This window comes from Streptosporangium sandarakinum (assembly GCF_013409935.1).
In the GTDB taxonomy this organism is placed as follows: domain Bacteria; phylum Actinomycetota; class Actinomycetes; order Streptosporangiales; family Streptosporangiaceae; genus Streptosporangium; species Streptosporangium nondiastaticum.
The window spans coordinates 2,960,496-3,186,706 of sequence record NZ_JACCCO010000001.1; the positions used below are offsets into that span (position 1 = coordinate 2,960,496).

Below are 226,211 nucleotides of genomic sequence, written 5' to 3' on the forward strand. Positions count from 1 at the left end.
CGCGCACCGACGCGGCGTCCAGCTCGACGTCGGCGTCCAGGTAGAGACGGGGGAACGTACGGCAGGCCGCGTCGCCGAGCCGCAGCGCGTGGGCCTTGCCCGGGACCGGTGTCTCCAGGACCCGCACGCCCGGCCGCCGGGCGGCCCGCGCCGTACGGTCGGAGCAGGCGTTGGCCACCACCACGACGTCGAACTCGCCGGGCGCCGAACCGTCGAGCAGCCGGGCCAGGCCGCCCGCGATGACGGCCTCCTCGTCGTGCGCCGGCACCACGATGCTGGCCACCGGCCACCCGGCGGGGGGCGGGGGGTCCTCGCCGGCGTCGTCCGGGCCGTTCGCCGGGCCGCACCCGGGAACCGCCGCCGGGGCGTCCGCCGGGCCCGGCACCGGATCGTTCACCGGGTCGTTCACCTGGTCGCTCACCGGAACGCCTCCCGACCGACCGTGAAACCGCGAGAAAGGGGATGACGCCTTGAGAGTAGAGCGAACCGCCATCGACGGGGTGCTGTTGTTCGTACCGACGCCGCACCGTGACGACCGGGGGCTGTTCACCCGGACCTTCGACGCGGTCGTCGCCGAGCGGGCCGGGCTCGACCCCGCCGCGTTCGTCCAGGACAGCCAGTCACGCTCGCGCCGGGGCACGATCCGCGGCCTGCACGGCCGTTCCGGCCGGGGCGAGGCCAAGCTGGTGCGCTGCGCGCGCGGAGCCGTGCACGACGTGCTGGTGGACGCCCGCCCGGACTCGCCCACCTTCGGCGAGCGGATCTCGGTGCTGCTCGACGACGAGAGCTTCGTGACCCTCTACGTGCCGCCCGGGTTGCTGCACGGATTCCAGGCGCTGACCGAGCAGACCGACGTGTGCTACCGCATCGACCGCGAGCACGACCCCGTCGAGGACCTGTCGGTCCGCTACGACGACCCGGCGCTGGGGATCGACTGGCCGCTTCCGGTCTCCGCGATCAGCGACCGGGATCTTTCGGCGGGATCGTGGGAACGACTCCGGGACCGGCTCCGGAGCCCGGAAGCGACGAGGTGAACGACGCGATGCGCTGGGGCAGCCTGCTCGCCGCCGTCACGGTGGCCGCCGTGACGTTGCTGGCCGGGTGCGGCGCCCCCGCACCGGCTCCTCCGGTGAGGAGCGGCGGACCCACCCCCGGACCGGTCGCGCCCACCACCGGCCCCGCTCCCGGGGCCGCCGGCCGCTGCCCCGGACACCCGACGCCGGCCTGCACGGGCGTGCCGCCGGGCGTGAAGCTCCGGACCCTGGCGCTGAACGAGGAGGGCGCCGCCTACCGCGTCACCAGGTCCGGCACCGTCCTCGACGGCGTGCGGGTCCCCGGCGTGCTGCTCGTCCACGCCGACGACGTCACCATCAGGAACAGCCAGATCGACGGATACGTCGTCAACGCCGACGGCGACAGGACCTTCCGGTTCACCATCACCGACTCGACGATCGGACCGGCCTCCGGCTGCCAGACCCTGCCCGGCATCGGCCAGGACAAGTACACCGCCCTGCGCGTCCACGTCCGCGGCCACGGCGACGGCTTCCGCGCCTCCGGCGACGACGTCACCATCCGCGACTCCTACGTCAACCTCTGCTCCAACCCCGGCGACCACTCCGACGGCATCCAGACCTACAACACCGGAAAGAACCTCACCTTCCACCACAACACCGTCGACCAACGCCACGCCAAGGACATCACCGCACCGATCTTCCTCACCGACGACCAGATCATGAACGCCACCGTCACCGACAACCTCATCATGGGCGGCACCTACAGCATCCAGCTGAGGAACGGGCGCGGGAAACTGGTCATGCGGGACAACAAGCTGGTCGACGGATCGTGGGTCTACGGACCGGTCGACTCGGAATGCGCGAAGATCGACTGGTCGGGCAACTCGCTGGTGACGATCGACGAGCAGTACCGCGTCACCTCGACCGTCGGCCCCCTGCCCTGCGCGGGCTGACCCGGCCGGGAAAGCGGCGTGACGGCCGGAAAGCCGAACGGCATGATCACTTTTCCGGCGCCGCCTCCGATTCTCTTTCCGGCTCCGATTCCCTTTCCGGTTCCGGACCGCCGTATAACCGTTCACCGGACCGTCCGCATGGCCGTTCGCCGATCATTCCCGGACCGTTCGCAGACCAATACTCGTGAATCCGGTGCGTATCTGTGACCCCAGTCGCAACAATGTCCCCTGTGCGAGGACCAAGCGGACACATCGTCGAGCCGGGCGAGAACCGGCGCGGAGGTCACAGGAATGTCCAGTACGAGCCCCCCACGGCACGAGGGGAATAGCGAGAGCGCGCCATCCGCACCATCCCGGCGGCGACCGCCGGTTCTGACGGCGGCGCTGGTCGCCGTCCTCGCGGCGACGACCGCCCCGGCCGTCTGGGCCCTCACCCGTGACGGCGTCGCCTTCCGGGAGGCATCCGCCGGGCGGCCCGCCCCCGCCGTCTTCACCCCGGCCCCCGACGCCTCCGATCCCGACCCGTCCGGCTCCGGCGCCGACTCCGGCACACCGGGTCACGGCACCGCGGACTCCGGCGCCCCCGGTTCCGGCGCCGCCAAGGAGACGAGCCTGTGGCGGCCGGACGTCCCGGTGCGGGCCGGGACGCACGCCGACCGCGCGCCCGTCGAGCTCGGCACACGTTTCACCGCGGCCCGCGGCGGCTGGGCGACGGGCGTGCGGTTCTACAAGGCCCGGGGCGAACAGGGCGAGCACACCGGAAACCTGTGGGACGCCCGCGGGCGGCGGCTCGCGCGGGTCACCTTCGAGGACGAGACCGCGTCGGGCTGGCAGGAGGCCCGCTTCGCCTCACCGGTGAGGCTGGCCGCCGGGCGGACGTACACGGTCTCCTACCACAGCACCCATGGCACCTACGTGGGCACCAGCGGCTCCCGCCCGGCCCGCTCCGGCCCGCTGGCCACGACGCCGCGCGACGCGGGCGTGTTCGGGTACGGCTCCAGCGCCTTCCCTCAGCGGTCGAACCCGAAGCGGTACAACTACTGGGTGGACGTCGTCTTCCGCTGGCGTCCCCAGACCGGGGAGCAGCGGGACACCGGGTCGTCCACCCCCCGGCCGTTCCCCGGGAAGACGACCCCCGCGCCGGACCGGGGAGACCGGGGCTACTGGCCGGACCAGATCCCATGGGACGGCGAGACCGCGTGGCCCGGTGACGATCCGTGGCCGGACGAGGGCCGGGGGCCGGACGACGACCGGAGCTCCGGCGACGCCCGGCGCCCCGGTGGCGACCGGTGGCCGGGTGAGGGCCGGGGACCGGGCAGAGGCCGGTGGCCGGGCAAGGACCGGTGGCCGGGCGCCACGCCCTCCCCGTCCCCCGATCCGGGCGGAACCGCCACGTCCTCTCCGGGCGACGGTTCCGAGGCCCCGGGTGACGGCGGGACCCCCCGGCCCGCGCCGACCGGAAAGGGCTCGGACGGGCCGGACGACACGCCCGGGACCGGCGGCACCGGCGGGCCCACGCTCACGCCGAAGCCGGTCCCGCCGCGCGACCCGGAGCCCGTCCCGGACGGCAGGGTGTGCGCGGGGCATCCGACGCCGGCCTGCACGGGCGTGCCGCCGGGCGTGAAGCTCCGGACCCTGGCCCCGAACGAGGAGGGCGCCGCCTACCTCGTCACCGCGCGCGGCACCGTCCTCGACGGCGTGCGGGTCCCCGGTGACCTGGTGATCAACGCCGACGACGTCACGGTCAGGAACAGCCAGATCGACGGCCGGGTGATCAACGCCGACGGTGACAGGACCTTCCGGTTCACCATCACCGACTCGACGATCGGACCGGCCTCCGGCTGCCAGACCCTGCCCGGCATCGGCCAGGACAAGTACACCGCCCTGCGCGTCCACGTCCGCGGCCACGGCGACGGCTTCCGCGCCTCCGGCGACGACGTCACCATCCGCGACTCCTACGTCAACCTCTGCTCCAACCCCGGCGACCACTCCGACGGCATCCAGACCTACAACACCGGAAAGAACCTCACCTTCCACCACAACACCGTCGACCAACGCCACGCCAAGGACATCACCGCACCGATCTTCCTCACCGACGACCAGATCATGAACGCCACCGTCACCGACAACCTCATCATGGGCGGCACCTACAGCATCCAGCTCAAGAACGCCCGCGGGCGGCTGGTCGTCCGCGACAACAGGCTCGTCGATCGCTCATGGGTCTACGGTCCCGTCGAGGCCGACTGCGCGAAGATCGACTGGTCGGGCAACTCACTGGTCACCATCGACCAGAGCTACCGCGTCACCTCGACCGTCGCCCCGCTGCCCTGCAGCGGCTGACGGCGACCTGGCGGCGCGGGCGGACTCAACGACCGCCTGCGCCGCCGGACGCGGATCGGCACCCCGCGCCGCCGGACATGGCCCTCCGCTCCCGAAGCCGGCCCCAGCCCCAAAGATAGGAATCGTTCTTGGGGTGTAGCCAAGGTAAGCCCAACCCCACAATGCGATCTTGAAGGGGCGTGGGTGCGGTTTGGTGACTTACGGGCGGGTACGTCGGGTCGCCGCTACGGTGAGCACGGTTCGGAGGTGAGGCCGGCCCGCGCCGCAGTCAGCGGGCCAGGGGGATGACCCTGCGGAACTTGCCGCCGGCCGACTGCTCCGGCGGCTCCTCGGCGCGCTCCAACGCGACGTGCTCGGCCCTGTGTTCGGCCAGCAGGCGCGAGATCTCCTCGCGCACGGTCCGCCACACGTGATCGGGGTCGGCGCCGTCCGCCTGCTTCAGCCGCACCCGCAACGTGGCTGGCGCGCTCTGCACGACCTGGAACTGCGCGATGCCGGGGACGCGGTCCAGCAGCGTGCCGAACGCCATGGGGGAGATGCGGACGTGCCCGCCGTCACCGGCGGGGAACTCGAGCATCTCCGCCGCGCGGCCCTGCACCTGGACGGCGGGCAGCGGGCTGCCGCACGGGCAGGCGTCGGGCCGCACCAGGACGTTGTCGCCCAGGTCGTAGCGGAGGATCGGCTGGACCCGGTTGGCGAGATTACTCAGCAGGACGGTGTGCGAGGGCTGCCCCGGCGGGACGGGCCGGTGGTCGGCGTCGACCGGCTCCAGCACCGCCCAGTCGGTGTTGACGTGCAGCCAGTTGTGCGCGCAGCCGTAGGTGAGGAAGCCGCACTCGGTGGCGGCGTAGGCGGAGCGGACCTGGGCGTGGAACGCGGCGGCGATCCGGGCGCGGTTCTCCTCGGTGAGCGCCTCGCCGCCGGCGATGACCACCCCCGGGTGGATGTGCAGGCGACCGGCCTCCTGCTCGCCGGCAAGCAGCCCGAGCATGCCGGAGAAGCCGGCGAGCGAGCCGGGGTTGTATCGGTTCAGCTCGGCGGCCAGTTCCGGCAGCGGCTTGTGGATGGAGAACTCCCGCATCATCCAGCCCAGCCGCGGGTAGTCGCGTCGGAACCGCGCGGCCCCGGCGACGGTGGAGAAGTGGCCAGGCGGCGCGGAGACGATGGCGGTGCGGCCGGCGCCGCGCATGAGGCGCACGAGGGCGCCGACCCCCAGCCCGGCTCGCGCGCGCTGCCCGACCGCGTTGCCCACGGCCACGCTCCGTTCGTCCTGCAGGAAGATGCCGCGCAGCCCGCTGGTGCCGGACGTGGTGGCCACGAGGTACCGCCCCTGGAAGCGCTCGCCCACGAGGGCGGGGTCGGCGACGAACTCCCGGGCCTTGGCCAGCGTCACGTCCGGGTCGGTGACCCACTCGTCGAAGCGCGCCATGAGCGCCTTCTTGTCGGTGACCGGGAGCCGCGCCGGGTCGTCGATCTCGTCGGGCAGCGCCCGGTACAGCTCGCGGTAGTAGGGCGAGTGGGCGCGGGCGTAGGCCACAGCCTCGGCCAGGCGGGCCCGTTGCCGCCGCGCGATCCCCTCGGGGCCCTCGCGCAGCGCCCGCCGCGCGTCGCGGGCGAGACTTCGTCCGTTCTCTGTCATGACGGGTCGTTCCCTTCTGCAGCGTCCGCGCGGACCGAGAGCAGGCCGCGCGCGGCGACGTCGAGGCCGTGCCGCGCGGCCCGCCACAGCTCGTCCTGCGACCGGCCGAGCTCGACGCTCGCCAGGCTCGCCTGCTGGACGGCGCCGATCAGGGAGCCGGTCATCGCGGCGGCGGTGATCGGATTCAACTGGTCCGGGAACGCCTTCAGCAGTTCGCCGGCCATCCTCCGCTGCAGGTCCAGCATCAGGTACAACCCCTTGGCCTGCAGCGCCGGTGTCGTCATCATCAGGCGGACCCCCGCCGACAGCTCCTCTGGCTCCTTGCGGGGCACCTCGGGACGGCGCCGGGCGGCGTACTCCTGCACCGCCCTGATCAGCAGCTCACCCGGCCCCTCCTGCGGCCGCGGCGCCGCCAGCGCGCCGAGCAGCAGGCCGAAGATGTGCTCGACGTCGGCGAATATGGCCTCGTCCTTGGCACGGAAGTAGTTGAAGAACGTCTTGGGGTCGACGTCCGCCGCCAGGGCGATCTGCGCCACCGTGGTCTGCTCATACCCCTGCTCGGCGAACAGCCTCATCGCCGCGGCGATGATCCGCTGCCTGGTCAGCCGCTTCTTGCGATCGCGGCGTGATTCCTCCACGCGCAAAATATACATCACATGGAACTTTCTAGATACTGGAAAATTTTTCGAGTCATCCGACGCGGCCGCGTGCCCGGCCTTCGACTCACTCAACCAAGATCGCAATTGCGGGTTTTGGGCCCACCTTGGCCACACCCCGTCCTGGGCTGGCACGCTCGCAGAGGTGTCGGAGTTAGGTGATTTGCCGACACCCCGCACAGCCCAGCCTTCGACCGCCCGGAAAACCGGACATCGGGGATGGAATACCATGCCGGGCGAGTGACTGCAGGCCGGAACCGACGACAGGATTTCCCGACAGCTAGAAGGATGCTCTGTCCTTCATTGAGGAGCCTCCGGTGCGGATCGTCTACTCGCGTGTGTCCACCGCGCCCCAGTCGCTGCTGCGGCAGCGGCACATCCTCACCGAGGCCGGCCTCCCGCACTGACCGGTACCCGGCTCGAGGAAGCGCGGTCGGCGTTCACCGACCAGGGCGCCTCGATCGCGGCGCTCGCGCGTGCGCACGGGGTGAGCCGGGCTGCGGTCCGGACCGCGCTGGCCGATCTGCTGCCCGGCCAGTCGAGCCTGTCCTCCCGGTCAGGGTGACCCCAAGGACGATATCGATCAGGCCGCCAGATCGAGGCCGAGGCGGCGGCCCATCTCAGCGGCCGCTCGCGCCGCCGGGCACGCGCAGCAGTTCCCTGGCGGCGCCGCCGACCCGGGCGGGCCACCGTACGGTGCCGGTGTCCTCGCCCGCGTCGTGACCGGCGGCGCGAGCGGCCGCCTCTCCGCCCGCGGTGCGCAGCAGCGATCCGGCGGCGCCGATCAGCAGGAACGACAGGCCCGTGACGGTGGCGAAGGACAGCAGGTCGAAGGTGGCCGCTCCGACCAGCGGGACCACGAGGCAGGCGGCGAGGGTCAGGCCGAGGTCGCGGGTGGCGGGGTCGGCGCTCAGGTGGCGGGCCCGCAGCCCCGAGTAGATCGCGCACACGAACAGCGCGACGACCACCGTGACGCCGATCAGTCCCGTCTCCACCGCCGACAGCAGGTACTGGTTGTCGAAGACCTGGTACTTGGGGGCGTACCAGGTGCCGGCCCCGCGTCCCAGCCACATGTGCCTGGAGACCTCGTAGGCGGCGACGTCGTAGTCGTGCGTGCGGTAGCGGACGCTGTCGTCGGTGCCGGCGTTGGCGAACAGGTTGTAGAAGGTGCTGATGAGCCCGGGCGCCATGAGCCGCATCAGCGCGAGGAAGGCCAGCCCGACGAGCACGGTCTGGATCCGCCGCCGGGCCGGCCAGCCGAGGAACAGCACGATCCCGACGGCCGCCAGGCTCAGCACCGCCGACCGGGAGACCGAGAACATCAGGCCCGCCCCGATCAGGGCGGCGCACGCCCACCAGCGCAGCGCGCCCCGCCCCAGCCGCCGGGCCTGGAAGCCGTAGTGGGCGGCGAGCGGGAGGAGCATCGCGCACACGACGCCGAACTCGATCGGGTGGCCCGTGGTCGCGGCGACCCGGCGGAAGTCGGACCTGGCGGTGACGAACCCGTCCTCGGAGGTGTAGCGGAGCACCGGGAGCTGGAGATACCGGGTGAGGTCGAGGTCGAGCAGGAACTGGCAGGCCCCGATGACCGCGATGACCGCCCCCGCCACCACCGCGGTCTTCAGCACGAGGTCGAGGCGGTCGGCGCCGCGCACCCCGTCGCACACCATGAGCGCGAGCCCGGCGCCCGCCACCAGCAGGATCAGGGCGCGGTCGGCGAGGTTGAGCTCGTCGGAGGGCAGGTAGCCGTAGGTGGCGTACCCGTAGGAGGCCACCATCGCGGTCAGGTGGACGAACAGCGCGGTGCGCACCGGCGTGCGGCCCTTGGCCATCCCCAGCGTGAGGGTGAAGTGCGCGCACAGCCAGCAGACGGCGGCGACCAGGGCCAGGATGTTGGCCGGGGTCAGCGACAGCGGCAGCCCCCGCAGGACCAGCCTGGCGGGAACGATCATCAGGGCGACGACGAAGAAGCAGACCAGGGTCGCGCCGTCGGCGCGGCGACGGGCCCGCGGAGCGGATGCGGACGCGTCCGGAGCGGTGGGTACGGCGGGCTCGGCCGGAGCGGGTACGGCGGACGCGTCCGTGGCGGATACGGCGGGCTCGGACGCGGACGCGGAGGCGGTCGTCACGAGGCAGGTCCTCGCCGCCGGGCCGCGCGGGCCCGGGCGAAGCTCTCGGTCCCGAACGCCGCGCACAGGCCCGCCACGACGCCGACGCCCACCGCGGCGGCGAGGCCCCGCAGCTTGCGGTTCCGCTGCGGCTCCGGGGTCGTCGCCGGCACCGCCTCGTAGGTGGTGATGTACGTCGCCTGGGGCGCCTTCACCGCCCGCTGCCGGTTGACCAGTTCGAGCCTGATCCTCGACAGGACCCGGTTCACGATCTCCCGCGCGCCCTCGGGCGACGGGCTCTCCCCCTCGACGAAGAGGTACGGGCCGGTGGCCAGCGACTCCAGGTTGTTGCTGCCGTTGGTGACCTTGTAGGAGGTGTCGCCGTCCTCGGCGACGCCCAGCTCGGCCGCCATGTCGGGCGTCGCCATCACCGCGATGAGGATCGAGGCGGAGACGTTCAGCCCCTGCTCGAAGTTGAGCATGGGGTTGGTCAGGCCGTTGGGGTAGCGCGGGTTGCTCGGCAGGCTCCCGCCGGTCACCGGTGTGGTCAGGATGAGGACCGCGCTGGAGATGTAGGTGGTGGGAATCGTCGAGTAGACGCCCGCCGCGGCGGCGAGGGACAGCACGAGGGCCGGGACGGCGGCGTACCAGCGCCGGAACAGGACGAGAACCGTCCCCCAGAAGTCCATGCGTTTCCTCTCGAACCGGGATGGCGGCCGGTGACGCGGGGTCCCGCCGGCCCGTCCCTCCTACCTCTCGCGGTGACCGCGGCCGCCGGCGCGCGTGAAGACGACCGTGTCCGCGGCCCTCTCGCCGGGGTCGTCGTCGGGATCCCCGCCGAAGCGCTCGCGTTCCCCGCCGAACTCACCGTCGAGGTCCCGGCGCTCCCCGCCGAGCTCACCGTCGAGGTCCTCGTGGCCTCCGTCGTGTTTCTCGCCGGAGTCCTCGTGGTCCCCGCCGGGGTGCTCGCCATGGCGCTCCGGCGGCTCCTCCTCGTCCAGGACCACCACGAGCTGCGCGGGCTCGTCGTGGAACGGTCCCTCGGCGGAGCCTCGGACGTCCTCCGGCGGATACACGGCCAGGGACGGCTCCGCGCCGGCCGCCGGGGCCGCCGCGGCGACGTGGGCTCCGGGAGCGGCGGGAGCCTCGAAGAGCCCGGGAGGCTTCGGGAAGGCGGGTTCGGGGAGGACGGCCTTCGGGGAGGCCGGGTACGCGGGATCGGCGGCGCGGCGCCGCCTGCCCGCCCGCGCCTCCGTCACGCCGTACGCGACGCCGAAGCCGACGGCCAGCACGGCGAACAGCACCCCGCCGGCGGCCATCAGCCTGCTCGTGACCTTCGCCTCCGGGGTGGACGAGGGTACGACGTCGACGACCGAGATGAAGGTGGAGCGCGGGGCCCTGAGCGCCTGCTGGCGGGTGAGCAGTTCCTTCCTGATGCGCTGCTTGGCCTTGACGACCACCTTCTGGGCCTCGGCGGCGGATCTGCTCCGCACCTCCACGTAGACGAACGGGCCGTTGGTGCTGATGCCCAGCAGGTCCGGGTTGGTGCGGCCGTCGTTGATCGTGATCTCGGTGGTGCCGCCCTTCACCAAGCCCAGCTCGGCCGCGACCTCGGAGGTGTTCATCGACAGGATGAGGATGCCGGCCGTGACGCGCAGGCCGTCACTGAACTGCAGCAGCGGGTTGGTCAGCCCTGTCGGCCTGGTCGGGTCGGCCGGGAGCGTCCCGCCGGTCGCGGGGGTGGTCAGCACCATGGACGCGGTCGAGACGTAGGTGGTCGGCACGAGGTGGAACGCCAGAGCGGCGGCGGCGAACGACAGGACGATCAGGGGAGGACCGACGAATCTCCGTTTGACCAGAGCGAAAACGGCCTTCCAGAAATACATAGGTCTCCGCCCCTATTTGTGCCGGGGCGTTACCGGGCCCCGAGACAATACAGTCACCAATCGGAAAACGCGGGTTCCTCGTTACGTCGGTCGGCTGGGAGACCATTCCGGTCGGCGTCCCATTCCGGATGTTACGTCCGGCGACCATGCAGCGATAGACCCGTTGACAGGCCGAAAGGCCCGGGTGACCGGGCCGCGCCGCCCGAGACGGGGGTTGATCGGATGGGGGCCTCGCCCGGGGACGACCAGGACGGAACGGGCGGCCCCGGCGCGGACGCCGTGCTCGCCGGCGCGGGGACCGCCGAGGCCGGGGACGCCACGAAGCCCGCGTCGTCCCGAGCCGGGGGGCGCGGCCGGCTGCCGGGGCTCGACGGGATCCGCGGGGTGGCGGCCCTGTTCGTGCTGGTGCACCACTGCCGGCTGCTCGCCTTCCCCGGCTACCCCGCCGACACCGGGCCGGGCTGGCTCTCCTGGCTCGTCTACGGCCACTTCGCGGTGGTGGTGTTCATCGTCCTGTCGGGTTTCTCGCTGGCGGTCTCCCCCGCGCGGTCCGGGTGGCGGCTGGGCGGCGTGCGCCGGTTCGCCCGCCGCCGCGCCTGGCGCATCCTCCCGCCCTACTGGGCGGCCCTGGTGTTCAGCCTGGTGGTCGCCTGGACCCTGGTCCCCCAGCCTGGGGAAGGGGCTCCCACGGCGAAGTCGGTGCTGGTCTACGGCCTGCTGCTGCACGATGTCCTCGGCGCGCCGAGCCCCAACGGCGCCTTCTGGTCCATCGCCGTGGAGGCGCAGCTCTACCTCGTCTTCCCGCTCCTGCTGCTGGTGCTGCGCCGGGCGGGCGCGTTCGTGATGCTCGCGGCCGTCACCGCCGTCGTGGCGGTGGTCGGCCTGCTCGCCCCCGTGTCGCATCCGGTGAGCCTGCTGCTCCGGCTGACCCCGCAGTTCGCCGCGCTGTTCGCGGCGGGCGTGGTCGCGGCGGGCGTCCTCGCCGCCGGGGAACGCGTGCGGCGGTTCCCCTGGCACCGGGTGGCGGCGCTCGCCTGCGTCCCGGTGCTCGCGCTGGTCGTCGCGCGCGGCCCCGTCTGGACCGTGGAGCACTACTACTGGGTCGATCTCGCGCTCGGCCCCGCCGTGGCCCTGCTGCTGGCGGGGGTGGCGACGGGCCGGCCGGCCGCGCTGGTGCGGCTGCTGGACACGCGGCCGGTACGGAGCCTCGGTTCCTTCTCCTACACGCTCTACCTGGTCCACGCGCCGATCGTCGTGGCGATCCACCGGCTGGTCGTCGCCCCGCACGTGCCCGGCGGCGTCCCGGCGTTCCTGGTCACCCTCGCGGTGGCCGGGCCGGTGAGCCTGGTGGCGGCACGCTCGTTCGCGGCGGTCTTCGAGTTGCCGTTCCAGCGTCACCGCGGCTGGCCCGCGCTGCGCGAGGCGATGCGGGGCCGGGTGTCACGGGCGCGCGCCGCGCTGCGCCCCGCCCCCGAACGCCCCTGACGCCTTCACCGGTCCGCCCGCGCGCCGTACGGCCCGCCTCACCGCCCCGGTCGTACGGCCGGGCCGCGGGAGCACGCCGTACGGCGGCGCCGTCACGGGCGCGGGCCGGGCGCCGGGCGTCCGGCGACCCGGCCGGAGGTGACCAGGTTCGCCGCCATCCGCGCGAGTTTGCGTCCGCGCCGGGCCGCGACCACGCACTGGCGGCGCACGTACATCCGGCGCGCGGCGGCCCGCGCGCGGCGGAGCCGGTCGTCGGTGAGGCCGCTCCGGTCGAGCCAGCGCAGCAGCTCGCGGTACTGCAGGGTGGAGGAGAACCGGGCCTGCCAGACGGGCACGTCCAGCCGGCGGGCGATCGTCCCCATGCGCTCGTGCTTCCAGTTGCGGTGGGCGAGCACCTCGGGCACGTGGCCCCACGGCCCGGCCAGTGCCAGCTTCGCCGCGAACACCTCGTCCTCGCGGAGCATGTTGCGCCGGGGGATGCCGACCACGACGGAGCGGCGCATCAGCCCGTAGAGCGGGTCGATCAGCAGGTGGCTCTCGTTGAGCAGGCGCAGCATCTCGGCGAACCGCTCGACCGGGTCGCCGGAGCGCAGCCCGGTGCCCTCGTAGACGCCGGTCCGGGTGGTTCCGTCCGGGTCGGTGTAGGCGACCTGCGTGGTGACCAGGATGAGCCGTTCGTCCTCGGCGAAGGCGCGCAGCGACCGGGAGACGCAGCCGGGCTCCAGCCGGTCGTCGTCGCCGACCCAGCGCAGGAACTCGCCCCGGGCGAGCCGGCCGGCGCCGATGAAGTTGTTGAGCAGCCCCACGTTCTCCGGCTGCCGGTGGTAGACGATCCGGTCGTCGGCGCGCGCCAGCTCCCGGCAGATCTCCTCCGTGCCGTCCGTGGAGGCGTTGTCGCAGATCACCAGCTCGATGTCCGGGTGGTCCTGGGCCAGCACCGACCGGACCACCCCCTCCAGCCGCGCGGCGCCGTTGCGCACCGGCAGCCCGACGGACACCAGCGTGCCGGGGCCGATCATCGGTTCTCCTCTTCGGTGGGTTCGGGGCCCGGCGTCACCGGGCGGGTTCCGGCGTTCAGCGATCCGGTCACCCGTCCGGCGAGCCGCCCCAGCTCGGCCCGCGGTACGACGAGAAGCACGAAGGCGAGCGTTCCCGCGCCGCCCGCCACGCAGAGCCGTACGAACGGGATGTCCGGGGTGACGTGTGCCAGCGCGGTCGTCACCGCCGCCGCCAGCGCGCCGCCCAGCAGCGGCCGCACCAGCGCGGAGGCCAGCGGGGCGACGGCCACCCCGGCCCGGTGCAGGGCGAGCGCGGTCAGCGGCAGTGCCACCAGCAGCGCGACCGCCGCGTGTGCGATCGCCGCCCCCCGGATGCCGTCCACGCGCGCGCCGATCATCAGGGCGGGCACCAGCGCCACGGCCCAGCCCAGGTTGAGCCATACGGTGGACCGGGTCTCGCCCATGGCCGCGAGGATGTCCACCGCCAGGGCGGCCAGCATCCGCACGACCATGAGGATCGCGAGGAACCGCAGCACCTCGGCGGCGGGCGCCCAGCGCTCGCCGTACAGGAGGACCACCACCGAGGGGGCGAGCGTGCCGAGCACCACGGCGATCGGCAGGACGACGGAGACCAGCAGCGGCACGGCCCGCCCCACCCCCCGCGACAGCGACTCCCGGTCCTCCTCGGCCAGCCGGGAGAAGCCGGGCAGCGCGACGTAGCGGATGGCGGTGCCGACCAGGCCCGGAACCCAGCTGGAGATGTTGAAGGCCAGCAGGTAGAAGCCGAGCGGGGCGGCGCCGAGGGTGTCGCCGACGATGACGGAGTCGGCATTCAGCAGCACCCCCTCGATGCCCAGGCTGACGCACAGCGGCAACCCGAACACCAGGAGCCGCCCGGCGACCGCGCGGTCCAGCCCGGCGCTGATCCGCACCCGGGCGGAGAGGACCACCAGCACCCCGGTGACGGCGGCGCCGGCGAGCTGCCCCCAGGCGAAGCTGTAGGCCCCGGCGCCCGTGGCGGCGAGCCCGATCGTCACCGGGGCGTTCACGCAGAAGCCCACCAGGTTGGCCCGGGTGAGCCGGTCCTGCTGGAACCGGCGCATCAGCGCCGCGCTGCGCACGGCGGTCAGGCCGTAGACGAGGTTGGTGGCGCTGAGCACGCGGATGACCCCGGTGGCGCCCTCGTTGCCGGACATCTCCGCGAAGTACGGGGCGACCACCCAGAAGACCCCGTACAGGGCGGCGCTGGAGGCGATGGCCACGACGGTCGCGGTGGGAGCGATCTCCTCCAGCCGGCCCCGCCACTGCACGACGGCCGCGATGACGCCCGCGTCGTTGACGTAGAGGACGAACTGGCTGGCGGCCAGCGCGATGGCGTAGACGCCGAAGTCCTCGGGCACCAGCAGGCGGGCGAGGACGAGGCTCATGACGAACGAGCCGGCCTTCATCACCAGGTTGCCGAGCACGCTCCAGCGCAGCCCGCGCCCGGCCCGCCGGCCGATCTCCCCGGCCCGGCCGCCGCCCGGGTCCGCGGCACCGGTGGCGGGCGCCGCGCCCTGACCGTCTTCCATCTCCCGCCTCTCACCATCCGACCGCCGCCCGCCGGTCGCCGCCCACCTCCGGCGTGCGGGCCGGCCGGGCGGGTTCCTCCTAAGCGGGTTCCTCGACCCGTTCCAGCCAGATCTCCCGCCAGAACGGGATGAACGCCCGGGGGCAGCTCACGGTGTAGGCGCCCGCGCAGACGATGCCCTCCAGGACGATGCAGGGACTCTTCATCGTGAGCATCCGGCCGGTCCGCTCGTCGATGCAGCGGTCCACCCGGGACAGCACCCGCGCGGTCCGCCCGCAGTACCGCGACATCTCCTCGTCGAACCCCATCCCGCGGTTGAGCCGGTCCTGGTTGAGGGTTCCGAGGATCTCCGCCTTCGATTTGATCCGGACGAGCTCGCCCGGTCGCAGGCCGAGGGCGCCGTCCGGTGTCGGGCCGGTGAGCCGCCCCGCGACGAATCCCCACCGCATGCCGTCCCGGAACCGCAGCCACCCGGGCAGCCTCCGGCTGCGGTCCTGGACGCGGTTGAAGAGCCCGATGAGCAGGGCGCGGAGCACGAACAGCGGCCCCGCGTTGCCGGTGCGCACGTCCATGACGTACTGCCGGACGTCCTTGAGCGGCAGGCAGGACGGCGCGGCGCGCAGCATCTCGGTCCCCTGGCAGGAGAACCGCTCCTCGCCGTCCGGGCCGGGTTCCTTCCTGGTGGCCGCCTCGATGAGCGGCAGCAGACGGCGGCCCGACGCGGGACCGGGCGGTGCGGCGGAGCCCGGCGCGCCGAGCGCGGCGAAGGAGCCGTCCCGCCTCTCCGGTACGGCGGCGCCGGGCGGAGCCGCGGCCGGATCGGCGGGGGTGCCCCGTTCCGGAGGGCCGCCGGGTTCGACCCGTTTGAGCCACGCCTCCTTCCAGTACATCAGGCAGGCCGTCTGGCAGCCGCCGTGCGCGCCGCCGTCGCAGCGCGCGCCGGTGAGGTGGACGGCGCGTTCCATCCGCCGCATCCCGCTGCGGCCGATCGTGTCGCACACCTTGTGCGCCACCTTGTGCACCGTGAGCCGCCGCCCGCAGTAGGCCAGCATCTCCGGCATGAAGGGCAGGCCCTCCAGCTCGCCCCGCTCGTCCAGCGTGGCCAGGATCTCGGCCTCGCCGCGCACCTCGACCAGATCCCCTGCCCGGAGGTCGAGGGCGCCCGCGTCCGGGGCGGTCCGTGTCGCCGTCATGCCAGCTCCTTGAGCAGTCCGGCGGCGCGGAGGTCCCGCGCCGCGTCCGCCACGACGTGGAACGGCAGTCCGGACCGTTCCGCGATGTCCAGCAGGCCGTGGTCGCCGCCCGAGAGGTTCAGCACCCACAGCATCGCCATCTGCGCCTGCTTCGTGTCGCTGCGCCCGCCGAGCGAGCCGTACAGGCCCCGCCTGCCGAGCTGCGGCTCGCCGTACGGGCTGAGGTTGAGGTGCCGGCGGTCGCCCTCCAGCACCCGGGTGATCTCCCAGCAGGCTTCGAGGGTGTCGGTCATGGCCTCCGGCGTCACGAAGCCGGGGTCGTCGGCCGAGGTGTGGTACTCGGGGTAGCCGGCGTACGGCGTGCGGGTCAGGCAGCCCACTGGCAGGTCGAACCCCGGGGAGCAGAACTGCCGCTCGTCGTAGCCGTACGGGGAGAAGTCCACGATCTCGTGGGGCCGTCCCGACGCGCGCAGCACGTGGGCCGCGGCCCGGTCCACGGCGGCGTCCCCCCGCCTGCTGCGCTTGTAGGTCAGGTGGCCGCGGTCCCCGGCGCAGGCCAGCACGAGGCCGTGCCGGATCAGCCCGGCGCGCTCCCGGTTGAGCGCCAGCCAGGTGATCGCGCCGATGGTGCCGGGCGCGAACAGGAAGCGGTAGGTGTAGTGGGGGTCCGTCCCGGCCAGCCGCCGGGCGAGGCGGGTGGCCACCGCGATGCCCGCGAGGTTGTCGTTGGCCAGCGACGGGTGGCACACGTGGCAGGAGACGAGCACCTCCTCGGAGGTGCGGCCGGGCACCACGTGCTCGCCGTAGGTGAGGTGGCCGTCGGCGAGCGTCGCGTCGATCCGGACCTCGTAGCGGCCCTCCGGCAGGGCGGCGAGCGTGTTCTCCGCCAGGCAGAAACCCCAGGTCTCCGCGTAGTAGCTCGTGCGGTACGGGACCAGGCCGGGCTGCTCGGGCAGCGTGTGCAGGTGGGGCCGCAGCTCGGCGAGGGTCATGGTGGCCGACACCGGCACGCTGTAGCCGACCACGTGCAGGTTCGACGCGGCGAAGTCGACGACCCGCCTGCCGGAGGCGTCCTTGACGTAGGCGTCGCGGACGTTCCACTCCTTCGGCACGGTCCAGTCGAGGACCGGCGTCCCCGTCGGGACCTCACGGACCCGGAGTGGGACGCTCTCGCCGACGATGTCCAGGGTCCGGCGCACGCCGTCGCCGGTGATGCTCCGGCACAGCGGGTAGAGCCGCTCGACCAGGGCGTGCATCTCCCGGCCCTCGTCCCCGGCCGCTCCCGCCCCCGCCGTGCCCGACCGGGCAGCGGCCCCGGCGGCCCCCGCGGTCCCGGCCGTTCCGGCGGTTCCGGCGGTCATCGGCGGCCGTCCCGCGGCCGGGGCGCGTCACCGGCGACCGGCCGGAGCGTGTCGTCGACGGCTCCGGCCATCCGCCGGTCCGCCAGCCGGGTCAGGCGGGTGAAGCGCCGCTGGAAGTCGTGCCCCGTCAGGCCGTGCCGCTCGTAGGACTCCACCAGTTCGGCCGCGCCCGCCTTGACCGTCCAGCGCGGCCGGTAGCCGGGCAGCGCGGCGCGCACCCGGGAGAAGTCGACCCGGTAGGACCGCGGGTCCGCCCCGGCCTCACCGGTGATCACCAGCCGGGAGCCGGGCACCGCCTCGGCGACCTCGGCGGCGATCTCCGACACCCGCACGTTGTTCTGCTCGGTGCCCACATTGAACGCCCTGGCGTGCACCGCGTCCCGGGGGGCCGCCAGCGCCAGGACGAAGGCGTCGGCGATGTCGCGGGCGTGCACCAGCGGCCGCCACGGGGTGCCGTCGGACAGCACCCGGACCTCCCCGGTCAGCAGCGCGTGCCCCACGAGGTTGTTCAGCACGATGTCGGCCCGCAGCCGGGGCGAGAAGCCGAACGCGGTGGCGTTGCGCAGGAAAACCGGGCTGAAGTCGCCGTCGGCCAGCTCGGCCAGGTCGTCCTCGACGCGGACCTTGGACTCGGCGTACGGGGTCACCGGGCGCAGCGGCGCGTCCTCGCCGACCAGGTCGTCGCCGCCGGAGGCGCCGTAGACCGAGCAGGTGGAGGCGTACAGGAACCGCCGCACGCCCGCGTCGCGGGCCAGCCGGGCCAGCCGTACCGACGCGTGGTGGTTGATCTCGTAGGTCAGTTCCGGCGCCAGCGAGCCGAGCGGGTCGTTGGACAGCGCGGCCAGGTGGATCACCGCGTCCACCCCGGTCAGCTCGGCGGCGGTGACGTCCCGCAGGTCGGCCGCGTGCCCGCCCGGGTCGGCGGGCGCGGGGCCCAGGACGCAGTCGGCGAACAGCCCGGAGTCCAGTCCGGTGACCTCGTGACCCGCCCCGGTCAGCGCCGGGGCCATCACGCTCCCCAGGTATCCCTGATGCCCGGTCAGCAGCACCCGCATCGCGTCTCTCCTCCAGCCAGATCAAGGGTCAGCTTGCTTACGTGGAACGCCTCGGCGTAGCGGGCGTGGCACTCGATCCCGCGGATGCGGGCCAGGCCGAGGAACGCCTCGCGGTCGTACCAGGGCCGCCGGCGCTGGGAGGGGTAGTGCTCGTGCAGCAGGGCCGCCTTCGCCTCGGCGACCTCCGGGGCGAGCGGCTGGTAGACCGACGGCCGCCCGAGGTCGCCGTCCCATTTGACGATCTCGTAGCCGAGCACCTGGTGGTCGCGGAAGGCCGTGGGCACGAGCTTCGCCAGACCCCGGTGGTCCTGGTGGGCGTCACCGGGGTGCGGGGCGAACAGCAGGTCGGGGCCGGTCCGCGCGCGCAGGCCCTCGACCGCCTCCTTGGCCTCGTCCCAGTGCGCCGGCAGCCGCCCGTCGGGCAGTCTCAGCACGGTCAGCCGCAGGTCCGCGCCGGGGCAGAAGGCCGCGAGGGCGGCGTGCTCCTCGTCCTCCCGCTCGGTGCCGCCGCCGGAGAGCACCAGCGCGTCCACCCGGAGCCCGGGGCGGGCCGTGCAGAGGGTGAGCAGGGTGCCGCCGGCGCCGATGGCGAGGTCGTCGCAGTGCGCGGCGAGCAGGGCGATCGCGCCGCCGCCCGGCGGCGTCCGGAAACCGATCACGGGGTACGCGCCCCCGGTACGGCCGCCACCCCGCCCGCGGACCGCCCCGGCGGGGCCTCGGCGGCCGGGGCTCCGGCCCCCGCCGGTACCCGTGGGACCGTTCCCGGCGGAGGCGGCGGCGTGCCGGGCTCGCGCTCCCACAGCGCCCACGGCCGCTCGCCCCGCGAGTACGCCTCGTCCAGGGCGACCCGCTCCCGGACCGTGTCGGTCGGCCGCCAGTAGCCGCGGTGCGGGTAGGCGAGCAGCCGGCCGCGCTTGGCCAGCTCGGCGCAGCCGTCCGTGACGAGGTCGCCGCCCGGCGGGATGTGGTCGAAGACCTCCTGCCGGAGCACGAAGTACCCGCCGTTCACCCACAGCGGCATCCGGCTGACCGGGGTGATCCCCCCGACCAGCCCGCGCTCGCCGAGCTCCACGCAGTGGAAGGTGTCCGACGGCGGGACGACCATCATCGAGGCGCCCGCGCCGGAGGCGGCGAAACGGTCGATGATCTCCGGAAGCGGCGCGTCGGTGAGCACGTCGGCGTAGTTGGCGAGGAACATGTCGTCGCCGCCGAGGTGGTCGCGGACCCGGCGCAGCCGTTCGCCGATGGGCGAGTCGATGCCGGTCTGCACGAACGAGATCGACCACTCGGAGATGTCGGCGGACAGCAGCTCGACCCGGCCGCCGCGCAGCACGAAGTCGTTGGAGGTGGTCTCCTCGTAGTTCAGGAAGAAGTCCTTGATGTGGTGCGCGCCGTAGCCCAGGCAGAGGACGAACTCGGTGTGCCCGAAGTGCGCGTAGTACCGCATCACATGCCAGATGAGCGGGCGGGGACCCACGAGCTGCATGGGCTTGGGCACGTCACCGGGTGTCCCGGTGCGCATCCGCGTGCCGTACCCGCCGCAGAAGAGGACGACCTTCACGGCTTCACCTCGACGATCTCCAGTCTCGGGATGGGGAAGACCAGCCGGCCGCCCCACCCGCCGACGAAGGACAGCTGGCCGGTGAGCTCCTCGCGCAGGTTCCACGGCAGGACCAGCACGTAGTCGGGCCGGTCCTCGGCGATCCGCTCGGGCGGGTGGATCGGGATCCGCGCGCCCGGGGTGAACCTGCCGTGCTTGTAGGGGTTGCGGTCGACGGTGTAGCGGAGCAGGTCGGGGCGGACGCCGCAGTGGTTGAGCAGCGTGTTGCCCTTGCCCGGGGCGCCGTAGCCGACGACCGTACGGCCCTCCTCCGCGGCGCGCAGCAGGAACCCCAGCAGGTCGCGCCGGACCCGGGACACCCGCCCGGCGAACTCGGCGTACCCGGCCGGCTCGTGCAGACCGGCGGCCTTCTCCTCGGCGAGCGCCTCGGTCACCCGCTCCGACGGCTCGCCCGCCGCCTCCGCCGGGCGGGCCCACAGCCGGATCGAGCCCCCGTGGGTCGGCAGCCGCTCGACGTCCACCAGGGCCAGCCCGCCCGAGGCCAGGGCGCGGCGGGCGGAGGCGACCGTGTAGTACTGGAAGTGCTCGTGGTAGATCGTGTCGTACTGGTTCAGCTCCATCAGCGTCAGCAGGTGCTGCACCTCGACGGAGACCCACCCGTCGTCGGCGACGAGCGCGCGCAGGCCCCTGGTGAAGCCGATGACGTCGGGGATGTGGGCGTAGACGTTGTTGGCCACGACGAGGTCGGCCGGCCCGTGCTCCGCGCGCACCGCCGCGCCGGTCTCCGGGCCGAGGAACGCCTCCAGCGTCGGCACGCCGCGTTCCCTCGCCGCCCGCCCCACGTTCGCCGACGGCTCGACGCCCAGGCAGCGGATGCCCCGGTCGACGACGTGCCGCAGCAGGTAGCCGTCGTTGCTGGCCACCTCGACGACGAACGAGCCGCCGTCCAGCCCCAGCCGCCCGGCCGCGTCGTCCACGAACCGCCGCGCGTGCTCCACCCACGACGTCGAGTAGGACGAGAAGTAGGCGTACTCGGTGAAGGTGTCCTCGGGGGTGATCAGCGGCGGGATCTGCGCCAGCCAGCAGGCGGTGCACACCCGCAGGTGCAGCGGGTAGGCCGGCTCCGGCTCGTCGAGCCGGTCGGCGGTCAGGAACCGCTCGCAGGGCGGGGTCGCCCCCAGGTCGACGACGCTGGCCAGGCTCGTCGAGCCGCACAGCCGGCAGGTTGTCATGGTTACGCTCCCTCGCCGCGCGACGCGGCTCGACCGGTATTCGCCAAGATCACTTCAGCGGGCGGGGACCCTTGAATTTCGCCCGTTTCCTCCACCGCGTTACACCGCCGTGGCATGCTTCGGCCCATGAAGCCGCTGAGCATCGACGGCGCGTGGGTCCACACGCCGCGGGTCCACGCCGACCGGCGCGGCACGTTCGCCGAGGTCTTCCCCGCCGGCGGGCTGCGGGAGGCGGCCGGGCGCGGGCTCGGCCTGGCCCAGGCCAACTGCTCGGTCTCCCGGCGCGGGGTGGTGCGGGGCGTCCACTTCGCGGACGTGCCGCCCGGCCAGGCGAAATACCTCACGTGCGTCTCCGGGGCCGTCCTGGACGTGGTGGTGGACATCCGGGTGGGCTCGCCGACCTTCGGCCGGTGGGAGACGGTGCGCCTGGACGAGGAGTCGCGGCGCGGCCTGTACGTCGCCGAGGGGCTGGGCCACGGCTTCATGGCGCTCACCGAGCAGGCCACGGTCGTCTACCTGTGCTCGGAGCCCTACACCCCGGCCCGCGAGCACGGCGTCCACCCGCTCGACCCGGCCGTCGGCATCGAGTGGCCGGCCGGCGTGGAGCCGATCCTGTCGGACAAGGACGCCGCCGCGCCCACCCTCGCCGAGGCCCTCGCGGCGGGGCTGCTGCCCCGCTACGAGACCTGCGCGGCGCACTACCGCCGCCTGGCCGCCGTGGACCGTGCCACCACCGCGGACGGCGCCGCCCGGGTGCCGGACCCGTACGGCGCGGCCCCCGGCTCCCCCGTCGTGGACGGCGCCGCGAGCCGTCACGTCCCGGGCGGCGCGGGCGGCCCTAGCCTCTGACCAGCACATCGGACTCCCGCAGCGCCTCCCGCCAGTCCCGCAGCGGCGGCAGCCCCGCCCGGTGCCACCGGTCGTGCCCCAGCACGCTGTAGGCCGGGCGCCGCGCCGGGCGGGGGAACCGCTCCGCCGCGACCGGGTTGACCCGCGCCGGGTCCGCGCCGGCCAGCTCGAAGATCTCCCGGGCGAAGCCGTACCAGCTCGTTCGGCCGGAGGCGGTGGCGTGGTAGACGCCCGGCGGGGCGTCCGCGCGGCCGAGCGCGGCGATCCAGGCCGCGAGGTCGCCGGCCCAGGTCGGCTGGCCGAACTGGTCGGCCACGACGTCCACGACCGGCCGTGCCCGCTCCGCCGCGAGTATCGCGCGGACGAAGTCCCGGCCGGCCGCGCCGTACAGCCAGGCCGTTCGCACGACGTAACCGGCGCCGGGGAGCGTCTCCAGCACCGCCCGCTCGCCCGCGAGCTTGGTGCGACCGTAGGCGTTGACCGGGCCGGTCGGGGCGTCCTCGGGATAGGGGGCGCGGGCGGTGCCGTCGAAGACGTAGTCGGTGGACGGCTGGACCAGCCGCGCGCCGGCGGCCCGGCACGCCTCGGCCAGTGCCCGCACGCCGTGCCCGTTGACGGCCAGCGCCTCGGCCTCGCGGGTCTCGGCGTCGTCCACCGCGGTCCACGCGGCGCAGTTCACCACGACGTCCGGCCGGAGGTCGGGCACCAGGCGGCGTACGGCGCGCGTGTCGCGCAGGTCGAGGTCGGCCCTGCCGAGCGCGACGACGTCCTCCCCGTCGGCCGAAAGGCGGCGCAGCAGCTCGGCGGCGAGCATCCCGGAGGCGCCGGTGACCAGCCACCGGGTCATGCGGTCCCCTTCTCGTCGCGTTCCTCCACGGCGGTCTTCCACCAGCCGGGGTTGTCGGCGTACCAGCGGACGGTGTCGGCCAGCCCCCGGTCGAACGGCACGGCCGGCCGGTAGCCGAGGGCGCGCAGCCTCGCGTCGTCCAGCGAGTAGCGGCGGTCGTGCCCCTTGCGGTCGGCGACGCGCTCGACCATGCCCCAGCCCGCGCCGCAGGCCGTGAGCAGCCGCCCGGTGAGCTCGACGTTGGTCAGCTCCGCCGTACCGGCGATGTGGTAGACCTCGCCGGGCTCGCCGCGCTCGGCCACCAGGCGGATGCCCGCGCAGTGGTCGGCGACGTGGATCCAATCGCGCACGTTGCCGCCGTCGCCGTACAGGGGCACTTTCAGGCCGCGCAGCAGGTTGGTCACGAAGAGCGGGATCATCTTCTCCGGGTACTGGTACGGCCCATAGTTGTTGCCGCAGCGGGTGATCGACACCGGCAGGCCGTAGGTGACGGCGTAGGCGAGCGCGATCATGTCGCCGCCCGCCTTGGCCGCCGCGTACGGCGAGCGGGGCCGCGGCGGCGCGGACTCGTCCCAGGAGCCGCTGTCGATCGACCCGTACACCTCGTCGGTGGACACCTGCACCACCCGCGGGACGCCCGCCGAAAGGCACGCCTGCATCAGGGTCTGCGTGCCGAGGACGTTGGTCCGGGTGAACTCGGCCGGCCCCTCGATCGACCGGTCCACGTGGGACTCGGCGGCGAAGTTGACCACGAGGTCGTGGCCGGGCACGACCTTCGCCAGGAGCGCGGCGTCGCAGACGTCGCCGCGCACGAAGTCGTGCGGGACGTCGCGCAGGTTCGCCGGGTTGCCGGCGTAGGTCAGCTTGTCGAGGACCGTCACGGCGGCGCCGTCCGCGGCGAGCGCGCGGGCGAAGTGGGAGCCGATGAACCCGGCGCCACCGGTGACCAGGACACGGCGGAACGCGCGGGCGGCGGTGCTGCCGGAGTCTGTCATCGGGTCTCCTTCGTGGATACCCCGGCCTTCAGGCCGGGGAGAAAGCGAAGCTCCTGCGGAGCAGGGCAAGGAGGGACGAATCGCCGCCGAGGTGATTCAGCGTCCGCGGCCACTGGCCGGCACCTGCCACTCACACGGAAACTGGTAGATCGTGAGGCGCGATGCAGCAGGTCAAGCGGGCATTCAAGTGCCGCTTCTACCCCGCGGACGAGCAGGCGGCTGAGCTGTCCCGCACGTTCGGCTGCGTCCGCCTCGTGTACAACAAGGCTCTGGAGGAGCGCACACGGGCGTGGTACGGCGAGCAGCGCCGGATCTCCTACGTGGAGTCTTCGGCCGCGCTGACGCATAGGGAGCCGACGACGGTGACCGTGTCCTGTGACAGCGCGGGCCGGTGGTTCGTGTCCCTGCTGTGCGAGGACACCATCATCCCCGCGCCCGCCACCACGGCGGCCGTCGGCATCGACGCCGGGATCACCTCCCTGGTGACCTTGTCCACCGGCGAGAAGATCAGCAATCCGAGGCACGAGCGCCGTGACCGCGCCCGCCTGGCGAAGGCGCAGCGTGAGCTGTCGCGAAAGGCGAAGGGCTCGGCCAACCGTGAGAAGGCCCGCCGGAAGGTCGCCAGGGTCCACGCGCGGATCGCCGACCGGCGCCGCGACTTTTTGCACAAGCTGTCGACTCGGCTCGTCCGTGAGGACCAAACGGTCGTGATCGAGGACCTCACCGTCCGCAATCTGCTGAAGAACGGCAAGCTCGCGCGCGCCATCTCCGATGCGGCCTGGACGGAACCGCGCTCCATGCCGGCGTACAAGTGCGCCTGGTACGGACTCGATCTCGTCGTGATCGACCGCTGGTCCCCCGGCTCGAAGCCGTGCGGGAACTGCGGGACGGTCCGCGGGAGACTGCCGCTGAACGTCCGTGAGTGGACGTGCGACTGCGGCGCCGTGCATGACCGTGACGTGAACGCGGCACGCAACATCCTGACCGCCGGGCTGGCGGCGTCTGCCTGTGGAGACGGTGTAAGACCTCAACGGGAGTCCTCCCGGACGGGGCGGTCGTCGGTGAAGCAGGAACCCCAGCGGGCGACCGCTGGAATCCCCCGCCTTTAGGCGGGGGAGGAAGTCAAGAAATGATCTGCACCTTGCTGTGATCGCCCAGCACGAGGCGGTGGGCTCGGGGGATGGCGGGGGCGGGGGTGACCTCGACGTCGTGGCCGATGAGGGACGCCTCGATCCGGGAGACCCCGCGGATCGAGGACCTGGGCAGCACGATCGAGTACTCGATCTCGCTGCCGGAGATCAGGCAGCCGGCCGCGATGGAGGTGAAGGGGCCGACGTAGCTGTCCACGACGCGGGTCCCGGCGCCGATGACGGCCGGGCCGACGATGCGCGACCGCTCCACCACGGCGCCCGCCTCGACGGCGACCCGGCCGATCAGCTCGCTGGCGGCGTCCGCCCGGCCGTTCACCCGGGGCTCCAGGGATTCCAGGACCAGCCGGTTGACCTCCAGCATGTCGGTGACGTTGCCGGTGTCCTTCCAGTAGCCGGTGATGACGGTGGAGGAGACGCGCCGCCCCTCCTCGATCAGCCACTGGATCGCGTCGGTGATCTCCAGCTCGCCCCGCCACGACGGCTTGAGCCCGGCCACCGCCTCGTGGATCGCGGGCGTGAAGAGGTAGACGCCGACGAGCGCGAGGTCGCTCTTGGGGGCGGCGGGTTTCTCCTCCAGCCCGACGACGCGGCCGTCGGCGTCCAGCTCGGCCACGCCGAACTGCCGGGGGTCGCCGACCCGGGTGAGCATGATCTGGGCGTCCGGCCGCTCGCGGGCGAACCGCGCAACGATGTCGTCGATGCCGCCGACGATGAAGTTGTCGCCGAGGTACATGACGAAGTCGTCGTCGCCGAGGTAGTCGCGGGCGATCAGCACGGCGTGGGCGAGGCCCAGCGGCGCCTGCTGGCGCAGGTAGGTCACCTGCAGGCCGAACGCCGAGCCGTCGCCGACCGCCGACTCGATCTCGGCCTGCGTGTCGCCGACGACGATCCCGACCTCGCGGATCCCGGCGGCCCCGATGGCCTCCAGTCCGTAGAACAGGACGGGCTTGTTGGCGACCGGGACGAGCTGCTTGGCGGAGGTGTGGGTGATGGGCCGCAGCCGGGTGCCCGACCCTCCGGCGAGCAGGAGTGCTTTCACGGTCAGTAGGCTCCTTCTCCGCCGGTGACGGCGCTCCAGGTCTTCCACAGGATCTGCAGGTCGAGCATGAGGGACCAGTTCTCGACGTAGCGCAGGTCCAGGCGGACCGACTCCTCCCAGCTCAGGTCGGATCGGCCGCTCACCTGCCACAGGCCGGTCATGCCGGGCTTGACGACCAGGCGGCGGCGGACGTCGGCGCCGTACTGGGCGACCTCGTCGGGCAGCGGGGGTCTCGGCCCGACGAGTGACATCTCCCCCCGCACCACATTGAGGAGCTGCGGCAGCTCGTCGAGGGAGTAGCGGCGCAGGAACGCCCCGATCCGGGTGATCCTTGGATCGTTCCGGATTTTGAACAGCACGTCGTCGAACTCGTTGTGCGAGACGAGCTCCACTTTGCGGTGTTCGGCGTCCGCCACCATGGTGCGGAACTTCACCACCCTGAACTCCTCGCCGCCCCTGCCCACCCTGACCTGCCGGAACAGTGCCGGACCCGGGCTGGTCGCCCGGATCAGGACGCTGATGACGAGCATGGGAACGGCCAGCAGCAGCAGGGCCGCGGCGGCGCCGGTCCGGTCGAACAGGTTCTTGGCGAGGTGTTTCGCGCCGTCGAACTCCGGGTGCTCCACGTGCAGCAGCGGCATCCCGGCCACCGGGCGGATGCTGATGCGCGGACCCGCGACGTCCATCAGCGCGGGCGCCACGAACAGGTCGGTGCGGGCGTCCTCCAGGTCCCAGGCGAGCCGGCGCAGCGCGGCGCCGTCCAGTTCGGGGCAGGCCAGCACGGCGACGGCGTCGGCGTCGGCCTTGGTCACGACCTCGGCGACGTCGGTGAACCCCCCGAGGACCGGGACGCCGTCGACGTCGGCCACCTCCGTGGGGGCGGGCAGGCACGCGGCCACGACCCGCATGCCGTGGTGTGGCTGCCTGCGGAACTGCATCACCAGGTCGAGCACGGACTCGCGGTGGCCGACGGCGACCACCCGGCGCATGTACTCGCCGTGGGAGCGCCGCCGGTGGAGCCGTTTGCGCATGCGATATCGGAAGAGAATCGTCAGGAGAAGGGCGAGCGGGAACATCGCCATGACGAAACTCCGGGCGATGGTCGTCTGCGTCGCGTAGGCGCCGATGGCCACGGCGGCGGTCAGTCCCACGCCCCCGTCGAAAACCGCCCGGAACTCCTCCGTTCCCTCGCCGTGCGCGCGCCTTCGGTACGCGCCGGCGATCGCGAGCGAGAACGGCCATGCCAGGGCCAGGCCGAGCCCCAGCAGCGCCTCCGTCCCCGGGATGAAAGCGCCGAGCCACAGACGGGTCCCGAGGACCGTCTCGCAGGCCACCACGGCGCAGGTGACGTCTCCCACCAGCAGGACCCGCGCGTAGGAGCGCGTCCAGATGCTCGGAGCAGTGCGTACGACATCATCCGGGAGCCCTGTGGCGGGCTCCGCCGTCCCCACCCTCATACCAACCCCACCCGGATGCCCTAGGCGTTACCACGTAACGGGACGCGCATCGCGTTTCATTGGATGACAGCATTACCGAATGCACCGGCAGTATGGCTATTCCAGGGAAATCCTAGGGATCGCCATTGGGGAGGGGAACAGCAGCTAAGTGTCCACTACCGGCCGAAGTCAGGAGACGTACTCATCTTGACGGAACGATCCAAACATGCAGGCTTTATGAAGGATTTATTCAGAAAAAGGGGGATTTAGTCGTATTCAAAATCGGGCAGCGGAGCCGGGGGCTCCGGACTGCGCCAGACGACCACGGACTCCCCGGCGGAGGCGTTCACCGCCGCGCCGAGCCGTTCCGGGTCGAAATCAGGCAGGTAGCGCAGACGCGCGAGGAAGGCGGCGTCGACCGCCGATCTGGGCACCACGCAGCTCTGGCCGTCGTGGTCGAGGAGGATGTACAGGATGTCCGCGTCCGAGCCGCCCTCGATCCGCACCTCGGCGAGGTCCTCCCACGCGAGGGCGGCGACGCTGCCGTCCGCGTAGTGGCGGGCAACGCCTTCTTCGGTGACGTACACGTAGGAGTCCGGCACTGAGTCGCCGTGCATGGCCGCGATTCTGACGACTGCCGGGCACCCGGTGCAATAGAAACGTGCGAGCCGGGCCCATCACCCGCCCGCCGCCTCTCGTTCCGGACCGGTGAGCCGGTCGGTTCGCCGCCCGTCACCCCTCGGCCCGGACGGGTGCGGTCCGGCGTGTCACCCGCCCGTCATCCCTCGCCCCAGCCGTGGTCCAGGTGCGCGGCGACGGCCCGCCGGGCGGCGTCGGCCGGGCCCCGGGCGACCGCGTCGAGCAGCTCGCGGTGCTCGGCGACCAGCACGTCGCGGTCGGTGTAGACGGTGCGCAGCCGGACCAGGCCGAGGCGGGTCTCGGCGGCCAGCACGCCGTAGAGGCGCTCCAGCCGGGGGCTGCCCACCTCGACCACCATCGCCTGGTGCAGGGCCATGTGCTCGGCCACCACGTCGGACCACGGGGCGTCGGCGGGCAGCGCGGCCATCCGGTCCAGCGCCGCGTCGGCGTCGGCGACCCGCCGCCCGGCGAGCGCGACGGCCATCAGGTCCTCCAGCGGGCGCCGGACGAACATCAGGTCGTCCAGGTCGTCCAGGGTCACCTCGGCCACCTGCGCGCTGCGGTGCCGCTCCCGGCGCAGCAGCCCCTCGTGGACGAGGACGGCCAGCGCCTCGCGGACGGTCGGCCGGGCCACGCCGTACGCGGCGGACAGCTCCTGCTCCGGCAACGGGGTGCCCGGGGCCAGCTCACCGGAGAGCACCCGGCGGCGCAGGGCGTCGGCGAGGGCCTCGACGGCGGAGACGGGACGGAGCGGAATGGTCACGCCGACGACCCTATTGCCCCCACCGGGTCCTCACGGCCGGGCCGCCGCCGCTCGGGGAGCGCCACCACCGCCAGGCTCGCGCCGAGCAGCACCAGCCCGGCCCCGGCCTGGAGGGTGAGCCGCTCGCCGAGCACCGCGACCCCGAGCAGGGCCGCGACGGCGGGCTCGGCGAGGGAGAGGGTGGCGGCGGTGGCGACGGGGGTGGTGCGCAGGCCCCTGCCGTACATGACATAGGACAGCGCGGTGGTGACGCAGCCCAGGTAGAGGGCGGTGAGCAGGCCACGCGGCTCGGCCAGCCAGCCGGCGCCCGTCCACAGCAGGACGGGCAGCATGACGACCGCGGCGCCGCCGAACATCGCCCCCATCACGGTGTCGGAGGAGCCTCCGGCGCCGATCACCCTCGCCGCCGCCACCACGTAGAACGCGTACAGCAGGCCGCCGAGCATCGCCAGCAGCACCCCGTCCGCCCGCACCTCGCCGCCCCCGCCCGTCAGTACGGCGCAGCCGGCGACCGCCGCCGCGGTCGCCCCGACCCACCGCCTGGTGGGCCGCACCCGGTCGAGGAGCCAGGTCAGCAGCCCGGCGAAGACGGGGCCGCTGCCGATCGCGACCACGGTGCCGACGGCCACCCCGGTCCGGCTGACCGCGCCGAAGAAACAGAGCTGGTAGGCGGCCACCGCCAGGGCGGCCGCCACGAGCAGGCCCCGGTGCGGAAGGGACCGTACGGCGGGCCCGGCCACGGCCGCGAGGACCAGGCCACCGACGACCAGCCGCGCGGCGGCCAGGGAGACGGGGTGGACCCCCGCGGCGAGCAGTCCGGCGGTGCCCGCGGTCCCCCACAGGACGGCGGCTCCGACTACGGCGAGCTTCATGCCTCACATTGTCTGACAACCAGACAGATCATGTCCAATCGACCTTCGCATCCGGGCGGTTCGCTCTGGGGGCGGCCCGGAGCGGCGTCCTCCGGGACGGCGTCCTCCGGGACGGCATCCCGAGGCGGCATCCCGGCGCCATAGGGGACGGCGCCCCCCGGGGCCGCGTGATGGAGCGTTCCGGAGGCGCCCGAGGCGGAAAAGATCCCCCGTTTCCCCCAGAGCGCAAATACCGGCGGGATACGAATCACTCGCATCTCTGGTCGCGGAAGACAGCCGTTGCTAGGGTTTCGCCACTGCTAACAGCCCATATCCGTAATGCGAGGTCTGATGGGCGACCGCAAACCTTCGATCAAGGTCAAGATCTTCACCCTGCTACTTGTACCAATTGTCTCACTTGTAGCAATTTGGGGATTTGCGGCGGCCCTCACCCTGCAGAGCGGCCTGGAGCTGCTGCGGGCCAGCAAGGGCTACGAGTACGGGGTCGTCCCCACCCGGGCGCTGACCACCGCGCTCCAGCACGAGCGGCTGCTGTCCCTCGCCTACCTGGGCGGCAGCGGTTCCCGTGCCGAGCTGGACGCCCAGCGGAGCCGTACCAACGCCGCCCGGGCCGAGCTGGAGCGGCTGACGCCCCTCCTGGAGGAGAACTCGACCCCCGCGGTGTGGGAGCGGAGCAGCCGGCTGAGGGTCGCGCTGGACCGGCTCACCGAGATCAGGAGCGGGGTGGACACCCGTACCGCCACCCGCATTACGACCCTGGACGCCTACAGCGCCCTGGTCGGCTCGGCCTTCGACGCCTACAGCAAGATCAGCTCCGCGGACCCCGCCCTGGCCGACCAGATGCGCGCCGTCGTCATGGTGGGGCGCAGCCGCGAGATGCTCAGCCGGCAGGCCGCGCTCATCTCCGGCGCCGTGGCCTCGAAGACCATGAGCGCCGCCGAGCGCACCCGGTTCGGTGAGCTGGCGAGCAGCCGCAAGCTGCTCTACTCCCTCGGGTTCGACCAGTTCGACGCGGAGCTCCGGGAGCTGTACCGGAAGCTGGAGGGCTCCCCCGTCTACCTCGCGTTCGGACGGGTCGAGCACACCGCCCTCACCGGAGGCCGGCCCGACTCGTTCTGGGCGGCGAACGCGAAGGCGCTGTCGGACTCCTTCGACGACCTCGGCGGCCAGGCCAGCAAGCTCCTCACCGAACGGTCGGGGCCGGTCGCCACCGGCATCCTGGCCCGGATCGGCATCGCCGGCGGGCTCGGACTGGTGGCCGTGGCCTTCTCCGTGTTCATCTCGGTGCGGTTCGGCGGGCGGCTCGCCGCCGAGCTCGGCGGCCTCCAGCGCGCCGCCCTCGACCTGGCCCACCGGCGGCTGCCGGACGTGGTGGAGCGGCTCCGCAAGGGCGAGGACGTCTGCTCGGAGGTCCGCGAGCTGGACCACGGGACCACCGCCGAGGTCGCGAACGTCGGCCGGGCGTTCTCCTCCGTCCAGCGGACCGCCGTCGAGGCGGCCGTCGGCCAGGCCGAGCTGCGCAAGGCCGTCAACAAGGTGTTCGTCAACCTCGCCCGGCGCAGCCAGTCGCTCCTGCACCGGCAGCTCGCCATGCTGGAGGCGATGGAGAAGCGGGCCGGCGACCCCGACACCCTTGAGGAACTGTTCGCCATCGACCACCTGACCACCCGCATGCGCCGCCACTCCGAGGGCCTGATCATCCTGTCCGGCGCCGTCCCCGGCCGGGGGTGGCGCACGCCCGTCATGGTCTACGACGTCGTCCGGGCCGCCGTCGAGGAGGTCGAGGACTACCAGCGGGTGACCGTGGCCGTTCCGCCCGGCCCCTGCGTCCAGGGCACGGTCGCGACCGACGTGATCCACCTGGTGGCCGAGCTGGTGGAGAACGCCGCCGTCTTCTCCCCCCCGAACACCACCGTGCGGGTCGGCGGCGAGGTCGTGGCCCGCGGCTACACCATCGAGGTGGAGGACCGGGGGCTCGGCATGGCCCCCGAGGAGATGGCCAGGCTCAACGAGCGGCTGGCCGGTCCGCCGGAGTTCGACCTGGCCGACAGCGACCGCCTCGGCCTGGTCGTGGTCACCCAGCTCGCCGCCCGGCACGGCATCCGCGTCACCCTGCGTCCCTCCCCGTTCGGCGGCACCACGGCGATCGTGCTCCTGCCGAACGAGCTGATGGCCGAGCCGTCCGCCTCCCGAACCGCCCACCGGACCGACGCCGAGCGGCTCTCCCCCGTCGGCCTCCCCCGCCGGGTACGGCGGGCCGCTCCCGCGCTGACCGCCCCGTCACCGGCACTGTCCGCCCCGCCCGCTCCGCCCGCTCCGTCCGCCCAGCCGCCCGCTCCGTCCGGCCGGCCGTCCGTCCCGCCGCCCACCTCCTCGTCCGTGCCGTCCGTGCCGTCCGTGCCGCCCACGCTGTCCGTGCCGTCCGCTCCGCCGCCCGCGCGGGACGAGACCCCCGAGCCGGTCACGGGCAACCTGCTGACGTCGTTCCGCAACGGCTGGCACCGCGCGGAGCAGGAGAAAGGAGTGGAATGACGGATCACTGGCTCGACGACGCCGGGCCGATCGTCCGCCCCTACACGCTCACCCGCGGCCGGACCAGGGGCAGCGGAGCCTCGTTCGACCTGCTGGCCACGGTCGTGGTGGTCAGGTCGCCCCAGGAGGACCTGCCCCCCGAACATGTGCTGATCATGGACGCCTGCCGCTCGCCGACCTCGGTGGCCGAGATGGCCTCGGCCACCGGCCTGCCCGTCGGGGTGATCCGGGTGCTCCTCGGCGACCTGCGGGACTCCGGCCTGGTCGCGATCCGGCCGCCCACGCCCATCGCCGCGCTCCCCCGGGAGAACGTGCTGCGCGAGGTCCTGGCCGGGCTGAAGGGGTTGTGAACCGCCCGGCACCGTACGGCGCGGCGGCCTCGGGGTGGCGACCCGGTGACCCGACGGCCTGGCCGTACGGCGACGTCCGGGCGGCGGCTCGGCCCCATGACGACCCCCTGACGGCCACACGGCGGCCGGGCGGCGCGGAGGATCAGTCGGTGGCCAGCCGGGCGTGCCGTTCCACGTCGTGCCGGACGTCCCCGTACCGCAGCTTGCCCCGTTCCACCCCCTCGACCTTGAACCCGGCCCTGGCCGCCACCGCGCACGAGGCCGTGTTGTCCGTACGGTGCCCGAGCTCCAGGCGGAACAGGCCGCGCTCCGCGAAGGCCCAGTCCGCCAGCCTGCGGACCGCCGCCACCGCCACCCCGCGCCCCCTGGCGTGCGGGGACGTCCAGTAGGAGACCCAGCCGGTGTCGTGGGCGTCGATGTTGCTCACCGCCACGTTCCCCACGACCTCGCCGCCGGCCACCACGGCGAAGGCCCGCGCGTCGTCGCGGAAGCGCCACGTCCCCATCCACTCCAGGGCCGCCCGCCGGGTGTCGACCGGCCAGGCCGACTGCTGCGCCATGTCCGGAGAGCTGAACGCGTCGAGCACGACCCCGATGTCGTCGGGGTGCCAGTCACGCAGTTCGACATCGATCATGCCGCGCAGGGTATGCCACCGGCGGCGCGCCGGGAAGGCTCGCCGCCAGGCTCCCGATCCGGTGTCCATCACATCTTTTTGGAGCGCTCCCACTTGAAGAATGATCCTCGCATGCCGACCGTTCGGCCCTACCGGCCCGATGACCGCGCCGCGCTCGGTGACATCTGCGTGCGAACCGCCCACGAGGGCGGCGACTCCCGGCGCATCCATCCCGACCTCGACCTGTTGCCGGACCACCGGCGCAGGGGGCACGGCCGCGCGCTGATGAACGCCTTCCTCGACGCCCTGCACCGCAAGGGGGTGGCCGCGGTGCACCCGGGCAGGGTCACCGCCGACACCGCCGCGCGGGCCTTCTACGACCGCCTGGGGTTCCACGAGATCCCGGTCGCCGGCCCCGGTCCCCTCACCTACCTGGGCCGGAGGACGGCCCCGATGTGAGGCCCGCGGCGCCGCGCCGCCGCCCCGCCCCCGGATCGGAAACTCCCAGATAGATCTAAGTCTGTATGGGCACTCAAGCTCGTATGAGTGACGATTCGCAGAGCCACGACTTTCGAGGAAGGGAATTCGGGGGCGACCCCTCCGACCGGCCGAGGACGATGGGGGAGATAGCGGTGAATCTGGCGGTGAGCGAGGCGCTGGCCAACCACGGCCATCACGCGCTGGTCAACGCGCACGAGGCCGCGGCCAGCAGCCACGAGCTGATGGCCGAGGCGGGGGTGGGGGATGTGGACGAGCATCTGGGCCTGGCGCAGTGGCACCGATGGTGCGCGGTCGTCGAGGACCAGCTCGCCGACGAGGCCGACCAGCGGACACCCGCCAGGAGGAAGACCGACTCCTGAGGGAAGGGCGGCGTCTGCGCCCCATCGCCACTCTTCGCTTCACGGCGCCGTCCAGGCGCCGCCAGGGACGGTGGCCGTCCGGTCCTCGACACGGCCGGACGGCCCCGCCCGAACCCCGCGTCAGTCGCGCGGGATGGCCTCGATGGCCCGCATGTTCTCCTCACCCCACACGCCGAGCGGGATGAGCGCGGTGTTGAGCGATTGCCCGAACTCGGTCAGGGAGTACTCCACCTTCGGCGGGACCTGGTGGTAGACCTCGCGGTGCACCAGGCCGTGCGCCTCCATCTCCCGCAGCATCTGGATGAGCATCTTCTCGCTGATCCCCGGCACCGACCGCTTCAGCTCGCCGAACCGGCGCGGTTCGTGGTGGAGTGCCCACAGGATCAGCGCCTTCCACTTGCCGCCCACGATGTCCACGGCGGCGTCGAGCCCGCACGAGTAGGTCCGCTTCCTCATCCCGCTCCCCGCGTCCTGGGGCCTGTTCCGTGGCTTCTCGCCTGTCGAGGCCTCCCAGGCGGCCCCGCGCGGCTCGGCATGCTTACCAAAAGGTATGTACCCGACCAAATAGTAGGTACTTGAGGAAAAGTCAGCAAGGGCGCAGGATCGAAACGTCCGGCGAGCCTCGCCGGAGCGTCCCGGCCGATCCCGCCGCGCGCCGCCACCACCGGCGTCCGATGGAACCGCCAGGCCGGAAGGACCGCCAGGCCGGTGGAATCACCGGGCCGGTCAACCGCCGTACCGGCGGGACCGCCGTGCCGGATGAACCCGTACGCCCGGGAGCCTCCCGTACCGGAAGGCCCGGTCCGCCATGCCGGGAGGCCGCCCGGCCCGTATTCGACGAATCGGAGAAGAGAATGACCATGAACGACAACGCGCCCGTGACGGTCCTCGGACTGGGTGCGATGGGAACGGCGCTGGCCGGGGCGTTCCTGGACGCCGGTCACCCCGTCACCGTGTGGAACCGTACGGCGGGCAGGGCGGCGGACCTCGTCGCCCGGGGCGCCACCGAGGCCGCCACCGCGGCCGAGGCGGTGTCCGCGAGCCCCCTCGTCGTCGTCTGCCTGCTGAACGACGACACCGTGCGCGAGGTCCTCGACGGGGCGGTCGGCTCCCTGGCCGGCCGTACCGTGGTCAACCTCACCAACGGCACACCCCGGCAGGCCCGGGAGGCGGCCGACCGGGCGGCCGGGCACGGCGTCGGCTACGTGGACGGCGGCATCATGGCGGTCCCGCCCATGATCGGCACCCCCGGGTCGCTGGTCCTCTACAGCGGTTCGCCCGAGGGCTTCCACGCCCACGAGCGGACCCTCGGCGCGCTGGGCCGCGCCATGTACCTCGGCGAGGACGCGGGTCTGGCCGCGCTGTACGACATCGCGCTGCTCAGCGCGATGTACGGGATGTTCGGCGGGTTCTTCCACGCCCTCGCCCTGACCGGCTCGGAGAAGGTGCCGGCGACGGAGTTCGCGCCGCTGGTCGCCCCCTGGCTCACCGCCATGATGGCCGCCTTCCCCGGGATGGCGGAGGCGGTCGACTCCGGCGACCACTCGGCCGCCGCCTCCAACCTCGCCATGCAGGCGACCGCCTACGTCAACCTGCTGGACGCCAGCACCGACCAGGGCGTCAGCACCGAACTGGTCGAGCCCATGCGGGCGCTGCTCGACCAGGGCGTCGCCGCGGGCCTCGGCGCCGGTGACGTCTCCAGCCTGGTGGACCTGCTGCGCACCGCCCCCGCCGGAACGGCCGGCGCGTAGGGGAGGCCCGCCGGAACGGCCGGCGCGAAGAGGGAGAAGGAGCGGACGATGACCCACGACCGGCCCACCCCGGTGGCCGTGGCCGCCGCCCGCGCCGCTTCCCTGCCCTGCCGGTCCCCGTCCTCCCCGCCCGGCGGGACGGTCACCCTTCTCCGGTCCCGGCCGCGCCGTCCACCGTCGAGGCCGCCCGGGTGAGGAAGAGTGCCCGCTCCCGTTCGTTGCGGGTCAGCTCTGCGGCCCGCTCGAACTCCGCACGGGCCTCCGCCGCGCGGCCCAGCCGCGCCAGCAGTTCCCCCCGTACGGCCGGCAACTGCGGATAGCCGCGCAGCGCCCGCTCCGCCCCCAGCCCGTCCACGATCTCAAGCCCGCGGGCCGGACCGTACGCCATGCCCACCGCGACCGCGCGGTTCAGCTCCACGACGGGAGAGGGGGCGACGTGGGCCAGCACCCGGTAGAGGGCGGCCATCCGCTCCCAGTCGGTTTCCTCGGTGGACCGCGCGCGGGCGTGGCAGGCGGCGATGGCGGCCTGCAAGCCGTACGGGCCGAGGGTGCCGAGTGCCTCGGCGCGCCCGAGCGCCTCCAGCCCGCGGCGGATCAACAGCCGGTCCCACAGGCTCCGGTCCTGGTCGCCGAGCAGGACCGGTTCGCCGTCCGGGCCCGTCCTGGCCCGGACGCGGGACGCCTGGATCTCCATCAGGGCGACCAGCCCGTGCACCTCGGCCTCGCCGGGCATCAGCCCTGCCAGGACCCGGCCGAGGCGCAGCGCCTCCTCGCAGAGCGACGGGCGTGCCCAGTCGTCACCGGCCGTCGCCGAATAGCCTTCGTTGAAGACGAGGTAGACGACCTCCAGGACCGACGAGAGCCGTCCGGGCAGCTCGGCGGGCGGGGGCAGCTCGATCGGCACCCGCTTCTCGGCGAGGGTGCGCTTGGCCCGGGAGATCCGCTGGCCGACGGTCGGTTCGGGCACCAGGAAGGCCCGGGCGATCTCCTGCGTCGTCAGGCCGCCCAGCAGGCGGAGGGTGAGGGCCAGGCGCCCCTCGACCGGCAGCACCGGGTGGCAGGCGGTGAACAGCAGACGCAGCACGTCGTCGCCGATGTGGTCGTCGAGGGCGTCGTCCAGCTCGGCCTCGGCCGTCTCCTGCCGGACCTCCAGGTCGCGGCCGACCTCCCGGAGCTTGCGCTCGTAGCGGGTCCTGCGGCGCAGTAGGTCGACCGCCCGGTGCTTGGCGGTGAGTGTGAGCCACGCGCCCGGGTTCTCCGGCACGCCGGACTCCGGCCACTGCTCCAGCGCGGCGACCAGGGCGTCCTGCGCCAGTTCCTCGGCCAGGCCGATGTCGCCCACCATCCGGGCGAGCCCCGCGACCACCCGGGCGGACTCGATCCGCCAGACCGCCTCGATCACCCGGCGAGGGTCTTCGATCGTCACGGCCACCGATCCAAACACCTCGTCCCCGCCCGCGGCAATTCTCACCGCGGGCGAAGCGGGACGGGCGGAACCGGACGGCCCTGCCCGCGGGCGGATCGGGCCGGAGCGACCGGGCCGGACCGGGGTGGACGGTCAGGCCAGGGCGGCGAGTCAGGCGGGGACAGACGGTCAGGCCGGGGCGGCGAAGTCCTCGGGGCCCATGACGCGCCGGATGTCGGCCTCGCCCTCCCAGCCCTGCCAGAGGTCGCGGTGCAGCCGCAGGAACCTGGAGGTCCACTCGACGGCCTCCTCCTTCGAGCTGACCTGGTAGAGGGCGTAGCTGATCAGTTCCTTGGCCTCGGCGAACGGCCCGTCCGTGACGCTCAGCCGTCCCCCGGCGAGTTCGACCCGCGCGCCCTGCGCGCTCGGGGCGAGCCCCGCGGTGTCGAGCATGACGCCGGCCCCGGTGGCCTCCTCGCCGAGCTTCATGATGGCCTCCATCAGCTCGGCGGGCGGCGGGGTGGCGGGCTGGGAGGTGACGCTGAGGGTGATCATGTATCGCATGGGGTTCTCCTTCGATGCGGTCCAGGGGCCGGACTCTCTGTTCCTCTCGGCCCTCTGACCACGCTTCGAACGGGACGGGGCCGTTTCGACAGCGCGGCCGGAACTTTTTCAAGATTTTTCTGCGTCGACCCGGGATCGCCCGACGCGGGACCGCCCGGCCCTGAACCGCCCGACACGGGACCGCCCGGGGCCGGCCGCACGGACCGGCCGATGCCGTCATCACCGTCCGCGGCCTTACCTGACGAACCCGGGTCGCCCACCGCCGCGACGGCCTCCGTGGCGAGGCCGGTGATTCAGTCCTCTCGTCCGTCCGGCTTCTCGGCGGCCTGCCACACGGCGTCCAGATCGTCGGCGTAGTACTCGATCGCCCGCCGATATCTCTGCACCCCGTGGTCGCCGCTGGTTGCCGCCAGCGTCCTCAGTAGCAGCCGCACCGCCTCGCGGCCCTCGCCGCTGTTGTACAGGGCCATGGACAGGAACGTCTGCAACGCCGGGGCCTCCGGGAACTCCTCCAGCCCGCGGCGCAGGGTCTCCACGGCGGAGTCGTACCGGCCCAGCACCCGGTAGGTGCTTCCCAGCCCGAGGAAGGCCCCGTGGCGATCTTCCCGCGACAGCCCCTCGCCGCTCAGGGCGCGCTCGTAGAACGGGACGGCCTCCGTCTCCAGGCCGAGCGTGTCGTGCGCCCAGGCCGTCTGGTAGGCGACCTCGGCGTCCTCCGGATACCGTGCGGCCAGTTCCACCAACTGTTCCCGGGCCTGCTCGGCCTGGCCCTGTTCCCGCAACCGCACGGCTCCCGCCAGCGCCGCGTCCCGCTCGTGATCATCGCTCATGCCGCCCTACGCTGGCACACCGCCCCGCGGTCGACAAACCGCCGGTCATGCCACGGCCGCGCATCGGACGACCGTCGCGGTACCGCCGGGTCACCGTACGGCGCCGAGCACCACCCATCGGCCGGAGCGCAGCCTGGCCAGCAGGGTGACCATCCGGATCAGCAGGAAGACCGACAGGCCGGACCAGATCCCCACCAGCCCCCAGCCGAAGCTCAGTGACGCCCACACCACCGGCAGGAATCCCAGAACAGCCCCGCACGCGGTCGCGGTGCGCAGGTATCCCGCGTCTCCGGCGCCGAGCAGCACCCCGTCCAGGGCGAACACGACGCCGCCGATCGGCTGCAACGCGACGAAGAACCACCACGCGTGGGGCATCTCGGCCAGCACCGTCGCGTCGGCGGTGAACACGCGGGGCAGGATCCCGGCCAGCGCCGCGAACACCACGCCGAGCAACGCCCCGAACACCAGCCCGCAGCCGGTCACCTGCCAGGCCAGCCGGCGTGCCCGTTCCGCCTCGTGCGCGCCGAGCGCCGCGCCCACCAGCGCCTGGGCGGCGATGGCCAGCGCGTCGAGCACGAAGGCCAGGAACATCCACAGCTGGAACACCACCTGGTGGGCGCCGGACGCCGCGGCGGAGGTGTGCGCGGCCACCGCGGTGGCCGACACCCAGCACGCCTGGAAGGCCAGGCCGAGCAGTGCCAGGTCCCGCGCGAGGCCGAGTTGGGCGCGCGTCGCGGCCGGGACCGGGGCGAGCGGCACGCCCTCGGCCCGCAGCGCCCGCACGAACAGGCCCGCCGAGACCAGCTGCCCGGCCACGTTGGCGACCGCCGAGCCGTCGAGTCCCCAGCCGAGGCCGTGCACCAGCACCGGGCACAGCACCGCGGACAGGCCGTTGCCCACGAGCACGTAGCGCAGCGGGCGGCGCATGTCCTGCACGCCGCGCATCCAGCCGTTGCCGGCCATCGTGACCAGGATCAGCGGCGCGCCGAGCAGGGCGATCCGCATCCAGCCCACCGCCGCGGCGGCGACGCGGTCGTCACCGGCGAGCAGGCCGGCGACCGGCGCGGCGAGCAGTTCCCCGGCCACGACCAGCACCAGCCCGGCGGCCACGCCGAGCCAGGTCGCCTGCACCCCCTCGGCCACGGCGTCGGCCCGGCGGCCGGCGCCGTGCAACCGGGCCGCGCGGGCGGTCGTTCCGAAGGACAGGAACGTCATCTGGGACGCGATCTGCGCCAGCACGATCGCGCCGACCGAGAGCCCGGCGAGCGGCACCGCGCCCAGGTGGCCGATCACGGCCGTGTTGACCAGCAGGTACAGCGGTTCGGCGGCCAGGACGCCGAGCGCCGGCACGGCGAGCGTGATCAACTGCCGCAGTGGAGACCCGGTCCCCGCCACACGCTCGTCCATCCGCCCTCCGGTAAGGGTTACAGTCCATCGCTGATCCTTACCGGCGAGCTTAGATGTAATAGGCCCTCACCGCTAGAGACCATTACACCAATCGGGCGTCCCCGTGGACGCGCCGACGAGGACGACCCCCTCCGTGGGAGGGGGTCCGCGGCCGGTCAGTCCATCGCCGACTCGCCGCCCGGATAGGCGAAGGAGGACCGGGGCGAGTAGAACCCCCACACGATCTGCAGGGGGTCCGCCGGGCGGAGCGCGTGGACGGGGTGGCCCGGCTCCAGGAACTCCAGCGAGACGACCTCGAACGGATCGACCGGCTCCGCCACGAACGGATAGTTCCCGCTGATCCGCCGCCCGTCCACCTCGGTGACGTACCGCAGCTGCCCCCGGTTGACGGCCGTGCCGGTCCGCCCGACCCGCGCGGTCGTACGGATCACCGGCACGCCGTCTGCCTCCGTCGTCGCGACCAGCGTGTCCCCGTCGATCTCGATCGTCGTACGGCCGGGGGTGGCCGGCGCCCCGCGGGCGACCGCGTACTCGCGCACCACCTCGCTGGAGTTGAAGTAGTGCGTCCACCAGCGGCCGGGGGTCACGCCGTCGGGCGCGTAGGCGTCCTCCAGGTCGGGCCCGATGTAGGTCAGCGAGTAGGCGCCGAACCCGGAGGTCTGCTCCGGCCGGTCGACGACGTACTGGTTCATGAAGACCTGCCGGTTGGCCATCGGCTTCAACCCGTCGGGCACGAGGGCCGCGACGGCGTCGGGGTCGGCCGGCACCCACCCGAAATAGATCATCCGGCTGTTGACGACGAGCTGGGGTGCGACGAGGTCGGACACGATCTCTCCCTCGCTATCGACGACTCATAGCCGGAACCTACGTGACGCCCTCACCGAGGACAACGACGCGGGCGAACCGGCGGCCTCGAACGCGCGCCGGGCCATGTCCTCCACCGCCCCCGGCCCGGCTTCTCCCGGCCGGTCAGGACCGCGGGGCCGGGCCCGCCGCGGCCAGGAGGCGAGAGCCGGTCACCGCCAGGCCGACCCCCTGCAGGACGGCGCCCGCGACCTCGAACCACTCGCTGCCGACCACAAGCCCGGTCACATGGAGCGGAGGCCAGGCGAGGACCGCGGCGGCCGCCCAGAGCGGGACCCTGCGGCTGCGGAGGAGGGCCAGGCCGAGCAGCAGCGTCCCGACCAGGTTGCCCAGCACGAAGAGAAGGAACACCCACAGGGCCGACGCGTCGCTCTGGGAGCTGTCCAGGACGGCCGCGTAATCCGCGATGGGGCCGCCGCGCTCGGCCATGGCGAGGTCGGTGATCCCGCTGAGGGCGACCCCGAAGTAGCAGATGTACCCACCGGCCATCAGTACCGCACCGGCGAAACCGAGCTTCGGGCTCCGATCAGCCACGAGTCGCTTGGCGCCGAGAACCGCCGGCACCATGAGCAGGCTCCCCAGCATCGCGGCGACGGTGCCGAGGCGATACAGGCCGGGGTGGGCCGCGGCCAGGGCGAGCGTCTCCGCGCCGTTGCCGTCGCCTCCTCCGGCGCGGGTGGCCCACGCGTAGGCGCCGTTGGCGACGACGAATCCCCATGGCGCACTGAACAGCGCCATGGCGAGCGGGAGGCTGCGGGTGGGCGACGGACCGGCCGGCGCGGACACGCCGGAGGACGGGACGGATGTTTCCACGATTCTCCTCGGGGGGTGCGGCCCGCACGCCTTCGGCGGAGCGCGGGGTGGGTTCGGGCGACGCTCACGTCAGGGGTGACGAGCCGCGCCGGTGAGGGTCGCGGGTTCAGCCGCGGGGTCGCAGCGCCGGCGCGACCAGCGCGATGCAACCGAGGGTGAGTACGACGCCGGCCGCGGCCATCGCCATCGCCTCTGCGGGAACTCCGCCGGCGAAGAACGCGGGGACGGCGGTCAGCCCCGACAGCAGCCTGGAGACGATCACGGCGACCGCGCCGCCCCGGCTGCCGCGCCAGGCGAGCACGACGCCGACCAGGGTGATCAGCCCGAGGACGGCCCCCGCGACGGCCACCGCGAACGGCGGGTGTTCCCCGTCGCCGAACGGCAGCGTGACCACATCGATGAGGCCGAGCAGGCCGCTCAGGATCAGCCCGGCGGTGAGAAGACGGGAGCGTTTCATGTGGTCCTCCTTCGTGTGCCTGCTCGCAGTCTCGGCCGCCCGCCCGGGTCCGCGGATCCGGGCGGGCACGGGACCGATCTCCGTACTGGCACGTATTCATCGGGCGGCCCCGGAGTCCTACCGTGTAGGCGTGGCCACCCCCCGTCTTCTCGCGTTCGCCCTGGCGCCCCTGATCGGCGTGCTCACGGGCGCCGGGGTGGTGCTGGCGGTGATCGGCGGCGACGGCGGTGCCACGACGGAGTTCGCGGCCGGCGCGACGCTGGCGCTGCCCTCCGTGGTGCTCGGGATGCTGGTCGCCGTACGGCGTCCCGACAGCGTCGTCGGCCCGCTGCTCATGCTGGTCGGCGCGACGGCGGTGTGGGTCACCGTCGGCGACCTGTACGCCTCGGCCGTCACCCGCCGGCCGGACCTGCCGTTCTCCGAGTTGTACGCGGCCCTGTCGCAGGGCGACTGGATGTTCCTGTACGTGCCGGCGGCACTCCTCATGCTGGTGTTTCCGGACGGACGGCTGCCGGGGCGGCGATGGCGCTGGGCGATCGCCGGGCTGCTGGGCGTTCCGGCGCTCTTCATGCTGATCACGGCGTTCGATCCCGGCCCCTACCGGCCGCCGTTCGAGTCCACGCCGCACCTCTTCCGGCTCCCGGAGCCCTACCTGCCGGTGCTGCGGGTGGTGGGCCTGGCGCTGCTGCCGGTCTTCCTCGGCCTGCTGGTCGCGTCCGCCGCCGCGGTGGTGCTCCGCTACCGGAGGACGACCGGGAAGGCGAAGCGGGCACAGCTCAAGTGGTTCGCGCTCGGCGCCGCCTGCCTGCCGCTGACGCTGCTGCTCTGCTGGGCGAGCTACCTGTTCCTCGACGGGCCGGATCTCGTGCTCGCCGGCCTGGCGGCGACGGCCCTGGCGATTCCGGTGGCGACCACGATCGCCGTGCTGCGGCACGACCTCTACGACATCGACCGCGCGATCAGCACCGCCGTCACCTACGGCCTGGTGACGGCGATCCTGCTCGGCTTCTACACGGCCGCCTCGTTCCTGGTGGGCCTCGGCGCCGGCCGGAGCTCGCCCGTCGCCGCGGCCGCGGGCACGGCCATCTGCGCCGCCGCGCTGTCCCCGCTGCGCGTCCGGCTCCAACGCTGGGTCGACCGCCGGTTCTACCCGGACCGGCAGGCCGTGCTGACCGCCATCGAAGAGCTGCGCGACCGTACGCACGCGGGTCAGGCGCAGCCAGAGGAGCTGGAGACCACATTGCGCACCGCGCTGCGCGACCCGGCGCTGCGGGTCGGCTACCGGCTGCCCGGCGCGTCCCGGCTCGTCGACGCGACCGGCGCTCCGGTCGACCCCGGCGACGCCCTCGTCGCACAGGTACGGCTCGGCGGCCACGACATCGGTGCCATCGTGCGCGGTAACGCCGGCAGCCGGGAACTGCTGCGCGAGGCGGCCTCGGCCGGCGCGCTGCTCATCGAGGTGGTCCGGCTGCGCATCGAGGTGAGCCGGGCGCTCGGCGAGGCCGAGGCCAGCCGTACCCGGCTGCTGCACGCCGGATACGAGGAGCGGCGGCGGCTCGAACGCGACCTGCACGACGGGGCGCAGCAGCGCCTGGTCTCCCTCGGCATGGCGATCCGGCTGGCACAGCGCCATCTCCACGACGGCACGGTCCACGTCGACGGCCTGCTCGACCGGTGGGTGGCGGAGCTGGCCGTCGCGGTCACCGAGCTACGGCAGATCGCCCACGGCCTGCGGCCCAGCAGCCTCGACGACGGGCTCGGCAACGCACTGGTCATGCTGGCCGGCAAGGTACCGGTCCCCGTGACACTCGACGTCGCCGCCGACGACCTCCCCGAGGACGTGGCGATGACCGCCTACTACGTCGCGAGCGAGGCGATGACCAACGCGGTCAAGCACGCCGGACCCGCCACGATCGGAGTCCGCGTCACCCGGGCCGGCGATCGGGTCACCGTACGGGTCAGCGACGACGGGCCCGGGGGCGCCGAGATACGTCCGGGGGCCGGCCTGGCGGGCCTCGCCGACCGGGTGCGGGCGGCCGGTGGCGCGTTACGGCTGTCCAGCCCGGCGGGCGGCGGCACCCTGATCGAGGCGGAGCTGCCGTGCGCGTTGTGATCGGCGAGGACTCCGTGCTGTTCCGGGAGGGGCTGGCCCGCCTGCTCGCCGACGCCGGGCACGAGGTCGTGGCCAAAGCCCAGGACGCCCCGGGGCTGATCGCCGCCGTCGCGGCCGCGAACCCCGATCTGGTGATCATCGACATCCGGATGCCGCCCGATCTCACCGACGACGGCGCCCGAGCGGCCCGGCGGATCCGCGACACCCACCCGGAGCTCGGCATCGTCCTGCTCTCCCAGCACGTCGAGACCCGGCACTCCGTCGACCTGGTGTCCCGCGGGAGGTTCGGCTACCTGCTCAAGGACCGGGTCTTCGATGTCGACGACTTCTTCGACGCGCTCCAGCGGGTGGCCGCCGGCGGCTCCGCCCTCGACCCCGAAGTCGTCGCGCGCCTCATCGGCGCCCGCCGGGCCGCCGACCCTCTGGCGTCACTGAGCGCCCGGGAGCGCGAAGTGCTGGCCCTGATGGCGGAGGGCCGCACGAACGTCGGCATCGCCCGGCGCCTCTGGCTGACCGGCCGGACGGTGGAGACCCATGTCAGCTCGATCCTCGCCAAGCTCGGCCTGACCGGCTCGGAGGAGGACCACCGCCGCGTGCTGGCCGTCCTCCTCTACCTCAACCGCCCCTGAACCCGGCCGCGACCGGCCGTCTCCCGCGCCCGGCGTACCCGGGTCATCGGCCGCCCTCCGGGTTCCGCAGGACCTCGATCACGCTCGCGTAGCTGTCGGAGCCGTGACCCGCCGCTCCGGCCCGCTCCATGGTGTGCTTCAGCAGTTCGGGCAGCGCGTTGTCGACGCCCCGCGCCGCCGCGGCGTGGATGAGGTGGTCGATGGCGGCGATCTGCACATCGACGGTGGCGTCGTCACCCGGGTAGACGCCGACGTCCACCTGGGGCGCGTACGCGGTCATGAAACCGGCCACGGCGGTCAGCCAGCGGACCGCGAAGGGAGTGAAGGCCGTGGCCTCCTCCCTCTCCGCGCCGACCAGCGCGGCGCCGTGCAGCCAACCGGTCAGGGTGGACCACATCAGGCCGAGCAGCGCGGCATCGTAGAGAGACGCCAGGCCCGGGTCGACGCCCAGGTGCACGGGGTCGCCCAGTGCGGCCAGGGTGGGGCGGTGGGCTTCGAAGGCCTCGGGTGAGCCGCTGTAGAGGAACATCATCTCCGGGCTGCCGACGCCCGGAGGAGTCGTCATGATGGCGCCGTCGAGGTAGCCGGCGCCGAGCGAGCGAGCCCAGCCCGAGGACGGTCACGGCCGGGTGGTCAAAAGTCATCCATGGCTCCTTGTACGTCTGCCTCGCGGCAGTCGATCACGCGGAGACCACGTTCTCAGCGGGCCGCGGTCCGGAACAGTGACGGGAATGACGGATGTCACCAAATTTCCGCCATAGGCTCCGGGCCATGAGCGCAGGTTCCGTCGCCGTGCCCATGCCGCCGGAGCCCGGATCGTCTCCCTGTGCACCGGCGCCTTCGCCCTCGCCGAAGCGGGGCTGCTCGACGGACGCCGCGCCACCGCCCACTGGATGCACACCGCCCAGCTGGCCGGGCGCTATCCGAAGGTGCAGGTCGACGACTCGGTGCCGTATGTGGACGACGGCGACGTGCTCACCGGCGCCGGGCTGACCGCGGGACTCGATCTCTGCCTTCACCTGGTACGCCGCGACCTCGGCGCGCACATCGCCAACCAGTTGGCCCGCCGGATGGTGGTCCCCGCCCATCGGCCCGGCGGTCAGGCGCAGTTCATCGACCTGTCCGTGCCGGCGACCGATGACGAGGGTCTGGGTCCTGTCCTGGAATGGGCCCGCGCGAACCTGGATCAGCCGCTCACGGCTCAGGAAGTCGCCGATGAGCCGCCGCCGTGCATCCGCTCGATCAGGGCGCCGATGGGCTCGCCGACCCGCTGCTCGAAGGCACGGACCAAGCGATCGACGGCTCCGCGCAGTTCCTCGTCATCGGTGCGTTCACGCACCATGTCGGCCAGTTCGACCATCCAGCGATGGAGTTCCTCGGTGTAGTGCGAGCGCTTGAGTGTCTCGGCCCGCGGGTCGGCCAGGGCGAGGAACGCGAACTGGCTCGTCATCCCGACGACGTCGCGTGCACGGTCGCGCACGGCCTCGTCTTCCTCAAGCATGCGGAGCAGGTCGGGCGAGTAGTTCACGATCTCGAGGTCGCGCAGGACGTCGGACTCCGGGAGCTGATCGCGGAGCTTCTGAATGGGGCCGACGACCGCGGCGGTCAGGGGCGAGGACGCCGACGCTCCGGAGTCGGCGCCCGGAGGGCCCGCCGCGGCGGTCGCGCCGCAACCCCCTCGGAGCGGTCGACCACGCGGCCGCCGCTGCTCCTGCACTCCGCGTCGGCGTTCGGGTAAGTACCCATGATGTATTCCGAGTCGGGCTTACCGTCGATGCCGGGAATGACGCAGTATTTGACCACGTCCCCACCTCGCGCTCGATCGGGCCGGTCGCGTGATGCGATCGGCATGCAGGCCGCGATTCCGGCCCGGGTGCACTTCCGCCGCCCACTCGCGGGCGCAACATATCAGCCCTTTTCTCGATTCCGCAGCATTAAGTTTGTTTTATTCAGAATTTCACGTCAAGGCCCTGGCGCGGCATAACGCCCCTTGCCGACTCTCCGAACTCGACCGAGGTCGGACCGCTCACCAGGTGGCCCGCCGCCGAGATCACCCCTTGAGAGATCCCGCGACTCCTCTTGATCAATTCCGCCGTTTCGCGAGGACGGCAGCGGAAAAGCCACGATCATGGCCGACAATACGGCCCGGCCGCCGGGCCTGGATCTTGCGGTGGAGATTTTCGCCGAAAAACGACTCCGTCCCTCGGTCGGCGCCGCCCCCACCGTGAGGACGGTCTCCGCGCCGGGAAGGCTCCGGCCCCTGCCGGCCGGCGCCACCCCCGGACCCGCTTTCGATCCCCGGTCACGGAATCGGTCACGCTCGCACGGCGCTCGCGGGCGCCGGCGGGTCACCGCGCTCTCCCCCCACGGGAAGGGGCGAGATTACCGGCAGCGGTCAACCATGTCAGGAGCAATGTACCTATTGACGCCTATTTTACCGTCCTGGTACTAATCGCGAATCTTGTCCTCTCCCCTTGCGGCCCAAAGGGCGAGGACGCCACGCGGACCTCCACATCCGCCAGTACCAGGGAGTTCCTCTATGAGGAGTTCATTCGACCACCCCCGTCGGCTCAGGCGACTTGCCCTCGTCGGCGGCTTGGCGGCGACGCTGGCCCTCGGGACCGTGTCCGCCGCCGCCGGCGGTGTCCAGACCCAGGGATCGTCAGACGCGGGCCTGACGGCCACCGCGACCGGCGCGCCGAAGGACTACGACCAAGAGATCGTCGACCGGTTCGACTCGGCCAACTCCGTCGACCATATTCGGCGGCTCGCCGTGAACATCGGCCCGCGGCTGAACGGCACCCCGCAGGAGCGGGAGGGCGCGGAGTACATCGGCGGCGTCCTGAAGTCCTACGGCTTCGATGTGACCCTCCAGTCATGGGGTCCGGTCTCGACCAAGAGCGTCGCGAAGGTCACGTCCCCGAACGCCGACCTGCCGGGAGGACCGAACTGGCAGATGGCCGCGTCGACCAGCGCGAAGTTCACCGGCGATGACGCCGCCGTGGAGGGACGGGTCGTCTACGCCAAGACCGGCCAGTCCGCCGCGGACTTCCCCGCCGACACCGCGGGCAAGATCGTGATGATGGACTACAGCACCACCGCGTCGGTCCGCAACACCGCGGTGGTCAACGCGGTGAGCCAGGGCGCGGTCGCGGTCATCCTGGCCCACCCGGCCGGCAACAACGCGCCGCCGTCGTTCACGCTCACCACGGCCCAGCCGAACATCCCGGTGATGGGCGGCGGCAGCGCGCACCACACCTGGATCAAGGACCTTCTGGACAAGGGCCCGCTGACGCTGCGGATCACGACCAACCAGTACGTGAACCCGATGGGCACCAACGTCATCGGCATCCGGCACGCGGTCGGCGACCCGGACGGCACCAAGGCTCCGATCGTCATGGTCGGCGCGCACATCGACTCGGTGCTGGGCGCGCCCGGCGCCCACGACGACGCCTCGGGCAACGGCGTCTCGCTGGAGATCGCCCGGGTCCTCAGCCAGTACCCGCTGGACAAGGAGCTGCGGATCGGCGGCTTCGGCGGTGAGGAGGGCGGCCTTCTCGGCGCGAAGGCGTACGTCAACACGCTGACCGCGGCGGAGAGGGCACGGTTCGTCGGCGAGTGGCAGATGGACATGGTCGGCACGCCGTACGAGCCGGCCCGGCTGTGGGCGCTGACCCCGAACGGCCAGTCGAACCACGTGGTCCAGGAGGCGTACAACGCGGGCGCGCGCGTCGGTTTCGACGGACTGCGGAACTGCAGGCTCGGGCAGAGCGACCACCAGGCGTTCTTCGACGTGGGCATCCCGTCCTCGCTGTTCATCTGGCTCGACTACCGGCCGCCGACCCCGCCGGCCGTCTGCGGTCCGACCGGTGGGACGTACGTCACCGAGCCGCAGTACCACAGGCCGACGGACACGATGGACAACATCAGCCCCGAGCGGCTGCAGATCACCCTTGACGTCGTGGGCGGCGCGGTGGCGCACAACGCGTTGAACGCGGTGACGGTGTCCGCGGTCTCCGACGGCGGCCGGCCGCTGGCCGGGGCGCCGGTGCGGGCCGACTGCGGCAACGGCCCGCGTGACCTGGGCGCCACCGGCGCCGACGGCCGGCTGCAGACGGTGCTCCCGCACGCCACCTGTGACTTCACCACGACCGTCGACGGCCGGGTGGCGAACGAGCGCGGTGTGTCGATCGCCGGTGACCAGGCGGTGAAGATGACCGTCGACCTCACGAAGCCGACGATCTCCCTCGCCATGCCCGCCGACGGCGCGGTCTTCACGCTCGGGACGGCCGCGACCGCGTCCTACCGGTGCGATGACGACCTCGCCGGGGTCGCCACCTGTGCCGGCACGGTGCCCGACGGCAGCGCGCTCGACACCTCCGCCGTGGGCTTCCACGAGTTCACCGTGAACGCCACCGACAAGGCCGGCAACGCAGCCGACAAGAAGGTGACCTACCAGGTCGTCTACCCCTGGAAGGCCCACTTCCCGGAGACGATGGACGGCAAGGCCGGCAGCGCCGTACCGATCAGGTTCGGCCTCGGCGGTGACCGCGGCCTGGACGTCATCGCCGCCGGCTACCCGGTCTCCCAGCCGGTGGCCTGCGACTCCGGGAAGGCGACCGGTACGGCCGAGCCGACCGGCGGCCCCGGGAACTCGAAGCTCGGCTACGGAGACGGTCGGTACAACTACGTGTGGAAGACCGACAAGCGGTGGTCCGGCACCTGCCGTACGTTCGAGCTGAAGCTCGATGACGGCAGCAGCCACTTCACCACCATCAACCTGAAGTAACCGCGACACGACCCCGGCCGGGGAGCGGAGCCGGCATCGCGCCGCGCTCTCCGGCCGCGGACGCGGGGCCTCCGGGCGGCACGCCGCCGCCCGGAGGTCTCACGATCCGGCCACTCCCCGCTGGAGGCCGTCAGGCCGGCACGGCGTCGCAGACCCGGTGGCCGCGGCGCCGCACCACGATCAGCCGGTGTAGGCCGGCCTGACGACGACGGGTTCCTTCGGGCCCGCCTTGGCCGTGGGCCGCTCCTCGGCCGGCGCCGGAGCGGGCGTGGGCCGTTCCTCGGCCGGCGCCGGAGCGGGCGTGGGCCGTTCCTCGGCCGGCGCCGGAGCGGGCGTGGCGGCCGGCTTCGCAGGCTCGGCCGCGGCCGCGCCCGAGAGACCCGCGAGGCCCGCGGTCAGGGCCAGCGCCGCGCCGATGCCGATGAGCGTGGCTTTGATCTTCATAGGATTCCCCTGTTCATTCAAGTCGGGCCTCAGCCCAGTACGACGACCGGAGTACCGATCGCCAGGTTCTTCGCCATCCAGGTGATGTCGTCGTTGCTGATCCGGACGCAGCCATGGCTGGCCCGCGTGCCGATGGCAGAGGGCTTGTTCGTCCCGTGGATCGCCAGCTGGCCTGGGCCGCCGGCGAAGCTCTTCAGCACCGGTGAGAAGCCGCTCAGCCCGAAGGCGTAGGCGCCGTAGGCCCCGCCCTGGTCGACGGGTCGCACCAGCTCGGTGAAGAAGTAGCGACCCGGAGGCGTCGGCGTGCCCGCTTCGCCCGTCGCGACCTTGCCCGTCCTGACGGCCCTGTCGCCGTCATAGACCGTGAACCTGAACGCCCCGCGATCGATCTCCACCCGGTAGGCGGTCTCCGCGAGCGTCACGTCGGTGGCCTTGACCCAGCCCTTGCTGCCGTTCGGCCGGATCGGCAGCAGCACCTGGAGCCACTCGCCCTCGTCACGTTCCACCAGGAAGACACGCACCGCGCCGTAGTCGTTGGGACTCGTGATCGTCCTCTGTGCCACCCCCTCCTTGCTTCCGTAGACCGTGATCCGAGATCCCTTGACGCTCGCGATCTTCGAACTGCCACTGCCCACCGGCTCGGACCGTGCGGCACTGCCCACCGGCTCGGATCGTGCGGCGCTGCCCGCGCTGCCCCCACAGCCGGTCAGCAGGAAGGCGAGTGTCGCCGCAGCAGCCGTACGAAGCAGGTTGGTTCTCACCTGCCGCAGCCTGGCGACAGAATGTGTGGAACCTGTTTGCTTGTCATGCAGATCCCATGTGCACCCCTGACATGGGCATAACCTCAGCCCATGTGCGCGTACGTGCTGGTCGCCGAGGACGATCCCAAGCAGGCCGAACTGCTCAGGCGATATCTGGAGCAGGAGGGCCACGAGGTCCTCGTCGTGCACGACGGGCGTTCCGCGATCGACGAGGCGCGGCGGGCGGATCCCGGCCTCGTGGTACTCGACGTGATGATGCCGAAGGTCGACGGGTTGGACGTCTGCCGGGTGCTGCGCGCCGAGTCCGACCTGCCGATCCTGATGCTGACCGCCAGGTCCACCGAGGACGATCTGCTGCTGGGGCTCGACCTCGGCGCTGACGACTATGTCGCCAAGCCGTACAGCCCGCGTGAGCTGATGGCCCGCGTGCGGACCCTGCTGCGCCGCACCGGGAGGTCCCACGGCGCCGATCGGCAGGTGTTCCAGGTGGGTGATCTCCTCGTGGACCCGGTCAGGCACACCGTCACCGCGGCGGACACGCTGGTGGACTGCACACTCGCGGAGTTCCGGATCATCGAGACGCTGGCCGCCGAGCCGGAACGGGTGTTCACCAGGAAGCAGTTGCTGGAGCGCATCCATGGTTTCGACAGGTTCATCACCGAACGCACGGTCGACGTGCACGTGATGAACCTGCGTAAGAAGATCGAGTCTGATCCGCGCCGCCCGGTCCGGCTGCTGACCGTGTACGGCGTCGGCTACAAACTGACCCGCGCATGAGGTCGTTGTTCGCCAGACTGCTCACGAGTTCGGCTGTCGTGGCGGTCTGCTCGATCACGGCGACCGCGTGGCTGGCCGCCAGCAGCACCTCCGGCGCCATCCAGCAAGAGCAGGGCCAGACGCTGGCCAGCGACGCCCGGATCAACAACAGCCTGCTCGGCTACGCCTCCCGCCATCCGGACTGGTCGGGCGTGGCCGGAACCCTGCGCGACCTCGCCGCCCAGAACGGCCGCCGCATCGCGCTGGTCACCGAGAGCGGCGCCCTCATCGCCGACTCGGCGACCGCCGGGACCCCACTGCCCGCCAAGGTGTCGGCCGTCGTCGACCCGCTGGCCGTGGACGTGACCCTGGTGCCGGGGGCGGCCAGGGACCGCATCGATCCACGCGCGGTAGGCCCTTTCCTGCTGTCCGCCCGTGATCGCGCCCGGCTGAGGAAGGCCGCCGACACCTACGCCGCCTGTGCGGGCCGCACCGGGCAGGCCGTACAGGTGACCGTCTCGAACACCGGCAGGCCCCTCGTCACGACGCTCAGCCAGGGGGGCGGTCAGGAGCCGAGCCCGATGCCGAGCCCGGTACCGAGCCCGGTGCCGGCTGAGGCCCCCGCCGTGGTGGACGTCTGCGACGCCACCGTCTTCAGCACGCCGACGCGCACCGAGAAGGCCGCGTTGAAACAGCTCAACCTCCTGGTCGGCAAGTGTCTCAAGGGCAAGGGCAAGGACGCGGGAAGGGGCTCGGTCGGCCTTGACCTCACCTGGGTCTCCAGGGAGAAACAGCCGATGCCGCCGGTCGCCGAACCCGATCAGGTGATCTCCTCCTGCATCGTCACCGCCCGCAGAGAACAACTCGACCCCTACGTCGCCCCCGCGGCGTATCTGTACATCGGCTCCCCCGCCGAGGGCACCGGCCAGCGCATCCCGCTGCCCTCGATCGCCGGTGCCGCCCTCCTCGTGCTCGTGCTGACCGTGGGCGTGAGCGTCATGGCGGCCAGACGCCTGGTCAAGCCCGTCAACGCGCTCACCCACGCCGCGCAGCGGATGCGTGACGGGGACAGCTCCGCCCGCGTCACGGTCAGGACCACCGGCGAGATCAGCGAGCTCGCCACGGCGTTCAACGAGATGTCGGAACACCTCCAGCGCATGGAGGAGCAGCGAAAGGCCATGGTCAGCGACATCTCCCACGAGCTGCGCACGCCGCTGAGCAACCTCAGAGGCTGGCTGGAGGCCACCCAGGACGGCGTCGCCGAGTTGGACCCCGCACTGATCGCCTCGCTGGTCGAGGAGATCCTGCTGTTGCAGCACATCGTCGACGATCTTCAGGAGCTCGCCCTCGCCGACGCGGGCAAGCTCCGCCTGCACGTCGAACCCCTTCACCTCGGCGACCTTCTCGACCAGGTGACCACCGCTCACCGTGGCCGGGCCGAAGCCGCGGGGCTCACGCTGACCCCCGTGGTCACCGATGACCCTCCGCTGACCGCGGATCCGGTACGGCTCCGCCAGGCCATCGGCAACCTGGTGACCAACTCCCTGCGCTACACGCCACGCGGCGGGCACATCACGCTGGGCGCCCGCCAGGATGGCGACCAGGTCGTCATCGAGGTGACCGACACGGGGGTCGGGATCCGCGCCGAGCACCTCCCCCACGTCTTCGACCGGTTCTGGCGGGCGGAGAAGTCCCGCAACCGCCAGACCGGCGGCAGCGGGCTCGGACTCGCCATCGTGCGCAACCTGGCCGAGGCGCACGGCGGCACGGCCACGGTCGCCAGCGTGCCAGGTGTCCGCACGACGTTCACTCTGCGTCTCCCGTCGCAGCAGGACCCATGAAGGCCCGCCGTGTCACCCGGAATCGACGTCCGTCCTCGACGGATCCGCCCCCCTGACGACGCCCTTCTGGCCTGGAAACGCGTTTGCCGTTCCCGAACCGGAGCGCGCTCGACCACTCGCCCGTGTCAGAGGCGCGCCCGTCTCACCAACCGGGAACGCATCGGCCCTGAGCCCGTGTGGGACACCGATCGCCGGTGCGGTTCTCGATCTCGTACGCGGCCATGAGCCGGCGTACCGCGGCGCGCGAGAAGGGCTCGCGCCGAGCGCGGCCGGCTTCCGCTTCGGGACCGGCCACGGGCAGGAACCGCTGGGGTGTGGATCAGCGTGAGGGGCGGCAGAGCGCGGCGTCGAGGGTGGCGAAGAGATGCTCGTCGCCCTTCGGCGTGCCGGTGACGTAGACGGTCGCGGCCTTGCCCGCGCGGTTGCGCCCGCTCAGCACACGGGTGCCCGGCAGGCCGCCGTCGTGCATCCAGGCGGGGCCGCAGCTCAGCTGATAGGTGTACAGGCCAAGGCCGTAGCGGCTGCCCTTGGGGTCGGAGGCGGGCACCGGGTCGGCGAGCATCGTACGCAGGGTCACCTCGGGGATGGACTGCCAGAAGCGGTTGAGGTCTTCCGGGGTGGAGATGAGGCCGCCGCCGGCGCCGAAGGCGTAGCCGGGCAGTCGGGTGGTGTCCGTCTCCCCGGACCGCGGGGAGGCGGGGTTGATGCCGTAGGTGTGTGCGTGCCGGTCGCGGATGCCGAGTTCGCCGTTCTTCGGCCAGTAGGTGCCGGGCAGGCCCTTCAGCACGCCGTCCTCGGTCACCTCGCGGAAGTCCTTGCCCGTCACCTTCTGGATCAGCATGCCGGCCACCAGATAGTTGGTGTTGGAGTAGAACCACCGCTCGCCCGGTTCGCCGACCATGGGGCGGGTCAAGGCGAGCGCGAGGTGATCGGCGGGAATGGCGGGCTTGGTCCAGTCGACCAGGTCGAAGTACTCCGGCAAGCCGCTGGTGTGCTTCAGCAGCTGACGGACGGTGACACGCGCACCGTGCAACGAGCCGGGCAGGTAGTGCTCGACCTGCTCATCCAGGTCCAGCTTGCCACCGTCGACCAGCCGCATCACCGCCGTCGCGATCACCGGTTTGGTGACGCTCGCCGCGCGGAACCGGCCGTCCCCGCCGACCATCGGCCTGCCGGTGCCACGCTGCGCGGTGCCGGAAGTCCACGTCGTCGTGCGGCCATCGCGGTCACGCACGGAAAGCACCGCACCGGCCATGCCGTCCTGCTTTGTCAGCCGGTCCACCTGCTGCTGGACGGCCTTGCCACCGGAGACGGCGACGCCGGTGGCCAAGGCCGGCGAGGCAGCGCCCAGGAGGACGGCGAAGGCCGTGCCGGCGGCCGCGACGGCAAGAAGCTTACGCATTGAGAGGATCTCCTTGTACGTGAGGTGATGCCTCTATCCTTCGGTTTTCGCATTCGAAGATCAGTCATGCCGTCAGGGTTGTTCACGGTGGGGCCTGCACTACCAAGCCGGGTCCGTCCGGTGAGCGGCTCTGCCGCGGATTCGCCGGTGGCGAAACGTCCCGAGAGGCGCCACGCCGGCAACCGCCTCCGGCTGGTCGTTCGGGAAATCCCCGCCTTCCGCCTTCCGCGGAGTTTCGGAGCGATGCTCAACGGATGGCGACAGCCTCGGTGGGCGGGGGCTTGCGTGGGCGGACTTCCCGTCCAGCGTATGGGGCACCGAACCGGCAATGACCGTGGCCGCGTGGCCCTGTCGTTCAACGGTCCGGGTCGTGAATGACGGCCCACTTGTCACCGCGCTTGAAGTAGAGCATCTCCGTATCCGTGTAGAGGGTGGGGGATGCCTTGCGGTCGTTGCGAATCCACAGCCTGCCGGCCCGTGATGTGGCGAGATCGAAGATCACTGAGGCCTTCCGTCCCTGCTCGTCGACCTGATCCATGGTGACGAAGCGGTCGGCCACGAGTGACCGGGGGCTGTCGCCCGGCAGGTCCAGAACCCGGCTGCCGTCGCGGCGGGTCGCCCGGTTGCCGGTGAGGCACCAGGTCACATCGCACCGCGCCCGCGCCGGATCTTTCAGCCGCTCCCCGGTGCTCAGGTTGAGCAGATTCGTCATGGCCCCCGGGCCATCGGCGGGACGCCCAGCCCAGGGCCAGGAGAAGAGGCGCAGCCCCTTCGTACCCGGGACGGACGACGGTTCGCCGCCCGCCACCGGAACCTGGTTGACGCCCCCCGACTTGATCGACGACCAGAAGATCCTGCCGCCTCCGACGGCCAGGTCCACACCGTGAATGGTGTCCCCGTTCACCTTGTCCACATCCAGTTCGGCCGGGAACGAGACCACGGTGCGGGGAGTGCCCCCGGTCATCGGAATCGTCATGATGTGGATGTCTCGGTTCACGTACTTGAACCAGGCGATCACGCCGTCGCCCACCGCCGGCGAGTCCACCGGCGCGATGGGGCGGTCGATGACGGCCAGGCGCCGAAAGGTCTGCGACTCCAGGTGATAAGCCCACAACTCAGGCGCGCGATCGTAGCCCTTCTTCGACACGTACCCGAGCATGGTGCGTGAATCGATGAACCGCTTCGGTGTGAACGCCTTACCGTTCGGGACCTTCCGGGGGACCTCCGCGATCACCGAAGGCAGCACCTGTTCCAGCGGCGGCGCGATCTCCTCCACGATCCGTGGTTCATGAACGTACGGCGTAGGCTTGGCCGCGGTGGCGGGTCGCTGCTCGGAAGCCCACCATGTCACGCCTGACGCCGCCCAGATCGCCAGGCAGGTGGCCATCGCGGTCGCCAGCACCAGGCCACGGCGGCCGCGCCGGGTCCGCCCCACGGTCACCTGGCGCAGCAGATCCGGCGGAGTGGCCGGGATCCGCGTCTCCGCGCGGGCGAACGTACGGCGCAGCGCCTCTTCGACGTCGTTCATCGCAGGTTCCTTAGCGGGTTGACGGTGTCACGCAGTTTGCCGAGGGCACGGGATGCCTGGCTCCGTACGGTTCCGGGAGAAATGCCGAGGATCTCGGCGATCTCGGCATCCGATCGGTCCTCGTAGTAGCGCAGGACCAGTACGGCACGCTGCCTCTTGGGCAGTTTGGCCAACTCGTCCCAGAGGTCCGGCGGTGGCTCCGCCACCGGTTGCGGCCGTTCGGGCACATCCCATGCCAGATGTTCGCGCCTGCGCCGCCTCCAGACGGAGATGTGCAGCCGGGTGATCGTGGTTCGCACGTAGCTCTCCGGGTTGTGCTTGCGCCGCACACGCGGCCATGAGCTGCGCAGCCGTACCATCGCCTCCTGAACGAGGTCGGCGGCGTCGTGCGGGTTGCCGGTGAGCATGTAGGCGTAGCGGAACAACGCATCGATCCGATCGGCGGCGAAGTCCGCGAAATCCGGCGCGTCATCCACGGGCGGGAATCCTCTCGTTCATCCCGGCTGAGACGCACCAGAACCCCGAAATGTTGCATCATCTGGAATCCGATGAATCGGACGGTCACCCGGCTTGACGTCGGTCCCGCCGAGGCCGCAGTAGCCGTTCGGCACCTTGAGAAGATGTCGCCGGTGGTAGCGGCTCCTCTCAGGCGATGACTCTTCTGGCTGCCTGGCGGAGGGCTGGACCGCGCTGATACGAAGGTTCACCTCCACCGGCGCTGTGTGCGGAGGCGGTGCCGCTACGACGCCTGGCCGAAGGCGATGTTCCTGACGCCCAGGAACGGCATCATGCGTTCGGCCTCCTCCGTCACCGCGCTCATCTCGGCCGGCCGCAACGGCCGGAACGGGACCAGGCGCAGCGTGTCGTCCTTGAGCGACCAGCTGCCGTGGACGAATCCGTCGACGAGGAAGGTCGGCAGCACCATCGCCGCGCCCGGCAGCGCCAGCAGCCGGGCCAGCTCCCGCCGGGCCAGCTCCCGCCGGGGCAGCGTCCGGCCCGCCAGGATCCGCGCTCCGTCCGCGATGAGCCCATCGGTGTCGAGCCCCTCGCTCACCCGTCTGAAGTACGGCGTGCTCGCCGTACGGTCGAGAACCGGTTGCAGCACCGGCCGGAGCCGACGGAAGTCGTCGGCCACGGCCAGGTGCTGGGTGCTGCGCAGCAGCGCCGAGCGGACCACCGTACGCTCCTCCAGCAGATCGCTCAGCCGGGTCTGGGTGAAGCCGTCGATCCGGCTCCACAGTCCGACGTAGGGCCAGTTCGGCTCCTGGGCCTGCATCGCGACCAGATGACCGATCACCTCCAGTGCGGTACGGCCGGTGCGCCGCACCAGGAACTGCCGGTGCAGCAGGGCCCGGTTGAGCGCGCGCCGGGAGAGCCCGCTCACGCCAACCGCACCGCGACGTTGCCCCGGTAGGAGCCCTTGAGCATGGACAGGAACGCGCCGGGCACCTCCTTGATGCCGCCCTCCACGATGGTCTGCGGGAAGACGAAACGGCCTTCTCCCAGCCATCGGGGGAAGTACTCACGCCAGGCCGCGACCTGTTCCGGCGTGTGGTGGCAGGAGAACGGCAACAGCTCGATGCCTCTAGCCTGGGCCGCCGCACGGTCCGGCTCGGGAAAGCGGTCGGCGCCGCCGCCGAGCTGGTGGGAAAGGGAGCCGCACAGCGCGAAGCGGGCGCCGGGCCGCGCCGTCCGGACCGCCGCCTGGTACTGCTCGCCGCCCACGACGTCGAAGAAGACCGTGATGCCCTCGGGCGCGAGCTCCCGCAGCCGGTCGGCCACCGGTCCGTCGTGGTAGTCGAAGGCGGCGTCATAGCCCAGCTCGTCGACCAGGTAGGCGGCCTTCGCCCGGCTGCCCGCGCTGCCGATCACCCTGGCCGCGCCCCGGCATTTGGCGATCTGCCCGGCCAGCGAACCGACCCCGCCGGCCGCGCCCGAGACGAACACCACGTCCCCCTCCCCCACGGCGGCGACATCGGCCATCCCGTAGTAGGCGGTCACGCCCTGGCCGAGGTGATAGGAGGGCTCGGGGAAAAGGTCACGGTCGAGCTTGACGTACTGCGCGGCCGGGCCCGCCGAGTACTCGCTCCAGCCGGTCATCGACTGCACCAGATCACCCACGGCGAGATCCGGGCTGTCGGAGCGGACCACAGTGCCCACGACGGCGGCGCCCACCCGGTCGCCGGGCTGCCAGGCGGGCACCGGGATCCGGCAGTCGGCCCGCATCAGCTCCAGATAGGTCGCGGCCAACCCGACATAGTCGGTCCTGACGATCACCTCGCCGTCCACCTCGGTCTCGGCGAGGGCGAAGTGATCGAGGCCGGGCTCCTCGGTGACGTGCGCGGCCAGCCGGATCTCACGAGTGATCATTCCTGTTCCTTCCTTGCGGGCTTCGATCTCAACGCTAGGGAGGCTTCCGGCCACTTTTTGACCGGAAGTTCGGGGAGACTGGAACCATGGCGAACACGAGCTCACGCACCCTCCGGCTGCTGGCCCTCCTGCAGACCCACCGCCAATGGGCGGGCACGGAACTGGCCGACCGGCTCGGCGTCTCCGAACGGACGCTTCGTCGTGACGTCGACCGGCTGCGGGAGCTGGGGTATCCGGTGCACGCCGCGCGCGGGACCGACGGCGGGTATCAGCTCGCGCCCGGCGCCGTGCTGCCGCCGCTGCTGCTCGACGAGGAGGAGGCGGTCGCGCTCGCCGTCGGCATGGGTGAGGCCGCGCGGAGCTCGATCACGGGCATGGAGGCGTCCGCGATCCGGGCCCTCACCAAGGTCGTCCAGGTCATGCCGCCCCGGCTGCGCCGCCGCGTGGACGTCCTGCGCGGGGCGACGGTCTCCGCGACCTCGGCGGAGCCGGTCGTCACGGTGGACGTGCTGACCACCGTCGCCCAGGCGTGCCGGGACGAGGAGCGGCTGCGCTTCTCCTACGCCGCACGGGGCCGCGAGCCCTCATCGCGCGAGGTCGAGCCGTACCGGCTGGTGACCCTCGGCCGCCGCTGGTATCTGGTCGCCTACGACCTGACCCGGCAGGACTGGCGCAGCTTCCGGCTCGACCGCCTGGCACAGGCGCAGGCGACGGGAGCACGTTTCCGCCCGCGCGACCTGCCCACGCAGGACGCGGCGGCGTTCGTCAGAGCGGCCGGCGGCGTGCCCGAGCCGTACACGGTCGAGGCACTCGTGCACGCACCCGCCGCATGGGTACGCACGACGGTCGGTCAGTGGGGGACGGTCGAAGAAGCCGGCGAACGCAGTTGCCTGCTCAGGATGACCTCGACCTCACTGGACTGGCCGGCCCAGGCGCTGGGCAACGTGGGCGCGGAGTTCGAGGTGCTGGGCCCGCCGGAATTCATCACGTACATCCGCGAATGGGGCGAGCGCTTCGTCCGGGCCGCATCACCCGGACCCGCCTGAGACTCCAGCCTCCGGGAACAGGCCCGACGCCGCCCGAACGTCCCGCATTCCGGCTGCCGCCCCTGTTCGGGAAATACCAACTCTCCGTCTGCAACGGAGGTCCGATTCTTCCTGAACGCCAAGGGAACTGGAGAGTCGATGGAGGCGAGGCCGCAGCCTCGGAACGAGGCTGAAGTTCCGGCGGTCGGGATGACCGTGCCAAGCGACCGGTCACCGACCGGGTGGAAGATCCGATCGCTGGGTCGCAGAGTCCGCACCGGGCATCAAGCCTGATTCGACGAAACGCTCTCTAGACGGCTGTAGCCGTGACCGGCCATGCCCCGCGGCCCAACAGATCGAGGACGAGTGCGGCGATGTTCCACGCGTCGTCCTCGCCGCGGTGATGGCGGCCCTCCAGCGGCAGTCCGGCGATCTGTAGAGCGTGGTTCATGCCGGGTTTCTTGCGCAGCCCGTAGGCCGCGGCGAACACGGCCTTGGCGTTGGTGTGGGTGCGCTCCGTTGGATAGCCGAACGGGTAGGCCACCCCGTCGGCCTGACTCTGCCGAGCGAATTGCCGACGGTCGTACTCGCCCCAGCTCGCCCAGGGGCGCTCCCCGGCCTCGTACTCCTCGACGAGGATCCGGCATGCCTCGGCGAAGGTGACGCCTCGTTCCACCTCGGCCTGCGTCAGTCCGGTCAGTTCAGTGCAGAAGTCGCTCACCGCCGACCGTACAGGGCGGACCAAGACACGGTGCCGGGACACGCGGCGCCGTGCCGACACGTCCACGACGGTGAGACCGATCTCGATGATCTCGTTCACAGAGCCGGGCGGCGGCTGTCCGTCCCAGCAGGTGGCTTCCACATCGATAACGTTCAGCAGGGCGGATTCGTGGTGCATGGGGCCGAGGGTAGGGACGCGCGCCCGGTTCAGGCACCTCGATTTCTGCATGTCCACACCGTCACCGCCGACATGACCTCTTCGAGCCGGATCTCACGCCTTGACCCCGTGAAGAAGATCGTCGCCGGAAACAGCCCTGATCCGAGATCGACACCGGACGAACCAGGCGACCTCAGGTCGGCAATCGGCTGTCTCCGCAGGTCCACGCCTCGCCGGAGGCCGGTCCAACCGGACAGGCCACGCCGGTCCCACCGATGCCGCAATACCCGTTCGGCACCTTGTACCGGTACTGCCGGTGATAGCACTTGACTTCACAGTCGCGAGGTCACCGCGCAGGCGATGTTGCCGGTCGTGGCTGGAGCGTGAACGGGGATCAACCCGCAACACCTCGAAGCATCAGCGCGTATTGGCCAAGGCATGACGGCACAGTTCCTCCCAGCCCCTGACTGCGTCGCTGGTGCCGAACCGGTCATCCCGCTCGTCATCCGACGGTGGCACCGTAACTCGATCTCCGCGCTTCGGGCTCATGGCGAAACCTGCACCGGCCCAGAGTCTCCACTCGTGGGCCGGCGAGCTTCGCCGTACTGCGCAGGGTCAGCCTTGATTCTGGCAGTGGCCCGCCAGCCTGCGACGACCTCCTGAACGGTGGCATCGACATCCAGCTCGGCTGCGTCGGAGAGTGCTTCGACCAGCTCGAGCGTGAAGGCACGAAGTTCGTCCGAGGACAGGTGGCGAACCCAGGGGAAGACCTCCGGCATGGCTATGACCAGCGCATGCGCGGTGGGGTCGTACTTGATCAAAGCAAGGAACAGCCGGGACGCAGTGGCCAGCGTCTGTTCGCGTTCCTCTTCACGGTCCACCGTGGTCAAGTAGAAATCTGGAGCATCCCGATGCGTGACACGCACCCGCCCCAGGCGCGCCGCGCGCTCGGCGACCGCCCGGGGATTTCTCGACAGGTCGGAGAACGTCACCGCGTCGGCATGGCCAGTGCTCACTCCACGAGTGTATGTCAGAACACGTTCTGATGCGGACCGATCCAGGAGTGCCGCAACGGTCACACGGGAGCGCTTGGTCCGGGCCTCTCCTGCTCTTCCCGGGGCGGTGCACGACCTGACCGCGGCCCGCATCGTGGGCCTGATCGACGCACTGACGGTCAACGGCGTGCCGACCTTCGCCGACAAGGGCTACCAAGGCGCAGGGGGCACGGTCCGCACCCCGTTCAAGCGCCACCGGCACCGGCCGCGGCTGTCACGCGGGCAGAAGGACGTCAACCGTGCCCACGCCCGCATCCGAGCCCTCGGCGAACGCGCCATCGCGACCCTGAAGACGTGGAAGGCCCCGGCCAAGCTCCGCTGCCGTCCTCGCCGGGCCACCGCGACCGTGCAGGCCATCCTCGTCCTGCACGCCGTCGAAGCCGACCCCTACTCAGGATTGAAGGGCTCAATGGACCAGCTGAGATTGCGATACCCGAGTTGACCTGCCAGTCGTCATTGAGCGCCTTGCGGGACTCCGTCCGGCCGACCCGCGTGCCGCCCATCATGGCGTCTGCTGGTCGCGGCGGGTCTGCTTCTTCTCGCGGATGACCGCGTGGGCGTCGGCGACGGGGCCTAGGTGAGCGAGCTTGTCGGGATTGACGATCGAGCGGATGGTCTGGATGCGTCCGTCCAGGATGTCGAGCGTCCAGACGTTGAAGATGTGACCGTCTCGGTCGCGGATGATCGCACCCGGCTGGCCGTTCACCTCGTGCGCCTCCAGCACCGCGCCGATCTGGGCGAACGGCGGGACGGCGACGGACAGCACCCGGGCGACCTTCGCGACGCCGAAGAGGGGGATCGTACTCCCGATCTTGCCCGCGCCGTCGTTGACCAGCTGGACGTCGGCGGCCAGCAGTTCCTGCAGCCCTGTAACGTCCCCCTCCCTCATCGCATGGAAGAACCTCCCGGCGAGCTGCTCGCGGGCCCGGCGATCCGCCTCGAAGCGGGGCCGGCCCGCGTCCATGTGACGGCGCGCCTGCACCGCGAGCTGGCGGCAGGCCGCCTCCGACCGCTCCACCGCGGCGGCGATCTCCCGGTAGCTGAAGGCGAACACCTCGCGGAGCACGAAGACCGCACGCTCGAGCGGGCTGAGCCGCTCCAGCAGGATCAGCGCCGCCATCGACAACGAGTCGGACAGCTCCGCCGACCGCTCCGGGTCCTGGTAGGGGTCGGTCAGCAGCGGTTCGGGGAACCATGGCCCGACGTAAGCCTCGCGCCGGACGCGGGCCGAGCGCAGCACGTCGATCGAGATCCGCGTCACCGTGGCCGACAGGAAGGCCTTGGGTGACTCGGGCTGGGTCGGGGAACCTTCGTAGCGCAGCCAGGCCTCCTGGACGGCGTCCTCGGCCTCGCTCACACTGCCCAGGATGCGGTAGGCGATCGCGAAAAGCAGCGGCCTCAGTTCCTGGAAGTCCTCGACGCGAGTCATGCCGACCATTGATATCACCACTCAGGATAAAGGTGACATGGTGTCGCAGGTCACACACCGGTGATCTCACATCTCTGCCGGGCTATCTCGTCCAGGGGGTTGTAACGGCTGAAAGCGGCAACAAGGAGCACACCATGCAGAAGGTTTGGTTCGTCACCGGCTCATCCCGCGGCCTGGGCCGCAACTTCGTGGAGGCCGCCCTGGCGCGCGGCGACAAGGTCGCTGCCACCGCCCGGAATTCCGCGAGCCTGCGGGCGCTGGCCGGCACCTATGGAGACGCGGTGCTTCCACTGGAGATGGACGTGACCGACAGGGCCACCGTCTTCGAGAGCGTGAAGCGCGCCAAGGAGCACTTCGGCAGGCTCGACGTCATCGTGAACAACGCCGGCTACGCCCAGGTCGGCGCGGTCGAAGAACTTACCGAACAGGAACTGCGCGACCAGCTCGAGACCAATCTGTTCGGCGCGGTGTGGGTGGTCCAGGCCGCGCTGCCGTACCTGCGCGAGCAGCGCTCGGGGCACATCATCCAGCTTTCCTCGGCCGCCGGGGTCATCGCGATGCCGCTCGGCGGCGCGTACCACGCCTCTAAGTGGGCCCTGGAGGGCCTGAACGAGGCGCTCGCCGGTGAGGTCGCCGCGTTCGGCGTCAAGGTGACCATCATCGAGCCTGGCGGCTTCGCCACCCGGGACGGCAACAACCCCGACCCGCTCGCCAACGGCTACATGGCCAAGCCCGACCCGGCCTACGACGGTCTCCGTCAGCGCCTCGGGGCGATGACAGGGAAGATGCCCGCAGGCGACCCGGCCGCCGCGGCGCAGGCACTGCTGAAGCTCGTGGACTCCGCCAACCCGCCGGTGCGGGTGTTGTTCGGCATGGGCTTCCACCCACTGATCGAGCGGGCCTACGCCGACCGGCTCAAGACCTGGGCCGACTGGCAGGACCTCTCAATCGAGGCCCACGGCAACCTCGAAGCCCGCTGACTCAGGTGAGAGGCCGCGCAACCGGCGAGCGGCGCCCAGGTCGCCCAGGCCACCTGGGCGTCCGGGCGATCCGCTCGGCCGGTGAGCCGGATTGTCCTGACGGAGTTGGAGCCTGCTCCCACGTGGGCGGGATGATCGGGCTTCCACCTCAGTCGCTTACGGCCCCGACGCCCGGCACGGCGATCATGCAACCATCCTTGTCCTGCAGCTCATCGAAGAAGGCCGCTACTCAGGATGAAAAGCGCTCATTGATGCCCCAGCGCACTCAGGGCGCGTGGGCGGCGCTGGTCGCGACCGGCCGAAGAGCCGCAGCGCGGCCGGCGACCGCCTGACGCGCGGCGAGCCACCGAAGGCGGATCGCCTTCAACCCTGTAGAGAAGATCGTCGCCAGAAACAGCACTGACCCGAGATCGACACCGGATGAGTCGGGCGACCTCAGGTCAGCAATCGGCTGTCTCCGCAGGTCTACGCCTCGCCGGAGGTCAGGCCCACCGGACAGGCCACGCCCGTTCCGCCAATGCCGCAGTAGCCGTTTTTGTTGTGCCAAAGGTACTGCTGGTGGTACTCCTCGGCGTAGAAGTAGTCGCCGGCCGGGGCGATCTCGGTGGTGATGTCGCCGTAGCCCGCGTCGGCGAGCACCTTCCGGTAGGCGTCGCGCGAGGCCAGGGCGGCCTTCTCCTGCTCGGGCGAGTGGAAGTAGATCGCCGAGCGGTACTGGGTGCCGACGTCGTTGCCCTGGCGCATGCCCTGGGTGGGGTCGTGGGCCTCCCAGAAGACGCGCAGCAGCTCCTCGTAGGAGATCCTGGCCGGGTCGAAGACCACGCGGACGACCTCGGCGTGGCCGGTCTGCCCGGTGCAGACCTCCTCGTAGGTGGGGTTGGGGGTGTACCCGCCGGCGTAGCCGACGGAGGTGGACACCACGCCGGGGGTCTGCCAGAACTTCCGCTCGGCGCCCCAGAAGCAGCCGAGGCCGAAGTCGGCGATCTCGGTCCCCTGGGGGTACGGCGGAGCCAGCGGGGCGTCGAGGACCGCGTGGCGCGCGGGCACCGCCATCCTCGTGTCACGGCCCGGCAGCGCGTTCTCCGGGGACACCATGGAAGTCTTGTTGCCGAACAGCCAGCCCATTTGCCGACATCCTCCTCACCTGTCGCTCCAGGGGACCCGGGCGTCCTCGCCTGTCGCTACAGGGGGAACCAGTGCGCGCACCCCGATGTTCCCGTAAGTGCCGCTTAACAATTAACGAAGCATCGCTAATTTGTATTAAATGTGGTAAGCAGCGAAAATATGAAACATGCCTGAATCGCGCCGAGGAGTCCTGTACGGCATCGCCGCCTACGCCATGTGGGGACTCTTCCCCCTCTACTGGCCGCTGCTGAAGCCGTCCGGCGCCCTGGAGATCCTCGCCCATCGCATGGTGTGGTCCCTGGTGGTCGTCGCCGCCATCCTGGCGGTCCGGCGGCACTGGTCGTGGTTCGGTGAGCTCCTGCGCACTCCCCGCAAGCTCGGCCTGCTCGTCCTGGCCGCGGCGATCGTCACCGTGAACTGGGGCGTCTACATCTACGCGGTCAACACCGGCCACGTGGTCGAGAGCGCGCTCGGCTACTTCATCAACCCCCTGGTCAGCGTCCTGTTCGGCGTCTTCCTGCTCAAGGAGCGGCTGCGGCCGCTGCAGTGGGCGGCGGTCGGCATGGGCGCCCTGTCCGTCGTCGTCCTCACGGTCGACTACGGCAGGCTGCCGTGGATCGCGCTGGTCCTGGCCGCCAGCTTCGGCACCTACGGTCTCATCAAGAAGATCGCGGCGGTCGGGGCCGCGGAGAGCATGACCATCGAGACGCTGGTGCTGCTGGTGCCCGCGTTCGCCTACCTGGTCTACCTGCAGGTCCAGGGTGAGGGCACCTTCGCGAACGCGGGCACGGGCCACGCCCTCCTGCTGGCCGGCGCCGGCGCGATCACGGCCGTGCCGCTGCTCTGCTTCACCGCCGCCGCGATCCGGGTGCCGCTCACCACGATCGGCCTGCTGCAGTACATCGCCCCGGTGCTGCAGTTCCTGTGCGGGGTGTTCGTCGTCCACGAGGCGATGCCGGCCAGCCGGTGGGCCGGGTTCGCCATCGTCTGGCTGGCCCTGTCGATCTTCACCTGGGACAGCCTCCGGGCCGCCCACCAGGCGCGCCGCGTCGCGCTCCGCGATCTGGAGCCGGCGGGCACGCCCGGATAGGGAGGCCCCGTACCGGGGCTACGGCCCGATCAGCCCGAGCGCTCGACCACGTAGTCGCACAGCGCCAGGTAGGCGGCGCGGGCCGGGATGTCGGGCAGGCCCGACAGGTCCTCGCGGGCCCGGTCGGCCCAGGCGACGAGCTCGGCGCGGGCCTGCTCCATGGCCGGGTTGGCGCGCAGCAGGCGCAGGGCCTCCTCGACGTCCTCCTCGGCCACCGGACCGGCCAGCAGCTCGCGCAGCCGGGCGTCGGCGGGGTCGTCGGAGGCCAGGACGTGCAGCACCGGCAGCGTCCGGACGCCCTCGCGCAGGTCGGTGCCGGGGGTCTTGCCGGACTCGGCCGACTCCGAGGCGACGTCGAGCAGGTCGTCGCCGAGCTGCCATGCCACGCCGATGGCCTCGCAGGCCCGGGTCAGCCGCTCGACGACCTCCGGCGCGGCGCCGCTCAGCAGGGCGCCGAACCGGCCGGAGGTCGCGATGAGGGAGCCGGTCTTGTCGGCCAGGACGTTGATGTAGTGGGCGACCGCGTCCTCGCCGGGGCGGGGGCCGATGGTCTCGCGGATCTGCCCGCGCACCAGGCGGGAGAACGTCTGCGCCTGGATGCGGATGATGTCGGCGCCGAGGTCGGCGAGGATCTCCGACGCCTGGGCGAACAGGTAGTCGCCGGTCAGGATCGCCACGGTGTTGTCCCACCGGGCGTTGGCCGACGGGGAGCCCCGGCGCACCGGGGCCTCGTCCATGACGTCGTCGTGGTAGAGCGTCGCCAGGTGGGTCAGCTCGATGACCACCGCCCCCGGTACGACCCCGGGGGCGTCCGCGGCGCCGAACTGGGCGGCCAGCAGCACGAGCATCGCCCGGAACCGCTTGCCGCCGGCCTCGATGAGGTGTTTGGACGCCTCCGTCACGAAGGCGTCGTCGCTCTCCACCGAGGCCCGCAGCAGCTTCTCGACCTCTCCCAGCCCCGCTGTGAGGTCCTGCGCCAGCCGTTCGTCGATGAAAGGCAGATCAACAACCGGTGGCGCAGCCATGAAGCACTACTCCTCTAACGAATGAACAACGCGGACGCAGCCTGGTCCGCGAGATCGAGCACCGGCTGGGGGAAGACTCCCAGCACTACGGTAGCCGCTGCCGCGAGTGCGACCACAGCCGAGGTCCCCACAGTGGGGACGGCGATGCTCGGCCCGTCCGCCGCGGGGTCGTTGAAGAACATCAGCACGATCACCCGGACGTAGAAGAACGCGGCGATGGCCGAGCTCACCACGCCGACCACGACCAGCGGCACCGCGCCGCCGGAGACCGCCGCCGCGAACACCGCGTACTTCCCGAAGAAACCGCTGGTCAGCGGGATGCCCGCGAAGGCCAGCAGGAAGAACGCGAAGACTCCGGCCAGGAACGGCGACCGCTTGCCCAGGCCCGCCCAGCGGGACAGGTGACCGGCCTCGCCGCCCGCGTCGCGGACCATGGTGACCACCGCGAACGCGCCGACCGTGGTGAAGCCGTACGCGGCGAGGTAGAACAGGATGGCCGACAGCGCCTTGGCGTTCTGCGCGGCGGCGCCGGTGGCGATCACGCCGGTGAGCAGGAAGCCCGCGTGCGCGACCGAGGAGTAGGCGAGCATCCGCTTGATGTCGGTCTGGGTGATGGCCAGGATCGCACCGACGATCATGGTCAGGATCGCGATGCCCCACATGACCGGCTGCCAGTTCCACTCCAGGCCGCCCAGGGCGACCCAGAAGACGCGCAGCACCGCGCCGAAGGCGGCCACCAGGACGGTGGAGGCCATCAGGGCGGTGACCGCGGTCGGCGCGCCCTGGTAGACGTCGGGCTTCCACGCCTGGAACGGCGCGGCGCCGATCTTGAACAGCAGGCCGACGCCGAGCATCGCGGTGCCGATCAGCAGCAGCGTCTCCTGACCGGAGACCACGCCGAGCGCGTCGCCGATGCCCTTGAGGCTCACCGTCCCGGTGTAGCCGTACACCAGGGCCATGCCGTACAGGAAGAAGGCCGAGGAGAACGCGCCGAGCAGGAAGTACTTGACCGACGCCTCCTGCGACAGCAGGCGGCGACGGCGGGCCAGGCCGCACAGCAGGTACAGCGGCAGCGACATGACCTCCAGGCCGACGAACATGGCCAGCAGGTCGTTGGCGGAGGAGAACAGCAGCATGCCGCCGACCGCGAACAGCAGCAGCGGGTAGACCTCGGTCTGCGCGTAGCCGCTGCGGACCGCCTCCTCCTCGTCGGAGCTGCCCGGTACGGCGGCCGCCTGCGCGACGAACTGCTCGTCGTCGTTGATCAGCAGCACGCTGACGAAGGCGAGGATGAGGATGATGCCCCAGACGAACAGGGCCGGCCCGTCGACCGCGACCGCGCCCATGGCGGAGGCGCTGGTCGGCAGGCCGTTCACCCCCCCGAGGATCGTGGTGGCGAACGCGCCGAGCAGCGCCAGCAGCGTCAGCGGCATGTGGATCGACTTGCGCAGATAGCGAGGCGCGAACGCCTCGATCAGGACTCCGATGATCGCCGCGCCGAACACGATCAGCATCGGGGAGAGCAGCGCGTATTCGATCGTCGGAGCTTGGATGGTGCCGTTCACTGCCCGGCCCCCTTCTTCTCAGCGACGGCCGGGGTGAACGGGGTCACATGAACGCTGGAGAGCGTCTTGTCCACCGCGGGATTGATCACGTCGAGCATCGGCTTGGGGAAGAAACCGAAGACGATGAGGAGCGCGACCAGCGGGCCCACCACCCACCGCTCACGTGCGTTGAGGTCGGTGAAGCCCTTGACCGACTCGGCCGTCGGGCCGTTCATCGTCCGCTGGTACATCCACAGGATGTAGATCGCCGCCAGCACCACGCCGGAGGCGGCGATGATCGCCGCGACCTTGTAACGCTCGTAGGAGCCCATGAGGACCATGAACTCGCTGACGAACGTCGACAGGCCCGGCAGCGACAGACCGGACAGGCCGGCGATCAGGAAGGACCCGGCGAGCACCGGGGAGACCTTCTGCACGCCGCCGTAGTCGGCGATGCGGCTGGAACCCCGGCGGTAGATCAGGAACCCGGCGATCAGGAACAGCGCGCCGGTGGAGAACCCGTGGTTGACCATGTACAGCGTGGCGCCCGCGCCGGCGTCCTTCGTCATCGCGAAGACGCCCAAAGCGATGAAGCCGAAGTGCGAGATCGAGGTGTAGGCGATCAGGCGCTTCATGTCGGTCTGGCCGATGGCCACGATCGCGCCGTAGACGATGCCGACCACGGCCAGCACGATCACCAGCGGGGTGAAGAACTTCGACGCCTCCGGGAACAGCTCCAGGCAGAAGCGGAGCATGCCGTAGGTGCCGACCTTGTCCAGCACGCCGACCAGCAGCACGGCGGCGCCGGCCGGGGCCTGCGCCGCGGCGTCGGGCAGCCAGGTGTGGAACGGCCACAGCGGCGCCTTGACCGCGAAGGCGATGAAGAAGCCCAGGAAGAGCCACTTCTGGGTGCCCGGGTCCTGGATGGCCCCGATCAGCTCGGGGAACATGAAGGTGTTCTTCTCGGCGACCACGTAGAGGGCGATCACCGCGACCAGCATGAGCAGGCCGCCGAAGAGCGAGTAGAGCAGGAACTTCACGGCCGCGTAGGACCGCTGGACGCCGCCGTACGACCCGATCATGAAGTACATCGGGATCAGCATGGCCTCGAAGAACACGTAGAAGAGGAAGACGTCGGTCGCCGCGAAGACGCCGATCATCATCGCTTCCAGCACCAGCAGCAGCGCGAAGTAGGTCCGCACCGACCGCTTGGGCGGGGCCGCGGCCCCGGTGCCGTCCGCGTCGTGCCAGGAGGCCAGGATCACGATCGGCACGAGCAGCGCCGACAGCGCGATCAGCACCAGCGCGATGCCGTCCACGCCGACGCCGTAGTGGACGCCGAACCGCGGGATCCACTGGTGGACCTCGGCGAACTGGAACCGCTCGGCCGAAGAGGGGTCGAACCGGGTCGCCATGACGACCGTGAGCGCCAGCACGACCAGCGAGACCGCCAGGGCGACCTGCTTGGCGAGCTTGTCGTTCTTGACAAGGGAGACACCCACCGCGCCCAGTACGGGCACGGCCATCAGGGTTGAGAGCCAGGGCATCACATGGTCCCTACGTAGAGCAGCGCGCCAACGACCACGGCGGCACCGAAGAGGATGGACAACGCGTAGGACCGGACGTAGCCGGTCTGGATGCGGCGCACCCGCCCGGAGGTCCCGCCGATGCCCGCGGCCAGCCCGTTGACCAGGCCGTCGATGCCGCGGTTGTCGAAGAACACCGCGATCCGGGTCAGCCACTGGCCGGGGCGCATGAACAGCGCCTCGTTCAGGGCGTCGCCGTACAGGTCGCGGCGGGCGAAGACGGTGAGGAAGGAGCCGCGCGGGGCGACCTCGGGCACCTCGGCGGCGCCGTACCGGAACCAGGCGAACGCGGCGCCGATCGCGACCAGTGCGAGCGTGGCCAGGCCGACCGTGCCGACGCCGAAGATGTGCGGCTCGGGCAGCTCCGCCGGCAGGCCGACGGCCGGGGCGAGGAACTTCATGAACCGGTTGCCGAGGATCAGGTAGGCGCCCAGGCCGATCGAGCCGATGGACAGCAGGACCAGCGGGACGGTCATGACCGACGGCGACTCGTGCGGGTGGGCGTCGTCGGCCCAGCGCCGCTTGCCGAAGAAGGTCATGAAGACCATCCGCGACATGTAGAAGCCGGTCAGACCGGCGCCGAGCACGGCGAGCCAGCCGAGGATCTCGTTGTGCTCCATGGCCGTCTCGATGATGCCCTCCTTGGTGTAGTAACCGGAGAGCAGCGGGAAGCCGATGATCGCGAGGTAGCCGATGAAGAAGGTGACCGCGGTGATCTTCATCACCGTGAACAGGCCGCCGTAGCGGCGCATGTTGACCTCGTCGTTCATCGCGTGCATGACCGAGCCCGCGCCGAGGAACATGTTGGCCTTGAAGAAGCCGTGCGTGATCAGGTGCGCGATGGCGAAGGCGTAGCCGACCGGGCCGAGGCCCGCGCCGAGCATCATGTAGCCGATCTGCGACATCGTCGAACCGGCCAGGCCCTTCTTGATGTCGTCCTTGGCGCAACCGATGATCGCACCGGCGAGCAGCGTGGCCACGCCGACGATCGTCACGACGAGCTGCGCGGTCGGGGCGGCCTCGAAGAACGCGCCGGACCGGACGACCAGGTAGACGCCGGCGGTGACCATGGTCGCGGCGTGGATGAGGGCCGAGACCGGGGTCGGGCCCTCCATCGCGTCGAGCAGCCAGGACTGCAGCGGCAGCTGCGCCGACTTGCCGCAGGCGCCGAGGAGCAGCAGCAGGCCGATCGCGGTGACCGTGCCCTGGGACAGGCTGCCACCGGCCAGCGCGTCCTGTACGGCGCCGGCGCCGAGGTTCTTGTAGGCGAACGAGCCGAAGACCGACCAGATCGTGAACAGCGCGATCAGCAGCCCGAGGTCGCCGACGCGGTTGACGATGAACGCCTTCTTCGCGGCGGTCGCCGCGGTGGGCTTGAACTGCCAGAACCCGATCAGCAGGTAGGACGCCAGACCCACGCCCTCCCAGCCGACGAACAGGCCGAGGTAGTTGTCCGACAGCACCAGCAGCAGCATCGCCGCGACGAACAGGTTCAGGTAGGAGAAGAACCTGCGCCGGTCGGGGTCGTGCGACATGTAGCCGATCGAGTAGATGTGGATCAGCGAGCCCACACCGGTGATCAGCAGCGCGAAGCTGATCGACAGCGGGTCGATCAGCAGCCCCGTGTCGGCGACGCCGGGGATGAACTCGTACAGGCTGATCGCCCGGCGGCGCTCCCCGGCGGGCAGGCCGAGCAGTTCGACGAAGGCTGCGACGGCCACCACGAAGGCGGCCAGCGACATCACCACGCCGAGGAGGTGACCCCAGCGGTCGGTGCGGCGGCCGCCCAGCAGGAGGACCGCGGCGCCGAGCAACGGCAGCGCGATCATCAGCCAGGAGACCCCGATCACCCCACCGGAGTGCTGGAAGATCTCAACGGGAGATTGCACCGGCCACCTCTTAGTACTTCAGCAGGTTCGCGTCGTCCACCGACGCCGACCTGCGGGTTCGGAAGATCATCACGATGATGGCAAGGCCGACCACGACCTCGGCCGCGGCCACCACCATCACGAAGAACGCGATGAGCTGACCGTCAAGGTTTCCGTGCTGCCGGGCGAAGGTCACGAACGCGAGGTTGCAGGCGTTGAGCATGAGCTCCACGCACATGAACACCACGATCGCGTTGCGCCGGATCAGCACGCCGACGGCGCCGATCGCGAACAGCAGCGCGGAGAGCACCAGGTAGTGGGTGGTCACTGGCCTTCCTCTCGTTGAGCCGCTTCCCGGTCGTGTCCGGCGACGGCGGAGTCGCGCTCGGCGACGCCGTCCTCGGCCGGGGCGCCCTGGGCGGCCGCGGGACTCTCGACGGCGGGGTTGCGCTCGGCGACGCTCTCCTCGACCCGGAAGCCCTCGCCCGCGGCGGCCTCGCCGGCCGCCTCGTCGGGCTCGCCGGCCTTCTCCTTGTCGATGACCTGGCGGATGAGCGCGGCCTTCTCGGGGTCGGTGGGCCGGATGCCGTCCTCCATGTCGTGCCGGGCCAGCACCCGGTTGATCGACTTGACCGCCACCGAGCCGTCGGGCAGCAGGGCCGGCATGTCGATGGCGTTGTGCCGGGCGTAGGTGCCGGGCCCGGGCAGCGGCGACGGCTGCGGCCCGGCGAACCGGGCGCGGGCCAGGTCGCGCTGGGTGGCCTTGGGCCGGACCCGCTCGCGGTGGGCCAGGACCATGGCGCCGAGCGCGGCGGTGATCAGCAGCGCCGAGGTGACCTCGAAGGCGAAGACGTACCGGGTGAAGATGAGCTGGGCCAGCGCCGGGACGTTGCCGCCCGCCTCCTTCGCCGCGCCCTCGACGCCGACCGCCGGGCTGAACGCGGCGTTGCCGACGCCCAGGGCGAGCAGGAGCACGAAGGCCAGGCCCGCGATCGCGGCCCAGAAGCGCTGCCCCTTGATCGTCTCGACCAGCGAGTCGGCGGAGTCGACGCCGACGAGCATGAGCACGAACAGGAAGAGCATCATGACCGCGCCGGTGTAGACGACGATCTGCACCGCGGCGAGGAACGGGGCGTCCTGGACGGCGTAGAGCACCGCGAGGGACAGCATGACGACGCCCAGCATCAGGGCCGAGTAGACGGCCCTGCGGCTGAAGACGAGGCCGAGGGCGGCGGAGACCGAGACGACGGCCAGCACCCAGAACGTGACGGTCTCACCCATTGTTGCGTCCCAGCCGGTAGTAGTCCTCTTCGGTCTCGCCCAGGCGCATGGGGTGCGGCGGAGTCTCCATCCCCGGCCCGAGCGGCGCGAGGAGCATCTCCTTGGTGTAGATGAGGCTCTCGCGGCTGGAGTCGGCGAGCTCGTACTCGTTCGTCATGGTCAACGCGCGGGTCGGGCAGGCCTCGATGCACAGGCCGCACAGGATGCACCGCAGGTAGTTGATCTGGTAGACGCGCCCGTAGCGCTCACCCGGCGAGTAACGCTCCTCGTCGGTGTTGTCGCCACCCTCGACGTAGATCGCGTCCGCCGGGCAGGCCCAGGCGCACAGCTCACAGCCGACGCACTTCTCCAGGCCGTCGGGCCAGCGGTTGAGCTGGTGCCGGCCGTGGAACCGCGGAGCCGTGGGCCGCTTCTCCTCGGGGTAGTTGACCGTTTCGACCTTCTTGAACATCGTGTGGAAGGTCACGCCGAACCCCTTGACGGGGTTCAGCCAATCAGTTGCTCCCACTGGAAACCTCCTTGCGCGCCACCCCGTGGTAGTGCGGCAGGTCGAGCGGCGGCACGGGGAAGCCGCCCGCGGCGGGCTCGGCGCCGAGTTCCTCGAACTCGGCCTGGACCTGGGCCTCCCGCTCCTCCTTGCGCCGCTGCAGGACGCTGTCGAAGCGCCACCAGATGAGGGCGCAGCCGATGAGCACCACGACGCCCAGCGCGTACACGAGCGTCCGGTCGGTGCCGGTCAGGCGGAACGCCTTGGCGGTGGCGATCAGCAGGATCCAGGCGAGGTTGACCGGGATGAGGATCTTCCATCCCAGGGCCATGAGCTGGTCGTAGCGGACTCGCGGCAGCGAGGCGCGGCACCAGACGAAGAAGGCGAAGACCAGCACCATCTTCGCGAAGAACCACAGCAGCGGCCACCAGCCGCTGTTCGCGCCGTCCCACAGGGAGATCGGCCACGGGGCACGCCAGCCGCCCATGAAGAGGGTGATCGATATGGCCGAGACGACGAACACGTTGACGTACTCGGCGAGCATGATGACCGCGAACTTCAGCGAGTTGGAGTACTCCGTCTGGAAGCCGCCGACCAGCTCGCCCTCACCCTCGGGCAGGTCGAAGGGCACCCGGTTGGTCTCGCCCAGCATCGTGATGACGTAGATGACGAAGGACGGGAACAGGGTGATCATGTACCACGACGGCATCGGCACGCCGAAGAGCTCGTTGCCGCCGGCCTGCGCGCTGACGATCTCGGAGGTGGACAGCGTTCCGGCGTACAGGAACACGCCGACGAACGACAGGCCCATCGCGATCTCGTAGGACACAACCTGGGCGCTGGCCCGCAGGCCGCCCAGCATCGCGTACGGCGAGCGCGACCCCCAGCCGGCGAGCACGATGCCGTACACGCCGACCGAGGCCATCGCCAGCACCAGCAGCACCGCGACCGGCAGGTCGGTGAGCTGCAGCGGCGTCTCGACGCCGAACATGGAGACCATCGGGCCCATCGGGACGACCGAGAAGGCCAGGAACGCCGGGACCGCCAGGACCACCGGGGCGATGAAGTAGATCACCTTGTCGACGGTCCGGGGCATCAGGTCTTCCTTGAGGCCCATCTTCAGGCCGTCGGCGACCGACTGCAGGAGACCGAACTTGCCGGCCCGGTTGGGGCCGTAGCGGTTCTGCATGCGGGAGATCAGCTTGCGCTCGAACCACACGCCGAACAGCACGCCCAGCATCAGGACGATGAAGATGACGACGGCCTTGATGATGCTGATCCAGAGCGGGTCCTTGCCGAAGTCGGCGAGGGTCGGATCGGCCGCTGCTAGCAGAGTAGTCCTCACGAGACACTCCCGATCTTTACGGTGTCACCGGCGACGGCGCCCAGGTCTCGGGTCACCGAGCGGCCGGCGGAGTTCGACGGCAGCCACACGACTCCGTCGGGCAGGTCGGCGATCCGCACCGGGACGCTCAGCGAGCCCCGCTCGCCGGTGACGACGATCTTGTCGCCGTCGGATACCCCCGACGCGGCCGCGGTGGCCGCCGACACCAGCGCCGCGGCCTCACGGGCGGTGCCCGCGAGGTACGGCTCGCCGTCCTGCAGGCGCCCGTCGTCGAGCAGCAGGTGCCAGGTGGCGAGGGTCGCCTCGCCCGGCCGCAGGGCCGGAACCCGGCGGCCGGCGATGTCCGGGGCGGCGGCCCGGGGGCCGCGCCAGGCGCCGATCGAGCCGAGCTCGCGGCGGGCGGCGGCCGGGTCGGGCAGGCCGAGGTGGACGTCCATGTGGTCGGCGATCGCGGTCAGGGCCCGCAGGTCGCTCATCACCCCGGGCACCCGGAGCGCCTGGTCGAACGTGCGGCCGCGCCCCTCCCAGTTGACGAACGTGCCGGACTTCTCGGCCGCCGCGGCGACCGGCAGCACCACGTCCGCGCGGTCGGTGACGGCGCTGGCCCGCTGCTCCAGGCTCACGATGAACGGGGTGTTCTCCAGGGCCGCCAGCGCGGCCTCGGGGTCGGCCAGGTCGTAGGGGTCGACGCCGGCCACGATGAGCGCGTCCAGCTCGCCGTCCAGCGCCGCGCCCAGGATGCCGGAGGTGTCGCGGCCGGGGGTGTCCGGCAGCGAGGTGACGTTCCAGACCCGGGCCACCTCGGCGCGGGCCGTCTCGTCGGCGACCGGGCGGCCGATCGGCAGCAGGTTCGGCAGCGCGCCCGCCTCGACGGCGCCGCGCTCACCGGCCCGGCGCGGCACCCAGGCCAGCCGGGCACCGGTCGCGTCGGCCAGCCGTACCAGCGCCGAGAGCGCGCCGGGCGCGGTGGCGAGCCGCTCGCCGGCGAGGATGACCGCGCCCGGCCTGCGGAGGGCCTCGGCGGCCGGCGAGCCGCCGGAGATCAGCTCGTCCAGGGCCTCGGCCTCGGCGCCGGGCAGCGCGCGCAGCAGCGTGCCGCCCATCTTGGCCAGGCCGGGGCTCGCGAACGGGGCGATCGAGAAGACCGGCAGGCCCTTCTTGCGCCACGCCTTGCGCAGCCGCAGGAAGACGATCGGCGACTCATCCTCGGGCTCGAAGCCCGCGAGGAGCACGGCCGGGGCCGCCTCCAGGTCGGAGTAGCGGACCTCGATGCCCTTGCCGGCGACGGCGTGCGCGAGGAACAGCGTCTCCTCCGCCGACAGGGGGCGGGAGCGGAAGTCGATGTCGTTGGTGCCGAGCGCGGTCCGGGCGAACTTGGAGTAGGCGTAGGCCTCCTCGACCGTGACCCGGCCGCCGACGAGCACGCCGGCGCGGCCGCGGGCTGCGGCCAGCCCGGCGGCGGCGACGGCGAGCGCCTCCGGCCAGGAGGCCGGGACCAGGCGGCCCTCCTCGTCACGGACCAGCGGGGTCTTCAGCCGGTCGGCCGCGGTGGTGTAGGTGAACGCCCAGCGGCCCTTGTCGCAGTTCCACTCCTCGTTGACCTCCGGGTCGTCCCCGGCGAGGCGGCGGGTGACCTTGCCGCGGCGGTGGTCGGTGCGCAACGAGCAGCCGCTGGCGCAGTGCTCGCACGCGCTGGGCGTGGAGACCAGGTCGAACGGGCGGGCCTGGAAGCGGTAGGCGGCGCCGGTCAGCGCGCCCACCGGGCAGATCTGCACGGTGTTGCCGGAGAAGTAGGACTCGAACGGCTGCCCGTCGGCGGCGCCGACCTGCTCCTTGGCCCCGCGCTCGAAGAAGTCGATGAGCGGGTCGCCGGCGATCTCGTCGGAGAAGCGGATGCAGCGGGCGCACTGGACGCACCGCTCACGGTCGAGCAGCACCTCGGTGGACAGCGCGACCGGCTTGGGGAAGGTCCGCTTGGCCTCGGTGAAGCGGCTCTCGCCCTGCCCGTTGGACATCGCCTGGTTCTGCAGGGGGCACTCGCCGCCCTTGTCGCAGACCGGGCAGTCCAGCGGGTGGTTCATCAGCAGCAGCTCCATGACGCCGCGCTGAGCCTTCTCCGCCACCGGGGAGGTGAGCTGGGTCTGCACCACCATGCCCGGGGCCGCCTCGATGGCGCAGGACGGCTGCGGCTTGGGGAAGCCTCGGCCGTTGCCGGCGTCGGTGATGTCCACCAGGCACTGGCGGCAGTTGGCGGCCGGCTCCAGCAGCGGGTGGTCGCAGAACCGCGGGATCTGGATGCCGAGCAGCTCCGCCGCCCGGATGATCATCGTCCCCTTGGGGACGCTGACCTGGAAGCCGTCGATCGTGAGGGTCACCAGGTCTACCGGCGCCTGGGCCGGGGTGGTCGCTTCGACTGTCATGCGGTCCCCCACACCGTGGACGGAGCGTGATCGAACGGGCAGCCGCCGATCTCGAAGTGCTTGAGGTACTCGTCGCGGAAGAGCTTCACCGACGAGTGGATGGGGCTGGTGGCCCCGTCGCCCAGGGCGCAGAAGGAGCGGCCCAGGATGTTGTCGGCGATGTCGGTGATCGTGGTCAGGTCCTCCTCGCTGCCCTGACCCTTCTCCAGCCGCTTGAGCACCTGCTTGAGCCAGTAGGTGCCCTCCCGGCAGGGGGTGCACTTGCCGCAGGACTCGTGCGCGTAGAACTCGGTCCACCGCAGTACGGCGCGCACCACGCAGGTGGTCTCGTCGAAGATCTGCAGGGCCCGGGTGCCGAGCATGGAGCCCTTGGCGCCGACCGACTCGAAGTCGAGCGGCACGTCCAGGTGCTCGTCGGTGAAGATCGGGGTGCTCGACCCGCCGGGGGTCCAGAACTTCAGCCGGTGACCCGCGCGGATCCCGCCGGCCATGTCGAGCAGCTCGCGCAGCGTGATGCCGAGCGGCGCCTCGTACTGGCCGGGGCGGGTGACGTGCCCGCTGAGGGAGAAGATGCCGAAGCCCTTGGACTTCTCCGTGCCCATCGAGGCGAACCACTCGGCGCCGTTGGTGATGATCGAGGGAACACTCGCCACCGACTCCACGTTGTTCACGACAGTCGGCGAGGCGTACAGGCCCGCCACGGCGGGGAAGGGGGGCTTGAGCCGAGGTTGGCCGCGATAGCCCTCCAGCGAGTCGAGCAGCGCCGTCTCCTCGCCGCAGATGTAGGCGCCCGCCCCGCTGTGGACGACCAGCTCCAGGTCGAAGCCGGAGCCGAAGATGTCCTTGCCGAGCAGGCCCCGCTCGTACGCCTCGGCCACGGCCGCCCGCAGGCGGCGGATGACGTGCAGCACCTCGCCGCGCACGTAGATGAACGCGTGGCTGGCGCGGATCGCGTAGGAGGTGATGATGACGCCCTCGACGAGCGAGTGCGGGTTGGCCATCATCAGCGGGATGTCCTTGCAGGTCCCGGGCTCGGACTCGTCGGCGTTGACCACCAGGTAGTGCGGCTTGCCGTCGCCCTGCGGGATGAATCCCCACTTCATGCCGGTGGGGAAGCCCGCGCCTCCGCGGCCGCGCAGACCGGAGTCCTTGACCGCCTGGATGACGGCGTCGGGGTCCATGGTCAGCGCCTTGCGGGCGGCGGCGTAGTCGCCGTAGCCGTCGAGGGTGAAGGAGTCGGGCTGGTCCCAGTTCACGGTCAGGACCGGGGTGAGAGTGGTCATGGTGCCTCGGGCGCCTTCCATCCGTTGGCCTTGGCGACCTTCAGGCCCTCCAGCGAGGCGCCGGCGGCCGAGGGGCCCTCACCGGCCAGGTCGTCGGACAGCCCGGCGAGCACCCGAGACGCCTCCTTGAAGGTGCACAGCTTCTTCGGGCCGCGGGTCGGCGCGACGTTCTTGCCGTCCCTCAGGTCGTCGACGAGCTGCTTGGCCGAGTCCGGGGTCTGGTTGTCGAAGAACTCCCAGTTGACCATCATCACCGGGGCGAAGTCGCAGGCGGCGTTGCACTCCAGCCGCTCCAGCGAGACCTTCCCGTCCGGGGTGGTCTCGTCGTGACCCACTCCGGTGTGCTCGGACAGCTCGTCCCAGATCTGGTCGCCGCCCATGACGGCGCACAGCGTGTTGATGCACACGCCGACGTGGTACTCGCCCATCGGCCTGCGCTTGTACATCGTGTAGAAGGTCGAGACGCCCACGACCTCGGCCTTGCTCAGGCCGAGCATCTCGGCGCAGAACTCGTGGCCCGCGTCGGAGACGTAGCCGTCCTCCGACTGCACCAGGTGCAGCAGCGGCAGCAGGGCCGAGCGCGGCTTCGGGTAGCGGCCGATGATCTCCTTGGCGTCCCGTTCCAGACGCTCGCGGACCTCCGGCGGATAGGTCGCGCCCACGACGGCGTCCTCCTCATGGCTCATCGGTCCACACCTCCCATAACCGGGTCGATGGAAGCGACCGCGGAGATCACGTCGGCGACCATGCCGCCCTCGCAGGTGGCGGGGACGGCCTGCAGGTTCGTGAAGGACGGGTCGCGGAAGTGCACGCGGTAGGGGCGGGTGCCGCCGTCGCTGACGACGTGCGCGCCCAGTTCGCCGCGGGGCGACTCGACCGAGGCGTAGGCCTGACCCGCCGGGACCCGGAAGCCCTCGGTCACCAGCTTGAAGTGGTGGATCAGCGCCTCCATCGAGCCGCTCATGATGTGCGCGATGTGGTCGGGCGAGTTGCCGTAGCCGTCGGGGCCGAGCGCGAGCTGCGCGGGCCAGCCGATCTTCTTGTCGTCCACCATCACGCGGTCGCCCTTGAGCGGGCCGGCCAGCCGGTCGAGGGCCTGCTCAATGATCTTGAGCGACTCCTCCATCTCGGCCACCCGCACGAGGTAGCGGCCGTAGACGTCGGCGCTGCGCTCGGTCGGCACGTCGAACTCGTAGGTCTCGTAGCCGCAGTAGGGCTGCGTCTTGCGCAGGTCCCACGGCAGGCCCGCGGCCCGCAGCATCGGCCCGGTGACGCCCAGGGCCATGCAGCCGGTGAGGTCGAGGTAGGCGACGTCCTTGGTGCGGGCGAGGTAGACCGGGTTGGCGTCGAGCATCTTGCGGAAGTCGCGGATGCGGCCCGGCATGACCTTGAGCAGCTCGCCGACCTTGTCCACGGCGCCGGCCGGCAGGTCGGTGGCGACGCCGCCGGGCCGGACGTAGGCCATGTTCATCCGCAGGCCGGTGATGTACTCCATCAGGTCGAGCACCATCTCGCGCTCGCGGGACCCGAAGAGGAACGGCGTGGTCGCGCCCAGCTCCATGCCGAAGGTGCCGATGGCCACCATGTGCGAGGAGATGCGGGTGAGCTCCATCATCATCACGCGGATGGCCTGGGCCCGCTCGGGGACCCGGTCGGTGATGCCGAGCAGCTTCTCCACGCCCATGCAGTAGGCGGTCTCGTTGAAGATCGGCGCGAGGTAGTCCATCCGGGTGACGAACGTGGTGCCCTGGGTCCACGTCCGGTACTCGAGGTTCTTCTCGATGCCGGTGTGCAGGTAGCCGATGACCGTGCGGGCCTCGGTGACCGTCTCGCCGTCGAGGTTCAGCACCAGGCGGAGCACGCCGTGCGTGGACGGGTGTTGCGGGCCCATGTTGACGACGAGCTGCTGGTCCTGCTGGCCGCTGAGGGAGTCGACCAGCTCCGACCAGTCGTTGCCGGAGACGGTGTACACCCTGCCCTCGGTGACCTCTTCGTCGTAGGGGGCACTCATTGGTAGGACCTCCTCTGGTCCGGTGCCGGGATCTCGGCGCCGCGGTACTCCACCGGGATTCCGCCGAGCGGGTAGTCCTTGCGCTGGGGGTGGCCGTCCCAGTCGTCGGGCATCATGATGCGGGTCAGCGCCGGGTGGCCGTCGAAGACGATCCCGAAGAAGTCCCACGTCTCACGCTCGTGCCAGTCGTGGGTCGGGTAGACCGAGACCGTGGACGGAATGTGCGGGTCGGCGTCGGGGCAGGAGATCTCCAGGCGCAGCCGCCGGTTGTGCGTGATCGAGCACAGGTGGATCACCGCGTGCAGCTCCGCCCCCTCCAGGTGCGGGTAGTGCACGCCGGAGACGCCGAGCGACAGCTCGAAGCGCAGCGCCGGGTCGTCGCGCAGCGTCCGGGCGACCTTCGGCAGGTGCTCACGCCGGACGTGGAGGGTCAGCTCGCCGCGGTCGACGACCACGCGCTCGATCGCGTCGCCGAAGTCCGCGCCGAGCGCGCGCTCCAGCTCGTCGGCGATGGTGTCGAAGTAGCCGCCGTAGGGGCGCGGGGTGGCCAGCTCGGGCTTGCGCCGCACGACCAGCCGGCCGTACCCGGAGGTGTCGCCGGTGCCGGTGGCGCCGAACATGCCCGTGCGGGCGATCGGCTCCTCCGGGATCTCGGGGAGGTTGTCAGTCATCGGTCGCCTTACCGCTCCTCGTCCGCCGTGCGCGGGCCCGCCGCCGGAAAACCGCCGGTCACTTCGCGGCCTCCTGGTCGATCAGCGGCAGCGTCCGCAGCGCCTGCAGTTCGAGCTCGTCGATCTGCTTGGCGCGGTGCGCGCCGAACTTCATGTTCTGAATCTTGTCGTGCAGCTTCACGATCGCGTCGATGAGCATCTCCGGCCGCGGCGGGCAGCCGGGCAGGTAGATGTCGACGGGCACGACGTGGTCCACGCCCTGCACGATGGCGTAGTTGTTGAACATGCCGCCGCTGGAGGCGCAGACTCCCATGGCGATGACCCACTTGGGCTCGGCCATCTGGTCGTAGATCTGACGCAGGACCGGGGCCATCTTCTGCGACAGCCGACCCGCGACGATCATGAGGTCGGCCTGCCGCGGAGACGCCGAAGCGCGCTCCATGCCGAAGCGCGCCAGGTCGTGCTTGGGACCGCCGGTGGACATCAGCTCGATGGCGCAGCAGGCCAGACCGAAGGTGGCCGGCCACACGGAGTTCTTGCGCGCCCAGCCGGCGACCTGCTCGACCGTGCTGAGCATGAACCCGCTCGGAAGTTTCTCTTCAAGTCCCATATCTAGTCCCAGTCCAGACCCTTGCGGCGCCACACGTACGCGTAGGCCACGAGAACGGTGACGATGAACAGCACCATCTCGACCAACCCGAAGACGCCGAGCCGGTCGAAGGCGACCGCCCACGGGTAGAGGAAGATGATCTCGATGTCGAACACGATGAAGAGCATCGCGGTGATCATGTACTTCAGCGGGAAACGGCCGCCGCCGACCGGCTGGGGCGTCGGCTCGATGCCGCACTCATAGGCGTCGAGCTTCGCGCGGTTCCAGCGCTTGGGACCGGTGAAGGGAGCGATCGTCACCGAGAAGATCGCGAATCCCGCCGCGAGAACGGCGAGCACCAGGATGGGCGCGTACAGGTCCATCGCTACGCCTCCTCTCCCATCTCCACGCGCGCCGGCGCGTAGCTGGTCGTGTCTGTGTGGTGTGCAAGTCTAGGCAGGGCGGTCATCGCGCTCGCCTCCCGCTGGCCGGGCTTCACAATGCAGGTGTTCATGCCGGTGGCGCCACCTTCGACAGGGCGTTGATGATGCGGTCGGACGCGTCGCCGCGCCGGTCGGTGAGGTTGGCCAGCAGTTTCAGCGCGAACCTCATCAGCGGCGGGTGCGGCAGCGCGTGACGGGTGACGAAGTTCATCACCCCGCGGTGGCCGATGAGCTCCACGAACCCGCGGCCAAGGGTGAAGTAGCCGCCGTAGGCGTCCTTGAGGATGCTCGGATAGGCCCGCAGCACCCGCTCGCGCTGGGCCGCGGTCGCCCGGCCGAGTGCCTGGACGATCGTCTCCGCCGCGATATGGCCGGTCTCCATCGCGTACGCGATGCCCTCGCCGTTGAACGGGTTGATCATCCCGCCCGCGTCGCCGACGAGCACCAGGCCGCGGGTGTAGTGGGGCTGCCGGTTGAAGGCCATCGGCAGTGCCGCGCCCCGGATGGGGACGGTCATGTTCTCCTCGACGTAGCCCCACTCGGGCGGCATGGTCGCCACCCAGCGCCGCAGCAGGTCGCGGTAGTCGGTGCCCTTGAAGGCGTCGCTGGTGTTCAGCAGCCCGAGGCCGACGTTGGAGGTGCCGTCGCCGACGCCGAAGATCCAGCCGTAGCCGGGCAGTAGGGTGTCGCCGTCCCACAGCTCCAGCCAGGTCTCAAGATAGTCGTCGTCGTGGCGCGGGCTGGTGAAGTACGTCCGTACGGCCACGCCCATCGGGCGGTCCTCGCGCTTGTGCAGCCCCATCGCCAGGGAGAGCCGGGTGGAGTTGCCGTCGGCGGCGACCACCAGGCGGGAACGGTAGGAGACCTCCTCGCCGTCCTTCTTCGCGGTGACGCCGACGACATGGCCGCTGCGCTCGTCGAGGATCGGGGCGGTGACGTTCACGCCCTGCAGCAGGCGGACCCCGGCGCGCTCGGCGTTGGCGGCGAGGATCTGGTCGAAGTCCTGCCGGGTGCGCACCAGGCCGAAGTCGGGGTAGCTCGCCAGCTCGGGCCAGTCGAGCTCGAAGCGCAGGCCGCCGCCGACCACCCGCAGGCCCTTGTTCCTGATCCAGCCGGGGGCGTCGATGTCGATGCCCATGGCGATGAGCTGCTTGACCGCCCGGGGCGTCAGGCCGTCGCCGCAGACCTTCTCACGGGGGAAGGTGGTCTTTTCGAGCAGCAGGACCTCAAGGCCGGCCCGGGCGAGATGGAAGGCGGTCGTCGAGCCGGCGGGTCCGGCGCCGACGACGATCACGTCGGCGTCGATTTCGGTGACGTTCCGCTGTGTGGCGGCTGGCACGGTCACGAGACCCGTCCTGTCCTACAGCTTCGAGGCCTTTGAGTATTCGGCCCTTCGTTCCTTTGTGAAGTGCTTCACAAACTTGTCGGCCCGAAGTCTAGCCCCTTTACGGCCAGAAGTGTCAGCGGGGTACGGCAACGCCCGCGAATCTTCACGCCGGCTTGTAGGCGCGGTGAAGCGCCACGATCCCCAGGGCCAGGTTGCGCCACGCGACCCGTTCCCAGCCGGCCTCTCGGATGATCCTAGCCAGCCCGGCCTGATCCGGCCAAGCCCTGATCGACTCGGCCAGATATTCGTAGGAGTCGTCGTTGGAGCCGAACAGCCTGGCGGCCTGCGGCATCATCCTCATGAGGTACTGGGTGTAGACGAGGTCGAACGCCTTGCTCGTCGGGTGGGAGAACTCCAGGATCACCAGGCGCGCCCCCGGCTTGGCCACCCGCAGCATCTCGCGCAGCGCCTGGCCGGTGTCGTGGACGTTGCGCAGCGCGGTGGAGATCGTCACCGCGTCGAAGACGTCGTCGGCGAACGGCAGCCGCAGCGCGTCACCGGCCACGAAGGTGACCCCGCGCACCCCGCCGCCGGACAGGCCCGAGCCGCCCCGCCGCCGCACACCGGTGCGCAGCATGCCGAGGGAGAAGTCGGAGGCGATCGCGCGGGCGCCGAGAGCGGTGAAGGTGTCGGTGGAGGTGCCGGTGCCCGCACCGAGGTCGAGGACCAGCTCGCCGGGGCCGGCGTCGACGGCCGCCGCGGTCGCCTTGCGCCACAGCCGGACCTGGCCGAGGGAGATGATGTCGTTTACCAGGTCGTAGCGCCGGGCCGTGCGATCGAACATCGCGGCGACCTCGTGCGGTTGCTTGTCCAGCGAAGCGCGCGTCATGAGGACAAGACTAGGCCCGCGAGGACATTCCACGGAAAGTAGCCACTCGGTTACTCACGGTCTGCTAGTAATTGCGGAATGCTCCCCGAAACCGCCCCTCCCCGGGCCGTCGCCCCCGTTCCGGTCCCGGTTCCGGCGGCGGCCGTCCCCGTTCTCCGCCGGGCCGCCGCTCCCGCCGCGGCCGTCCCCGCCCTCCGCCGGGCCGCCGTCACCGCCGCGTCGGCCCTCGCCATCCTCGCCGCCCTCGCCATCCCCCCGCCGCCCGCCGCGGCCGGCACGGTCCGGCACCCCGCGGTCGTCTCGGCCGACCCGGTGGACACCACCCCGCACGTTCTCGACGGGATCGTCAACGCCATCGCCCTGGTCGGCGACACGGTGGTGGTCGGCGGCAGGTTCAGCCGGGTGCGCGAGGCCGGCTCGGCACGGGCGGTGGAGCGGCGCAACCTCTTCGCCTACGACCTGGCCACCGGGCGGATCCTGCCGGGCTTCGCGCCGCGGCCCGACCGCCCGGTCCGGGCTCTGGCCGCGGGCGACGGCGGCACCGTCTACGCCGGCGGGGAGTTCACCGCGGCGGGCGGCCCCGTCCTCCGCCGGACCGGCGCGCTGGCCCGGCTGCGGCTGTCCGACGGCTCGCCGGTGACCGGCTTCGCCGCCCGGATCCGCGGCGGCGCGGTGACCACCCTGGTCAGGGACGGTTCGGCGCTGTACGCGGGCGGCGGCTTCACTCACGCGGGCGGCCTGGCCCGCCCGGCCCTGGCCCGGCTGGACGCCGCCACCGGCGCCGCCGACCCCGCGTTCGGCATCCGGCCGGGCACGCCGCGGGGCTCCCGGGTACGGGTCCACGCGCTGGCGCTCGGCGGCGGGAAGCTGGCGGTCGGCGGCGACTTCACCACCCTCGGCGGGCTGCCGAGGGCCCAGCTCGGCCTGGTGGACGTCCGCGCCGCCCGGGTCGACGCCTGGCGGACCGCCTTCTACGCGGCGCGGTGCGCCCGCGACTTCCCGAGCTATGTGCGCGGCCTGGACTTCGCGCCCGACGGCGCCTATTTCGCGGTCGTCACGACCGGAGGCCCACGCGGGGCGAGTCGGCCGTGCGACACCGCCGCGCGCTTCGAGACCCGCCCGCCGCGTGCCTCGGGCGAGGTCTCCCCCACCTGGGTCAACCACACCGGGGGTGACTCGCTGTACGCGGTGGCGGCGACCGGGGCCGCGGTCTACGTCGGCGGCCACCAACGCTGGCTGGACAATCCGGAGGGCCACGACTCCGCGGGGCCCGGAGCGGTTCCGCGTCCGGGGATCGGGGCCATCGACCCGCGCACCGGCCGGGCGCTGCCGTGGAATCCCACCAGAGACCGGGGAATCGGGGTCAAGGCGTTCCTCACCTGCCCCAGGGGACTACTCGTTGGTAGCGACACAACTCGGCTCGGTCACGAGTACCATGCCCGAGTCGGCATGTTCCCGCTGCCGTGATCACTTCTGATTCTTGGCGATTCGCGCGCTCACCGCGTCCCGCTGTTTGGACAGCAGGACGTAACTGGCCACCCCACTGACCAGGAATGCGGCGACTATGAGGATCAAGGGCTCACGCAGGCCGAGGAGATACAGCAGGCCGAAGCTCACGGCGAACAGTCCCAGCCGGGAGGCGGTGTAAACGAAGACGGGATGCACACCGTCGAGGTTACGTCACTCTCCATGTATGGTCCGCGCCGCCCCGGAGTATCCGGGGGCATGACGGTGCCATAAAGACAGAGCGGACGCTCTTCGCACCGGGCACGGGCACTGCTAGTGTGCCCAACAGATCAGTTTTGTAAAGAAACACCCACGAGAGCGTCAAAGACGCTCTATCATATAACAATCGGGCAGTCAGTCGGTAACAACCCGTGATCTTTGTTAGAAACCACGGATAAATCAGACTTCGCTCGGCACACTGGTTACCTGTCCGCCCGCTGGCAGGAAGCGGGATGCGAGGGGGAGAGATTGTGGAGAGTAGCAGCGAGCGTCTGCTGACGCCCGGAGAGGTCGCCGCCCTCTTCCGGGTCGACCCAAAGACGGTCACGCGGTGGGCCGCGGCAGGCCGTATCAGCAGCATCCGTACCCCCGGAGGGCACCGGCGGTTCCGCGAGTCGGAAGTGCACGCCCTTCTGCGCGGAGAGGACGTACTGACGGCCGAACGGCCGGCAGGCGAGACCCCGCGCGTCTGACGACTGAGGACGTCACCTCATCGGTGGTCCTGCGCGCCTTACCCGGAATGCCGCAGGATCGCCGATGGAGTCGCGCGGCCCACGGGCGAACCGGCCCGCCGACCGCGCCCCGCGAGGCGGCGGGACGCCCGCCGCTCACCCCTCCTGTTCCGCCTTGAAGGCCAGGAACTCCCGCTCCAGCTCGTCGTTCTCCTCCAGCCAGCGCCTCCGCCGGAGCGCGAACTCCTCCTCGGTGAGCGACTCCGCCAGCCAGCGGTCGTAGTCCGGGTCCCCCGGCGAGACCTCCACGTACGCGTTGCCGATCAGACGCCCGTCATCGCTGGACAGGCTCTGCGGCACGCGCAGAGTCCCGTCAGCGAGCCTGATGACGTACATCCTCAGATCACCTAGATTCCGTAGCGCCGGTTGAAGAACAACATGACATTGAGCGCCATCCGCGTGTCGCCGCCGAGCATGTCCACCAGGGCCGGCCGCTGCCGGGAGGCGATGGCGGCGAACGCGTCCGCGAAGAACTCCCGGCGCCCCAGCTCCCCCGCCTGCAGGTGGAAACCCGAGGCCAGCACCGGCACGCACTGCTCGTAGAGGGCGACGAACTCCGCCGAGTCGGACACCCAGTCGTCATGGGGCGCGTCCACGTCGTCCAGGGCGTGCCCGATCTCGTGCATCATCACGTCGGGCGTGGGCGAGGGCCGGTCCCCCACGACCACCTTGCGGTCACCGTACGCCCCGGCGCAGACGTCCCAGGTGGCGCGGCCCGACGGCAGCGCCGCGCCGCGCAGGTAGCCCATGTCGTCCAGGTCGGGCACCCCGCCCTCGCCGACGTAGATCCCGGTGAGCCCCTCGGCCAGCTTCTCCTTGAGCCTGTCAGGCAGCCGGGCGAGGCTCTCCACCGCCCGCACCGTCTCCCGGGAGGGCGGGCCCTCCCGGGAGTCCCACTGGCGGTGCAGGATCGCCTCCAGGGGCCCGCAGTGCCGCAGGCCGTCGCCGAGGCCGGGGGCGTCGGGCGGGTTGGGCAGGGCCCGCGGCCGCTCGTCCGCCAGCTCGAAGTCGCGCCAGGTGTAGTGCGGACGATCCGCCGCGGTCGCCGTCACGGTGCCGGCCCGGCGCTCGGGACCGGCCCCCACCTCGCGCACCGCGCCCGTCTCCCGCACCGGGCCGGTCTCGCGCGCCGTCCCCGCCTCGCGCACCGGACCGGTCTCGCGCGGCGCCGGGCCCGCGTCGCGCGGCGCCCTGCCGGCGCCGCCGTCCACGCGCCGGGACGACAAGCCGCTCTGCCACCAGCGCCGCCGGTGGCGGCCCTTGTCGGCGGAACTCGCCATCGCATGCCCTCCAGGGGAAGTGGCAACGGATCCCACCGTACGACGTGGATCTTCACCAGTCACCCGAAACCGGGCTCTTGCCTCACCCGAACCGGTGATGGCCTACAGTGCGGAACATGCCCTTGCTAGCGCTGGCACTGCTCGCCCTGTGGCTGTACTGCCTGTTCGACGCCATCACCACACCGGACGAGGAGGCGAGAAACCTGCCCAAGCTGTTGTGGGTGATCATCATCGTGCTGGTCCCCCTGGCCGGCGGGGTGTTCTGGCTCCTGCTCGGCAGGCCGGTCGGTCCCCGCTCGCCCCGCGTCTCCCTGCCCGGGGACGCGCCGCGGCCGCAGGCCCCCCGGGGCCCGGACGACGACCCCGATTTCCTGCGCGACCTCGACCGGCGCCTGCGCGATGACGACTGAGGCGCCATGCCCGGCGGGTCGGGACCGACCCGCCGGATGGCCCTAGAACCACCGGAACGCGGACGGGGCGGCGCGGGACCACCCCGCACCGCCCCGTCACGGACGCTCTTCCCGGACCTTCCGATCAGCCCGGCACCTCCGCGTAGGAGTGCAGGCCGCCGATGAAGACGTTCACTCCGACGAGGTTGAACAGCAGGCAGGCGAAGGCGATGAGCTGCACGATCATGGCGGCCCGGCCCTTGAAGCCGGCGGTGGCGCGGGCGTGCAGGTACGCGGCGTAGGCGATCCAGGTGATGAACGCCCACACCTCCTTGGGGTCCCAGCCCCAGTAACGGCCCCACGCCTTGTCGGCCCAGAGCGCGCCGGCGATGACGGCGAAGGTCCAGATCGGGAAGGAGATCACGATCGCCCGGTGCGCGATCCGGTCCAGGTCCTCAAGGGACGGCAGCCGCAGCGCGGTGTCCTTGCGGACGAGGTAGAGGATGCCGCAGACCCCGGCCACGGTGAACAGGCCGCTGGCGATGATCGCCGCCGACACGTGGATCGCGATCCAGTAGGAGTTGAGCGCCGGCACCACCGGGCCGGCCTGCACCTCCAGGTACTTCACGGAGAAGCCCAGCCCGAGGGCGGCGGCGACCGTGACGAACGCCCCGAGGAAGCGGACCCGGTAGCGCAGGTCCATGAACAGGAACGCGGCCACCGCCGCCAGGCACATGGCGACCACGAACTCGTACATGTTGCCCCACGGCCACCGGTTCACCGATATGCCCCGGGTGAGGATCGCCGACAGGTGCGCGGCCCAGCCCAGCCAGGTGAGCGCCACCGCGACCGTGCCGGCCCGCGACGCCCAGGACGGGGGCTCCTTCCCGGCGGTGGCGTCCCGCCCGGCGGCCTCCACGGCCTCCACGGCCTCCACGGGCCCGGTGGTCCCACCGGCGGGCGGGGCCGTACCGCCGCCGACCGTGGCGAGCACGGCGTCGGCCGGGACCTCCGTCCCGGCGTCGGCGCCTGCCTCCGTCCCGGCGGCCCTCGCCCTGGACCGGGGACGGCCGAAGCCGAGGTCCAGGGCGTATCCGATCATTGCGAAGACGTACAGCAGCACCGTCACCAGGACGAGCTGGTCGCTCAGTACGGCGAGGCCGCTGTTCTCAACGGGCATCCTTAACTCCTGGGTTCAAGGCGGCGATGACCTCGGCGAACTCCTCGCCGAAGTCACCGCCTTCGGTGCGCGTCAGACCGCCCACCTCGATGTGCCGGAGGCCGGGCGCGGACCTGTCCGGTTCCCCGGTGGCCACGGCCTCGTTCTTCACCCGTACCCACACCCTGCGGCGGCGGACGGTCAGGGACAGCACCAGACCGAGGACGGCCAGCGCCGAGAAGACCAGCGCGGGCATCCGGCCCGGGTCGTGGGTGATCTGCAGGGCCACCCACTCCTTGACGCCGGTGAACTCGATCGAGCCCGCGCCTCCGGGCAGGTCGAGCTTCTGGCCGACGGCCAGCGGTTCGGCCTGCGTGACCGGAGCCCCCGCTCCGCCGGGCAGGTCGGGCTTCTGACCCGCGGGCGGCTCGCCGGCCTTCATGACCAGCGGCTTCATCTTCTTCAGGCTTTCCGGGTCGAGCTGGTACACCGACTGCGGCTGGCCGTTGCCCAGCCCCAGGTCACCGGCGAAGACGCCGTAGACCTGGGCCAGGGGGTTGGCCGCGCCGGGGAAGACCGACACCCACTCACCGCCCATCGGCACACCGCTCGGCAGGAAGCCCATGAGGATGCCGAGCTGCTGGGGCTGGGCGTCCGGCACCTTGATCGTGCACTCGGAGGTGAACGTGCTCGGCTGGGCGACCAGGCACGGCACCGGGCCGTCGTAGGCGACCTGGCCCTTGCCGTCCGTGACCTTGAAGGTCGGCGCGTAGCCGTGGTCGATCAGGTAGGTCAGCGTGCCGTTGACGTCCAGCGGTTCGTTGACCTTGAGGTCGTAGTCGCGCTCGGCCGCGCCGGGGGCGTCGGTGACCTTGAGCCTGGCCGAGTAGTCCAGGGGCTGGCCGCGCCGCTCACCCTGGGCGATGTAGGTGGCCTGGAAGTCGTCCACGGTGAAGGAGAACGGCTCCAGCGACTCGGCGTTCACCTGCTGGCCGGGGATGTAGCGGTCGTAGGCGGCGACCGTGTTGGAGAACCCCTCTCCCTCCACGACCAGCACGTTGCCGCGGTAGCCGTACAGCGCGCCCATGGCCACGGCGACCAGGATGCCGACCAGCGAGACGTGGAACAGCAGGTTGCCGGTCTCGCGGAGATACCCCTTCTCCGCCGACACCCAGCCGGGACCGGTGGTGACGCGGTAGCGGCGGCCGCGCAGCCGCGCGGCCGCCTCCTCCACGGTCAGGCCGGCGTCGAAGGAGGCGTGGTGCGGCAGCCGGACGAGGTTGCGCGGCGGCGCGGGCGGCTTTCTTCGCAGCTCGCGCAGGTGGACGGCGGCCCGGGGGAGCACGCAGCCGATCAGGGAGATGAACAGCAGGAGGTAGATCGCGGCGAACCACGGCGCGCGGAACACGTCGAACAGCCAGAAGCGGTCCAGCCACTCGGCGAGCCCGGGATCGTCGCGGAAGTACTGGGCGACCCTGGCGTCGGCGATGCCGCGCTGCGGCCACAGCGATCCCGGGATCGAGGCCAGCGCGAACAGGAACAGCAGAATCAGCGCGGTCCGCATCGACGTCAGCGTGCGCCAGAACCACCGCGCCCACGCCACCGCGCCGAACGACGCCGGCCGTACGGCGGGCTTCTGCCCGGCCGGAGACGGCGTCTCCACGGCCACACCCGCCCGGCCGGTCCGTTCGGTCTCGCTCACCGCGTCCCCCTTTCGTCGCGCTCGGCCTGGTTCATCAGATCACCGGCTCGAATCCGCCGATCCACGTCTGCATCGTCGCGATCAGCCCCGACCAGAGCCCGGTGACCAGCAGCAGGCCGACCGCGACCAGCATGGCCCCGCCCACCCGGGTGATCAGTCGTGAGTGGCGGCGGAAGACCTTGAACGTGCGCAGCGCCTTGCCGTAGGCCAGGCCCGCCAGAAGGAAGGGCAGGCCGAGGCCCAGGGCGTAGGCGAACGCCAGCAGCGCGCCGCGCCCGGCGCTGCCCTCGTTGAGCCCGAGGGTCAGCACCACTCCCAGGGTAGGGCCGATGCAGGGTGTCCAGCCCAGGCCGAACACCACCCCGAGCAGCGGCGCCCCGGCCAGGCCCGCCGCCGGCGCCCGGTGGATGCGGAGATCCCGCTGTAGGCCAGGGATCGCGCCCATGAACGCCAGACCCATGACGACGGTCACCGCGCCCAGCACCCGAGTGATGATCTCGGCGTTGCCGAGCAGCACCGCGCCCAGCCCGCCGAACAGTGCGCCGCCCGCCACGAACACCGCGGCGAACCCCAGGACGAACAGGGCGATGCCCCCGGCCATCCGGCCGCGCCGGGGGTCGGCGCTCATCCCGGTCACGTACGACAGGTAGCCGGGCACCAGCGGCAGCACGCACGGCGACAGGAAGGACACCAGCCCCGCCGCCACCGCGATCGGCAGCGCCAGGGCGAGCGACCCGCCCGCCACCGTCCCGGCCAGGTCAGCGCTCATCACACCCGCGTTCATCGGGTCCGCCGCCGGTCACTGTGACTCATCGCTCAGCTTGGTGACCGTCGCGAGCAGGTCGGAGTGCTTGACCGCGCCGAGCGCGCGGGCGGCGATCCGGCCCTGACGGTCGATGATCAGCGTCGAGGGGATCGCCGCGGGCGGCACCGTGCCCTGGAAGGAGAGCGCGATCTTTCCCGGCTGGTCGAAGATGCTGGGGTAGCCCGCCTGCTGCCCCCGCTCGAAGGCCAGCGCGTCGGCCTTGCGGTCCTTGAAGTCGATGCCCAGGAACTCCACGCCGGAGCCCTTGGTCTTGGCCGCGATGTCCTTGAGCACCGGCGCCTCCGCCCGGCAGGGCGCGCACCAGGAGGCCCAGAAGTTCAGCACCACGACCTTGCCCCGGTGCGCGGCGAGCGTGGCCCGGCCGCCGTCCAGGGTCTCCCCCTCCACCGCGGGGGCGGCCTTGCGGGAGGCCGCGTCGAACATGGTGATCTTGCCGTCACCGGCCACGAAACGGGTGTCGCCCGCCTGCGGCTGCGACCCCTCGTTCCCGGCGCACCCGGACACGGACACGGCGACGGCGGCGCACAGCGCGGCAGCGAAGAAGAGTTTTGCGCGCATCGGTGGCGGGGTCTCCCTGTACTACAACCGGTAGAGCAGCCACTCTACCGGCGGGGTCACGCGCCCCGGCACAGTGGGGCGTCCGGCGGGCGCGTCCGCAGGTGACACGCGCCCGCCGGCGCGTGTCATATGCCTGGCAGCGCGTCCGCGGGTGTCACGCGCCCGGTACGGCGGGGCGCCGGACGAGTGCGCCGGCCGGCTCGCTGTAGCCCACGCTGGTCAGGCGGTTCCCCTCGAAGGACAGGGTGGTGAGGCTGGCCAGACCGCACTGCCTGCGGCGCGGGTCGTGCGGCAGCCGCCTGCCCTCGGCCGCGAGGCGGATGATCCAGATCGGGAGCTGGTGGCTGACCAGCACGGCCTCGTGACCGCGCGCCGCGTCGCGGGCGGTGTCGATGGCCGCCTTCATCCGCCGGACCACGTCGGTGTAACGCTCGCCCCAGGAGGGGCGGAGCGGGTTCCACAGGTAGCGGTAGCGGCTCGGGCTCCGGAAGATCCCGTCGCCGCCCGCGACCATCAGACCCTCGAAGATGTTCTCCGCCTCGATGAGCCGGTCGTCGAGCGTGACGTCCAGCCCGAAGGTGGCGCTCAGGGGGGCCGCGGTCTCCTGGGCCCGCTCCAGCGGGGAGGAGAACAGGGCGACGACGTCGCGGGAGGCGATCGCCTTGGCGACCGTCTCGGCCATCTGCACACCGGTCTCCGAGAGGTGGAAGCCGGGCAGCCTGCCGTACAGGACGTTGGCGGGGTTGTGCACCTCGCCGTGGCGCAGTAGATGAACGATGGTGGTCTCGGCCATGGTGTCATCAGCCTACCCATCCGTACGGCGCGCCCCACCTGGTGCCCCACCGCGCCCGGGAGCACGGGTTCGGCGACTTCGGCGGCGGCGTCCGGCGACCACGGTTTCGGCGGCGTCCGACGACTATGCCTCGGCTTCGGCGGCGTCCGACGGCCATGCCTCGGCGACGACGGCCTTCGCCCGGCCGTCCACGACGGCGCCCGGGGGCGGCCTTCAGTCGCAGCGTTCGGCGGCCACGGCTTTGAGCGCTTCCACGGCGGCCCGGATCGCCGGGCGGCGGGCCGCGTCGGCGCGCCACAGGGCGTAGACCCGGCGGGACAGTCTGGGTCGGAGCGGGATGATCCGCACCCCGTCGGGCAGGAAGTCGCGGCCGAGGCGCGGGATGATCGCGCACCCCTGCCCGGCGGCGACGAGGGCGAGCTGGGTCGGGTACTCGTCCGCCATGCAGGAGATCTCCGGCTCCAGCTCGGCCGCGCGCAGCGTGTGGACCAGCCAGTCGTGGCAGACGGTGCCCGGCGAGGAGCTGACCCACCGCTCCCCGGACAGGTCGGCGAGTTCGATCTCCGGACGCCCGGCCAGCGGGTGGGCCGCGGGCAGGGCCGCGTCCGCGATGTCATCGAGGAGCGTCTCCCGCGACAGCCCCTCGGGGATGGCCATCGGCCGGTTCGACCAGTCCTGGGCCAGCGCGAGGTCCAGCTCCCCCCGGGCCACCTCACGGATCTGCCGTGCGGGCTCGCGTTCCATCATCTGCAGCTGCAGGTCGGGGTGGCGCTTCTGCAGCAGCCGAAGCGCCCCGGGCATCAGGCCGCGGGCCGCCGTGGGGAAGGCGCCGATGCACAGCCGTCCCACGACCTCCCCGCGCAGCGCCTCGAAGTCGGCCTCGGCGGTCTCAACCAGCGCGAGGATGCGCCCGGCGTGGTCGGCGAGCAGCCCGGCCGCGTCGGTCAGCCGCACACCGCGCCCGTTGCGCTCCAGCAGGGGCGCGCCGGTCTCCCGCTCCAGTTTGGCGAGCTGCTGGGAGACCGCCGACGGGGTCACCATCAGCGCCTCGGCCGCGGCGCCCACGGAGCCGTAGACCGCCACTGCGTGCAGGGCCTTGAGGCGGTTGAGATCCAACATGTAAGCGATTCTAAAGCCATTTAGAAAGAAAGTCTCGATTGTCCTGAATTATTGGCGTGAGCAACGATGAAAAGATGAGAACCAGACACCTTCTCCTGGCCATCGGCCTTGCCGCCGTCTGGGGCTTCAACTTCGTCGTCATGGAGGCGGGGCTGCGCCACTTCCCGCCGTTGCTCTTCGTGACGCTGCGGTTCGCCCTGGCGGCCTTCCCGGCGCTGCTGTTCGCCGGAGGTCCCGGTGTGCCGTGGCGGCGGGTCCTGGTCGCCGGGGCCACACTCGGCGTCGCGCAGTACAGCCTCCTGCTGCTGGGCATGCGAGCCGGCATGCCCGCCGGCCTGACGTCGATCGTCGTCCAGGCCCAGGCGGTGTTCACCGTGGTCCTGGCCGTGTTCCTGCTGAAGGAGCGGATCACCGCGCGACGGGTCGCCGGCCTCGGCGTCGCGTTCGCCGGGCTGGTGCTGATCGGCGTGGACCTGGGCGGCGAGGGCGGCCCGATCGGCGCCTTCCTCCTGGTCGTCGGCGGCGCGTTCGGCTGGGGTCTGGGCAACATCGCGGTGCGGAAGGCGGCGCCGCCCAGTTCCCTGCGGTTCATGATCTGGCTGAGCGCGGTGGCGGCCGTACCCATGTTCGGCCTGTCACTGCTGGTCGAGGGCGTCCCCCAGGTGCGGCTCTCCACCGAGGGCGTGCTGGCCGTCCTGTACGTCGCGCTGCTCGCCACCCTCGGCGGCTTCGGGGTCTGGGGCTTCCTGCTCAAGAGGTACGACGCGTCCGTCGTCGCGCCCTACAGCCTGCTCGTCCCGGTCTTCGGCATGTCCTCGGCCCTTCTGGTCACCGGGGAACCGATCTCCCCGATGAAGCTCGCCGCCGCCGTACTGATCATCTCCGGAGTCCTGTACGCGGGCGCCCGCCCACGCCGGAGGGCTGTTCCCGGCGAAGCTTCCGGCGGGGTCCCCGGCGGGGCGGGACGGCGGGACGGTGACCGGCCCCGCGCGGGCAGCACCGCTCCCACCGGGGGATAGCCGGTACGGCCCCGCTGTGGCCACTGATGGTTCCTGACCGGCCAGGCCGGTGTTTGTTCGGGTGTTCCGGCCGTTCAGGCTGGGGATTTTCCCGCTTTTTAGGGTGTTTCCCCAGTCTTAGGCGGGTCGGTGGTCGCCGTGCCGGTCGTTTGTGCGCGCTGCGGTGGGTGGGTGTTCCGGCCGGCGTTGTGGCCGGGCTCTGGTGGTCTCCGGCCTCCGGCCTGGCCTCGGGCGCGACGGTTGCCGGCGTTTCGAAGCCGGCCGGAACACCCACCCACCTCCGCGCCATGACTTGCCCGGCCGTACGGCCCGCCCGCCGTAGTCGCTCCCTTTCCGCCCGGCCCACGACCCTCACCGACGCTGAAGCCACCCTGCTTCCCCGCCCGGGGCGGGCCGCCGTAGCCTTGCGGCCACACTGACAGGGGAGAGCGCAGGGCCGGGCGCCGTAGCCGCTCCCTTTCGGACCGCTCACGGTTCCCGATGCCGCTGAAGCGCCCGGTTGCGGTCGGCCAGAGCCTCAGGGACGGGAGAGGGTGGAGAGACCCCACAGCTCGGCGATGCGGCCGTCCCGTACCCGGAAGAACTCCATCATCGCGGGAGGCTTGTCCGCCGGGGTTCCGTGCAGGGTCGTGCGGACGGCGACCCCGTCTCCGTCAGAGAGCATGTCCTCGACGAGGATCCTGAGGCCGGGAAACGTCGCGTGCATCCCGGCCCAGGCCTTCATGACGCTCTCGATACCGACGGTGCCCAGAGGGTGGCTCACGAAGTCCACCGAGAAGATCGTCTTGGCGGCCGCGACGTCACGGGTGTTGAACGCCTCGTACATGCGGTGCGCGAGAACCTTCGCGTCGTCTGTCATCTGCTTCACTCCTGTTCGGAGGGTATGCGTGCCACATTGGCGCGCAGGCGGCCGAGGACCCGCAGCACGGTCTCCCGCTCCTCGGCGGTGACGCCGTCGAGGAGCCGCACCTGGTAGTCCTGGTGGGCACGCGCCAGCCCGGCGGCGGTCCGTTCGCCTCGGGGGGTCAGCGCGGCCAGGGTGTACCGGTTGTCCTCCGGGTCGATGCGGCGGCTGACCAGTCCCTCGGCCTCGAACTCCTTGATGAGGCGTGTGACGCTCGCCCCGTCGATCGCGAGGGCGTGGCGCAGGTCGCTGTGGCTCGTCTCACCGTTTCGCCACAGCCGCATCAGTGTCTGGAGACGGTGCCCGTTCATTCCCACATGGCGGGAGAACGCCTGCCGCACCTCGGCACAGCCGCCCATCAGGTCCTGGAAGAACCTGTCCTCGGGGGTTTGGAGCCGGTCCACGGCCACCTCCTTGGTCCGATCTTCTATTGAAGGGATCAAGAGTTGATATGTCAAAGGGTTTGGGCGAGGGACGGCGAAGGCGGCTCGGGGCGTGACTACCCTGGAGGGCGTGAGCCGTACTGAGAAGTCCGAGGACCTGTTCGCCCGCGCCCGCGAGATCGTCCCGGGAGGTGTCAACTCCCCGGTCCGGGCCTTCGGCGCCGTCGGCGGGACCCCCCGCTTCATGGTGTCCGGTCAGGGCCCCTACATCACCGACGCGGACGGCAACCGCTACGTGGACCTCGTCTGCTCATGGGGCCCGATGATCCTCGGCCACCGCCACCCGGCCGTGGTGGAGGCCCTGCAGGAGGCGCTGGCGGGCGGCACCTCCTTCGGTACGGCGACGCCCGGTGAGGTCGAGCTCGCCGAGGAGATCGTCGACCGGGTCGCGCCGGTGGAGAAGGTCCGCCTGGTCAGCTCCGGCACCGAGGCCACCATGTCCGCCGTACGGCTGGCCCGCGGCTTCACCGGCCGGTCCAAGGTCGTCAAGTTCGCCGGCTGCTACCACGGCCACGTCGACGCCCTGCTCGCCTCGGCCGGGTCCGGCCTGGTCACCTTCGGTCTGCCCGACACCCCCGGCGTCACCGGCGCATCGGCCGCCGACACCGTCGTGCTGCCCTACAACTCCGTCGAGGCGGTGACCGAGGCGTTCAGCGCCTTCGGCGACGAGATCGCCTGCGTCATCACCGAGGCGTGCCCGGCCAACATGGGCGTCGTCCCGCCCCTCGACGGGTTCAACGCCACGCTCCGCGAGCTGTGCACCGCGCACGGGGCCCTGCTGATCATCGACGAGGTGCTCACCGGGTTCCGCGTCTCGGGGGCCGGCTGGTACGGCCTCGACCCGGTGGACGCCGACCTGATGACCTTCGGCAAGGTCATGGGCGGCGGGCTGCCGGCCGCGGCGTTCGGCGGCCGGGCCGATGTGATGGCCCACCTCGCCCCGGAGGGCCCGGTCTACCAGGCGGGCACGCTGTCCGGTAACCCGCTGGCCTGCGCCGCGGGCCTGGCGACCCTGCGCGGCTGCGACGACGAGGTCTACGACCGGATCGACGCCGCCGCCCTGGTGATCGGCCGAGCCGCCGCCGACGCCCTCGCCGCCGCCGGGGTTCCGCACCGCCTGCAGCGCGCCGGCAACCTGTTCTCGATCTTCTTCACCGAGGATCGGGTCACGGACTTCGCCACGGCCCAGACGCAGAACACCGCCGCCTACCGCGCGTTCTTCCATGCCATGCTCGACCAGGGCGTCTACCTGCCGCCGTCGGCCTACGAGGCGTGGTTCCTGTCGGCCGCCCACGACGACGAGGCCCTGACCCGCGTGGCCGAGGCCCTTCCCCTCGCCGCCAAGGCCGCCGCCCAGGCCGGCTGAGGACCGTTCCTCAGCCGGCCCACGGCGATTCCGTCGAACAGGCGGGCCAGGCCCTTCTACGCGTCCAGGTCGATGTCGATGGGGAAGGGCACCGGGACGGTCAGACGCCCGTGGTGGATGCCGGTGAGCCCGTACGCGCCGGTGGCCGGATCGAGCTCGTAGACGTATTCGACGTGTTCGAAGAAGTCGGGCTCGCCGTTGGGTCCCTCCGCCGGAAGACGATCGAGGTCGTCGGCGGTCCATCCCCAGGGAGGTGGAGAAGGCCAGTACTCCAGGGCGCTGCTCACGTCGGTCACCGTAACATCGTCTCCGTCACCGGGTGTGTTCATTCGGACCATCTCCGTTGCCCTCCCTCCATTCTCTCCCCTTCGCCTCCGATCTCTTCACCTCATGACCGTTACACCGCTCCCCCTCCCGCCGTCCACGTTCCCGCGGCGAATCCGTGGGGGCCTGGCGCTCCACCTTTTCCCGCTCCCCTCGGCGTTCCCACTCCCCGGGTGGAGACCGAGAGCGGAAAAGGAGAGGGAGCCATGACCGATCCGAAGGAAGAGTGACTACGGCGGGCACCATGCGCGGTCCGGAGGAGAGCGGCTACGGCGCCCGGCCCTGCGCTCTCCCCTGCCAGTGTGGCCGCAAGGCTACGGCGACCCGCCCCGGCAACCAGCGATAGGGACGCTTCAGCGTCGGCGAGGGCCGTGGGCGGGCGGAAAGGGAGAAGCTACGGCGGGCGGGCCGTACGACCGAAGCAGTCTTGGCGCGGAGGTGGGTGGGTGTTCCGGCCGGCTTCAAAACGCCAGAAACCGTCGCGCCCGAGGCCAGGCCGAAGGCCGGTCGGAACCAGACGGCAACCACAGCGCCGGCCGGAACACCCACCCACCGCAGCGCGCACAAACGACCACCCCGGCGACCACCGACCCGCCCAAGAAGGAGAAACGCCCCAACGGGAAAAGCCCCGACCCGCGCGACCCCAGGGGAAACACCCGCCGCGGCACGCCGGTGAATCCCCTGCGCATCGTGATTCGCCGGATGGACGTGCGTCGTCCCGGTTGGGTGCCCTACTCTGGGGTGGCGAGGGGAGTACTTCCCAAGAGCCGACCCGGTCAGTACGGACGTTCCACGACGTCCCCGGGCGGTCGCCCGCGCGAAGCGGGTGAAGGAGACCTCGAACGACCAAGCGCGTTCGAGGAGGTCCCATGCCCGTCATGTCCGCTGTACTCTCGATGCCCGCCGTTCATTCGCCACCCGTGGCGTTCCCGGCGGCCACCGTCTTCGAGACATCCACCGCACTCCCGGCCCCTGCCTTCGACGGCTCCGCCGCGCTCCCGGCTCCCGTCTTCGAGGGATCCGCCGCGCCGCAGGCCGCCGCCCTCGGAGCATCCGGCGCGCCGTCCGGCGCCGATCCGCTCTCGGCGGGTCTCCAGACGATCGGTTCCCCGCAGCTGTGGGGGATCAGCGTCGCCGTCCTCGTGTTGCTGCTGGCGCTGGATTTCGTGCTGACCCGGCGCCCGCACGAGGTGCGGATGCGTGAGGCCGTCGCCTGGTCCGTCTTCTACCTGGCGCTGCCGTTGCTCTTCGGGGTCTATCTCTGGATGGCCTTCGGCTCCGCGCAGGCGGTGGAGTTCTTCACCGGCTACGTGGTGGAGAAGTCGCTGTCGGTGGACAACCTGTTCGTGTTCATGCTGTTGCTGGCCGCCTTCGCGGTCCCGACCGCGCTGGCCCAGCGGGTCCTGCTGTACGGCATCATCGGCGCCCTGGTGCTGCGGGCGATCTTCATCGCGCTCGGGGCGGCCGTCCTGCAGAGCGGCACGTGGGCGTTTCTGCTGTTCGGCGCGATCCTGATCTTCACCGCCGTGAAGATCATCCGGGAGGCGCTGAGCGACAAGGAGCAGCACGTCGACGTGTCGTCGATGCGGGCGGTCCGCCTGGTGCGGCGCTTCATGCCGGTCACCGACGACTACCGCGGCTCCCGGCTGGTCGTCCACGAGAACGGCCGCCGTGCCCTCACCCCGCTCGCGCTGGCCATCGTGGCCGTCTTCGCCACCGACATCGTCTTCGCCGTCGACTCGGTGCCGGCGGTGTACGGCGTGACCGAGGACCCCTTCATCGTCTTCGCCACCAACGCCTTCGCCCTGCTGGGCCTGCGCGCTCTCTACTTCGTGCTGCTGGGCGTCCTGGCGAAGCTGCGTCACCTCAACCACGGTCTCGGCGTCATCCTGGCCTTCATCGGGGTCAAGCTGGTCCTGCACTGGGCGCACGGCGTCTGGACGTGGGTGCCGGAGGTGCCCACCCCGCTCTCGCTGGGGGTCATCGTCGTGGTCCTGGCCGTCGTCACCCTCACCAGCGTCCACGCCAACCGCCGCGACGCGCGGCTCTCCTCACCTGATGAACACGAATCTCATTCGTGAACACTCGACCATCAGCGCGCTGACGCCGCCAGGTGAAAGCCAACACGGCAAGCTCACTGAAGGAGACCGGCACCCGGCCCGAACATATGGAGCGGGTCCGCTGTCGTGTCAGCGGACGCTGACGTCGGTGAGCAGGTTCTCGGATTTGTCACCCGTTCGGCGAGCTTGACGCGGCGCTCTCCAGTAACGGTCCATGGAAATCATCGCGATGCCGACCAGCACCACGGCTCCCGAGACCATCCAGGAATGCGGGACATTCACGTCGAGTTTGGGGATCGCCCATGCCGAGACTTCTCCATCGACGACGCCGAAGACGTAAACCGGTATGGCAGCGGCGAGGGGGAGCACCCATGCGAGCCGTCTGCCGAACATCCTTCCCGAGACACAGGCGACACCGAGCCACCAGAGCAAGTTCCGCAACGCCGCCGGAACGGTCTCCACCGCTCCTCCCAACGACAAGCCGACCGTCAGCCCCACCACGGAGGAAGCCGTCAGTACCCCAAGTTGCTCCAGGTCTATACGGCGTACCCGCCGAGCGGCCCCCGCTTCGAATCCCGCCATCGTACTGTGCAAGCTCACCACGATGACGCAGGCGAAGGGGATGGGAAGCAGCACCGCAACCGGTACCGGCGTGCGGAGGTGGTCGAACGCCTGAGGGAAGGACATGTCCAGCCGTCCCCACAGCCCGGCAGCAACGGAGAGCACGAGGAGAGCGCCGAGCATCGGCCTGATCCTCCGAGTTTCCATGAAGGAACGCAAAGCACCGAAACCCTCAACCATTGCATCCGACCCATGTCCGCTTGACTTGCTTTTTAGCCCATGCGCGCTGTTCGGCCATGGGTTTAGCGAGAATCGCGTCCACTTCCTTCGCCACTGCCGGCGGCAGGATGAAGGAGTCGTCCGTGCCGACCTGCCGTACCCCCTTCGCCACCGCCGCATGCCACACCCAGACGCTTCCTCCGATGTCGTACCTCGCCGCCATCGCGGCGTCACTGGTATCCGGGCATTTCCCGGGCGGGAGGAAACCGGAAAGGGCCATGCTGGTGGTGATCGCGTCGACCTCCGGCAGCGCGGTGAAGTAAGGATGCAGCGTTCCGTCCGGCTTCAGGCCACTGTCGTAGTACACCTTCGGAAGGGGTACAGCGCCTCCTGCGGCTTTCGAGACTCGCCGCGCGGCTTCCAGAACGGTGCCAAGGTACACGCTGTTTTCCGGCCATAGGCAGACCATCGGTGCCCCCGCCCCCGGTTCGGCACAGAGTGGCTTCGCCGGAGGGGTACGAGCGACCTGCAGAGAGCCAGACAAAGTGACCCAAGCCAGCAACCCCGCCACGCTCGTCAGCAGCGCCAGAGGTCGCGCCCATGATCTACTCTGAGCCGTCGTCGACCGCAGCAGCACCGCCAGTACGACCACCCCGGCGGCGAAGGCGCATCGTGCCAGGAGTGCCTCGTTGTTGAGCTCCAGCCTGGCTGGGCCGGTGACGGCCGAGAAGTCGAACGGCGCATTCGTCGGAGTCATGAACTGGATCACAAGTACGGCCGCGGCCACCAGCGGCGCGGTGATCCTTGACGGCCAGAGGCGCCCTACCACATGACCGCTCGCCACGCACACGGTGAGCGTCGTGAACACCGACAGCGGGTAGGAGGGCCAGAAGAATCCCGCTCCGGCCGAACCGGACGCCACCAGGATGGCCGCGATCGAGAAGACCACGATGCCGGACCAAGCGTAGATCAGGGTAGCTGTCAGGTGGGCGCTCTCCGTCTGCCAGTGACGGCGGGCAACCACGGTCAGCTGGTCCCGCATGCCGTTCCGCACGTCTCGTTGTGCCGACCAAGCGGCCATCCCGGCCAGAATCGCGGCGGCGAAGTAGGTCGAGGCATTGGCGGCCATCGCACTGGCTTCCGGCCAGACCAGATACCACCCCTGGCCCCAGGCCCACATCAACCCACCCCCCAGCGCAAGAACGAGAAGGAAGGCCCACTTCGCTGGCGAACGACGTAGCTCCACCCAGATCATCCAGCTCACGCCGTCACCGCCGACGATCGGAGCGCCGTGGTGTAATCACGTTCCAACGGCGTATCGCCTCGCCCGTCCGGTGCCGCCCGATCAGTCAACTGCTGCGGCGTACCGGAGAAGACCACAGCGCCGTCACGAATGACGTAGAGAGTCCCGCAGGCCGCAGCGACGTCTTCCACCAGATGGGTACTGAGAACAACCGCCGCCTCTCCTGAGATCTCACGGATGAGGTCACGGAACTCCAGTCGCTGCTCGGGATCCAACCCTACGGTCGGCTCGTCAAGCAGCACCAGTTTCACCTCGCCGACGATGGCCTGGGCGATGCCCGCCCTGCGGAGCATGCCGCCGGAGAGCTCCTTCATCTTCCTGGACCGCATGGCCGCGAGCCCGACCTGGTCGAGTGCTCGAAGCGCGGCCTTGCCCGCCGTTCGTTCCGGCACCATCCTGAGCCATGCGCAGTACCGCACGAACTCATAGACGGAAAACCCCGGATGACAGCCGAAGTCCTGCGGTAGGTAACCGATCGATCGCCGGGCCTCCCGTACGTCCGCATCGGTGCGCAACTCCTGGCCGAAAATTCGGATCTTTCCTTGTCTGGGAGGCGTCACCGTGGCCAGCGTACGCAGCAAGGTCGTCTTACCCGCACCGTTCGGCCCGAGGAGCCCCACCGCACCCCGGGCGGCTCTCATGGAAAGACCCGAGATAATCCGGCGGGAACCGTAACCCTGCGCCAGGCCTTCGACTTCGAATATGAAGTCCACCGACGACCTCCCACAACTCGCTCGAACCTGAGGCGGACCCGCCCATGGCGGGGCCGCCCTTTGACAGCCAGCCTGTCGGCCGCCAATCCCCACCGAGTCCGGCGTCTGTCAGAAAGCTACAGACAACCGGTGAACGATTTCAGCCGGTCCGCTATCGAAGCATGACGTCGATGTGGATGAGGAGGCTGTTGCAGGTGAAGCTCCGACTGCTAGGGCTCGCCAGTCAACCGGTCCAGTAGTCGGCCTGCCAGTCGCAGTCCCATACTCCCTGCCACTGACCGCTTCCCTTGCAGTCGACCTTGCCGTAGGTCTTACCCTCGTACTTAGTGCACGACGGCATGGCCGAAGCAGGTCCTGCGGACAACGCCACGGCGGCGCTCGTGGTGACCAAAAGACCAGCGAGTCCGGCCGCAGCCCGCTTTAAGCGTGCGTGCATACGTCGTATCCTTTCTCTTGGGGGGCGAAGTCGCCCCGCTCGGATGGTCCTGCCGCTCGGAATCCGCTGGTCAACGTGCTCTGAGCGGCAGGGACATTCTTTCGATAGGACGTTGCACCTCTTGTTGCAGAAAGGTTGCGGTCGATCAGCACCGAGGCCGGCGCCGGTGACGCTGCGCACCCGTTCCAACGTTTTTCGTGATCGCTTCCATTTGAGACTCCAGAGACGCTGATTCACGGCGGGGTGGCATCACGCCGGCCGCTCGGAGAAAGCACCCAGCGAACTCCCTGGGAGTCATCGCTCAATACCATCGAGTGCAGCAGCTGTATCTTCGCTCCCGGCTTCACGCCGACTTCGTCGATCAGACGATGCCGCATCACGTGGAAGGCCCGGGTGGCCTCCGCGCGTCGCCCGCTCAGATAGAGGGCGACCATCAGTTGCTCCCACAGATCCTCTCGCAGCGGGTGGGCCTCCACCGCTCGGCTGAGCAGCGTTACCGCATCGCGGTGACGCTGCTGTGCCATCATCGCCTCGGCCAGCGACATAGTCGCTATGCTTTTCAGCTCGGCGAGTCGCGCTCTCTCCGCCTCCAGTTCGTACACTCCGCGTACATTCGCATAGGCGGGGCCGTTCCATAGATCCAGCGCGCTGGAAATTTCCTCTTCGGCATCCTCGGCGAGCCCGCGCATGAGCTTCGTCCGCCCCTCATGGAGCTTGCTCTCGAAGAGACAGTGATCGACCTCGGCGGCATCGAGGGACAAGGAGTAGCCGCCGCCGCGAGTCGCTAGACCGATACCCTCGAAACGTCTGCGTAAATTCATAATCTGACGTCTCACCAGGCTGTCAGCGGTAGCAGGTGGATCATCCCAGCACGCTTCCACCAGGCAGCGCGTCATCACCACCTGCCCTCAACGGGCGAGGAGCAAACCTAACACGACGCGGGCTTTCAAAGGCGCGACCGGAAGCCACTCCCTTCCCCGGAGGACTTCCATTGTTCCCAGAACGCGCAGCCTGATCGAACCACCCACGAAGCCTCCACAAACCACGTCGGCATCGATCCCACCCCGTCACGACTCCCACCGTGCCATATCGCAAACTGTCGGGCGAATATGACCGGAAGCAGATCCTTTACGGCCCTGTCCGGCAAGCGGCTTCGTCACAGATTCGATGTGACGGAAGGCCCTTGTGTGCAATGGCGAGCCGTGCGTGATCCCGACAAGCTTGTAAATATAATATTTTCCGGGTTACCGTCACTGGTCACGGAGAACATTTCGGACGAGAGTGAGCGGATACGGACACGGGCACGACCTCCGGATGGGCCGCCCGTCCGGGCCGCGGCGGCGAGACGGTGCGTGTACACGTTCATTACGAGCGAAGCGTTGCGGATGTCCCACTCGATGCACGTCGCGTGCCGATGGTGCGGGTTCGCCGTTCGGTAGCCCGACGCGTGGCTGCCGCCAGACCTTCCAGCAACGGCTTCCCGGGGCCCTGGGACGCTATCAGCAGCGCACATCCCGCTTCGCTTCCGATCACGATGTTCATGGGCCGGCCGGACGCGCCAGCCGGCGAGTCATGTTCGCGCTGGCCATGCAGTTGACCCGGTATACCGCGCCGCGCATCCTGCTGCGCTTGGCTCTGCCTCAGCCGCGGATGCCCTGTGTGGCGAGGCGGACGACCTTCGTCCTGTGCCGACGCCACCGCCACGCCACGGCGCTGATCGCCTCCGGGACCCGCGAACGCCTCGGCTGCATCGTCGAGCGCGCAGCCGCCCCGGTGTCAGTCGCAGACGTCGGCGAGGCGGTCGAGGACCTGGAGCGGGTCGGGCAGCGGGCGGCCGTCCGGGGAGCGCAGCCAGGAGACCGTCTGGCCGTTCGGGAGGGTGGAGGGCGGGGCGAGGACGTAGCTGTCGCGGCAGTGCCAGCGCAGTCCGGGCATCTCGTCGATCGTCGAGGGGCCGTAGTCGAGCGGGCAGGACCACCACTCGTCCTCGTCCTCGGCGACGTTGCGGGTGGCCACGAAGAAAAGGACCCGGTCGCCGCAGACGGCGACCGGGCCCGGGATGAATCCGCTGGACTCCATGGCGGTGAGGGCCGCGAGGCCCCCGGCGGCGGGTACGTCGAAGACGTCGAAGACACGCCCCGTGGGCAGGATCACGTTCGCCTCGGGCTCGTGCCGCCACCAGTGGGACAGCTGGGCCGGGTCGGTGGTCGCCTGGATCTGCCAGGCACGGGAGAGCGGGTGGGCGCCCGGGTCGGGGCAGCCGACGCGGTCACAGGAGCACGCGCGGGGGCCGGTGGGCATCGGCTGGGCCCCGGGACAGCTCGCCCAGCCCAGGGAGGCGTATTCCAGCACCGAACTGATCGTCTGCTTCGGATGGGCACGTCGTTTGCCGCGACGAGTCCGTGGTACCCCCACCATTGTGTCCTCCGTCTCCGCCATACTCGCACCCCCCGGATGAGGACATATCCGCATTCTGGTGAGCAAGAGAAGTCAGACAGCCAGGGTCTACACCACCTGGGACACATCCGCACCGGTTCTCGCACTCTAACGCACGCGCCCCACGACGAAGCGACAAACTCCCAGTTCTCACCGTGTGCCGCTGGTCTCACCCGGCGTCACACGGCGTTCCCACCGGTTCCGCCGACGCCCGCGTGCGCTCCCGCCGGCCTCGCCGGACGGGTGTCACCGGAGCTTGCGCGCCACTTCCGTCGCCCAGTAGGTGAGGATCGTGTCGGCCCCGGCCCGGCGGATCGCGGTCAGCGACTCCATGATGACGCGGTCGCGGTCGATCCAGCCGTTCGCCGCGGCGGCCTCGACCATGGCGTACTCGCCGCTGACCTGGTAGGCCGCCACCGGAACGTCCACCGTGTCGCGCACCTGGCGCAGGATGTCGAGGTAGGCGAGCGCGGGCTTGACCATCACGGCGTCGGCGCCCTCGGCGAGGTCGAGCCGCACCTCGCGCAGCGCCTCGCCGATCGGCCCGGCCGCGTCCTGCTGGTAGGCGCTGCGGTCGCCGAACTGCGGCGCGCACTCGGCCGCGTCGCGGAACGGCCCGTAGAAGGCCGAGGCGTACTTCACCGAGTAGGCCATGATCGGGACCTGCTGGAAGCCCTCGGCGTCGAGGGCCGCGCGGATCGCGGCGACCTGGCCGTCCATCATGCCGCTGGGCGCGATGAACTGCGATCCGGCGCGGGCCTGGGCCACCGCCGCGGCGGCGTAGCGCTCCAGGGTGGCGTCGTTGTCGACTTCGCCGTCGGGGGTCAGGATGCCGCAATGGCCGTGGTCGGTGAACTCGTCCAGGCAGGTGTCGGTCATCACGACCATCGTGTCGCCGACCTCGGAGACCAGGTCGGCGACGGCCTGCTGGACGATCCCGTCGGGGTCGTCGGCCGCCGAACCCCGGGCGTCCTTCACCGCGGGGATGCCGAAGAGGATGAGACCGCCGACGCCCGCCTCGGCCGCCTCGTGGGCGGCCTTGCGCAGCGAGTCGCGGGTGTGCTGGAACACCCCCGGCATCGAGGCGATCGGGCTCGGCCGATCGATGCCCTCCTTGACGAACAGCGGCAACACGAGCTCCGCCGGGTGCAGCCTGGTCCCCGCGACCATCCGCCGCATCGCCGGGGTACGGCGGAGCCGGCGGGGACGCGCGACCGGGAACTGGGCGGTCATGGGTCCTCCCTCTCCCCGGCCACAAGGATCGAGGAGCCGGGGGACACGTATGGTTTCAGCCCGCTGGAAACGCGAAAGCCGCCGCGGACGCCCCGGATCTGCGGGCGGCGTTCGCGGCACGGTTCCCAGTCTATTTGGCGCGGCGCCGGGCTCCCCTCCGGGTCTGGGAGGGCCTGCGGGGGACGTCTCCGGCCCCGACGGCGGCCTGCCGCTGCTTGGCGCCGTACTCGGCCAGCGCGGCCGCCAGGGCCGACGTGGAGGGCCTGTCGGCCATGACGTCGACGCGCAGGCCGAACTCCTCGGCCGTCTTGGCGGTCTGCGGGCCGATCACCGCGATGACCGTGACGTTGTGCGGCTTGCCCGCGATGCCCACCAGGTTGCGCACGGTGCTCGACGAGGTGAACAGCACCGCGTCGAACCCGCCGCCCTTGATGGCCTCCCGGATCGGCGCGGGCGGCGGCGCCGCGCGGACGGTCCGGTAGGCGGTCACGTCGTCGCACTCCCAGCCGAGCTCGGTGAGCCCGGCCACCAGCGTCTCGGTGGCGATGTCGGCGCGGGGCAGCAGGACCCGGTTGATCGGGTCGAGCATGGAGTCGTACGGCGGCCACTCGGCGAGCAGGCCCTCCGAGGACTGCTCCCCGGACGGCACCAGGTCGGGCTTGACGCCGAACGCCACGAGCGCCCTGGCGGTGGCCTCACCCACCGCCGCGACCTTGAGTCCGGCGAACGCGCGGGCGTCCAGGCCGTACTCCTCGAACTTCTCGCGGACCGCCTTGACCGCGTTGGAGCTGGTGAACGCCACCCACTCGTAGCGGCCGGTGACCAGGCCCTTGATCGCCCGGTCCATCTGCTGCGGGGTGCGCGGCGGCTCGACGGAGATCGTGGGGACCTCCTCGGGCACGGCGCCGTAGGAGTGGAGCTGCTCGACCAGGGCGGCCGACTGCTCCTTGGTGCGCGGCACCAGCACCCGCCAGCCGAACAGCGGCTTGGTCTCGAACCACGACAGCCGGTCGCGCATGCCGACGGCCTCGCCGACCACGATCAGGGCGGGTTCGGTCACCCCGGCGTGCTTCAGGTCGGGGCCGATCCGGCCGAGGGTGCTCACCACAGTGTACTGCTCGGTGGTGGTGCCCGCGCCGCTGACGGCGACCGGGGTGGAGTCGGGGCGGCCGGCCGCGATGAGCGCCTTGGCGATCGGGACGGCCTCGGTGACGCCGTTGTAGATCACCAGGGTGCCGGCGCCGGCCGCGTGGGCGGACCAGTCCTCGACCTGGGTGGCGTCCACGACCCGGAACTCCGGTACCGACACCGCCGCGGGGATGCCCGCGTAGGTCAGCACCGCCGTGGCCGGGGGCACGCCCGGCACGATCTCGAAGTCCACCTCCGCCTTCGCGCAGGCCGTGACCTCGTCGGTGATCGAGGAGAAGAACATCGGGTCGCCGGCGCACAGGCGCACGACGCGGCGGCCGTCCTTGGCCGCCGTGACGGCCCGCAGCGAGACGGCGCCCTCTTCGGCGGCGTCCACGACCTCGGCCTCCGGACGGCAGTGACGCAGCAGCGCGCCGTAGGCCTCCCGGTCGAGCACGACGAGGTCGGCCTTCGAGAGCAGGTCGGCGCCGCGGAGCGTGAGCAGGCCCTCGTCACCGGGACCGGCGCCCACGAAGGCGACGAAGCCCGCGGGGCTCTCGAAGGCGGTACTTCCGGAGCTCAATGTGCTTGCTCCCCTATCAACGTGCCGGCCCCTTCGGCGATCATCTCGGAGGCGAGGTCGCGACCGAGGTTCGCGGACGCCGAAGGGTCTCCGGCGGTGGACTTGCGCACCGCGCGGCTGCCGTCCACGGCGACGACAGCGGCGGTAAGAATGAGTTGTTCCCCCTGGTGAGCGGAGTACGCCCCGACCGGCGCGGCGCATCCCGCCTCCAGGGCGGCGAGCACGGCCCGCTCGGCGGTCACCGCGGCCCGGGTCGCGGCGTCGTCGAGCACGCCGAGGAACTCGATGAGGTCGGCCCGGTCGGACCGGCACTCCACGGCCAGCGCGCCCTGCCCGGGCGCGGGGAGCATCTCCTCGACCTCGAAGATCTGGGAGATCTCCGACTCGCGGCCCAGCCGGCCGAGCCCGGCGGCGGCCAGTACGACGCCGTGCAGCTCGCCGGAGGTCACCTTGCCGATCCGGGTCTCGGCGTTTCCCCTGATGGGGACGTATTCCAGGTCGGGGCGAAGCAGCCGCAGCTGGGCGATCCTGCGGGGGGAGCCGGTGCCGATCTTCGCGCCGGGCGGGAGGTCGGCGAGCTTCGCCGTGCCGACCAGCGCGTCCCTGGGGTCGTCGCGCGGCGGGATGGCGGCGATGGTCACCCGCGGGTCCTGCGTGGTGGGCAGGTCCTTGAGCGAGTGGACCGCGAAGTCGATCTCGCCATCGATCAGCTTGTCGCGCAGCGCGCTGACGAAGACGCCCGTCCCGCCGAGCTGGGTGAGGTTGGCCCTGGACACGTCGCCGAAGGTGGTGACGCCGACGAGCTCGACGGGCCGGCCGGTCAGCGCGGTGAGCCGGTCGGCGACCAGGCCGGACTGGGTCGTCGCCATGAGGCTACGGCGCGTCCCCATCCTGAGCGGGGAGGAAACGTCGCTCACCTGCCCACCTCCTTCTCGACCTCTGCGCATCTCACTGCGGCGGGGACCTTCGGGTCCAGGTTGAACAGCTCGCGCAGCGCCTCGGCATAATGATCTCCCGCCGGGGACTGCGCGAGCTGCTTGACACGCACGGTGGGCTCGTGGAGCAGCTTGTCGACCACGCGCCTGATCGTCTGGGTGACCTCGTCCCTGGCCCGCCCGTCGAGCTCCGGGAGCCTGGAGACGAGCCGTCCGAGCTCCGCCTCCACCACGTCGGCGGCCTTGCTGCGCAGCGCGACCACGGTCGGGGTGACCCGCGAGGCCCGCTCGGCCGACAGGTAGGCCGCGACCTCCTCGGCGACGATCTCCCGCACCGCGACGATCGCCTCGGCGCGCCCGCCGTCGTCGGTGTCGGCGTCGGCGGTGCCGTCCTGCATCGACTCCAGGTCGACGAGGGTGACGCCGGGAAGGTCCCGCACCGCGGGATCGACGTCCCGCGGCAGCGCGAGGTCCAGCAGGAACATCTCCCTGGCCGGGACCATGTCGGCGGTGATGACCAGGTCGGTGGCGCCGGTGCACGAGATCACCAGGTCGGCGCGGGCCAGCTCGGCCGCCAGCTCGCCGAACTCGGCGGCCCGGCCGCCGACCGCCTGTGCCAGCCGTACGGCGCGCTCGTGGGTGCGGTTGACCACCACGATGTCGGTGACGCCCGCCCGCTGCAGGGTCGCGGCCGACAGGGAGCTCATCGAGCCGGCTCCGACGACCAGCGCCGTGCGGTCCCCGATCGGGCCGAGCACCCGTCCGGCCAGGGTGAGGCCCACGCCCACGAGGGACGCGCCCGCCCGGTCGATGCCGGTCTCGGCGTGGGACCGCTTGCCCACCCGGAGCGCCTGCTGGACGAGCTCGTTGAGCGTCGCGCCGAGCGTGCCCTCCTCCTGGGCGAGCCGCAGGGCCGAGCGGACCTGCCCGAGGATCTGCCCCTCGCCCAGGACCATCGAGTCGAGTCCGGCGGCGACCGAGAACAGGTGCTCGACGGCACGGTCCTCGTAGTGCACGTACAGGTGGGCCGAGAGCTGGTCGAGCGGGACGCCGGAGTGGACGCCGAGCAGCTCCGACAGCCCGTTGACCGCGGTGTGGAACCGGTCGACGACGGCGTAGACCTCGACCCGGTTGCAGGTGGAGACCACCATCGCCTCGGCCACGGCGGGGTCGCGCTGGACGTCGTGAAGCAGCTTCACCAGCGCGTCACCGGTGACCGACACCCGTTCGAGCAGTGCCACGGGAGCCGTGCGGTGGCTCAGACCGACGACGAGAACACTCACCGGGTCTCGACCTCCCTCACCGGCCTGCGCCGGCCGGCCGCGGTGTCCGCGCCTGCCCGGGCGATGCCGTACCTCCGGGGCCTTCCTGGTCCGCCGTTCACAAGTCCACCGCCTCGGGCCACTCCTCGGCCATCGCGGGTCCCCCACTCATCCGATCCGTCTTGCGCTGCTCGTGGAACGCGAGGATCTGAAGTTCAATTGATAGATCGACTTTACGGATATCGACGCCCTCGGGCACCGTGAGCACGACGGGGGCGAAGTTCAGGATGCTGGTGACCCCGGCGGCGATGACCCTGTCGGCCACCTGCTGGGCGGCCGCCGCCGGCGTCGCGAGCACCACGATCGACACTCCCCGCCGCCTGATGACGGCCTCCAGATCGTCGATGTGCTCCACATTCAATCCCGCGATGTGGTCGCCCACCACTTCGGGGTCGGCGTCGAAGAGGGCGGCGACCCGGAAGCCGCGGGAAACGAACCCGCCGTAGTTGGCGAGCGCACGACCGAGGTTACCCACTCCGACGATGGCCACGGCCCAGTCCTGGGTGAGACCCAGCTCACGGGATATCTGGTAGATGAGGTACTCGACGTCGTATCCGACCCCGCGGGTGCCGTAGGAGCCCAGGTGCGACAGGTCCTTGCGGAGCTTGGCGGAGTTCACCCCGGCCGCCGACGCGAGATCCTCGGAGCTCACCGTGGCCAGGCCCCTCTCGGACATGCCGTTGAGGGCTCGCAGGTAGAGCGGCAGCCTGGCGACGGTCGCCTCGGGTATGCCGCGTTCGCGAGCGTGGGACGGACGGCGGATCACGTGCCGGAGCTCCAGGGGGACAGGCGACCGGCGCGGCCGGAACGCGGCGGATGACGAGGTGAGGCCACTGTCTTTCAGGTTAGTCCCTTTGTGAAGCGATGCACAAAGTGAAACTTCACGCATCCGCGCTCGTGCGGCCCTGATGTCATCGATGCCCAGGAACGCCCCGTGGCGTCCTTGCACGTCCTACGGTGTCCGGAGTCCGGCGGGCATTCCGGGCTCTTCTCCGGGACGGCGCCTCCCGATGTCCCGGGCGTTCCTCCGGGACGGCGCCTCCGGGCGCGCGGCGGGGCACGGTCCTTCAGGCCACGGGTCTTGACACCGAACCCGGCGCCTCCGGGCGCGCGGCGGGGCACGCCGATCGCGGCACCGCCGTACGGCTCGGCTACGGTGGCTGCCATGGCACCGCAGGACCACCGCATCACCCTGCTCGGCAAGCCCGGCTGTCACCTGTGCGACGACGCCCGGGCGGTGATCGAGCGGGTCGCCACGGAGCTGGGCGTCCCCTGGGAGGAGCGCGACATCACCGCCTCCGCCGAGGACCAGGAGAAGTACTGGGAGATGATCCCGGTCACACTGGTCGACGGCGTGCAGCACGACTTCTGGCGTGTCGACGAGGCCAGGCTGCGCGCCGCGCTGGCCTCCTGAGGGACGGCCGGCCCGCCGGGGCTAGAAGGACGTCGGCAGCGGGAGCACCTTGGCGGCGTTCACCCTGAGGTCGATCACGTTGGTGGCGAGCACCATGTTCTGGCGCTCGCTGACGAACCGCTCGACGTGCGGCTGGCGCTGGTGCTCGGTGTAGGCGACCTCGTCGCGGTAGATCTCGTAGACGATGCGCTGGAGCGGGGCCGACTTCACGGCGTGACAGGCGTAGATCAGCGTGTCGGGCTCCGCGCCGCGGACGGCCTCGACCGTCTCCTCGGCCAGCCGGTCGAACATCTCGCCGGTGCCGTCGATCAGGGTGAAGACGGTCAGCAGCCCGAAGATGTTCGGCGAGGGGCGCCCGGCCCCGCCCGGCCGCCCGGCCGCCGCCCCGGGGTACATCGCGCCGGTCTCCGGCGGCTCGGGTGTCCGGCCGCGGCCGCCCGGGGCCCCCGGAACGCCCGGGGACGGCTCGGCGGAGCGCCCGTGCCGGGACTGCGGGGCGCCGAACGCCTGGTCCGCCGACATGGGCTGCAGCGGCGAGTCGGGGGCGGCGAACTCACCGGTGCTGGGGCCGCCGGAGTGCCTGCCGTACTCGTTCAGCGGCACGTTGTACTCGCCGGTGGAGGCGACCCGGTCGTCGGCCGGGCCGGCCTGCCGGTCGTGCCCGTTCGCGGCGGGCGGCATGCCGTACTCGCCCGCCATGAACATGCCGGTGGCCGGGCCGCCGAACGGGTCGTCCCCTGCGGGCCGGGGCGGCGTGGACCGGTGCCCGCGGCCCGCGGCCTGCGGCTCCGGCTCGCCCGCACGGTACTCGGCGACGAGGTCGCCGAGGCCGGAGCGGCGCGGGGACTCCTCGGCGAGGGCGCGCCGCCCCGCGACCTGGACGTCCGCGGGGGGCTGCCCGAAGGCCGCGCGGCGGCCCGCCGGCTCGCGCCCACCGGCGGCGCCGCCCGCCGGGGCCTCGTCGTACCCGTCCTCGTCCTCGTCGTCCTCGTACGGCGCGAGCGGGCGGAGCAGGCTGTACCAGACCGCGGCCGCGCTGACGCAGAGCAGCAGCGCGGTGAACATCCCCGGTACGGCGAAGCTCATCGCCCCCACGAGGGCCAGGCCGGTCGGGCCCAGCACCAGGAGGGCGTGCATGTTGTCGGCGTCGTACTCGTCGCCGCCCCTCCACCGCTTCACCGTCAGCGCGACGCCCGCCACCAGGACGAGCGCGGCCACGACGTGGACGGCCAGCAGGACGTAGGTCGGCGGCAGGCCCCAGTGGACGCTCCCGACCGGGAGGGACTTGCCGAAGCTCTTCTCCTCCTCGACCCGGTCGACCGCCAGGATCACCGCGCCGACGATCGTGAACCCGGCGCCCACGAGCCAGGAGGCGAACCTGATGCCGGCCCCGCGCACCAGCAGTTGGACGACCCCGACGGCCAGCCACAGCGGGGCCAGCAGGGAGCCGGTCAGCTGGTAGACGCGGAACGTGCCCGCCCCGAATCCCAGCAGGTGACCTGCGCCGATCACTCCGAGTGACACGCACAGCGCCGCCGTCGTGAGGCTCCAGGCGACCGCCCATCCCGTGGGCTCGCTGCGGAACCGGCCGACGAGGGCGGCGGTGGCGACGGCCGCGAGGAGCGATCCGGCGAATGCGATGACAGCGACGAGGACTTCCATGGTGTCCCCATGCTGCCGGACATCGGCCCCCTACGGGTAGCCGGGCGGCCGAACGGCCCGGTACGGCGGCCGGACCGGCCCCGAGGCCGCGACACCGGACGATTACCGTAAGTCATGAATTGGCGTTTGGATTGTGGAATCACCCGTTTGATTCCTAGAGTGAGCGGGCACGCCGCACCCTCTCCCCCACAGGGATACCGGATGCCAGACACGTGGCCGCTCGCCGGGCACCTCCCCACCGCCGTCGGGACGGCCCCCGCCCGCGGCGACGAGCCCGCCGCGCGCGCGGACGCCGTGGAGGAGCTCCGCGAGCTCGTCCTGCGGGCCAAGACCGGGGACACGGACGCGTTCGGCGCGCTCTACGACCGCTACCTCGACCTGGTGTACCGCTACGTCTACTTCCGGGTCGGCTCCCATCCGCTGGCCGAGGACCTCACCAGCGAGACCTTCCTCCGAGCGCTGCGCCGGATCGCCGACTTCACCTGGCAGGGCCGTGACTTCGGGGCCTGGCTCGTGACCATCGCCAGGAACCTGATCGCCGACCACTTCAAGTCCGGCAGGTACCGGCTGGAGGTCTCGACCGCCGAGGTGATCGACACCCCGCTCGACGGCCCCCACATCCCGGAGAACGCCGTCGTCACCGCCATGGTCAGCGACCGGGTGCTCAGCGCGGTCCGCGATCTGGGACCCGAGCAGCAGGAGTGCGTGGTCCTGCGGTTCCTGCACGGCATGTCGCTGGCGGAGACCGCGCTGATCATGGGGAAGAAGAGCGGCGCCATCAAGGCGCTGCAGTTCCGCGCGATCCGGGCGCTCGCCCGCGCGCTGCCGTCGGACCTCGGCTGAACCGCGTGTGGCGGCGCGAGGCCCGGCGGAGCCCCGCGAGGCCCCCGTGAGGGCGCCCGAAGCCCGGTACGCGCGGCGCGTAACCCGCCGCGCCGGGCCGTCGTTAGGCAGGTGACACGATGCGTCACGGATCTGGGGCGGCAGGGAGCGTTCATGGGTGAGTGGCCGCCGGGCATCTCGCGCGGGTCCCGGGCACGCGCCCGGAGCCACGTCACGAGGCTCGGCACCCGGATGGGCGGGGCGCCCCGGCCGGAGTTCCGCGCGGGGCTGCGCGAGCGCCTGACGAACGCCGCCCGGGAGGACCTCGCCGGGGCCGACGAGCCCGCGGAACCGGCCGTCCCGGCGCGCCGTGCCCGGCACCGGCGGCGCGGGCGGCGGGGCGTCCGGGTGCGGTGCCCGCGCCCGGGCCCGCTCTACCGGCTGGTGAGCGCGGTGCTGGTGGCGGTGATGCTGGTGGCGGGCCTGGCCACCTACCGGTCGATGCCCGGGGAGACGCTCTACCCGCTCAAGCGGGCCGCCGAGAGCACGCTGTTCCACCTGAGCGCCGACGAGGCCGAGCGGGCCGACCGCTCCTTCGGCTACGCCGAGACCCGCGCCCACGAGGTCGAGGAGCTCCTCGGCTCCTCCCGGCGGGAGAAGCGCCTGATCCGGCAGACCCTCAAGGACATGGAGGACACCACCCGCTCGGCGGTCTCCTCCCTCACCCGGGTGCGCCGCCGCGACGTCCGCGACTCCCGCCAGCTCAAGCGCTTCGTCCAGAAGCAGCGGAACCAGATCGAGGGCATGCTCCCCAAGCTGGACGTCGAGGATCAGCGCCGGGCCAACGGCTATCTTCACTACATCATCCAGCTGGCTCCCTCGGGCTGACGAGCCGTCGGGGGCCCCGTTCAGGGCCGCCGCGCGGGCCGGTCGCCGGGCCGCCGGAGGGCCGCCCGCCCGCCGTACGTCGCCTCACGGCCACGCGTTGTATACCGGTTTAACCCGCCTGCTCCGGTTAAGCTGAGGGCTATGAGGCGGCTACTGCGAGACCGGGGTGGGGCGGGGACGGCCGGAGAGGTGGCAGCCGGGGAGGTGGCGGCCGCCGCGGCGGTCGCGCTGCCGATGGTCGAGCCCGACCCGACCGCCGCCGCCTTCTTCGATGTGGACAACACGATGATGCGCGGCGCGTCCATTTACTACTTCGCCCGCGGCTTGGCCTCGCGCGGCCTGTTCACCACCCGCGACCTGCTGAGGTTCGCGTTCGGCCAGACGGTCTTCCGGGTCCGCGGCGGTGAGAACCCCGAGCACATCGCCGAGGCCAGGGAGGCCGCGCTGGCGTTCGTGGCGGGCCACAAGGTCGAGGACATCGTCCAGCTGGGCGAGGAGATCTACGACGAGGTGATGGCCGACCGCATCTGGGCCGGCACCCGCGCCCTGGCCCAGAGCCACCTCGACGCCGGCCAGCGGGTCTGGCTGGTCACCGCGACCCCGGTGGAACTCGCCCGGGTGATCGCCCAGCGCCTCGGCCTGACCGGCGCCCTCGGCACCGTGGCGGAGACCAGCGACGGCGTCTACACCGGCCGCCTGGTCGGCGACCTGCTCCACGGCCCCGCCAAGGCGGAGGCCGTGCGCGCGCTGGCCCGCCGGGAGGGCCTCGACCTGAGCCGCTGCTCGGCCTACAGCGACTCGGCCAACGACCTGCCGCTGCTGTCCATCGTCGGCAACGCCACCGCGATCAACCCCGACGCCGAGCTGCGCGACCACGCCCGGCAGAACCAGTGGGCGATCAAGGACTTCCGCACCGGCCGCAAGGCCACCATGATCGGCCTGCCCATCGCCGCGGGCGTGGGGGCGCTGGCCGGGGGCGTGGCGGCCGCCGTCGCGCTGCGCCGCCTCCACCGCGCCCGCTGACCTCCGTACGGCCGCGGCCCGCCCCGCCGGACGGCTCGCCGGGAAGGCCGGGTCAGAAGAACGGCGGGAAGGCGTGGCCCCGCCGCAGCCGCAGCTCGTTGAGCTGCTGCTGGATGATCTCGCGGATCTGGTCGGTGAGGTGGAAGACCACCATGGGGTCGTCGGCGTCGGCGGGGTCGAACTCGTCGGTCCTGACCGGCTCGCCGAACCCGATCACCCACTTGGACGGCAGCGGCACCGCGCCGAGCGGCCCCAGCCAGGGGAACAGCGGGGTGACGGGGAGGTACGGCAGGCCGAGCGCCCTGGCCAGCAGGCGCAGGTCACCGATCTTGGGGTAGATCTCCTCCGCCCCCACGATGGCGCAGGGCACGATCGGCGTCTGGGCGCGGATCGCCGAGGCGACGAACCCGCCGCGGCCGAACCGCTGTAGCCGGTACCGCTCGGAGAACGGCTTGCCGACGCCCTTGAACCCCTCGGGGAAGACCCCGACCAGCTCGCCCTTGCGCAGCAGGCGGTCGGCGTCCTCCCGGCAGGCCAGGGTGTGACCGGACTTGCGGGCCAGGTGGCCGAGCAGCGGGAGCCGGTAGACCAGGTCGGCGCCGAGGAGCCGGAGCGCGCGGCGCGCGGGGTGGTGGTCGTGCAGGGCCACCTGGAGCATGAGCCCGTCCAGCGGGATGGTGCCCGAGTGGTTGGCCACGACGAGGGCGCCGGAGTCGGCCGGCACGTGCTCCATGCCGGTGGTCTCGACGCGGAACCAGTCGCGGTACAGCGGGCGGACCAGCTCCAGCAGCACCTTGTCGGTGAGCTCGGGGTCGAAGCCGAACTCGTCGACCTCGTACTCGCCCGTGACACGGCGGCGCAGGAGGGCCAGCAGTTCGGCGACACGCCGGTCGACGTCGCTCATCGGGCCACCGCCCGGGTCAGCAGGTCCATCAGGGCCGCGGGCAGGCCGCCGGCGATGTCACGGGCCCGGAGGAAGTCGTCGAAGGCGGTGGCGGTCGAGAACGCCGGCCGCCGGCCGAGGGCCGCGGCCAGCGCGGTGGTGTCGACGACCCGGCCGTGGCGCATCAGGCGGAGCTGCTCGGGGGAGAAGTCGACCAGGCCGGCGCCGCGGGCGAGCTCGCCCATGAGCTGGAAGGCCGAGGAGGGCACCGGGACCGTGACCAGCCCGGCCCGGCGGGCGCACTGCGACAGCAGGAGCACGCCGTCCCCGGCCACGTTGAACGTGCCGGGGTGGTCCTCGGTGGCCGTCCGCCTGAGCACCTCGACCGCGTCGTCCTCGTGGACGAACTGCAGCCGGGGGTCGAAGCCGAGCGCCGTCGGCAGGACGGGCTGGGTGAAGTAACGGGTCAGCGGCGAGTCGACGCCGGGCCCCATGAAGTTGGCGAACCTGAGGGTGGTGACGGTCACGTCACGGCGCCGCCGGGTGAACCCGCGGACGTAACCCTCGACCTCGCAGGCGTCCTTGGCGTAGCCGTGCGCCGGCGGCTCGGCCGGTTCGGCGTCCTCGGTGAAGACCGCCGGGTCACGCGGGGAGGAGCCGTAGACGGCCGTGGTCGAGCGCACGACGAGACGGCGGACCGTGGCGGACCGCTGGCAGGCACCGAGCAGCTGCATGGTGCCTATGACGTTCTGCTCTTTCATGAGCGCCCGGCCGCCGCTCCGGGGGGGAGCGCTCACCAGACTCATGTGGACCACCGTGTCGACGTCGGCGGCCGAGATCACCTTGGCGATGTCGGGGCCGCGCGGGTCCACGCGGACGAACTCCGTCCGGCCGAGGGGGACGCCGCCATCACTTGACAGCGAGGGCGGCGGCGCCGTGTCCACTCCGATGACCCGGCCGATCTCCGGGTCGGCCGCGAGAACGCTCGCCACCCGGGCGCCGATGTGGCGCGAGACCCCGGTGACGAGCACGGTGTGGGTCATCGACGCCTCGCAGATCCGCTTCGCTACTTCTTGTTACGCCGCTGGATGCGGGTCTTCTTGAGAAGCTTGCGGTGCTTCTTCTTCGCCATGCGCTTACGGCGCTTCTTGATCACAGAGCCCACGGGACCCCCAGGTAGCTGGTAGCCGAGATTGTCAAACCGGTGCGCGAAACAACACACCGGCTCAACAGACTACCGGCGATCCACGGTAGATCGGCCCTGGGGGATGCCCGGGGGATGTTTTGGGAACTCACGGCGCCGCCGCGCGCGCCGCTACCTCTTCCTGCTCCGTCGTCACCGGCCGGATCCGGGGACCGGCGGCCGGCCGGTCGCCCCTTCCGTACGGCCTGCGGCCGGTGCCCCCCGACCTGCGCCGGGGGGCTCACCGCCTCAACCCGCCTCGATGTAGGCGTCCCTCAGATAGTCGTGAACCGCCTGCTCCGGCACCCGGAAGGATCGGCCGACCCTGATGGCCGGCAGCTCGCCCGAATGCACGAGTCGGTAAACGGTCATCTTGGACACCCTCATGACTGTGGCCACCTCGGCCACGGTCAGGAACTTCACCTCACTGAGAGGTCTTTCGCCTGCAGCCATCGGACGCCTCTTCCGCACGTGTTTCCGGGTTATCCCCACTGGTGCCATTGCTCACGCACGTGTACTGCCGTCAGCGTAAGTCGGGACTCGGAGTGCGCAAACCCCCTACTTTGTCAGCCTCTGCAGTCCCGCGTCAGCGAAATGGAGAAACTCGCTGGCCAGCAGCCGGACCGTGCCCCTCGCCTAGATCTTGGAACGGACCAACTGTCTCCTATTAGAGTCGCCCACAATCTCCAAAAAGTTGACAAACGGTCGTCGAGGCAGGCGGAATGCAGGCGCGAAAAGCCGGTATAGGGATGCCCGCAACGACGTCCCCCGCGCCTCACAGTGCCCGCACGACCCTCTCGACCAGATACTTCGTAAGCGGATCGTAATGCCTCGGTAGCACATTGTCATCGAGCGGCACGGTGACAGCGATCTTGCCTTCCGCCTCACCGACGAAGAGGGCGGGATCGTTGCTGTCGGCGAACCCGACCGTGAGGAGACCCGCCTCGCCGGCCGCGCCGGCCCAGCCGTGGTCGGCGATCACCAGGTCCGGCCGGCCGTCACCGGGTCCCGCGGGCTCCGCGAGCCGGCCGAGCATGGCCTGCATCGGGGCCGGGTCGTGGGTGTGCACGAAGGCGCCCCGGTCGTCCAGCATGGCCACGTCGTCCATGTACCGGATCCTGCGCTTGCGGCCGTACCCGGAGCCCCAGTAGGACCAGCCCTCGGCCGGGCTCATCATGACCGCGCCGTGCCTCCGCAGCAGCCGGGCCAGGGCGAGATGGACGGTGAGCAGGCCCGTGGGATGGCCCGTGGCCATCAGGACCCGCGGGGCCCCGCGGCGCAGCACCCCGGCGATCGTGTCGCCCATCGCCTCCACCGCGGCGATCGTCAGGTCCGGGTCGATGGTGTCCTGGCCCTCCCGGTGTCCCGGGTCGGCCACCACCCCGGCGGATCGGGCCATCAGCTCCAGAACGTCCCGGTAGGACCAGCGGCCCCGCAGGGTCAGCCCGAACAAGTGGTAGGGGTCACGGTTGGCCAGCGACCGGTAGTGGTCGAGGTTGTTCTCCCGGCTGGTCGCCACGTCGCCGGCGATCCGGGTGCGGACGAGGTGGTCGCGGAGGGCCGCGCGGTCCGGCGGAGACGCGGAGGGACCCGGCGGGGCCGCGGAAGGGCCGGATGGGGCCGTGGAAGGGCCCGGCGAGGTCACGGGAGGGCCCGGCGGGGCCGCGGAGGGATCCGGCCGGCTCACGGGAGAGCCCGGTGAGGCAGCGGGCGGGCCCGGCCGGCTCACGGGAGGGGGTCCAGTCCATGGAGGGGGAAGACGGCCTTCCTGGTCGCCATGACGGCCCGGTCGATCGGGTCCGCCGGATCGTATCCGGCGGAGAAGTCGGCGAACTCCGGTTTCCTGCCGTCGGTCAGCGTCAGCGGCGCCGTCTGGCCCGTCCGCTCCTTGGTCATCCGGCGCCACTCCGGCGGGGTCGCGGTGGCCGGGTCGAGCGGGCGGCCCGCGACCTCGGATATCAGGTGGGTCCATGCCCGGGGCACGACCTGCACCAGCTCGTATCCCCCGCCCCCGGTGACGACCCAGCGCCCGCCCGCGGTCTCGTGTGCCAGCTCGTGCAGCGCGGCGTAGGCGGTGCGCTGGCCGTCCAGGCTGAGCATCAGGTGGGCCAGCGGGTCCAGCGCGTGGCTGTCGCAGCCGTGCTGGGTGACCAGGATCTCGGGGGCGAACTCCCGCAGCAGCGGCGGCACCACCGCGTGGAAGGCCCGCAGCCAGCCGCCGTCGCCGCATCCGGCCGGCAGCGCCACGTTGACCGCGGTGCCCTCCGCGCCGGTCTCCCCGGGAAGCCCGTGCCGGGGAAGAGGGTCTGCGGGCTCTCGTGCAGGCTGACGGTCAGGACCCTGGGGTCGTCGTAGAACGCCGCCTGGACGCCGTCGCCGTGGTGGACGTCCACGTCGACGTAGGCGACCCGCGTCGCGCCCTGCGCGAGCAGCCAGGCGATCGCCACCGCCGGGTCGTTGTACACGCAGAACCCGCTCGCGGCGGAGGGCATCGCGTGGTGCAGGCCCCCCGCCACGTTCACCGCGTGCTCGGCCTCGCCGGTCCAGACCGCGCGGGCGGCGGCCAGGCTGGCGCCGGTGATCAGCGCGGACGCCTCGTGCACCCCGGTGAAGGCCGGGTTGTCCTCGGTGCCGAGCCCGTGGAGCAGATCGGGCCGCCCGGTCGCGGACACCCGCCTGACGGCCTCGATGTAGTCGCGCGTGTGGACCAGTGCCAGCTCGTCGTCGGTGGCGGGCGCGCAGCCGGTCATCTCCACCGCGTCCAGCACGCCCAGCTCCCGCGCCAGGGCCATGGTCAGCTCGACCCGGACGGGCGCGAGCGGGTGACCCGGCCCGAAGTCGTATGAGGTGAGGGCGTCGTCCCAGACGACCCGCACGGAACGGCTCACGGGTCCTCCTTCGCCGGCCTGGTGCGCGGGCCGCCGCGTTCCCCGGCCCGCCCCCCGCTCTCGCTCACGGGCTGCTCGCACACGGGCTCTCCCCCGCCGGGCGCGACGACGCCGCGCCCTCCCGGGGTCCCCCGCTCCGGCCGACGCTACCGCACCCGGGCGCAGGGGCCGGAGCGGGGGCTCCGGAGGAGCGAGCGCTTTTCATCTAAGCGAAATATCCATATTTATTCGCCTCAACACGCCGACCGCCGCGAAGCCGCGGCGAGAGCGCCCGCCGTACGGCCGGGCACACGCCGTACGGCCGGGCACACGCCGTACGGCCGGGGCACCCGGGCGGGGACGGTGGGGTGCCGGTCGACCGCCGGCTGACCGGTCGGCGGGTACGGCGGGCGCCGGTCAGCCGGCGGCGAGCTGACGGCTGCGGTCGCGGGCGGCCTCGATGGCCGCCAGGAAGGCGGCCCGGACGCTGTGGCGCTCCAGCTCGGCGATGGCCGAGATGGTGGTGCCGCCCGGGGAGGTGACCGCCTCCCGCAGGATCACCGGGTGCTCCCCGGAGTCGCGCAGCATGATGGCCGCCCCGACGACCGACTGGACGACCATGTCCAGGGCCGCGGCGCGGGGCATGCCGAGCAGGATGCCCGCGTCGACCATGGCCTCGACGAGGTAGAAGAAGTAGGCCGGGCCGCTGCCGGACAGCGCGGTCGCAGCGTCCTGCTGCGACTCGGGGATGCGCAGCACCTTGCCGACCGGCCGCAGCAGGTTCTCGGTGAGCTCCAGGTGCGCCTCGGAGGCGTGGGCGCCCGCCGAGATCACGCTCATCGCCTCGTCCACCAGCACCGGCGTGTTGGACATCACCCGGACCACCGGGATCTCGCCGCCCAGCCGCGCCTCCACGAAGGAGGTGGTGATGCCCGCCGCCGCCGTGACCACCAGACGGTCGCCCGGGACGTGCGGGGCGATCTCCGCCAGCAGGGAGGCCATGTCCTGGGGCTTGACCGCGAGGATCAGCGTGTCGGCGGTCTTGGCGGCCTCGACGTTGGAGACCACCTGCACGCCGTACCGCTCCCTGAGGTCCGCGGCGCGCTCGGCGCGGCGCGCGGTGGCCAGCACCTCGCCCGGCCTCGCACCGGCCCGGAGCAGCCCGGACAGCAGGGCCTCGCCCATCTTGCCGGTTCCCAGAATCGCGATCATTTCGGCGCACCTCGCGTGAGAGGACCATCGGGGAGAAGTGAATCCCCAGCCTAAGGGGTCCGCCCACGTGACACCGGGCGGCGCTCACCCCCGGCCGCCCGGCGCGGCGGGACGCGCGGTCTCCTTGAACCGGTCCGCCGTCCGGGACGTTGTAGGGGTATGCGGATGATCGCGACCTCTCTCCTGGCTGGAAGCCTGCTGCTGGCCACGGCCTGCGGCGCCGAGCACGGTGGCACCGCGGCCTCGGTCACCACGACCGCCCCGGCGGGGCACGGCGCCGGAACGGCCACCGGCCCCTCGCAGCCGGTCTCGCACACCGTGCCACCCGTGGCGCCCCGTACCGAGCCCACGCACGGCACCCCCAAGCCGGTGAGGCCCGAGGGCCACACCGTCAACCCCCGCAAGGCCGGATGGCTCACCGCCAAGCCGTCCAAGGACGGCCGGAGCCTGCGGATCGTCTGGTGGTCGGGGGTGGAGCCCTGCACCGTCCTCGACCGGGTGAGCGTCAAGGAGACGGCCCGGCGGGTGACCGTCACCCTCTGGGAGGGCCCGAGCGGCAAGGCGCGGAACGTCGCCTGCATCGACATCGCCATCAAGAAGGTGACGACCGTCAAGCTCAAGGCCCCCCTGGGCAAGCGCGAGGTGGTCGACGGGGCGCGCTGACGCGAGGCCGCTTCCGGGAGGGCCCGCGGGGCACACCGGCCCCACCGGACCCGGGCCGCTCCCGGAGAGCCGCGCGGGCGCGGCCGGCCTCACCCGACCGAGCCCTCCTTGCATCCCTCGGGCCGCTCGGGCCGCTCGCCGGTCCATCCCTGCTCGGTGTAGGCCGCGTAGCCGATCACCGTGCCGGCGGCCACGCCCTCGGCGTCCCGGACGACGGTGGAGCGCTCGCCGGTCATCTCGCCCGTGACGGGATCGAGGATGATCTGGTAGTCGACGGGGACCATGGCGTCGCCCATTCCGGTCTCGCCGGTCTCACCGGCGTTGATCCGCACCGCGACCCCCGGGCGGCCGAGCGGGTCGGTGATCTCGCCGACCACCCGGGTCCCGGGAAGGCCGGCGAGGACCCGCAGCGCCGCCGCCCGCAGATCGGGCGGGCTCGGCAGGTTCAGCAGCGAGACCGCGGAGAAGGACCAGTTTTGCTCCTGCGACGGGCTCTGGTCCCCCCTCCTGGCCGCCTTGAACCGTTCGAGCAGCGTCCCGGCGTCCCTGGGCAGCGCCTCCAGGTCGGCGAAGGTCAGCTCGGCCATCCTGCGGTCGTAGAGGATCCCCTTCGGGTCGACCTGCCAGGAGTAGGTGCACCCCACCGGTTTCGGCGTGCAGCCCGGTTCCCCGGCGCACTCCGCGATCGGGCCGCCAGGCCACAGGGCGTCCTTGGGACCTTGACGGCGCGGGGCGCCCTGCTCCCGCCAGGCGGCCACGTCCTCGGGGGCGGAGGGACGGCCCTCCATCCTGTCGAGGCGGGTGAAAGCGGGGTCGCGGGGGTCGCGGGGCGTCCACGAGTCCAGCTCGGTGGTGAGGAGCACCATGTAGCGGGCGGATCCGTCCCCCCACCGGGTGAATGAACCGGTGACGGACCTGCGCCGCCAGTACGCCCCCGGGGTCTCCGCGGGCAGCGCCTCGGCCCTGGCGGCGATGTCCAGCAGCGCCTGGCGGCCGTCCGGCGCGGACACCGCCGTCGCGGGACCGTCCGCGGACCCGCCTCCGGCCCCGACCCCGGCCGTGACGGCCAGGATGACCGCGGCCGTCGCGGCGGCGGTGGCGGCGGTCCACACCCACGGCCGGGGGCGGAGACGCGAGCGGTGCCGTACCGGCCGGGCCGTCTCCGCCGCGGCCAGCCGGGCGCGGGCGCGGGCGACGGCGGCGGGCGACGGCGGCGGGGCGTCCGGAAGCGACGACGCCAGCAGGTTGATCTCATCCATCGTGGTCCTCCTTCAGCGGGTCGATGTCACCGAGCGCCTCGCGGAGCCGCCTGCGGGCCCGGCTGAGCCGGGACGCGACGGTCCCGTAGGGGATGTCCAGCGCGGCGGCCACCTCGGCGTGGGAGAGACCGCCGAGCGCGACCAGCAGGACCACGTTCCGGTCCCGCTCGGCCAGACCGGCCAGCGCCCCCGCGAGCCGGCCGGTCACCCGCCCCGCGGCGACCCGCGCGGTCACCGCGTCCTCGTGTCCGTCCGCGTGGCCGCCGTGGTGACCGGCGGTGTCGCGTACGGCGGTGCGGGCGAGCGCCTTCCATCGGCGGATCTCGCTCCGCCGGTGTTTGGCGAGCAGATTGGTGGCTATGCCGTACAGCCAGGGGCGGATCTCCCCTCGCGCGGCGTCGAAGCGGTGGCGGTCGCGGAAGGCGCGGAGGAAGGTCTCGGCCGCGAGGTCGTCGGCGGTGTGGACGTCCAGGCGGCGGGCGACGTAGCGGTGGATCTCGGTGAAGTGGTCGTCGAAGATCCGGTCGAAGTCGAGGACCGGCGGGCTGCCGCCGGTCTCGGAACCGGCCTCGGGATCGAGGCGGGGAGCGATCACGCTTCGTCCCGTGGGACGGGGTGGGGAGCGGACACGGGGGTTCCTTCGTTGGGGGAGGGGGATCGCCCGTTCTTCCCCGGAGAGCGGGAATGCTTTCACGCGCCGGAAGGTTGAGTGACATAGGCTCAAGTCGTTTGACAAACGTCACTCGAGGCTCCAATATGAGCCTGACCGACTCAACTTTGACTACAAGGACGTACTCATGGCACGTGCGGTAGGTATCGACCTGGGGACGACCAACTCCGTCGTCTCGATCCTCGAGGGCGGTGAGCCCACCGTCATCGCCAACGCGCAGGGCTCTCGGACCACGCCGTCCGTGGTCGCCTTCGCGAAGAACGGCGAGGTCCTCGTCGGCGAGGTCGCCAAGCGACAGGCCGTCACCAACGTGGACCGGACGATCCGCTCGGTCAAGCGCGAGATAGGCACCGACTGGAACCAGGAGATCGACGGCAAGAAGTTCTCCCCCCAGCAGATCAGCGCCTTCGTCCTGCAGAAGCTCAAGCAGGACGCCGAGGCCTACCTGGGCGAGAAGATCACCGACGCCGTGATCACCGTTCCCGCCTACTTCAACGACGCCCAGCGCCAGGCCACCAAGGAGGCCGGGCAGATCGCGGGCCTGAACGTCCTGCGCATCATCAACGAGCCGACGGCCGCGGCGCTCGCCTACGGCCTCGACAAGGACCAGGACCAGACGATCCTGGTCTTCGACCTCGGCGGCGGCACCTTCGACGTGTCCCTGCTCGACGTCGGCCAGGAGGACGGCCACGGCTTCGTCGAGGTCAAGGCCACCAGCGGCGACAACCACCTCGGTGGCGACGACTGGGACCAGCGCGTCGTGGACGAGCTGGTCAACCGCTTCAAGAACGCCCACGGCGTCGACCTGTCCAAGGACAAGATGGCCCTCCAGCGTCTGCGTGAGGCGGCGGAGAAGGCCAAGATCGAGCTGTCCAGCCAGTCCGAGACCAGCATCAACCTGCCCTACATCACGGCCTCCGCCGAGGGCCCGCTGCACCTGGACGAGAAGCTCACCCGCGCCGAGTTCCAGCGGCTCACCGCCGACCTGCTGGAGCGCTGCAAGGGCCCGTTCCACCAGGTGATCAAGGACGCCGGCATCAAGGTCTCCGACATCGCGCACGTCGTGCTCGTCGGCGGCTCGACCCGCATGCCCGCCGTCACCGAGCTCGTCAAGGAGCTGACCGGCGGCAAGGAGCCCAACAAGGGCGTGAACCCGGACGAGGTCGTCGCCATCGGCGCCGCCCTGCAGGCCGGTGTGCTCAAGGGCGAGGTCAAGGACGTCCTGCTGCTCGACGTGACCCCGCTGTCGCTGGGCATCGAGACCAAGGGCGGCATCTTCACCAAGATCATCGAGCGCAACACCACGATCCCGACCAAGCGCTCCGAGGTCTTCACCACGGCCGAGGACAACCAGCCGTCGGTGCAGATCCAGGTGTACCAGGGCGAGCGTGAGATCGCGGCGTACAACAAGAAGCTGGCCACCTTCGAGCTGACCGGCATCGCCCCGGCGCCGCGCGGCATCCCGCAGATCGAGGTCACCTTCGACATCGACGCCAACGGCATCGTGAACGTCTCCGCCAAGGACCTCGGCACCGGCAAGGAGCAGACGATGACGATCACCGGCGGCTCCGCGCTGCCGAAGGACGACATCGCGCGCATGATGCGCGAGGCCGAGTCCTACGCCGAGGAGGACAAGCGGCGCCGCGAGGAGGCCGAGACCCGCAACAACGCGGACTCGCTCGTCTACCAGACCGAGAAGTTCCTCAGCGAGAACTCCGACAAGGTCCCGGACGACGTCAAGACCGAGGTCAACGACTCCGTCGCCGAGCTGAAGAAGGCTCTGGAGGGCACCGACACGGCCGCGATCCGGGCCGCCGCCGAGAAGCTCGCCACGGTCAGCCAGAAGATGGGCTCCGCCATCTACGCCCAGTCGCAGGGCTCCGAGGCGGCCGGTGCCGCCGCCGGCGCCGGCGCCGAGGGCGCGGCCGGTCAGAAGGCCGACGAGGACGTGGTCGAGGCCGAGATCGTCGACGAAGAGCCCAAGCGCGACAACGGCGCGAAGTGACGAGCCGTGATCCGAGGGGAGCGTGAGCGTGAGCACGCGTGAGAACGGCTCCGGGGAGGAGCCGGTGATCCGCGACAACCGGAAGATCGATCCGGAGACCGGAGAGGCGCGCAGCCAGGCCGAGCGGGAGCAGGCCGAGTGGGCGGCGCAGGCAGGGGAGGCCGGCCAGTCCGCCGCCGGCCTGGCCGCGGCCGAGCTGGCCACCCAGCTCGCCGAGCGCACCGCCGACCTCCAGCGCCTCCAGGCCGAGTACGCCAACTACCGCAAGCGGGTCGATCGCGACCGGGCCATGGTCAAGGAGCAGGCGGTGGCCGGCGTGCTGTCCGAGCTGCTGCCGGTCCTCGACGACATCGGCCGGGCCCGCGACCACGGGGAGCTCACCGGCGGCTTCGCCAAGGTGAGCGAGTCGCTGGAGGCGGTCGCGGGGAAGCTGGGACTGAGCGCCTTCGGCGCCAAGGGCGAGCCGTTCGACCCGACGGTGCACGAGGCGCTGATGCACAGCTACTCCCCCGACGTCACCGAGCCGACCTGCGTGGAGATCCTGCAGCCGGGCTACCGGATCGGTGAGCGCGTGCTGCGGCCCGCCCGGGTCGCGGTCGCCGAACCCGAGGAGCCCACCGCGGGCGCCGCGGGCGACAACTGAACACACCCCCATTCCATTTGATCGGAAAAGGAAAATGATGAGCACCAAGGACTACCTGGAGAAGGACTACTACGCCGTCCTTGGTGTGCCCAAGACCGCCACCGCCGAAGAGATCAAGAAGGCGTACCGGAAGCTGGCCAGGCAGTACCACCCGGATGCCAACCAGGGCAACAAGGAGACCGAGGAGAAGTTCAAGGACGTCTCCGAGGCCTACGACGTCCTGTCCGACACCAAGCGCCGCAAGGAGTACGACGAGGCGCGGACGCTGTTCGGGTCGGGTCTCGGCGGTTACCCGGGGGGCGGGGGGGCCTCCCGCGGCGGTGGCGGTTTCGCCTTCGACCTGGGCGACCTGTTCGGCGGCACCCAGCAGGGCGCCGGTGAGCGCATCGGCGACCTGTTCGGGGGCCTGTTCAACCGGGGCGGCACCGCTCCCCGGACCGGCGGGACCACCACCAGGGCGCGGCGCGGCCAGGACGTCGAGTCGGAGGTCACGCTCTCGTTCACCCAGGCCGTCCAGGGCACCACCGTCTCGCTCCGGCTGACCAGCTCCGCCGCCTGTACGGCGTGCGGCGGCACCGGCGCCAAGGCCGGCACCACCCCGCGGGTCTGCCCGACCTGCGAGGGCACCGGCGCGGCCAGCCGCAACCTCGGCAACTTCGCCTTCTCCGAGCCGTGCCGCGACTGCAAGGGCCGCGGCCTGCTGGTGGACGACCCGTGCCCGGTGTGCGAGGGCAGCGGCCGGGGCAAGAGCACCCGCACGATCCAGGCGCGCATCCCCGCCGGGGTGGCCGACGGCCAGCGCATCAAGATCAAGGGTAAGGGCGCTCCCGGCGAGAACGGCGGCCCGGCCGGCGACCTGTACGTCCAGGTCCACGTCAAGCCGCACCCGGTCTTCGGCCGGACCGGCGAGAACCTGACGGTCACCGTCCCGGTCACCTTCGCCGAGGCCGCCCTCGGCGCGGAGATCAAGGTGCCCATCCTCAAGGGGCTGCCGGTGACGCTGCGCATCCCCGAGGGCACCCCCAACGGCCGCACCTTCCGGGTGCGGGGCCGGGGCGTGACCCGCAAGGACGGCACCAAGGGCGACCTGCTCGCCACGGTCGAGGTCCTGGTGCCCCAGCATCTGGAGGACAAGGCCAGGAGCGCACTGGAGGAGTTCCGCGACGCCACCGCGGGGGGCGACCCGCGGGCCGACCTCATCCAACAGGCCAGAAGCGAGTAGCCATGGAAGCCAACTACTTCGATCTGTCGGACGACACTCCCGTCTACGTCATCTCGGTGGCCGCCCAGCTGTCGGGTCTGCACCCGCAGACCCTGCGGCAGTACGACCGTCTCGGCCTGGTCAGCCCGGGCCGTACGGCCGGCCGCGGCCGCCTGTACTCCACCCGCGACATCGTCATGCTCCGCGAGGTCCAGCGGCTCTCCCAGGAGGAGGGCATCAACCTCGCGGGCATCAAGCGGATACTGGCGCTCGAGAACGAGGCGATGCGGCTGCGCGAGGAGAACCACCGCCTGCGCGCCGAGACCGCCATGATCCGCGCGCTGATCCGGTACCAGCTGCCGCCCGCCTGACACTCCACCGACCAGGGCCGGGGGGATTTACGTCGCGCCGTGCTCCGGCGCGTATAGAACGCCTGAACGGAGTTAGGCGATAGCCATGGATTACAAGCTTACGCAGAAGAGCCAGGAGGCGGTCTCCGCCGCCATCAGGCGTGCCGCCGCCGAGGGCAACCCCGAGGTCGCCCCGGTCCATCTGTTCACCGCGCTGCTGTCCCAGACCGGCGGCACCGCCGTACCGCTGCTGGAGGCGGTCGGCGCCGACTGGAAGCAGCTCCGCACCGAGGCCGAGAAGCAGCTCGCGGCCCTGCCGAAGGCGCAGGGCGCCACGGTCAGCGCCCCGTCGAGCTCCCGGCAGCTGCTGACCGCGCTGAACACCGCGGCCCAGCGGGCCCGTCAGCTGGAGGACGAGTACGTCTCGACCGAGCACCTGCTGGTCGGCCTCGCCACCGACGGCGGGCCGGTCGCCGAGCTGCTGAAGTCCCGCGGCGCCACCCCGAACGCGCTGCTGGAGGCGTTCGAGAAGGTGCGCGGGCACGCCCGGGTGACCAGCGAGACGCCCGAGGACACCTACCAGGCGCTGGAGAAGTACGGCGTCGACCTGACCGAGCGGGCCAGGGCCGGCAAGCTCGACCCGGTGATCGGCCGTGACTCGGAGATCCGCCGGGTCGTGCAGGTGCTCAGCCGCCGGACCAAGAACAACCCGGTGCTCATCGGCGAGCCCGGCGTCGGCAAGACCGCCGTGGTGGAGGGCCTGGCGCAGCGCATCGTCGCCGGCGACGTGCCCTCCAGCCTGCGCGACAAGCGCCTGGTGGCCCTCGACCTGAGCGCGATGGTCGCCGGCGCGAAGTACCGCGGCGAGTTCGAGGAGCGCCTCAAGGCCGTGCTCAGTGAGATCAAGGAGAGCAACGGCCAGATCGTCACCTTCATCGACGAGCTGCACACCATGGTCGGCGCGGGCGCGGCCGAGGGCGCCATGGACGCCGGCAACATGCTCAAGCCGATGCTGGCGCGCGGCGAGCTGCGGATGATCGGCGCCACCACGCTGGACGAGTACCGCGAGCGCATCGAGAAGGATCCCGCGCTGGAGCGGCGCTTCCAGCAGGTGTACGTCGGCGAGCCCACCGTCGAGGACACCATCGCGATCCTGCGCGGGCTCAAGGGCCGCTACGAGGCGCACCACCAGGTGCAGATCTCCGACGGCGCGCTGGTGGCCGCCGCCTCGCTGTCCGACCGCTACATCACCTCCCGGTTCCTGCCGGACAAGGCGATCGACCTCGTCGACGAGGCCGCCTCCCGGCTCCGCATGGAGATCGACTCCCGTCCGGTGGAGATCGACCAGCTCCAGCGGAACGTCGACCGGATGAAGATGGAGGAGCTGGCGCTCGCCAAGGAGACCGACGAGAGCAGCCTCCAGCGGCTGGAGCGGCTCCGCAAGGAGCTGGCCGACCGCCAGGAGGAGCTCAACGCCCTGGTCGGGCGCTGGGAGCGGGAGAAGGCCGGCCTGAACCGCGTCGGCGACCTGAAGAAGCAGCTCGACGAGACCCGCGGCGCCGCCGAGCGGGCGCAGCGCGACGGCGACTTCGAGGCCGCGTCGCGGCTGATGTACGCCGAGGTGCCCCGGCTGGAGGCCGAGCTCGCCGAGGCCAGCGCGGCCGCCCAGCCGGAGAGCGCCATGGTCAAGGAGGAGGTCGGGCCGGACGACATCGCCCAGGTCATCTCCTCCTGGACCGGCATCCCCGCGGGCCGCCTGCTGGAGGGCGAGACCGCCAAGCTGCTCCGGATGGAGGACGAGCTGGGCAGGCGGCTCATCGGCCAGAGCGAGGCCGTCCAGGCCGTCTCCGACGCCGTACGGCGGGCCCGCGCGGGCATCTCCGACCCAGACCGGCCGACCGGCAGCTTCCTGTTCCTCGGCCCCACCGGCGTCGGCAAGACGGAGCTGGCCAAGTCGCTGGCCGACTTCCTGTTCGACGACGAGCGGGCGATGGTCCGCATCGACATGAGCGAATACGGCGAGAAGCACAGCGTGGCGCGGCTCGTCGGCGCCCCGCCCGGCTACGTCGGCTACGAGGAGGGCGGCCAGCTCACCGAGGCCGTACGGCGCAGGCCGTACACCGTGGTGCTGCTGGACGAGGTCGAGAAGGCCCACCCTGAGGTCTTCGACATCCTGCTGCAGGTGCTCGACGACGGGCGGCTCACCGACGGCCAGGGCCGGACGGTCGACTTCCGCAACACGATCCTGATCCTCACCTCCAACATGGGCTCGCAGTTCCTCGTGGACCCCAAGCTGGACCGGGAGGCCCAGCGCAAGGCCGTGATGGACGCGGTCCGGAGCGCGTTCAAGCCGGAGTTCCTCAACCGGCTCGACGACGTGATCATGTTCGACGCGCTCGGCATGGAGGAGCTGTCGAAGATCGTGGACCTGCAGGTCGCGCACCTGGCCAGGCGGCTCGCCGACCGGCGGATCACGCTGAACGTGACCCCCGCGGCGCGCGACTGGCTGGCGCTCACCGGCTACGACCCGCTGTACGGCGCCCGCCCGCTCCGCCGCCTGGTGCAGACCGCGATCGGCGACAAGCTCGCCAAGGAGGTGCTGGCCGGGAAGGTCCAGGACGGCGACGAGGTCGTGGTGGACATGGCCGAGGGCGACGACGCCCTGACGATCTCGACGAGGGTAAGGGCTTGACCACCGTTGGGTGAAGCCCGCCCCTGGGACGGCCCCCGCTGGATACGTTCGGCACTCGTCCGGCACGAGAACGAACGACAGGGGGACGTGCATGATGAACCCATCACTGAAGATCCGGGGCATCCTCGCGGTGGCGACGCTCACGGCCGGTGTGACATGGCTGTCGACCGCTCCGGCCGGCGTGTCCTGGCTCGGGGCGGTCCCGGCCTCGGCCGCGGCCTGCCACGGCCCGGCGGTGTCCGGGCCCGAGGCGCCCGGGGAGGCTGAGACGCTCGGAGCGGGCGTCGCCGGGGCCGAGGCGCCGATGAGCGCGGAGCGGCTCGCGCGGATCGCCGGCCTGCCGGGTCTGTCGCAGGCGTCCGCCGTGGCCGGCTTCACCGACGCCGCGGGCGTCGCGGGGGGCGCGGACCTGTCCGCGTGTCCGGGGGGAACGGAGACGGAGGCGGCGGTCGCGGGGCACGCCGTGGAGCACATGGCCGCCGGGCCACTGCCCGCCGCGCCGGACCTGCCCGGCCTGCCGTCCACCCCGGACACCCGCTTCGACCGGGCACCGGTCACGGTACGGCCGGCGCCGCCGGTCTCCACGGGCACCGGCACGACCGGCGCCACCGACCCGGCCGGCACCACCGACGCGCCGCTCGACGGCGCGGCGCTGCCCGGCGCGCAGGCGGGCACCGGCACCGGGGAGTCGCTCCCCGCCTCGGCCGGGGACACCGGCACCCAGGTCGGCGAGCTGCCCAGCGTGGTCGAGCGGGAGGTCGCGGTCATCGAGCGGGAGGTCACCACGACGGCGGAGGCGCCCGCGACGGACGGCGACGAACCCCAGGTCTCCGGGGAGGACGGCGACGCCTCCACCGCGGAGGAGACCGTCCTCGGCGGAGGCTTCCGGCTCCGGTAGGGGCCATGCCCGGCCGCCGTGAGAAGGGCCGCGACCCGTGGGGGTCGCGGCCCTTCTCACGTCAGCGGGAGGCGTCCAGCAGCGCGTCGAGGTCGTCCTCGGGCAGCCCGAGGTCCACCCGGATCCGGTAGCGGGTGCGCAGCAGCGCGGCGTGCTCCCCGCTGCCCTCCGCCGCCTGCCGGGCCCCGTCGGTGGCCCAGACGTGGGCCTCCCGCAGGTCGCCGTAGGCGACGAGGGTCTCGGCGACGGTGAGCGCGGTGGCCGGGGTGCAGCCGCCGAGCCGGATCGCCTCGATCACCTCGCGCGCCTCGTCGGGCCGTTCGAGCTCGAAGAGGGTGTCGGCGATCCCCGCCCGGGGATCGGCGCTCACCTCGCCGCCGTCGTCCACGGCCCGCTGGAAGCAGTCGAGGGCGTGGGCGGGCTGCCCGGCCTGCCGCCATTCCTCGCCGGCGAGCACGAGGATCGCCGCCCGCGAGACGTCCCCGGACACGTCGTCCTCGGCCAGCGCCTCCAGGCGCCGGGCGAGGTTCTCGTGATCGTCGGCCAGAAGTGCCTGTTCAAGCAACCGGTGCAGTTGCCCGTGTGTCACATACGCCACATCGCGAGAGTACCGAGCGGCGCTCGACTTCGCCCGCACAACGGCAGGTATTTGTTATGCCACCCTCTGTGCATCATTAATTACAGTCTGCGTATTTCTGGAGGAAAACGGGCATATGCCAGGCGATCCCGGCCCGAGAGGCGACCTCGTCCGAAGGAGCTGCGATGGGCATGTCCAAGCAGACCACCTTCACGCTGACGTTCCTGCTCGGCCTCTCGGTGATCGTCCCGGGGTCCGCCGGATACCTCTCCGCCAGGATGGACGCGGTCGAACAGGCCCACCACAGACTCGTGGCGCTGGAGAACCGGCTGCGCGAGGAGCGGCTCATCACCCCGGCCCGCCAGGAGTCGTGGCTGCGGATGCTCGCCGCGCCGGCCCCCTGCCCCGTCATGGCACAGCCGCAGACCCGGCGGAGGGGCACGCCGATGCCCGCCGGGCTCATCCCGGCGCCGGTCGAGGCGCTGGATCCGGCGGCCATACCCCCCGGGACCGTCCCCGGCCGGGCGTTCTCCGGATCCGCGGCCCCGGGATTCAGCGGCGGGCACGCCGAGATACGGCGCAGATCGGCCGGGCACGAGCACGGGCGCGAGCACGGCGACCGGCGGGACCGGGGACACCGCTCAGGATGAGACCACCGCGAACTGGCGGTTGAGGTAGCCCCGGATCAGGCTCTTGGCCTCGGCCACGACCTGCGGGTCGCCGGCGGGGTCGCGCCGGAAGGCCAGCTTGAGCACCGCGTCGCCCGCCTCGACCCCGATCAGGATGCCCAGGTCGAGCTCCTCGCTGTCGGCCATGCCGTACTCCTGCAGGAGGAGGCCGCGCAGCCGGCCGGCGATCACCGCGTTGTTGTCCGACGCCGGGTCGAGCAGGTTGAGGTCGACCACGTCGCCGAACCGCAGGGAGCGGAACCCCGGGACGGTCCGGTGCATCTCGACGTACTCGTCGATGATCGCGTCGACCGCGTCCCACCAGCAGGCGTACTCCTCCGACAGGAAGCGGTGGCCGATCCGGGAGATGAAACGCTCCACGTTGCGCCGGGTCACCGCCTGGGCGATGGCCCGCTTGTCGGGGAAGAACTGGTAGACCGAGCCGATCGCGACCCCGGCGCGCTCGGCGATGCGGGTGGTGGTCAGCGCCTCGTAGCCGACCTCGTCGAGCAGGTCGGCGCAGGCGTCGAGCATCCTCTCGACACGTCTCGCGCTCCTCCGCTGGGCGGGCCGGCGGCGCAGCGGAGCCTCGCCGGGCTCCTCGGCAGGCAGGATGGACATCCCCCCATCTTGCCCTTCCGGCACCGCCGGGTCAGGCCGTATCGGCCAATCACCGGATTTCCCCGGCCGGCCTCCCCGCGCGCGCCCCGGACCCGCCGGTTTCCCGCGCGGCCGGGCTCCCGGCCTCCCACGCGGGAACCCTTCGCGGCCGCCGGTTCGCCGTACGGTCAGCTCTCCGTGGCGGAGCCGGGCCGGGTGGACAGGCCCGTGCAGCCGCGCAGCGCCTTCCAGTCGGTCAGGGCCTGCTGCCGGGCGACGCCGGTGAGCGGGACGGGGACGCCGCCCTGGATCGTGGCCGGGGTCCACTGCTCCTTCAGCACCTTGCGCCCCTGGATCGTCAGCGTGAGCACGCCGGTCCGGCCGGTCTGGGGACCCCAGTTGTAGAAGACGAAGTTGCCCATGCCGTAGTTGACGTAGGCGTTCTTGAGATATCCACCGCCGAGCAGGATGTGTGCGTGCCCGCCCACGATCACGTCGGCCCCGGCCGCGACCAGCTTGGGCGCCAGGGCGAGCTGTGCCTCGTTCGGGCACTTCTGCAGCTCGGTGCCCCAGTGGAGGTGGACGATCACCGTGTCGGAGGTACGGCGCGCCCTGCGCACCTCCTGGATCAGCCGGTCCTCCCGCTTGGCCGAGGCCAGGCCGCCCTTGGCGCCGAGCGCGGTCCAGGGCTGGATGAACTCGGCGTCCAGCACCTGGGTGGCGCCGATGACGGCGATCCGGTTGCCGTTCACGGTCGTCCGCCAGGGCTTGTACGCCTGGGCCTCGGTCGCGCCGACGCCGACGACCGGGAACCTCGCGCGCCTGATCGCGGCCAGCGAGTCGGTGAGGCCGCTCTCCATGTAGTCCATGCCGTGGTTGTTGGCCATGGAGGCGACGTCCACCCCGGCGGCCTTCAGCGCGGTCAGCGCCGAGGAGGGGGCGCGGAAGGTGAACTGCTTGCCCGGGGCGGGGGTGCCGCCGGTGGTGATCGCGGTCTCCAGGTTGACCATCGCGATGTCGGACCGGCTGAGCACCTTGGCGATCGGGCCGAGCGCGGTCCGCGGGTTCGCGTCCAGCCGGGACCGCAGCACCCCTTCGAAGTGCACGTCACCGCCGAAGGAGATGGTGTACGGCCGGCGCTCGGGCTTGGGCCGGGCCGAGGAGGTGGGCTTCTCCACGACGTCCGGCGTCGATGTGGCGGGTTCCGGGGACGCCGACTGCGCCGCCGTACAGGCCGCGGAGAGCGCTGCGGCGACGACGAGGGCGGCGGCGGCCCCGAGTCGGCGGGGGAGGTAGGTGTCCATCGGTATCCGAGGATGCCACCTCAGAGGGCACATCCGGCACAACCCGGCCGATGGAGTGTCATCTCCTCAAAACTGGTATAGCTCAAATACTTGAATGATTCCTGTTTGGGACATAGCGTGTGTCTCGTGGACGACAGGGACCGGCTCCGCCGGGCGGGACTGCGGGTGACCGCGGCCCGCCTGGCGATCATGCAGACCGTGCGAGACGGCGACCATCTCGACGTGGACGCCATCCATCGGGGCGTGCGGGAGCGGGTCGGTCAGGTCTCCCTGCAGGCCGTCTACGACTCCCTGCACTCCATGCAGCGCGGCGGGCTCCTGCGGAGGATCGAGCCTCCCGGCAGCCCCGCCCGGTACGAGACGCGGGTGGGCGACAACCACCACCATCTCGTCTGCAGAGAGTGCGGAAGGGTCACCGACGTCGACTGCGCCGTCGGGCACGCCCCGTGCATGGCCCCCGTCTCCGACGCCGGATACCTGGTGGACGAGGCGGACGTCATCTACTGGGGCGTGTGTCCCGCCTGCCGTCCCGTTGAGGCTCGCTGAAGAAGATCCGGAGGACTGTTCATGAGCACCAGGCCCACCACCACCGACGCAGGCATCCCCGCGCCGAGCGACGAGCACTCCCTTTCGGTAGGCCCGAACGGACCCCTGCTGCTGCAGGACCACTACCTGATCCAGAAGATGGCGCACTTCAACCGGGAGCGGGTGCCGGAGCGGGTGGTGCACGCCAAGGGCGGCGGCGCCCACGGCATCCTGCAGATCACCGAGGACGTCAGCCAGTTCACCAAGGCCGGCCTGTTCGCCAAGGGCAAGGAGACCCCGCTCTTCCTGCGCTTCTCCTCCGTGGCCGGCGAGCTGGGCAGCCCCGACACCCAGCGTGACCCGCGCGGCTTCGCGATCAAGTTCTACACTGAGCAGGGCAACTACGACATCGTCGGCAACAACACGCCGATCTTCTTCATCCGCGACCCGCAGAAGTTCTCCGACTTCATCCACAGCCAGAAGCGCCGCGCCGACACCAACCTGCGCGACCACAACATGCAGTGGGACTTCTGGACGCTCTCCCCGGAGAGCGCCCACCAGGTCACGTTCCTGATGACCGACCGCGGCACCCCGGCGTCCTGGCGCCACATGCACGGCTTCGGCTCGCACACCTTCCTGTGGTACAACGCCGGCGGCGAGAAGTTCTGGGTCAAGTATCACTTCAAGACCGACCAGGGCATCAAGAACTTCACCGACGCCGAGGCCGGCGCGGTCATCGCGCAGGACGCCGACCACCACATCCGCGACCTGCACACCGCGATCAAGAACGGTGACCACCCGTCCTGGACGGTGAACGTGCAGATCATGCCGTTCGAGGACGCGGCCGACTACCGCTTCAACCCGTTCGACCTGACCAAGGTGTGGCCGCACGCCGACTACCCCGAGATCACGATCGGCCGGTTCGTCCTGAACCGCAACCCGGAGAACTACTTCGCCGAGGTGGAGCAGGCCGGGTTCGAGCCCGCCAACCTGGTGCCGGGCATCGGCCCGTCCCCGGACAAGATGCTCCAGGGGCGGCTGTTCTCCTACCCTGACGCCCACCGCTACCGCATCGGCGCCAACTACCTCCAGCTGCCGATCAACCGGCCACTGTCGCCCGTCCACAGCTACAACAAAGACGGCCAGATGGCCTTCGTCAACCCCGCCGACCCGGTCTACGCCCCCAACACCGTGGGCGGCCCCGCGGCCGACCCGTCGCTGTACGAGGGTGAGAACTACCAGGTGACCGGGGAGATCATCCGTTCCGCCTACGCCCTGCACCGCGAGGACGACAACTTCGTCCAGCCCCGCGCGCTGTGGGAGAACGTCCTGTCCGAGACCGACCGGGCCCACCTGGTGAGCAACGTGGTCGGCCACGCCTCGGCCCCCGAGGTCACCGCGGACATGAAGAAGCGCGTCGTGGAGTACTGGACCAACATCCACAAGGACCTCGGCCAGAGCGTCGCCCAGGGTCTCGGCGTCGGCGTCTGACCCGGCGCACCGGGAAAAGCCCGGAACCGCCTGATCCGACGTGCCCGGGAAACCCCGGAACCGTCTGATCCGGAATGCCCGGGACGACCGGCCCGACGCGCCCGGGAAAGCCCGGAACGACCGGTCCGCGCGGCCCGCACCCTCTCACCGGGGTGCGGGCCGCCGCCGTCTCCGGACGTCCGTACGGCAGTGCCCATGGCGACACTTCGTGTCGCGGCTCGGGGGCTCAGACCCGGTGCCTTCCCTCGCTGTGCTCATGGCGACACTTCGTGTCGCGGCTCGGGGGCTCAAGCCCGGCGTCTTCCCTCGTCGTTCGCTCGCTGCGCTCGCTCTCTCCTCAGTCCAGACACCGGCGCCCCCTCACGGGCCCATGGCGACACTTCGTGTCGCGGCTCGGGGGCTCAAGCCCGGCGTCTTCCCTCGTCGTTCGCTCGCTGCGCTCGCTCTCTCCTCGGTCCAGACACCGGCGCCCCCTCGCGGTACCCGGACGGCTGGGACGGTGTGATCCGAGCGTCCGGGGCGGCGCGATCCGATGATCGTTCGGAAAAGCGGGATCCGCGCGCATTAGGCTTACGCGCGTGACCACCCCTCCAGAACAGGACCGTCTGCACGCTCAGCTCGCCTTCGCCATGGAGATCGACAAGCTCAGACGCATCGTGCGCCGCAACACCCTGATGGACGGGTCGCGGCGAGAGAACGACGCCGAGCACTCGTGGTACGTGGGCATGCTGGCGATGGTGCTGGCCGAGCACGCCCCGCCGGGCATCGATCTGGACAGAGTCGTCGCGATGCTGCTCGTCCACGACATCGTCGAGATCGACGCCGGAGACACCTTCGTCTACGACGCCTCCGCCGTGGAGGCCCAGGCCGGCCTGGAGCGCAAGGCCGCCGACCGGATCTTCGGGTTACTCCCGGACGACCAGGCCACGCGACTGCGGGCGCTGTGGGACGAGTTCGAGGAGCGCGAGACCCCGGAGGCCAGGTTCGCCAGGGCCCTCGACCGGATCGCCCCGATCCTGGCCAACCACCACAACGAGGGCGGCACCTGGTCGCTGTACAAGGTGACCGCGGAGCAGGTGCTGGAGAAGGTGAAGATCATCGAGGAGGGCTCGCCCACACTCGGCGCCTACGCCACGGAGATCGTCGAGCTCTCGGTCAGCCGGGGACATTTGGCGCGTGCATAACACCGTTCCCGGGTAGGTCCCTATCGCTTGGAAAGGGGACGATCGTGAAGGAAAACGTTAAAACGAATCGCCAGAGCTTCCGCAAGCTCGTTCCGCCCGTCGACCTCGTCGGCAACGTGGAGCGCTCGACGAAGCTGGACCGCCCGATCCAGGCGGTGTCCAAGGCGGTACGGCGGCGGCTCGGCCCCGGGTTCCTGCGCGACCTGCTGCACGGAGTTCCCACCGGCAAGCCCCTCCACCCGCCGCTCACCGACGTCACCCTGGGCTGCTGGATATCGGCGTCGCTGCTCGACGTGACCGACGTCGACCCCCGGGCCTCCCGGACGCTGATCGCGGCGGGCCTCGCGGCGTCCGTTCCCACGGCCGCGTCCGGGATCACCGACTGGTCGGCGCTCCACCGCGAGCAGCAGCGGGTCGGGTTCGTGCACGCGCTGGCCAACGTGGCCGCCCTGACCCTCTACGCCGGCTCCCTGCTGCTGCGTGTGCGGGGCGACGAACGGCGCGGCCGGATGCTGTCGTTCGCCGGACTGGCCGTCGGCGGCTTGGGCGCCTACCTCGGCGGCCACATGTCGTACCGGCAGGCGGCCGGGGCCAACCACGCCGTGTCGGTCTCCCACCTGGTCCCGCTGGGCTGGCATGACCTGTGCGAGCTCAAGGACCTGCCGGACGGCCGCCCGGTGACCCGGCGGCTGGGCTACATCGACCTGTTCGTGCTGCGCAGGGGCGAGGACGTCACCGTGCTCGCCGACCGCTGCTCGCACCTGGCCGGACCGCTGCACCAGGGGCGCGTGACGTCCGTACAGGGCGCCGACTGCGTGGTGTGCCCCTGGCACGGCAGCACGTTCCGGCTGTCCGACGGCACGGTCATGCACGGCCCCGCCACCGCCCCGCAGCCGGCCTTCGAGTCGAGACTGCGCCGCGACGGCGTGCTGCAGGTCCGTCCCGTCCCGGCGTGACCTCTCCGTCCGGTCCACCGGTCCGGTTCCGCCAGGCGCCGTTCCGCGGGTCCCCTTCGCGAAGGGGACCCGCGGAACGGCGCCTGCGTCTCCCGGCGGCCGGGGCTTCAGGGGGCCGTCATTCCTCGTCCTCCGACCGGCCGTCGGCGGGGTGTTCGACGAGTGCGAGGACCCGGCTGGACATGAACCGCGCGGTGCGAACCGCCGTCCCGCTGCGGGTGACCTCGCTGACTTCGACCACGCCGCCCCGGCGGTTGGCTATCTCGACCCGGCGGCCCGCCTTGGTCGCGACGACGTCGTAGGTGCGCGAGCTGTCGCCCGCATCGATGACGATCTCTACACGGTCGCCTTTCATGACCGTATTGTTCCCGCAAGTGAGGGATTTTAGCCGTACACCAGTTTGACGATCGCCACGACGCCGATGCACACGATGAAGCCGCGCAGCACCGGCGCCGGCAGCCGTCTGCCGACCTTCGCGCCGAGGAACCCGCCGATCGACGCCCCGACCGCGACCAGCGCGACCGCCCGCCAGTCCACCACGTCCCGCCCCGAGAACAGCGAGAACCCGATGAACAGAAGCGCCGCGGTGCCGTTGACCAGCACCGAGAGCACGTTCTTGGCGGCATTGACGCGCTGCAGGCCGTCGTCGAGAAAGCTGCCGAGCAGCCCGATGAGCAGCACGCCCTGGGCGGCGCCGAAGTAGCCGCCGTAGGCGCCGGCGGCGAGGACCCCGATCCACAGCAGGGGCCCGCCGTGCGGATGGGCGTGCTCGCGCCGGGCGGCCAGCCACCGGTTGAGCCTCGGCTGGACCACCACGAGCACACAGGCCAGCCCGATCAGGACCGGCACGACCACGTCGAAGGTCTCGGCGGGCAGGAACAGCAGCAGGACGCTTCCGATCAGCGCGCCCAGGGTCGAGGCGACCCCCAGCCGGGCCAGCCGCCCGCGCTGCCCCACCAACTCGGCGCGGTAGCCGAGCGCGCCGGTCAGCGACCCCGGAACCAGGCCGATGTTGTTGGAGACGTTCGCCACGATCGGCGGCAACCCGACGGCCACCATGGTCGGAAATGTGATCAGCGATCCCGAGCCGACGACGGCGTTGATGCCGCCCGCCGCGATCCCCGCCGCCAGGACGGCGACTGCCTCCCACGGTGTCATCTGGCCCCTCCTCGGTCGTACGGCTCGCGCCCGATGATCGGTGCACGGCCTCCACCGGATGCTAGGAGGGGAACGTCGGTGAGCCGTCGGCGGGGTGGCAGGCCCCGCCGCGCGGCCGGAGCGGGCCGTGGCCCGCGGGCCCGGCCGGAGCGGCCCGGAAACGGTCGGAGAGGCTCAGAAGCCGTACGCGCGGGCGTACCAGCGGCCGTCGCGCCCGCGCTCCAGGTTGAGCGGGATGCCGAAGGTGCGGGAGAGGTTCTCGGCGGTCATCACGTGATCGATCTCACCCTGCGCGACCACCGAGCCGTGCCGCAGCAGCAGGGCGTGGGTGAACCCGGCGGGAACCTCCTCCACGTGGTGGGTGACCAGCGCCATCGTCGGGGACTTCGAATCCTGCGCGAGCGCCGACAGGCGGCGGACGAGATCCTCCCTGCCTCCCAGGTCGAGCCCGGCGGCCGGCTCGTCCAGCAGCAGCAGCTCGGGGTCCGGCATGAGCGCGCGGGCGATCTGCACCCGCTTGCGCTCGCCCTCCGACAGCGTGCCGAACCGGCGCCGGATCAGGTGGGCACAGCCGAGCTGGTCGATCAGCTCGACGGCGCGGGTGACGTCGCCGGAGTCGTACTCCTCGTTCCAGCGGCCGATGATGGCGTAGGAGGCGGTGAGGACGAGGTCGATGACCTTCTCCTCCGGCGGCACCTTCTCGGCCAGCGCGGCGCTGGCGAGCCCGATGCGGGGGCGCAGGTCGAACACGTCGGTCTGCCCGAGGCGCTCGCCGAGGATCTCCACCACTCCCTCGGAGGGGAACAGCATCGCGCCGACGACCTGGAGCAACGTCGTCTTGCCCGCGCCGTTGGGACCGATGACGACCCATCGCTCGTCTTCGTGAACGGTCCATTCGATGTCTCGAAGCAGCGCCGCCCCGTCCCTGCGCACGGTGACGTCCTGTAGCCGAAGCACCTGACCGCCCATGCCCCTACCCCTCCTAGAGAATCGCTGGAACAAAACCTATTGCAGGACAAGCGCATATCGTGGACCGGTGCACCCTGATTCACAGATCTCGGCCACCCTGGTCTGCTGGGGCAACGCCTGGCTGACGGGTCAGGTCGGTCTCGACGAGGCCGTCGACCGCGTCGAGCGCCGCGGCGGCCCCCAGCTCGTCGCCACCGGGACCGGCGACACCGGCCTGCGCGGTTTCCTCGCCGACCTGCGGATGGACGGCATGAAGTCGCTGCGCTTGGCCCTTCCCGTGCCGGGCGACCCGCTCGGACTCACCGGGCCGCCCCCTTTCAACTCCGCGGCCATCGAGGCCGGGCAGGCGGCGATCGCCGTGTTCCCCGACCGGTGCGTCGGGCTTGTGCCCGCGTCCGACCGCCGCGGGTCATCGTACGCCGGGGTCCGCTGGAGCGCGCTCGCGGCCAGCGCCAACGCCCCGGACGTCCCCTCCCTGGCCGAGGCGGAGCACGCCCTGACCATGGCGATGCGCACGGCCACCGACACCCTGCTCGGACTGGGCGGCCCCACCCAGGGGCATCCCCGGCCGAGGGACGCCGACGACGGCCTGGCCCCGGGTTACCCCGCTCGCGCCCACCGGGTGGCGGCCCTCGCCGCCCGGCTGGCCGCCGTGCTGCGGGTCGCCGACGACCGGGGGCTCACCTCGGGGCAGATCGCCGCCCGCGGCGCCGCGCTGCGCGACCTCGACCGCGCCGTACGGCGAGCGCGGGTGGCCGCCCACCACGCCATCACCGAACTCGTCTGACACCGGGCTCAAGCCCCCGAGCCGCGACGCGCAGCGTCGCCATGAGCCCGCGAGGGGGCGCCGGTGTCTGGACCGAGGAGAGAACGAGCGCAGCGAGCGACCGACGAGGGAAGACACCGGGTCTGAGCCCCCGAGCCGCGACGCGCAGCGTCGCAATGAACACAACGTCGCAATGAACACAACGTCGCAATGAATACAGCGTCGCAATGAACTCAGCGGGCCTGGCGGGACCGGCGCACCGGCCCGCCACCCTCCTCGGGCTCGGCGAGGGGGCCGCCGACGAGCCGCATCAGCGCGTTGACGAACGCCTGCCGCTCCCCCTCGGGCAGCGCGGCGAGCACCTCGGCGTGAACGCGATCGACGATCTTCGCGCCCTCGGCGACGATCCGTATGCCCTCCTCGGTGACCGAGATGATCCGGGCCCGGCGGTCGGTGCTCGACGGGCGGCGTTCGGCGTATCCGGCCCGCTCCAGTTTGTCGATCGTCACGACCATCGTGGTCTTGTCGAGGTCGGCCAGCTCCGCGAGCTGGATCTGGGTGCGCTCGGCCTCGGCCGCGTGCCACAGGACGCACTGGTCGCGCGGGGTGATGCCGATCTCGGCGAGGGCCGCGGTCAACCGGGTCGTCAGCACGTGGCCGGCGTGCATGAGCATGCCGGTGAGGTCGCGGACGGTTCGCGGGGGCGCGCTCATTGTCATACCGCTCGTCATACCGCTCGTCATGGTGCGAGCCTAACAAATCGTCCCGCTGCGAGATGATCCCGCAGCGAAACCAACCGGCGGGTCCGGCCGTCCGGCCTGGGCGGGAACCGGATCGGCGGCCCCGCTCCGGGCCGAGGCGGACACGGTCCGGTCGCTCAGGCCAGGCCGTGGCGGACGGCGTAGAGGGCCGCCTGCGTCCTGTCCTGCACGCCCAGCTTCATCAGCACGTTGGAGACGTGCGTCTTCACGGTCTTCTCCGCCACCGCCAGCTCGCGGGCGATCTCCCGGTTGGACCGGCCCGAGGCGATCAGCGCGAGCACCTGACTCTCGCGGCCGGTCAGCGGCGCCACCGGGCCCGCTCCCCGCCGGGGCGGGACGGACGCGGCCGGGTCCGCCGGGGCGACCCCGGCCGGAGCTTCCGGGGCGACCGGAGCAGCCGACAGCACCGCGCCGGCGGCCTCGGGGGCGAGCAGCACCTGGCCGCCGTGGACGGTCCGGATGGCCTGGACCAGCGTGCCGGGATCGACGTCCTTGTACAGGAACCCGGCCGCCCCCGCCCGCAGCGCCGGGGCGACGTCCTCCGGGTCGCCGACCGAGGTCAGCACGAGGACCCGCGGGCCGCCCTCCCGGCCGGCGAGGCGGGCCAGCGTGCCCGGGCCGTCGAGGACCGGCATCCTCAGGTCGAGCAGCAGCACGTCCGGGGCGAGCGACTCCACCAGGGCGAGCGCCTCGGCGCCGTCGGCGGCCTCGCCCACCACGTCGAGGTCGTCCTGCAGGTCCAGGAACGTGCGCAGGCCCTGCCGTACGACCGGGTGGTCGTCGGCGATCAGGACGCGGATCACGCGGGGACCTCCATCCGCACCAGCGTGCCGGCGCCCGGCCGCGACGTCACGCGCACGTCCCCGCCCAGGGCGCCGGCCCGTTCGCGCATCGAGGCGACGCCCAGCCCCCGTCCGGTCGCGGCGGCCACGTCGAATCCCCGCCCGTCGTCACGCACCTCCAGGACCAGCCGGTCGCCCTCGCAGCCGAGCCGTACGGTGACCGTCCGGGCCGCCGCGTGCCGGGCGGCGTTGTGCAGCGCCTCCTGGGCGACGCGCAGCACGGCCGCCCCCGCCGCCGGCTCGAACTCGCACACCGGGGCCTCCTCGAAGGAGAAGTCGGCCGGGTGCAGGCGGTCCAGCAGCCGCACGTGCTTGCGCAGCGTCTCGGCGAGGCCGTGGCGGTCGAGGTCGGCCGGGCGGAGCTCGACGATCACCTCGCGCAGCTCGGCCAGCGCCTCCCCGGCCATCCGCTCCACCCGCTCCAGTTCCCGCCGGGCCCGCCCGGGGTCGCGGTCCAGCAGGGAGCTCGCGGCCTGGGCGGTGAGGCGGAGCGAGAACAGCTTCTGGGTCACCGCGTCGTGCAGTTCCCTGGCCATCCGGGTGCGCTCCTCGGCCAGGGCCAGCTCCCGGCCGCGCTCGTACAGGCGGGCGTTGGTCAGCGCGATCGCGGCGTGCGCGGCGAACAGCGTGAGCAGCCTCTGGTCCGCCTCGGTGAAGCCGCCGGGGGTCCGCTTGTCTGCCAGGAAGACGATGCCGAGCACCCGGTCGCCGTCGCGGATCGGCACCCCGAGGAAGTCCTTGAGCACCGGGTGGGCGCGCGGCCAGTACTCGAACCGGGGGTCCCTGCGGATGTCGGGCAGCCGGACGGGCGCCCCCTCGCGCAGCATCGCGCCCAGCATGCCGTGCTGGCGGGGCATCGGCCCGATCGCCTTCCACTGCTCGTCGGTGATGCCGTCGGCGACGAACTCGGCGAACGCCCCGTCGTCGTCGGGCACGCCGAGCGCGGCGTAGCGGGCGTCCAGCAGCCGGCGCGCCGACCGCACGATCACCTGCAGCACCTCCCGGACCGACAGGTGCCTGGTGACCGCGAGGACGGCGGAGCTCACCGCGTGCAGGACGTCGTCCCGGTCCTCGTCACCGGAACTCCCGGAGCCCATCGCGTTCACAGATGGAACTCTAGACGTTCTGCCTGGTGGAGCGGCTGGGGCGGCGGTCCTAGGACCATGGGCCCGCGGGGTCCTGCTGCCGGTGGCCGATGTGCGGCACGGAGCCGGTTCCTAGCGTCGGGGACATGACGAAGACAGCACTCATCACCGGCGCGTCCCGCGGACTCGGGCTGGCACTGGCCCGCTCCCTGACCGTCGACGGCTGGCGCCTCATCCTCACCGCGCGGGGAGAGGAGGCGCTGCGCTCCGCCGCGGGCGGCCTCGGCGCCCTCGCCCTGGCCGGGGACGTCGCCGACCCGGCCCACCGGGACCGGCTGATCCGGGCCGTGGAGGACCACGGCGGGCTGGACCTGCTGGTCAACAACGCCTCGGGGCTGGGCACGGTCCCGTTGCCGCCGCTGTCCCACTATCCGCTCGGGGAGCTGGAGGAGCTGCTGCGGACCAACGTGCTGGCCCCCCTGGCGCTGATCCAGGCGGCGCTGCCGGGTCTGCGGGAGCGGCGCGGCGCGATCGTCAACGTCACCTCCGACGCGGCCGTGGAGGCGTACGAGGGCTGGGGCGGCTACGGCGCCACCAAGGCGGCCCTGGAGCAGCTCTCCAACGTCCTGGCCGCCGAGGAGCCGGATGTCGCCGTGTGGTGGGTGGACCCGGGCGAGATGAACACGGCCATGCTCGCAGAAGCGGTCGGCGAGCAGGAGGCGGCGACGGCCTCCCCGCCGGAGAAGGTGGTTCCCACGCTGCGGCGGCTGGTGGCGGAGCGCCCGCCGAGCGGGCGGGTGAGCCACTCATGAGCGGCGCGCGCGACTTCACGCTCTCCGGACTCCTCGACGGCATCTCCGACGGCCTCTCCGGGGACGGGCGGAACCCCGGATCCGCGGAGGGCCTCCCCACCGGCGGCGCGGACGGTCTCCTCACCGGAAGCGCGGGCGGCTTCACCCTCCCGGACGACCTGGAGGCCCACGAGCCGCCCGAGGCGCGGGGGCTGGCCCGTGACGGCGTGCGGCTGCTGGTCTCGCGGCGCGGCACCGGGGAGATCGGCCACCACAGGTTCACCGACCTGCCCCGGCTGCTGGAACCCGGTGACCTGCTGGTGGTCAACAACTCCGCCACGCTCCCGGCGGCGGTCCGGCTCGACCGGCTCGCGGTGCACTTCTCCACCGAGTGCGAGGACGGGACCTGGCTGGTGGAGCTGCGCCGCCGCGCGGGACGGCCCACCGGGACGGCGGGCGACGGTACGGGAGCGGCGGGCGGGGGGACGGCCCGGGTGGACGACGAAGCGGGCACGAGCGAGCCGTACCCGGGCGGCGTGCCCGGCGAGTGGCTGCCGCTGCCCGGCGGAGCCACGCTGCGCCTCCTGGAGCGGCGGACGCCGCGCCTGTGGCGGGCCCGGCTGGACCGCGAGGTCCTCGGCTACCTGCGCCGGTACGGCGTGCCTATCCGCTACTCCTACGTGGGCCGGGACTGGCCGCTGACCGACTACCAGACGGTCTTCGCCCTGCGGCCCGGCAGCGCGGAGATGCCGAGCGCCGGGCGGCCGTTCACCGCCGCCCTGGTGACCGAGCTGGTGTCGCGCGGGATCGGCGTCGCGCCGATCACCCTGCACACCGGGGTCGCCTCGCCCGAGGCGGACGAGCCGCCCTACCCGGAGAGGTTCGAGGTGCCGGAGACCACCGCGCGGCAGGTGGCGTCCGCGCGCGAGGCCGGGGGCAGGGTGGTCGCGGTGGGCACGACCGTGGTGCGGGCGCTGGAGACGGCCGCCCTGCCCGGAGGCCGGATCGGGGCCGCGAGCGGCTGGACCACCCACCTCGTCACCCCACGGTCCGGGGTGAGGGTCGTGGACGGCCTGGTGACCGGGTTGCACGAGCCGCGCTCCAGCCACCTGCTGATGCTGTCGGCGCTGGCCGGTGACGAACTGCTCTCCCGGTCCTACGCGCAGGCCCTCGGGGAGGGCTACCTGTGGCACGAGTTCGGCGACGTCCACCTGATCATCCGCTGACGTCCGGCCCTTCCGGCCGGCTCCGAAGGGGTCGCGATCCGGTCACCGGGCACCGGAGGCGCAGCCGGCCGGAAACGAATTCCAGGGGGTGGGGAAATCGCGGACGCCCGATCCGTCACGGCCACCCGCCCGGCGAGCAGGCGCGCCGGGTGGTTCCGGCCCTGGAACGGTTCAAGTCCAGGCGGAAAACGGCTGGTGAATGAGCCGGGGAATCACCCGGCAGGACCCGGAAGGCCCGGGTTGACAGGGGTTCCGGCGTCCCCGGCAGGAGTTCCGGCGTTCCGCCGGTTCACCGCCGATACATCAATCGTCTCCCTCGGGAACCCGAATTCCAGTCCCTCTTTCCCGCCGAATGTGGTAAAAATCTTGAACTTTCACGGGGAACGTGTGATATCCCCGTTCCCCCCTCAACTGGGAGACGTTTAATGCGCCACCCGATCTCTAAGATCGCCACCCTCGCCGTGGCCGCCCCGCTCGCGGGGGCGATGCTGTTCGCCGCCCCGGCCACCGCGGCCCCCATCTCTCCCGCCGCGGCCTCGACGGCCTCCGCCGCCTCCGCGGCCAAGAAGGCCGACGACCCGTTCTCGGTCTTCGCCGTCAAGGGCACGACCCCGAAGAAGGTCCGCCCCGGCGGGAAGATCACTTACTCCCTCAAGGCCACGAACACCGGCCCCTACGAGTCCAAGGCCGGGGAGTACTACGTCGTGGTGTACGCCCCCAAGGGCGTCGACGTCGGCGGGAAGTGGTCCTACTACGGTCCCAAGAAGAGCCAGTGCGTCAGCGACGGCCCGATCGCCGTCTGCGCGGTCGACAAGACCATGAAGGTCGGCGACTCGGTCTCCTTCACCTTCAGGATGAACGTCAAGAAGAACGCCAAGGGCACGCTGAAGACCACCCTCGGCGTTCTGGCCTACGACGTGCCCAACGGCGCGGAGAACCTGAGCCGCGAGGAGCTGGAGCGCCTCGGCGTCAAGAGCTGGCTCTACGGCAAGCGGTACAGCACGCGCGTCGTGCGCTGACCGGGGTTCCCGGGCGGCCGTGAACCGCGCGAAGGCCCCCGCCGGAAGGCGGGGGCCTTTCCGCGTGCCGGGCACGGATCCCACGCGCACCGAACACGAACGCCGCGCCGGACGCGAGCCCCGCGCACCGGCTTATGAGGGGATGTGCCGGTTGTAAGGCGAGGGCGAACTCCAGGCGTCCGCATGGTGAACCGTATCCACGGCATTTTCCACGGCCAAGTAGCGTAGATGGCGATGAACCAGCGCACGCTCCTGATCACATTGACCGGGCCGGACCGGCCGGGTGTCACCTCCCGGCTCTTCTCCGTCCTCGCCGGTTTCCCCGTCGTCGTCGCCGACATCGAGCAGGTCGTCATCCGCAGCCGGCTCACCCTCGGCGTCCTCGTCGCCTACTCCGGAGGTCCGCCGACCGGCACCGGCGGCACCCTCGGCGCCATGTGGACCGCCGTCGAGCGCATCGCCGAGGACATGGGCCTGCACGTCGAGCTGACCACCGGCACCGACCTGCAGGAGAAGCGGCGGCGCGGGCGACTGCACGTCACCGTCCTGGGCTCGCCCCTGCAGCCCGCCGCGATGGCCGGCATCGCGGGCCGGATCGCCGCGGCCGGGGCCAACATCGACCGCATCGAGCGCCTGTCCAACTACCCCGTGACCAGCATCGAGATGTCCGTCTCCGGCGCCGACCCTGACATGCTGCGGGCCAGCCTCGCCGCCGCCGCGCACGCGCACCAGGTGGACGTGGCCGTGCAGCGGAGCGGCCTGTACCGCAGGGCCAAGCGACTGATCGTGATGGACGTCGACTCCACGCTCATCCAGGACGAGGTGATCGAGCTGCTCGCGGCGCACGCGGGCTGCCTGCCCGAGGTCGCCAAGGTCACCGAGGAGGCGATGCGCGGCGAGATCGACTTCGCCGAGTCGCTGCGCCGCCGGGTCGCCCTGCTGGTGGGCCTGCCCGAGTCGGTCTTCGACACGGTCCGCAAGGAACTGGTGCTCACCCCGGGCGCGCGGACGCTCGTGCGGACGCTCAAGCGGCTCGACTACCGGTTCGCGATCGTCAGCGGCGGGTTCACCCAGCTCACCGACGCCCTCGTCGAGGACCTCGGGATCGACTACTCCGCGGCCAACACCCTGGAGGTGGTGGACGGCGTGCTGACCGGCCGGGTGGTCGGCGAGATCCTCGACCGCCCCGGCAAGGCACGGGCGCTGGAGCGCTTCGCCCGGGAGGCGGGCATCCCGATCAGCCAGACCGTGGCCATCGGCGACGGCGCCAACGACCTGGACATGATCTCGGCGGCCGGCCTGGGCATCGCGTTCAACGCCAAGCCGGTGGTGCGCGAGGCCGCCGACACCGCGGTCAACGTGCCCTACCTCGACTCGATCCTCTACCTTCTCGGCATCCCGCGCGCCGAGGTAGAGGCCGCCGACGCCGAGGACGGTGTCGTTCCGCCGAAGCCGTGAGCGCGGCCGATCCCGGACGGAGCGGCTCCGCGCGCCGTTCCCTCCGGGAGTCCGCGGGCCGGGGCTGGGGCCCGTCCCGGCCGGTTCACGGGCGGGGCCACTCAGCGCCTTCCCGGCTGGTTCACGGACTGCCCCTCAGCGCCGCCCCGGCTGGTTCACAGGCGGCTCCTCAGCGCCGTCCCGGCTGATTGGCCCGGGCCCCTCAGCGCCTTCCCGGCGCCCAGCGGGCTACCCCGCGGCCCGCGCCGAGCCCGATCCACTCGTCCTCGGTCTCCAGGACGGTGAACGCGCCGGGCGGGAAGCCGTCGCCGCCGTCCGTGCCGGTGAGACCCAGGACGAGTTCGTGGACACCGGGGTTGTGGCCGACCAGCACCAGCGTGCGGACCTCGGGGTCGCTCCGCCTGAGCAGCTCAAGAAGCTCGTCGGGATACGCCTCGTAGATGCCCGCCTCGAATCTGACGTCCGCGTCCGGCAGGGCCAGCTCCGCCGTCCGCCGGGTGCGCAGCGCGGGTGAGCACAGCACCACCTCGGGGCGCAGCCCCAGACCGGCGAGCGCCTCGCCCGCCCCGCGGGCGTCGCGCTCGCCGCGCGCCGTCAGCGGACGCTCGCGGTCGGCCAGGCCCGGGACGGTGGCGGCCTCGGCGTGCCTGAGGACGACCAGCGTGCGCGCCGTCATCCCGACGCCCATATGGCGAGCCCGACGATCACCGCGAACACCACGGCCATCCCCAGCAGGATGAGCAGGAGCGTCTTGCCCCCGGAGGGCTGCTGTTCCATCAGATCCGCCGTTCCGTAGGGTCCGGTGAGAGGGGCGCCGGGCCGGTCCGGCGCGACCGCCTCCCCGGCGCGGTTCGCGGGTCCGGGGCGGAACGGCCGCTCGCCGCGTGAAGTGGAGAAGTCACGTGGTCCAGTTTCCCACCGCGCCACCCCGCACTCGTGAAAGGGGTGCGCCGCTCCGGCACACCCCTTTCACGGATTTCACAGACTTCACAGACCTCGCCCGGCCGTACCCGGCCCGGCCTTCGCAGGGCCGTACCTGGTTCCGCCGGCCGTACCGGTCCTCCGGCGCCGCCCGCCTTCAGGGGGCGGAGCCGGGGGGCGGTCCTCAGCTCGGGATCTGCTCCGGCTCCCGGTCGGCGGGCCGGTCCTCCGCCGGGGCGATGCTCGCCGACCGGCGCTTGGAGATCACCACCACGCCGACGACGATGCCGACCGCGACCAGGCTGGCGCCGATCCGCAGCCCCGGGTTGTCGGCGTAGGCCACCACCGCCGGAGCGATGAGCAGCGCCACCAGGTTCATCACCTTGATCAGCGGGTTGATCGCCGGACCGGCGGTGTCCTTGAACGGGTCGCCGACGGTGTCGCCGATGACGGTCGCCGCGTGAGCCTCGGAGCCCTTGCCGCCGTGGTGGCCGTCCTCGACGAGCTTCTTGGCGTTGTCCCAGGCGCCGCCGGAGTTGGCGAGGAAGACCGCCATCAGGGTGCCGCAGGCGATGGCCCCGGCGAGGAAGGCGCCCAGGGAGGCGTATCCGAGGGCGAAGCCGACCGCGATGGGGGTGAGAACGGCCAGCAGACCCGGCGTGGCCAGCTCCCGCAGCGAGTCACGGGTGCAGATGTCGACCACCCTGCCGTAGTCCGGCAGCTCCGTCCCGGCCATGATGCCCGGCTTGGTACGGAACTGCTCGCGCACCTCGAAGACGACCCGCCCGGCCGCGCGGCCGACCGCCATGATGGCCATGCCGGAGAACAGGAACACCACCGACGCCCCGATGATCAGGCCGACCAGGACGTTCGGGGAGTCGACGCTGAGACTGAAGACCTTGAAGCTGCCCAGCGCCCCCTGCACGCTCGCCGACGCCCGGGCCAGCTCCGTCTCGACCGATGTCCGGAACGCGCCGAACAGCGCGGTCGCGGCGAGCACCGCCGTGGCGATCGCGATGCCCTTGGTGATGGCCTTGGTGGTGTTGCCCACGGCGTCCAGCGACGTGAGCACCTGGGCGCCCTCCCCCTCGACGTCGCCGGACATCTCGGCGATGCCCTGGGCGTTGTCGGAGACCGGCCCGAAGGTGTCCATCGACACGATCACACCGACCGTGGTCAGCAGGCCGGTCCCGGCCAGCGCCACGGCGAACAGGGCGATGGTGACGTTGCCGAAACCGAGCAGGAACGCGCCGTAGACGGCGGCGCCGATGATCAGCGCCGAGTAGACCGCCGACTCCAGGCCCACGCTGATGCCGGACAGGATGACCGTGGCGGGACCGGTGCGCGAGCTCTCACCGATGTCCCGCACCGGGCGGCGGTTCGTCTCGGTGAAGTAGCCGGTGAGGATCTGGATGGCGCTGGCCAGCACCAGGCCGATGAGCACCGCGCCGATCGCGATCAGACGCGGGTCGGAGGTGACGGAGGCGATCTGCGGGCTCACTCCGGACAGCTCGGAGAAGCTGCTCGGCAGGTAGAGGAAGGCGGCCACGGCGACGAGCACCGCCGAGATGATCGCCGAGATGAAGAAGCCGCGGTTGATCGCGCTCATGCCGGAGCGGTCGCCGCTCCGCGGGGCGGTGGCGAAGATGCCGATGACCGCCGTGATGACCCCGATCATCGGGACGATCAGGGGGAAGACCAGGCCCTCGGTGCCGAAGGCGACCTTGCCCAGGATGAGGCTGGCGACGAGCATGACCGCGTACGACTCGAACAGGTCGGCCGCCATGCCCGCGCAGTCGCCGACGTTGTCACCGACGTTGTCGGCGATGGTGGCGGCGTTGCGCGGGTCGTCCTCGGGGATGCCCTGCTCGACCTTGCCGACCAGGTCGGCGCCGACGTCGGCCGCCTTGGTGAAGATGCCGCCGCCGACCCGCATGAACATGGCGAGCAGCGCGGCGCCGAAGCCGAAGCCCTCCAGCACCGCGGGCGCGTCGCCCCGGTAGACCAGGACCACGATGGCCGCGCCGAGCAGGCCGAGACCGACCGTGATCATGCCGGCCACGCCGCCGGTGCGGAAGGCGATCCGCATCGCGCGCTTCTCGCCCGACTCGCGGGCCGCCGCGGCGACGCGGACGTTGCCGCGCACCGCCAGCCACATTCCGATGAAACCGGTCAGCGCGGAGAACAGGGCTCCGACGATGAAGAAGACCGACCGGCCGATGGCCGTGCCGGTCGAGGGGGCGGGGAGGAGATAGAGCAGGAAGGGGATCAGGATCACGAAGATCGCGAGCGTCCGGAACTGCCGCGCCAAATAGGCGGAGGCTCCCTGCTGTACGGCTCGCGCGATGTTCTGCATGCGTTCGGTGCCCTGGCCGGCGGCCAGCACCTCCCGCACCAGGACACCCGCTACGGCGAGCGCCAACAGGGCCACGACGGCCACGACGATCACAATGGTGGAGTGGGAACCGCTCAGGGATACCGCTGGCTCATCGGCAACGGCTGATCGAAGCACAGACATCCGACTCTCCTCGGCAAGACGGGTTCACGTCCTGCCCGGAGTGCGCCGCCGTGGATGGTCGGCAGAAGCGGCACACATCCGGGTATTGGCAGTGCCGCTTCCGGTTGCGTCCGCAGACCTCCTCCGGGGAGCCGGACCCGCTGACGGGCCGGTCCGAAGGACAAACCTTGGCCGGTCCAGGGAGTCTACGCAGCGTCGCTGCGGATATAAAGCCTCCGCGCACGGTGAATTGACAGCGTGTTTGGCCGAACCTTGTCAGGAAGCCCGCCGACGAGGCCGATTCGTCTGACACGGTGAGCCCGGAACCAGGTTTCAAGCATTTTTCGGTCTTCAGTGGCAAAAATTATGCTTTGACCGAAAATGAGGGATCGGGAGCGCGGACGGCCGGGTGCCCCGGTGAGGCACCCGGCTACCGGAATCCATGAACGTCGGATCGGGTCCGTCCCGGCCGCCGCCGGGTCAGATCCTGGGCAGGCCGTTGGGAGCCGCGGGCCAGCTCATGCGGATGCGCATGCCCTTGGGGCTCGGATAGACCTGGACATCGTCCGCGAGTCCCGCGATGACCGCGATGCCGAAACCGGACATCAGGGTATCGGGGAGCTGCCCGAGCGGATCATCGATCCGCAACATCCCGCGATCATGCTCCAACTCGTCGCTGGGGGCCGAGTCGGTGACGGTCACCTCGAAACGCCCCAGGTCGTCGGAGAGCTCGATGCGGATCGGCTCCCCCGGACAGTGAAGGCGGTGCGCCTCGACGGCCCGGGAGCACGCCTCCCCGACGGCGAGCCTTACCTCGTCCAGCACCGACTCCTCCACCCCGGTTCGCCTGGCGATCGCGGTGGCGACCAGGCGTGCCGTTCGGACGTGGGCGGGAAGTGCGCTGAACGTCAGCTCGACGGTGGCCATGACTACTTGTCTCGGCCGTGAGCTTCCTTGGCCTCATCGACCGAGGCGTAGATCCCGAAGACCTTGGTCAGACCGGTGATCCGGAAGATCTTCAGGATGCGCTCCTGGGTGCAGACCAGCTCCAGCGAGCCGTCGTGCGCCCGAACTCGCTTGAGCCCGCCGACCAGGACACCAAGGCCCGTGGAGTCGAGGAAGTCGACCTTCTCCATGTTGACCAGGAGGTGGAAGTTTCCCTTGTTGACCAGGTCGATCAGGAGCTCACGCAATCTGGGCGCGGTGTAGACATCGATCTCACCCTCGACCTCGACGATGGTGAGACGGTCCTCGGAATGGTGGTCCAACTTCAGATCCACAGATCCTCCAGCGCCTTGCCTGCGAAAGTACCGATTCAGGCGTGACTCCCCGGGGCCGGGCGGCCCCAGACGACAAGCCCTGACGCGCGGCATTCAACCATGCGTACGCTCAGTGTCTATACGAAATCACGATTCCCGGCGACTCTGCCCACAGATGCAAGACTGGAAACCAGTGACTCCGCTCTCATCTTCGCCGCTTCAGGCGGGCTCCGCGCTCGCCCGTCTGCTCGACGTTCCCGCACGTCGGGCGCGAGTGACCCATGTCGAGCACGTCCCCGCCCGGCCCGCTGCGCCGGTGAGCTGGCCGGATTGGGTGGACGAACGCCTGGTTACGCGCTGGGCGAACCTGGGCGTCACCGGCCTGTGGCGGCACCAGATCGAGGTGGCCGAACTGGCCCGCGGCGGGCAAAACGTGATCATTGCCACAGGGACCGCCTCGGGCAAGACCCTCTCCTATCTCGTCCCGGCCGTCTCCGAGGTGCTCGACGGCGGCACGGTGCTCTACCTGACGCCGACCAAGGCGCTGGCCGCCGACCAGCTGCGCACGCTGACCGAGCTCGACCCGCCGGAGCTGCGCGCGGCCACCTTCGACGGCGACACCTCCTTCGAGGAACGGGCGTGGGCCCGGCGGCACGCCAACTACCTCCTCACCAACCCCGACATGCTCCATCGCACCCTGCTGCCCCGGCACGCCCAGTGGTCGGCCTTCTGGCGGCGGCTGCGGGTGGTCGTGGTCGACGAGTGCCACGGCTACCGGGGCGTGTTCGGCTCGCACGTGGCGCAGATCCTGCGCCGGCTGCGACGGGTCTGCACCAGGTACGGCTCCCGCCCGGTCTTCCTGCTCTCCTCGGCCACCGCCAGTGAGCCCGGCGCCTTCGCGGCGCGCCTGACCGGCCTGCCCGCCGAGGAGGTGGCCGTCGACGCCTCTCCCCGGGGCACGACCACCTTCGCCCTGTGGGAGCCGCCCCTGACCGAGCTGCGCGGCGAGGGCGGCGCCCCCGTGCGCCGTCCCGCGACGATGGAGAGCGCCGAGCTCCTCGCCGACCTGGTGGCCGGAGGGGTCCGCACCCTGGCCTTCGTCCGCTCACGCCGCGCCGCCGAGTCCGTGGCCCTCACCACCCGGGCGAGGCTGGAGGACCTGGCCGCCGACATGGGAAGGTCCATCGGCGGCACGAGGACGGCCTCCGACGGCGCGGAGACGCCCGCCGGTGACACCGGAACATCCCCGGGCGAGGTGGAGACGCCCGCCGGTGACACCGGGACGCCCACGGGTGGCACCGGGACGGCCACCGGCGGCACCGGGATGCTCGCCGGCCTCCCGGGCAAGGTGGCCGCCTACCGGGCCGGGTATCTCGCCGACGACCGCCGGAGGCTGGAGCGGGCCTTCCGGTCCGGTGAGCTGCTGGGCCTGGCCACGACCAACGCGCTGGAACTCGGCGTCGACGTGTCCGGGCTGGACGCCGTGCTCATCGCGGGCTGGCCGGGCACCCGGGCCTCCCTCTGGCAGCAGGCCGGCCGGGCGGGCCGGGAGGGGCAGGACGCCCTGGCCGTGCTCATCGCCAGGGACGACCCCCTGGACACCTATCTGGTCCACCACCCGGAGGCACTGTTCGGCCGGCCCGTCGAGGCGATCGTGCTGGACCCCGGGAACCCCTACGTGCTGGGCCCGCACCTGTGCGCCGCCGCGTCCGAGATCCCGCTCACCCCCGACGACCTGGAGATCTTCGGCCCGTCCGCCAAGGAGGTGCTCGCCGGCCTCGTCGAGGACGGGCTGCTCCGGCAGCGCGCCACCGGATGGTTCTGGACCAAGCGGGAACGGGCCACCGACCTCGCCGACATCCGGGGAGCCGGTGGCTCGCCGATCCAGGTCGTGGAGGCGTCCACCGGGCGGCTGCTCGGCACCGTGGACGAGCCCTCGGCCCACACGACCGTGCACGCCGGGGCCGTGTACGTCCATCAGGGGGAGACGTTCCTGGTGGACGAGCTCGACCTGGACGCCGGAGTGGCCCTCGTGGAGGCCGGTACACCGGACTACACGACGTTCGCCCGGGACGTCACCGAGATCTCCATCCTCGAATCACTGCGCTCGCGGCCCCTGGGCCCGGGTGAGCTCCACTTCGGCTCGGTGGAGGTCACCCGCCAGGTCGTGTCGTATCTCAAACGCCGCACCCAGAGCGGCGAACTCCTCGGGGACGAGGACCTCGACCTGCCTCCACGCACCCTGCGCACCCGGGCGGTCTGGTGGACCCTGCCCGTCTCCGTGATCACCCCTCTCGCCGAGGAGGGCCTGGACCTGGGCGGGGCCGCACACGCGGCGGAACACGCCTCCATCGGCCTGCTGCCGCTCTTCGCCACCTGCGACCGCTGGGACATCGGCGGCGTCTCCACCGAACTGCACCCCGACACCGGCCTGCTCACGGTCTTCGTCTACGACGGCCACGAGGGCGGCGCCGGCTTCGCCGAGCGCGGCTACGCCCGGGCCCTCGACTGGCTCACGGCCACCCGCGAGGCCATCGCCTCCTGCGAGTGCGACCACGGCTGCCCCTCGTGCATCCAGTCACCCAAGTGCGGCAACGGAAACGAACCCCTGGACAAGGCCGGAGCACTCCGGCTCCTCGCCGTTCTGCTCTCCCTCGGGGCACGTTCCTAGCACGGCTCGGGAGGCCCCCGGGCACGGCTGTGAGCTCGCGCGCTTCGGGAAAGCCCCTGACGCGACGCGAAGCCGCGCGGCAGGGGGATCCGACGGGAAACCCCCTGACGCGGCTCACGAGCTCGTGCACTTCGGGAAAGCCCTCCGGCGTGGCGCGAAACGCGCTTCCGCGTGGCTGCCGAGCCGTACTCCCATGAACGGCTCCGCCGGACGGCCGGCAGCCGCCTCAGGGGCCTGCCGACGGCTCCGCCGGGGACTCGGCGATGTACACCGGCCCGGCCCGGGCGAGTGCGGTGATCGGCCGAGGACCGAGAACGGGCAGCGACAGCCGTACGGTCACCTGGATGTCGGCGATGCCGTCCTGACCGACGGCGCATCCGGTGACCTCCGCGCCGTTGGCCCGGGCCAGCGCCTCGGCGCGCGCGCATCCGCGGTCGGGAACGACGAAGGCCAGCCGGGCGGCGGCGAGCGCGCTCAGGTCGGCGGCGCTCTGCGCGCGATGTCTTCCCACCCTGGCCGCGCCGACGGCCATGAGCGCCGCCGCCACGGCCCATACCGCCGCCACCACGGCAACCGCCCAGATCGTCGCCGACCCTCGCTCTCGCCAGGCCCGGCTCCGCACCGCCGCCCCGCCCTCGTGCCCATGGTCACGAACCGTGCTCGCTTCCGTCACCGTATCCACTGCCGCTCCTCGGTCGTTCGCCGACCGCGCCCCCGGGCGCCGACCGCCCCTCGTCTGCGCTTCCGGCATCGGCCGCTCCTCGTCTGCGCCCTCCCGGTGCCGACCGCTTCTTGTCCCCGTTGCCGGGCGTCGGCCGCTCCTCGCTCCGCCTCATCCGTTCGCCGCTCCGTCCTCGTGCTGAAGCGGCCCGTCAGGTTGTTCGCACCTCTCCGGCTCATGGCTCCCCCTCGGACCCACCGGGCGCTTCCGGCGCACCGGACGCTTCCGGCGCACCGGACGCTTCCGGCGCACCGGGCGCTTCCGGCACTCCGGGAACTCCGGGCTCCGGCGCGGCGACGGCGGACGCGCCGACCTCGACGGCCGGAAGCGTGGAACCCCAGCGAGGCCGGACACGCGCGGCGACCTCGACTCGGACGGCCTCCGCGGTCACGTCCACCCTGACCGACGCCCCCGCCGGGGCGAGGGCGAGGACATCGGCACGCACCCGCTCCGCGGGCTCACCCCGGGCCGCGGCCCGGGCACCGGCCCGGGCCGCGTCGACGCATTGAAGCTGTGCCCCGACCGCCGCCACCGCCCACAGAGCGGCGGCCAGCACCACCACGACGGCGGGCAGCACCACGGCTGTCTCGGCGGTCACCGACCCCTCGGAACGGCGCGGGCGGGCGAGGGCGCCGACCTGCCTCCCGAACCGGTCAACCGGCCTCCCGAGCCGGTGGAACCCGACAGGCCGTCGGGACCGAGCGAACCGGCATAGCCTGGCGGACCGATGAGCTGGGGCACCCGGCCGCGGACGGATACGGACGCGAGATCTCGAATGTGGAGAGGCGAATGCGTTCGCCGGGCTCATCCGGCCACGTTCAGAGCTCGTTTGATCAGCTTGGAGATCATCTCCTGAACCTCCGGACTCGTGACCACTTTGAAGAGCAGTGCGGCGAACGCGCAGGCGGCGATCGTGCCGACGGCGTACTCGGCGGTGGACATGCCCCGGTCACGGTCCGGACCGGTGAGGGCGGCCGTCCGGCGCGCCAGAGCCTCGCGCGCCCGCGAGGACAACCTCCCCGCCCAGCGCCGCGACCGTACGTGCCACCCGTTCGGCGAGAGCGTCGGCACGCTGCGCAGCGGCCCCCTCCGGACACCGCCGGAGAACGAGCCGGCGGCGGGTGAACTCGGCGAACGAACCATGTCTCCTCCTGAATGCCGCGACCGGACCCCATGCCCGGTGCCTGCGAAGCCAGGGTCCCCGATGCGGGTATGCGCCAAGGGAGGCGAACGACGTTCTGGGGATAACCCGGAGACCAGGAGAGCTCCCTGTGGAAAAGCTCGCTCCCGGTCCGAAGCGCGGGATGAGCGATGGCGAGATCTGTGGGAGGCGTCCGAAATCGTCATCGACGAGGTCGGGAACCTTTCGGGACCCGCCTGACCGGCTTGGTGACGAGACGGACCGCGGCGTCCGCGGTCCGTCTCGTGAACCCCCGGATCTCCGGATGGGCTCATGGGATCGCCCACATGAGCCCATCGGTGATCTGAGAGGTGAGCCGGATGAGCGCGTCGTGGTCGGCCCCCGAACGCGGTTCGCCGACGGACTCGGCATGGCCGAAGACCCTGCCGATATCGTCGCGGGCCTCCCGATCCGGTTTCCCGATCCGGTTTCCCGATCAACGCGGCGAACTCGGGACGGACGACGGCTCTGGCATAGAAAGCGACCCTCACCGCACGTGGGAGAGCCGCCGCCGTACCGAACGCCATGGAAACGGAGTCAACCCGGCACGAAGCTCCGCCGGCGGGGCGCAGGACACGCCGCAGAGCCCCTTCTCCCACCACGCCCTGACCGGGCGTCAGGGAAGGAGCACCTCGCCGGCGAGACCGGCGACGACGGGGACGATCCCGAGGAGGACGAAGGCGGGCAGGAAACAGAGTCCGAGGGGGGCGACGGCCTGAACTCCGACTCGACGGGCCGCGGCGGAGGACGCGGCCCGTGCCTCGTGCCGGGAGTCGTCGGCCAACCGGGTGAGGACATCGGCCACCGGGGCACCGCTCAGAGCCGTCCTGCTCATCGTCCGCGCGAGAGGAGCCAGCGGGCGGTCGGCCGCGAGGGCCCGCCAGGCGCTCTCCGGTGCCGCGCCCAGCCTCAACTGCCCGCCCACCCAGGCCAGCCGGTCCGCGATCGGCCCGCCGATCGCCTCGGCCGTGATGTCGACGGCCCCGGTGACCGGTTGCCCGGCGCGAAGGCAGGCGACCATGAGGTCCGCCGCCAGCGGCAGGTCGGCCGCCACACGGTCGTGCTCACGGCGCGGGCCGGGAGGCTCTCGCCTGCGGAGCATCGCCCACGTGACAACGGCGCCGAGCGCTCCCGCGGCGAGCCCCGGAGCGTCCTCGACGAGGAGGAACACCGTGACGCCCACGGCGGCGCAGAGCATCGTCTCTTTCCGGCCCAGCCGTCGCCTCGCGGCCGGGACGCCGTTCGCCTCGGGTGGACGGAACGGGAGCGCCTCAGCTCCCGCCTGCGGCGTTCCCGGGCTCCCCGGTCTCTTCGACCTCCCCAGCCTCGCCGACCTCTCCGGGATTCCCGGGCCCGCCGGAGCCGCCGGGCCCGGGAATCCCGGTGGGCCCGGAGCCGGCCCGGCCCGGTGAATCCGATGGACGCGCCGGGCCGGGTCGTCGGGTGGTATCCACAACCAGCCCGCGAGCGCGGTGAGCATGACGGTGAGCAGTCCGATCATCTGTCTCTCCCCGAGTCGTTCCTCACGCTTTCCGGGCCCCACGCTTTCCGGGCCTCGCACCTCTTCAGGCCTCGCACCTCTTCGGCTTTCGTGCCTTCGCGTGCTCACCGTTCTAGAGCGCGCCACCTCCGGGGCCCGGAGGCACCTGGACCCACCGCCTCCCGGCCCGGGGCCGCCCTTCCTCCGGGTTTCCGGCGCCGGCTTCCGCCCCACGGTCAGGACCGTTCCGCACGGGCCGCCAGGCGGTGGGTCCACCACAGGCCGCAGCCGTCGAGCGCCAGCCCGGCGAGCAGACAGCCGAACCCCGCCGGGCCGCCGAACAGGAAGTGCAGCGGCCGCATGCCGAGACCGGTGGCCATGACCAGGCCGAGGGCCGGGAGGACCGCCAGCAGGCGTGCGGTGGCACGCGGACCGGCGAGCTGGGCGGCGACCTCCTGGCGATGCGCCTGGGTCTCCCGCAGCGAGGCGGTCACCCGATCGACGAGGACCGACAGCCCCGCCCCGGCGGTCGCGCTCACCCGCCAGCAGGCGGCCAGCCCGCGGAACGCCTCTCCCCCGTGCTGCGGTGCCGCGGCCAGCAGGGCGGCGGGAACGTCTCCCCCGTCTCTCGCCGCCGCCACCAGCGGCCGGACCGCCACCGGGTCGGGGAACTCCACGACCGCCGCGGCCCGGGCCAGCGCCTCACCGGGTGCCCGCCCCGCGGCCAGCTCGGCCGCCAGCCCCTGGCAAAGCTCCAGGGAGGCGGCCCGCCAGGCCGCGGCGCGCCTGGCGGGCCTGGAACGGCGGGTGATCCTCTCCTTCAGGGGCGGAAGCCGGCGGAAAGGACGGCGGCCCATCCGGAGGAGACGCGCCGTCCCCGGATCCGGCCCGGTCCACAGCCAGGCGGCCAGGGTCGCGAGGAACACGGCCGCCGTCATGACCATGCTTCCGGGGCACCGGAGTCCGGGCGGGCCGCTACGGCGGTGATGCCCGGGATCCGCTCCCTGAGGGCCGCGAAGCCGGGGCCGGGGATCGCCTCACCTCCGGCCGGGAAGGTGAGGGCCGGCTCGGCGTCCACCAGGCCCGAGGAGCGGCGGATCATCATACAGATCTCGGCCACCCTGCGGCGGCCGCCGACGTGCCCGCGCACAAGGTGGATGACCACGTCCAGAGCGGCGGCGATCTGGCTGTGGACGGCCTCACGGCTGAGACCCGCGGCGCACGCCAGAGCCTCCAGCCGGGGCGGCACGTCGGTCGCGGTGTTGGCGTGGAGGGTGCCGCAGCCGCCCTCGTGCCCGGTGTTCAGCGCGGCGAGGAGGTCGACGACCTCGGCGCCCCGCACCTCGCCGACGACAAGGCGGTCCGGACGCATCCGGAGGGCCTGGCGGACGAGGTCGCGCAGGCGGACGCCGCCCACTCCCTCCAGGTTGGCCGGACGGGACTCCAGGCGCACCACGTGCGGGTGCTCCGGCCTCAACTCCGCGGAGTCCTCCACCAGGAGCAGCCGGTCACCGGGGTCGGCGAGGGACAGCAGGCTCGACAGCAGTGTGGTCTTGCCCGTGCCTGTGCCGCCGGTGACGAGGAAGGCGAGCCTGGACTCGACCACCGCGGTGAGCACCGGGACGGTGCCGGCTCCGATCATGCCCGCCTCGACGAGGTCGGTGAGGGTGAAGGCACGCCGGGGCGGGAGCCGCAGGGACAGGCAGGTCCCTCCGGGCGCCACCGGCGGCAGGACGGCGTGGAGCCGGACGCCCCCGGGAAGCCTGGCGTCGACATAGGGACAGGCGTCGTCGAGGCGCCGCCCCGCCGCCGCGGCGAGGCGCTGGGCGAGCCGCCGGACCGCGTCCTCGCCGGGGAAGACGACCGGTGTCCGGCGTAGACCGCATCCGTCGTCGACCCACACCTCGCGCGGGCCGTTCACCAGCACGTCGGTGACCTCGGCCTCGGCGAGGAGGGGCTCCAGCGGGCCCGCTCCGATCAGGTCCGCGCACAGGGCGCGGGCGACCGCCAGGATCTCGGCGTCGCCGAGCACCGCGCGCTCGGCTCTGAGCGCGGCGGCGACGTGCGCGGCGCTGGGCTCGACGCCGGCCCTGGCCAGCCGTACGCGGACCGCCTCCACCAGGTCGGGTGAGACGGCGGCGGCCGTGCCGGTGGGGCGGTCGCCGGCACGGCCCGCGGCCGGCTCCCGGTTCATGCCCTGGCTCCGTTCTCGGCTCCGTACAGCGAGACCAGGAACGAGGAGCAGAAACGGCCGAGGGAGGTGCGGCGGCCGACCGGCGGGGCGTCGCCGCGGTTGAGCGCGGCGGCGAGCCGGGGCTGGTCGGGCAGGGCGCCCGCGGAGGGGACGTCCAGTGAGGCGGTGACCACGCTCTCTTCGAGGACCCCGCCGCGCACGACGGCGCGCACCTCGCCCGTGTGCTCGCGCAGCCCGGTCAGGACCTGGGCGGCGGCCAGCACGCCGCGCACGTCGGCCGCGACCACGAGCAGGGTGACGGCGGACCGGCCGAGTGCCTCCGCCGCGGCCGGGTCGAGGCGGCGGGGAAGATCGGCGATCACCAGGTCGAAGCCGCGCGTGCCCGATTCGAGGACCGAGCGCATCGCCTCGGCGGGGATGGCCTGGACCTCCCCGCGGTGGAAGGAGAGCAGGGTCAGCTCGGCGAAGGAGGGCAGGGCGGCCTGGAGGGCGGTGAAGCTGATCCTTCCCTCACGGGCGACCAGGTCGGGCCAGCGGGCCCCTTCGGCCTCCTCCTGACCGAGCAGCAGGTCGAGGCCCCCACCGAGCGGGTCGGCGTCCACGAGAAGGGTGCGGAGGCGGCGGCGGGAGGCGCTCAGCGCCAGCGACGCGGCCAGGACGCTGGCCCCCGCCCCGCCGCTCCCGCCCACGACGCAGACCACGTGCCCCGCCCGCTCGGCCGGCTCCACGACGTCGGCGAACTCGTCGACCAGCCGCCGCTCGGCCGACGGCAGTTCGAGGACGGACTGGGCGCCGACCGCGACGCACCTGCGCCAGGTGTCGGGCTCGTCCGGAGCGCGCGTGACCAGCAGGACGCGGGGCCTGGGCGGCGGCCCGGTGGCGGCCAGGGCATCGGCCAGGTCGCTGCCGACCACGACCAGCGGGGCGCGGTTCCAGTAGGGCCGGGCGTGTGCCGGGGCGTGCGCGACGTCGAGCTCGGCCCCGGCGGCGGCCGCGACGCGGAGCAGGTCGTCGAGCAGGTCGGGGTCTTCGGTGATGACCAGCGGGCGGTCCATGGGTGCCTCCCTGAAATACGGAAGGCCACTTTCCGGGGAAGGCCCCCGTCCCCGAGGCACCGAACACCGCTCTGTGGAAAACCTCGCCGCCGTGGCCGCCCCCTGTGGACGGCCGAGCCGTCGCACCGGCGCGCCGTGTGGACGGAGCCGAGGCCGGGATCGGGGTCGAGGTCGGGCCGGAGAGGCGGACGGGAGCGCGCCGGGCGCGAGGTGGGACCCCGGAAAAAGTGGCGACCCCCGCAGGGGGGAGAGCGGGGGTCGCCGACCGGTCCGGCTCTGGGGGGGTAGAGCCGGTCCCGTTTCAGAAGAAAGCCTTCACCGGTATCGGAGGCAGGACAGGAACGCTGTCGAACGAACTCGTCCACGGCCACCCCGGTACGGGGATACGCCCCAATGCTGCCCGATCAACTTGAGTTTCGTCGAGGAGTAAACGGTGATTTCTTATGGTTTTTCTAAGGTAACGATTCAGTCGCGAGGAACTTCTCATTCACCGCCCCCTCGCCGGGACTTCGCGGACACGAAGGGTGACCAGTCGACCACAATGCCGCTTTTGGCAGTACACGTCCCCTATGTCCCGCAAGCGGGACTAGTCCATGAATGTCCCTCGGTCTGTAAAGGTCTTGGTCTCAGGGGTTCCCATCGGCCTCGATCCGGCATAGAAAGGGTTCAACGGACCACTTGTCCGGGGCATGGCCATCGGGCACCCACGTGCCGCCGAGCCGCGGGAGGCATGTCGGAGCGGGCTCCAACCCGCTCAGTGACATCAGGGTGCACGCCTGGTAACCCGGCTGGACGTGCCAGCGACGGCGCTCCACACCAGGAGCGCCGTCTGCTATGTCCGCGGGTACGGCCAAGCCGTGCCCACGGGGCCCACGGGCCCACGGACAGGGCGGACACCCACCGGCGCCCCGGGCACTCCACCGGCATGACGGGCGCCACACCGGAACACCGGACACCGGCATGACGAGCAGCCACCGCCGCACCGGCCCGCACCGGCATGACGGGCTTCCCACCGGCGCATCAGGGCGCCGCACCCGCACGCCGCCCGCTCCGGACGCGGGAGACCCCACCGCGTCCGGGACCCGGTCAGCGCTGCATGGACTCGCAGATCGCCGTGGCCTCCCGTACCCCGAGGGTCACCGCCGAGGCGCAGTGCCGCACCCAGGCCGCCACCCCTTCCGGGGTGCCGAGCAGGTAGGAGCGCAGGGCCTCCGGATAGCCGGAACCGAGTTCGGCGTGGCCCACCTCGACGGCCACCAGTGACTTGGGGTCGAGACCGAACTCCACCAGGGTCAGCCGTTCCGCGGCCCGGGCGACCACGCCGTCCGCCGACCCGAACGGCCGCAGCACCGCCAGTTCCGCGTGCACGATGGCGGCGAGGACCAGGGCGGGCGCCGTGGACGTCCCCGTGAGGAGGTCAACCAGCCCGTCCACCCGGGCCACGGTCTCCTCCGGGCCGGGCGCGGGGCCCGACCCCAGGGGATCGGGCGCCTCCGCGGTGGTCCGGGGCCGTCCGAGGTCCTCGGTCAGGCCCGCCGCGGCGAGAGTGTGCAGCCTGGCCAGCACCTGGCGCGGCGCCGTACGCCACGTGGGGCTGAGCCGGCCGAGCTCCGCCGAGACGCGCAGCGCGCCCTGGACGACCGGGTCGGTGACCTCGGGGATGGCTTCGAGCGGGATGTCCACGCCGTCCAGCGCGGCGGACGCGCGCGCCCCGTGCAGCGCCGACATGGCCGACACCTGCGGGCTCTTGCGCCGCAGCACGCGATGGCGGTAGAGCCGGTCCACGGCCCCGCGCGCCTCGGCGACGGCCTCGGGCACCCCGGGGAGCTCGGCGATGGCAGCCAATGGGTCGTTCACGCCCCCGACCCTACCGGCCGGTCAACAAAGGGCCGCCCCCGCCCGCCGAAGGCTGGCCGGACGCCCGCCGAACACTCACCGGACACCCGCCGGACCGGTCCGACCTGGGACCCGAGGCATGACGGCCTCGCAGACGCACGTCCTCGCGGGGCGCGGCCCCGGGTCCGGCGTGGCGGACCCGGGGCCGCGCGTCTCCGCCCGCCGAGCCTCCGGCCGCGCATCCGGCCGCGCATCCGGGCGGCAAAACCCGGCCCTCGCCCGGCAAAGCGGCCGGCAAAACGCCCGATCCGTACTCCGGACGGCATCGAACCGGCCTCCCCGCGGCTCTCGCCTCCGCCCCCGGTACGGCGCCGCCTGCTTCCGGCCGGGTCCGGACCGGCCACCGTGGCGATTTGGGCCCGTCGCCGAAACGTTCGGTACGTGCGGCGGGAAACGCGCGGCGCGCCGTTCGGCGAACGCATACCACCGCCCACCGCAAGCCCCTATAAAACCATGGGAATAACGCTTCATCCATTCTTATGGTGTCGAAAGCACAACGTTTTCCCGACGTCCGTCACCGAGCGTCAAGACCGTTGTGAACCGCGCTGAACCCCTATCACCGGTTGGTACAGACCTGTCTAGACCTCTTGTGGCGGGCACCGCTGGCCTGGTGAAGTGGGACACGACCAGTCCGACCGGCCCGTACGTAAGGAGTGCGCAGTGACCCCGGAGACCCCTGGTTCCGAGTCGCGTGAGACCCAGGAGACCTTGTCGAACCTGCTGCAGGAGACCCGGCGGTTCGCGCCTCCCGCCGACCTCGCCGCGGCCGCCAACGTGACGGCCGACGCCTACACGGAGGCCGAGGCGGACCGCCTGGCGTTCTGGGAGAAGCAGGCCGACCGGCTCGCCTGGTCCAGGCGCTGGGACACCACGCTGGAGTGGAACCCGCCCTTCGCCAAGTGGTTCGTCGGCGGAGAGCTCAACGTCGCCTACAACTGCGTCGACCGCCACGTCGAGGCGGGCCGCGGCGACAAGGTCGCCTACCACTGGGAGGGCGAGCCCGAGGGCGACAGCCGTACCCTCACCTACGCCGACCTGCAGCGCGAGGTCGCAAAGACGGCCAACGCGCTGCAGGAGCTGGGCGTGGGCAAGGGCGACCGGGTCGCCGTCTACATGCCCATGATCCCCGAGCTGCCGATCACGATGCTGGCCTGCGCCCGTATCGGCGCGATCCACTCGGTGGTGTTCGGCGGCTTCTCCGCGAGCGCGCTCAGCGGCCGGATCAAGGACGCCGACGCCAAGCTCGTGGTGACCGCCGACGGCGGCTACCGCAGGGGCGCCCCCAGCGCCCTCAAGCCGACCGTGGACGAGGCGGTCAAGGAGTGCCCGGACATCGAGCACGTCCTGGTCGTGCGGCGGACCGGCCAGGAGGTGGCCTGGACCGAGAAGGACATCTGGTGGCACGACCTGGTGGACCGGCAGCCCGAGACCCACGAGGTCCAGGCCAACGGTGCCGAGGACCCGCTGTTCATCCTCTACACCAGCGGGACGACCGGCAGGCCCAAGGGCATCCTGCACACCACCGGCGGCTACCTCACCCAGATCGCCTACACCCATGACGCGGTGTTCGACCTCAAGCCCGACACCGACGTCTACTGGTGCACCGCCGACATCGGCTGGGTGACCGGCCACTCCTACATCGTGTACGGCCCGCTGGCCAACGGCGCGACCAGCGTCATCTACGAGGGCACCCCGGACACCCCGCACCGCGGCCGGTTCTGGGAGATCGTGCAGAAGTACGGGGTCACGATCCTCTACACCGCTCCCACGGCGATCCGCACCTTCATGAAGTGGGGCGACGACATCCCCGCCAAGTACGACATGTCGTCCCTGCGCATCCTGGGCAGCGTCGGCGAGCCGATCAACCCCGAGGCGTACGTCTGGTACCGCGAGCACATCGGCGGCGAGCGCTGCCCGGTGGTGGACACCTGGTGGCAGACCGAGACCGGCGGCGTCATGATCAGCCCGCTGCCGGGCGTCACCGCGGCCAAGCCCGGCGCGGCCATGCGCCCGCTGCCCGGCATCAGCGCCGACGTGGTCGACGACCAGGGCAACTCGGTGCCCAACGGCGGTGGCGGCTACCTCGCGATCCGCGACCCATGGCCGTCCATGCTCCGCACGATCTGGGGTGACGACCAGCGCTACATCGACACCTACTGGTCGCGCTTCGAGGGCATGTACTTCGCGGGCGACGGCGCCAAGAAGGACGAGGACGGCGACATCTGGCTGCTGGGCCGGGTCGACGACGTCATGCTCGTCTCCGGTCACAACATCTCCACCACCGAGGTGGAGTCGGCCCTGGTCTCCCACCCGAAGGTCGCCGAGGCCGCGGTGGTCGGCGCCACCGACCCGCTCACCGGCCAGGCCATCGTGGCGTTCGTGATCCTGCGCGGCAGCGCCGAGGAGAGCGACGACATCGCCGCCGAGCTGCGGAGCCACGTGGCGAAGACGCTGGGCCCGATCGCCAAGCCGCGGCAGATCATGGTGGTCCCCGAGCTGCCGAAGACCCGCTCCGGCAAGATCATGCGGCGTCTCCTGCGTGACGTGGCCGAGAACCGCAGCATCGGCGACGTCACCACGCTCGCCGACAGCACGGTGATGAACCTCATCTCCGAGAAGCTCCCCAGCGCCAAGAGCGACGACTGACCGGCGCGCACGGCTGAAGGAAGCGCGGCCCCGGCCGGTCCTCACCGAAGGACCGGCCGGGGCCGCGCTTCTTTCGCGGGCCCATGTCCACGGCCATGTCTCCTCAAATCCCGCCATCCGTCCATTAATCCCGGCAAACAGGGATTTTTCCGGCCCCTGTAGGCTGACAGGCAGGTGTGCCGGGAAGTCTGGTCGGCCGGCGGGGGAACGACCTCCGCCGCGTTGCCAGGAGGTCCCATGCGCCGTTCCACGCGCCGTCCCGCCGAGATCTGGCCCTTCGGGCCCACCATCCGGTACGGCCGCCAGGTCGCCGAGGCGCTGCGCACCGAGACCGTCGGCGGCGTCGTCATGCTGCTGGCCGCCGTCGCCGCGCTGGTCTGGGCCAACGTCTCCCACGACTCCTACGAGGCGCTGCGCGCCGCCTCCTTCGGCCCGGGGGCCCTGCACCTGGACCTGGAGCTGTACCGGTGGGCCCAGCACGGCCTGCTCGCGATCTTCTTCTTCGTCGCCGGCGTCGAGGTCAAGGAGGAGTTCGTCCACGGCGAGCTCGCCAACCTCCGCAAGGCCGCGCTGCCCGTCATCGCGGCGATCGCCGGGATGATCGTGCCGGCCCTGGTGTACCTCGTGGTGAGCCGGGGCGCACCGGACGCGGGCCGCGGCTGGGCCATCCCCACCGCCACCGACATCGCCTTCGCCCTCGCCGTGCTCGCCGTGACGGCGAGCGCGATGCCCGCCGCGCTCCGGGCGTTCCTTCTGACCTGCGCCGTCGTGGACGACCTCGGCGCGATCGCCGTCATCGCCGTCTTCTTCAGCCACAACCTGAACCTCCTCGCCCTGCTGGCCGGGGCGTTGATCATCGCCCTGTACGGCCTGCTCCAGGCCCGCCGGGTCCGCAGCCTGTGGATCTACCTCCCGCTCGCCCTGGCCGCCTGGTACGCCGTGGAGATCAGCGGTGTTCACCCGACCGTCGCCGGGGTAGCGCTGGGACTGATGACGCGAGTGCACGCCGCGCCGGGCGAGACGGGCTCCCCCGCCGAACGGGCCGACCACCGGATCCGCCCGCTCTCGGCGGGTCTCGCGGTGCCCGTGTTCGCGCTGCTGTCCGCCGGGGTCCCGCTCGACCCGGCCGGGCTGGGCGACGCGGCCGGTGACCGGGTGGTGCTCGGTGTGGTCGCGGGCCTGGTCGTCGGCAAGTTCCTCGGTGTCTTCGGGGGCGCCTGGCTGGCCGTACGGCTCGGCCTGGCGAGGCTCGCGGAGGAGCTGAGCTGGCGGGACATGGCGGCCGTGTCCACCCTGGCGGGAATCGGGTTCACCGTCTCCCTGCTCATCGGTGACCTGGCCTACGGTGACGACCCGGGGCGGGCGAACGCCGTGACCGTCGGCGTGCTGACGGCGAGCCTCGCCGCCTCGGTCCTGGCGGCGATCCTGCTCAGGGTGCGCGTGCGCGAACACTCCGCACGCAGGATGATGGTCGACACCGGCGCTTGATTGGAGACCCCTAGATGACACAGATCCCACCCGCGGAACCACAGGAGGAGTCGCTGGGCTCGTTGGTCGCCGCGGCCACCGACCAGATCTCCACCCTGGTCCGCGCCGAGATCGAGCTGGCCAAGTCCGAGCTCAAGTTCGACGCCAAGCGGGCCGGCGTGGCGGGCGGCCTGTTCGGCGCCGCCGCGTTCATGGCCCACCTGTGCCTGATCCTGGCCTCGTTCGCCATCGCCTACGGCCTGGTCGCCCTCGGCGTCTGGACGTGGCTGGCGTTCGCGATCGTCACGGTGTTCTACCTGCTGGTGGCGGCCCTGTTCGTCTACCTCGGCATCCGCCGGCTCAAGGGCCTGACCGGGATGAAACGGACACTGCACTCGCTGAAGACGCTCAAGGGCGGCGAGAGCGACCTCCCGGTCGCCGCCGCGCCCGCCCCTCCGACCGCGGGCCAGGTCGGATCGCACCGTGAGCCGGTGAGCCGGGACCTGTGAGCGCCCCCGACGAGTCCCTCGTACAGGTCGAAGGCCCCTGGACCCACCGGTCGGTGCACGCCGGCGGGACCCGCTTCCACGTGGTGGAGGCCGGCGAGGGGCCGCTCGTGCTGCTGCTGCACGGATTCCCGCAGTTCTGGTGGACCTGGCGCAACCAGCTCGTCTCGCTGCCCGCGGCGGGATACCGCGCCGTCGCCGTCGACCTGCGCGGTTACGGCGGCAGCGACAAACCGCCGCGCGGCTACGACCTGCCCACCCTGGCCGGTGACGCGGCCGGGCTGATCCGGGCGCTGGGCGAGAGCGGCGCCGTCGTGGTCGGCCACGACTGGGGCGGCCTGCTGGCCTGGACGATGGCGGTGTGCGACCCCAAGGCGGTCCTGCGGCTGGTCACGGTGTCGGCCCCGCACCCGCGCAGGCTCCGCGCGGCCCTGTTCGGCGAGCCGTTCGGCCAGCTGCGGGCGGCCTCCTACGCGCTGGGCTTCCAGCTTCCGTTCCTGCCCGAGCGCCGCCTGGTGGCCAGGGGCGGGGCGAAGGTGGGCCGGATGCTCGACGAGTGGTCGGGGCCGGGCTGGCCGGAGGAGGACGTGGCGAGGACCTACCGCGAGGTGTTCCGCATCCCCACGGTCTCCCACTGCGCGGTGGAGTACCACCGCTGGTTCGCCCGCTCCCAGCTCCGCCCCGACGGGCTGCGGTACGCCAGGATGATGCGGAAGAGGATCGACGCGCCCACGCTGCAGTTGCACGGCGCGCTGGACCCCCACGCCCTGCCGCGCACCGCCCACGGCTCCGGCCGCTACGTGACCGGGCCGTACCGGTGGCGGATGATCGACGGCGCCGGGCACTTCCCGCACGAGGAGCGCCCGGAGGAGTTCGACGCCGAGGTCATCCCGTGGCTGGCCGACCCGGAGCCCGGCCGGTGACCCGGCGCGACCGCGCCCCCGGGGCGTCCCCGGCCCGCCGTACGGCGAAGGCGTCCCCGGCCCGCCGTGCACCGGGGGCGTCTCCGGCCCGGCCCGCTCCGGCGAAGGGGCCGCGCCGGTGATCCCCAGAGACCGCGACCCGGAGGGACGGCCGCGCAACCGGCGGCCCCGGGACGCCTTCGGCAGGCCGCTGCCGCACGGCGCCGAGGGCGTCGAGCGGATCCCCGACGACTACGCGCCGAGCGCCGCCGAAGCCCTGTCCGAGGCGCGGCGGCTGCTCGGCGAGGGCCGGCCGTTCCACGCCCACGAGGTGTTCGAGGGCCGGTGGAAGAACTCCCCGGCCGGGGAGCGGGAGCTGTGGCAGGGACTGGCGCAGATCTGCGTCGGTCTCACCCACCTCCAGCGCGGCAACCGGCGCGGGGCCGCGGCGCTGCTCGCCCGGGGGGCCGACCGGATCGAGGGGTACGGCGCGCCGTACGGGGAGATCGCCCGGACCGCCCGGACCCTGGGGGACGCGGACGCCGGGGCGGCCGTCGCCGCGGTCCGGGACCTCCTCGAAGCACCCGGGCGCTGAGAGGCCGGGGACCTCCGAGGCCCGGTGGTCCAGGGACCCTCCGCGGAAGACGGCGACCCGGCCGGGCGGCCCGCCTTCGGGTGGCCGCCGGGAGCCGGGTTCCGGGATCAGCCGCCGCTCTGGTCGCACTCCTGGGTGCTGACCCGGTTGACCAGCCGCGAGCCGTCCTGGGCGTCCGGCGTGACCTCGGCGGCGGTGAGGACGTATCCGGTCTCGCGCTGGTCGAGGGCCGCGGCGAAGACGACGCCGTAGACCTTGCCCTCGGGGGAGAGCAGCGGACCGCCGGAGTTGCCCTGCCGTACCAGGCCGCGGATCGCGTAGACGTCGCGGAAGACGGTCTTGCGGTCGTAGATGTCGGGGCCCTTGGCCTTCTGCTGGCCCCGGATGCGGGCGACGTTGGGCGTGAAGCCGTGGCCGTGCGGGAAGCCCGCGACGATGGCGTCGTCGCCCTTCTCGGCGGTGCCGTCGAAGCGCAGGACCGGCAGGTTCAGGCCGGGGACGTAGAGGATCGCGATGTCCCGGTCGGGGTTGTAGAGCACGACCCTGGCGTCGTGGACGTTGTTGAGGTAGTCGGTGACCTGCAGGCCCTGGTCGACGCCCGCGACCACGTGGGCGTTGGTCATGATCCGGTTCTGGGAGTAGACGAAGCCGGTGCCCTCGATGTGCCTGCGGCAGCTCGTGGCGATGCCCTGGACCTTGACGATGCCCCGGCGGGCCCGCGAGAGCTGCGAGCCCTTCAGCACACCCTGGTCGGGCGGCGGCACCTCGACGAACTGACCCGCCCCTATGGCGTCGAAGACCTTGGGGAAGCCGGAGGTGTCGATGAAGTTCTTGAACGGCTTCTGGAGGTCCTTCGCCGCGGTCGGCAGCGCCTGGTCGACGGTGCTGATCAGCAGCGACTTGTTGACCTGCTCGCTGAGCAGCGTGAACTGCGAGGAGGTCAGCAGTGACCCGATCAGCCAGGCGGTGACCAGCACCGAGAACGCGCTGGCGAAGGTGCCGCCCACCGCGTCGACGACCTTCGCCGGCTCCCAGGTGACGTGGCTGCGGACCACCGCGCCGATCGTCGAGGAGGCGAACTGCCCGATGGTCGCGCTGAGGAACACGATGACGATGGCGAGCAGCGCCCGCTCGGTGTCCCCGTCGACCACGGCGGCCGCGATCGGCGGGGCGATGAACATGCCCAGCAGCCCTCCGCCGACGAATCCGACGAAGCTCAGCGCCCCGATGATGAACCCCTGCCGGTATCCCGACACCGCGAAGGCCACCATCAGTGCGATCAGGATAAGGTCGAGGAGATCACCACTCACCCCTTTACGGTATCCACCGACCGGCCCGCGCGTGCACTCCTTCGGTGACGTGCGGCCCGTTATCGTGGCCGTATGGCAACGATCGGGGGGTCGGCGCCCGTGGCGGCACTGATAGAGACCGCGCTGCGGGACCAGGACGACGGCGAGGTCCGCTGGCACGTGATCGGGCTGCTGGGCGAGCGGCACGACCTGGAGACCCTCGCCGCGGCGCGGCGGCTGTGCGACGGCGGGACGGTGGCCGAGCGGACGCTCGGAGCCGACATCCTCGGCCGCCTGGGCCTCACCGACCGCAGCCTGCCCATCCTGCGCGCGCTGGCCGCCCGCGAGGAGGACCGGACGGTCCTGTACTCGGTGCTGATCGCCTTCGGCCATCTCCACGACCGCCGCGCGCTGCCGTCGGTGATCCGCCTGAGCGAGCACCCCGATTCCAGGGTGCGGTACGGCGCGGCCTACGCGCTGCCGAACATCGTGGGCAGGCCGCCGGACCCCACGGGTCTGACGGCCCTGCGGCGGCTGGCCGCCGACCCCGACGACGACGTGGCCGAGTGGGCCTGCCTGGGCCTGGCGCTGTCGACGGGCGGCGCGGTCGACGACGTCCGGCCGCCGGCCGGCTGAACCGGGAACGGGCGGCCGGCGACGAGGGTGGCGGGCGGACGGCCGTCAGGCGGTGGGTGACGACCAGGCGGTGGGCGGCGGTCAGCGGGCGGCGAGGTTGACGACGTCCGGGGGGATGTCCTCGATCCGTGAGCGGTCCCAGGGCAGCTCGAATCCCGACCCGGCGAGCACGCCGTCGAGCACTCCCGCGGTGAAGCCCCACACCAGCAGCCCGCGCACCCGGAACGCCGGGCCGCTGTAGCCGCTCGGGTGGCGCAGCCTGAGGCGGTTGACCGGGTCGACCAGCTCGGCCACCGGGACCCGCTCCACCGACTCCACCTCGTCGGGCGAGGCCGCGTGGACCGCGCACGGGGTGTGCCACCAGCCCAGCACCGGGGTCACCCGGTTGTGGCTGTGCCAGACGTACAGCTCCGGCATCGTGCCGACCACGTGCACACCCGCCGGGTCCAGGCCGGTCTCCTCCCGCGCCTCGCGCAGCGCGGCGGCGACCGGGCCGCCGTCGACGGGATCGACCCCGCCGCCGGGGAAGGCGGGCTGGCCGGCGTGCAGACGCCCGCGCCGGCTGCGCTGGATCAGCAGCACGTCGGGGCCGAGGGGACCCTCACCGAACAGCAGCAGAACCGCGGCGGCGCGCCCTCCGGAGGCGGGCGGGCGCAGCGTCGGGGGAACGGGCGCCTTGGCGGCTTTCTGGGCGAGGGTTTCCAACCATCCGGGAACTTCCACGGGTACACCTCCGATCTTCTGCAACACCTCGGCCCGGCCCGCTGCTTCCCGGGTCCCGGTGGCTTCCCGGCGGATCAGGAGAACGGCCCCGGTCGCACCAGCTTTCCGGCCTGGGCGGGGTCGATCGGGCCGATGCCGTACGAGGGGCAGAGGGTGGCGAGGGGGCAGGCGCCGCAGGCGGGCTTGCGCGCGTGGCACATGCGGCGGCCGTGCCAGATCAGGCGGTGGGACATCATCGTCCAGTCGCGCCTGGGGATCAGCTCCGCCACGACTTTCTCGATCTTCACCGGGTCGGTCTCCGCGGTCCAGCCGAACCGGCCGACCAGGCGCTGGAAGTGGGTGTCCACGGTGATGCCGGGCACGCCGTACGCGTTGCCCAGCACGACGTTCGCGGTCTTGCGGCCCACGCCGGGCAACTTGACGAGGTCGGCGAGCCTGCGGGGGACCTCGCCGCCGTGGCGTTCGCAGACGGCCTGGGCCATGCCGATGATGCTGGCGGCCTTGGCGCGGAAGAAGCCGGTGGACCGGATCATCTCCTCCAGCTCGGCCCGATCGGCGGCGGCGTAGTCCTCCGCTGTCCTATATTTCACAAAAAGGGTAGGAGTGACTAGATTGACCCTTTTGTCAGTACACTGCGCGGACAGGATCGTCGCGACCAGCAGTTCGAGCGGGTCGCGGAAGTCGAGTTCACAGTGTGCGTCGGGGTAGGTCTCCGCCAGGATCCGGTCCATTCGCCGGGCACGACGGACCAGAGCGAGCCGGGTCTCACCAGCGGGGATGACGTTGCGGGCCACCCCGACAGCCTACGCGTACGGCCCCCTTTGGGGCCGCGCGGTGGGATACGTCACAATGACTGCGTGAGCCGTGAAACAGGAGGCACTGTGAACACCGACGACGTGCTGGGCAAGGCACCTCTGTTCGCGGCGCTCGACCGTGAGAGCGCCGCGGCGCTGCGCACGAGCATCTCCGAGGTCACCCTGTCCAAGGGACAGACGCTCTTCAGTGAGAACGAGACGGGCGACCGTCTCTACGTGGTGCTCGAAGGCAAGATCAAGCTGTCCAGGACCGCGCCGGACGGCCGGGAGAACCTGCTGAGCGTGCTGGGCCCGGGTGAGATGTTCGGCGAGCTGTCGCTGTTCGACCCCCGCCCCCGCACCGCCTCCGCCATCGCCCTGACCGACGTCCGGCTGGCCGGCCTCGGGCACGACGACCTGCGTCCCTGGCTGACGGGCCGTCCCGAGGTCGCCCTGCACCTGCTGCGGGCCCTGGCCCAGCGGCTGCGCCGTACCAACGACGTGCTGGCCGACCTGGTCTTCACCGACGTCCCGGGGCGGGTCGCCAAGGCGCTGCTCGACCTGGCCGACCGCTTCGGCCAGCGGATCGACGACGGCATCCGCGTCCACCACGACCTCACCCAGGAGGAGCTGGCCCAGCTCGTCGGCGCCTCCCGGGAGACGGTGAACAAGGCCCTCGCCGACTTCGCCCAGCGCGGCTGGCTGCGGATCGAGGCCAAGGCCGTGGTCATCCTCGACCTGGAGCGCCTGCACAACCGTTCCCGCTAGAACCCGCCGGAGCCGTTGGGACCGTTCCCGTATCCGGCCCGGTCAGCCCGCCAGGTAGTCGAGCTGGGCGCGGACCGACATCTCGGCGGCCGGCCAGAGCGACGGGTCGACGTCCGCGTAGACGATCTCGACGATCTCCCGCGGCGTCGCCGCGCCCCGGGCACGGGCCGCCCGGATCTGGTCCAGCCGCCGCCTGCGGTGCGCGACGTAGCCGTCCAGCGCGCCGATCGGATCGGCCAGCACCGGACCGTGGCCCGGCAGCAGGACCTCGGCCCCGACCCGCTCGGCCGTCGCCCGCAGCCGGTCCAGCGACCGCAGGTAGTCGGCCAGGTCTCCGTCCGGGGCGATCACGGTGGTGCCCCGGCCGAGCACGGTGTCGCCGGTCAGCATCGCCCGGTCCTCGGGCAGCCAGAAGCACAGCGAGTCGAACGAGTGGCCCGGCGTGCCCACGACGTGCAGCTCCAGCCCGTCGGCGGTGACCACGTCGCCGTCGGCGAGTCCCTCCTCGCCGAGGCGGTGCCGGGGGTCCAGCGCCCTGACCGGCGCGCCCACCAGCCCGGCGAACCTCCGCGCGCCGCCGCTGTGGTCGTCGTGGCCGTGGGTCAGCAGGATCGCCGCCACCCTGCGCCCGGCCAGGCGGGCGGCGACCCGGGCGAGGTGCGCCTCGTCGTCCGGCCCGGGGTCGACGACGAGCACGTCCTCCTCGCGGCCGATCAGCCACGTGTTCGTGCCGTCCAGCGTCATCGGGGAGGGGTTGGGCGCCAGCAGCGCCAGGGTGTGGGCCGTGCCGGACCCGTCCGGTCCGCCCAGGGGTATCCGCAGCCCGCTCACGGGCGGCCCTGCCTGAAGTACTCGCCGTCGAGTACCAGGCACAGCTCCCCGTCCACCTCGGCGACCTCGGGCATGAGCGTGACGATCTCCCGCCGTACGGCGAGCACGTCGGCCATGGTCGCGTACCCGGCGAGCTCGCCGAGCGTGCGGTAGGTCGGGGGCATCAGGAAGATCCGCCCGTCCCGGGCACCGGCGAGCGCGTCGGCGGGCCGGGCCCAGGTCACCTGGTCGGCCTCGCCGCCGACGTCGCGGGTGCGCTGGCCGGCCGGGAGGGCGGCGACGAAGAACCGGGTGTCGAAGCGCCGGGGCTCGACCACCGGGGTGATCCAGTGGGCCCAGGGCCGCAGCAGGTCGGAGCGGAGGACCAGCCCGCGCCCGGCGAGGAAGTCGGCGAACGACAGGCTCCGGTCGATCAGGGCCAGCCGGTCGGCCTCCCAGTCGTCACCGGTGGTGTCGGCCACGACGGACGCCGCGGACGAGCCGGCGAGCAGGACCCCCGACTCCTCGAACGTCTCGCGCACCGCGGCGCACACCAGGCCGCGGGCGAGCTTCTCGTCCACGCCGAAGACCTCGCCCCACTCGGCGGGCGACGGCCCGGCCCAGGCGACCGCGTGGTCGGCGTCCCGGGGGTCCACCGACCCGCCGGGGAAGACGTAGGCGCCCGCCGCGAAGGCCATCGCGGCCTTGCGCCGGAGCAGGTAGACCTCGACGCCCCCGCTCTCGGGACCGCCGGCGCCCTCGGGACCGCCCGCGCCCCCTGGACCGCCGGCGCTCCCGGCGTCCTCGCCGCCCTCGCAACCCTCGGCGCCCTCGCGCAGGAGGACCACCGTGGCGGCGTCCCGGGTCGGAGCGGGCCGCGCCCGGCCGGCCAGGATGTCGCGCGCGCGCTCGCCGTCCGCGCCGGAAAGCGGGAACCCACCCATTCAGATCCTCCACCAGAACAACAGTCGGTCTCGGGAACCATCATGTGGCAGGTCCGCCGCCCCGGACAATCGCGGGCGGCCCCGGCGACCGGGCCGGGCCAGGGCCGGCTCCGGTCTCCGGTGAGCCGCCGTCAGCGGACCTCGGCGATCAGCTCGACCTCCACCGGCGCGTCCAGCGGGAGGACCGCCACGCCCACCGCGCTGCGGGCGTGCCCGCCGGTCTCGGCGAACACCTTGCCGAGCAGGTCGCTCGCGCCGTTGATCACCTGCGGCTGCCCGGTGAAGTCGGGGGCGCTGGCCACGAAACCGACGACCTTGACGATCCGCACGATGTTGTCCACGCCGCCCGCCGCCGCCGCCACGGCGGCCAGGGCGTTCAGCGCGCAGATCCCGGCGAGGCCGGCGGCCTCCTCCGCGGTCAGCCTCTCGCCCACCTTGCCCGTCGCCGCGAGCTTGCCGTCCACCATCGGGAGCTGGCCCGAGGTGTAGACGTGGTCACCCGTCCGGACGGCCGGGACGTAGGAGGCCAGCGGCACCGCGACCTCGGGCAGCTCGATGCCCAGCTCGTCCAACCTCTGCCGCGGCGTCACTGCTTGGGCCGCTTCAGGTAGGCGACCAGCTGCTCGGGGTTCGGCCCCGGCACGACCTGGACGAGCTCCCAGCCGTCTTCGCCCCAGTTATCGAGAATCTGCTTGGTCGCGTGGACCAGCAGTGGCACCGTCGAGTACTCCCATTTCGTCATGGGGGACACATTAGCGAGGCGGGCCCGGCCGGCGGTCGCCCTACGCCGCTCCGGCACACCAGTGAGCGGGATCACCAAGGTGGGCCCCGGAGCCGGACGGTCCGGGCGAATCGTAAGGTGACGGTTGGGTAGCCTTCGAGACGTGAGAGCTCGCGACACCGATTGGGACGGCGTACGCCTCCACGTCGTCACCGGTAAGGGCGGCACCGGCAAGACCACGGTGGCCGCCGCGCTCGCCCTTGCCCTCGCCGCGGGCGGGCGCAAGGTCCTGCTGGTCGAGGTCGAGGGCCGGCAGGGCATCGCGCAGGTCTTCGACCTGCCACCGCTGCCGTACGAGGAGCGGCGGATCGCCGTCGCGCCCGGCGGCGGGGACGTCCACGCCCTGTCCATAGACCCCGAAGAGGCCATGCTCGACTACCTCGAGATGTTCTACGGCATGCGCCGGGCGGGCAAGGCCCTGACCAAGATGGGCATCGTCGACTTCGCCACCACCATCGCCCCCGGCTTCCGCGACGTCCTGGTGACCGGCAAGACCACCGAGGCGGTCCGCCGCAAGAGCAAGGACGGCAGGCGGATCTACGACGCGGTCGTGCTCGACGCGCCCCCGACCGGGCGGATCACCCGCTTCCTCAACGTCACCAACGAGGTGGCGGGCCTGGCCAGGGTCGGCCCCATCAAGAACCACGCCGACCTGGTGAACGGCGTGGTGGCCTCCCCGGAGACCGCCGTGCACTTCGTCACACTCCTGGAGGAGATGCCGGTCCAGGAGACCCTCGACGGGCTCGCCGAGCTGACCGCCGCCGGGCTCCCGCCCGGCGGGATCTTCACGAACATGGTCAGGGAGTCGCTGCTCCCCGACTCCGTGCTGGACGCCGCGGCCGGCGGCCGGTTCGACCCGGCCGAGCTGGCGCTCGGCCTCAAGGCCGCGGGGCTCGCCGACGGCGCCTCCGACGCCACCGCGGTGGCCGAGGCCCTCGCCGAGGAGATCGTCGAGCACGCCCGCCGTACCGCGCTGGAGCAGCGGGAGCGGGAGTCTCTCGACGCGTCCGGCCGCCCCCGCTACGAGCTGCCGCTGCTGGCCGACGGGGTCGACCTCGCCGGGCTGTACGAGCTGGCCGAATCGATCCGCAACCAGGGAGCAGCATGAGCGAGCGATCCGGCGGGCACCGGGACGTCCCGGTCCTCGACCTCGACGCGATCATCGATGACCCGGGCACCCGGATCATCGTCTGCTGCGGCTCCGGCGGCGTCGGCAAGACCACCACCGCGGCCGCTCTGGGGCTGCGCGCGGCCGAGCGCGGCCGGGCGGCCGTGGTGCTCACCGTCGATCCGGCGCGGCGGCTCGCGCAGTCGATGGGCCTCACCGAGCTGGACAACGTCCCGCGGCCGGTCGAGGACGTGACGGGCGACGGCACGCTGCACGCCATGATGCTCGACATGAAGCGGACCTTCGACGAGATCATCGAGGCCCACGCCGACCCGGAGCGGGCCCGGCAGATCCTGACGAACCCCTTCTACCAGTCGCTGTCGTCCAGCTTCTCCGGCACCCAGGAGTACATGGCGATGGAGAAGCTCGGCCAGCTGCGCCGGTCGGGCGAGTGGGACCTCATCATCGTGGACACCCCGCCCTCCCGGTCCGCGCTCGACTTCCTGGACGCGCCGGAACGGCTCGGCCGCTTCCTGGACGGCCGGCTGATCCGCGTGCTGACCGCCCCCGCCAAGGCGGGCGGGCGGAGCGCGTTCAAGCTGTTCAACGCGGGCTTCGGCCTGATCGCCGGAGCCATGACCAAGCTGCTGGGCGCGCAGGTGCTCAAGGACCTGCAGACGTTCGTCTCCGCGCTGGACGCCGTCTTCGGCGGCTTCCGGGCGCGCGCCGAGCAGACCTACCGGCTGCTGCAGGCCCCCGGGACCGCGTTCGTCGTCGTGGCCGCGCCGGAGCGCGACGCGATGCGCGAGGCGTCGTACTTCGTGGAACGGCTCGCCGAGGAGCGCATGCCCCTGGCGGGCGTCGTGATCAACCGGGTGCACCGCTCGCCCGCGGAGGGCCTGTCGGCCGCGCGCAGCGCCGCCGCCGCCGAGGAGCTGGAGTCGCGGGGCGGGCACGACCTGGCCGCCGCCGTGCTCCGGCTGCACACCGGACGGATGCAGCTCGCCGCCCGCGAGCACCGCGAGCGCGAGCACTTCGTCACCGCCCACCCCACGGTGCCCGTCGCGGAGGTGCCGGCCATGTGGGAGGACGTGCACGACCTGGAGGGCCTCCGCCAGATCGGCAAGCTCCTGGCCACGCAGTAGGCGACCGCCGGGAGCCCGGCACGGCCGCGCGGCGGTCGTCCGGAGCCCGGCATGGCGGACTCCCCGCCGCCCGGTGGGCGACGGGGAGCACAGGGTGTCACGGGGCCGGGGTTCCCGGCCCTCCCCGGAACACGCGAGTACGGCCGGCGCCGAGGCGCCGGCCGTACGGGATCAGGGCGGACGTCAGCCGGCGATCAGCTCGTTCGTCCGCTCGTACTCCTCCTTGGCCATCTCCAGCAGATCGCGCCAGGAGTCGACGTCAGGTCGCCGGCGCAGCAACGCGCGGCGCTCGCGCTCGGTCATTCCGCCCCACACCCCGAACTCGATGCGGTTGTCCAGTGCATCGGCGAGGCACTCGGTACGGACCGGGCATCCCCGGCAGATCAGCTTCGCCCGGTTCTGGGCAGCGCCCTGAACGAACAGCGCGTCAGGATCCGCACCCTTACAGGCCGCACGGGAGGTCCAATCCGTGATCCACATTCGACCCCACTCCCCTTAGGTGGTCAGTCGTGACTTGGGGCCGACGGGCGCGGGCGTCGGGCCTCCGTATTCAGTTGCCGCAGAAAGAGAACGTACGCAATCAGACGTTCGAGCCGACAGACCCCGGCGGGACCAATTTCCCGCATGGTCATCAGCGGCCACGTGGCCGGGAATGACTAGTCACCTGACTCGGCAGGCGGCCGCCGCCTGACTCGAGACAAGACCGAGTCAAGTCGAATTGGCGATCCGTTACCGTTTGGGACATCCGTCCGACGTACTCTTGACGTGTGCAAGCTCAGGGCAAAGATCATGTATCGGCGATAGGCGCGGTCGGGAAGGTTCTGCGGCTGGTCGCCGCGGGCGCCGCCGCGGGTCTTCTGGCGGCCGGAGTCGCGTTCCCGGCGGTCGGCGGGGCGGGGCTCGGCGTGAACTCCGTCACAGAGGAGCTGAACCTACGCCCTGAGGAGCTCAAGGAACCCGCGCTGCCGGAGAGAACCATCCTGCTGGACGCCGACGGCAAGCAGTTCGCGCAGTTCTACTACGAGAACCGCGAGTCGGTGAAGCTCGACGAGATCGCCGACGTCATGAAGACCGCGATCATCTCGATCGAGGACTTCCGGTTCTACGAGCACGGCGCCATCGACATCGAGGGCACCCTCCGCGCGGCCGTGCGGAACGCGGGCGGCGGCTCCACGCAGGGCGGCTCCTCGATCACCCAGCAGTACGTCAAGCAGGTGCTCTTCAACAGCGCCGAGACCCCCGAGGAGAAGCAGGCCGCGATCGCGCCGACCCTCTCCCGGAAGCTCAACGAGCTGCGCTACGCCCTGGCGGTCGAGGAGAAGTACACCAAGTCGGAGATCCTGGAGAAATACCTCAACATCTCCTACTTCGGTGCCGGCGCCCACGGCATCCAGGCGGCGGCCAAGCGGTTCTTCGACAAGCCGGCGGCCAAGCTGGACCTGTGGGAGGCCGCCACGCTGGCCGGCGCCGTACAGGACCCCAACGGCACCGACCCGGCCCGGCACAAGGGCGAGTCCTCCAAGAGCTGGAAGAAGCGCCAGAAGCTCCTGCTGGACCGGCGCAACATCGTCCTGCAGCGGATGCAGGAGCTCGGCAAGATCACGCCGCAGGAGGCGGCGGAGGCCAAGGCCAAGAAGCTCGGCTTCAAGGACATCTCGGCCCCGGGTGGCTGCGAGACCAGCAAGTACCCCTTCTTCTGCGTCTACGTGCGCGAGGAGATCCGCAGCAACAAGGCGTTCGGCAAGACCGCCGAGGCGCGCGAGAAGCTGCTCCAGCGCGGCGGTCTGACGATCAAGACGACGCTCGACCCGCAGGCGCAGAAGGCCTCGGAGAAGGCCATCAAGCAGATGGTCAACGCGAGCGACAAGCCGGTCGCCGCGCAGGCGATGGTCGTCCCGGGCACCGGTGCCATCAGGGCGATGGCCACCAGCCGGAAGTTCGGCACGAGCAGGAAGAAGAACGAGACCAGCATCAACTTCGCCGCCGACGCCCAGCACGGCGGTGGCATCGGCTTCCAGGCGGGCTCGACGTTCAAGGCGTTCACCCTGCTCACCGCGCTTGACCAGGGGATGAAGCTCAACGACGGCAACAGCACCGGCAAGACCTACCAGGCGCCGAGCCACAGCGCGTTCCGCGACTGCAAGGGCAACGCGGTCGGCGAGCCCAGCCACCAGGTCTTCAACTCCAGCGAGGGCGGCGGCGGCTTCAAGTCGCTGACCACCGGCACGCTCGGCTCGGTGAACACCTTCTTCATGAAGCTGGAGGAGAAGGTCGGCCTCTGCAAGGTCGTCGAGATGGCCAAGAAGCTCGGCATCAAGCGGTCCGACGGCGGCCTGCTGCGGGAGGTCGAGACCTTCACCCTGGGCGTCAACGAGATGGACCCGGTGACGGTGTCCGCCGCCTACGCGACCATCGCGGCCCGCGGCACCTACTGCGAGCCGATGGCCATCACCGAGGTCCGCGACCGCTCCGGCAAGGTCACGCCGTACAAGCCGAAGTGCGAGCAGGTCCTCGACGAGGGGGTCGCCGACGCGGCCACCCACATCATGTCCGGGGTGTTCACCAAGGGCACGATGAGCGAGATCGGCGGCATCGGCCGGCCGGCGGCGGGCAAGACCGGCACCACCGACGCCTACACCGCCGCCTGGTTCGCCGGGTTCACCCCGGACCTCGCCTCCGCGGTCAGCCTCGGCGACCCGCGCGGCGCCTTCGGCCACGACCTGACGGGCGTGACGATCGGCGGCCGCTACTACGGCTACGTCTACGGCGCCACCATCTCCGGCAAGATCTGGAAGCTGTCCATGCCCGGCGCGCTCAAGGGCGTCGAGCCGACGTCCTTCCACGCGGTCGACATGGACCGCTTCGGCGGCTGCTCCGGCAACTGCGCGCCCAAGCCGCCGCCCAGGAAGCCGGGTGACGTCGGCGGCGACCACGGCGGCGGGGACGGCGACGGCAACACGGTCGTCAACGACGGCGGCACCTTCGGGCCCGGGGTCGGCCGGGGCCACGGGCGGGGCCGGGGCAACGGCGGCGTCGTCAACGACGGCACCCCCTGAGCCCCGGATGACTCCGTAACCCCCGCCGGTCCTTCACGACCGGTCACCGAGCCACCGGAGCCCTCCCCGCGTCGCGGGGAGGGCTCCCGGCGTCTCCGGAGCGGACTCAGGCGCTCAAGCGGGTCCGGCGGCGTCGGCCGGCCGCTCCCGCAGCACCGGGAGCGGGCTCAGGCGCTCAGGCGGGCCCGCACGATCTGCGCCACCCGGCCGCCCTCGGCCCGCCCGGCGACCTTGGGGTTCAGGACCTTCATGACCTGGCCCATCGCCTTGGGCCCGGATGCTCCGCTCTCGGCGATGGCCTCGTCCACCAGCCCGGCGATCTCGTCGTCGGAGAGCTGGGCGGGGAGGTACTCCTCCAGCACCGCCTGCTCGTCCAGCTCGGCCTGCGCCTGCTCGGCGCGGCCCGCGCCGCTGAACGCCTCCGCCGCCTCCCGGCGCTTCTTGGCCTCCTTGGTCAGCACCTTGACGATCTCGTCGTCGGAGAGCTCGCGCGCCTCCTTGCCGGCCACCTCCTCGACGTTCACGGCCGCCAGGGCCATGCGGATGGTCCGGGTGCGGACCTCGTCGCGGCCCTTCATCGCGGCCGTGAGGTCGGCCTTCAGCTTGTCCTTCAATGTGCTCATGCGGTCCATCTTGCCGTCTCACCGGTCCCGGTGTATCCAGGGTTTCTCCCTGGGCACCGGGTGTCGGGCATGATGAGGGTGTGAGGAAAGCAGCCGCGGTGCCCCTGTCCCTGCTCGGCGTCGGCCTTACCGGCCTCGCCTACGCCTCGGTCGTCGAGCGCAACGCGTTCCGCCTACGGCGTTTCGACGTGCCCGTGCTGCCGCCCGGCCGGCGTCCGGTGCGCATCCTGCACCTGTCCGACCTGCATCTCACCCCGGGCAGGCGGATGCTGATCAACTGGGTCCGCTCGCTGGGCGAGCTCCAGCCCGACCTGGTGGTCAACACCGGTGACTCCATCGCGCACCCCGACGCGGTCGCCCCGCTCATGCACGCCCTGGAGCCGCTGCTGACCCGCCCCGGCCTGTTCGTCTACGGCTCCAACGACATGTACGCGCCGCGCCCCAAGAACCCGGCCCGCTACCTGTGGCGCACCTCCAAGGGCGACCACGTCCAGAAGATCCCCTCGCTTCCCTGGGAGGAGCTGGGCGCCGCCATGTCGGCCGAGGGCTGGCTGGACATGAACAACACCACGGCCCGTCTCAAGGTCGGCGATCTCGACGTGGCCGTGGGCGGCATCCACGACTCCCACATCAACCGCGACCGCTACGACCTGATCGCCGGGCCCGCCCCCGAGGAGGCGGACCTCCGCCTGGGCGTGATGCACTCCCCCGAGCCGCGCAACATGACCCGCTTCGCCGCCGACGGCTACCAGCTGCTGCTGGCCGGCCACACCCACGGCGGCCAGCTCTGCGTCCCGTTCTACGGCGCGCTGGTCACCAACTGCGGCATCGACCGCGCCCGGGTCAAGGGCCTGAGCCGCCACGACTCGGCGTTCCTCCACGTCTCGGCCGGCCTGGGCACCAGCCCCTACGCTCCGGCCCGGTTCGCCTGCTTCCCCGAGGCGAGCCTGCTGACCCTGGTGCCGCGGCGCCGGAATGGCGCAAGCACCCGCGAAGTCCGCTAGACTTTCTCAAGCACGAGCAAGACCGTCGTGTGCCGGGGTGTAGCGCAGCTTGGTAGCGCGCTTCGTTCGGGACGAAGAGGTCGCAGGTTCAAATCCTGTCACCCCGACGTTATTTCCCGAGGCCAAAGGCCATCTGTGAGAATCACAGATGGCCTTTCGTCATTTCATGAGCCGCCTGCGCACCTCGTACGGCGAATGCTCACGCATCTCGGCGTGGAACCATCGAATGCCGTCTTGGCCGGCGATTCGGTGACGGACATGGCCGCGACCGTGCGCACCACCGGCCGGGCATGCCGGTGACCTGCCGCGTGACATCCGATTACTCATTGAATCACCCGGGCGACAGGGTGCCATGAGTCGTGCCGCCGCGGAACCGGCGCCGTCGCGTCGCCGGCCGCGCGGGGCAGGGCGAAGAGGGCCGTGATCATCGCCGCCTCCTTCCCGGACGCCGTTGGGCGCCCTGCTCGGACTTGGCCAGGTACGGCGAGCGGCCGAGGATGACGATGCCCGCCACCAGCGCGATCAGCCCCGCGACCTCGCCCGCGAGAGCCGGGGGGTCGGCGCGCAGGCGCTCGCCGAGGATCACCACCCCGAGCATGATCCCGATGACGGGTTCGGCCGCGGTGGTGGCCGGCAGCGAGATGCGCAGCGGCGCGGCGTCGAAGGCGCTCTGGTTGAGCAGGATGCCCAGCACCGCGATCACGAGCAGCGTGTACGGCTGCCAGATCGTCAGCAACGCGCCCGGCCCGCGCCCCGCCTGCTCCAGCGTGACCAGTGAGGCTCGGGTGAGCACGTCCTGGATCCCGTACAGCATGCCTGCGGACGCCGCCAGCAGCATGGCCTTGGTCGGCAGCGTGACCCGTACCGCCACCAGCACCAGCACGGCCGCCACCATCAGCGTGGCCAGTATCGCCACCCAGACCACCGAGACCGGGCCGGGCACGCCGCCGTCGTGCGGCTGGCCGGCCAGCAGGAACATCGCCACTCCTCCGCTGACCAGTACCGCCCCCAGCCACTCGCATCGGCCCAGGCGCTCCCGGTACACGGCCGCCGCCACGGCCAGGGCGAAGATGAGGTTGGTCGCCAGGAGCGGCTCGACCTGGGCGACGTCGGCACGCCGCAGGGCCAGCGCGCCGAGCACCTGGCCGCCTACCATCGTGGCGACACCGCACAGCCACAGCGGTTTGCGGACCAGGTCCAGCAGCAGGTGCAGATGCAGCATCTCCCCCAGCGGCTCGGTGTAGGCCGCGTGCTGCTGGGCCACGAATCCCAGCCCGAGCAGGCACGCGGCCGCCAGCCCCAGCAGCACGGTGACGATCACAGGACTGACCTCTGCCAGGCGCCTCCCTGCCAGTCCCGCATCGCTCCCCTCCTCGGATCCGCCACATGAACCCAGTGAGGTATTTACCCATTCGCCCGGGAGCGCGGCGCTATCTGCGGGTAGCTCATCTTGGAGCGACCTCCCCGGCTCAGCAGACGAGGAAACAGCACCGACTCCGGCGAGAAGTGAACCGGGTGCTCGATGAGCGTTTCCCCGCGATGGAGGAAACGCTCGGCACGGGCCGTTCATGCGCGACCCTCGGCAGATCCCGGGCCACGCCGCACCCTGGCCCATCCCGGGCGGTTCCGCGGCCGAGTCCGCCTCCGTTGCCGTCCCGGGTGTGGATCGACCGGCCGCCGGCGGATCCCGAAGCCGACGAAACCGAGACCTCAGCACGGACACCGAACGCAGCTCGGCGTCTCAGCAGGTTCGACAGGTCCCGGCCCGGCGGCGCGCCGCGAACGCCTCGATCACCTCTCGAACAGATCTGCGCCGTCCACAGAACGGGGTCAGCCGCGGCATCGGCATGCGACGTCGGCCAACGGCCTGAAATTCTCCAAAAGACAGTGATACCGGAGTTTGACATATCTCATGATTTTCCCAAACGCTTGCCTTCGCCGCCGAGGCATGGTTCCCGTTTCAGGAATATATGATCCGAAACGGGGCGAGTGAAAATGTATTTCCGAGGTCAGAGGGTAGAGGAACAGTAAACCCGTTCGGAAGGAGAACGCCATGTCCGGACCAAGAGGCCCCTATTCGTACGGCGGCTCCACCAGCCCCCCGGCACCGCGGTCATCCGCGGACGACCGCGCCGAATGGGAGGGCAGAACCCGAGTCTTCCTGCAACCCATCGCCGCGCCGTCCATCCTCGGGCTGTTCGGGCTCGCCGGCGCGACGCTGATCGTCGGGGCCTGGCTGGCCCGATGGTACGGCACCGCGGCCACGCCGCTCATCATCTTCCCGTTCGTGATGGCCTTCGGCGGCCTCGCGCAACTCCTGGCCGGGATGTGGTCCTACCGGGCGCGCGACGGCCTGGCGACGGCGGTGCACGGGCTGTGGGGGACGTTCTGGCTGGCGTTCGGCCTGCTGTTCACCCTCGTCGCCCTGGGCGCCTTTCCCACCGCGCTCGTGCCGATCATCGGGATCGGCAACCCCGGCTTCGGGTTCTGGTTCCTGGTGCTGTGCCTGATCACCGGGCTGACGGCGATCGCGGCGTTCGCGGAGAACCTCGTCCTGGGCCTGCTGCTGACGGTCCTGGCCGCGGGAGCGGGTTTCAACGCCGCCGGATTCTTCGCCGGCTCGTCATGGGCGGTCATCGTCGGCGGCTGGCTGTTCGTCGCGGGTGCCTGCATCGCCCTCTACACGGCCACCGCGCTGATGTGCGAGTCCAGCTTCGGCCGGATGATACTGCCGACCGGCAGGTACAGCCACGAGGCCGACATCCCCGGGAGGCGGGCCATCCGGCCGCTGGAATACGTCCATGGGCAGCCGGGTGTGAAGATCGGGCAGTGAACTCCACCTGAGCGCAGCGCCGAGGGCGGACCACGTTCCTTCCCGGAGGGCCGGCCGATGCCGTGCCGAGGGACGGCCGGCCGGACCTGACCGGGGATCTCGGGGCTGCGTCCCCGGGCATCCCTTACGCGCAGGGCAGGAAGCGCCAGGATGAATGACTGGTAGCTCTACGCGCAACACCGCCTCCCGGCGGATGCGGCAACTGCTAGGGCGGCTCGCGGCCCAGGTGGGAGGTTCCGCCCGGCTTCAGGTGATCGCCATCCTGGCCTGCGTGCTCGCCCTGGACGCGGCGGACAAGGGCACCATCGGCGCAGTCGCTCCGGACCTCAGACGGGACCTCGGCATTGACGACACGGGGATCGGAGCCCTGGTCGCGGTCTCGTCCGGAGCCAGCGCACTGGCGGCGATCCCGGTGGGCTGGCTGACCGACCGGGTGAACCGCGTCCGGCTGCTGGCCGGGAGCATCCTGCTGTGGAGCATGGCCATGGCGATCAGCGCCCTGGCCGACTCCTTCCAGGTGCTGTTGTTCTCCCGGATGGCCATGGGGGCCGTCACCGCGACCACCGGACCGACGCTGGCCTCCCTGGTCGGAGACTACTTCCCGCTCTCCGAGCGAGGACGCATGTACGGTTTCATCCTCGCCGGGGAGATGCTGGGCTCGGGCCTCGGCTTGATCGTGCTCGGCGATCTGGCTTCCTGGACGTCCTGGCGCACCTCCCTCTGGGTTCTCGCGCTCATCGGGCTCGGGCTGCTCTACGTGGTGGCGCGCCGGCTTCCCGAACCGGAGCGCGGTGGTGGAAGCCGGACGCGCACGGCCGGGGAGCGGCACGAGCGCCGAGAGCACGACGGCGGCGAGGCGGGGACGGCGGGCGAGGAGCCTCCCCAGCGGAACGACCTGGTCTACGAGACGATCCGGCGGCGGGCGATCGAACCCCAGACCGCGCTGATCCTCAAGCACGATCCCGCCCGCATGTCCCTGCGGCAGGCGGTGGTCTACGTCCTGCGTGTCCCCACCAACCGGATCATGATCGTCGCCTCCGCCGTCGGCTACTTCTTCTTCTCGGGCCTGCGCACCTTCACCGTCGAGTTCGTCACCCGGCACTACGGACTGAGCAGGGTCGCGGTGAGCGGGCTGATCCCGATCATCGGCATCGGCGCCCTCGCCGGCGTGCTGAGCGCGGGGCCGCTGTCCGACCGGCTGACGGAACGCGGCCATCTCAGCGGCCGGGTGCGCATGCCCGCGGCCGCCTACATCGTCTCGGCCGCGCTGTTCCTTCCCGCGATAACGACCACGACCGTGGCGATGGCGATCCCCCTGTACACGGCGGCGGCGTTCTGCCTGGCCGCGACGAACCCCCCTCTGGACGCCGCCCGCCTGGATGTGATGCATTTCCGGCTCTGGGGACGCGCGGAAAGCGTCCGCACGTTCCTGCGCATGAGCTCCGAGGCGAGCGCCCCCGTGCTGTTCGGCGCGGTGACCGATGCGCTCGGCGGTGGCGCGGGCCGGGCCGATGGCCTGAAGTACACCTTCCTCATCATGCTGGTCCCGCTGGTCGCCAACGGACTCATCCTCTTCACCGCGGGACGAACCTACCCCCGGGACGTCGCGACCGCCATGGCCTCGGAGGCGCGCACGCGTACGGGTTAGACTGGGCGCAACGCGATGACGGAGACGAGTAGTCCCGGGATCACGCGGGTCAGAGAGCCGCCGGTAGCTGCGAAGGCGGTCCCGCGCCCCGGGGTGAAGACCCTCCCGAGTGCGGGGAGGAACGGCGATCCCGCCCAATGCCCCGCCGGCCGGCCCCCGTGATCGGGCCGCGATGAGGCCGCCGCCCAGGCGGCGGCGAAAGTGCGGTGGCACCGGGAGCACCCTTCTCCCCCGCACTCCCAAGGGATCCGCTCATATTCCACAAGGAGTGTGATGATCTCTTGTATCCTCGCCGCCGACCTGCCCGCGCACGTCGGCCGCACCGTACGGATCGCCAGCTGGCTGCACCGCCGCCGCGAGCTGAAATCCGTGTCGTTCCTGGTGGTCAGGGACCGTTCCGGCCTCGCCCAGGTCGTGCTGCGCGAGCCGGTCCACCTGGCCGAGGAGACCGTCGTCGAGGTCACCGGGACCGTCGCCGCCAGCCCGCAGGCCCCCGGCGGGGCCGAGCTGGCCGACCCGGTGATCGACGTGCTCTCCGCGCCGGTCGAGCCGCCTCCCTTCGACCTGTACCGGCCCGTCGTCTCCGGCACGCTGCCCACGGTCCTCGACCACGCGCCGGTGGCGCTGCGGCACCCTCGGCTGCGGGCGCCGTTCGAGATCGCCGCCGCCGGGGTCGCCGGATTCCGGGCCACCCTGGACGGGCTCGGGTTCGTCGAGACGTCGACCCCGAAGATCGTGGCCTCGGCCACGGAGTCGGGCGCCAACGTCTTCGGCATCGACTACTTCGGCCGGCCCGCCTTCCTGGCCCAGTCCCCGCAGTTCTTCAAGCAGGCCCTGGTCGGGGTGTTCGAGCGGGTCTACGAGGTCGGGCCGGTCTTCCGGGCCGAGCCGCACGACACCGCCCGGCACCTGGCGCAGTACACGAGCCTGGACGCCGAACTGGGCTTCGTCCGCGACCACCGCGACGTCATGGCGGTGCTCACCCGCGCGCTCGGCGGCATGCACGCGGCCGTCGCCGAACGCGCCGGGGCCGCCGTCGCCCTGCTGGGGATCGAGGTGCCGAAGGTCCCGGAGGAGATCCCGGCGATCGACTTCGCCGAGGCGCAGGAGCTCCTCGCCCGGCACACCGAGGAGGACCCGCGCGGCGAACCCGACCTGGCCCCCGCGCACGAGCGGTGGCTCGGCGAGTGGGCGCTGCGCGAGCACGGCTCGGAGTTCCTGTTCGTCACGGGCTACCCGATGGTCAAGCGGCCCTTCTACACCCACCCCGACCCGGCCGTGCCGGAGCGCTCACGCAGCTTCGACCTGCTCTTCCGGGGGCTGGAGCTGGTGACGGGCGGCCAGCGGCTGCACCTGCACGCCGACTACCTGGCCGCGCTCGCCGCCCGGGGCGAGGACCCGGCGGCGTACGAGGGGTACCTCGCGGCCTTCGCGCACGGCATGCCGCCGCACGGCGGCTTCGCCATCGGCCTGGAACGCTGGACCTCCCGCCTGACGGGCGCCGCCAACGTCCGCCAGACCACCCTCTTCCCGCGCGACCTGCACCGCCTCAACCCGTGACGTCGTGACCGGCCGACCCGCGCCCCGCGGGCCGGCCGGTCCACGCGGTCCGCTCGGTCCACGGCCGGAACCGTACGGCCCGGTCAGGACGACGGGGTGGTGGCGGTTCGAGGTCGCCGGTGGCGTTCCCTGCCGTACGGCCGGCCGCGGAGTGGGCGCCGCGGCAGGGTCAGCCGCGGGCTGAGGCGAAGGAGTAGTCGGTGTAGCCGTGCCCGCCGCCGCCGTAGTAGGTCGCGGGATCGGGGCGGTTCAGCGGCGCGCCGGTGCGCAGCCGTTCCACCAGGTCGGGATTGGCGAGGAAGGCCCGGCCGAAGGCGATGAGGTCGGCCCCGGCGGCGAGCCATCCCTCGGCGGCGGCCCGGCCGCCGTCGTCGGGGAACTCGCCCCCCGACCGCGGCGCCACCACCAGGGCGCCGGGCCAGGCAGCCCGGATCCGGGCGGCGAGCGGCGTGCCCGCCGCGACGCCCGCGAGGTGGAAATACGCCAGGCCGAGCGGGGCGAGGGCGGCGGCCAGCGCCGGGTAGACCAGTTCGAGGTCGTCCTCGGCGATGTCGTTGTGCGGGTCGCCCGGGGTGACGCGCAGCCCCACCCGGTCTCCGCCGACCGCCTCCGCCACGGCCGCGGCGAGTTCGACGGCGAAGCGGAGGCGGTCGCGCCCGTAGACGTCGCCGCGGTGGTTGGTGCCCGAGGCGAGGAACTGGTGGATCAGGTAGCCGTTGCCGCCGTGCAGCTCGACCCCGTCGAATCCGGCGTCGAGGGCCAGCCGGGCGGCGCGGGCGAAGTCGCCGATCGTCGCCCGCGTCTCGGCGGTGCTCAGCTCCCGGGGGACGGGCAGGTCCCGGTGCCCGCCGAGGGTGAAGATCCGCCCGGCGGCCCGTACCGGCGACGGCGCCACGGGCCGCAGCCCGTTGACGCTCTCGTGGCCGATGCGGCCGGCGTGCATGAGCTGGGCGAAGATCCGGCCGCCGGCCGCGTGCACCGCGTCGGTCACCGCCCGCCACGCCCTGACCTGCTCGGCGGTGTGCAGGCCCGGGGTCCCCGGGTGACCCTGTCCGGCCTGGCTCGGCTGGGCGCCCTCGGAGACGATCAGTCCCGCGGTGGCCCGCTGCGCGTAGTACACGGCCGTCTCCGCCGCGGGCACCCCGCGGTGGTCGGCGCGGCTGCGGGTCATCGGTGACATCACCAGCCGGTTGGGCAGGCGGAGCCGTCCCAGCCGCGCGGGCTCGAACAGGTCTGGCATGGCGCGTCCCTTCCGCGGGTCGTTCTCGGGGCCCACGCCGGCCGTGGGTCGTTCCCGGGCCGGCGCGTCGGCACGTCGGCTCAGGCCGGCACGTCGGCCGCGGCGGGCTCGCCCAGCGCCGCCCGGCAGGCGCCCAGCCGTTCCCGGCTGTCCTCGTCGCCGGTCGCGGCCAGCACGATCTCGTAGTCGGCGGCGGCCTCGGCGTAGCGGCCCGACTCCTGGTGGACGACGGCCCGGTTGAACCGCATCTCGGGCGTGCCGCCCAGCTCGACCGCCCGGTCCAGGTCGTGGGCGGCTCCGGCGAGGTCCCCGGCCGCGTAGGCGAGTTCGCCGCGCAGCGCCCACGCCTCGGCGAGCCGCTCGTCGCGGCCGATCGCGGCCGACAGCGCCTCGCGGGCCGCGTCGGGGTCGTCCCGCTCGGCGAGCAGCCGGCCCTTCAGGCACAGCAGGTGGGCGTTGTCCGGCGCGAGCTCCAGCCCCTCGGTGACGTCCCGCCAGGCGGCGTCGGTCTCCCCCAGGTCGCACAGCAGCCCGGCGCGGTTCACCCGGGCGTCGAGGTGGGCGGGGTCGAGTTCGAGGGTGTAGCCGAAGTCGGCCAGCGCCCCGCGCACGTCGCCGAGTTCGAGGCGGGCGTCGCCGAGGTTGTAGTACGCCTCGGGGAACGGCGGCGACAGGCGCAGCGCGCGCTCGTAGGCGGCGATGGCCTCCTCGTCGCGGCCGAGGCGCCGCAGGATGTTGCCGACGTTGAAGTGGTGCTCGGGGAAGTCGGGGTCGAGCTCGACGACCGCGAGGTAGTCGCTCAGCGACTCCTCCAGCCTGCCCATCATGCCGAGGACCTGCGCGCGGTTGTAGCGCAGCACCGCGCGGTGCAGGGCGTGCTCGCCGGGTTCCAGCTCCCGGTCCAGCCGGGCCATGCCGTCCTCCAGCATCCGCAGCGCCTCGTCCGCCCGCTTCTGGCGCACCTCGACCAGCGCGAGCCCGTTGTGGCCGAAGACCGAGTGGAAGGCCCGCTTCTTCGGGTCCTCCACCAGGGAGGCGATCGCGATGGACATGTTCATCCATATCCGCGCCCGCTGGTAGTCGCGCCGCGGCTCGGGGTAGTGCCGGGCGTACAGCATGGCGGTGCTGTAGGCCAGCTCCATGTGGACGATGGGGTCGGTGCTGACGGCCCGCGCCTCGTCGTAGATGGTCATCGCCTCGTCGGCCCGGCCGAGGGAGGCGAGCGTGGTGCTGGTGGCGTTGGTGAAGTGCCACCACAGCTCCTCCTGCGTCGACCGGTCCACCAGCGCCCTGCCGCGCAGTCCCAGGTCGGCGGCGGCCTGGTAGAGGCCGATGCCCCGGCAGTGGTCCATCGCCAGGCGCAGGGCGGCCAGCCCGGCGCCGGACGGGTCGGTGCCGTGCTCGGCGTGGTACGGGATCGCGCCCAGCGACAGGGAGAACTCGCCCCGGCCGGCCAGCGCCGCCGCCCGCTCGTCGTGCAGCCGCGCACGCTCGGCGGCGGGCAGCGCCTCGTAGGCGGCGAGCAGCAGCGGGTCGTCGTCGGTGCAGTCGCCCTCGACGTAGGCGCGCGCGGCGGCCGGCGCGTCCACGGCCCCGGCGTCCGGAGCGGCGGAGGTCAGGGCGGTGGCGGGAGCGTCCACCGGTACGGCGTGGCGCGCGAGGACGCGCGCCAGTGAGATCGTGACCTCGCCCGGCGGGTCGGGGACCGGCTCGGGCCCGGTGCCGACGACGACGGTCAGCCCGTCCAGGTCGCCGCGGCGCAGCAGCACGGCGACGAGCTCCTGGTCGGTCGGGTCGGCGTGGTGCACGTTCTCGAAGACGAGGGTGCGGGGCCCTCCGCCGAGTGCCGCCAGGTGGTCGCGCAGCAGCTCGGCCAGGCCGTTGGAGATGTTCAGGGTGTGCAGCCGGGAGTAGAAGCGGGTGCGCTCCCCCTTGCCGGCCTGCCACTCCAGCGAGGTCCACGCGGGCGGCACCAGGCGGGCCAGCTCCGGGGTGCTGGTCAGGATCTCGATGTTGTGCGCGGGCCCCAGCTCGGGCCAGCGCTCCAGCGCCTCCGGCGCGATCGCCCGCATCAGCGTGCCGGCCGCCGTGTACGGCCCGCGCAGCCGCCGGTGGGCGTCGAGCACCATCAGCACCGGCGGCAGGTCGAGTCCTTCCCGCAGCAGGTCGCGGTCGCGGCGCCGGGCGGCCCGGATCCAGTGGTGGTTACCCATGGTGCGTCCCTTTCAGGTGATGACGTGTTCGAGCCGCTGTCTCCGGTCGCGGTATCGCTCCCGGGCCGCCACCCAGGCGAGAACGACGAGCTGCGCGAGGATGAATCCGCAGAAGACGAGCGAGTCCAGCAGCTCCGGCCAGGACGCGCCGTGGCCGGTGAACCGGCCGAGGATCCCGGTGAACATCTGGTAGACGATCGGGGCGACCGCGACGAGGAACGTGGTCAGGCTCACCGTGTAGCCGGCGACGATCAGCCAGGAGTACCACCGGGCGACGCGCCGGTCCGTGGGGTGCCAGTCGGACTCCTCGACGAGCCGGTCGCGCCGGCCGAGCAGCCGGTTCACCCGGTTGGCCAGCATCTGCCGGGCCGTGGTGTGCAGGTCGACGCAGCCGAGCGCGGTGGAGACGAGGACGTAGAGGTCGGTGCGGAGGTACAGGGAGAACTGCCAGAGGATGCGGAGCAGTACGGCGAACGCGAACGCCAGGCAGAACCTCCCGGCGAAGGAGAGCGCGCCCCCCGGCTGCCTGGTGAGGTCGGCCGCGATCGTCAGGGCCGCCATCACGACCACGTCCGCCAGCATCCCGGCCACGATCGGCAGGTACCGTTTCCGCCGGGGCACCGCGACCAGCCCGTCCAGCGACGTCTCCAGCACGACGAAGTAGAACCTGCGGGAGATCCGCAGGCTGGAGCGCAGGCCCAGCCGCCGCCCGGCGAGCGCGTGGAAACTCTCGTGCAGCAGCAGCTGCGGGATGGCCACGACGAACAGCGCCGCCTGGATGACGGTGTAGTAGTCGGTGAAGAAGACGTTGCGGTAGCTCGGCACCAGGTCGGGCCGGCGCGCCATCGCGACCAGCGCCCATCCGACGACGGCCGCGTAGCAGGTCCAGGCGGGGACGGAGAAGAGGGCCGCGCCGAGCCGCCGCCAGCGAACCGGCCGGTCCGCGGTGTACGGCGCGCCGGGATCGTCGACCGCGCCGGGTTCACGGGCCTCGCCGGCCTCGCCGGTCTCGCCGGCCTCGCGGACGAATCCGAGCTCGCCGAGCGCCGCGACCAGGTCGTCGATGTCGGGGTCCTCGTGGTAGCGCTCGGCGTACCAGGCGGCCGCCTCGCGCGGCGGAAGTCCCTCCTGGAGCCTGCGCAGCAGTTCGGCGCCGTCCGCCGGGAAGATCGCGTAGGAGTCGGTGTCCGGTCTGCCGACCGTCACCTCCTCGCCGTCCTCCAGGTAGACCAGGTGGTGCAGCGGGAGCGGCCGGTCGGGGTCGTAACGGGTCGCCGGGCCGCCGGTCACGGCCTCTGCGTCGGTCAACGGGCAGCCCTCCCAGGTGGCGTCGCGTGAGGGTGGTGTGCGAGGTCGTGCGGTGGGCGGGGCAGCGGGGCGGTGTGTCCCGCGACGGGATTCCACGGTGGCGGGTCCCGTGCGGTGGGGTTCCGCGGCGTGGGGCGGAGCGCCGGGTGCGGGCGTGCCGTACCCGGCGCACCGCCGGGAGCCGACGTCAGCTCACGTTCTTGTAGATCGAGCAGGCGGCGGCGGTCAGGCGGACCGGGCCGGCCTTACGGATCTTGATCTTCTTCATCGTGCACCTCCTCCCGAGGTCCGAAGGTCGATGTCAACGATGGCCGCCGCCGCTGGAGCGGCGTCGCCGCGGCACTGAACCCGGCGCGGGCACGGGCGGGCGGCGCGGCCAGTGAACCGCCAGTGAACCGCCAGTGGACCCGGCGCGACCGGCCGTACGACGCGTCCGTACGGCGGAGCGGACCCGCGCCGTGCCGGCCGTACGGCAGGGCGGATCGCGCCGTACGGCGGAGCGGAAAGCACGGTGCCGGCCGCGTCGCCGGGGCCGGTGCCGTACGGCGCGGTCCTGGGGTGGAGCGGCCATCCGGCGACGGGAAAGAGGAGGAAGTGACAGCGGTGATGGCCGGGATTGGACACATCACAATCTCGCTTTACATTCCGTCAAAACATATGATTCTCCAGATTTCCGGCACTGACCGTGGGCTTTTTCAGGAGAGAAATGGCGGATATACGGTTCAGCCTGCTCGGTTCACTACGGGTATGGCGAGGAAATACCGAGGTCGCGATCAGCTCGGACAAACAACGGACCGTTCTCGCTCTGCTGCTGCTGAAGGCGGGGACGCCCGTCCACCGCCAGGAGATCATCGACGCCGTGTGGAGCGACGGCGCCCCGGACTCCGTGGTCAACCTCGTCCAGACCTACGTGGGGCGGCTGCGCCGCCGCGTCGATCCGTCCCACGTGGCCCGGTCCGGCGTCTCCTGGCTCGCCGGGCTGGGACCCGCGTACGCGATCCGGCTCGACCGGTGCGACACCGACCTGGTCCGCTTCCGGACGGCGGTGGCGCGGGCCGGGCGGGCCGGCTCCCCCAGGGAGACCCTGGAGCTGCTGCTGCGGGCACTGCAGCTCTGGCAGGGCCCCTGTCTGTCCGATCTCGGCCACGCGGTCCGGGGGCACCCCTGGGTCCGCGCGGCCGACCAGGAACGCGTGGACGGCCTGCTCGAGGCCGCCAAGCTCGCCCTCCAGCTCGGCCTGACCTGCGAGGTCATCCCGCAGTTGCGGGCCGTCGCCGCGGCCGAGCCGCTGAACGAGGCGGTGCACTCCTGGCTCGTGCTCGCCCTCGCGGGCGCCGGGGCGCAGGCCGAGGCGCTGTCCGAGTACGAGGCGACCCGCAGGAGGCTGGCGGACGAGCTCGGCATCGACCCCGGCCCGCAGCTACGCGCGGCGCACCTGCAGGTGCTGCGGCAGGAGACGGGCCCGTCCTCCTCCTACGAGCCCTACGAGTCCTACGACTCCTGCGAGTCATGCGAGTCCGCGCCCTCCGGTGGAACGTTCCGCCCGTCCCTCCTGCCTCCCGACGTCGCCGACTTCACCGGGCGGGAGAAGACGGTCGGCCGGCTCCGCGGCGCGCTGACCGCCCGCGGCACCGGGTCCGTCGCCGTGGGGCTCGTCACCGGGCAGGGCGGCGTCGGCAAGACCGCCACGGCCCTGCACGTGGCCCACCGGCTGGGCGAGGCGTTCCCGGACGGCCAGCTCTACGCCGACATGCACGGCTCCAGCGCGTGCCCCGCGGACCCGTCGCGGGTGCTGGCCCGGTTCCTGCGCGCCCTCGGCGTCCACGCCTCCGCCGTCCCCCAGGACCTGGAGGAACGGATCGACCTGTACCGCAGCCGGCTCGCCGGCCGCCGGATGCTCGTGGTGCTCGACGACGTCGCCGACCACGCGCAGGCCAGGCCGCTGTTACCCGGCTCGCCCACCTGCTCGGTCATCGTGACCAGCCGCTCCCGGCTGCCGGGCTGGCCGGGCGCCGCCCGCGTCGAGCTGGAGCCGCTGGAGCCGGGGGAGGCCGCGGACATGCTGGCGAACGTCCTCGGCCGCGAGCGCGTCGCCGCGGAGCCCGGGGCCGCCGCCGAGGTCACCCGGCTGTGCGGGTGTCTGCCGCTGGCGCTGCGCGCCGCCGGGACGCGGCTCGCCGGCCGTACGCACTGGACGCTCGCGCGGTTCGCCGAGCGGCTGGACCGCGACGGCCTCGACGAGCTCGCCCTCGGTGACCCGGACGTCAGGGGAGGCATCGCCGCCGACTACCACCGGCTGGACGAGGCGGCGCGGCGGGCCGTCCGCCTCCTCGGCGTCCTGGACCTCCCCTCCTTCGCCACGTGGACCATCGCGATGGTGCTGGAAACATCCCAGGAGGCGGCGGAGGAGCTCGCCGACTCCCTCGCCGACGCGCGCATGCTGGAGATCACCGAGCCGGACGCCGCCGGCCAGACCCGCTACCGGTTCCACGAGCTCGTCCGCCGCTACGCCCGCGAGCAGGCCGCGCAGGAGGAGAGCGGCACCGTCGTCGACGTGGTGATCACCCGCACCCTCGCGGCCTTCCTCACCCTGGCGCAGGAGGCCGACGAGCGCCTGCCGTCGGCCCGGTACACCCCGGTGCGGGGCAGGGCGCCGCGCTGGCCGCCTCCGGCGCGGGTCCGCGAGACGCTGCTCGCCGACCCCATCGCCTGGTTCGAGAGCGAGCGGGCCTCCCTGGTCGCCGCCGTGCTGCAGGCGTCGGCCCTCGGCCTGGACGAGCTGTGCTGGGAGCTGACCGCCGCGATGCTGAACGACGCGGCGCTGCGGTCCTCCTGGACCGGTGTGGAGCGAGCCCTCCGGGCCGCCCTGGCGGCCTGCCGCCGGTCCGGGGACCGGCTCGGCGAGACCGTGGCGCTGCGCGGGCTGGCCGAAGCGCGACTGGGACGCGAGCACCGCCTGGAAGGGGATGAGGCCCTGGTACCGGCCCGTGGCGGGACGGTTCGCTCGCCGGAGCCTGCGGAGAATGACCCGCCGATGGCACGATCTACCTATGCCTGACCCATCTGTCGTCACGACGGTGATATCGACGGTAGGCACGCTTCTGGGGGCTCTGGGAGGAGTGGCGCTGACCCAGGGGACCACCGCCCGGCGCGAGAGACGCCAGGCGGAGCGCGACCGGCGCGACCGGCGGCGTGACGAGCTCCGGCAGGCGTGCGCGAACCTGTCCGAGTCGGCCGCTCAGCTCAGGATGACGATCGAGATCGCGGCCCAGCGTCACTGGCGGGACATGGACGTCAGGCTCGGCGCCGTCCAGGAGCACGCGACGGCCACGGGTCTGCACGCCGCGCAGGTGTCTCTGACGGCTCCCGAGGAGGTGGCGTCCGCCGCGCTGGCCCTGGCCGAGTCGGCCGGCCGGAGCGCCGCCGCCGCGGTGAAGTCCATCGACCTGGCCTTCCAGGACGGCGTCTGCCTGGGCGGCCAGATGAGGAGTGCCCCGGACCTGCGCGACCTCGACGCCCGTCTCGCCGCCTTCCAGCTCGCCGCCAGGCGCGAGGTGACCGGCGGCCCGGAGGCGGGGAGCACGCCGGACCCCGGCACGGGACGCCGCCGGGACGGGGAGGTGACGCGCCGCACGGAGTGAGGGCGGCACGGAGTGATCGCCGTGCGACTCCGCGTCGTCACCGCCCCGGATCGTCATGGTACGGCTCACCCGGCTCCGAGGCCGCCAGCAGTCCCAGGGCGACCTCGCGCCGGTGGGGTGGCAGCGGCGCACCAGCGGCCGTCAGCGCCCGGCCCGCGAGGTCGGCGGCGCCGACCCGGTCTCCCTCCGCCGCCCGTGCCCGCGCGCCGTACAGCAGTACGGAACCCTCGTGCGGCGCGTCGGCGAGCACGGCGGCCAACTCGCCGTCGGCGGCCCCGAAGTCGTGCAGCGTGGCCAGCGCGAAGGCGCGGGCCGCCCGGGTGACGGGCTCCGCGCGGTGCGGCACCCGGTCCAGATCGCGTAGCGCCTCCTCGGCCTCGCCGAGGTCGGCGAGGATCTCCCCGCGCACGCGCAGGGCGTCCGGCGTGTTCCCGTCGACGGCCAGCACCCCGTTGAGCACCGCCACGGCCGCCCGTGGGCGACCCAGCTCCCCGAGCGCCCACCCGAGCTGGGTCTGCACCGTCAGGTCGTTGGGCACCCGCTCGACGGCCGCACGCAGCAGGGTGAGGGCGAGCGCCCCGTCCCCCTGCCGTAGGTGTAGCCGACCGGCCGCCGCCAGCAGCCGCCCCACCGCGGAGGTGTCTCCCAGGGCCTCGAACATGGTCGTGGCCGTGTCGTAGGACCGGACGGCCTCCTCCAGGTCGCCCTCCTCGCAGGCGATGTTGCCGAGCAGGGACCACGCCTCGGCGCGCGGGCGCAGATCGTCGTCACCGGCTTCCAGGATCCTCCGGACGTGCCCGCGCGCGAGCGCGGCCTCCCCCTCGGCGAGGGCTTGGACCGCGGCGTGCAGCAGCGCCGCGGAGGACGTCGGCGCCGGAGGAACCGCCGGAACCGGGCCGCCGACGACGAGCCCGCGGACGACCGCGGCGAGACGGTCGTCGTACAGCGCGTACTCCCGCGAGCCGGACGCCCCTCCCTCGGACCGGAGGAGGTGGAGGGCGGCCAGTGCCCGCAGCACGGAACCGGGCACGCCGGCTGCCTCCGCCTCCCGTTCGCCGACCCGCGCGCGTCCGGGGAAGCCTGCGGTGAGTGTCCGTCCCAGCCAGTTGAGCAGCCGTTCGGGGTACAGGTCATGGTCGGTGGCGATCCCGGAGACGACGCGCCGCCAGGTGTCGCCGAGGAACCGCTCGGCGCCGCCCTCCCGGCGCAGGTGTGGTCCGGTGACGACGTCGGCGCCGGAGAACGTCTCCCACAGCGAGGAACACGCCGTCTGGACCAGCGCCGGGTGCACCGTGTCGGTCGGAGAGGCGACCGGTCTTCCCATGTCGTCGAGGAGCGTCACCGAGCGGAGGTCGTCGACCAGTTCCTCCGCCGCGCCGGGCGCGAAGGGACGGCCCCGGGTCTCCGAGGGGCCGCGGACCGCCCGCGTCGCCGCGTCGCGATCCAAGGGCGCCAGGACGACCTTCGAGCCCGCGGCCGTCCCGAACCGGGCACGGTAGGGCTCGAAGAGATCGGTGAACTCCTCTCGGCCCGCGAGCAGCAGGTGCAGTCCCGGATGGTCGTCCAGGGCGGCGGCGAGTTCGTCGACGAACGCGCCGACGTGCCGTCGGCGGTCCTCGCGGTCGTCGAACAGCTCCTCCATCTGGTCGATGGCGGCCATCAGCGGGCCGGAGGCGGCGGAGCGGCCGGCGATCGCCTCGTATCTGCGCAGGTGCCCGGAGATCGTCATCGCGGCCAGCCGGGCCGGTGACTCGTGGGGGGACCAGGAGGCCAGCAGCGCGAGGACGTAGGGGTTGTGCTCGGGCATTGCCGCGACGGGGAAGGAGGAGGCGTACGTCAGGCGGCCGACGGGAAGGATCCGCAGTCGCTCCGACGCCAGCAGCGGACAGACGCCGGCGTTCAGCAGCGAGGTCTTGCCGACCCCCGGCCCCCCCGTGAGAACGGTCAGCCGGTCGGCCTTCCAGAGTCTGGCGACCTGCCGGGACTCCCGTTCCCGCCCGAAGAACAGGCGGCTCTCCTCGGTGCGGAACGCGCGCAGGCCGATGTAGGGACCGTGGTCCACGGTATTGATCAGAGTCTCAACGGTCACATCGATCCCATCCGGTGCAATACAACCACTCGTCGACCGAATCCTGCGTCACTGCCGAAATAGTGGGGCGGTGGCCTGAGTGACCAAATGGAATGTGTGCACGAGTTTTACGCATCCTTGCTGCCGCCTCATCCGCGCACGCCCATCGGGGGCGCGGATTCCGCCGTTTCGCGGACGGACGACGGCACGCCGACTCGGCCGACCGCGGAACGGGCATCGACCGCACCCTCATCACCCACTTGTCATCGACGGGATCTCGTCCGCGGCGCGCGGGGCGTCACACGGACGACTGATGACCCGCGACCGGATCGGCGTCCCGTTCCTCGATCTCCATGAGCCTGCGAAGCGCGTGCGCCAAGGCGGTCTCGTCGAGCCTGTCGAGATCTCTCAGGGAAAGCCCTGAGACGTCGATGAGGCCACTGTCCCGCGTGGCGGCGTCATCCCACATAGGCGCTCCCGTCACCTTCGTTCCCGGTGCTCCGCCCCTCTATCTTCGCACGCCGTCCGACCATGGTCACGCGCCCGTTTGTGCATGTCCGAATTCAACCGAATGTCACGGATAAATTCACTTATAACGATTAATCATGTCATTCCGGACAACAGGAACGGCATCCTCGATATTCCCCCACAGCAGACACCGATGAAACGTCCGCCTCTTCGACGATCGGGGGGTGGCGCGCTTAGGATGGTCATTGTGAAGGCTGAACACGGGCGTATTCCACACGTTTGGGGCAAAGTACCCCAGCGCAACATGAACTTCACGGGAAGGGAAGACCTTCTCTCCCGTCTGCGCGAAGGCATCACGATGGACGTCACCGCCGTTCTGCCTCACGCGCTGCACGGCATCGGCGGCGTCGGGAAGACCCAGCTCGCCGTCGAGTACGCCTACCGCTACCAGGGCGACTACGAGCTCGTCTGGTGGATCTCCGCCGACCAGCCCCTCCTCGTGCGCTCGTCGCTCGCCGCCCTGGCGCCCCACCTCAAGCTGCCCTCGGCGGCGGTGACCGGTATCGAGGACGCCGCCGCCGCCGTCCTCGACGCGCTGCGCCGGGGCGAGCCCTACTCCCGGTGGCTGCTCATCTTCGACAACGCCGACCAGCCCGAGGACATCAACGAGATCATCCCCCGAGGCCCCGGGCACGTGCTGATCACCTCGCGCAACCACCGGTGGGAAGGGGTCGTCGACACGCTCGCCGTCGACGTCTTCGATCGGGCGGAGAGCGTGGAGTTCCTCAGCCGCCGCGTGCCCAAGGCCATCAGCACCGTCGACGCGGGCCGCCTGGCCGACGAGCTGGGCGACCTGCCTCTGGCGTTGGAGCAGGCCGGCGCCCTGCAGGCCGAGACGGGGATGTCCGTCGACGAGTACCTCCGGCTGCTCACCGAGAAGACCAGCCAGCTACTGGCCGAGAGCAAGCCCTCGGAGTACCCCCTGTCGATGACCGCGGCGTGGTCGCTGTCGGTGGAGCGGCTGAAAGAGCAGCTCCCCGAGGCGGTCGAGCTGCTGCGCTGCTGCGCGTTCTTCGGCGCCGAGCCCATCCCCCGCGACGTGTTCCGGCCGCTGTCCGGCGACACGGCCGACGTGGACGACCCGCAGGCCGCCGGCGCACTGCGCCGCATCCTCGGCAACCCCATCCTGCTCAGCAGGGCCATCCGGGAACTCGGCCGGTTCGCCCTGGCCCGCATCGACTCCCCCAGCCGGACCATCCAGGTGCACCGGCTGATCCAGGCGCTGATCCGCGACGAGCTGACCGCCCGGGAGCAGGCCCGCTACCGCGGCGAGGTCCACCTCCTGCTCGCCGCCGGTGCCCCGCTCGACCCCGACGACACGGCCAACTGGCCGCGATACGCCGACCTCCTCGCCCACGTGACGCCCGCGCTGGTGCCGGAGAGCAGGAACCCGACCGTCCGGCGGATGGCACTCGACCTCCTCCGCTACCTGTTCGTCTCCGGCGGCTACCAGTCGGCGCGTGCCTTCGCGCAGCAGTTCCTGCAGCGCTGGCGGGCCGATTCGGGTTCCGACCACCCCGACGTGCTGTCCGCGCAGCGGCACCTGGGCGACGTCCTGCGCGAGCTGGGCGAGTACCGCGAGGCGTACGACCTCAACAGCAGGACGCTGGAGCAGATGACGCGGGTCCTGGGCCCGGACCACCCGCAGACGCTGGTGGTCACCAACATCCACGCCGCCGACCTGCGCGCCCGCGGCGACTTCGCCGCGGCCCTGGAGGTCGACGAGGAGGCCCGGCGGCGGCACGAGGCGGTGCTCGGCCCGGTCCACCCCTGGACGCTCAACATGATGAACAACCTCGCGGTCGACCACGGCCTGATCAGCCGGTACCAGCGGGCCCGCGAGCTGCACGAGGACACTTACCTCCTCCAGCAGCAGAACGTCGGCGTCAACGGCGTCAGCAGGACCGACGTGCTCTCCTCCTGGAACGGCCTGTCCCGGGTGGTGCGGCTGTGCGGCGACTACCCCGAGGCCCGCGACCTCGGTGAGGACGCCCACGCCTACGGTGTGCAGGAGCTCGGTGCCGAGCATCCCTGGACACTCCGCACCGCCAAGGACCTGTCCATCGCGCTGCGGCGGACCGGCCGGATCCCGGAGGCCATCGAGCTGGCCCGGGACATTCTCTCCCGCTACGAGCGGATCTTCGGCAAGGACCACCCGGACACCCTCGCCGCCGCGATGAGCCTGGCCAACGCGCTGCGCAGCAACGGCGACATCGACGACGCCTTCCACCTCGCCGAGGACACCCTCGACCGCTACCCCGCCGTCTACGGCGCGGACCATCCCTACCACCACGGCTGCGCCGGCAACCTGGCCGTACTGCGCCGGGTGCGGGGCGACGTGATCGGCGCCCGCGACCTCGACCGGGCCTCACTCGCCGCCCTGGACGCCCGGCTCTCGCGTGACCATCACTACAGCCTCACCGTCGCGACCAACCTCGCCACCGACCTGGTCATGCTGGGGGAGCTGGACGAGGCCATCCCGCTGCGGCGCGACACCCTGGAGCGGCTGCGGACCATCCTCGGCCGCGAGCACCCCGTCGCACTGGCCGGCGCGGCGAACCTCGTCGCCGACCTGTACCGGGCGGGCGCCGAGGGGGAGGCGAAGAGCCTCTCGGAGGAGACCCTGGACGCCTACGCCCGGACCCTCGGACCCGACCATCCGGACACCAGGGTCGCCCTGGAAGGCAGGCACCTCGACCTCGACTTCGACCCCCCGCCGATCTGATCCGGACCCGCCGGATCCGGCCCGGTCCGCCCTGACGGGCGGGCCGGGCCGGTCGTGTGTGCCGGGTGGTGGCCGCGCGGGCGGACAACCGTGCGGACGACCGGGGCGCGCCGTGCGGGCGGTTCGTGCCGGGCCGGTCAGGGCGAGCCGTTGCGCAGGCGCCAGTGCCGTCGGTGCCGCTCGGCGGCGCGGCGGGCGAGCCCGAGCGCCGGGTCCGGCACCGGCTCCCCACGCCAGCCGGCCAGCGTCCGGTTCATCGAGGAGACGAACGCCGTCCCCTCGGGGGTCAGCGCCCCGCTCGCCGTGAGCGTCCGCACGACCTCGGCCGCGGCGTCCCGCCAGCGGACGAACTCGGCGTTCGCCCTGATCGCCGCGTTCCCGTGTTCGTGAAGGCGCTGCCTGCGCCAGAACCCGGCCACCCCCAGGTGTGCGTAGACCCCCTGCAGCAGACCGCTCACCGGCCGGGGGTCGTCGCGCCACGGCGCGTAGTACCGCGCCCCGGTGTCCGGCAGGGTCAGCGGGACCAGGTCGAGCAACGCCGTGAGCTTGGCGTGCTGCACCTCGTGGGCCAGCGTCACGGCCAGCACCCGGTCGTCCTCCGGAGCGGAGAGCGCCACGCAACCGAACGTCTCCCGGGACGACACGCTCACCTGCCCGGCCGTCGGCGGAGCCAGCGGTGCCAGCACCCTGACGATCTCGCCGATCTCCGCGGCGACGGTCCAGTGGTGCTTGACGAGCAGCTGCCACGCTCCGTCGAGGAGTACCTGCCACCTCGCGGCCTCGGCTGCCGTCAGTCGGCCGGCCGCGGTCGTCGCCGCGGGCAGGCAGTGCGCGTCCACGTCGTCGAGGAGCAGCTCGATCCCGCTTCCTCCCGCCTCGGCCGACAGCCTGCGCACGCCGTGCCAGCCCGGGGCCTCGGCCCGGTGGTCCGGCGGCACCCGGACGCGGTCGTCACCGGCCACGATCTCCGCCCCGCCGCGCGGCGCGACCCGCACGACCGCGCGGTCACCGCCCCCGCCGGAGGCCAGGACGGCGCGGCCGAGAGTGGGCAGCGCGACGACCCCCTCATGGACGGGCACCTCGACGACGGCCGCGACACCCGCCCTGATCGCCGTCGCGGCGGCGACGGCCGCGAGGTCCGCGGGGACAGCCGGAACGGCCGGGCCCGGCCGCGTGGGCCCGCCGTCCGGAGCCGCCGCCCCACCGTGCAGGGCGCGCAGCGTACGGCGGGCCCACGCGCCCGTGCCCGGATGCCGGATCACCGCTTCGGCCTCCGCAGGCGCGTGGGCCTGCACGTCCGCGAGCAGGTCGTAGGCCCGGCGGGTTCGGGCGGCCTGGGGATGGCGGGTCCCGGCCGCGGCGTCCACGACCCCGCGGATCAGCAGGATGTGCCTGCTGTGCTGGGCTGCGGCCAGGTCACGGACCGCGGCACCGCCGCCTCCCGCCGCGAGAGCCCGGAAGACGGCCTCGCTCAGGCGGTGCGCGCCGAGGTTCATGGGCGGCCCAGCCGTACGGCCAGGTCCGCCTCAACGGTCCGCTTCACATGGGTGACCAGGCGGAACAGGTCCGGACAGTAGACCGACGGATTGGCGAAACCGGTGCCCGAGCGGTAGCGGTGCGCGTACAGCCCCGCCCCGCACACCCGGTGCACCGGGCATGCCCGGCACGTCGCCGACAGTGCCCCGGCCCCGAGTTGCCTGGCCACCACCGCCGGCAGCGACAGCACCGCGTCGAAGGGGTCGCGGTCCACGTGCAGGCCGGTGTGCGGAGCTCCGTGGTAGGCGGACTTCAGCACGTCGGACTGCTCGATGCTTCCGTCGGTCTCGACGACCAGCACGCCCACCGGTGAGAGCCCGATCGCCTCGCTGGTGGAGGCCCCGCCGAAGAGGAGGTGGAGGATCTCACCGAACAGGCGCACCCGCGTCCTCTGCCGGGGCTCCCGGTACCACCGGTCGAAGACCGCGACGAGCCAGTCCCCGTACGGTGTGGCGGAGCGGTCCGGGCCGCGGCCGGGCGGCGGGGCGTCCCAGTTTCCGTGGGGAAGTAATAGGTCGACGACCGGCGGCCGGAACTCCGTCAGCGCCTCGTAGGTGTCCAGTGGGTCGTTGCGCAGGTCGACGGCGCACAGCAGGCCGACGAACAGGTGCCGGTGACGGGGGCTCGTCAGCCGTTCGAGGGCGGCCCGCACGGACGCGTGGCTGCCGCCGCCGTCCGCGCGGCGGCGGTGCCGGTCGTGCGCCTCTGCCGTGCCGTCCAGGCTGACCCCCACCCGGACGCCGAGCTCGTCGAACAGGCGGAGGTAGTCCTCGGTGAGGCGGACCGCGTTGGTCTGGACGACCACGTCCGTCCGCGCGGTCGGGCCGACCTCTGCGCGCAGGGCGTCCACCAGGCGGCGGATCGTCGCGGGCCCGGCGAGCAGGGGCTCACCGCCGTGCAGCACGACACGGACCGCGGTCAGACCGTGGGACCGTACGTGCTCGGCGACGCGGGCGGCGACCCGGTCGGCGATCCGCGGGGACATCCGGACGGGGCGGGAACGCCACGTCTGGTCCGCCATTTCGTAGACGTAGCAGTAATCGCACGCGAGGTCGCACCGGCTGTGGACTTTGACGATGAACTCCCGGAAGGGGGTGGGACGCCAGCCCGCCGCGGTCAGGGCCGGAACGTCCAGTGTCGCGGGCCATTCCTTCCCGCCCTCCGCGAGGAAGGGCCGCTGGGCACGTATGGCCACGCGCGATCCGCCTCTCGTCCGTGCTCCGTCCGAGCGGCCGGGTTCGCCGCCGTCCTGTCCGTTCTGTTTCGAGGATCGCAAAACTCAGAGTCAGACACAATACGCGAAAATTCATCAAAACCCGACGGTCTTCCCTTTCCGTAAAGGTTACCTCTTTCCCGCCGCGCTTCCCGCGGACCACGGAAACCATGGGAAAGGAGAATCGGAATGACCGCTTTTCCGGCATTTGGCAGCCGAAATACCGGCGGCGTTTCGTGACGAGGCCGCCCGGGTTCCGGGGCCGCGGAGATCACGGCGGCGCCCCGCGCGACGGCCCCGGGAGCAGGAGGCCGCTCACCACGCCCGGCAGGGCCGCGCGGCGGGCCGGTCCCGCCTCGCCGACCGGCGCGGCGAGCATCCCCAGCCGGAGCTGGTCCAGACGCCGGGCCGCCCGGTCGCGCAACTCGTCCAGCTCGCCGAACTGGATGGAGTCGGTCGGGCGGCTCTTGGCGCAGGCGGGTTCCTGTGGGCGTGCGGCATGGGGATGTCGCCGGACAGCAGGTTGAACAGCGTGGGGATGTCGCTGGAGCCCTGGATGCTGGCGTGCCCGCGCAGTGCCTGGATGCCGCCGCCGGGACGGCCCATGTTGCCCAGCAGCAGTTGCAGGACGCAGGCGGCGCGGATGAACTGCGAGCCGTCGCTGTGCTGGATCCAGCCCACCGCGTAGACGAACTCGGCGGTCCGCTCCGGGCCGGAGTTCTCCACCGGGTGCCGGCAGACCTCGGCGAACAGCTCCCGCGGGATGCCGCAGATCCGCTCGACCATCTCCGGGGTGTAGCGGGCGTAGTGGCGACGGAAAACAACTGACAAAGGTCTCCCGCCCCGGGGTGTGGCGGATTGTGACGCCGGAGCCGCCGGACTGGAGTGGGGGCGGCAGACGAAGGCCGCCTTCACGGCCTCACCGAGCGCACCCGGCTGGAGCGGAACATTGCCTCACCGCGACACGTGCCACCACTCCGCGGTCGCCGCCCTGGCGGCCTCCGCCGCCCTGGTGACCGGTCTCGTCCTCGCGCCCGCCGACGCGGTGCAGGGCGAGGCGCAGCGTCTCATGTACGTGCACGTCCCGGCGGCCTGGACCGCCTACGCCGCGTTCACCGTCACGGCGGTCTCGGGCCTGGCCGTCCTGGCCCGCCGCGGCACGGTGTGAGACCGGGTGGGCCGGGCCGCCGCGGAGCTCGGCGCGGGGATGACGGCCCTCGCCGTGGCGCTGGGCATGATCTGGGGGCGGCCGGTGTGGGGCGTCTGGTGGACGTGGGACCCGCGCCTGGTCGCCACGCTCGCCATGCTGCTGGCCTTCCTCACCTGCCTGGCGGTGCGGCGGTGGCACGGCGACGCCGCCCGCGGGGCCCGGGGCGCGGCCGTCGCGGGGGTGGCGGGCTTCGCGATGGTGCCCGTCACGCACTTCTCCGTCCTGTGGTGGCGGACGCTGCACCAGCCTCCCTCGGTGCTGCGCCCGCCCGGGGACGTGCCGGTGGACCCGCCGATGCTGGCCGCCCTGGCCGCCGGGGTCCTGGCGTTCACCCTGCTCGGATGCCTGGTGGTCGCCCGGCGGGTCCGCGCGCTGGACGCCGCGGCGGCCCCGGCGGAACACGTCAGCCGCGCCGCGCTGGGGAGGGCCGCGTGACCGGCTGGGGATGGGTGTGGGCCGGCTACCTGCTCACCGCCGCCACCTGGGCGGCGTACCTGCTCCGATCGGGTCGGCGGCCGTCGTGATCCCGCCCCGCCGGTGGCTCCGGCGCCCGCCGTCCGCTCCGTGGACGCGGCGCCGCCCGCTCCCGGACCGGGTACGGCGCCGCCTGCCGCTGCTGCTCGTCGGCGTCGCCGCGCTCACCCTCGGTGCCCTGGCGTTCTCCGGGATCGGGGACGGGATGGTGTACTACCGCACGCCCACCGAACTCGCCGGGCACGACGCCGGGCAGACCGGCCGGCTGCGGGTCGGCGGGCTGGTGCTGCCGCACTCGGTGCGGGCCGAGGGGGACGCCCTCCGCTTCCGGCTGAGCGACGGCGTCGGCGCCGTGGAGGTGCTGCACCGGGGCGAGGTGCCGCCGGTGTTCCGCGAGGGGCAGGGAGCCGTGGCCGAGGGCGTGCTCGGTCCCGGCGGCGTGTTCCGCTCGGACCGCCTGATGGTCAAACACTCCGACGAGTACCGCGCCGCGGAGCCGGCCCGGTGAAGTGCCTGCTGGGAACGCTCGCGCTCTGGGCCGGCGCGGCGGGTTCGGTGGTCGCCGCCCTCGCCTGGGCCGGTCTCGCCGGGCGCCGTACGGCGGTGGCCGCCACGGCGGCGGCGTCCGGCTGCGCGGCGGCGGCGTTCGCCGTCCTGGAATGGGCCCTGCTCACCCGTGACTTCCAGGTCGGATTCGTGGCCCGCAACGGCGGGCGGGGCGTCCCGTCCTACTACACCTTCACCAGCCTCTGGTCGGCCGTCGAGGGCTCGCTGGCGCTGTGGGCGCTCGCGCTCACCGGGTGCGCCCTCGTCGCCGGGCTCGGCCGGGACGAGGGACCGCACCGGCGGATCGCGATGGCCGTGCTCATGACGCTGTGCGCGTGCTTCCTCGCCCTCGTCCCGCTGGCCGCGAACCCCTTCCGGGAGGTCGCCGCGCCCCCCGCGGACGGCCCCGGGCCCAATCCCCTGCTGCGCGGCCACCCCCTCATGGGGATCCATCCGCCGCTGCTGTACCTCGGCTACCTCGCCCTGGCCGTGCCGTTCGCCCTCGGGGTCGCGAGCCTGGTCGCGGGGCGCGCCGGGCGTCCGGTGGTGCGGGCGATGCGGCGGTGGACGCTCGCCGCCTGGGCCGCGCTGACCGCCGGCATCGTGCTGGGCGCCTGGTGGTCCTACGGCGTGCTCGGCTGGGGCGGCTACTGGGAGTGGGACCCGGTGGAGAACGCCTCGATCGTCCCGTGGTTCACCGCGACGGCGTCCCTGCACTCACTGGCCGTACGGGACCGCCACGGCTCGCTGGGGCCGTGGTCCGCGGCGCTCGCGACGGCGGGGTTCCCGCTGGCACTGCTGGGGACGTTCCTCACCCGCGGCGGGGCGGTCGCCAGCGTCCACTCCTTCACCCGGTCCGCCGTGGGCCCGCCGCTGCTGGGCATCCTCACCGCGACCCTCATCGCGACCTGCGGCCTGCTGGTGTGGCGGGCCGGGCGGCTCCGCCGGGCCGGGGAGGTCCCCGGCGGTGACGGCCATGGGACGCCGGTCGGGGACGCCTCCGGTGACGGCCGAGGGGCGTTGGCCGGGGGTGCACACGGTGACGGCCATGGGACGCCGGTCGGGAACGCCTGCGGTGACGGTCGCGGAACGTTGGTCGGGGCCGGTGTCGCGCTGCTGGCCACCCTGGCGTTCACCGTGCTCCTCGGCACCCTGTACCCGCTGGTCGTGAAGGTCCTCGTCGGGGCGGACGTCGCCGTCGGCCCGCCGTACTTCAACCGGGTGACCGTCCCGCTCGCCCTGGCGCTGCTCGTGCTCATGGCGGTGGCCCCGCTCGTCCCCCCGAACCGGGCGCGGCCGCCGCTGCGACGGCTGGCCTGGCCGGTCGCGGCGGGCGCGACGACCGTCGCGGCCCTCGGCTTCGGCGGGTTCAGCGGCTTCGGCGGCTTCGCCGGACCCGGTGGATTCAGCGGCTCCGGTGGTTTCGGCGGTCACGGCGGCGGTCACGGGCCCCTGCCGCTGGTCGCCTTCGGGCTCGGGGCGTTCGTCCTCGCGGCCACCGCGCTCCGCGTCCGCGAGGTCGCCGGGCGGCACGGCCCTGCCGCGCCGGTCCGCGCGTCCGTCCGGCGGCGACTGGGCGGCTCCATCGTCCACGCGGGGGTCGCGCTGGCCGCCGTGGCGATCGCCGGCTCCACGGCGTACACCCACGACGCGTGGGGACGCCTGGAACCGGGGGACACCCTGCGGGCCGGCGGGTACGTCCTGCGGCTCGACGGCGTGGAACGGCGGCGCGACGCCGACGCCATGTCCGTCGCCGCGCGGGTGAGCGTCTTCGAGGACGGCCGCCCGGCCGGGACCCTGCGCCCGTCGATCACCTTCTACCCGGCGAGCGGCGCACCCCCGGTCGGCGCCCCCGCCGTGCGCACCGGGCCGCTGGCCGACCTCTACATCACCGTCTCGGAGGTGGATCCGGCGGACGGTACGGCGGTGCTGCGCGCGGCCGTCAACCCGCTGATGGCCCTGCTGTGGACATCCGGAGCCGTGATGGTGCTCGGCGCCCTGGCGGCCCTGCCCCGCCCCGGGGCGCGGCGTCTGCGGCGTTCACGGCATCCTCGGTGGGCGCGGCGCCCGCGGCAGGCGCGGCGGATGCCGTCCGCGCGGATCGGCGGGACCGAGGCACCCTCCGTGGCGGTGCGGGAGGACCCGGGCGGACCCGGCGTGGACAGCCGCGAGGCCGTGGGAGGGCCGGCCCGGTGAATCCGACGGACCCGACAGGGCCGGTGGACCCCACAGACCCGATGGGCCCGGCGAACCCGGCTGATCCGGCAGGCCCGGGAAGTCTCGCGGACCCGGCCGGTCCGGTGGGCACGGTGGATCCGCCGGCCCCGGCCGGTCCCTCGCGGAGATGGCGTTATCCCGCGCTGCTCCTGGTCGCCGCGGCGGTGATGGCCCTGTCGGCGGTCCTCGCCCGCGGTCTCGCGCGCGGACCGGCGGAACCGGCGGTGCCCGCCGACCGGCCGGCCCCGAAGCTGTCCGGCACCACCCTGGACGGCACGCGGTTCACACTCGGCGAGCTGCGGGGGCACGTCGTGCTCGTGAACGTCTGGGCGTCCTGGTGCGAGTCGTGCCGAGAGGAGTTCCCGCTCGTCGTGGAGACCGCACGGCGGCTCGGCCCGCGAGGACTGCGGATCGTGGGGGTGGACACCCGCGACACCCGGGAGGCCGCCCGGCTGTTCCTGCGCGAGTCCGGCGTGACCGACGTGAGCGTCCCTGTCCAGCTCTTCGACCCGGACGGCCGGCTGGCCCTCGAACTCGGCGTGCTCGGCGTGCCGGAGACCTTCCTGGTCGGCCGGGACGGCCGGATCGCCGACCGCGTGCTCGGCCCGGTGACACAGCGGTGGATCGACCGCGCCGTACTGCCCCGGCTCACGCGATGAGACGCCGCCCCGCGCCTTCGGGCCGCACCGCGGCGTGCCGCTCCACGTCCCCGGATCACATCGTGGACCGCCCCGTGAGACGCCGGCTCGCGGTCGCGGGGCTGATCGTTCTCGTGGCGCTCGCCTGCGCGGCGGTGTGGCGTGCCGGCCGGAGCGAACCGGCCCTCGGCGAGCGCGTCATGGAGGTGGCCGCGATGCTGCGCTGCCCCGACTGCCAGGGGCTGTCCGCCGCCGAGTCGCCGTCGAAGCTGGCCGGGGCCATGCGCGCGGAGATCGGCCGCCGGCTGACCCGGGGCCGGTCGAGCACCTGGTGCCGGTCCCGGTCGCCGGTCAGGCGCCGGTCCACCCAGGGCCAGACGTACATGAGGAGGATGACGACCGTGGGGAAGAACACACCGGGCAGGAACGGCGACGGGACGAGATAGCCGAAGACCCGGAGCTCCACGGCGGGGAAGATGCGGAGCATCCCGTCCACCCAGCCGAGGTACCAGTCCGGCTGGGCGGGCGCGGTCACCGCCGCCGGCTCGTACGGCCCCCACACCCAGACCGGGTTGATCTGGGCGAAGCCCCCGAAGCCGAAGACCACCGCGAGCACCGCGCACAGCAGGGCCAGGGACCGGATGCCGTAGGTCGGCCAGAGCTTCGACCCGACCACGTTGTGGTCGTTGCGCCCGGGGCCGGGGAACTGCGCGTGCTTCTGCCTGATGATCACCGCCAGGTGGACGCCGAGCAGGGCCGCGATGAGCACCGGGATGAGGAGGACGTGCAGGATGTAGAGCCGGGGGATGATCAGGTCGGCCGGGAACTCGCCGCCGAAGAGCAGGAACTGGACCACGGCCCCACCACCGGTATCGACAGCGCGATCGCCGACGCGACTCTCAGGCCGCTTCCGGACAGCAGGTCGTCGGGGAGCGAGTACCCGGCGAAGGACGTGGCCATCCCGAGGACGAACATCGTCAGCCCGGTCACCCAGTTGATCTCCCGGGGCTTGCGGAACGCGCCGGTGAAGAAGATCCGGCACATGTGGACGATGATCGCTCCGATGAAGAACAGCGCCGACCAGTGGTGGGCCTGCCGCATCAGCAGGCCGGCTCGCACGTCCCAGCTCAGCTCGACGGTCGAGGCGTAGGCGGCCGACACGGTGGTCCCGCGCAGCGGCGCGTAGCCGCCGCTGTAGACGCGGTCGGCCATGCTCGCGTCGTAGAAGAACGTCAGGAAGACACCGGTGGCGACGAGCGCCACGAAGGAGTAGAGGGCGATCTCGCCCAGCATGAACGTCCAGTGGTCCGGGAAGACCTTGGCCAGCGCCAGCCGGAGTTGCGGCGCGATCCGCAGCCGGGCGTCCAGCCAGCCCATGCTCCGCCGCACCAGCCACCGCGTGATCATGTCTTCCTCCAGTAGCCGGGACCGGGCGGGCCCGAGAGGCCGCCCCGGGCGACGAGCGTCCCGTCGGCGCCCACCCCGAGCGGCAGCTGCGGCAGCGGCCGGGCGGCAGGTCCGGCGACCGGCCTGGCCCCGCCGAGGACGTCGAAGAGCGACTGGTGGCAGGGGCACAGGAGCTGCTGGGTCTGCTTGACGTACAGCCCGACCGGGCAGCCGGCGTGGGTGCAGAGCTTGGAGTAGGCCACCAGGCCGTCGACGGCCCAGTTCTCCCGCCCGGGGGGCAGCTCCAGGTCGGCCGGGTCCACCCGGATGAGCAGCACCGCCGCGTCGCCGATCCCGGCCCGTCCCTCGGGGAACACCGTGACCACGCCGCCTTCGGCGACATCGCCGGGCCGTACCGGCCGGCCCCTGTCGTTCACGACGCGGGCGCCCGCCCGCCAGGGGGTGTCGGCGAGGGCGCGCCACGGGTTCGGGCCGCGCGCCAGCAGCGACCGGATCGGGAAGAGCGCGGCCAGGCCCAGCACGCCGAGCGCGAGGGTCAGCATCCTGCGGGGCAGCGCCGTCCGGGTGAGGGGGGCCTCGTCGCGGGCGAACTCCGAGGCCAGGGCGCGGCGTTCGGGCAGCGGCGAGATCATCGGCTCCCGCTCCTCCACGAACGGCCCCTGGGGCAGGAGCGTGTGCGCCCAGAGGGCGAATCCCACCGCGAGCCCGGCGAACGCCACCAGGAGGCCGAGCCCGAGCAGCTGGGTGTCGTCGCCGAGGACGTACATCGCGGCGAAGAAGGCGGCGGCGAGGGCGGCCACCCCGAACGCGACGGCGACGTGGCGCTCCGCCCGGCGCCGGGGCCCGCTCACCGCGCCCTCTTCCCGAGGAGGCGGATGACGATCAGCAGCAGGCCGATGCCGAAGACCCACGCCACGAGGCCCTCGGCCACCGGCCCGACCCCGCCCAGCTTCGCCCCGCCCCGGTCGTCCGTACGGCGCAGCGCGAGGATGTAACCGATGATCGAGTTCACCTCCGCGTCGCTCAGCGTCCCCTGTGAGAACCGGGGCATCGTCCCGGGGCCGATCCGGATCGCCTCGGCGATCTGGGTGGGTGAGGGGTACATGAGCGACGGCGCGTAGCGCCCGTCGGGCAGCGCCGCACCCACCGCGCTCGCGGAGTGGCAGGAGGCGCAGTTCTGCAGGTAGAGGGTGGCGCCCAGCCGCACGTCGCCCGGGGCGACGCGTGGCATCGGCTCGCCCCTGCCGAGGGTGGACACGTAGGCGATCAGCGCGTCGATGTCGTGGCGGCCGAAGGCCGGCTTGCCGCGCCGCGGCACGGCGTCGGGCGCGGGCAGCGGCATCCGGCCGCTGGAGACCTGGTAGTCCACGTCGGCCGGCCCGGCGTCGCGCAGGCTCGGGCCGTTCTGGCTGCCCCCGCCGTCCTGGCCGTGGCAGCCGGCGCAGGTCGCCCGGTACAGCTGCCGCCCGCGGGCGAACGGGTCGCTCGCGGCGGGGGACGGGACCGGCCCCGGGGACGGCGGCCACGGCTCGCCCCGCGCCCCGGGTGCCGAGGACCGCGGCCACGGCTCGCTCCGCGCTCCGGCGTCCGCCGGCCCGCCGGACAGCGCGCCCGCGCCCGCGGCGGCCGCCGCCAGGAGCAGCGCGCCCCGGGCGGCGTGTTTCACGGTGTGCTTCGCGGCGTGCCGTACGGCCTGCTCCAGGGTGTGCCGGGCCGCGCCCCGGGCGGTGCCCCGAACGGTCCGCCGGGTGACGCGCCGGGCGGGTCCCGGCCGGTGGTCGTGGTACCGCATCGGTCACCTCAACGTGAACAGGTAGGCGGTGATGTCCCGCGCGTCCTCCTCGGTCACCCCGAGGTTCGGCATCGCGTTGCCGGGCACGACGCCCTGCGGGTCGCGGAGCCAGCGCCGCAGGTTCGGCGCGTTGTTCTGCAGCACCCCCGCGATGTAGCTCCGCCGGCCGAACGCGGTGAGCGGCGGCCCCACCGTCCCCTCCGCGCCCTGCACGCCGGGGATGGTGTGGCAGGAGGAGCAGCCGTACACGCTGATGAGCCGCTGCCCGCGCTCGGGGTCGCCGCCCTGCACCTCCGGCGGCGGGAAGCCGGACCGGCCGCCGCCCGCGCCGCACCCGGCGAGCGGACCGGCGGCGAGCGCGCACAGCGCCGCCAGTGCCGCCAGGGCCGCCAGGGCCTCCGCCCGCCGTGCCCCCGGCCCCGCCGGCCCCGCCGGTCTCATGAGCGCGCCTCCCCGGAGGGGACCCGCTCGGGGACCTCCGGCACGCGCGGCGGCGCGGCCGTGCCGTCCTCCCCAGCGGATCCGCCCATCCACCGCAGGAACAGGGCGATCATCACGGCGAAGTAGACCAGGTCGGCCGGCACCCACATGACCAGGCCGGCGAGCTGCTGGTCGGTGAGCGGGTCCACGCCGATCCCGGCCGCCTCGGCGGCCTGCAGCGGGTACAGCGGGGCCCGCGCCAGGGTGAGGACCGCGCCCAGCGCCGCCGCGGGCAGCATGGTCACGAACAGGTAGAGCAGCGCGACGGGCCCGCCGATCCGGTGCCTGCCCGGGGTCAGCAGGTGCCACCACAGCAGCCAGGCCGCGCCGAGGAAGCACAGGTGCTCGATCACGTGCACCGGCTCGACGGCCAGGGCGAGGTCGTAGGGGACCGGCAGGTGCCAGAACCACAGCACCACGGTGTGCAGCAGCCAGGCGGTGACCGGCAGGTAGAGCAGGCGCAGCAACCGCGAGCACGTCCCACTTCCACGGCCCGGCGCCGCCGCCGTGGGCGAGGAGCGTCATGTCTGGACGCATTGCGGCAGCATCACCACGGCGAGGCCCCCATCAGGATCATGAGCACGGAGAACACGTTCAGCCAGAACCCGATCTGGAGCATGAAACGGACCCGGTCCGACTTCCTCCCCGGGGGTTCGGGCGGGTCGCGCCGCCACAGCAGCAGATCCACGACGAGCGCGGCCGCCACGACGACGGCGGGCAGCCCGGTGGCGACGGCGGCGAAGACGACCACCGGGATCCCGCCGATGAGGCCGCCGCCATCGACGCAGGTCAGCTCGACCACGCTCCACGCGAAGACGATGTGGAGGGACCACGCGATCACCCCGCCCAGCACCGCGAACCACAGCGGTCCCGGCCGGGTACGGCGGGCCTTCCCAGGCTTCCCGGGCTCCCCGGGCCTCCCGGACGTTCGGGCCTCCCCGGGGCGTCCCCCGGAGCCCGGGGTGGCGGATTCGGTCTGCTCGGACATGGCTCTCACAGGTGCGGGCTGAGGTAGATGGTGAAGAGGATGGTGATCCAGACGGCGTCGACGAAGTGCCAGTAGAACGCCACGAGCCTGACCCGTTCGTGGTGCCGGCTGCCGAGCTTGCCGGCCAGCGCCGCGATCGTGACGAAGACCAGCATCACCAGGCCGACGATCACGTGCAGGCCGTGGAAGCCGGTGATGACGTAGAACAGCGAGCCGTAGACGTTGGTGGACCAGACGAACTCGCCCAGCTTGGTGGCGTACTCGGTGGCCTGCAGGCCCAGGAACGCCGCGCCGAGCGCGAGGGTGAACGCCAGCCCCGCCCGCAGTTGCGCGGTACGGCCGCGCCGTACGGCCAGGTCGGCCCAGACCATCGGGCCGCTGCTGGAGAGCAGCAGGACGGTCATGATCAGCGGTTTGGACAGCTCGGGGTCCTTGATCCCGCCGGGCGGCCAGGGGCCGGCCGTGGAGAACCGGATGTAGAAGTAGGAGCCCAGCAGGCAGGCGAAGATCGTCGCCTCGGTGGTGATGAACAGCACCATGCCCCACCAGGCCGGGGTCCGCCCGCTGGGCGGCTTGCCGTGCGGCGGCGCCGGCCCGACGGGCCGGATGGGAACCCACTCCCCCGTGGCGGTCATGCCCCTGCCCCCTTCTCCGTCTTCTCCTTCTCGGCCTCCTGCTCGGCCGCCGCGTCCCGCTCGGCCGTCTCCCGGGCCTTCTCCCCGGGGGCGTGGCCGGCCTCGCGCCTGCTCCACCGCGGCCACAGCCACCGGCCGATGACGAGGACGGCGACCACGCCGGCCGCCACCGCCAGGACGTACACGCCGAGCAGCAGCCCCAGCACCGCGAGGAACAGGCTGACCGCGGTGAAGAACGGGACCGGCGTGTGCTCGGGCATCTCCAGGGCCACCTCGGGCTCGGCGTCGAGCTCGCTGGTCACCAGCAGCTCGTGCCCCTCGGCCAGCACCCGGTCCTTGAAGCGCGCCCCCTCGGCGAAGGAGTCCAGGCTCCCCTGGTCCCACAGCGGGTGCACGCTGTGCACGGTCGGGATCACCGGGAAGTTGTACGGGCGCGGCGGGGAGGCCGTGGCCCATTCGAGGGTCTCCCCGCCCCACGGGTCGGGCGGGGCCTGCGCCCCTTTCCACAGGCTGTGCGCGAACGTGCCCAGCGTGACGAGCAGCCCGGCGAGCAGCAGGTACGCGCCGAGGCTGGAGAGCAGGTTCCACAGGTCCCAGTCCAGGCCGCCGGGGTAGGTGTACACCCGGCGCGGCATGCCGAGCAGCCCGGAGATGTGCATGGGGAAGAAGGTGAGGTTGAACCCGGCGAAGACCAGCCAGAAGGACCACTGCCCGCCCCGGACGCCCGTCAGCCTCCCGGTCGTCTTCGGCCACCAGTAGAAGACGCCGCCGATCACCGGGAAGACGGCGCCGCCGAACAGCACGTAGTGGAAGTGCGCCACCACGAAGTAGGAGTCGGTGACCTGCTGGTCGAACGGCACGATGCCGAACATGACGCCGGTGACCCCGCCTATCACGAACACGACGAGGAAGCCCATCGCCCACATCATCGGCACCCCGAGCACGACCCGGCCCATGAGCATGGTGCCCACCCAGGCGAACATCTGGATGCCCGAGGGGATCGTGACGATCATGCTGGCCGCGGAGAAGAAGGTCAGCGAGAGCTGCGGCAGCCCCACGGCGAACATGTGGTGCACCCACACGCCGAAGCTGATGATCCCCACCGCGACCATGGCCAGCACGAGCAACGGGTAGGCCATGATCGGCCGCCGGGAGAAGGTCGGGATGATCGCCGAGACGATGCCGAGCGCGGGCAGCACGATGATGTACACGTCGGGGTGGCCGAACAGCCAGAACAGGTGCTGCCACAGCACCACGTCCCCGCCCGCGTCCGGCTGGAAGAACCGGGTGCCGAACCTCCGGTCCAGGAACAGCATGGCGTTCGCCGTGTTGAGCGGCGGCAACGCGAAGATCAGCAGGAACGCGGTCACCACGAGCGCCCAGACGAAGATCGGTACCCGGTTGAGCGTCATGCCCGGGGCCCGCAGCTTGAGGGAGGTCGCGATGAAGTTGATCGATCCGGAGGTGGTGGAGACGCCGAGGAAGAGCAGCCCCAGCGAGTACACGTCCATGTTGATGCCGGGCTGGTACTTCGGCCCGGTGAGCGGGACGTAGGCGAACCAGCCGCCGTTGGGCGCCCGGCCGAAGAGCAGGCTGGAGAACAGGATCACGCCCGCGAACGTGAAGACCCAGTAGGTGAAGGCGTTGAGCCGGGGGAAGGCCATGTCGCGCGTGCCGAGCAGGAGCGGCAGCAGGAAGTTGCCGAACCCGAACGACATCGGCGTCGCGAACAGGAAGATCATCGCCGTGCCGTGCAGCGTGAACAGCTGGTTGTACGCCTCGGGGGGCGAGCAGATCCCCGTTCGGCGTGATGAGCTGGGTGCGCAGGGCGGTGGCGTCCAGTCCGGCCAGCGCGAAGAACACCGCCGCGGTGACCAGGTAGCGCCGGCCGATCCGCTTGTGGTCGACGGTGGTGACCCAGGCCCGCAGGCCGTGCTCCTCCGGCCAGTGCCGCCCGACCCGCCCGCCGGCCGTCTCCTCGGTGACGCCGTACGCGTGGGTGGCGTTGTCGATGCTCATCCCGGTCCCCTAGCGCAGCGTCTCGAGGTAGGCGATGAGCGCCTGCAACTGTTCCGAACCCAGCGGCTGCGGCGGCATCCTGTTGCCGGGCTTGATCGTCTGGGAGTTGGAGATCCAGCCGCCGAGGTAGCCGCGGGTGTTGGGCACGGTGCCCGCCGCGAGGTACCTCCGGCTCGCCAGGTGGGTGAGGTCGGGGCCGATCCGCCCGTTCGCGGTGGTCCCGCGTACGGCGTGGCAGGAGGCGCAGGAGCCCGATTCGAGCACCCGCAGCCCCTGGGCCGCCAGGCCCCCGGGCGGGGCCGGCGCGGGCCGGGCCTGCCCGGTGAGCCAGGCGGCGAACTCGGCCGGCGGCTGGGCCACGACGTGGAAGGCCATCCGGGCGTGCTGGAGCCCGCAGTACTCCGCGCGCTGTCCCCGGTAGACGCCGGGACGGTCGGTGCGCAGCCACAGGTGGTTCGTCCGGCCCGCGACGAGGTCGGTCTTCACGTTGAGCTGCGGCGCCCAGAAGCTGTGGTTGACGTCGGCGGTGCGCAGCCTCAGGTGGACGGTCCGCCCGGTCGGCATGTGGATCTCGTTGGCGGTGACGACCCCGGAGCCGGGATAGCTCACCTCCCACCACCACTGGTGGCCGAGGAGGTCGATGGTGAGCTGGTCGGGGTCCTTGGGGTCCCCGATGGCGCGCAGCGTGGGCAGGCTGATCACGTAGACGAGGACCAGGACGATGGCGGGCAGGATGATGCCGGTGATCGTCACGTACCGCTGCCCGGTGTCCATCCGGGCCCGCACCCCCGGCCGGCGGCGGCGGGTCGCCGCCCACAGCACGAGGACCACGATCACGGCGGTGACGAACAGCGAGATGCCGAACATGAGCCACCACAGCCCCGCCACCCGCCTGGCGCCGTCACCGTACGGCGTCAGCGTCGACTGACCGGACCCCGAGCAGGCGGAGAGGGGAAGGACCGCGAGCGCGATCCACGGCCACCTCGCCGAACGCGGCGGGAGGGGCCGTGGCCACGCCGGAAGGGGCCGGGAGCGTGCTGGGAGGGGCCGTGGCCGTACCGGCCGCCGTCTCGCCATCACCCGTCCCCGCTCGCGTCCGTCCGCGTCCGGACGGAGAAACCGAGCCCGCGGCTTTCCGCCCGAGGCGCCGGCGGGAGGAGGTCACCGGACCGGCGAACGGACGTACGGACGTCCGCGACCCGGCGGTGAACGGCGCACCGATCCCTGATTACGTTCAGTAGTCAGTGATACCAGACATGTCCGCGTCCGGCCGTGAAGGACCCACCCGGGTGCGTACCGGGTCCCCGGCCCGGGAACGGGCGTCGTCTGGACGTCGGGCCGGCCGAGGGGATGGGCGTCGTCTAGACGTCGGGCCGGCCGAGGGGATGGGCGTCGTCCACCGGCGGCTCGCCGCCCGCCTCGTTGAAGGCGGTCATCGCCGAGATGAGGGCGTGGCGCTGCTCGGCGGACATCCGGGAGACGATGCCGGCGATCTCCTCGCGGCGCCGGGCGGTGACCTCGTCGACGATGCGCCGCCCCTCCGGGGTGAGGCGCATCAGGGTCTCCCGCCGGTTCCGCGGGTTGACCTCGCGGACCACCAGCCGGGAGGCGGCGAGGCGGTCGGCCATCCGCATCGCCGTCGAGGGGTTGACGTTGAGCCGTTCGGCCATCGTGACGAGCTTGGTCTCCCCGTGGCTCGTCAGGATGACGAGCATGCGGAACTGCGGCAGGGTGATCCGGTCCTCGACGGCGCCGAGGGATCGGGCGGCGATGGCGACGAGCAGGCGTGAGCCGGTGAGCACCGCGGAGATGACCGCGGAGGGGTCGTCCTCCCCGTCCGCGTCCGCCCGGTTCGCCCGGTTCGCCTGATGATCCGACATATGGTCTGTTCTACACGGCGCCTCCGTCAGCCCCGCTCCCACCTGGCCCGTTCCGCCACGGGTGCGGCCGGCCGTCCCGGAGTCGCCACCCTGGAGCCGCCACTCTGAAGCCGCGGCCCGCCGTCCCGGTGCCGCCGCCCATCGCTCCCGCGGCGCCGCGGGCTCCGGCGGCGCCGCGGGCCCGGCCCGTCGCGTCCGCCCGGATCCCCGGAAGCGCCGTCACCCGTCCTCTCGGGACGGCGCCAGGTGCTCGGCGGCCTCGTCGACCGTCGTGTACGCCCGGATCTCCCGCGTCAGCCCGGTGAGCGCGAGCAGGCGGGCGAAGCGCGGCCGGACCCCGCTGAGCACCAGCCGCCCGCCGGCCGCCCGCACGCCGCGCAGCCCGCCCACCAGGACGCTCAGTCCCGACGAGTCGCAGAAGAGGAGATCCTCGGTGTCGATGACGATGTGCGGCGGGGTGATGAGCGCCATCGCCTCCGAGAGGCGGGCCCGCAGGAGAGGCGCCGCGGCGAGGTCGAGCTCTCCGGCCAGCCGCAGGACGACGACGTCGCCGCGAAGTCCGGTGGTCACGGAGAAGGCGGCAGGTCGACCGTGGCCCGTTCTTTCCCGCACGACATCCTCTTCGCCCGCTCGCCGGGGCGGTGGTCGCCCTCGCGAGCGGCCCTTCATCCGGTTCGCCCAAGCCCGTCGGCACACGGCCCGAGCAGCTTGCCGACCCATCATTGCACAGTGCAATGGATGTCGGAAAAGGCGTCCTGGCCGCGCCACAACCCCCAGCGCAGGTCCATTGACCAGCGGGTTCACGTTTTTCGCGGCTTTTTACCATATCTGGCCGGGCGAGGGAGAAGCGGTATCCACCGGATAACGATTGGCTGGCAACGCCATCCCGCCGGTGCCGGCGGCCGTCTCAGAGAAGCATGAAGATGCTGATGCTTCGGCTGGCCCACGCCCTGCGCATGATGCGGGCGCGGACTCTGACGAGCCACCTCCCGGCCACATCTCTGGAGTATCTGTACGTTCATTTCGGCCGCGAGATCCTGGCCCGGGCCGCCATGGACCGGGCCCTGTCCGACGCGATCGCCCGCGAGGTCGCCGTCATCGACGAGACCCTGCGGCGGGAGGGCGCCCGCCCCGGCCCCGTGGAGCTGCGCTCCTTCCTCATGGGGTACGGCCAGGGCGTGATCGACTCGGCCGTGATCCGCCCCGACCTCGTCGCCCAGGACACGAGCTGCGACAGCCCCTACCCCAGCTCGGTCGTACGGCTGGGCGCGCTCAGCCAGAAGGCGTTCGCCGACGGCCTGCTGCGACTCCGGCCGGGGATCTGACGAACCGGCTCGGCCAGGAAACGCCCATATGCCGCCGGGGGGGAAAGAACCGAGAAAACCCCTAGTGTCTATTTCCGGCGGGCCGGATCCGGCCCGCCGGAGATCGACGGACCTGGCGAGGAAATCTCATGACATATCCAGAACCGCGTTATCTAGGCGCCGACGGGGAGATCAGCGCCACCTACCGCCCGGCCGATCACGAGCCCGAGTTGACCTACCACTCCGGCAACACCGTCCACTACCTCGCGACCGGGGCGACCACCAACGGCCGGTTCGGCCTCTACCGGTGGGAGATGGGCCCGCAGCCGAGCGGCCCGAGCGCGCACTTCCACCGGTCGATCTCCGAATCGTTCTTCATCCTCACCGGGAGCGTGCGGATCTACGACGGCACCCGCTGGATCGACACGGCCCCCGGGGACTTCGTCCACGTGCCCGAGGGCGGGATCCACGCCTTCCGCAACGAGTCGGGCCGGCCCGCGTCGATGCTGCTGCACTTCGCGCCCGGAGCGCCGAGGGAGGGCTACTTCGAGGGGCTCGCGGAGTTCGCCGTGTCGGGCCGGCCCACCGACGAGGAGCTGACGGA

The 226,211-nt window shown here is 71.9% G+C and carries 208 protein-coding genes, 1 tRNA gene and 8 pseudogenes (2 of these 217 cut by a window edge); 74 read left to right on the forward strand and 143 right to left on the reverse strand.

The window, feature by feature from the left end:
* Positions 1–421 carry the 5' end (the start) of a glycosyltransferase family 2 protein gene (locus HDA43_RS13215; protein ID WP_218911712.1) on the reverse strand. 560 nt of this gene lie to the left of the window's left edge, so only the first 421 of its 981 coding nucleotides appear in the window; it begins with the start codon at positions 419–421; the stop codon falls past the left edge of the window.
* Between the two features lie 49 nt (positions 422–470).
* On the opposite strand from HDA43_RS13215, the gene HDA43_RS13220 reads away from it, so the two are divergent.
* The 3 genes from HDA43_RS13220 (at position 471) to HDA43_RS13230 (ending at position 4,306) form a co-directional block, all read left to right on the forward strand.
* Positions 471–1,034 carry a dTDP-4-dehydrorhamnose 3,5-epimerase family protein gene (locus HDA43_RS13220; protein ID WP_179820317.1) on the forward strand — a complete coding sequence of 188 codons (564 nt, stop codon included), beginning with the start codon at positions 471–473 and terminating at the stop codon, positions 1,032–1,034.
* The gene (locus tag HDA43_RS13225) at positions 1,031–1,966 is read left to right on the forward strand and encodes a right-handed parallel beta-helix repeat-containing protein (RefSeq protein ID WP_179820319.1); all 936 of its coding nucleotides are present in this window, start codon (positions 1,031–1,033) and stop codon (positions 1,964–1,966) included. Before HDA43_RS13220 ends, HDA43_RS13225 begins: the two co-directional genes overlap by 4 nt.
* A gap of 291 nt (positions 1,967–2,257) precedes the next feature.
* Complete coding sequence (locus tag HDA43_RS13230) at positions 2,258–4,306, forward strand: DUF4082 domain-containing protein (RefSeq protein WP_179820322.1); 2,049 nt, start codon at positions 2,258–2,260, stop codon at positions 4,304–4,306.
* A 268-nt stretch (positions 4,307–4,574) separates the two neighbouring features.
* Here the strand turns inward: HDA43_RS13230 and HDA43_RS13235 are convergent, their stop codons facing one another.
* The 5 genes from HDA43_RS13235 to HDA43_RS13255 form a co-directional block, all read right to left on the reverse strand.
* A complete protein-coding gene (locus HDA43_RS13235) occupies positions 4,575–5,945 on the reverse strand; it encodes a phenylacetate--CoA ligase family protein (protein ID WP_179820324.1) in 1,371 nt (456 codons plus the stop codon).
* A complete protein-coding gene (locus HDA43_RS13240; RefSeq protein WP_218911713.1) occupies positions 5,942–6,583 on the reverse strand; it encodes a TetR/AcrR family transcriptional regulator in 642 nt (213 codons plus the stop codon). The genes HDA43_RS13235 and HDA43_RS13240 overlap by 4 nt, the downstream gene beginning before the upstream one ends.
* Before the next feature lie 638 nt (positions 6,584–7,221).
* Positions 7,222–8,730, reverse strand: a complete 1,509-nt coding sequence (locus HDA43_RS13245; protein ID WP_312873225.1) for an O-antigen ligase family protein — start codon at positions 8,728–8,730, stop codon at positions 7,222–7,224.
* Positions 8,727–9,398, reverse strand: coding sequence for a hypothetical protein (locus tag HDA43_RS13250; protein ID WP_179820328.1), 672 nt, complete (start codon positions 9,396–9,398; stop codon positions 8,727–8,729). Before HDA43_RS13250 ends, HDA43_RS13245 begins: the two co-directional genes overlap by 4 nt.
* A gap of 60 nt (positions 9,399–9,458) precedes the next feature.
* A complete protein-coding gene (locus HDA43_RS13255; RefSeq protein WP_179820331.1) occupies positions 9,459–10,595 on the reverse strand; it encodes a hypothetical protein in 1,137 nt (378 codons plus the stop codon).
* 222 nt (positions 10,596–10,817) lie between these two features.
* Here HDA43_RS13255 and HDA43_RS13260 point away from each other — a divergent pair, with 222 nt between their 5' ends.
* Complete coding sequence (locus tag HDA43_RS13260; RefSeq protein WP_179820333.1) at positions 10,818–12,080, forward strand: acyltransferase family protein; 1,263 nt, start codon at positions 10,818–10,820, stop codon at positions 12,078–12,080.
* Positions 12,081–12,172: 92 nt separating this feature from the next.
* Here the strand turns inward: HDA43_RS13260 and HDA43_RS13265 are convergent, their stop codons facing one another.
* From HDA43_RS13265 to HDA43_RS13300, 8 genes are all read right to left on the reverse strand, one after another.
* Positions 12,173–13,099, reverse strand: coding sequence for a glycosyltransferase family 2 protein (locus HDA43_RS13265; protein WP_179820336.1), 927 nt, complete (start codon positions 13,097–13,099; stop codon positions 12,173–12,175).
* Positions 13,096–14,649, reverse strand: coding sequence for a lipopolysaccharide biosynthesis protein (locus tag HDA43_RS13270; RefSeq protein WP_179820338.1), 1,554 nt, complete (start codon positions 14,647–14,649; stop codon positions 13,096–13,098). Before HDA43_RS13270 ends, HDA43_RS13265 begins: the two co-directional genes overlap by 4 nt.
* 79 nt (positions 14,650–14,728) lie before the next feature.
* Entirely contained in the window at positions 14,729–15,841 is a 1,113-nt protein-coding gene (locus tag HDA43_RS13275) for a hypothetical protein (protein WP_179820341.1), read from the reverse strand.
* A complete protein-coding gene (locus HDA43_RS13280) occupies positions 15,838–17,202 on the reverse strand; it encodes a DUF4910 domain-containing protein (RefSeq protein ID WP_246423974.1) in 1,365 nt (454 codons plus the stop codon). Before HDA43_RS13280 ends, HDA43_RS13275 begins: the two co-directional genes overlap by 4 nt.
* Positions 17,199–18,257 carry an NAD-dependent epimerase/dehydratase family protein gene (locus tag HDA43_RS13285; protein WP_179820344.1) on the reverse strand — a complete coding sequence of 353 codons (1,059 nt, stop codon included), beginning with the start codon at positions 18,255–18,257 and terminating at the stop codon, positions 17,199–17,201. Before HDA43_RS13285 ends, HDA43_RS13280 begins: the two co-directional genes overlap by 4 nt.
* Positions 18,242–18,916 carry a PIG-L deacetylase family protein gene (locus HDA43_RS13290; RefSeq protein WP_312873226.1) on the reverse strand — a complete coding sequence of 225 codons (675 nt, stop codon included), beginning with the start codon at positions 18,914–18,916 and terminating at the stop codon, positions 18,242–18,244. Before HDA43_RS13290 ends, HDA43_RS13285 begins: the two co-directional genes overlap by 16 nt.
* On the reverse strand, positions 18,913–19,818 hold the full coding sequence (locus tag HDA43_RS13295) for a sugar phosphate nucleotidyltransferase (RefSeq protein WP_312873227.1): 906 nt from the start codon (positions 19,816–19,818) through the stop codon (positions 18,913–18,915). Before HDA43_RS13295 ends, HDA43_RS13290 begins: the two co-directional genes overlap by 4 nt.
* A complete protein-coding gene (locus HDA43_RS13300) occupies positions 19,815–21,050 on the reverse strand; it encodes a class I SAM-dependent methyltransferase (protein ID WP_179820347.1) in 1,236 nt (411 codons plus the stop codon). Before HDA43_RS13300 ends, HDA43_RS13295 begins: the two co-directional genes overlap by 4 nt.
* 126 nt (positions 21,051–21,176) lie before the next feature.
* On the opposite strand from HDA43_RS13300, the gene rfbC reads away from it, so the two are divergent.
* Positions 21,177–21,899: a dTDP-4-dehydrorhamnose 3,5-epimerase gene (gene rfbC / locus HDA43_RS13305; protein WP_179820350.1), complete on the forward strand. Its 723-nt coding sequence runs from the start codon at positions 21,177–21,179 to the stop codon at positions 21,897–21,899.
* Here the strand turns inward: rfbC and rfbD are convergent.
* Entirely contained in the window at positions 21,889–22,746 is an 858-nt protein-coding gene (gene rfbD, locus HDA43_RS13310) for a dTDP-4-dehydrorhamnose reductase (RefSeq protein ID WP_179820353.1), read from the reverse strand. The genes rfbC and rfbD overlap by 11 nt on opposite strands.
* Positions 22,743–23,741 (reverse strand): dTDP-glucose 4,6-dehydratase, encoded by a 999-nt coding sequence (gene rfbB, locus HDA43_RS13315; RefSeq protein ID WP_179820355.1) that lies wholly within the window; start codon positions 23,739–23,741, stop codon positions 22,743–22,745. Before rfbB ends, rfbD begins: the two co-directional genes overlap by 4 nt.
* Positions 23,742–23,902: 161 nt before the next feature.
* Here rfbB and HDA43_RS13320 point away from each other — a divergent pair, with 161 nt between their 5' ends.
* Complete coding sequence (locus HDA43_RS13320; protein WP_179820358.1) at positions 23,903–24,850, forward strand: RNA-guided endonuclease InsQ/TnpB family protein; 948 nt, start codon at positions 23,903–23,905, stop codon at positions 24,848–24,850.
* Between the two features lie 13 nt (positions 24,851–24,863).
* On the opposite strand, the gene HDA43_RS13325 is transcribed toward HDA43_RS13320, so the two are convergent.
* The 5 genes from HDA43_RS13325 to HDA43_RS13345 form a co-directional block, all read right to left on the reverse strand.
* Positions 24,864–25,931: a glucose-1-phosphate thymidylyltransferase gene (locus HDA43_RS13325; protein WP_179820360.1), complete on the reverse strand. Its 1,068-nt coding sequence runs from the start codon at positions 25,929–25,931 to the stop codon at positions 24,864–24,866.
* Positions 25,932–25,933: 2 nt separating this feature from the next.
* Positions 25,934–27,388 carry a sugar transferase gene (locus tag HDA43_RS13330; RefSeq protein ID WP_179820363.1) on the reverse strand — a complete coding sequence of 485 codons (1,455 nt, stop codon included), beginning with the start codon at positions 27,386–27,388 and terminating at the stop codon, positions 25,934–25,936.
* A 245-nt stretch (positions 27,389–27,633) separates the two neighbouring features.
* The gene (locus HDA43_RS13335) at positions 27,634–27,984 is read right to left on the reverse strand and encodes a hypothetical protein (RefSeq protein WP_179820366.1); all 351 of its coding nucleotides are present in this window, start codon (positions 27,982–27,984) and stop codon (positions 27,634–27,636) included.
* 161 nt (positions 27,985–28,145) lie between these two features.
* Positions 28,146–28,769 (reverse strand): GntR family transcriptional regulator, encoded by a 624-nt coding sequence (locus tag HDA43_RS36380; protein ID WP_179820368.1) that lies wholly within the window; start codon positions 28,767–28,769, stop codon positions 28,146–28,148.
* Positions 28,766–29,641: a DMT family transporter gene (locus HDA43_RS13345; RefSeq protein ID WP_179820371.1), complete on the reverse strand. Its 876-nt coding sequence runs from the start codon at positions 29,639–29,641 to the stop codon at positions 28,766–28,768. The genes HDA43_RS36380 and HDA43_RS13345 overlap by 4 nt, the downstream gene beginning before the upstream one ends.
* 318 nt (positions 29,642–29,959) lie before the next feature.
* On the opposite strand from HDA43_RS13345, the gene HDA43_RS13350 reads away from it, so the two are divergent.
* Both HDA43_RS13350 and HDA43_RS13355 read left to right on the forward strand, forming a co-directional pair.
* Entirely contained in the window at positions 29,960–32,173 is a 2,214-nt protein-coding gene (locus HDA43_RS13350) for a sensor histidine kinase (protein ID WP_179820373.1), read from the forward strand.
* Positions 32,170–32,523 carry a DUF742 domain-containing protein gene (locus HDA43_RS13355; RefSeq protein ID WP_179820375.1) on the forward strand — a complete coding sequence of 118 codons (354 nt, stop codon included), beginning with the start codon at positions 32,170–32,172 and terminating at the stop codon, positions 32,521–32,523. The genes HDA43_RS13350 and HDA43_RS13355 overlap by 4 nt, the downstream gene beginning before the upstream one ends.
* A 142-nt stretch (positions 32,524–32,665) precedes the next feature.
* Here the strand turns inward: HDA43_RS13355 and HDA43_RS13360 are convergent, their stop codons facing one another.
* Positions 32,666–33,157, reverse strand: coding sequence for a GNAT family N-acetyltransferase (locus HDA43_RS13360; protein ID WP_179820378.1), 492 nt, complete (start codon positions 33,155–33,157; stop codon positions 32,666–32,668).
* A 111-nt stretch (positions 33,158–33,268) separates the two neighbouring features.
* Here HDA43_RS13360 and HDA43_RS13365 point away from each other — a divergent pair, with 111 nt between their 5' ends.
* Both HDA43_RS13365 and HDA43_RS13370 read left to right on the forward strand, forming a co-directional pair.
* Positions 33,269–33,595, forward strand: a complete 327-nt coding sequence (locus HDA43_RS13365) for a GNAT family N-acetyltransferase (RefSeq protein WP_179820381.1) — start codon at positions 33,269–33,271, stop codon at positions 33,593–33,595.
* A 173-nt stretch (positions 33,596–33,768) separates the two neighbouring features.
* Entirely contained in the window at positions 33,769–33,996 is a 228-nt protein-coding gene (locus HDA43_RS13370) for a hypothetical protein (RefSeq protein ID WP_179820383.1), read from the forward strand.
* 120 nt (positions 33,997–34,116) lie between these two features.
* Here HDA43_RS13370 and HDA43_RS13375 read toward each other — a convergent pair whose 3' ends face one another.
* Complete coding sequence (locus tag HDA43_RS13375) at positions 34,117–34,452, reverse strand: winged helix-turn-helix transcriptional regulator (protein WP_179820386.1); 336 nt, start codon at positions 34,450–34,452, stop codon at positions 34,117–34,119.
* A gap of 404 nt (positions 34,453–34,856) precedes the next feature.
* Here HDA43_RS13375 and HDA43_RS13380 point away from each other — a divergent pair, with 404 nt between their 5' ends.
* The gene (locus HDA43_RS13380; RefSeq protein ID WP_218911714.1) at positions 34,857–35,747 is read left to right on the forward strand and encodes an NAD(P)-dependent oxidoreductase; all 891 of its coding nucleotides are present in this window, start codon (positions 34,857–34,859) and stop codon (positions 35,745–35,747) included.
* A 142-nt stretch (positions 35,748–35,889) separates the two neighbouring features.
* On the opposite strand, the gene HDA43_RS13385 is transcribed toward HDA43_RS13380, so the two are convergent.
* The 7 genes from HDA43_RS13385 to HDA43_RS13415 all read right to left on the reverse strand — a co-directional run bounded on the left by HDA43_RS13385 (position 35,890) and on the right by HDA43_RS13415 (position 42,087).
* Positions 35,890–37,173, reverse strand: a complete 1,284-nt coding sequence (locus tag HDA43_RS13385; protein ID WP_312873229.1) for an RNA polymerase sigma factor — start codon at positions 37,171–37,173, stop codon at positions 35,890–35,892.
* Positions 37,174–37,341: 168 nt separating this feature from the next.
* Entirely contained in the window at positions 37,342–37,716 is a 375-nt protein-coding gene (locus HDA43_RS13390) for a YciI family protein (RefSeq protein WP_179820392.1), read from the reverse strand.
* Between the two features lie 293 nt (positions 37,717–38,009).
* Entirely contained in the window at positions 38,010–38,546 is a 537-nt protein-coding gene (locus HDA43_RS13395) for a tetratricopeptide repeat protein (protein WP_179820395.1), read from the reverse strand.
* Positions 38,547–38,636: 90 nt separating this feature from the next.
* Positions 38,637–39,953, reverse strand: coding sequence for an MATE family efflux transporter (locus HDA43_RS13400; protein WP_179820398.1), 1,317 nt, complete (start codon positions 39,951–39,953; stop codon positions 38,637–38,639).
* 155 nt (positions 39,954–40,108) lie between these two features.
* Positions 40,109–40,780 (reverse strand): acetoacetate decarboxylase family protein, encoded by a 672-nt coding sequence (locus HDA43_RS13405; RefSeq protein WP_218911715.1) that lies wholly within the window; start codon positions 40,778–40,780, stop codon positions 40,109–40,111.
* A 142-nt stretch (positions 40,781–40,922) separates the two neighbouring features.
* Positions 40,923–41,630, reverse strand: coding sequence for a DUF4386 family protein (locus HDA43_RS13410; protein ID WP_179820400.1), 708 nt, complete (start codon positions 41,628–41,630; stop codon positions 40,923–40,925).
* Positions 41,631–41,736: 106 nt separating this feature from the next.
* Complete coding sequence (locus HDA43_RS13415; protein WP_179820402.1) at positions 41,737–42,087, reverse strand: hypothetical protein; 351 nt, start codon at positions 42,085–42,087, stop codon at positions 41,737–41,739.
* Between the two features lie 130 nt (positions 42,088–42,217).
* On the opposite strand from HDA43_RS13415, the gene HDA43_RS13420 reads away from it, so the two are divergent.
* Both HDA43_RS13420 and HDA43_RS13425 read left to right on the forward strand, forming a co-directional pair.
* Positions 42,218–44,200 (forward strand): sensor histidine kinase, encoded by a 1,983-nt coding sequence (locus HDA43_RS13420; protein ID WP_179820404.1) that lies wholly within the window; start codon positions 42,218–42,220, stop codon positions 44,198–44,200.
* Positions 44,188–44,829 (forward strand): response regulator, encoded by a 642-nt coding sequence (locus HDA43_RS13425; RefSeq protein WP_179820406.1) that lies wholly within the window; start codon positions 44,188–44,190, stop codon positions 44,827–44,829. Before HDA43_RS13420 ends, HDA43_RS13425 begins: the two co-directional genes overlap by 13 nt.
* 43 nt (positions 44,830–44,872) lie before the next feature.
* Here HDA43_RS13425 and HDA43_RS34345 read toward each other — a convergent pair whose 3' ends face one another.
* Positions 44,873–45,394, reverse strand: coding sequence for an imine reductase family protein (locus HDA43_RS34345; protein ID WP_246423975.1), 522 nt, complete (start codon positions 45,392–45,394; stop codon positions 44,873–44,875).
* A gap of 259 nt (positions 45,395–45,653) precedes the next feature.
* Between HDA43_RS34345 and HDA43_RS36680 the strand changes: the two are divergent.
* A pseudogene (locus HDA43_RS36680) lies at positions 45,654–45,797 on the forward strand (AraC family transcriptional regulator); the annotation flags it as partial.
* 233 nt (positions 45,798–46,030) lie between these two features.
* Here HDA43_RS36680 and HDA43_RS34995 read toward each other — a convergent pair.
* The gene (locus HDA43_RS34995; RefSeq protein WP_246423976.1) at positions 46,031–46,357 is read right to left on the reverse strand and encodes a hypothetical protein; all 327 of its coding nucleotides are present in this window, start codon (positions 46,355–46,357) and stop codon (positions 46,031–46,033) included.
* 1,011 nt (positions 46,358–47,368) lie between these two features.
* Here HDA43_RS34995 and HDA43_RS13440 point away from each other — a divergent pair.
* Positions 47,369–49,618: a PxKF domain-containing protein gene (locus tag HDA43_RS13440; protein WP_179820408.1), complete on the forward strand. Its 2,250-nt coding sequence runs from the start codon at positions 47,369–47,371 to the stop codon at positions 49,616–49,618.
* Between the two features lie 180 nt (positions 49,619–49,798).
* On the opposite strand, the gene HDA43_RS13445 is transcribed toward HDA43_RS13440, so the two are convergent.
* Together HDA43_RS13445 and HDA43_RS13450 are read right to left on the reverse strand one after the other, a co-directional pair.
* Positions 49,799–50,062: a hypothetical protein gene (locus HDA43_RS13445; protein ID WP_179820411.1), complete on the reverse strand. Its 264-nt coding sequence runs from the start codon at positions 50,060–50,062 to the stop codon at positions 49,799–49,801.
* Between the two features lie 29 nt (positions 50,063–50,091).
* On the reverse strand, positions 50,092–50,823 hold the full coding sequence (locus HDA43_RS13450; RefSeq protein WP_312873230.1) for a L,D-transpeptidase: 732 nt from the start codon (positions 50,821–50,823) through the stop codon (positions 50,092–50,094).
* Positions 50,824–50,913: 90 nt separating this feature from the next.
* Between HDA43_RS13450 and HDA43_RS13455 the strand changes: the two genes are divergently transcribed.
* Together HDA43_RS13455 and HDA43_RS13460 are read left to right on the forward strand one after the other, a co-directional pair.
* On the forward strand, positions 50,914–51,600 hold the full coding sequence (locus tag HDA43_RS13455; protein ID WP_179820414.1) for a response regulator: 687 nt from the start codon (positions 50,914–50,916) through the stop codon (positions 51,598–51,600).
* Complete coding sequence (locus HDA43_RS13460; RefSeq protein ID WP_179820416.1) at positions 51,597–53,420, forward strand: sensor histidine kinase; 1,824 nt, start codon at positions 51,597–51,599, stop codon at positions 53,418–53,420. Before HDA43_RS13455 ends, HDA43_RS13460 begins: the two co-directional genes overlap by 4 nt.
* Before the next feature lie 319 nt (positions 53,421–53,739).
* Here the strand turns inward: HDA43_RS13460 and HDA43_RS13465 are convergent, their stop codons facing one another.
* The 5 genes from HDA43_RS13465 to HDA43_RS13485 all read right to left on the reverse strand — a co-directional run bounded on the left by HDA43_RS13465 (position 53,740) and on the right by HDA43_RS13485 (position 58,720).
* On the reverse strand, positions 53,740–54,822 hold the full coding sequence (locus tag HDA43_RS13465; RefSeq protein ID WP_179820419.1) for a serine hydrolase domain-containing protein: 1,083 nt from the start codon (positions 54,820–54,822) through the stop codon (positions 53,740–53,742).
* A 355-nt stretch (positions 54,823–55,177) separates the two neighbouring features.
* Entirely contained in the window at positions 55,178–56,350 is a 1,173-nt protein-coding gene (locus HDA43_RS13470) for a hypothetical protein (RefSeq protein ID WP_179820420.1), read from the reverse strand.
* Positions 56,347–56,826: a SigE family RNA polymerase sigma factor gene (locus tag HDA43_RS13475; RefSeq protein ID WP_179820422.1), complete on the reverse strand. Its 480-nt coding sequence runs from the start codon at positions 56,824–56,826 to the stop codon at positions 56,347–56,349. Before HDA43_RS13475 ends, HDA43_RS13470 begins: the two co-directional genes overlap by 4 nt.
* Positions 56,827–57,089: 263 nt before the next feature.
* Entirely contained in the window at positions 57,090–57,734 is a 645-nt protein-coding gene (locus tag HDA43_RS13480; RefSeq protein ID WP_179820424.1) for a DNA glycosylase AlkZ-like family protein, read from the reverse strand.
* A complete protein-coding gene (locus HDA43_RS13485) occupies positions 57,731–58,720 on the reverse strand; it encodes an MDR family NADP-dependent oxidoreductase (protein ID WP_179820426.1) in 990 nt (329 codons plus the stop codon). The genes HDA43_RS13480 and HDA43_RS13485 overlap by 4 nt, the downstream gene beginning before the upstream one ends.
* Before the next feature lie 86 nt (positions 58,721–58,806).
* Between HDA43_RS13485 and HDA43_RS13490 the strand changes: the two genes are divergently transcribed.
* Positions 58,807–59,766 carry a helix-turn-helix transcriptional regulator gene (locus HDA43_RS13490; protein ID WP_179820428.1) on the forward strand — a complete coding sequence of 320 codons (960 nt, stop codon included), beginning with the start codon at positions 58,807–58,809 and terminating at the stop codon, positions 59,764–59,766.
* Positions 59,767–60,055: 289 nt separating this feature from the next.
* On the opposite strand, the gene HDA43_RS13495 is transcribed toward HDA43_RS13490, so the two are convergent.
* Together HDA43_RS13495 and HDA43_RS13500 are read right to left on the reverse strand one after the other, a co-directional pair.
* Positions 60,056–60,643, reverse strand: coding sequence for a 3'-5' exonuclease (locus HDA43_RS13495; protein ID WP_179820431.1), 588 nt, complete (start codon positions 60,641–60,643; stop codon positions 60,056–60,058).
* A 524-nt stretch (positions 60,644–61,167) separates the two neighbouring features.
* A complete protein-coding gene (locus tag HDA43_RS13500) occupies positions 61,168–61,638 on the reverse strand; it encodes a hypothetical protein (protein ID WP_179820433.1) in 471 nt (156 codons plus the stop codon).
* A gap of 7 nt (positions 61,639–61,645) precedes the next feature.
* On the opposite strand from HDA43_RS13500, the gene HDA43_RS13505 reads away from it, so the two are divergent.
* Positions 61,646–62,119: a transposase family protein gene (locus HDA43_RS13505; protein WP_376770475.1), complete on the forward strand. Its 474-nt coding sequence runs from the start codon at positions 61,646–61,648 to the stop codon at positions 62,117–62,119.
* A gap of 60 nt (positions 62,120–62,179) precedes the next feature.
* Here the strand turns inward: HDA43_RS13505 and HDA43_RS13510 are convergent, their stop codons facing one another.
* Positions 62,180–63,106 (reverse strand): RNA polymerase sigma-70 factor, encoded by a 927-nt coding sequence (locus tag HDA43_RS13510; RefSeq protein WP_179820436.1) that lies wholly within the window; start codon positions 63,104–63,106, stop codon positions 62,180–62,182.
* Between the two features lie 134 nt (positions 63,107–63,240).
* On the opposite strand from HDA43_RS13510, the gene HDA43_RS13515 reads away from it, so the two are divergent.
* Entirely contained in the window at positions 63,241–64,086 is an 846-nt protein-coding gene (locus HDA43_RS13515) for an SDR family NAD(P)-dependent oxidoreductase (RefSeq protein WP_179820439.1), read from the forward strand.
* A gap of 465 nt (positions 64,087–64,551) precedes the next feature.
* Here HDA43_RS13515 and msrA read toward each other — a convergent pair whose 3' ends face one another.
* The gene (msrA, locus tag HDA43_RS13520; RefSeq protein WP_179820441.1) at positions 64,552–65,211 is read right to left on the reverse strand and encodes a peptide-methionine (S)-S-oxide reductase MsrA; all 660 of its coding nucleotides are present in this window, start codon (positions 65,209–65,211) and stop codon (positions 64,552–64,554) included.
* 166 nt (positions 65,212–65,377) lie between these two features.
* Here msrA and rarD point away from each other — a divergent pair, with 166 nt between their 5' ends.
* Positions 65,378–66,301: an EamA family transporter RarD gene (gene rarD / locus HDA43_RS13525; protein ID WP_179820444.1), complete on the forward strand. Its 924-nt coding sequence runs from the start codon at positions 65,378–65,380 to the stop codon at positions 66,299–66,301.
* 29 nt (positions 66,302–66,330) lie between these two features.
* On the opposite strand, the gene HDA43_RS13530 is transcribed toward rarD, so the two are convergent.
* The 17 genes from HDA43_RS13530 to HDA43_RS13610 form a co-directional block, all read right to left on the reverse strand.
* On the reverse strand, positions 66,331–67,326 hold the full coding sequence (locus HDA43_RS13530) for a polyprenyl synthetase family protein (protein WP_179820446.1): 996 nt from the start codon (positions 67,324–67,326) through the stop codon (positions 66,331–66,333).
* Positions 67,327–67,340: 14 nt separating this feature from the next.
* Positions 67,341–68,891 carry an NADH-quinone oxidoreductase subunit NuoN gene (nuoN, locus tag HDA43_RS13535; protein WP_179820449.1) on the reverse strand — a complete coding sequence of 517 codons (1,551 nt, stop codon included), beginning with the start codon at positions 68,889–68,891 and terminating at the stop codon, positions 67,341–67,343.
* The gene (locus tag HDA43_RS13540; RefSeq protein ID WP_179820451.1) at positions 68,888–70,417 is read right to left on the reverse strand and encodes an NADH-quinone oxidoreductase subunit M; all 1,530 of its coding nucleotides are present in this window, start codon (positions 70,415–70,417) and stop codon (positions 68,888–68,890) included. Before HDA43_RS13540 ends, nuoN begins: the two co-directional genes overlap by 4 nt.
* Positions 70,417–72,285 (reverse strand): NADH-quinone oxidoreductase subunit L, encoded by a 1,869-nt coding sequence (gene nuoL / locus HDA43_RS13545; RefSeq protein WP_179823200.1) that lies wholly within the window; start codon positions 72,283–72,285, stop codon positions 70,417–70,419. The genes HDA43_RS13540 and nuoL overlap by 1 nt, the downstream gene beginning before the upstream one ends.
* A 70-nt stretch (positions 72,286–72,355) precedes the next feature.
* Complete coding sequence (nuoK, locus tag HDA43_RS13550; RefSeq protein ID WP_179820454.1) at positions 72,356–72,652, reverse strand: NADH-quinone oxidoreductase subunit NuoK; 297 nt, start codon at positions 72,650–72,652, stop codon at positions 72,356–72,358.
* Complete coding sequence (locus HDA43_RS13555; RefSeq protein WP_179820457.1) at positions 72,649–73,605, reverse strand: NADH-quinone oxidoreductase subunit J; 957 nt, start codon at positions 73,603–73,605, stop codon at positions 72,649–72,651. The genes nuoK and HDA43_RS13555 overlap by 4 nt, the downstream gene beginning before the upstream one ends.
* Positions 73,598–74,113: an NADH-quinone oxidoreductase subunit NuoI gene (gene nuoI / locus HDA43_RS13560; RefSeq protein WP_179820459.1), complete on the reverse strand. Its 516-nt coding sequence runs from the start codon at positions 74,111–74,113 to the stop codon at positions 73,598–73,600. The genes HDA43_RS13555 and nuoI overlap by 8 nt, the downstream gene beginning before the upstream one ends.
* Positions 74,100–75,437: an NADH-quinone oxidoreductase subunit NuoH gene (gene nuoH, locus HDA43_RS13565; RefSeq protein ID WP_179820461.1), complete on the reverse strand. Its 1,338-nt coding sequence runs from the start codon at positions 75,435–75,437 to the stop codon at positions 74,100–74,102. The genes nuoI and nuoH overlap by 14 nt, the downstream gene beginning before the upstream one ends.
* Positions 75,434–77,857 (reverse strand): NADH-quinone oxidoreductase subunit G, encoded by a 2,424-nt coding sequence (locus tag HDA43_RS13570; protein WP_179820463.1) that lies wholly within the window; start codon positions 77,855–77,857, stop codon positions 75,434–75,436. The genes nuoH and HDA43_RS13570 overlap by 4 nt, the downstream gene beginning before the upstream one ends.
* A complete protein-coding gene (gene nuoF / locus HDA43_RS13575; protein ID WP_179820465.1) occupies positions 77,854–79,140 on the reverse strand; it encodes an NADH-quinone oxidoreductase subunit NuoF in 1,287 nt (428 codons plus the stop codon). Before nuoF ends, HDA43_RS13570 begins: the two co-directional genes overlap by 4 nt.
* Positions 79,137–79,826 carry an NADH-quinone oxidoreductase subunit NuoE gene (gene nuoE, locus HDA43_RS13580; RefSeq protein ID WP_179820468.1) on the reverse strand — a complete coding sequence of 230 codons (690 nt, stop codon included), beginning with the start codon at positions 79,824–79,826 and terminating at the stop codon, positions 79,137–79,139. The genes nuoF and nuoE overlap by 4 nt, the downstream gene beginning before the upstream one ends.
* Positions 79,823–81,151 (reverse strand): NADH-quinone oxidoreductase subunit D, encoded by a 1,329-nt coding sequence (locus tag HDA43_RS13585; RefSeq protein ID WP_179820470.1) that lies wholly within the window; start codon positions 81,149–81,151, stop codon positions 79,823–79,825. Before HDA43_RS13585 ends, nuoE begins: the two co-directional genes overlap by 4 nt.
* On the reverse strand, positions 81,148–81,822 hold the full coding sequence (locus HDA43_RS13590; protein WP_179820472.1) for an NADH-quinone oxidoreductase subunit C: 675 nt from the start codon (positions 81,820–81,822) through the stop codon (positions 81,148–81,150). Before HDA43_RS13590 ends, HDA43_RS13585 begins: the two co-directional genes overlap by 4 nt.
* A gap of 58 nt (positions 81,823–81,880) precedes the next feature.
* On the reverse strand, positions 81,881–82,432 hold the full coding sequence (locus tag HDA43_RS13595) for a NuoB/complex I 20 kDa subunit family protein (RefSeq protein WP_179820475.1): 552 nt from the start codon (positions 82,430–82,432) through the stop codon (positions 81,881–81,883).
* A 2-nt stretch (positions 82,433–82,434) separates the two neighbouring features.
* Positions 82,435–82,794: an NADH-quinone oxidoreductase subunit A gene (locus HDA43_RS13600; RefSeq protein WP_179820493.1), complete on the reverse strand. Its 360-nt coding sequence runs from the start codon at positions 82,792–82,794 to the stop codon at positions 82,435–82,437.
* A 127-nt stretch (positions 82,795–82,921) separates the two neighbouring features.
* Complete coding sequence (locus tag HDA43_RS13605) at positions 82,922–84,199, reverse strand: geranylgeranyl reductase family protein (RefSeq protein ID WP_179820496.1); 1,278 nt, start codon at positions 84,197–84,199, stop codon at positions 82,922–82,924.
* A gap of 145 nt (positions 84,200–84,344) precedes the next feature.
* Complete coding sequence (locus HDA43_RS13610) at positions 84,345–85,070, reverse strand: demethylmenaquinone methyltransferase (protein WP_179820498.1); 726 nt, start codon at positions 85,068–85,070, stop codon at positions 84,345–84,347.
* 78 nt (positions 85,071–85,148) lie between these two features.
* Here HDA43_RS13610 and HDA43_RS13615 point away from each other — a divergent pair, with 78 nt between their 5' ends.
* Complete coding sequence (locus HDA43_RS13615) at positions 85,149–86,537, forward strand: hypothetical protein (RefSeq protein WP_246423977.1); 1,389 nt, start codon at positions 85,149–85,151, stop codon at positions 86,535–86,537.
* On the opposite strand, the gene HDA43_RS13620 is transcribed toward HDA43_RS13615, so the two are convergent.
* A complete protein-coding gene (locus tag HDA43_RS13620) occupies positions 86,538–86,735 on the reverse strand; it encodes a DUF4229 domain-containing protein (RefSeq protein WP_179820501.1) in 198 nt (65 codons plus the stop codon).
* 293 nt (positions 86,736–87,028) lie between these two features.
* Here HDA43_RS13620 and HDA43_RS13625 point away from each other — a divergent pair, with 293 nt between their 5' ends.
* Entirely contained in the window at positions 87,029–87,268 is a 240-nt protein-coding gene (locus HDA43_RS13625; RefSeq protein ID WP_179820504.1) for a BldC family transcriptional regulator, read from the forward strand.
* Positions 87,269–87,403: 135 nt separating this feature from the next.
* Here the strand turns inward: HDA43_RS13625 and HDA43_RS13630 are convergent, their stop codons facing one another.
* A complete protein-coding gene (locus HDA43_RS13630) occupies positions 87,404–87,643 on the reverse strand; it encodes a hypothetical protein (protein WP_179820507.1) in 240 nt (79 codons plus the stop codon).
* Positions 87,644–87,654: 11 nt separating this feature from the next.
* Entirely contained in the window at positions 87,655–88,587 is a 933-nt protein-coding gene (locus HDA43_RS13635) for a hypothetical protein (protein ID WP_179820509.1), read from the reverse strand.
* Between the two features lie 116 nt (positions 88,588–88,703).
* Here HDA43_RS13635 and HDA43_RS13640 point away from each other — a divergent pair, with 116 nt between their 5' ends.
* Complete coding sequence (locus HDA43_RS13640; RefSeq protein WP_179820512.1) at positions 88,704–88,997, forward strand: PLD nuclease N-terminal domain-containing protein; 294 nt, start codon at positions 88,704–88,706, stop codon at positions 88,995–88,997.
* Positions 88,998–89,121: 124 nt separating this feature from the next.
* Here HDA43_RS13640 and ccsB read toward each other — a convergent pair whose 3' ends face one another.
* From ccsB to HDA43_RS13670, 6 genes are all read right to left on the reverse strand, one after another.
* Complete coding sequence (gene ccsB, locus HDA43_RS13645) at positions 89,122–90,156, reverse strand: c-type cytochrome biogenesis protein CcsB (protein ID WP_179820514.1); 1,035 nt, start codon at positions 90,154–90,156, stop codon at positions 89,122–89,124.
* Complete coding sequence (gene resB, locus HDA43_RS13650) at positions 90,146–91,837, reverse strand: cytochrome c biogenesis protein ResB (RefSeq protein ID WP_179820517.1); 1,692 nt, start codon at positions 91,835–91,837, stop codon at positions 90,146–90,148. The genes ccsB and resB overlap by 11 nt, the downstream gene beginning before the upstream one ends.
* Before the next feature lie 34 nt (positions 91,838–91,871).
* Entirely contained in the window at positions 91,872–92,606 is a 735-nt protein-coding gene (locus HDA43_RS13655; RefSeq protein ID WP_179820519.1) for a cytochrome c biogenesis CcdA family protein, read from the reverse strand.
* A gap of 30 nt (positions 92,607–92,636) precedes the next feature.
* Entirely contained in the window at positions 92,637–93,221 is a 585-nt protein-coding gene (locus tag HDA43_RS13660) for a TlpA family protein disulfide reductase (RefSeq protein WP_179820521.1), read from the reverse strand.
* 154 nt (positions 93,222–93,375) lie between these two features.
* Positions 93,376–94,014 (reverse strand): histidine phosphatase family protein, encoded by a 639-nt coding sequence (locus tag HDA43_RS13665; RefSeq protein ID WP_179820523.1) that lies wholly within the window; start codon positions 94,012–94,014, stop codon positions 93,376–93,378.
* Positions 94,015–94,227: 213 nt separating this feature from the next.
* Positions 94,228–95,133 carry a LysR family transcriptional regulator gene (locus HDA43_RS13670; protein ID WP_179820525.1) on the reverse strand — a complete coding sequence of 302 codons (906 nt, stop codon included), beginning with the start codon at positions 95,131–95,133 and terminating at the stop codon, positions 94,228–94,230.
* A 74-nt stretch (positions 95,134–95,207) separates the two neighbouring features.
* On the opposite strand from HDA43_RS13670, the gene HDA43_RS13675 reads away from it, so the two are divergent.
* Complete coding sequence (locus HDA43_RS13675) at positions 95,208–96,152, forward strand: EamA family transporter (RefSeq protein WP_179820528.1); 945 nt, start codon at positions 95,208–95,210, stop codon at positions 96,150–96,152.
* A gap of 517 nt (positions 96,153–96,669) precedes the next feature.
* Here the strand turns inward: HDA43_RS13675 and HDA43_RS13680 are convergent.
* Together HDA43_RS13680 and HDA43_RS13685 are read right to left on the reverse strand one after the other, a co-directional pair.
* Entirely contained in the window at positions 96,670–97,011 is a 342-nt protein-coding gene (locus HDA43_RS13680; RefSeq protein WP_179820530.1) for an ester cyclase, read from the reverse strand.
* Between the two features lie 5 nt (positions 97,012–97,016).
* On the reverse strand, positions 97,017–97,460 hold the full coding sequence (locus HDA43_RS13685) for a MarR family winged helix-turn-helix transcriptional regulator (protein WP_218911716.1): 444 nt from the start codon (positions 97,458–97,460) through the stop codon (positions 97,017–97,019).
* 109 nt (positions 97,461–97,569) lie between these two features.
* On the opposite strand from HDA43_RS13685, the gene hemL reads away from it, so the two are divergent.
* Positions 97,570–98,865 carry a glutamate-1-semialdehyde 2,1-aminomutase gene (gene hemL, locus HDA43_RS13690; protein WP_179820533.1) on the forward strand — a complete coding sequence of 432 codons (1,296 nt, stop codon included), beginning with the start codon at positions 97,570–97,572 and terminating at the stop codon, positions 98,863–98,865.
* A 56-nt stretch (positions 98,866–98,921) separates the two neighbouring features.
* On the opposite strand, the gene HDA43_RS36860 is transcribed toward hemL, so the two are convergent.
* Positions 98,922–99,161 (reverse strand): hypothetical protein, encoded by a 240-nt coding sequence (locus HDA43_RS36860; protein WP_179820536.1) that lies wholly within the window; start codon positions 99,159–99,161, stop codon positions 98,922–98,924.
* 906 nt (positions 99,162–100,067) lie between these two features.
* On the opposite strand from HDA43_RS36860, the gene HDA43_RS13700 reads away from it, so the two are divergent.
* Complete coding sequence (locus HDA43_RS13700; protein ID WP_246423978.1) at positions 100,068–101,270, forward strand: TerC/Alx family metal homeostasis membrane protein; 1,203 nt, start codon at positions 100,068–100,070, stop codon at positions 101,268–101,270.
* Positions 101,271–101,378: 108 nt separating this feature from the next.
* On the opposite strand, the gene HDA43_RS13705 is transcribed toward HDA43_RS13700, so the two are convergent.
* The 10 genes from HDA43_RS13705 to HDA43_RS13750 all read right to left on the reverse strand — a co-directional run bounded on the left by HDA43_RS13705 (position 101,379) and on the right by HDA43_RS13750 (position 112,884).
* Positions 101,379–101,993: a hypothetical protein gene (locus HDA43_RS13705; protein ID WP_179820538.1), complete on the reverse strand. Its 615-nt coding sequence runs from the start codon at positions 101,991–101,993 to the stop codon at positions 101,379–101,381.
* A 49-nt stretch (positions 101,994–102,042) separates the two neighbouring features.
* Positions 102,043–103,284, reverse strand: coding sequence for a DUF7224 domain-containing protein (locus HDA43_RS13710; RefSeq protein ID WP_446697291.1), 1,242 nt, complete (start codon positions 103,282–103,284; stop codon positions 102,043–102,045).
* A 5-nt stretch (positions 103,285–103,289) separates the two neighbouring features.
* The gene (locus HDA43_RS13715) at positions 103,290–104,045 is read right to left on the reverse strand and encodes an ATP-binding cassette domain-containing protein (protein WP_218911718.1); all 756 of its coding nucleotides are present in this window, start codon (positions 104,043–104,045) and stop codon (positions 103,290–103,292) included.
* A 669-nt stretch (positions 104,046–104,714) separates the two neighbouring features.
* A complete protein-coding gene (locus tag HDA43_RS13720; protein WP_246424339.1) occupies positions 104,715–105,377 on the reverse strand; it encodes an AfsR/SARP family transcriptional regulator in 663 nt (220 codons plus the stop codon).
* Positions 105,378–106,257: 880 nt separating this feature from the next.
* Positions 106,258–106,899 carry a bifunctional DNA primase/polymerase gene (locus HDA43_RS13725; protein ID WP_179820546.1) on the reverse strand — a complete coding sequence of 214 codons (642 nt, stop codon included), beginning with the start codon at positions 106,897–106,899 and terminating at the stop codon, positions 106,258–106,260.
* Between the two features lie 264 nt (positions 106,900–107,163).
* Positions 107,164–108,150, reverse strand: coding sequence for a porphobilinogen synthase (hemB, locus tag HDA43_RS13730; RefSeq protein ID WP_179820549.1), 987 nt, complete (start codon positions 108,148–108,150; stop codon positions 107,164–107,166).
* A 130-nt stretch (positions 108,151–108,280) separates the two neighbouring features.
* Positions 108,281–109,861 (reverse strand): bifunctional uroporphyrinogen-III C-methyltransferase/uroporphyrinogen-III synthase, encoded by a 1,581-nt coding sequence (locus HDA43_RS13735; protein ID WP_179820552.1) that lies wholly within the window; start codon positions 109,859–109,861, stop codon positions 108,281–108,283.
* Positions 109,858–110,808 carry a hydroxymethylbilane synthase gene (gene hemC / locus HDA43_RS13740; RefSeq protein ID WP_179820554.1) on the reverse strand — a complete coding sequence of 317 codons (951 nt, stop codon included), beginning with the start codon at positions 110,806–110,808 and terminating at the stop codon, positions 109,858–109,860. The genes HDA43_RS13735 and hemC overlap by 4 nt, the downstream gene beginning before the upstream one ends.
* Positions 110,775–112,079, reverse strand: coding sequence for a glutamyl-tRNA reductase (locus HDA43_RS13745; RefSeq protein ID WP_179820557.1), 1,305 nt, complete (start codon positions 112,077–112,079; stop codon positions 110,775–110,777). The genes hemC and HDA43_RS13745 overlap by 34 nt, the downstream gene beginning before the upstream one ends.
* Before the next feature lie 97 nt (positions 112,080–112,176).
* Complete coding sequence (locus HDA43_RS13750) at positions 112,177–112,884, reverse strand: redox-sensing transcriptional repressor Rex (RefSeq protein WP_179820559.1); 708 nt, start codon at positions 112,882–112,884, stop codon at positions 112,177–112,179.
* A gap of 399 nt (positions 112,885–113,283) precedes the next feature.
* On the opposite strand from HDA43_RS13750, the gene HDA43_RS13755 reads away from it, so the two are divergent.
* Positions 113,284–113,532 carry a glutaredoxin family protein gene (locus HDA43_RS13755; RefSeq protein WP_179820562.1) on the forward strand — a complete coding sequence of 83 codons (249 nt, stop codon included), beginning with the start codon at positions 113,284–113,286 and terminating at the stop codon, positions 113,530–113,532.
* A 21-nt stretch (positions 113,533–113,553) separates the two neighbouring features.
* On the opposite strand, the gene HDA43_RS13760 is transcribed toward HDA43_RS13755, so the two are convergent.
* A complete protein-coding gene (locus tag HDA43_RS13760; protein WP_179820565.1) occupies positions 113,554–115,194 on the reverse strand; it encodes a putative quinol monooxygenase in 1,641 nt (546 codons plus the stop codon).
* A 201-nt stretch (positions 115,195–115,395) separates the two neighbouring features.
* Between HDA43_RS13760 and HDA43_RS13765 the strand changes: the two genes are divergently transcribed.
* The 3 genes from HDA43_RS13765 (at position 115,396) to HDA43_RS13775 (ending at position 117,927) form a co-directional block, all read left to right on the forward strand.
* Complete coding sequence (locus HDA43_RS13765; protein ID WP_179820568.1) at positions 115,396–116,037, forward strand: sigma-70 family RNA polymerase sigma factor; 642 nt, start codon at positions 115,396–115,398, stop codon at positions 116,035–116,037.
* A gap of 153 nt (positions 116,038–116,190) precedes the next feature.
* Positions 116,191–116,904 carry a DUF5667 domain-containing protein gene (locus tag HDA43_RS13770; RefSeq protein ID WP_179820571.1) on the forward strand — a complete coding sequence of 238 codons (714 nt, stop codon included), beginning with the start codon at positions 116,191–116,193 and terminating at the stop codon, positions 116,902–116,904.
* A 141-nt stretch (positions 116,905–117,045) separates the two neighbouring features.
* Positions 117,046–117,927: an HAD family hydrolase gene (locus HDA43_RS13775; RefSeq protein ID WP_179820574.1), complete on the forward strand. Its 882-nt coding sequence runs from the start codon at positions 117,046–117,048 to the stop codon at positions 117,925–117,927.
* Positions 117,928–117,979: 52 nt separating this feature from the next.
* Here HDA43_RS13775 and HDA43_RS13780 read toward each other — a convergent pair whose 3' ends face one another.
* The 7 genes and pseudogenes from HDA43_RS13780 to proC all read right to left on the reverse strand — a co-directional run bounded on the left by HDA43_RS13780 (position 117,980) and on the right by proC (position 124,072).
* Complete coding sequence (locus HDA43_RS13780; RefSeq protein WP_179820576.1) at positions 117,980–118,831, reverse strand: lysophospholipid acyltransferase family protein; 852 nt, start codon at positions 118,829–118,831, stop codon at positions 117,980–117,982.
* Positions 118,828–119,853: an NAD-dependent epimerase/dehydratase family protein gene (locus tag HDA43_RS13785; RefSeq protein ID WP_179820578.1), complete on the reverse strand. Its 1,026-nt coding sequence runs from the start codon at positions 119,851–119,853 to the stop codon at positions 118,828–118,830. Before HDA43_RS13785 ends, HDA43_RS13780 begins: the two co-directional genes overlap by 4 nt.
* Positions 119,854–119,876: 23 nt before the next feature.
* A complete protein-coding gene (locus tag HDA43_RS13790; RefSeq protein ID WP_018654693.1) occupies positions 119,877–119,975 on the reverse strand; it encodes a 30S ribosomal protein bS22 in 99 nt (32 codons plus the stop codon).
* 267 nt (positions 119,976–120,242) lie between these two features.
* Positions 120,243–120,446, reverse strand: a complete 204-nt coding sequence (locus HDA43_RS13795; RefSeq protein WP_179820581.1) for a helix-turn-helix domain-containing protein — start codon at positions 120,444–120,446, stop codon at positions 120,243–120,245.
* Between the two features lie 322 nt (positions 120,447–120,768).
* Positions 120,769–121,572 (reverse strand): annotated as a pseudogene (locus HDA43_RS13800) (phosphatase); the annotation flags it as partial.
* A gap of 146 nt (positions 121,573–121,718) precedes the next feature.
* Positions 121,719–122,881, reverse strand: a pseudogene (locus tag HDA43_RS13805) (acetoin utilization protein AcuC).
* A gap of 396 nt (positions 122,882–123,277) precedes the next feature.
* The gene (proC, locus tag HDA43_RS13810; protein WP_179820586.1) at positions 123,278–124,072 is read right to left on the reverse strand and encodes a pyrroline-5-carboxylate reductase; all 795 of its coding nucleotides are present in this window, start codon (positions 124,070–124,072) and stop codon (positions 123,278–123,280) included.
* A gap of 165 nt (positions 124,073–124,237) precedes the next feature.
* Between proC and HDA43_RS13815 the strand changes: the two genes are divergently transcribed.
* Positions 124,238–124,735 (forward strand): hypothetical protein, encoded by a 498-nt coding sequence (locus tag HDA43_RS13815; protein WP_179820589.1) that lies wholly within the window; start codon positions 124,238–124,240, stop codon positions 124,733–124,735.
* A gap of 89 nt (positions 124,736–124,824) precedes the next feature.
* Here the strand turns inward: HDA43_RS13815 and HDA43_RS13820 are convergent, their stop codons facing one another.
* Together HDA43_RS13820 and HDA43_RS13825 are read right to left on the reverse strand one after the other, a co-directional pair.
* Entirely contained in the window at positions 124,825–125,994 is a 1,170-nt protein-coding gene (locus HDA43_RS13820; protein WP_179820591.1) for a CU044_5270 family protein, read from the reverse strand.
* Entirely contained in the window at positions 125,987–126,589 is a 603-nt protein-coding gene (locus HDA43_RS13825; protein ID WP_312873238.1) for an RNA polymerase sigma factor, read from the reverse strand. The genes HDA43_RS13820 and HDA43_RS13825 overlap by 8 nt, the downstream gene beginning before the upstream one ends.
* A gap of 202 nt (positions 126,590–126,791) precedes the next feature.
* On the opposite strand from HDA43_RS13825, the gene dnaK reads away from it, so the two are divergent.
* From dnaK to HDA43_RS13855, 6 genes and pseudogenes are all read left to right on the forward strand, one after another.
* Complete coding sequence (gene dnaK / locus HDA43_RS13830) at positions 126,792–128,669, forward strand: molecular chaperone DnaK (protein WP_179820594.1); 1,878 nt, start codon at positions 126,792–126,794, stop codon at positions 128,667–128,669.
* A gap of 28 nt (positions 128,670–128,697) precedes the next feature.
* A complete protein-coding gene (gene grpE / locus HDA43_RS13835) occupies positions 128,698–129,312 on the forward strand; it encodes a nucleotide exchange factor GrpE (RefSeq protein WP_179820597.1) in 615 nt (204 codons plus the stop codon).
* A 37-nt stretch (positions 129,313–129,349) separates the two neighbouring features.
* The gene (dnaJ, locus tag HDA43_RS13840) at positions 129,350–130,534 is read left to right on the forward strand and encodes a molecular chaperone DnaJ (RefSeq protein WP_179820599.1); all 1,185 of its coding nucleotides are present in this window, start codon (positions 129,350–129,352) and stop codon (positions 130,532–130,534) included.
* A gap of 2 nt (positions 130,535–130,536) precedes the next feature.
* Positions 130,537–130,860: pseudogene (locus HDA43_RS13845) on the forward strand (heat shock protein transcriptional repressor HspR); the annotation flags it as partial.
* 109 nt (positions 130,861–130,969) lie between these two features.
* Positions 130,970–133,555 carry an ATP-dependent chaperone ClpB gene (clpB, locus tag HDA43_RS13850; protein WP_179820604.1) on the forward strand — a complete coding sequence of 862 codons (2,586 nt, stop codon included), beginning with the start codon at positions 130,970–130,972 and terminating at the stop codon, positions 133,553–133,555.
* A 91-nt stretch (positions 133,556–133,646) separates the two neighbouring features.
* Positions 133,647–134,453, forward strand: a complete 807-nt coding sequence (locus HDA43_RS13855) for a hypothetical protein (protein WP_179820607.1) — start codon at positions 133,647–133,649, stop codon at positions 134,451–134,453.
* A 61-nt stretch (positions 134,454–134,514) separates the two neighbouring features.
* On the opposite strand, the gene HDA43_RS13860 is transcribed toward HDA43_RS13855, so the two are convergent.
* Entirely contained in the window at positions 134,515–135,051 is a 537-nt protein-coding gene (locus HDA43_RS13860; RefSeq protein WP_179820609.1) for a hypothetical protein, read from the reverse strand.
* A gap of 170 nt (positions 135,052–135,221) precedes the next feature.
* Here HDA43_RS13860 and HDA43_RS13865 point away from each other — a divergent pair, with 170 nt between their 5' ends.
* Positions 135,222–135,680: a hypothetical protein gene (locus HDA43_RS13865; protein ID WP_179820611.1), complete on the forward strand. Its 459-nt coding sequence runs from the start codon at positions 135,222–135,224 to the stop codon at positions 135,678–135,680.
* On the opposite strand, the gene HDA43_RS13870 is transcribed toward HDA43_RS13865, so the two are convergent.
* Both HDA43_RS13870 and HDA43_RS13875 read right to left on the reverse strand, forming a co-directional pair.
* On the reverse strand, positions 135,672–136,319 hold the full coding sequence (locus HDA43_RS13870; RefSeq protein ID WP_179820613.1) for a TetR/AcrR family transcriptional regulator: 648 nt from the start codon (positions 136,317–136,319) through the stop codon (positions 135,672–135,674). The genes HDA43_RS13865 and HDA43_RS13870 overlap by 9 nt on opposite strands.
* A 167-nt stretch (positions 136,320–136,486) precedes the next feature.
* Complete coding sequence (locus HDA43_RS13875; protein WP_179820616.1) at positions 136,487–137,602, reverse strand: CapA family protein; 1,116 nt, start codon at positions 137,600–137,602, stop codon at positions 136,487–136,489.
* A gap of 126 nt (positions 137,603–137,728) precedes the next feature.
* Here HDA43_RS13875 and HDA43_RS13880 point away from each other — a divergent pair, with 126 nt between their 5' ends.
* The 4 genes from HDA43_RS13880 (at position 137,729) to HDA43_RS13895 (ending at position 141,758) form a co-directional block, all read left to right on the forward strand.
* Complete coding sequence (locus tag HDA43_RS13880) at positions 137,729–138,148, forward strand: Fur family transcriptional regulator (protein ID WP_179820619.1); 420 nt, start codon at positions 137,729–137,731, stop codon at positions 138,146–138,148.
* A 21-nt stretch (positions 138,149–138,169) separates the two neighbouring features.
* Positions 138,170–139,618 carry a catalase gene (locus tag HDA43_RS13885; protein ID WP_179820622.1) on the forward strand — a complete coding sequence of 483 codons (1,449 nt, stop codon included), beginning with the start codon at positions 138,170–138,172 and terminating at the stop codon, positions 139,616–139,618.
* A 629-nt stretch (positions 139,619–140,247) separates the two neighbouring features.
* Positions 140,248–140,802, forward strand: a complete 555-nt coding sequence (locus tag HDA43_RS13890) for an HD domain-containing protein (RefSeq protein WP_218912174.1) — start codon at positions 140,248–140,250, stop codon at positions 140,800–140,802.
* A gap of 44 nt (positions 140,803–140,846) precedes the next feature.
* Positions 140,847–141,758 carry a Rieske (2Fe-2S) protein gene (locus HDA43_RS13895; protein ID WP_179820627.1) on the forward strand — a complete coding sequence of 304 codons (912 nt, stop codon included), beginning with the start codon at positions 140,847–140,849 and terminating at the stop codon, positions 141,756–141,758.
* A 118-nt stretch (positions 141,759–141,876) separates the two neighbouring features.
* Here HDA43_RS13895 and HDA43_RS13900 read toward each other — a convergent pair whose 3' ends face one another.
* The 3 genes from HDA43_RS13900 to HDA43_RS13910 all read right to left on the reverse strand — a co-directional run bounded on the left by HDA43_RS13900 (position 141,877) and on the right by HDA43_RS13910 (position 143,885).
* Positions 141,877–142,113 carry a DUF8836 family protein gene (locus HDA43_RS13900; protein ID WP_179820630.1) on the reverse strand — a complete coding sequence of 79 codons (237 nt, stop codon included), beginning with the start codon at positions 142,111–142,113 and terminating at the stop codon, positions 141,877–141,879.
* Positions 142,114–142,142: 29 nt separating this feature from the next.
* A complete protein-coding gene (locus HDA43_RS13905; RefSeq protein WP_179820632.1) occupies positions 142,143–142,916 on the reverse strand; it encodes a sulfite exporter TauE/SafE family protein in 774 nt (257 codons plus the stop codon).
* Between the two features lie 174 nt (positions 142,917–143,090).
* On the reverse strand, positions 143,091–143,885 hold the full coding sequence (locus HDA43_RS13910) for an ABC transporter ATP-binding protein (RefSeq protein WP_179820635.1): 795 nt from the start codon (positions 143,883–143,885) through the stop codon (positions 143,091–143,093).
* A gap of 67 nt (positions 143,886–143,952) precedes the next feature.
* On the opposite strand from HDA43_RS13910, the gene HDA43_RS13915 reads away from it, so the two are divergent.
* Positions 143,953–144,672, forward strand: a complete 720-nt coding sequence (locus tag HDA43_RS13915; RefSeq protein WP_179820638.1) for an Rv1486c family protein — start codon at positions 143,953–143,955, stop codon at positions 144,670–144,672.
* Positions 144,673–144,884: 212 nt separating this feature from the next.
* On the opposite strand, the gene HDA43_RS13920 is transcribed toward HDA43_RS13915, so the two are convergent.
* The 3 genes from HDA43_RS13920 to HDA43_RS13930 form a co-directional block, all read right to left on the reverse strand.
* Entirely contained in the window at positions 144,885–145,370 is a 486-nt protein-coding gene (locus tag HDA43_RS13920) for a MarR family winged helix-turn-helix transcriptional regulator (RefSeq protein ID WP_179820640.1), read from the reverse strand.
* A gap of 158 nt (positions 145,371–145,528) precedes the next feature.
* Positions 145,529–146,215, reverse strand: coding sequence for a response regulator (locus HDA43_RS13925; RefSeq protein ID WP_179820643.1), 687 nt, complete (start codon positions 146,213–146,215; stop codon positions 145,529–145,531).
* On the reverse strand, positions 146,212–147,351 hold the full coding sequence (locus HDA43_RS13930; protein ID WP_179823221.1) for a GAF domain-containing sensor histidine kinase: 1,140 nt from the start codon (positions 147,349–147,351) through the stop codon (positions 146,212–146,214). The genes HDA43_RS13925 and HDA43_RS13930 overlap by 4 nt, the downstream gene beginning before the upstream one ends.
* A 134-nt stretch (positions 147,352–147,485) precedes the next feature.
* Here HDA43_RS13930 and HDA43_RS13935 point away from each other — a divergent pair, with 134 nt between their 5' ends.
* The 4 genes from HDA43_RS13935 (at position 147,486) to serB (ending at position 151,833) form a co-directional block, all read left to right on the forward strand.
* A complete protein-coding gene (locus HDA43_RS13935) occupies positions 147,486–148,151 on the forward strand; it encodes an SDR family NAD(P)-dependent oxidoreductase (RefSeq protein WP_179820645.1) in 666 nt (221 codons plus the stop codon).
* Complete coding sequence (locus HDA43_RS13940) at positions 148,148–149,356, forward strand: S-adenosylmethionine:tRNA ribosyltransferase-isomerase (RefSeq protein ID WP_179820648.1); 1,209 nt, start codon at positions 148,148–148,150, stop codon at positions 149,354–149,356. The genes HDA43_RS13935 and HDA43_RS13940 overlap by 4 nt, the downstream gene beginning before the upstream one ends.
* A gap of 425 nt (positions 149,357–149,781) precedes the next feature.
* Entirely contained in the window at positions 149,782–150,375 is a 594-nt protein-coding gene (locus HDA43_RS13945) for a DUF11 domain-containing protein (protein WP_179820651.1), read from the forward strand.
* Between the two features lie 234 nt (positions 150,376–150,609).
* Complete coding sequence (gene serB, locus HDA43_RS13950) at positions 150,610–151,833, forward strand: phosphoserine phosphatase SerB (RefSeq protein WP_179820653.1); 1,224 nt, start codon at positions 150,610–150,612, stop codon at positions 151,831–151,833.
* Between the two features lie 202 nt (positions 151,834–152,035).
* Here the strand turns inward: serB and HDA43_RS13955 are convergent, their stop codons facing one another.
* From HDA43_RS13955 to HDA43_RS13970, 4 genes are all read right to left on the reverse strand, one after another.
* On the reverse strand, positions 152,036–152,509 hold the full coding sequence (locus HDA43_RS13955) for a SixA phosphatase family protein (protein ID WP_246423979.1): 474 nt from the start codon (positions 152,507–152,509) through the stop codon (positions 152,036–152,038).
* A gap of 429 nt (positions 152,510–152,938) precedes the next feature.
* Positions 152,939–155,272, reverse strand: coding sequence for a sodium-translocating pyrophosphatase (locus tag HDA43_RS13960; protein WP_179820658.1), 2,334 nt, complete (start codon positions 155,270–155,272; stop codon positions 152,939–152,941).
* Positions 155,273–155,731: 459 nt separating this feature from the next.
* A complete protein-coding gene (locus HDA43_RS13965; protein ID WP_179820660.1) occupies positions 155,732–156,178 on the reverse strand; it encodes an ATP-binding protein in 447 nt (148 codons plus the stop codon).
* Between the two features lie 2 nt (positions 156,179–156,180).
* Positions 156,181–156,531 (reverse strand): STAS domain-containing protein, encoded by a 351-nt coding sequence (locus tag HDA43_RS13970; protein ID WP_030916965.1) that lies wholly within the window; start codon positions 156,529–156,531, stop codon positions 156,181–156,183.
* Between the two features lie 154 nt (positions 156,532–156,685).
* Between HDA43_RS13970 and HDA43_RS13975 the strand changes: the two genes are divergently transcribed.
* Entirely contained in the window at positions 156,686–159,181 is a 2,496-nt protein-coding gene (locus HDA43_RS13975; protein ID WP_179820662.1) for a DEAD/DEAH box helicase, read from the forward strand.
* A 226-nt stretch (positions 159,182–159,407) separates the two neighbouring features.
* Here the strand turns inward: HDA43_RS13975 and HDA43_RS13980 are convergent, their stop codons facing one another.
* From HDA43_RS13980 to HDA43_RS14015, 8 genes are all read right to left on the reverse strand, one after another.
* Complete coding sequence (locus tag HDA43_RS13980; RefSeq protein ID WP_312873241.1) at positions 159,408–159,863, reverse strand: Rv3654c family TadE-like protein; 456 nt, start codon at positions 159,861–159,863, stop codon at positions 159,408–159,410.
* Positions 159,864–160,077: 214 nt separating this feature from the next.
* Complete coding sequence (locus tag HDA43_RS13985; protein ID WP_179820667.1) at positions 160,078–160,500, reverse strand: TadE family type IV pilus minor pilin; 423 nt, start codon at positions 160,498–160,500, stop codon at positions 160,078–160,080.
* A gap of 206 nt (positions 160,501–160,706) precedes the next feature.
* Positions 160,707–161,045: a DUF4244 domain-containing protein gene (locus HDA43_RS36390; RefSeq protein ID WP_179820669.1), complete on the reverse strand. Its 339-nt coding sequence runs from the start codon at positions 161,043–161,045 to the stop codon at positions 160,707–160,709.
* A gap of 653 nt (positions 161,046–161,698) precedes the next feature.
* Positions 161,699–162,280, reverse strand: coding sequence for a type II secretion system F family protein (locus HDA43_RS13995; protein ID WP_179820672.1), 582 nt, complete (start codon positions 162,278–162,280; stop codon positions 161,699–161,701).
* Positions 162,281–162,798: 518 nt separating this feature from the next.
* Positions 162,799–163,500 carry a type II secretion system F family protein gene (locus tag HDA43_RS14000; protein ID WP_179820675.1) on the reverse strand — a complete coding sequence of 234 codons (702 nt, stop codon included), beginning with the start codon at positions 163,498–163,500 and terminating at the stop codon, positions 162,799–162,801.
* The gene (locus tag HDA43_RS14005; RefSeq protein ID WP_179820677.1) at positions 163,497–164,756 is read right to left on the reverse strand and encodes a TadA family conjugal transfer-associated ATPase; all 1,260 of its coding nucleotides are present in this window, start codon (positions 164,754–164,756) and stop codon (positions 163,497–163,499) included. The genes HDA43_RS14000 and HDA43_RS14005 overlap by 4 nt, the downstream gene beginning before the upstream one ends.
* Positions 164,753–165,811 carry a septum site-determining protein Ssd gene (gene ssd / locus HDA43_RS14010; protein ID WP_179820680.1) on the reverse strand — a complete coding sequence of 353 codons (1,059 nt, stop codon included), beginning with the start codon at positions 165,809–165,811 and terminating at the stop codon, positions 164,753–164,755. Before ssd ends, HDA43_RS14005 begins: the two co-directional genes overlap by 4 nt.
* A 1,086-nt stretch (positions 165,812–166,897) precedes the next feature.
* Positions 166,898–167,668 (reverse strand): Fic family protein, encoded by a 771-nt coding sequence (locus HDA43_RS14015; protein WP_179820682.1) that lies wholly within the window; start codon positions 167,666–167,668, stop codon positions 166,898–166,900.
* 699 nt (positions 167,669–168,367) lie between these two features.
* On the opposite strand from HDA43_RS14015, the gene acs reads away from it, so the two are divergent.
* The 5 genes from acs (at position 168,368) to HDA43_RS14040 (ending at position 173,823) form a co-directional block, all read left to right on the forward strand.
* Positions 168,368–170,353 carry an acetate--CoA ligase gene (gene acs / locus HDA43_RS14020; RefSeq protein ID WP_179820685.1) on the forward strand — a complete coding sequence of 662 codons (1,986 nt, stop codon included), beginning with the start codon at positions 168,368–168,370 and terminating at the stop codon, positions 170,351–170,353.
* Positions 170,354–170,590: 237 nt separating this feature from the next.
* On the forward strand, positions 170,591–171,841 hold the full coding sequence (nhaA, locus tag HDA43_RS14025) for a Na+/H+ antiporter NhaA (protein WP_179820687.1): 1,251 nt from the start codon (positions 170,591–170,593) through the stop codon (positions 171,839–171,841).
* A gap of 14 nt (positions 171,842–171,855) precedes the next feature.
* A complete protein-coding gene (locus HDA43_RS14030) occupies positions 171,856–172,329 on the forward strand; it encodes a phage holin family protein (RefSeq protein ID WP_179820689.1) in 474 nt (157 codons plus the stop codon).
* Positions 172,326–173,249, forward strand: a complete 924-nt coding sequence (locus HDA43_RS14035; protein WP_179820692.1) for an alpha/beta fold hydrolase — start codon at positions 172,326–172,328, stop codon at positions 173,247–173,249. Before HDA43_RS14030 ends, HDA43_RS14035 begins: the two co-directional genes overlap by 4 nt.
* Positions 173,250–173,367: 118 nt before the next feature.
* Positions 173,368–173,823, forward strand: a complete 456-nt coding sequence (locus HDA43_RS14040; protein WP_179820694.1) for a DUF309 domain-containing protein — start codon at positions 173,368–173,370, stop codon at positions 173,821–173,823.
* A gap of 107 nt (positions 173,824–173,930) precedes the next feature.
* On the opposite strand, the gene HDA43_RS14045 is transcribed toward HDA43_RS14040, so the two are convergent.
* Positions 173,931–175,133, reverse strand: coding sequence for a MarP family serine protease (locus HDA43_RS14045; protein WP_179820698.1), 1,203 nt, complete (start codon positions 175,131–175,133; stop codon positions 173,931–173,933).
* 72 nt (positions 175,134–175,205) lie between these two features.
* Between HDA43_RS14045 and HDA43_RS14050 the strand changes: the two genes are divergently transcribed.
* Entirely contained in the window at positions 175,206–175,748 is a 543-nt protein-coding gene (locus HDA43_RS14050) for a HEAT repeat domain-containing protein (RefSeq protein ID WP_179820701.1), read from the forward strand.
* 81 nt (positions 175,749–175,829) lie between these two features.
* Here the strand turns inward: HDA43_RS14050 and HDA43_RS14055 are convergent, their stop codons facing one another.
* Positions 175,830–176,471, reverse strand: coding sequence for an NUDIX hydrolase (locus HDA43_RS14055; protein ID WP_179820703.1), 642 nt, complete (start codon positions 176,469–176,471; stop codon positions 175,830–175,832).
* 74 nt (positions 176,472–176,545) lie between these two features.
* Positions 176,546–177,265 (reverse strand): endonuclease III, encoded by a 720-nt coding sequence (nth, locus tag HDA43_RS14060; protein WP_312873243.1) that lies wholly within the window; start codon positions 177,263–177,265, stop codon positions 176,546–176,548.
* 87 nt (positions 177,266–177,352) lie between these two features.
* On the opposite strand from nth, the gene HDA43_RS14065 reads away from it, so the two are divergent.
* On the forward strand, positions 177,353–178,033 hold the full coding sequence (locus tag HDA43_RS14065) for a Crp/Fnr family transcriptional regulator (protein WP_179820706.1): 681 nt from the start codon (positions 177,353–177,355) through the stop codon (positions 178,031–178,033).
* Positions 178,034–178,075: 42 nt separating this feature from the next.
* Here the strand turns inward: HDA43_RS14065 and HDA43_RS14070 are convergent, their stop codons facing one another.
* The 4 genes from HDA43_RS14070 to sp36 form a co-directional block, all read right to left on the reverse strand.
* The gene (locus HDA43_RS14070; protein ID WP_179820708.1) at positions 178,076–178,864 is read right to left on the reverse strand and encodes an MBL fold metallo-hydrolase; all 789 of its coding nucleotides are present in this window, start codon (positions 178,862–178,864) and stop codon (positions 178,076–178,078) included.
* Complete coding sequence (locus HDA43_RS14075; protein WP_179820711.1) at positions 178,861–179,787, reverse strand: NUDIX hydrolase; 927 nt, start codon at positions 179,785–179,787, stop codon at positions 178,861–178,863. The genes HDA43_RS14070 and HDA43_RS14075 overlap by 4 nt, the downstream gene beginning before the upstream one ends.
* 131 nt (positions 179,788–179,918) lie before the next feature.
* Complete coding sequence (locus HDA43_RS14080; protein ID WP_179820713.1) at positions 179,919–180,377, reverse strand: RidA family protein; 459 nt, start codon at positions 180,375–180,377, stop codon at positions 179,919–179,921.
* The gene (gene sp36, locus HDA43_RS14085) at positions 180,374–180,529 is read right to left on the reverse strand and encodes a Sp36 family protein (protein ID WP_179820716.1); all 156 of its coding nucleotides are present in this window, start codon (positions 180,527–180,529) and stop codon (positions 180,374–180,376) included. Before sp36 ends, HDA43_RS14080 begins: the two co-directional genes overlap by 4 nt.
* A gap of 142 nt (positions 180,530–180,671) precedes the next feature.
* Here sp36 and bagA point away from each other — a divergent pair, with 142 nt between their 5' ends.
* Both bagA and bagB read left to right on the forward strand, forming a co-directional pair.
* Positions 180,672–181,676, forward strand: coding sequence for an ATPase BagA (gene bagA, locus HDA43_RS14090; protein ID WP_179820719.1), 1,005 nt, complete (start codon positions 180,672–180,674; stop codon positions 181,674–181,676).
* Complete coding sequence (gene bagB, locus HDA43_RS14095; RefSeq protein WP_179820722.1) at positions 181,673–182,821, forward strand: ATPase BagB; 1,149 nt, start codon at positions 181,673–181,675, stop codon at positions 182,819–182,821. The genes bagA and bagB overlap by 4 nt, the downstream gene beginning before the upstream one ends.
* A 183-nt stretch (positions 182,822–183,004) precedes the next feature.
* On the opposite strand, the gene HDA43_RS14100 is transcribed toward bagB, so the two are convergent.
* Positions 183,005–183,301, reverse strand: coding sequence for a WhiB family transcriptional regulator (locus tag HDA43_RS14100; protein ID WP_179820724.1), 297 nt, complete (start codon positions 183,299–183,301; stop codon positions 183,005–183,007).
* 287 nt (positions 183,302–183,588) lie between these two features.
* Between HDA43_RS14100 and HDA43_RS14105 the strand changes: the two genes are divergently transcribed.
* Entirely contained in the window at positions 183,589–185,877 is a 2,289-nt protein-coding gene (locus tag HDA43_RS14105; protein WP_179820726.1) for a transglycosylase domain-containing protein, read from the forward strand.
* A 167-nt stretch (positions 185,878–186,044) separates the two neighbouring features.
* On the opposite strand, the gene HDA43_RS14110 is transcribed toward HDA43_RS14105, so the two are convergent.
* Positions 186,045–186,500: a GatB/YqeY domain-containing protein gene (locus tag HDA43_RS14110; RefSeq protein WP_179820728.1), complete on the reverse strand. Its 456-nt coding sequence runs from the start codon at positions 186,498–186,500 to the stop codon at positions 186,045–186,047.
* A gap of 80 nt (positions 186,501–186,580) precedes the next feature.
* Between HDA43_RS14110 and HDA43_RS14115 the strand changes: the two genes are divergently transcribed.
* Positions 186,581–187,504: a metallophosphoesterase gene (locus HDA43_RS14115; protein ID WP_179820730.1), complete on the forward strand. Its 924-nt coding sequence runs from the start codon at positions 186,581–186,583 to the stop codon at positions 187,502–187,504.
* Positions 187,505–187,537: 33 nt separating this feature from the next.
* Positions 187,538–187,611 (forward strand) — tRNA-Pro (locus HDA43_RS14120).
* 317 nt (positions 187,612–187,928) lie between these two features.
* Here HDA43_RS14120 and HDA43_RS14125 read toward each other — a convergent pair.
* Positions 187,929–189,119, reverse strand: a complete 1,191-nt coding sequence (locus tag HDA43_RS14125; RefSeq protein WP_446697290.1) for a DMT family transporter — start codon at positions 189,117–189,119, stop codon at positions 187,929–187,931.
* A gap of 438 nt (positions 189,120–189,557) precedes the next feature.
* Here HDA43_RS14125 and HDA43_RS14130 point away from each other — a divergent pair, with 438 nt between their 5' ends.
* From HDA43_RS14130 to aspS, 3 genes are all read left to right on the forward strand, one after another.
* Complete coding sequence (locus tag HDA43_RS14130; RefSeq protein ID WP_179820736.1) at positions 189,558–190,337, forward strand: acetate uptake transporter family protein; 780 nt, start codon at positions 189,558–189,560, stop codon at positions 190,335–190,337.
* Between the two features lie 154 nt (positions 190,338–190,491).
* Positions 190,492–191,985 (forward strand): MFS transporter, encoded by a 1,494-nt coding sequence (locus HDA43_RS14135; RefSeq protein WP_179820739.1) that lies wholly within the window; start codon positions 190,492–190,494, stop codon positions 191,983–191,985.
* Between the two features lie 273 nt (positions 191,986–192,258).
* Positions 192,259–193,545 (forward strand): aspartate--tRNA(Asn) ligase, encoded by a 1,287-nt coding sequence (gene aspS / locus HDA43_RS14140; protein ID WP_179820741.1) that lies wholly within the window; start codon positions 192,259–192,261, stop codon positions 193,543–193,545.
* A gap of 169 nt (positions 193,546–193,714) precedes the next feature.
* Here aspS and HDA43_RS14145 read toward each other — a convergent pair whose 3' ends face one another.
* The 3 genes from HDA43_RS14145 to HDA43_RS14155 form a co-directional block, all read right to left on the reverse strand.
* Positions 193,715–194,785, reverse strand: coding sequence for an oxidoreductase (locus HDA43_RS14145; RefSeq protein WP_179820744.1), 1,071 nt, complete (start codon positions 194,783–194,785; stop codon positions 193,715–193,717).
* Between the two features lie 80 nt (positions 194,786–194,865).
* Positions 194,866–196,998, reverse strand: coding sequence for a tetratricopeptide repeat protein (locus HDA43_RS14150; RefSeq protein WP_179820746.1), 2,133 nt, complete (start codon positions 196,996–196,998; stop codon positions 194,866–194,868).
* A 12-nt stretch (positions 196,999–197,010) separates the two neighbouring features.
* Positions 197,011–198,306, reverse strand: a complete 1,296-nt coding sequence (locus HDA43_RS14155; protein ID WP_218911723.1) for a hypothetical protein — start codon at positions 198,304–198,306, stop codon at positions 197,011–197,013.
* 706 nt (positions 198,307–199,012) lie between these two features.
* Here HDA43_RS14155 and HDA43_RS14160 point away from each other — a divergent pair.
* Together HDA43_RS14160 and HDA43_RS14165 are read left to right on the forward strand one after the other, a co-directional pair.
* Entirely contained in the window at positions 199,013–201,364 is a 2,352-nt protein-coding gene (locus tag HDA43_RS14160; protein ID WP_179820749.1) for an AfsR/SARP family transcriptional regulator, read from the forward strand.
* Positions 201,357–201,947 carry a hypothetical protein gene (locus HDA43_RS14165; protein WP_179820752.1) on the forward strand — a complete coding sequence of 197 codons (591 nt, stop codon included), beginning with the start codon at positions 201,357–201,359 and terminating at the stop codon, positions 201,945–201,947. Before HDA43_RS14160 ends, HDA43_RS14165 begins: the two co-directional genes overlap by 8 nt.
* A 37-nt stretch (positions 201,948–201,984) precedes the next feature.
* Here the strand turns inward: HDA43_RS14165 and HDA43_RS36395 are convergent, their stop codons facing one another.
* A complete protein-coding gene (locus HDA43_RS36395) occupies positions 201,985–204,036 on the reverse strand; it encodes an nSTAND1 domain-containing NTPase (RefSeq protein ID WP_179820754.1) in 2,052 nt (683 codons plus the stop codon).
* Positions 204,037–204,313: 277 nt separating this feature from the next.
* Entirely contained in the window at positions 204,314–204,484 is a 171-nt protein-coding gene (gene fxsA, locus HDA43_RS14175; protein WP_179820756.1) for an FxSxx-COOH cyclophane-containing RiPP peptide, read from the reverse strand.
* Positions 204,485–204,721: 237 nt separating this feature from the next.
* Here fxsA and fxsT point away from each other — a divergent pair, with 237 nt between their 5' ends.
* Positions 204,722–207,268, forward strand: a complete 2,547-nt coding sequence (fxsT, locus tag HDA43_RS14180; protein ID WP_179820759.1) for an FxSxx-COOH system tetratricopeptide repeat protein — start codon at positions 204,722–204,724, stop codon at positions 207,266–207,268.
* A gap of 137 nt (positions 207,269–207,405) precedes the next feature.
* Here the strand turns inward: fxsT and HDA43_RS14185 are convergent, their stop codons facing one another.
* The 4 genes and pseudogenes from HDA43_RS14185 to HDA43_RS14195 all read right to left on the reverse strand — a co-directional run.
* On the reverse strand, positions 207,406–208,764 hold the full coding sequence (locus HDA43_RS14185) for an HEXXH motif domain-containing protein (protein ID WP_179820761.1): 1,359 nt from the start codon (positions 208,762–208,764) through the stop codon (positions 207,406–207,408).
* On the reverse strand, positions 208,761–209,999 hold the full coding sequence (locus HDA43_RS14190; protein WP_312873245.1) for an FxsB family cyclophane-forming radical SAM/SPASM peptide maturase: 1,239 nt from the start codon (positions 209,997–209,999) through the stop codon (positions 208,761–208,763). Before HDA43_RS14190 ends, HDA43_RS14185 begins: the two co-directional genes overlap by 4 nt.
* A gap of 405 nt (positions 210,000–210,404) precedes the next feature.
* Positions 210,405–210,501 (reverse strand): annotated as a pseudogene (locus HDA43_RS35015) (4Fe-4S dicluster domain-containing protein); the annotation flags it as partial.
* A gap of 2 nt (positions 210,502–210,503) precedes the next feature.
* Positions 210,504–210,839: pseudogene (locus tag HDA43_RS14195) on the reverse strand (formate dehydrogenase); the annotation flags it as partial.
* Positions 210,840–210,966: 127 nt separating this feature from the next.
* Here HDA43_RS14195 and ccsA point away from each other — a divergent pair.
* The 5 genes and pseudogenes from ccsA to HDA43_RS36685 all read left to right on the forward strand — a co-directional run bounded on the left by ccsA (position 210,967) and on the right by HDA43_RS36685 (position 215,548).
* Positions 210,967–211,662: pseudogene (gene ccsA, locus HDA43_RS14205) on the forward strand (cytochrome c biogenesis protein CcsA).
* A gap of 85 nt (positions 211,663–211,747) precedes the next feature.
* The gene (locus HDA43_RS14210) at positions 211,748–212,209 is read left to right on the forward strand and encodes a cytochrome c maturation protein CcmE (protein ID WP_179820770.1); all 462 of its coding nucleotides are present in this window, start codon (positions 211,748–211,750) and stop codon (positions 212,207–212,209) included.
* Positions 212,206–214,443: a heme lyase CcmF/NrfE family subunit gene (locus HDA43_RS14215; protein ID WP_179820772.1), complete on the forward strand. Its 2,238-nt coding sequence runs from the start codon at positions 212,206–212,208 to the stop codon at positions 214,441–214,443. Before HDA43_RS14210 ends, HDA43_RS14215 begins: the two co-directional genes overlap by 4 nt.
* A gap of 113 nt (positions 214,444–214,556) precedes the next feature.
* Positions 214,557–215,123 (forward strand): redoxin family protein, encoded by a 567-nt coding sequence (locus HDA43_RS14220; RefSeq protein ID WP_179820775.1) that lies wholly within the window; start codon positions 214,557–214,559, stop codon positions 215,121–215,123.
* Entirely contained in the window at positions 215,120–215,548 is a 429-nt protein-coding gene (locus HDA43_RS36685; RefSeq protein ID WP_376770502.1) for a cytochrome c-type biogenesis protein CcmH, read from the forward strand. The genes HDA43_RS14220 and HDA43_RS36685 overlap by 4 nt, the downstream gene beginning before the upstream one ends.
* Before the next feature lie 164 nt (positions 215,549–215,712).
* Here HDA43_RS36685 and HDA43_RS14230 read toward each other — a convergent pair.
* The 11 genes and pseudogenes from HDA43_RS14230 to HDA43_RS14280 form a co-directional block, all read right to left on the reverse strand.
* Positions 215,713–216,509: pseudogene (locus tag HDA43_RS14230) on the reverse strand (cytochrome b); the annotation flags it as partial.
* Positions 216,506–217,360 carry a ubiquinol-cytochrome c reductase iron-sulfur subunit gene (locus tag HDA43_RS36400; RefSeq protein WP_179820782.1) on the reverse strand — a complete coding sequence of 285 codons (855 nt, stop codon included), beginning with the start codon at positions 217,358–217,360 and terminating at the stop codon, positions 216,506–216,508. The gene HDA43_RS36400 and the pseudogene HDA43_RS14230, both read right to left, overlap by 4 nt.
* Entirely contained in the window at positions 217,357–218,301 is a 945-nt protein-coding gene (gene qcrC, locus HDA43_RS14240; protein WP_179820785.1) for a cytochrome bc1 complex diheme cytochrome c subunit, read from the reverse strand. Before qcrC ends, HDA43_RS36400 begins: the two co-directional genes overlap by 4 nt.
* Positions 218,302–218,304: 3 nt before the next feature.
* Positions 218,305–218,742 (reverse strand): c-type cytochrome, encoded by a 438-nt coding sequence (locus HDA43_RS14245; RefSeq protein ID WP_179820788.1) that lies wholly within the window; start codon positions 218,740–218,742, stop codon positions 218,305–218,307.
* The gene (locus HDA43_RS14250) at positions 218,739–219,248 is read right to left on the reverse strand and encodes a cytochrome c oxidase assembly protein (RefSeq protein ID WP_179820791.1); all 510 of its coding nucleotides are present in this window, start codon (positions 219,246–219,248) and stop codon (positions 218,739–218,741) included. The genes HDA43_RS14245 and HDA43_RS14250 overlap by 4 nt, the downstream gene beginning before the upstream one ends.
* An 80-nt stretch (positions 219,249–219,328) precedes the next feature.
* The gene (locus HDA43_RS14255) at positions 219,329–219,769 is read right to left on the reverse strand and encodes a hypothetical protein (protein WP_179820793.1); all 441 of its coding nucleotides are present in this window, start codon (positions 219,767–219,769) and stop codon (positions 219,329–219,331) included.
* Between the two features lie 5 nt (positions 219,770–219,774).
* The gene (locus tag HDA43_RS14260; protein WP_179820796.1) at positions 219,775–220,404 is read right to left on the reverse strand and encodes a cytochrome c oxidase subunit 3; all 630 of its coding nucleotides are present in this window, start codon (positions 220,402–220,404) and stop codon (positions 219,775–219,777) included.
* Positions 220,401–222,200 (reverse strand): cytochrome c oxidase subunit I, encoded by a 1,800-nt coding sequence (locus tag HDA43_RS14265; protein WP_312873401.1) that lies wholly within the window; start codon positions 222,198–222,200, stop codon positions 220,401–220,403. The genes HDA43_RS14260 and HDA43_RS14265 overlap by 4 nt, the downstream gene beginning before the upstream one ends.
* 232 nt (positions 222,201–222,432) lie before the next feature.
* Entirely contained in the window at positions 222,433–223,500 is a 1,068-nt protein-coding gene (gene coxB, locus HDA43_RS14270) for a cytochrome c oxidase subunit II (protein ID WP_281395080.1), read from the reverse strand.
* A gap of 284 nt (positions 223,501–223,784) precedes the next feature.
* Positions 223,785–224,303 (reverse strand): MarR family transcriptional regulator, encoded by a 519-nt coding sequence (locus HDA43_RS14275; RefSeq protein WP_179820801.1) that lies wholly within the window; start codon positions 224,301–224,303, stop codon positions 223,785–223,787.
* Between the two features lie 219 nt (positions 224,304–224,522).
* The gene (locus HDA43_RS14280; RefSeq protein ID WP_179820804.1) at positions 224,523–224,873 is read right to left on the reverse strand and encodes an anti-sigma factor antagonist; all 351 of its coding nucleotides are present in this window, start codon (positions 224,871–224,873) and stop codon (positions 224,523–224,525) included.
* Positions 224,874–225,226: 353 nt separating this feature from the next.
* On the opposite strand from HDA43_RS14280, the gene HDA43_RS14285 reads away from it, so the two are divergent.
* Positions 225,227–225,628 (forward strand): hypothetical protein, encoded by a 402-nt coding sequence (locus tag HDA43_RS14285; protein ID WP_179820807.1) that lies wholly within the window; start codon positions 225,227–225,229, stop codon positions 225,626–225,628.
* A 128-nt stretch (positions 225,629–225,756) separates the two neighbouring features.
* Positions 225,757–226,211, forward strand: partial view of a cupin domain-containing protein gene (locus HDA43_RS14290; protein WP_179820809.1) — the 5' portion only. Its footprint extends 34 nt past the window's final position; the window shows 455 of its 489 coding nt (coding positions 1–455); it begins with the start codon at positions 225,757–225,759; the stop codon falls past the right edge of the window.

Excerpts from the sequence above, each read along its gene's own strand:
- bagB (WP_179820722.1), top strand. The coding sequence starts at position 181,673 with ATGAGCGAGCGATCCGGCGGGCACCGGGACGTCCCGGTCCTCGACCTC.
- HDA43_RS13610 (WP_179820498.1), bottom strand. The coding sequence starts at position 85,070 with ATGACGCGCGCTTCGCTGGACAAGCAACCGCACGAGGTCGCCGCGATG.
- HDA43_RS14185 (WP_179820761.1), bottom strand. The coding sequence starts at position 208,764 with ATGAACCTCGGCGCGCACCGCCTGAGCGAGGCCGTCTTCCGGGCTCTC.
- HDA43_RS13900 (WP_179820630.1), bottom strand. The coding sequence starts at position 142,113 with ATGAAAGGCGACCGTGTAGAGATCGTCATCGATGCGGGCGACAGCTCG.
- HDA43_RS13960 (WP_179820658.1), bottom strand. The coding sequence starts at position 155,272 with ATGTCTGTGCTTCGATCAGCCGTTGCCGATGAGCCAGCGGTATCCCTG.
- HDA43_RS13250 (WP_179820328.1), bottom strand. The coding sequence starts at position 9,398 with ATGGACTTCTGGGGGACGGTTCTCGTCCTGTTCCGGCGCTGGTACGCC.
- HDA43_RS13635 (WP_179820509.1), bottom strand. The coding sequence starts at position 88,587 with ATGGCGAGTTCCGCCGACAAGGGCCGCCACCGGCGGCGCTGGTGGCAG.
- rfbB (WP_179820355.1), bottom strand. The coding sequence starts at position 23,741 with ATGACAGACTCCGGCAGCACCGCCGCCCGCGCGTTCCGCCGTGTCCTG.
- HDA43_RS14275 (WP_179820801.1), bottom strand. The coding sequence starts at position 224,303 with ATGTCGGATCATCAGGCGAACCGGGCGAACCGGGCGGACGCGGACGGG.
- HDA43_RS13300 (WP_179820347.1), bottom strand. The coding sequence starts at position 21,050 with ATGACAACCTGCCGGCTGTGCGGCTCGACGAGCCTGGCCAGCGTCGTC.
- qcrC (WP_179820785.1), bottom strand. The coding sequence starts at position 218,301 with ATGCGGTACCACGACCACCGGCCGGGACCCGCCCGGCGCGTCACCCGG.
- HDA43_RS13600 (WP_179820493.1), bottom strand. The coding sequence starts at position 82,794 with ATGGACCTGTACGCGCCCATCCTGGTGCTCGCCGTTCTCGCGGCGGGA.
- HDA43_RS13235 (WP_179820324.1), bottom strand. The coding sequence starts at position 5,945 with ATGACAGAGAACGGACGAAGTCTCGCCCGCGACGCGCGGCGGGCGCTG.
- nhaA (WP_179820687.1), top strand. The coding sequence starts at position 170,591 with ATGCGCCGTTCCACGCGCCGTCCCGCCGAGATCTGGCCCTTCGGGCCC.
- HDA43_RS13630 (WP_179820507.1), bottom strand. The coding sequence starts at position 87,643 with ATGTACGTCATCAGGCTCGCTGACGGGACTCTGCGCGTGCCGCAGAGC.
- HDA43_RS13940 (WP_179820648.1), top strand. The coding sequence starts at position 148,148 with ATGAGCGGCGCGCGCGACTTCACGCTCTCCGGACTCCTCGACGGCATC.
- HDA43_RS14100 (WP_179820724.1), bottom strand. The coding sequence starts at position 183,301 with ATGTGGATCACGGATTGGACCTCCCGTGCGGCCTGTAAGGGTGCGGAT.
- HDA43_RS13585 (WP_179820470.1), bottom strand. The coding sequence starts at position 81,151 with ATGAGTGCCCCCTACGACGAAGAGGTCACCGAGGGCAGGGTGTACACC.
- HDA43_RS13455 (WP_179820414.1), top strand. The coding sequence starts at position 50,914 with ATGTGCGCGTACGTGCTGGTCGCCGAGGACGATCCCAAGCAGGCCGAA.
- HDA43_RS13445 (WP_179820411.1), bottom strand. The coding sequence starts at position 50,062 with ATGAAGATCAAAGCCACGCTCATCGGCATCGGCGCGGCGCTGGCCCTG.
- HDA43_RS13785 (WP_179820578.1), bottom strand. The coding sequence starts at position 119,853 with ATGACCCACACCGTGCTCGTCACCGGGGTCTCGCGCCACATCGGCGCC.
- HDA43_RS13680 (WP_179820530.1), bottom strand. The coding sequence starts at position 97,011 with ATGACAGACGACGCGAAGGTTCTCGCGCACCGCATGTACGAGGCGTTC.
- HDA43_RS13380 (WP_218911714.1), top strand. The coding sequence starts at position 34,857 with ATGAACGACAACGCGCCCGTGACGGTCCTCGGACTGGGTGCGATGGGA.
- HDA43_RS14075 (WP_179820711.1), bottom strand. The coding sequence starts at position 179,787 with ATGGGTGGGTTCCCGCTTTCCGGCGCGGACGGCGAGCGCGCGCGCGAC.
- HDA43_RS14160 (WP_179820749.1), top strand. The coding sequence starts at position 199,013 with ATGGCGGATATACGGTTCAGCCTGCTCGGTTCACTACGGGTATGGCGA.
- HDA43_RS13780 (WP_179820576.1), bottom strand. The coding sequence starts at position 118,831 with ATGAGCGACGTCGACCGGCGTGTCGCCGAACTGCTGGCCCTCCTGCGC.
- nuoL (WP_179823200.1), bottom strand. The coding sequence starts at position 72,285 with ATGATCGCGCTGCCGTTGCTCGGCGCCGCGGTCCTCCTGCTGGGCGGC.
- HDA43_RS13510 (WP_179820436.1), bottom strand. The coding sequence starts at position 63,106 with ATGACTCGCGTCGAGGACTTCCAGGAACTGAGGCCGCTGCTTTTCGCG.
- HDA43_RS13865 (WP_179820611.1), top strand. The coding sequence starts at position 135,222 with ATGTCCAAGCAGACCACCTTCACGCTGACGTTCCTGCTCGGCCTCTCG.
- HDA43_RS14050 (WP_179820701.1), top strand. The coding sequence starts at position 175,206 with ATGGCAACGATCGGGGGGTCGGCGCCCGTGGCGGCACTGATAGAGACC.
- ccsB (WP_179820514.1), bottom strand. The coding sequence starts at position 90,156 with ATGCCCGTTGAGAACAGCGGCCTCGCCGTACTGAGCGACCAGCTCGTC.
- HDA43_RS13770 (WP_179820571.1), top strand. The coding sequence starts at position 116,191 with ATGGGTGAGTGGCCGCCGGGCATCTCGCGCGGGTCCCGGGCACGCGCC.
- serB (WP_179820653.1), top strand. The coding sequence starts at position 150,610 with ATGAACCAGCGCACGCTCCTGATCACATTGACCGGGCCGGACCGGCCG.
- HDA43_RS36685 (WP_376770502.1), top strand. The coding sequence starts at position 215,120 with ATGAGACGCCGCCCCGCGCCTTCGGGCCGCACCGCGGCGTGCCGCTCC.
- HDA43_RS13265 (WP_179820336.1), bottom strand. The coding sequence starts at position 13,099 with ATGATCGGCCCCGGCACGCTGGTGTCCGTCGGGCTGCCGGTGCGCAAC.
- HDA43_RS13910 (WP_179820635.1), bottom strand. The coding sequence starts at position 143,885 with ATGGGCGGTCAGGTGCTTCGGCTACAGGACGTCACCGTGCGCAGGGAC.
- HDA43_RS13395 (WP_179820395.1), bottom strand. The coding sequence starts at position 38,546 with ATGAGCGATGATCACGAGCGGGACGCGGCGCTGGCGGGAGCCGTGCGG.
- HDA43_RS13755 (WP_179820562.1), top strand. The coding sequence starts at position 113,284 with ATGGCACCGCAGGACCACCGCATCACCCTGCTCGGCAAGCCCGGCTGT.
- fxsA (WP_179820756.1), bottom strand. The coding sequence starts at position 204,484 with ATGTGGGATGACGCCGCCACGCGGGACAGTGGCCTCATCGACGTCTCA.
- HDA43_RS13485 (WP_179820426.1), bottom strand. The coding sequence starts at position 58,720 with ATGATCACTCGTGAGATCCGGCTGGCCGCGCACGTCACCGAGGAGCCC.
- HDA43_RS13460 (WP_179820416.1), top strand. The coding sequence starts at position 51,597 with ATGAGGTCGTTGTTCGCCAGACTGCTCACGAGTTCGGCTGTCGTGGCG.
- HDA43_RS13660 (WP_179820521.1), bottom strand. The coding sequence starts at position 93,221 with ATGCGCGCAAAACTCTTCTTCGCTGCCGCGCTGTGCGCCGCCGTCGCC.
- HDA43_RS13345 (WP_179820371.1), bottom strand. The coding sequence starts at position 29,641 with ATGAAGCTCGCCGTAGTCGGAGCCGCCGTCCTGTGGGGGACCGCGGGC.
- HDA43_RS13230 (WP_179820322.1), top strand. The coding sequence starts at position 2,258 with ATGTCCAGTACGAGCCCCCCACGGCACGAGGGGAATAGCGAGAGCGCG.
- HDA43_RS13330 (WP_179820363.1), bottom strand. The coding sequence starts at position 27,388 with ATGAGGGTGGGGACGGCGGAGCCCGCCACAGGGCTCCCGGATGATGTC.
- HDA43_RS14030 (WP_179820689.1), top strand. The coding sequence starts at position 171,856 with ATGACACAGATCCCACCCGCGGAACCACAGGAGGAGTCGCTGGGCTCG.
- HDA43_RS13820 (WP_179820591.1), bottom strand. The coding sequence starts at position 125,994 with ATGGATGAGATCAACCTGCTGGCGTCGTCGCTTCCGGACGCCCCGCCG.
- nuoF (WP_179820465.1), bottom strand. The coding sequence starts at position 79,140 with ATGACCACTCTCACCCCGGTCCTGACCGTGAACTGGGACCAGCCCGAC.
- HDA43_RS13530 (WP_179820446.1), bottom strand. The coding sequence starts at position 67,326 with ATGGCTGCGCCACCGGTTGTTGATCTGCCTTTCATCGACGAACGGCTG.
- HDA43_RS13415 (WP_179820402.1), bottom strand. The coding sequence starts at position 42,087 with ATGAAACGCTCCCGTCTTCTCACCGCCGGGCTGATCCTGAGCGGCCTG.
- HDA43_RS13285 (WP_179820344.1), bottom strand. The coding sequence starts at position 18,257 with ATGCGGGTGCTGCTGACCGGGCATCAGGGATACCTGGGGAGCGTGATG.
- HDA43_RS13490 (WP_179820428.1), top strand. The coding sequence starts at position 58,807 with ATGGCGAACACGAGCTCACGCACCCTCCGGCTGCTGGCCCTCCTGCAG.
- HDA43_RS14260 (WP_179820796.1), bottom strand. The coding sequence starts at position 220,404 with ATGACCGCCACGGGGGAGTGGGTTCCCATCCGGCCCGTCGGGCCGGCG.
- HDA43_RS13870 (WP_179820613.1), bottom strand. The coding sequence starts at position 136,319 with ATGTCCATCCTGCCTGCCGAGGAGCCCGGCGAGGCTCCGCTGCGCCGC.
- coxB (WP_281395080.1), bottom strand. The coding sequence starts at position 223,500 with ATGGCGAGACGGCGGCCGGTACGGCCACGGCCCCTCCCAGCACGCTCC.
- ssd (WP_179820680.1), bottom strand. The coding sequence starts at position 165,811 with ATGGACCGCCCGCTGGTCATCACCGAAGACCCCGACCTGCTCGACGAC.
- HDA43_RS14000 (WP_179820675.1), bottom strand. The coding sequence starts at position 163,500 with ATGACGGCGGCCGTGTTCCTCGCGACCCTGGCCGCCTGGCTGTGGACC.
- fxsT (WP_179820759.1), top strand. The coding sequence starts at position 204,722 with ATGGTCATTGTGAAGGCTGAACACGGGCGTATTCCACACGTTTGGGGC.
- HDA43_RS13615 (WP_246423977.1), top strand. The coding sequence starts at position 85,149 with ATGCTCCCCGAAACCGCCCCTCCCCGGGCCGTCGCCCCCGTTCCGGTC.
- HDA43_RS14145 (WP_179820744.1), bottom strand. The coding sequence starts at position 194,785 with ATGCCAGACCTGTTCGAGCCCGCGCGGCTGGGACGGCTCCGCCTGCCC.
- hemB (WP_179820549.1), bottom strand. The coding sequence starts at position 108,150 with ATGACCGCCCAGTTCCCGGTCGCGCGTCCCCGCCGGCTCCGCCGTACC.
- HDA43_RS13710 (WP_446697291.1), bottom strand. The coding sequence starts at position 103,284 with ATGATCTGGGTGGAGCTACGTCGTTCGCCAGCGAAGTGGGCCTTCCTT.
- HDA43_RS13270 (WP_179820338.1), bottom strand. The coding sequence starts at position 14,649 with ATGGAAGACGGTCAGGGCGCGGCGCCCGCCACCGGTGCCGCGGACCCG.
- HDA43_RS13440 (WP_179820408.1), top strand. The coding sequence starts at position 47,369 with ATGAGGAGTTCATTCGACCACCCCCGTCGGCTCAGGCGACTTGCCCTC.
- HDA43_RS13375 (WP_179820386.1), bottom strand. The coding sequence starts at position 34,452 with ATGAGGAAGCGGACCTACTCGTGCGGGCTCGACGCCGCCGTGGACATC.
- HDA43_RS13280 (WP_246423974.1), bottom strand. The coding sequence starts at position 17,202 with ATGACCGCCGGAACCGCCGGAACGGCCGGGACCGCGGGGGCCGCCGGG.
- HDA43_RS14150 (WP_179820746.1), bottom strand. The coding sequence starts at position 196,998 with ATGGGTAACCACCACTGGATCCGGGCCGCCCGGCGCCGCGACCGCGAC.
- HDA43_RS13995 (WP_179820672.1), bottom strand. The coding sequence starts at position 162,280 with ATGCTCTGCGCCGCCGTGGGCGTCACGGTGTTCCTCCTCGTCGAGGAC.
- HDA43_RS13570 (WP_179820463.1), bottom strand. The coding sequence starts at position 77,857 with ATGACAGTCGAAGCGACCACCCCGGCCCAGGCGCCGGTAGACCTGGTG.
- HDA43_RS13640 (WP_179820512.1), top strand. The coding sequence starts at position 88,704 with ATGCCCTTGCTAGCGCTGGCACTGCTCGCCCTGTGGCTGTACTGCCTG.
- aspS (WP_179820741.1), top strand. The coding sequence starts at position 192,259 with ATGATCTCTTGTATCCTCGCCGCCGACCTGCCCGCGCACGTCGGCCGC.
- HDA43_RS13655 (WP_179820519.1), bottom strand. The coding sequence starts at position 92,606 with ATGAGCGCTGACCTGGCCGGGACGGTGGCGGGCGGGTCGCTCGCCCTG.
- HDA43_RS13350 (WP_179820373.1), top strand. The coding sequence starts at position 29,960 with ATGCGAGGTCTGATGGGCGACCGCAAACCTTCGATCAAGGTCAAGATC.
- HDA43_RS13725 (WP_179820546.1), bottom strand. The coding sequence starts at position 106,899 with ATGGTGGGGGTACCACGGACTCGTCGCGGCAAACGACGTGCCCATCCG.
- HDA43_RS14255 (WP_179820793.1), bottom strand. The coding sequence starts at position 219,769 with ATGTCCGAGCAGACCGAATCCGCCACCCCGGGCTCCGGGGGACGCCCC.
- HDA43_RS13765 (WP_179820568.1), top strand. The coding sequence starts at position 115,396 with ATGCCAGACACGTGGCCGCTCGCCGGGCACCTCCCCACCGCCGTCGGG.
- dnaK (WP_179820594.1), top strand. The coding sequence starts at position 126,792 with ATGGCACGTGCGGTAGGTATCGACCTGGGGACGACCAACTCCGTCGTC.
- HDA43_RS14110 (WP_179820728.1), bottom strand. The coding sequence starts at position 186,500 with ATGAGCACATTGAAGGACAAGCTGAAGGCCGACCTCACGGCCGCGATG.
- sp36 (WP_179820716.1), bottom strand. The coding sequence starts at position 180,529 with ATGACGAAATGGGAGTACTCGACGGTGCCACTGCTGGTCCACGCGACC.
- HDA43_RS13495 (WP_179820431.1), bottom strand. The coding sequence starts at position 60,643 with ATGCACCACGAATCCGCCCTGCTGAACGTTATCGATGTGGAAGCCACC.
- HDA43_RS13355 (WP_179820375.1), top strand. The coding sequence starts at position 32,170 with ATGACGGATCACTGGCTCGACGACGCCGGGCCGATCGTCCGCCCCTAC.
- proC (WP_179820586.1), bottom strand. The coding sequence starts at position 124,072 with ATGATCGCGATTCTGGGAACCGGCAAGATGGGCGAGGCCCTGCTGTCC.
- HDA43_RS13515 (WP_179820439.1), top strand. The coding sequence starts at position 63,241 with ATGCAGAAGGTTTGGTTCGTCACCGGCTCATCCCGCGGCCTGGGCCGC.
- HDA43_RS13540 (WP_179820451.1), bottom strand. The coding sequence starts at position 70,417 with ATGCCCTGGCTCTCAACCCTGATGGCCGTGCCCGTACTGGGCGCGGTG.
- HDA43_RS14165 (WP_179820752.1), top strand. The coding sequence starts at position 201,357 with ATGCCTGACCCATCTGTCGTCACGACGGTGATATCGACGGTAGGCACG.
- HDA43_RS13555 (WP_179820457.1), bottom strand. The coding sequence starts at position 73,605 with ATGGGTGAGACCGTCACGTTCTGGGTGCTGGCCGTCGTCTCGGTCTCC.
- HDA43_RS13595 (WP_179820475.1), bottom strand. The coding sequence starts at position 82,432 with ATGGGACTTGAAGAGAAACTTCCGAGCGGGTTCATGCTCAGCACGGTC.
- HDA43_RS13930 (WP_179823221.1), bottom strand. The coding sequence starts at position 147,351 with ATGGGCTCCGGGAGTTCCGGTGACGAGGACCGGGACGACGTCCTGCAC.
- HDA43_RS13720 (WP_246424339.1), bottom strand. The coding sequence starts at position 105,377 with ATGACGCGCTGCCTGGTGGAAGCGTGCTGGGATGATCCACCTGCTACC.
- HDA43_RS36390 (WP_179820669.1), bottom strand. The coding sequence starts at position 161,045 with ATGGTTCGTTCGCCGAGTTCACCCGCCGCCGGCTCGTTCTCCGGCGGT.
- HDA43_RS13470 (WP_179820420.1), bottom strand. The coding sequence starts at position 56,350 with ATGAACGACGTCGAAGAGGCGCTGCGCCGTACGTTCGCCCGCGCGGAG.
- rfbD (WP_179820353.1), bottom strand. The coding sequence starts at position 22,746 with ATGACCCGGTGGCTGGTCACCGGCGCCTCCGGGATGCTCGCCGCCGAG.
- HDA43_RS13390 (WP_179820392.1), bottom strand. The coding sequence starts at position 37,716 with ATGCGATACATGATCACCCTCAGCGTCACCTCCCAGCCCGCCACCCCG.
- HDA43_RS14135 (WP_179820739.1), top strand. The coding sequence starts at position 190,492 with ATGACTGGTAGCTCTACGCGCAACACCGCCTCCCGGCGGATGCGGCAA.
- HDA43_RS13855 (WP_179820607.1), top strand. The coding sequence starts at position 133,647 with ATGATGAACCCATCACTGAAGATCCGGGGCATCCTCGCGGTGGCGACG.
- HDA43_RS13775 (WP_179820574.1), top strand. The coding sequence starts at position 117,046 with ATGAGGCGGCTACTGCGAGACCGGGGTGGGGCGGGGACGGCCGGAGAG.
- HDA43_RS13760 (WP_179820565.1), bottom strand. The coding sequence starts at position 115,194 with ATGGAAGTCCTCGTCGCTGTCATCGCATTCGCCGGATCGCTCCTCGCG.
- HDA43_RS14285 (WP_179820807.1), top strand. The coding sequence starts at position 225,227 with ATGCTGATGCTTCGGCTGGCCCACGCCCTGCGCATGATGCGGGCGCGG.
- HDA43_RS13905 (WP_179820632.1), bottom strand. The coding sequence starts at position 142,916 with ATGACACCGTGGGAGGCAGTCGCCGTCCTGGCGGCGGGGATCGCGGCG.
- HDA43_RS13665 (WP_179820523.1), bottom strand. The coding sequence starts at position 94,014 with ATGGCCGAGACCACCATCGTTCATCTACTGCGCCACGGCGAGGTGCAC.
- HDA43_RS13965 (WP_179820660.1), bottom strand. The coding sequence starts at position 156,178 with ATGGCCACCGTCGAGCTGACGTTCAGCGCACTTCCCGCCCACGTCCGA.
- HDA43_RS13260 (WP_179820333.1), top strand. The coding sequence starts at position 10,818 with ATGGGGGCCTCGCCCGGGGACGACCAGGACGGAACGGGCGGCCCCGGC.
- HDA43_RS13275 (WP_179820341.1), bottom strand. The coding sequence starts at position 15,841 with ATGACGGCGACACGGACCGCCCCGGACGCGGGCGCCCTCGACCTCCGG.
- HDA43_RS13975 (WP_179820662.1), top strand. The coding sequence starts at position 156,686 with ATGCAAGACTGGAAACCAGTGACTCCGCTCTCATCTTCGCCGCTTCAG.
- HDA43_RS13590 (WP_179820472.1), bottom strand. The coding sequence starts at position 81,822 with ATGACTGACAACCTCCCCGAGATCCCGGAGGAGCCGATCGCCCGCACG.
- HDA43_RS13705 (WP_179820538.1), bottom strand. The coding sequence starts at position 101,993 with ATGCTCGGCGCTCTCCTCGTGCTCTCCGTTGCTGCCGGGCTGTGGGGA.
- HDA43_RS13625 (WP_179820504.1), top strand. The coding sequence starts at position 87,029 with ATGCGAGGGGGAGAGATTGTGGAGAGTAGCAGCGAGCGTCTGCTGACG.
- rarD (WP_179820444.1), top strand. The coding sequence starts at position 65,378 with ATGCCTGAATCGCGCCGAGGAGTCCTGTACGGCATCGCCGCCTACGCC.
- hemC (WP_179820554.1), bottom strand. The coding sequence starts at position 110,808 with ATGCGCAGAGGTCGAGAAGGAGGTGGGCAGGTGAGCGACGTTTCCTCC.
- HDA43_RS13885 (WP_179820622.1), top strand. The coding sequence starts at position 138,170 with ATGAGCACCAGGCCCACCACCACCGACGCAGGCATCCCCGCGCCGAGC.
- HDA43_RS13795 (WP_179820581.1), bottom strand. The coding sequence starts at position 120,446 with ATGGCTGCAGGCGAAAGACCTCTCAGTGAGGTGAAGTTCCTGACCGTG.
- dnaJ (WP_179820599.1), top strand. The coding sequence starts at position 129,350 with ATGAGCACCAAGGACTACCTGGAGAAGGACTACTACGCCGTCCTTGGT.
- msrA (WP_179820441.1), bottom strand. The coding sequence starts at position 65,211 with ATGGGCTGGCTGTTCGGCAACAAGACTTCCATGGTGTCCCCGGAGAAC.
- HDA43_RS13255 (WP_179820331.1), bottom strand. The coding sequence starts at position 10,595 with ATGTATTTCTGGAAGGCCGTTTTCGCTCTGGTCAAACGGAGATTCGTC.
- HDA43_RS13955 (WP_246423979.1), bottom strand. The coding sequence starts at position 152,509 with ATGACGGCGCGCACGCTGGTCGTCCTCAGGCACGCCGAGGCCGCCACC.
- HDA43_RS13890 (WP_218912174.1), top strand. The coding sequence starts at position 140,248 with ATGGAGATCGACAAGCTCAGACGCATCGTGCGCCGCAACACCCTGATG.
- HDA43_RS13920 (WP_179820640.1), bottom strand. The coding sequence starts at position 145,370 with ATGACAATGAGCGCGCCCCCGCGAACCGTCCGCGACCTCACCGGCATG.
- HDA43_RS13365 (WP_179820381.1), top strand. The coding sequence starts at position 33,269 with ATGCCGACCGTTCGGCCCTACCGGCCCGATGACCGCGCCGCGCTCGGT.
- HDA43_RS14245 (WP_179820788.1), bottom strand. The coding sequence starts at position 218,742 with ATGAGACCGGCGGGGCCGGCGGGGCCGGGGGCACGGCGGGCGGAGGCC.
- HDA43_RS13700 (WP_246423978.1), top strand. The coding sequence starts at position 100,068 with ATGTCCGCTGTACTCTCGATGCCCGCCGTTCATTCGCCACCCGTGGCG.
- HDA43_RS14125 (WP_446697290.1), bottom strand. The coding sequence starts at position 189,119 with ATGGGCCAGGGTGCGGCGTGGCCCGGGATCTGCCGAGGGTCGCGCATG.
- HDA43_RS13335 (WP_179820366.1), bottom strand. The coding sequence starts at position 27,984 with ATGCACGGCGACTCAGTGCCGGACTCCTACGTGTACGTCACCGAAGAA.
- HDA43_RS13675 (WP_179820528.1), top strand. The coding sequence starts at position 95,208 with ATGAGAACCAGACACCTTCTCCTGGCCATCGGCCTTGCCGCCGTCTGG.
- HDA43_RS13815 (WP_179820589.1), top strand. The coding sequence starts at position 124,238 with ATGATCGCGACCTCTCTCCTGGCTGGAAGCCTGCTGCTGGCCACGGCC.
- rfbC (WP_179820350.1), top strand. The coding sequence starts at position 21,177 with ATGAAGCCGCTGAGCATCGACGGCGCGTGGGTCCACACGCCGCGGGTC.
- HDA43_RS13465 (WP_179820419.1), bottom strand. The coding sequence starts at position 54,822 with ATGCGTAAGCTTCTTGCCGTCGCGGCCGCCGGCACGGCCTTCGCCGTC.
- clpB (WP_179820604.1), top strand. The coding sequence starts at position 130,970 with ATGGATTACAAGCTTACGCAGAAGAGCCAGGAGGCGGTCTCCGCCGCC.
- HDA43_RS13670 (WP_179820525.1), bottom strand. The coding sequence starts at position 95,133 with ATGTTGGATCTCAACCGCCTCAAGGCCCTGCACGCAGTGGCGGTCTAC.
- HDA43_RS14005 (WP_179820677.1), bottom strand. The coding sequence starts at position 164,756 with ATGAACCGGGAGCCGGCCGCGGGCCGTGCCGGCGACCGCCCCACCGGC.
- HDA43_RS13875 (WP_179820616.1), bottom strand. The coding sequence starts at position 137,602 with ATGGACACCTACCTCCCCCGCCGACTCGGGGCCGCCGCCGCCCTCGTC.
- HDA43_RS13320 (WP_179820358.1), top strand. The coding sequence starts at position 23,903 with ATGCAGCAGGTCAAGCGGGCATTCAAGTGCCGCTTCTACCCCGCGGAC.
- HDA43_RS13945 (WP_179820651.1), top strand. The coding sequence starts at position 149,782 with ATGCGCCACCCGATCTCTAAGATCGCCACCCTCGCCGTGGCCGCCCCG.
- HDA43_RS34345 (WP_246423975.1), bottom strand. The coding sequence starts at position 45,394 with ATGACGACTCCTCCGGGCGTCGGCAGCCCGGAGATGATGTTCCTCTAC.
- nuoE (WP_179820468.1), bottom strand. The coding sequence starts at position 79,826 with ATGAGCCATGAGGAGGACGCCGTCGTGGGCGCGACCTATCCGCCGGAG.
- HDA43_RS13400 (WP_179820398.1), bottom strand. The coding sequence starts at position 39,953 with ATGGACGAGCGTGTGGCGGGGACCGGGTCTCCACTGCGGCAGTTGATC.
- HDA43_RS13360 (WP_179820378.1), bottom strand. The coding sequence starts at position 33,157 with ATGATCGATGTCGAACTGCGTGACTGGCACCCCGACGACATCGGGGTC.
- HDA43_RS13935 (WP_179820645.1), top strand. The coding sequence starts at position 147,486 with ATGACGAAGACAGCACTCATCACCGGCGCGTCCCGCGGACTCGGGCTG.
- HDA43_RS14130 (WP_179820736.1), top strand. The coding sequence starts at position 189,558 with ATGTCCGGACCAAGAGGCCCCTATTCGTACGGCGGCTCCACCAGCCCC.